The organism is Sphingomonas sp. Leaf339 (genome assembly GCF_001426195.1).
Lineage (GTDB): Bacteria > Pseudomonadota > Alphaproteobacteria > Sphingomonadales > Sphingomonadaceae > Sphingomonas.
Genome location: NZ_LMRS01000012.1, coordinates 173,014 through 403,699, shown reverse-complemented (window position 1 = coordinate 403,699; position 230,686 = coordinate 173,014). Strand labels below are relative to the sequence as shown.

Sequence of the window (230,686 nt, the reverse complement as noted above, 5' to 3'; positions counted from 1 at the left end):
CTCGATCATGAGGGCGTCACGGTGACCGAACGGTGCGGCGAGGGGCCGGTGTCTGTCGGCGATCCGTTGATGCGGGTGCGGTTCGAGGCTGTTCGGGCAGAGGTTAGCCTCGACGAGACCGACAATGCGCCGGGCGAGACGGTCCGGCAAGATGTCATCGTGCAACTGCCGCATGGTCTCCATGCTCGACCGGCCGCGCGGATCGTGGCGGTGGTGCGGAGACACGATGCACGCGTCGATTTCCGTCGCGGCGATGCCGTCGTGTCGGCGGCCAGCGCGGTGGCGTTGCTGTCACTGGGGCTGGCGCATGGCGCGACGGTGACGATCGAGGCGACCGGCCCTGATGCCGTCGCCGCGATCGCCGCGATCGAGCCGTTGCTGACGACCGAGGTGGATGCACAGGCGCCAGCCGCCGCTCCCCGGGCTGTCGTCGCGCCGGCAGATCTGGCGGAGGGCGCGATCGGTGGCGTTACAGCCGCGCCGGGGCTGGCGGTCGGTACGGGTTGGTGGCTGCGGCCGGCGGTGCCCGATGTGCCGGCGCACGGCGAGGGGGTGGCGATCGAGCGGACGCGGCTGGCGACCGGCATCGACGCGGTCGGGCGGGCGCTGGCAGAGGCGGTCGCGACGCCGGGTCAAATGGGCGGCGTGTTGCAGGCGCATCAGGCCATTCTCGACGATACGACGCTGATCGATCGGGCGGTGCAGGCGATCGACGCGGGTGCCGCTGCGGCGAGCGCGATCATGACCGCCGCGGCCGAGCAGGGCGCGCAGCTACGCGCATCCGGCAATGCCCGCATCGCCGAGCGGGCGGATGATATTCACGACGTGGCGCTGCGGGTCGTTCACGCGATCCTCGGCACCGAAGCTGCGCCGCTCGACGTGCCGGCGGGGGCAATCGTGCTTGCGCACGACCTGCTGCCGTCGCAACTGGCGGTGCTGGCCGGGCAGCAGGTCGGGGGCTTCGCGGTCGTTGGTGGTGGGCCGACGTCGCATGTCGCGATCTTGGCGGCGGGGATGGGCGTGCCAATGCTCGTCGCGCTGGGTGAGGCGTTGGACGCGGTGGCGGACGGTGCGATGCTGGTGATCGACGCTGATGGTGGCGCGCTGCATGTCGATCCCGACGCTGACCGGGTCGACCGGGCGCGGGCGACGATCGCCAACCGGGCGGCGGCGGAGGCGGCGGCGCGGGCGGCCGGGGATCGACCGACGGTGATGGCCGATGGTACCGCGGTCAGTGTCTATGCCAATCTCGGATCGATCGCCGATGCGCTGGCGGCGGCGGATGCAGGGGCGGAGGGTTGTGGCCTGTTGCGCACCGAATTCCTATTCCTCGACCGCGCGACCGCACCGACCGAGGCCGAGCAGGCGGCGGATTACAGCGGCGTCGCGGCGGCGCTGGCGGGCAAGCCGGTGGTCATCCGGCTGCTTGATGTCGGCGGTGACAAGCCGGCGCCGTATCTGGATATCGCGGCTGAGGAAAACCCGGCGCTGGGCGTGCGCGGTATCCGGGTGGCGCTGGTGCAACCAGAGGTACTGGAGACGCAGCTGCGCGCGATAGTGTCGATCGCCGATGTCAAAAATTTGCGGATCATGGTGCCGATGGTCGCAAGCGTCGACGAGATGATCGCGGTGCGGACGGTGCTCGACCGGCTGCGCACCGAGATGGGCATCGGCCCGGTGCAACTGGGCGCGATGGTCGAGACGCCGGCGGCGGCGATCACCGCCGATCTGCTGGCGGCGCACGTGGATTTTCTGTCGGTCGGCAGCAACGACCTGACGCAATATGTGCTGGCGATGGATCGCGGCAATCCGGCACTGGCGGCGGGGATCGACGGGTTGCACCCGGCGGTGTTGCGGCTGATCCAGGCCGCCTGTCGCGGTGCGGCGACGCGCGGTGTGCCGGTCAGCGTGTGCGGAGGACTTGCCGCCGATCCGCTGGCGGTGCCGATCCTGCTGGGACTGGGGGTGCGGACGCTGTCCGTGCCGCCGGCGCGCGTGCCCGCCACCAAGGCACTGGTCGCGGTGCTGTCACTGGCGCGGGCCACCGCGCAGGCGGAGGCGGCGATCGCCGTCGATAGCGCGGGCGCAGTGCGCGCGCTTGCCCGCCGTTTCGCCGAGGAGTTGGCCCGATGACGTCGCCGATGGTGTTCCTCCAGCCCCTGGGTCGCGCGCTGATGCTGCCGCTGGCGGTGCTGCCGATCGCGGGCCTGTTGCTGCGGCTGGGCCAGCCCGATCTGCTCGACATTCCATTCCTGAGCGCAGCGGGCGAGGCGATCTTCTCCAACCTCGGAATGCTGTTCGCGGTCGGCGTGGCGACGGGGTTCGCCCGTGACGGCAACGGTGCCGCGGCGATGGCGGGGATCGTGTGCTACCTCGTGTCGATCAACGGCGCGCAGGTGCTGATGACGGTGCCGACCAAGGCACTGGCAGGCGTGCCGGAGACGCTGCTGGCGACGGTGGGATCGGCGTGGAAGGCGACCGCAATCGACAAGTTGGAAGTGCCGATCGGCATTGCCTCCGGTCTGGTCGGGGGCCTGTTCTACAACCGCTATTCGACGCTGAAACTACCCGAATATCTGGCGTTCTTCGGTGGGCGCCGGTTCGTACCGATCGTCGCGGGCGTCGCAGGGCTGGCGATCGGGCTGGTCACGGGCTTCAGCTATGGCGCGATCAGCAGCGGGATGGACACGCTCAGCACCGCGGTGGTGGCGGCGGGCGGGTTCGGACTGTTCGCGTTCGGACTGCTCAACCGGCTGTTGCTCGTTACGGGGCTGCATCACATCCTGAACAACGTCGCGTACTTCGTGGTCGGGGATTATCACGGCAAGAGCGGCGACCTGACGCGCTTCTTCGCGGGTGATCCGACGGCGGGCGGCTTCATGACCGGGTTCTTCCCCGTCATGATGTTCGGCCTGCCCGCCGCGTGCCTGGCGATGTACCACACCGCCTTGCCCGATCGGCGCAAGTCGGTCGGCGGGTTGCTGCTCAGCCTGGCACTGACGTCGTTCCTGACCGGGGTGACCGAGCCGATCGAGTTCAGCTTCATGTTCCTCGCGCCTGTGCTCTACGCGATCCACGCGGTGCTGACCGGTGCATCGGAAGCGCTGATGAACGCGCTGGGCGTGAAGATGGGCTACGGCTTTTCGGCCGGGCTGTTCGATTACGTCCTGAATTACGGCAAGGCGACGAAGCCACTGATGTTGATCCCGGTGGGGGCGGCCTATGCGCTGATCTATTACACGTTGTTCCGCTACGCGATCGTCCGGCTGAACCTGCCGACGCCGGGGCGTGAGCCAGCGGATGCCGTGCCCGACGCGGCGCCAGTGGCGGCAAGCGACCGGGCGGCGGCCTATGTCGCGGCGCTGGGCGGGGCGACAAACCTGCGCGGCATTGATGCGTGCGCGACGCGGCTGCGGCTGTCGGTGGCGGACAGCAATGCGATCGACGAGCCGCGTTTGCGGCAACTCGGCGCGCGCGGCGTGCTGCGGCCGTCGGCGACGTCGGTGCAGGTGATCGTCGGCGGCATAGCCGACGGGCTGGCGATGGAAATGCGGACGGCGGCCGATGCGGCGCCGGTGTCAGTCGTGCCGGTGGCGACGCCGGCCGTCGCCGTTGCTCCCGTGGCATTGCCGGCGGCGCTGGAGGCTGCGTTGGGCGGGCAGGGCAATGTCGGGGAGGTGACGCGGCACGCCGGGCGTTACCGCGTCGTCGTCGCTGATCGGGCGCGGGTGGACGAGCCGGCGCTGGCCGGGGCAGCTATCAGGACGGCGGCGTGGGTGTCGGCCGATACGGTGCATCTACTGGTACCCTGACTTTCTGTTCCCCGGCCCGCCGGGGACCTGTTCAGAACCAGGCGCGCACGCCCAGCGCCAGCGCGAACCCGCCCGTGTCATCGCCTCGTGCGCGGGCATAGCGGGCGGTGTCGCCGTATCGCCGCTCCCATGATACGGCGACATAAGGCGCGAATTCGCGTTTGATCTCGTAGCGCAGGCGCAGGCCGAGCTCGGCGTTCGACAGGCCCGATCCGATACGGCTGCCGGGCATGTCGTGTGCGGCGAGGTTCAGCTCCAGCCGGGGTTGCGCGATCAGGCGTTGGGTGATGCGCTGGTCGTAATACGCCTCGACCCGGCCGAGCACGTCGCCCTTGTCGGACAGGAACAGTGCACCCTCGACTTCGAACCAATAGGGGGCGAGTCCCTCGACACCGATGGTGGCATAGGTTAGCTTCGCACCCCGGCCCAGATCCTGGCGCACACCGCCCTGCAGGTCGAAGTAAGGGCCGATAGCGCGCGAATAGAGCGCCTGTACCTCGGCCCCGTCGAGCCGCCGGCCAAACGATCCCTCACCCTCGCTTTTCATGACGAGGCGGTGGATGTCGCCACCGAACCAGCCCTCGCCGTCCCAGCGATAGCCGTCGCGGCCTTTCTTGACCTGCGCTTCGGCGATGTTGAAGATCACTTGGCTGAACCGCATGCCGCCATGTTCACGGCGCATGAAGGCACTGCTCGCGGCCATGGCGGCGGGATCATGGAAGCGCGCGGCGGCGGAGTCGGTGGGCGCGGCGGGCCGCGGTGCGTTGCCGGCGGGTTGGTCGGTACCGACGGGTGCTGTGGCGGCGGGCTTGCAGTGGCCCATCGCCGCGTGTTCCGGCGGGCAGGAGTCGGTTGGCGACATGGCCATGCCGGGCATCGATGGTATGGCTTCATTGGTCGACGTGGCGGGTGCGGCGGCTGGCGTGCAATGTCCCATGGCGGCATGTTCCGGTGCGCAGCCATTTGCCATATCCGGCATCGCATGTCCGGTGCTGGAGGCTTTTGGAGTAGCTTTCCGCGAAGTCGCCGGTGTGCGACGTACAGGCTTGGCCGTGGCTTTTTTCGATTTCGGCTTTTCTGCCTTGGGCGCGGCGGGCATCGCCATGCCGGGCATGTGCATGTGATCCATCGACTGCGCGAACGCCGGTGACGTCACCGCGATCGCGGTGGTGGCGAGCAGCGCGCGGATCATGCCGGCGCTCCCGCAACGGGATCGGGCCGGACGCTGACGACCTGCATCATGCCGGCGTGCATGTGATAGAGCATGTGGCAGTGGAACGCCCAGTCGCCGACCGCATCGGCGGTCAGGTCGAACGTCGCGGTGCCGCCGGGCGCGACGTTGATCGTGTGCTTGCGCGGGCTGTGGTCGCCATGCCCCGTCACCAGTTCGAAGAAATGGCCGTGCAGGTGGATCGGATGCGCCATCATCGTGTCGTTGACCAGCGTCACGCGCACGCGTTCGCCCAGACGGAAGGGGATCGGCGCCTTCACCTCGTTCAGCTTCACGCCGTCGAACGCCCACATATATCGTTCCATGTTGCCGGTCAGGTGGATCTGCATCTGTCGCGACGGCGCGCGCGGATCGGGATTGCGATCGAGCGCGATCAGGTCGCGATAGACGAGGACCTTGTGGCCGGTGCCGACCAGGCCCTGGGGCGGTTCGCCGGTGCGGTCCATCGGCATCGGCGAGATCGTCTGCACGGTCGGTGTCTTCGGCAGGGTCGGCGCGATGGCGAAGTCACGCATCGAATGACTCATGCCGGCCATGTCGTGGCCCGCCTGCGCGCTGGCAGCGGCGGCGGGCGTGCAATGGCCCATCTTCGCATGTTCGGGCGGGCAAGCGTCGGCGGCGGGCGCGGCGTGATCCATGCCCGCCATCGGGCCGTGGTCCATCCCGGCCATGCTCCCCATGCCCATGTCGGTCATCGTCGCCAGCGGCCGGGTCCGCAACGCCGGCACGGCCGCGACCATCCCGACACGCGGGGCCAGCGTGGCGCGGGCCATGCCCGATCGGTCCCACGCCTCCGCCACGATCGTGTACGCCTCCGCGGCGACCGGCTCGACGATCACATCATAGGTTTCGGCCACCGCAATCTGGAATTCGTCGACCGTCACCGGCCGCACGTTCATCCCGTCCGCCTGCACGATCGTGAGCTTCAACCCAGGAATGCGGACGTTGAAATTGGTCATCGCCGATGCGTTGACGATGCGCAGCCGCAACCGCTCACCCGGCTGGAACAGCGCGGTCCAGTTGTCCGCCGGGCCATGACCGTTGACCAGATAGGTATAGGTCGATCCGGTCACGTCCGACACGTCGGCCGGGTCCATCCGCATACCGCCCCACATCGTGCGGTCCGCCAGCGGTTGGTCGCGACCCGCCAAAAGGCCGGCGAGAGTCTGCTTCTGGTAATTGAAATAGCCGCCCTGTTGTTTCAGCTTTTTGAAGATCACGTGCGGATGAAGCGGGCTGTGGTCGGACAGCACGATGACATGCTCGCGATTCGACGCGACGGGATCGATGCCCTTCGGATCGACGACGATCGGGCCGTAATGCCCCATCTGCTCCTGCAGGCCGGAATGGCTGTGATACCAATAGGTGCCTGCCTGGATCAGCGGAAATTCATACGTCAAGGTCGATCGCGCCGGAATGCCGGGAAAGCTGATGCCGGGCACGCCATCCATCTGGAACGGCAGCAACAGGCCGTGCCAGTGGATCGAGGTTTCCTCGTCCAGATCGTTGGTGACAGCGATCCTGACGGTCTGCCCCTCGCGCAGGCGGATCAGCGGGCCGGGGACGGTGCCGTTCAGGCCGATGGCGTGCGACGGCTTGCCGTCGATCATCATCATCTGATGCGCGACGCGCAACGCGATCGTGTCACCCGCCACGGTGGGCAGCGGCGTGGCGATGCCGGCCGACACCGGCTGCGCCCAGGCCGGCAGCCACGGCACCGTCAGCGCCCCGGCGCCGAGGCCAGCGTCACGCAAGAATCGGCGACGGGATAGAGCGGTCATGAATATCCTGATGGCTGGATCGGAATGGATGCTTTCGTTCTCATACGCAGGGCGGCTGTCCAGCCCTCACCAATTATCAGATCGGGACGCGATGTGGGGCCAGCGCGGCGCGGGCGCGACGGATGCGAGTCTCGACCGCCTTCACACTGATGCCCAGCGCCTCAGCCGCCTCTGCCTGGCTCAGTTCGTCGACGGTACAAAGCAGCAAGGGATCTCGCAGTGTCGCCGGCAATCGCCCGATCGCGGCTATCGCGTGGGCGAGATGCTGACGGTCGATCGCGCGTCCCTCGGTATCCGCCGCCGTATCGAGCACCTGTTCCCCGCTTTCAATCGGTAGGACGCGCGCCAGGAACCGCCGCACCCGCCGGCGCCGCGCATGGTCGCGGCATTTGTTGATCGCGATCCGCGCCAGCCAAGCGCGCAGCGACCGGTCCGTATCGAACCGGGCGAGTGCGCCATGCGCGGCGATGAACGTTTCCTGCAATTGGTCCAGCGCCTCGTCCGCGTCGCCTATCTGCGCGACGATCAGGCGATAGAGCGGCTGCTTGTACCGCGTCATCAGGACCGCGAATGCAGCATCCTCACCGCGGCGACTACGCAGGACAAGATCGCGATCGTCGAGCCGGGCCAGCGCATCGTTCACGAAGTGGCGGTCAGCGCCCGCACCACGACCCGGTCGAACGCCGCCGCCTGATCGGGCCGCAGAACCCGCCGCATCGCGAAGACATGCGCCAGCGTGGCTTTTTGCAGCGCGCCCATCGTGTGGTGCGATCGGTCGATGGCATCGGCGACGCGGGGGCCGTTCTGATGCTCCTGATCGATCGCGACGGCGAGTGCGGCATTGTCGCGGCGCAACTGCGCTTCCAGCCCCGCGCGCTTAATCGCGAAACCGGCCTCCAGTGCATTGATCCGTGCTTCCTGGTCTGGATCAAGCGCGATCGTGCAGTGCAGCAGGGCGTGGATTTCGGTGCCTTGCGTCGCGGCCGGCATCATGATCCGGCAGCCGATAAACGCGCCCGCCATCGCCGCCAGCAGCGCGAGGATGATGGTTAGCAAAGTACGGTTCATCGGCCGAGCAACAGGGTGGAGGGGGCGAGCATCGCGTCGACACCGATTGGGCTGGCCACCCGTGCCGCCACCGCGCCGCCCGCCAAGCTACCGCCAGTCAGGCCGATCGTCAGCGCCGCCGCCACGGACCACAAGCCGACGCGCCGTGCCGCGGTCGCTTCCCGTGCGCGAACCTCGATCGCGGCAAAGACGCGCGACTCCAGTCCATCGAGCGGTGCTGGGGATAGAGCGGCGATCAGGGTCGCCGCGCGGTCGATCGGGTCGGGCATCACGCACTCCATTTCCATGTCGTTATACGCAAAACGCGCCCGATCCCCTCAAGCCGTTTCGGATCGCCCCCTGCGCCATTGCGGGCGAACCGGCGGCGTGCAAAACCCGGCGCAAACGGGGAGAGAATGTGATGCGGGCAATGACAGCGATCTGGGCCATGCTGATCGCGCCGGGGGCTGCCGCGGCGCAGGAGGCACCGCAACAGGTCGCACCGGGACCGGCAACGGCGGGGCAGGGCGATGTGTCCGTCACGATCTATAACAACGACATCGCACTGATCCAAGACGTGCGGCCACTGACGCTGGGCAGTGGTCGGGTCAGGCAGAATTTTCCCGATGTCAGCGCCGCCATCCGTCCGGAAACCGTCTCGCTGAACGTCGCCGATGCCGCGATCGTCGAACAGAATTTCGATTACGACCTCCTCAGCCCGACCAGCCTGATGGAAAAGGCGGTGGGTGAGACGATCACATTGCTGCGGACCAATCCGGCGACCGGTGCCGAGACGCGCGAGCGGGCGAAGGTGCTGGCGGTCAACGGCGGCGTCGTGTTGCAGATCGGCGACCGGATCGAGGTGCTGCGCGACGACGGCCTGCCGGTGCGCGCGATCTTCGACAAGGTGCCCGACTCACTGCGCGCGCGCCCGACGCTGTCGGTGACGCTGGCCATCACCCGATCCGGCACGCGGCCGGCGACGCTGTCGTATCTGAGCCGCGGGCTGGGGTGGAATGCGGATTATGTCGCGCTGTTCGACCAGAAGAGCGGCCGCATCGACGTGCAGGGATGGGTGACGCTGCGTAACACCAGCGGCACGAGCTTCACGATGGCGCGCACGTTGCTGGTCGCCGGTGACGTGACGAGCGACGGCAATCAGGGTGGATACCAGCCTCGGCCACCCCGCCGCGCCAGTCGCCTGATGCAGGCGGGAACCGAAACATCGATGCGCGAGCAACTGGGCGATTTCTATCTCTATCCGCTACCGGAGCGCACGACGATCGCCGACAAGCAGACCAAGCAGGTCAGCTTCCTCGACGTGAAGGGCGCGGCGGCCAGTTCGGGCTATGCGTTCCAGAACGACTGGCTGGGATCGGCCGACGAGCCGCGCAGTGCCGCCAGCGTTCTGCGCTTCGCCAATTCGGGTGCGGCGGGGCTGGGGGATGCACTGCCGGCGGGGACCGTGCGCGTCTATGTCCGCGATGCACGCGGCCAGCCGCAGTTCACCGGCGAGAACCGGATCGACCATACGCCACAAGGATCGCAGATATCGCTATCCACCGGCGATGCGTTCGACGTGAAGGTGCAGCCGACCGTGACGGCGCGGACGAAAGTGGGTGGCACGCGCTGGCGCACGGCGATGCGCTATACCCTGACCAATGCGAAGGCGACGCCGGTGACGGTAGAAGTGACGCAAGCTGGCCTCGACTGGACCGATACGCGCATCATCGACGAAAGCCGCAAGAGCGAGCGGCGCAATGCCGCCACCGTCGTGTGGCAGGTGCCGGTGCCAGCGAACGGCCAGACGATCGTCACCGCGACCTTCGATACCCGTTACTGATGCGTCCGCCGGCTTGGCTGGGCGCGTTGCCGATGCTGGCGCTGTTGTCCGGCGGGCAGGCGGCGGCGCAATCGGTGGCGGCAGCGCCGCCGTCCGTTAACTCGCCCACGGCCGATGGTGTCGCCATCACCGTCTATCGCGCGCCATGGCGTGGGCGGGGGGACCGGATGGACCTGCGCAATCTGGGCGGCTTCGCGCTCGTCACCGAAACCCGCAAGGTCCGCCTGCCCAAGGGGCGGGCGGTGCTGCGGTTCGAGGGTGTCGCGGCCGGCATCGTGCCGGTGAGTGCGATCATCGATGGCCTGCCCGGCGGCACCGTGGAAAAGAACCGAGACGCCCGCCTGTTATCGCCGGCCTCGCTGGTCGACGGCACACTCGGTCGCGACGTCACGCTGACGCGAACCGACCGGGCGACGGGCCGGAAGCGATCGGAGAGTGCGACGATTGTCGCGGGGCCGACGCCCGGCATCGTACTGAAGACGGCGGCGGGGATCGAGACGCTGCGCTGTTCCGGCCTGCCCGAACGGTTGAGCTTCGCCAGCGTGCCGGCCGGTTTGTCTGCGAAACCGGCGCTCAGCGTCGCCACGGTGACGCCCACCGCCCGCACCGCGACGGTGACGCTGTCGTATGTGGCATCGGGTTTCGACTGGAGCGCCAGCTATGTCGCGACAATCGCGCCGGATGATCGCAGCCTGACGCTGTCGGCGTGGCTGACGCTGGCCAATGCCAATCCCGAACGCTTCGCCGACGCGGCGGTGCAGGCGGTGGCGGGGCGACTGAACCGCCGGGCGACCGCCGAGATGACGCGTCGAGCCGCCGCGCTGGAACTACGCTGCTATCCGCTCGGCACGACGACGTCGGATTTGCCGGAAGAGGCGTTCGAAATGGCGGACGAGATCGTCGTGACCGCATCGCGGATGATGGCCATGGCGCCGCCACCTCCTCCACCGCCCGCCCCGCCACCTCCACCGCCCCCACCCCCGCCGGAGGATCTGGGCGATCTGAAGCTGTACCGCGTGCCCGAGCGCGTCACCGTCGCCGCCAATGCGCAGAAACAAGTCGCGCTGCTTTCATCCGGCACGGTGCCGTTCGAGCGTCGTTATCGCCGGGCGCTCTATCCCGGCCAGACATTGATGGCCGCCCCGACCGCCAAACAGCTTGTCCTGCTTAATCGCAAACAGGACGGCCTCGGCTTTCCATTGCCGAACGGCACCACGTCGCTCTATCTCGACCGGCCCGGCGGTACGCTGTTGCTCGGCACCGGAACGATCGCCGACAAGGCGGTCGGCGAGACGGTGCGCATCGCGTCGGGCACCAGCCATCAGGTGCTGGTCGAGCAGCGATCGATCATCCGGGGCGAGGACCGGGCGACGATCACCAACGCCAACCCGTTCGCAGTCGTCGCGGAACTGCCGATCGGCAGCGCCGGACAGAAGATCGAGGCGGACGGAAATGCGCTGACACCGGTCGGCGGCATCGCGACCTGGGTAGTGCCGCTGCCGGCGGGCGCAACGGCCGAACTCAGCTATCGGTATGAGGTTCACTGACGGCGATAACGTCCTACACCAAGACGTCCCCCGCCCGCTGCAACGCCTTCAGCATCACTGCCGCGCCGCACTGCGCCGATCGCGCATTACGGTCGAACACGCCGTCCCGCACGAACTTGCCCTTGTCGTAATGGTTGGAAAACGACCAGAGATACGGCGTCGGAACGTTAACCGCCGGCCGGCGATAGCCCCAGCCATTATACGCCTCCCACCGATACAGCGCCCGCGGCACCGACCATTCGGTCTGTCCCGCAAACCCCTCCACGGTCAGCGCATCGACCGCGCTGTCGATCCAGGCGAAGGGCGGCTGGCCGGTTGTCGGTCGTCCGCTTGGCACCTGAACGGTGCGGGCCGATAAGGGATCACCGTTGTGCAGGTGGCTGGTGAAGCTGAATGACGCCTCCATCGCGTGGACGATGCCGACGAACCACCACGGCACCCCCGTCGCCGCAGCCACGCGCTCATATTGCGGCCGTCCCTTCAACAGCATCATGCGGTGCCACGCCACGACGCCGGCCTTCGTGGCCGGGACCCGGCAATCGTCGAACAGTATTTGATATGGTCCGCGCAGGGCGTCGAAGGCAGGGGCGGGGGCTTCCTCGATCAGGCTGGCAGGATCGACACCGCTGCTGCGCACCGCCTGGTTATAGGCATCGATCAGCGCATCGACGCTGGCGTTCAGCGTGGTTAGCCTGAGCAGGAGTGGCACGGCCGGATCGGCGGCGGCCGCGATCGTGGCGGCCAGACCGCGTTCCACCTCCGCCAGCGCCTCGTCGGGATCGTCGCCGGTGGTGACGGCCTCGGTCTGCACGAACGCGGCCTCGATCGGCCAGCCGCGGGCGTCGTCATATCCCGACTTCGCTTCGACGACCGAGAAATGCGCATGGTGATTATGGGCGTTGGCCCCGGTGTATGTTCGCCACGCCCATGCCGGCGCCTCGCCCTTCGGCTGCGCGCTGGCGATCCGCCGGTTTGAGATGACGTATCTGATCCGCGGGTCCTGCGACCGGCGCAGCACGTCGGCCAGCCGATGCGCGTCGCAGCCGCCGTTCGGATCGTGCGTGATGTCCATCCCCGTCACCACGCCGACGCCGCCATCGACGATCCACGGATTGTGGTCCGACGCGCGCGAGGCATGGGCGGGATCGCCGATCGTACCGTCGCTCGCCTTGCCACGCCGGGGGGCAGCGGTGTTCACGGCCTGACGAAGCCCCAGCAGAGCATCTGCCACCCGCCATTGGCGGGCGGGTGACTCCTCGATAGCCATGCTCGCGGAAAGATCGCCGTCGCTGTGCGGATCGACCGGGTCGTCGATCGTTCGCTCCTGTGATGATTGGTCGTTGGACTGCATCACGTCTTCTCCCTCGGGCGAGTCGCGGCCCTATTGTCCTTCGAGCGATGAGTATCGGCAAGCATTCGAAATTTCATTTTCGACGACCAACAGATAATAATTGAAGAAACCTTCGATGAATCAATTGGATAACTTTGACATATAAAATTATCGTATCATAAAGGATGGAATAAGAACGAAATAGTCCACCCTATTTTGTTGATATTTGTTGAATAGAGATGGGCGGAATACGCCGCTTCTCTTGACCAGTCTGTGACAGAATGAGACTTTCCACTGACATGGGGCAGGGGCAAGGTCATGACGATATCACGCGCACGCGGTTCGGGGTCTATGCTGCTCGCCTTTGGCGCTATCGCCACCTTCTTCACTGCCGCCGCCTGCGGTCGCAAGGAACCGGTGCTCGGCTGGAATCAGGGCTGGTCACCTACCGAACAGCGCGACTGGTATTCGGCGACGCAAGGATCACGTCTGTTGCCGCTCGCGTGGTTCAGGGCACTGGAGAGGGCCGATGCCCCCGCGCCCTTCGCCGATCCGACGCACCTGGCCGGCTATCGACTGTTGCCCGGTGCCGAGAATAACCTGCCGCTGGGCTTCGCGGTCGATGACAATGACGACACCGATCTGGGCGTGTCGAAGCTGCGCTGGTTTACCGGCCAGTCCAGCCGCGAACGCTGGGTCGGCCTCAACTGCTCGGCCTGTCACACCGCGCAGATCGAATTCGGCGACAAGTCGCTCCGGATCGATGGTGGCCCGTCGCTTTTCGATTACCAGCGTTTCGTCGAGGATTTCGATCGGGCGCTGACCGCGACGCGGACCGATCCCGCCAAGTTCGATCGCTTTGCCAAATCCGTGCTGACGACCAGCGATACCTCCGCGAACCGTGACCTGCTGCGCGCCGCGCTCGGCAAGCTGATCGACTGGGAGAACCGGGTCGAGACGATCAACGCCACGCCGCTGCGCTATGGTTTCGGCCGGGTCGATGCGTTCGGCCATATCTTCAACAAAGTCGCGCTGTTCTCCGGCGCCGCGCAGCCGACGCCCAATCCCGCCGATGCGCCGGTCAGCTATCCGTTCATCTGGGACATCTATCGCCACGACAAGCTGCAATGGAACGGCATCGTCAGCAACGCGCGCCTGTCGCTGGGCGGGGGGCGGTATCTGGATTACGGCGCGATGGGGCGCAATTCGGGTGAGGTCATCGGCGTGTTCGGCGATGTCGTGACGCGGCCGGGCAACGGCCTGGGTGGCTACAAATCCAGCCTTTGGGCGGACAATCTGATCCGGCTGGAAACGCAGCTGTCGACGCTGAAGGCGCCCGCTTGGCCGGTGCAGCTATTCGGCGCGATCGACGATACCGATGCCAAGCGCGCGATGATCGCCGCCGGCAAGACGCAGTTCGGCGTGCACTGCGCTACATGTCATGCACCGCAACCCGGCACCGCGCCATATAAGGTGACGATGGTGCCGCTGACTGCGACCGATCCCAACGCCACCGATCCCTGGATGGCGTGCAACGCGATCACCTACAGATCGGCGACCGGCAATCTGGCGGGCACACCGGCTGGTTACATCGGCGGCGGCGAGAAATTGGGCGCGGATGCCCCGCTCGCCGAAATGCTGGAGACGACGGTGAAGGGGGCGATGCTGGGCAAGAAGGGCCAGATTATCGGGCAGACCGCGCGCGTCTTCTTTGGCATCGGCGGTCGCCCGCGTGTCGTCATCACCGAAGCGCCCGACCAGCGCCCGGAAATCCTGCGGGCCTGTCTGGAGGCGAACAGCCCGTTCATGGCGTACAAGGCCCGCCCGCTCGACGGCATCTGGGCGACCGCACCTTACCTGCACAATGGATCGGTCGCCAATCTGTACGAACTGCTGCTGCCCCCGGCCCGCCGACACAAGACGTTCAAGGTCGGCACCCGCATGTATGATCCGACGCTGGTCGGGTATTCGACGCGCGACGATGCGCCGGGCAATGGCTTCACCTATGACACGTCGCTACCGGGCAACGCCAATATCGGCCATGATTATGGCGCGGCGACGTTGACCGCCGATCAGCGTCAGGCTTTGCTCGCCTATCTGAAAACGCTCTGACGCGGCTTCATTCGCCGCGATAGATATAGGGCAGCACGGCACCCCATAGCAGCGCCGCCAGTGGTCCGGCAAAGGCCAGCCCCTCGGGCAGCGCGATCGGCGATGTCGGCGCGCCGATCGCGGTCAGCCACAGGATGAACGACACCAGCGAAATCGCGATTGCCGGCCATTGCGGCCGCCCCGTCGCCGGATCGAGCGTCGATCGATAGCGGATGAAAATCGTGAGCACCGCGCAGATGGCGACAATCACCCACAGCGCCCCCACCCGCACCGATGCCGATGGCGTCTGCACCAGGGCAACCGCCGATCCGTACAGGCCGAGCGCCTCAGCCGGGACCAGCTTGGCGATCCGTGTTCCCCAATCGTCGCCCGCGACTGCCATGGCGGGTGCCGCGGTGGCACCGGGCACGCCCTCCAGCACGACGCCCTTCTGTTCGATCACAACCGGCTTTTCGATCCTGAGTGTCATGTCCGATGTCCCCTGCTTGTAAGGTGCCGCACGGTCAGTTCTTCGCCGCGGTGCCCGTGCCGCAGAGCCACAATTCCAGCGTGCCGGGCCGCGCCGACTTATAGCGACCGGGATCGAGCCGCTTGATCGTCACCGTGCCCGGTCCCAAACCCGCCGCGCCGATGGCGGCACCGGCGATGCTCGACGCGCGCGCCGCGGCTTCGGCATCCTGGCGGAAATAATAGCGCAACTCCGGCACCTCGATGCACGGATCGACCCGTTCGACGCGGGGTACGACGAAGCCTTCGCCGGCCAGCGAGGCGCGGATCGCGGCGGCGTGGTCGGGGTCGACATCCTTCACCTCGATATACACCCGCGCCGGGGCGGTCGGGCCTGTCATGGCCACGGGCACCCCCGCATTGCCGCCACCGGATGCCGGCACGTCCATCGCCAGCGCCGCCTGTAATGCGCGAAAATCGATCTTCGTGGCGGTGGCGATCGCGCCGATGGTCGTGCGGCCGGGCAGGTCGCCGGGTACGGAGGGCGCCGGCAACATCGCTGCATCGGCGACCAGCTTTCCGTCCGCCCCCCGCGATACCGCGATCTTCCACAACAGGCGCGGGATCGTGGTCCCGACCGGGCCATCGCCGGCCACCGCGCCGGTATAATAGATGATGCGGCTCGCCTGTGGATTATGGCTCAAACGCATCCATGCCAGCGTCGCCGGCCATGCGGCCAGCGGCGCCCCCCGTGCGCCCGTCGCATAGAGCGGCTGCATCGTCGCGATCAGGTTGGTCCCTTGCGTCGCCGATGCCGCCTGCGGCCCCCATGCGACCTCGCGCCGGTCGATCAGATGCGCCAGCACGATGCCGGCGCGGGCCAGCGCCACCTCGTCCGGCTGACCGTCAAGGCGGGGCCAGCGATACAGGGCGTTGGCCGGACCCATTGATCCTGTTCGGCTGCGATCGAGCTGGCTGACGACCAGGCGTGGCACGCCGCTCGTCGGATCGAAGAACACGCGCATGTTGTCGAGATCGAGGCGAACCAGCCCGGTCGCGATCACCCGCGGATCGATCGCTGCGCCGGTGCCGAGGAAGTCGGCGCCATAGCGCGGCGCGCGGCCCGATCGCGGCCAGGGCGCGGCGGTATCGGTCATGCCGGCAAACGCGGCGGGCAATTCGCCGGGCGGGACCGCGCCGCGGCTGACCAGCATCTGGATGAACTGTCGTCCGGCATCGTCATCGATGCTGGATGCGTCCGCCTGCGCGGTCAGGCTGGCGGCGGCTTCGCTCAGTTTGGCGGTGGTACTCGTCAGACTGGATAACTGCCGCTGCTGCCGGGCGACCACGTTGCGATTGTGATACTTCAGCATGAAGATGCCGGCGACTAGCGCGATCGCGATGAACGCCGCGATCGTCAGTCCGCTCCAGACCCGTTGCTGGATCGAGCGCGCACGTTTCAGAAACAGGTCGACGCGCCGGTCGCTGACCGGATCGACGCGCGCCCGCTGTCGGTAATCCTCGCGGATCGCCTCCGCCTCGCGCAACGCCCGGCCGAACAACAGGTGTCCGAGCGCGCGGCCAGATGCCGTCCATCGCTGTGCCTGCGCGTCGAGCGACAGATAGGCGCGCTCCTGATCGCGCACTTCGAACGACCAGCGGCGCAGGAGGTCCCAGTTGCGGATCAGTGCCTCATGGACGATCTCGATGCGGTCTGCCCCCCGGTCGCTGCCCGGCGTGACGCGGATCAGCGCGGCGGCGACGAACGGGGTTAGGATCGTGCGGATGCTGTCGGGCGGCAACAGGCGTTCCAGCTCACCCCGCGTCACCCGGTCACGAACGAATTCGTACAGCAGTGACGGGCGCACCAGTTGCTGGAAAATGACGCGGCAATTCTCCTTCGCCTGCGTGCTGCCCAGCCCGTTATAGATTTCCTGCGCGGCGTTCGACAGTGCGGTCGATGGCCCGCCGACCTCGTCATAGGTCGCCATCGTGATCCGGTTGCCATCGCGCCGTTTCCACAGCCTGAGCAGCGCATATTGCAGCAGCGGCAGTGCCGCCGGATCGGTGCCGACATCGGCGACGATTCGATCGACCACACCGTCCTGAAAGACCAGCCCGACCTGCGCAGCGGGTGCGACGATGGCGGCGCGGATATCGTCGATCTGAAGCGGCGGTACGCGGAATTCGGGGGCGGCGGCCAGATCGAGCATCGGCAGGACGCGAGCGGCGCGTTCGTTTTCCAGATACTCGTCGCGGATCGTCACCACGACATGCGCGCGCGGCAGATCGGCGATCGCCGCGATCGCCTGCGCCGCCCGGTCGCGCTCTTCGGGTTGGCAGAGGCTGAACAGCTCCTCCATTTGATCGATGATCAGCATCAGGCTGGCCGTCGCCATCCGCGCGGCGACGATCTGTCCGGTACTGGCGGGGGCGGCATCGACCTGTTGGCGGAAATGTTCGACCCAGGCGCTTTCGCCGATGCCCGCTGGTGCCAGCGCCCTGGCGAGACTTGCAACGGGATCGCGGCCCGGCGACACGACCGCGACGACCCAATCCGCCCCCGTCGGCTCGTGACGCACCGCCGCGACCAGCCCGGCGCGGACCAGCGACGACTTGCCGGTGCCGGATGCGCCGCTGATGACGACCAGCGGCGCGGCCAGCACGTGCTGGAGCAGATCGGCGACGACCTTGTCGCGCCCGAAGAACTTCGTCGAATCCGGCGCATCGAACGCAGCGAGTCCGACGAACGGATTGGCCTGTTCGTCCAGCACCGGCGACTGCGCGGCATCGAACGTTGCCAGGATAGGCCGCACCACGGGCGTCGGGGCGGAAACGGGTGACAGGGTGGCACTGCCGGTACTGGCCGAGGCGGTGTCGTCCGGCAGCCGGGCGAGCGTCGCGGTCCAATAGTTTATCATCGAGCGGATCGCATCCCGGTCTCCGACCGATTCGATCTGCACGCCCGCCGCTGCCGCATCCGCCACGAACACCGCCGCCGCTTCCCGGTCGAGGTGATCGTCGGCCTGCGCATCGAGCAACTGACCGTGGCGCAGGCACAAAGCCTCGAACCCGATCGGAGCGAGGCTTCCATCAACCATGGCCGACTTCTCCCTTCAACAGGGCGATCAGTTCGGGCCGTTTCTGCACCGACCGCCCCAGCCAGGCGAGCAAGGATTGGTCCACGGCCATAAACCGGCTGCGCCCGTTTGAGATCAACTCGCTGATCCGGTCGCGCGCGGCGTCGATCAGCGGCGGCGCGACCGGGGGTTTCAGGTCGACGGTCGCCAGCGCGATCAACTGCACGATCGGCGATGCCCAGTCGGATACGGGCTGCGCCCCACAGACCTGCGTCAATTCGCGCAACGTCAGTCGCCAGATGCGGTCGATATCGCCGGGCGCGCCGGGCTGGTTCTCCACCACGATCCGCTGGAGCAGGTCGAACTGCCGGTCCAGCCGCTGCCACCGGCCATGTTCGGCGATCGCCGCGATCAATTCGCGCGACACCTGATCGGCAAAGGCGACATACGAGGTGATGAGCGCCTCGAATCGCGTGCCTGCGGTCGATTGGACGAGCGGCGTGAAGAATTGCAGCGCCAGCGTGAACGGCTGGTTCGCGTCCTGCGCGGTATTGAGCATCGATACGTCGACGCTGTTCAGCCCCTCGTCGACACTGGCGGCCAACTCGCTGGCGGCGTCGTTCAGCGCATAAGCATCGCCCGCCGCCAGGGCCGCGTCGATCGCGTCGATCGCCCCGCCCATCGCCGTGCGGAACTCCAGTAACCGCACCACACCCGCCCGGTTAAGGTCCGCGATGGCGGTGTCGATCCGCGTCAGTTGCTGGCGGAACAGCATCGTGTAGACGCGCAGTTCGGGCCAGCGCGGCTTGGCCAGTGCCGCGCTGCGCATCAGCGGCAATAGCGGCTGGAGCACGTGCAGCGCATCGTGCATCCCCTTGTACGCCGTCACCGCCGCCATCAGCGCGTCGATCTGGTCGAGACTGGTGCGCAGCGTCAGGGCCTGCACGCTGGTCAGCGTGGCCCCGATCATCGCTTCGAGCGCGAACCGCTCCTCGCTAACGGCCACCAACGCTGGCGGATGCGCGGCCCCTATCGCCTTGCGAAGGCTCGCATCGGCCGGGCGCGCCAGCAGCAATGGGCCGAGCACCGGCGCCGCCTGCTGCACGCCGTCGAGAAAAGTCAGCGCGGCACCGACCTCGACCCGAAATCCGGCATCGGCGACTTCGTTGCGGATCTGTGCATCCTGCGTCCGGCACGCCGCCCAGAACGCGTCCTCCGCATCGCCGAACGACAAGGCGATCACGTCGGTCAGTGTCCCGATGACGGTGTCGCCCAGTTGCGTCACGGCACTTTGCCTGCAGCCGCGATATCTCGTGCCACCAGCCAGATCGGCACAGCCTGATTATATGTCGGCGCGATCGTCGCCTGTGCGGCATGGTGCAGGCCAACGAGATCGAGCTCGGACGAGAAGCAGGGCGACCCCGACGATCCTGGCCCGGTCGTCACGTCGTAACGAAGCCGCAGCGCCTTGCCCGGAAAGTCGGTGATCGTCCCCATCGCCAGCGACAGCAATTGCCCGGCGGCATGTTGCGACACAAACATGAAATCGCCGACCGACAACAGGCGTGGGGTCGCATCGAGCGGATAGAAACCACGATCGCCACCGCCGATTGGCTGCGCCAGATGCAGCAGCGCATAATCCAGTTCGTTCGCCGCAGGCTCGCCCGTCCCCGACATATCGCTGGTGCTGTAGGGGGAGAAATGGTCGGGCTTGGTAGTGACGCCGATCCGTTGGGTCTGGGCCACATCGCTGTTGAAATCGAATTCGCACACCACCTGATCGAACGTGTAATCGTCACGGATCAGCCCCTGGACGACGTGGTAGTTGGTCAGCACCAGATCGGTCCCGACCAGAAAGCCGGTGCCGGCCGAACCGGGCACGCCGATGCGACAGATGCGCGGCATCACCTTTTCCAGACCGGTCAGGAAGCGGCCGAAATCGATCAGCTTCGATCGTCGGGCGACCAGCGCTTCCAGACTGGCATGCGGTGCCGGTGCAGGCCCCTCCAGCTTGCCGGCCAGCGCGGCGACGGCGGGATCGGCGGGCAGTGCCGCCTGCGCCGCCGCGACATATTCGGCGGCCGTCGCCGGGGGAGGCATCGTCTCCGTCCGATCGGTCGTCGTCGCCGTCAGACCATGCGCCGCCGCCAGTGTCTGTAACAGGGGATTGCCCGGCCGGTCAGCGAACGCCAGCGCCAGGAAGCGTTCGGTGTCTCCTTGTTGATCCAGCAACACGGTCAGGTTTTCGACAACGCGGCGGAACGGCGCCTCGGTGTTGACCTCGTTTTCCAGGATCAGTCCGCCCTTGAACCGCAACAGGCTAGACAGGCGCGGTTTGTCATAGGCAGACAGGATCGCCGAGACGAGCGTGGCACCGGCATCGTCGCCCTGACCCAGTGTCATGCCGTAATCCCCGCCGCGGCGGCGATCGCATATCCCGCGCTGGTTCTGCCGCGATCGGCATCATGCAAAATATCGGGCAAGGTCAGGTGGCCGATCCGTTTCTCGAGCGTCGCGAGATCGACGATCGACCGGCGCCAGTGCGCGTCGAACTGCAACGCCTCCGTCGCCACCCCGGTCAGATCCTGTTCCAGCAGGAAGCCATAGGCGCCGATGCCCGCTCCATCGGGCGCGACGATCACCTTCCAGAACGCACGCGGGATCGCGACTGTCACGGCGCCTGCATCGTCGACGCCCCGGAACGGCGGATCGTCTGCGGCCAGCACCGGCCCCGCGAAGACCGTCAGGCGCTGTGTCGTCGCCTGTTTCAGCACCGCGTTTTCCAGATCGCCCCAATTGTCGGTCCCGCGCGGCCGGTTGAAGTCGGCCACCTGCGGCGAGCAATTGGTGACGTGATAGGTATCGCCATTCGCCCGGCGGCGTTCGTCAAAGGTCTCGCCCCAGACCACATCAGCGCGCCGCACTAGATGCCCCTTGTCGAAGGCTCCCCGGTCCTGCGTGAAGAACCGGTCGGGGAGTTGCTCGACGCCGCGCAGGCGGGGATCGGGGAACCACCGCTCCGTATCGCCGACGCCCAACCCGCCGAGATCGTCGCGCCCGTCGGCGGACCCGCGCCCTGCCGGATCACGACGGACGTTCGACGCAGTGAACAACGCCAGCCGCCGCCCTGCATGCATCGCAATCGAGAAATGCGTATAGGGAATGGCCGTCGCGCCATCGCTCATCCGCGCCAGCCCACCCGGACCGAATGCGGTCGGCAGCGGTATGGGAAAGCCCAGAAAATCTGGGTCATATCCTTGTCGGTCGGCGTAATTTTCGTCGTGCCACGGCATCACCGCGCGTTCGAGCGTGACGCTCTCCGTCGTGATGGCGGTTGGGGCCAGATCGCCCAGCGACACGGTGATCGTCAGCGGAATTGTGATGCTGGCGGTGGTCGTGCCGACCGTCGTGGCGACCGGGGTAGGGGGCGGCACCGCTGGCGTGGCTGGCGCCGCCACGACAGCCGGCGTCTCGACGCCTTGCCACCATCCGTCCCACGCCCCGCTGCCCGGCGCGGGCCTTGGCGCGGCGAAGCTCAGCCCCGCGTCCACCAGTTGCGCATCCAGCGCCAGATCGCGCGCCGGCACCGCATAGTTGGTGTCGAGATAGGCGCCACCGAAATGCAGCCCGACGACCTGCCCCGTCCGGACCGACACCACCGCGGACCCGGAATTGCCGCCCAGTGTGGAGGCATCATGCGTCGATGCGTTGACGCTTTTCCCGAAACTGTCGACGGCACGGCGCGGCAGGCGATGGCCCGGTTGCAGCCGCTTCACGTCGTACACGCCGCCGAACACCTGATCCTGTATCGCTCGGCTGAAGCGGGGATTGAATGCGGGGTATCCGATCACGACGATCTCGTCCTCCGGTCCCTCCGGATCGGCCGCCGACAGCGTCAGTGGCGCGAACGGCACATCGGCCACCTTCAACAGCGCCATGTCCCAATAGGGATGGACGAGAACCACCGACGTGATCCGGTAACGCTGCGGCACCTGCCGCCCGGCCTCCTCGACGAAGTTCATCGCTGCACTGGCGCCGGGTCTGAATGACAGGCCGCGCCCGGCGCCATCGACGAACAGTTCGGCGACATGCCGGTTCGTCATCACCAGGCCCGGCCCGACCAGAAAGGCGGTGCCGCCATAAGGGATGTCGTGGCGATCCGGCAGTTCCAGCCGCCCGATCGCCGGAATCGCCGGCTTGATGAGCGCCCGCACCCCCGGATCGTTCAGGTGCAGCCAGTCCCGGTGGGTCACCGTGTAATCGTCGTTCGCGATCAGGATCGCCGGCCGCCGATCGGGAATGATGATCGCTTCCAGCGCGAAATGCTCGTTCGGCGTCATCTGGTCGGGCCGATCGAGTTTTGCCGCCGCCCCCTCCACCGCGCTCTTATGCGCATCGGGCAGTGACTCGAAGTTGGTCACGGACGCTTCGTCCCCTGCGCCGGGCAGTTCGAGCGACTCCAGCCCCGCATTGTTACGCGCCGTCCGCAGCAGAAAATTGACCGCCGCCCGCGCATCCGACTCCGCCATACCGCACCCCCCGCGATGAGCGGACAGTATTTGCCGGATGCCAGACCATGTACAGCGGATTCAATTATTCGATAATGAAGTAAAGATTTGAGTTCCTTTCGTCATAAGTATTTGTTGAGTCGGTTTTTTTAGCGGCATCTACTGTTCGTAATAACATCAATGCTACAATTGTTGTGAACGTGCCGTTGGTTAGGCGCGACTACGCCGAGCCGGATTCGGTTATAGCGACAGATCGTTTTTGCGGCGCCGACCAATCCCGCCGAATGCGGAATTGGTCGAGCCACGGCATCACTTGGTTTCAGGGGCGACTGCGGCAACCGGCTGGCCAACAGCGGGATATTTGATCCCCAACTGGTCGAGGTAGGTCGGATACTTCGCCGGATTGTAATAGAACTTCTTCATTTCCGGGCGCATTCGCTCCATGATCTCCTTGTTCAGATGGATCGCGGGCGGGTCGTTGGCGGTGACGACGGGATCGTATTTCTGATCCTTGAACTGCACATCCTGTTGAAATGCCTTCGCGTCCGCCACCAGTTGCGGGGTCGTCATGATGTCGAGGACGGTCATCGATACCGCCTTGGCACCCGCCACCGCGCCCTTGTGCGCGATCGGTGTGGCCATCGCGATTGCGGACAGCACGTTATGGCCGATCATGCTGGGGATGTTCGACGGATAGCGGACCGTGATCGTCGGCACCGTCCACATGATATCACCGATATCGTCCGATCCGCCGCCCAGCGACCGCTCGCGATTGGCGGGCGTGGAAAGGTCGGCGACGACGGTCGGCAGTGCCTTGATCGTGCGCTTGTTCGTTTCCTGCACGGTCTTGGCAAAGGCCTGATCGTCGGCGCTCCATGTCGGCATGCCGACGGCCTTGATGTTGGCATAGGCCGCCTCGGCCAGCGGCTTGTTGCCGTAATTGGGCGCGGCATAACCCAACAGCTTGTGTTCGACGGTGGTGCCGGTTGCCAATGCGGCGGCGTCGGCGATCTCGTTGCCGGTCTTGTAGAGGTCGCGGACGCTGCCGAAATCCAGATCGCGGAAATAATACCAGACGGTGGCGAGGTCGGGGACGATGTTCGGCTGACCGCCACCGTTGGTGATGACGTAATGCGACCGCTGCGTAACGGGCAGATGTTCGCGGCGTATGTTCCACGCCACGTCCATCACCTCGACCCCGTCGACCGCGCTGCGGCCCTCCCATGGCATGCCGGCGGCATGAGCGGTTTTGCCGTGGAACGTGTATTCGGCCGACACCAGTGCGTTGTTGCCGCTGTTGCCCCAGCCGGTGCTGAAATCGCTGCTCACATGCGCGAAGATCGACATGTCCACGCCCTCGAACAGGCCGTCGCGGACATACCATGCCTTGGTCGCGAGCAGTTCCTCGGCGACGCCGGGCCACAGCATCATGCGACCCGGAATCTTGTTCTTCACCATCACGTCCTTGGCGGCGATGGCGGCGGCAATCATCATCGGCATGCCTGAATTATGCCCCTCGCCGTGTCCCGGTGCGCCCACGACCATCGGCTTCAGCGTCGGCGAACCGGGATATTGCGACAGGCCGAGCAAACCATCGACATCGCTGCCCAGCGCCACCAGCGGCCCGCCGGTGCCCCATGTCGCAGTCCACGCGGTCGGGATGCCGGCCACGCCCTTAGTGATGGTGAAGCCCTCCTTCTTCAGGATGCCGGTCAGATATTCCATCGTCTGGAACTCCTGAAAGCCCGGCTCGGCATAGCTGAAGAGGGAATCAACCATCTGCTGGATCAGCTTGGCATGTGCCTCGACATCGGCGACCGCCTGTTGCTTCATCGCGGCACTGGCACCGGTGGGCGAGGGGGCGGCGGCCTGCGGTGCGGCGGCGGCGGGAGCGGTGCAGAGGCCAGCGCCGGCGAGGGCGGCGGCAAGAATGCGGGGATCGGCCATGTCTTCGTCTCCTGAAGGAAAAGGGGGTTCCGGACGGCCACAACGATGCTCCGCCCGGATGCCGGGCAAGTGTCAGATGCCGATGCGAACGCCCATCCGGAACACGCGGCCAAGCACGTCGTACAGCGCACGATTGGTCTGCGGATAGGCGGGCGTGTTGTTGCCGGTCGGCCCGTTGGCGACGAGTACCGGGTCGCTGTTCAGCACATTACGAATCGAGAAGAACACCTGCGCCTTGACGCCGCCCGTCTCGAAAGAATAGCTTGCGTTCAGGTCGTAGAAGAACTGCCCCTTGATGCGGTTCAGATTGACCGTGCGGAAATCGGCGGTCGAAAGCGGGCAGTCCGTGGTGCAGACGACATAATTGTTGTTGTACACACCACCGCTGACGCCGCGGGCGATCCCCTGAATGCTGAAACCGGAGTCGAGATCGTATCCGGCGGAAAAACGATAGGTCCAGTCGGGCAGGCCGCCGACATTCTGGCCGGCCAGATCAGTGTTCGCGGTGACGCCGTTGTTGCTGGTCAGCTCGAACGCATAGCTGGCCAGCGCGCGCAGCGTCATGTTGCCGGGGCCGACGGCGCGGCGATAGCTCGATTCGATATCGATCCCGCGCGTCTTCACGCTGACGAAGTTGGTCGGCTTCACCTCGATGCTGGTCACCGGCAGGCCCAGCGTCGTGACGCCGCGACCGCCGGTCGTCGAAATGAACGAACAGGCATCGGCGATGCTCTGCTGATAGCATTGATCGACGATCGTCTGGGCGAGCAGGGAGTCGATCGCGCCGTCCAGCTTGATGTCGTAATAGTCGACCGAGGCGGCAAAGCCCGGCAGAAATGTCGGCGTCAGCACCACGCCGGCGCCGTACGTCTTGGCGATTTCGGGCCGCAGCGCGGCGTTGCCGACGGTGGACTCGTTGAACTGGTTCGCCGCGACGCTACCGTTCACCTGCGGCACGTTGACGGTGTTGGTCCGGCCGGTGCCGGGCGCGAACAACTCGCTGAGATTGGGCGCGCGGATGTCGCGGGAGATCGTGCCGCGCAGCTTGATGTCGGGAATGACCTGCCACGTCAGGCCGGTCTTCCACGTATTGACCGTGCCGGACGTGGAATAGTCGGTGAAACGGAATGCGCCGTTGAAATCCATGCCTTTGAAGATCGGGATGACCGATTCGATATAAGCTTCCTTGACGTCGTAACGGCCCTTGGTGGGCAGGTAGTTGCCATAGATCCAGGTGCCGGTGGTCACGCCGTTGGCAACCAGCGGCTGGAACAGCGGATCGACCGACCCGGTGACCGACTCCTTGCGCGATTCCGCGCCGAACGCGACCGAGATCGGTCCCGCCCACAGATCGAACAGGCTGTTGGTCGAAAAGTTGATCGCCGCGACCTCCTGCTTCAACTGCTGTTTCCGCAGCGGTTGGAGGCCGTTGTAGAGGACATAGGCGATCGCCTCCGGCGAGGCGCCGTCGGTTCCGAGGCGGTTGAGCGGTGCGCAGGATCGGTCGTTGTTGTTCAGGTTGGCATCGACATTGATCCGGCACACCACCGTCCCCGGCGCATAGCCGCCGTTGTTGCCCGCCACCGCCACGACCGCATCGGTCGCCGCGGCCATGCGGGCGATGTTCCAGGTATTGGTCAGCAACTCGTTCGTCTTGGTCTTGCCCAACTGGTAATAGCCGCCCCATTTCCAGTCGCTCGACCCGATCGAGAACGCACCGTCCGCGCCAGCGACATAGCGGAACACCTCTCGCTCATTGTCGCTGCCCTGTGGCGGCAGGAAGATGTTGCTGGTGCCGATCTGGATTGACGTCAGGTTGTTGGCGACCATCGCCGCGCGCGTCGCATCGGGCAGATAGGCGTTGTCGCGCTGGATGGTGACGCCGGTCGTCGGCGTCTGCTGGTAAAAGCTCTGACCGCGATAATTGCTGTACGAGAACTGGCCGTAAAGCTCGACCAGCGGCGACACCTCGTAACTCATCCGGCCGAAGAAGCTGCTCCGCTTTTCCTCCGGCTGCAACGTGGCGCTGCTGCGGTGACCGGCGGTGGTGATGTCGGTATCGCCGCCGACCATCCACTGGCCGCTGGTGGCGCCGAAATTGAGTTGGTTCACCGTCGCCTTGCCCGTCGCCGGATTGACCGACCCGAAATAGGTACCGCGCAGCGGGCCGGTGCTGACCAAGCCACCCGGCGTGAACTGCCCCGTACCAATGCCGGACTGAATCAGGAATTCGTTGACGCATGGCGTGCCCAGCGACGCCGCATCGGTGCAGCGCGCCGCTGAATACGCCGGGTTGTTCGCGAGGAAATAGCCGCTGTCGTTCCAGTCACGATCAATCGTCTGGATGCCCTTTTGCGAGAAATGCTCGCCCGACACGATCAGATGGCCGCGTCCGTCCGCAAACGCCTTGCCGCCGGTCGCCGTAACCTTGTGGTTCGGCGCGTCGCCATAGGTGGTGACACCGTGTTCATACTCCATCTTGAAGCCGGTATAGTCGCGGTCGAGGATGAAGTTGACGACCCCCGACACCGCGTCCGATCCATAGGCCGATGAGGCGCCGCCGGTGACGACCTCGACCCGCTCGATCAGCGCCTGCGGGAACGTGTTGACGTCGACCTGACCGGTGGTGGTCGAGGCGACCGAACGCTGGCCATCGAACAGCACCAGCGTGCGGTTGGCGCCGAGATTGCGCAGATTGACCGAATTGATCCCCGCGGCGCCGTTGGACAGCGAGCCGTTGCTGCTGGCCGACGTGCCGCTGCCGCGCACCGCGGGCAGGGTGTTGACGAAATCGGAGATGTTGGCCGGTGCCTCTGCCTTCAGTTCCTTGGCGGTGATCACGCTGACCGGGGTGGGGGCGCTGTATCCGTTGCGCTCGATCCGCGATCCGGTGACGACGATCGCTTCACCCTCTTCCGCCGGGATGTCACCCGTGACGGGATCGACCGCCATCTCCGGCTTGCCGCCGGGGACGTTCGTCGTTTTCTGATCGGTCGGTGCCGATTTGGCCGGGCCACGCTCGGTCTGGAAGGCGATGTCCTGCGGCTCGGCGACGGTCTGCGCCCATGCTGCTTGGGTAGCGAAGCAGAGCGCCAACAACCCGGTGCCGGTCAGAGTGCGCATCTTGGAGCGCCGGGCAAATCGGGCAGGCGAGGTAAAGGCGCCGTGGCCGGCGCCGTGCAGAACAGTCATGGATAGCCCCTTCAGATGATCGGGTGCCGTCCAGATATCCCCCCGGTATCGTTCTCGTTGGTTCCTGCCTGCTCTGTTCGTTTGGCCGGGTGTCCCGGTCCTGTTCCGTCACGAAGCCTATCAGATGGCGTTCGCCGGTTCCTCGCAATCTGAAGATAAAATCTATGTTACTATGGTGGAAATCGTCATCATATCAGCTTATCGTGATTGATTGCCCTTCCATGATACATTGTTATGCTGCGATCGTCGTGTGATTTGTTCTAATTCGGATCTTCAATGGCGACGGGTGCCACCGATCGTTGCGCGACCTCGCGCATCAGGAAGCTGCTGCGGATGCGGGCGACATGCGGCAACGTCGATAACTCCTTGCGATACACGCGATCGTAATCGTCGAACGACCGGACGTGGACGATCATGATGAAATCGACTTCGCCTGACACGAAGCTGCAAAACGACATGGACGGGCATCGGATCACGGCCGATTCGAATTCGTTGAGTACCTGTTCGGCTTGCGACGTCAGTTCGATCGACACCATGGCGGTGATGCTGAAACCAAGTTTCATCATGTCCAGCTTTGCGGTGTAGCCGGCGATGACGCCGTCTTCCTCCAAGATTTTTCGACGTCGTGCAGTGGCTGTGCTGGACAGGTGGATGCGCTCGCCGAGCGTCACGTCCGATGATCGTCCGTCATGTACCAGTTCGCGGAGTATGCGATAATCGGTGGCGTCGATCATCTTGCCATCGGTTTCGCCCATGATGCCGTCCTCAACTGCGTGTTTTCACTGCCAACAATCGTTGCGAATTTTAGCGTGAGTTCGCAAGGCCGTCGAAGAGGTTCAGCACGGGTTCCGTGCTTATGCTTCGGTCAACTCGACCACCTCGAAGTCGAAACTCGTCCAGCCGCGCTGCCTGGCCGCCTCTTCGGTCGCTACCTTCTTGCGGCTGGCTTCTTTCAGCGATCCGGCGTGGCCCCAGAAAACCTCGGTCTTGCCGTTTTCCAACCGCGTGACGATGCGCCAGAAATGGGTGAATGGCGCGGCGGTGGGACCGATCCTCTTCACATAGCCATCGGCCATGCTGGCAATCAGATAGCGCTTCTTTCGGGCCATGCCGGATCGATAGAGCCGATGTCACCGGCCGTCAGCCGCTTTCGTCCGGCTCTGGCCTGTCCAGCGACGCACACGCTTGTTTTAGACGACGGATAGCGGCAACCCCGTACTGATGCAGACCGAGACTGACCTGGAAACCGCTCTGTTAGGGCCGGTACTCGCGGATCGCGCCTGCGGTGACTGCACGGCATGCTGCACCGAGCTGACGGTAGATACGCCGGATTTTGCCAAGCCCGCGGGCACTCCGTGCATCCATCTCGGCGAACATGGGTGCGGCATCCATGCGGTGCGTCCGCACATCTGCCGGACATGGTTCTGCGTCTGGCGCCGCGTCGCGAGCCTGCCCGATGCTGCCCGCCCGGACCAATCTGGCCTGCTCGTGTCGGTCAATTTCGTCGATCAGCCGCAGAATTGCCTGGACGGCGTATCGATCAATATCCGCCTGCTCGCCGACAGTGACGCAATCCGGAACGGCATGGCTGCGACCGTGCTGGACGGTTTATGCGATCAGCTGATCCCCGTTTGGTTCAGCGATGGATCGAGAAAGATGCTGATGCACCCCGAAGACGATGTAGCCCGTCTGGTAATATCGGGTGATCCCGCTCCCACCCACCTGCAAGACGAAGTGTCCGCATGGCGCGAACGCTACCGAGCTTTTGCGTCGGATGACCGTTCACTTTCAGCATCGTAAAGTCGACAACTACCTTATTCACGGAAACCAAATCATTTGCGTTGAAATTGAAGTCGAATTGGTCAGTAAATTATCAATTGATTGGAAACCATTCTTCCATAGATTTGGGTGATGACCTTGATTTTCCCTCACCACCGATTGTGGACCGGTGATGATACTCAAGGCGCTTTGCTGAAGCTTCAAAACACGATCCTCGAAATGATCGCCAAGGGAGCCGGTCTGGATACAACCTGCCGTGCGCTGTGCGAGGAGGTTGAGCGCCTGCTACCGGACGTCGTCTGTTCGGTGCTGACTGTCGATGACGCGGGGCGGATGCATCCTCTTGCCGCCCCCAGTCTACCCGAGATCTACTCCGCTGCGCTTGAAGGCGTGGAGATAGGGCCACTGGCCGGCTCGTGCGGAACGGCCGCCTATCTGGGGACCGATGTCACTGTGCGGAATATCGAGACGGATATTCGGTGGGCCGCATTCAAGCATCTGGCGCTGCCCCATGGCTTGCGAGCATGCTGGTCCAGCCCCATCGCCAATGTTGATGGAAACGTGGTGGCGACGTTCGCTTTTTACTATCGACGCGCTCGCGGGCCGACTGCGTTCGAACGGGATGTAGTGGCGAATTGTGTTCACCTCAGCCTGATCGCCATCGAACGACATGACCGGGTCGTCGAGCATCAGCGTCGAGCGTTCACCGATGCGCTGACCCAATTGCCCAATCGCGCGGCCTATAATGCCGCACTCGCTGACTTAGAAAATCATGAAACCGGCGACTGGGCGCTGTTTGTCCTCGATCTCGATAATCTGAAAGTCGTAAACGACACGTTCGGCCATCACGCGGGCGACCGACTGCTCCAGATCGCGAGCGATCGCGTCGCCACCGCGATCCCGTCGAGCCGGACGTTCCGGATTGGCGGCGACGAATTCGCCATCGTCCTGACGGCCCCCGAGAACCTGCACGATCTAGACTCGGCCGCCGGGCATATACTCGGTGCGCTGGCGGTCTCCGCCGATTGCGGCGGGCATTTCGTCATTCCGCGCGCCACGATCGGCGGGGCCATCCGGTCTTCGGATGAGCCGGTCGTCGAGCGTGTCAGGCAGAACGCCGATTTCGCCCTTTATCATGCCAAGGAATCCGGACGAGGCGGTTTTGTCCGCTATTGGTCGGGGCTGGGATCGATCATGACACGCCGACTGGCCGCGATCCGCGCGGTTGGCGCCGCCCTGCGTGAAGACCGGATCGAGGCGTATTATCAACCCATCTTCCGCCTCGACACACGTGAGGTCGTGGGGCTGGAAGCGTTGTGCAGAATGCGCGTCGGCGATACCGTGATGTCGGCGGCATCCTTCCACGAAGCGACCACCGACGCCCATGTCGCCACCGCCCTGACCGCGCGCATGTTGGAGCTGGTCGCGCGTGATTTGCGGCGCTGGCTGGATATGGGTATCCCGTTCCAGCATGTCGGCATCAACGTGTCGTCGGCGGATTTGAGCAGCGGGACCATCGAGGAATCGTTGACCTCTGCCTTCGAGCGCGAAGGTGTCGGGCTTGAGCACGTCATTCTCGAAGTGACTGAAACGGTCTATATGGGTCGCGGCGATCAGGCCGTGCAACAGGCCATCGTGAACCTGCGCAGCAAGGGCATCCGCGTCGCGCTGGACGATTTCGGAACCGGCTATGCGTCGCTGACGCATCTGTTGACCCTGCCGGTCGATGTCCTGAAGATCGACAAAACCTTCGTCGATCATCTCGGTACCGACGGCGTCAGTGCGACGATCATCGAAAGCCTGATCCGCATCGCCCGCAAGATGGACATCCGGATCGTTGCCGAAGGGATCGAGTCCGAGGAGCAGGTCGAACAGCTTCTCGCCATCGGCTGTGTGCTGGGGCAGGGCTTCGTGTTCGCCCCCGCCGTCCCCCAGGAAGCAGCGACCAAGTTGTTGATGAGCAAAGGCCAACCTGTCGCACCATCGGCCCGCGATACGTGCGCGTCATTTCCAGTCGTCGATTAGTCTTGTCGATCGGTCTGAGCTGGGCGAGCGCGTTGAGCGCCGTCTAGGCGACACCCTCCAGATACGTCCTGATATTGCGGACCCCGTCCTCACTCAGCAGGACGGGAGACAGCGGATCGATGGATGTCGGCCCCGAAACCAGCAACCCCGCCTGGCCCAGCGCCGCGATCCAGCGGATCCCCACTTCGACGCTCACCATTGCTGCGGCGGACGCCTCAGCCGCTTTTACATCGCGTCCATCCGCATTCTCGATAAATGTCCACAGCAGGATGTCCCACGCGTGGTCGCTCAACAACGCCGGCGGGAAGATCGCCCGGCGGCGACGGCGTTCTTCATACATCCGGCGCGCGCGGTTCTGGATGTTATCGGGCATTGAAGATCGTCCAAGGTTGATCGACGCCATGGATGCCCAATCGATGGCGATGCCGCATAGTGGCGACAACCAACGTCAGAAGCATCGGATACGCCCATAGCTTGAGAAAGAAGGCATAAGCCCAGCCTCCCATGGTCAGGTCCAGCAGCTTGCCAAAATGCACTATCAGCGATGCGAGTTGGAGCGAGGCCATCGCCATCGGCCAGTATCGGTTGGCGTTGAGCGCGATGACGGTCAGCCCCACGAAGAGCGACACATCCACCGCCAAGACGCCCGTCTCCACGCCGACAAAGCGTTTCGACAGCGGCGCATAGGCGATGAGGGTGGCTAGGGCGGCAGCGAACATGGCGATGGCGACAAAGCGTTCGGGCTTGCCGCCACGCCAGCCGGCATAGCAGGATATCACCACCTGCAGCAGGATGAACAGAACGACGTTCGTCCACATGATGCTACCGCCCCTCCATCAGGCTGCCTGTCGCTCGACGGCCACCAGCCGCGCAGACTGCATCGGCGGCTTGGGCGACATATCGCCGTAACTGGTTTCGGGCAGGCGGAGGTACTCGCGGGTACGGTCAAGGCCGGCATGCGCCTCGATGATCTGGCGGCGGGCTTCGAACAGCGCTTGCATGGCAGCGCCCAGGCTTTGGAAGACATCCTGTCCGACCATGGCCGGCAGCTTTGCCACCGTCCGGCCGTTCGCCATGGCGGTTGCCATGGCGCCGGCCTGCGCCAGCGCTTCATCGATCGCCTGTTCCGTCGCCAGCAGCGGTTCCGCTATCGTGCGGGCAACGGCCTCTCGTGTATGTCGCATACTAAACTCCCCGTGACGCTCCCTGACGGGGAGGCGGCACACCAGCAGGTGCCGGATGACTGTATTTCTCAGTCATCCGTGTGATGACCTCGGCGCCGACGACGATCAGGACGACGGCGTAGACCAAGGCGATGGCTCCGCCGACGATGATCGCCAGCCGGGTCCAGCGCGATAGGGAAATCTGTCTTCCGACCGGCTCACCGCTATCGAACTGGTGCGACGGTTCTGTCGGCCTTTCGACGCCGCTGGCCACTGGCGGTGATTGACCGGTCAATCGTTCGGGATGGGGGAGCGGACTTTCGACCAGCAGCCGTGCCGCCTCCATCCGATTGAGGACTGAAAGTTTTTTGACGGCATTCGAAAGATGGGTATCGACCGTGTGCGAAGAGATGCCGAGGATCTCGGCGATCTGCTTCGACGTGCGAAGCTCCGCCACCAGCCGCAGGCATGCCACTTGCTGCGGCGATAACGACGCGATCAGCGTGGGGTCGACGGGCATGTCGTTGCTTTCTCGAGCGTCCTCACTTCTGCTCGGTTCGAAGCTGATCGACGCTAGCCGCGATGAAAGCGGCGACGACATGCTCGTCCAGCGCATCGGCCAAGGACAGGGCCTCCATCAACAGGCTTTCCAGCCGCGATCTTTGCTTATCGTCCATTCCCAACCCAGCCCTGCCAATTATCATCGGGCGACTTCTTACAAGGATTGGGTGCCACCGCGATATGGCGATGCGCTCCAGGATTACCCACAACGATATCCGCCTGTCTTGCTGACGCCCAAGCGGACAGACATGTACGATGAATTGGCGCGCCCGGCTGGATTCGAACCAGCGACCACAAGCTTAGAAGGCTCGTGCTCTATCCAACTGAGCTACGGGCGCGCAGGCGGGCGGATTAGCGCGGATTGCGCGGCGAAGGAACCGGGATCATATGCGTCGCCATGGATAAAAGGGTAGGGCTGGCGGTCGCCGCGGACACGGTGTCTCGGGGGCAATTCCGGTATTTCGACTGGGTGATGGCGGCGTTCGTCACGATATTGCTGCTGTCGAACGTTATCGGCGCCGGCAAGGTCGCGACGATCCGGTTGCCGTTGATCGGCGACTGGCCGTTTGGCGCGGGTATCCTGTTCTTTCCGCTCAGCTACGTGATCGGCGACGTGCTGACCGAGGTCTATGGCTATGCCCGCGCGCGCCGCGTGATCTGGGCGGGGACGGCGGCGGTCGTCTTCATGGCGGTGATGGCGTGGATCGTCGTCGCGCTGCCGCCCGCGCCCGGCTGGACCAACCAGGCCGCATACGAAGCGGTGTTCGGGCAGGTGCCGCGCATCGTTGCCGCCAGCGTCTGCGCGTTCTGGGCGGGTGAGTTCGTCAACGCGTACGTCATGGCACGCATGAAGGTGTGGACCGATGGTCGCCACCTCTGGTCGCGCACGATCGGATCGACGGTGGTGGGGCAGGGGGTCGACAGCCTGATCTTCTACCCGCTCGCTTTCTGGGGCGCGAGCGGGTGGACCGGCAATCTCGTCATCACCGTGCTGTTCACGCAATGGGCGCTGAAGGTGGCGTGGGAGGTGCTGTTGACGCCCGTCACCTATGCCGTCGTCGGCGGGCTGAAGCGGGCAGAGCAGGTCGACGTGTTCGACCGCGATACCGACTTCACCCCGTTCCGCGCGCGGGTTTAGGCGCCGACGGTTTCCAGCAAGCCCTCGAACAGCCGGCGGCCGTCGTCGCCGCCATGCGCGGCCTCGATCCGCCGTTCGGGGTGCGGCATCATGCCCAGCACGTTACCCTGCGCGTTCAGGAGGCCGGCGATGTTCCGTGCCGATCCGTTGACCTGCTCGGCATAGCGGAACGCCACGCGGCCTTCGCCTTCCAGCCGGTCGAGCGTCTCGGTGTCGGCAAAGTAATTGCCGTCATGATGCGCCACCGGAAACGTCACCGTCTCGTCGGCCGAATACAGCCGGGTGAAGGCACTGTCGGTATCCGCCACCGTCAGCTTCACGTCGCGGCACACGAAGTGAAGCGACTCGTTGCGCATCAATGCACCCGGCAGCAAGCCCGCCTCGGCCAGTACCTGGAACCCGTTGCACACGCCAAACACCGGCAGGCCCTTGTCCGCCGCCTCGACCACCGACCGCATGATCGGCGAGCGTGCCGCGATGGCGCCGCAGCGCAGGTAATCGCCATAGGAGAAGCCGCCCGGCACCGCGACGAACCCCAGTCCATCGGGCAGGCTGGTATCACCATGCCAGACCATCGTCGGTTTGGTGCCCGTCACCGCTTCCAGCGCTACGGCGATGTCGCGGTCGCAGTTGGAGCCCGGAAAGACGATGACGGCGGTCTTCATCAGGCGCGCTCCACCCGGTAATTCTCGATCACGGTGTTCGCCAGCAACTGACGGCACATCGCATCGATCTGGGCATCGTCGGTCGCGTCCGCGACCTCCATCTCGATCAGCTTGCCCGCGCGCACATCCTCGACTCCGGCAAAGCCCAGGCCACCGAGCGCATGATGGATCGCCCGGCCCTGCGGATCGAGCACGCCGGGTTTCAACGTCACGAAAATACGGAGCTTCATCAGTGTCTTGTCCTGCTTACTTGCCGCGGCGCTTGCGATGGCTGTCGAGGTCGAGGACCGCGCCGTCCTCACCCTCCGGCATCAGGCCGAGGCGCCGGGCGACCTCCTGATAGGCTTCCGCCTCGCCGCCCAGATCCTGGCGGAAGCGGTCCTTGTCCATCTTGTCGTTGGTTTCCATGTCCCACAAGCGGCAACCATCGGGGCTGATCTCGTCGGCTAGGATGATCCGACCATAATCATTGTCGAAGATGCGGCCGAATTCCAGCTTGAAGTCGACCAGCCGGATACCGACGCCGGCGAACAGGCCGCACAAGAAATCGTTCACGCGGATCGCCAGGTCGGCAATGTCGTGCATCTCCTCCTGCGTCGCCCATCCGAAGCAGGCGATATGCTCCTCGGACACCATCGGGTCGCCGAGCGCATCGTCCTTGTAGTAATACTCAATGATCGTGCGGGGCAGCTTCGTGCCCTCCTCGATCCCCAGTCGCTTCGACAGCGAGCCGGCGGCGACGTTCCGCACCACGACCTCGATCGGCACGATCTCGACCTGCCGCACCAGTTGCTCGCGCATGTTCAGGCGACGGATGAAGTGCGTCGGCACGCCGATATGGTCGAGCAGTGTGAAGACATGCTCGGAGATTCGGTTGTTCAGCACCCCCTTGCCGTTGATCGTGCCCTTTTTCTGGGCATTGAATGCGGTGGCGTCATCCTTGAAATACTGGATGATCGTGCCGGGCTCGGGACCCTCGTAAAGGATCTTGGCCTTGCCCTCGTAGATCTGGCGGCGGCGAGCCATGGGCGGGTCCCCTGAAAAATGAAGCGGCCCCGGCGTCGCGAGACGGTCGCGGGCCGGGGCCAGGAAGATGGACGCGCCTATAGGGTAAGGCCGCGGTGGGTGCAATCACGTCGGCGCGCATGTTCGGTCACGCCGCAACCATGTCGCGGACCGGGGCCATCGATGTGTCAACCACCGGGATTTCATCCAGCCAGGGCTGCGCGCCGCCGACCGTTTCGCCGGGGAACGTGGCCGGCCTGGCATCCGCGTCGATGGTGTGTTGCGACATCGCCATGTGAACGGCATCGCGGACCTCGATCTTGAACGCCCGTTTGCGGCGACTGCGCCGACGATGTGCTGCACTGGCATCGCCCGGCGGCCGTTCCTCGCCGGGAACGGGCATCGACCAATGTCCACCCTCGTTCCGCGCCGCGCCGAACATCGCCCAGAATGCATCGTAATCGAAGGTGAAGGCGGTCTCTCCCTTCTGCAATTTCAGCAACTGCCCGTCATTGCCCACGCCGATGATCGTCGCGATCCTCATGCCGAGCGCAACACCCTGCAAGGCGGCATAGGCGACGTGCGACGGCGCCACGCCATAGTGCGCCTTGACTGCCGGTTGCAATTCGCCGCGTTCGGGCGCCGCACCCTGTCCACCGCCGACGAACAGAACATGATCCGCGCTCTCGCCCACAACGCTGCCGGGTATCACCGAAAAGCTCAACTGGAACAGCAGAATATCCTGCCGATAAAAGGCGAGCAGCAGATCGCCCTCATAGAAGTGGCTGACATTATGCCGCAACCCGATGTGGTAATTGCCGCCGACCTCACCATTCCGCCACAGCATCACACCCTGATGCATCAGCGTGTCATAAAAGCCGGCGGACTGGTGGGTCCGCAGAAAGCGATAATGGCTAACCACAGCCTCCCGGCGCTGCCCCAGCGTCAGCGATCCGGCGAGGTGGCTCGTGAAATATTGGCGCGTCAGCCCCGGACTCTGCACCAGCAGATCGCCATAGAAAGCGGACGACAACAGCTTCATCAACTGATGCTGGCCGTTGATCGACCGGACGATCGGCTCGTGAAGCACCACCTCCGCCGCTAGTCGCAATGTCTTCAGGATACTGCCCATCGATCACTATCCCGCCGGCCGGGAACCGCCATCCCGATCACGTCTCTTTATCGTCGATGCTGATAAGCGATCTTAATAAGTGGGATTAACGCGTCGTAAAGGAATGGAGACCGGAAGCGGTCCGACACAGGTGATACCCGCCCAATAAGCCATTGCTTTCCTGTCGGATCATCCCGATCTCGATAACCATGCTCCTGTATCCCACGCCGGCGGAGCGGCTGCGGGCCGCGATCCCGACCGCGATCGCCGTCGCGTTGCTGGCGTGGGCGCTGATCGTCGGCCTCCGTTTGCGGCCCGTCGAATCACCAACCGAGCAACCAGCGGTCTTCAAGCTCGACCTACCGCCGCCACCGCCCGAACGCATCGTGCCCGAACGCCAGCACCGTCGCCGCGCGCAGGGCAGGGCGTCGCCCCGCAATCTCCGCAGCAAGGCGACCGAGGTGGCCGCGCCAATCCCCATCATCCCGCCGCTGATCCCACCACCGATCGTCACCGCCCCGACCCCGCGCGCGGGCTACGATCCGACCGCGGGCGCATCCAACCGGCCCGGTCCGGGCAGCGGCGCGGGCGGGCAGGGCGATGGCGACGGCAGTGGCGGCGCAGGAGACGGCGATGGCGACGGCTATGAATCGCCACCCCGCCGCATTGCAGGCCGTATCAAGGATTCGGACTATCCCCGCGCAGCCGAGGATGTCGGTGCGGGCGGCACGGTATCGGTGCGCTATCACGTCGAAACCAACGGCCGCGTCACCGGCTGCGCTGTGACGCATTCCAGTGGCAACGCCGCGCTGGATGACACGACCTGCCGCCTGATCGAGCGCCGCTTCCGGTACGACCCCTCACGCGATGCGGAGGGGCGCCCGGTGCGCTCGATCATCGTCGTCGATCACGACTGGGTCTTTGATCGAGACGACCCGCGCTGACGTCGTCACGTCACCGCCAGCCGCTCGCGAAACCGCGCCTCCCGGTACATGCCGCTGCGTACGATCTCCCCCAGAATTTCACCGGCTTGCCAGACATCCCTGTGAGATAGATAGAGCGGCGTCAGCCCCAGCCGCAGCACATCGGGATCACGGAAATCGCCGATCACGCCGCGTTCGATCAACGCCTGCGTCAGCGCATGTGCATCGGGGTGACGAAAGCTGATATGGCTGCCGCGCGCCGCCGCATCGGCCGACGTCACGCATTCAAGCCCCGCCGCCTCGCCCGCCGCCGCCATGATCCACCACAACGCCGCGCTCTTCGCCCACACCGCCTCGCGATCGACGTCGGCCCACAGGTCCAGCCCCGTCTCCAGCGCGGCCATCGCCAACATCGGTGGCGTTCCGGCCAGCCAGCGCTTCATCCCCGGCGCCGGCTCATAGCCATCGTCAAAGGCGAACGGCGCGGCATGGCCCATCCATCCCGACAACGGGCTCGCCAGCCGTTCCTGCCATCGCTTGGCCACATAGATATATGCCGGCGCCCCCGGTCCGCCGTTCAGATATTTGTACGTGCAGCCGACCGCCATGTCGGCATTGGCCGCATTCACCTCCACCGCCACCGCGCCAGCCGAATGGCTCAGGTCCCACAGCATCACGGCGCCCGCAGCTTGGGCTGCGGCCGTTAACGACGCCATATCAAATCGTTCGGCGGTCTTGTAGTGAACATGCGTCAGCATCAGAACGGCGGTATCCGGACCAATCGCCGCCAGCACCTCGCCCCGCGGCACCACCTTCAGCGTCGCGCCCGGCACGCAGGCGACCGCCCCCTCCGCCACATGCAGGTCGGTCGGGAAATTCCCCGCCTCGCTCACCACCACCGTTCGTGACGGATCGATACGCAGCGCCGCCACCAACGCCTTGAACAGGTTCGCCGAGGTTGAATCGCCGACGATCACCTCGTCCGCGGCCGCACCGATCATCGACGCGATCTTGCCGCCCAGCCGGGTCGGCGCCTCGATCCACCCCTCGTTCCAGCTGCGGATCAGGCGATCGCCCCATTGCCGCGACAACATGTCCGCCATCGCCGCGCCGGTGTCACGGGGTAGGGCACCCAACGAATTACCGTCGAGATAGATCACCCCCTCCGGCAACGCGAAACGCGCGCGCATCGGTGCCAGCGGGTCGGCGGCGTCCAGTGCGTCAATCTCGTCTAGCGTCATCGCAACCCTTCCACGATCAGTCGCTTCGCCTCTGCCCAGGCGGGCGTTTCAGGGGCGATCAGTTCGACATGCCCGGTATGCGCAACGGTCTTCAACGTCACCCGGTCCCCCGCCGCCGTCGCACGGGCGACATAATCAGTGGCCATCCGATACGGGATGATCCGATCCTCGCGCCCGTTCACCAGATATTGCGGTACCCCCAGCGGCAACAGGCGCGGCACCGAGGTGTCGACATAGGGGTCAGCACGGTCCGTACCGACGAGCTTGCCAACCACCGACGTGCCACAGCCATTGTCCGCGTTGGCCGCCGTCTCCTCCAGATCAGGCAGCCCGCCCAGGCTCACCACGCGCGCGATCGTCAGCGGCGTCGCGGTGCGCAACATGCTGTCCACCGGCAACCGTGACCGCCCCGCCGCCCACAGCGCCAGATGCCCGCCGGCCGAATGTCCGACCGCCACGACATGCTGCAGGTCAAGATTGAACTTCACTGCATCGACAGCCAGTTGATCGACGGCCTTCGCGACATCGGTGAAGGTGCCGGGATAGCCACCGCCCGCGCGATCCACGCCGCGATAATCGATATTCCACACCGCGATGCCATCGCCACGGAGATCGGCGGCGACCCAGTTCATCAGTTTGCGATCGGCGATCTCGGTCTGCCAGCAACCGCCATGAACCATGAGCACGACCGGGAACGGCCCCTTGCCCTTCGGCAGCCACACATCGACCTTTTGCATCTGGTCGGTGCCGTACTCCACCGTCGCGTCCGGATCGGGCCGCGGCCGTTTGGCCAGATCGGGCCAGGTCAACAGGGGTGGGGAAACGGCAGCCATCGCCACGCCGGTGAAGGCGAGCAGGAACGGAAACGCAAGTCGGATCATGACTTTGCCTTATAGCGCTTGCGGCCGCCTCGACAGCGCCGTTTCGGCGATTTCCGCCATGCCCGCCAACCTTCACGGCGGGGCTGTCCTACAGGCAGGCAAATGTGAGACGGCAACCACATGCCGCTCGATACGTCGAATTACAATCCCGTGCGCGTGCGCTCCCGCGATCACGCGCGCGTGGAGGGTGTGACTTTAGTGACCTTCCGCGCCCTTGCCGGCACCGCGGCTTGCCGCGCCCGCATCTGCTGCTATGACAACGGAACATATGGCGACCGACCTCACCGGCCCCGACACGCCGATCGGCATCTTCGACGCTCCCTTCGACACCGCTTTGTCGGAGCGTTACCTCGTCTATGCATTGTCGACGATTACCGCCCGTTCGCTGCCGGATGTGCGCGATGGGCTGAAACCCGTGCATCGCCGGTTGCTGTGGGCGATGCGGCTGCTGCGCCTCGATCCGGCCTCGGGTTACAAGAAGTGCGCGCGCGTCGTCGGCGATGTCATCGGCAAATACCATCCGCATGGCGACCAGTCGGTCTATGACGCCATGGTCCGCCTCGCCCAGGATTTCGCGCTGCGCTATCCGCTTGTCGACGGGCAGGGCAATTTCGGCAACATCGACGGCGATAACGCCGCGGCCTATCGGTACACCGAGGCGCGGCTGACGCAGGTCGCGGTCGACCTGATGGACGGGCTGGACGAGAACGCCGTCAATCTTCGCCCGACCTATAATGGCGAAGAGGAAGAGCCGGAGCTATTTCCCGGCATGTTCCCCAACCTGCTCGCCAATGGTGCCGCTGGCATCGCGGTCGGCATGGCCACGTCGATCCCGCCGCACAACGCCGCCGAATTGCTCGATGCGGCGATGGCGCTGGTCGACGATCCGATGGCCAATGTGCTGGACCATGTCACCGGGCCGGATTTCCCGACCGGCGGCCTCGTCGTCGATCCGGCGGCGGTGATCGCCGAATCCTACGCCACCGGACGCGGCAGCTTCCGCGTCCGCGCGCGGTGGACGCTGGAAAAGGAGAAGGGCGGCGGCTGGCAGGCGGTGATCTCGGAAATCCCGTACGGCGTGCAGAAGGGTAAGCTGATCGAACAGATCGCCGCGCTCATCAACGATCGCAAGCTGCCGATCCTCGCCGATATCCGCGACGAATCGGATGCGGAGGTCCGCATCGTCCTCGAACCGCGCGCCCGCACCGTCGACGTCCAGGTGATGATGGATGGGCTGTTCCGCCTGACCGACCTCGAAACCCGCGTGCCGCTGAACCTCAACGTCCTCGACAAGGAGCGGACGCCGAGGGTGATGAGCCTGCGCGACGCGCTCTACGCATGGATCGAACATCAGTTCGTCGTGCTCGAACGCCGCACCACGCACCGGCTGGCGAAGATCGCCGACCGGATCGAGCTGCTCGACGGCTACTTGGTAGCCTATCTCAACCTCGACCGGGTGATCGAGATCATCCGGACGGAGGACGAGCCCAAGCGGGTGATGATCGCCGAATTCTCGCTGACCGATCGTCAGGCGGAGGCGATCCTGAACATGCGGCTGCGTTCGCTGCGCAAGCTGGAAGAATTCGAGATACGCAAGGAGCGCGACGGTCTCGACAAGGAACGCGTCGATCTCGAATCGCTGCTTGCCGATCCCGCCAAGCGCAAACGCCGCATGAAGCGCGACCTGAAGCGCATCCGCGAACGCTATGGTCCGGAAACGCTGCTCGGCAAACGCCGCACCACGATCGAGGAAGCCGCGCCGACCCGCGACATCCCGCTGGAGGCGATGATCGAGCGCGAACCGATCACCGTCATCCTGTCGCAGCGCGGCTGGATCAGGGCGATGCGCGGCCATGTCGATCTGACCGCCTCCGACACGCTGAAGTTCAAGGAAGGTGATGGCCCCGCCTTCGCCTTTCACGCGCAGACCACCGACAAGCTGTTGCTCGCCGCCGAGAACGGCCGGTTCTTCACGCTGGCCGCCGACAAGCTGCCCGGCGGGCGCGGTTTCGGCGAACCGGTGCGTGCGATGATCGATCTCGATGGCAGCATCCGCGTCGTCGGTTTTCTCCCCGCGTCGCGCCAGACCCGCCTGCTGCTGGTGGCAAGCGACGGTCGCGGCTTCATCGTGCCCGTTGCCGACACCATCGCCGAAACCCGCAAGGGCAAGGCGGTGATGACCCCGCGGACCGGCGCCACGCTGAAGGTGATGCGCGCGGTGCTGTCGACCGACGATTATGTCGCGGCGATCGGCGACAATCGCAAGATGCTGGTGTTCCCGATCGCCGAACTGGTCGAAATGACCCGCGGTCAGGGGTTGCAGTTGCAACGGTTCCGCGATGGCGGGCTTTCGGATGCGATCACCTTCCGGTTCGTCGACGGGCTCAGCTGGGCAATGGGTGGCGAAAGCGGGCGGACCCGGACGGAGACTGACCTGTCGGCTTGGCGCGCCGCGCGCGGTGCGGCGGGGCGGATGCCGCCGACGGGCTTTCCCCGCGATAACCGCTTCGGCTGAGATACTTCCCGCCTTTCAGCGCATCTTAACCGACTCCCGTCTACAAAGAGGACATGGCCACCGCCCCGACAGATCGCCTGGCGCCCTTGTTCATTCCGCCGGAGATGATCGCGCGCGGGTTGGATCTATTGCCGGTGCCGGCGGTCCATATCGTGCGAGAGGACGGTGCGCTCGTCTTTGCGTCGATGAACCGCGCGTACCGGCTGGCGGGGCTGGGCGTCGTGGCCGAACGCTCGCCGATGATGGTGGGACTGGGGGCCCATATCGGGGCGCTGCTGGCGTCCGATCGCCTGCGACTCGATCTCGACTGGCAGATCGGCGAGACGATCGATTGCCGTTACTACCGCGTCTGTATCGCCCGGTCGGATGCTGCGCGGGACACCTGTATTGTCACGCTGATCGACCAGACCTCGCAATATCATACCGAACGCAGCCTGCGGCGTGAGATGACGACCGATAGCCTGACCGGCCTGCCGAACCGCGAAGGGTTCAGCGATCTGGTCGAGGCGGCCAGCGACGAGCGCGCACGACGCGCGGTGCTGGTGGTCGATCTCGTCCGCTTCGGCCGGATCAATGCGTGTCTCGGTAGTCTCGCGGGCGACGAACTGCTCATTACCGTCGCCCGCCGGGTCAAGGGTGCGCTGCGAGCCCGCGATACGCTCGCCCGGATCGGTGGCGACGAATTCGGCATCCTGATGACGCTGGATGACGATCAGTCGGAAGCGCATGAACTTGCCGATCGCGTCCGCCGTACGCTGTCGTCGCCGTTCCGCTTGACCGATCTAGAGATAAGCGTCGATTGTTCGGTCGGTATCGCCTTCGGATCGGACAGCGACGATCTGGAAGAGCTGATCCGCCATGCCCAGTTCGCGACCAAACGGGCGAAATCAACAGGGCGAGTAGAGGCGTATCAGAACTCTGCCTTCGCCCTGGCGCGCGAACAATTCGCGATGGAAACGTCACTACGCCGGGCGATCGAGGATCGTCGCCTGCGCCTCAATTATCAGCCGATCTGCGATCTGGCGACCGGCGCCATCACGTCGTTCGAGGCCCTAGCTCGATGGACCGATGAACACGGGCAGGAATTCAGCCCCTGCGAATTTATTCCGGTGGCCGAGGAGTCGGGCCTGATCGTTCCGTTGGGACGATGGGCGATCGACGAGGCAGCACGGACACTGGCGGACTGGGATAGGATGGCAGGCGGCAATTGCGGGGTACGGCTGGCGGTAAACCTGTCGGCCATCCAGTTGCAGCGCGACGCCATCGCGCCGGTCCTGCAACAGGCGCTGAGCGACCACGGTCTGACCGGCGATCGCTTCACCTTGGAACTGACCGAAAGCGCGATCGTGTCGGACCCCGACGGCATCACCGAAACGATGCATGCGTTAAAAGCGCTGGGCGCGCGGCTGGCGATGGACGATTTCGGCACCGGTTATTCCAATCTCGCCCATCTGCAGAAACTGCCGATCGACATCCTGAAAATCGATCGCTCCTTCATTACGGGCATGCTCGCCGACCGCGACAAGGTGGCGATCGTCCGCGCGATCCTGTCACTGGCGCAGGCTTTGGGAATGCGCACGACCGCCGAAGGCGTGGAGACGGTGGAGCTAAGCCAGACGCTGGCGGCGCTCGGCTGCAATCACGGCCAGGGCTATATCTACGCTCGCCCGCTGGAGGCCGATGCGGCGCTGGCGTTCCTGCTGCGCTCGCGGATTTCGGTCGCGACGACATCGGCGATCGCTTCGACCCGCTGAGCGTCGGGAAAACCCTCTGCGATCCACGCCGTTTCGACAGCGCGCAGCGCGGTGGCAACTTCTGGCCCGCGTCCCAGGCCTCTTTCGACCAGAGCCCCGCCGGTCATCGGAAATCGGGGCGGCGACCATGTCGCAATGACAACCGGATCATCCCCCGCCAGCAACAGCCGATCGATGGCGCTCTCCACACCGCTGCGATAGGCGAGGGCAAATGGCCCCTCGTCACCCGGACCCGCCGTCGCGGCGATAAGCCGCTTGCGCTGTGCATTGGACAATTTCAGCCGCGCACCCACGGTGTCGGCGTGAGCCGACGGCACCAGGGCGGCCAGTCGACGGATCGGATTAGGCACGATTCCCGCGCGCTCTTCCTGCTCGGCCAGCCGAGCGACGCGATCGACGCCGACTGCATCGATCTCCGGCAGCACCGCTTTCAAGATGGCGTGATCGACCATCAGCCGCACAACAGAGACCGCACCCCGCGCCACGAGCAGCTTAAGCAATTCCGCTGCGATCCGCTCTCGAGACAAGGCCATCAGATCGTTGGCGCGGGCGACACAGGCAGCTAACCCTTCCGCATCGATCGTGTCACCGAAGCGGGCATGAAAGCGAAAGAAGCGCAGGATTCGCAAATGATCCTCAGCGATCCGCTGCAATGGCGAACCGATGAAGCGGACACGCCCCGCTGCCAGATCGGCGAGCCCACCGAAATAATCGACGACCTCACCGGTCGCCGGATCGGAGTACAGCGCGTTCATGGTGAAATCCCGCCGGCCGGCGTCCTCGCGCCAGTCATCGGTGAAGGCGACTTGGGCATGCCGGCCATCGGTCGTCACGTCCCGGCGAAGCGTCGTGACCTCGACCGGATCACCCGCCACGATCGCGGTGATGGTGCCATGGGCCAGGCCCGTCGGCACAGCCCGGATGCCGGCCGTCTTCAGCAGCGCCAGCACCGTTTCCGGCGTATGACGCGTCGCGATGTCGATATCGGCCACATCGAGTCCGAGCAATGTATCGCGTACCGCACCACCGACAAACCGGGCCTCGCCGGTGCCCAGAACGTCGGCCAGTTGCACGAGCCCCGCACGGTGACGCCATGGCGCGTCCGGCAGGACTACAGCCATGCCAACCGCCGCGAAAGGTTGACGATCATCGCCGCCGTCGCGCCCCAGATGCGGCGTCCGTTCCAAGGGATCTCGATGAAATGTCGCTCTTCCCCCTGCCACATGGCGCTTCCTTGGTGATGATTGGCGGCATCGAAGACGAAGGCGAGCGGGACTTCGAACACGCTCGCCACCTCCGCTTCGGCCGCGACCAGCGGCAAGTCGGGGGGAATAACGCCGATGACGGGCGTGATCTCGAACCCAGTGCCGGTACGATAGAGGTCGACAGAGCCGACCAGCGTGACAGCGGCACGGGGCAGGGCGATTTCCTCCTCCGCTTCGCGCAGTGCGGCCTCGACGGCGCTCTCGCCGGGATCGATCCGACCACCGGGAAAGGCCACCTGACCAGGATGGCGGCGCAACGTCTCGGTCCGTTGGGTCAGGATCAGACCCGGCTCCGTGCGATCGGTCACCGCAACCAGTACTGCCGCAGCGGTCATCGCCTCCGCCGGGTGCAGCGCCAGTTCGGCCGCATCGCCGGCGACTAGGACGCCGCCCGGATCGCGTGCCAACGACATCCGCAATCGGTCGGCGAGGATCACGCGGCTGGCTCCAGCGCGAAGAAAGCGCCGTCACTCCACACGCCCGGCGACGGGTCCTCGCCCGCCAGCGCCCGTTCGGCCAGTTCATAATACACGCTGCGGGCGACCAATGCCTCCAGCCCGCCGCGGACGTGAAGATACGGGCGCGGGCCGTCGTCGTCCTTGACGAAGCGCAAAGGGTTGGCTGCGCCGGCGGTTACCAGATCGCCGGTATTGAGGCGAAACGCCAGCCGAGCGTCGCGACCTTCTCCCTCGGTATTCATTTCGACTGCCACGAACGGCGCTTCCTCTACCGCGATCGCCAGCTTCTCCACCGGGGTGACGAGGACATAGCCGCCGTCCGGTTCCCGTCGCAGGATCGTAGAGAAGAGGCGAACCATCGCCGGGCGGCCGATCGGCGACCCCTGATGATACCAGGTGCCGTCGCGCGCGATCCGCATCTCGCTATCGCCGCAATGCGCAGGCTGCCATTGGTCGACCGGCGGCAGGCGCTGTTCCTCGACCAGCCGCGCGATCTCCGGCAGGCTGAGCGTAGCAAGATCTGGAAGCGGTTCCATCGGCATGCCGGCGAGGTAGGCGTGCGAATCGTCGGCGTAAAGTCACGTCGACCGGCAGCAGCTTCAGGCGATAGGAATACCGACGGCCGGACCAAGCATCCCTGCCAAATCCGGCACCGCATCCCCCCGCGCAAGCAGCCGATGCCGCTCGACCGGACCAGGTAGCCGCCATCGGCTGGTGTGATCGGCGGTGAAGCCGAAGAAGCGGCCATAATATTCGGGATCGCCGACCAGCATCAGCGCGCCATCAAGGCCATTAGCAGATGCCGCGGCCAAGGCGCTTTCCGTTAGGCGGCGACCGAGACCGCTCTGCTGGCGATCCGGCGACACGGCGACAGGGCCGACCATTACTAGCGGCACCGCTTCCTCGGCATCGGTCGTCAGGACGATCGGCCAGCACTGGATCGATCCGACGATCGTCCCGTCATCGATCGCTACGAAGCTGAGGCCGGCAATCGCCTTCCCGGCGCCACGTACCGCATAAGCGGTACGGCCATGGCGCTCCGGCCCGAACGCACGGTCCAGCAGATGCTCTACCTCAGCCTCATGCTCTGCCAGCAGCGGTACGATGGCGATCATCGAAGACTCCCAATACCCGCCGGCGATCGATACGGACGAATGGCGCGCGCTGTAACGGGGCGGGGCGTTTACGCAAGCGGGCGCCGTCGGCGGGGTTTCTCGCGACGCCATGTCTGATAGAGGCGATGCCATGAACGATCGTCTCCAACTCGAAGTGCACGATATCGAAGTGCCGGTGCTGACCGGTATCTATTCAGAGGAAACGCACCTTCCCCAGCCGTTACGTATCTCGCTGACGGTGGATCTGACGTGTCCCGACCGCTTCGAGCCGGATACGCCGCTATCCGCTTCGAAAAACTATCTCGACCTCAAGCATGCTGCCACAACGGCCTTGCCGCAGGGCGTTCATTTCACGCTGGTCGAAGCGCTGGCCGAGCATATCTGCGACACGTTGCTGTTGCAGGACGAACGTGTGCAGCGCGTCGAGGTCAAGATCGTGAAGCTGGCCATCGCCGAGGCGGGCGAATCGATCGGCATCACATTGGTCCGCTATCGCCGATGACTGGCGGCACCGGTCGTCTTCGATTGACGGCGAATGTAGGCATTGATCCGGTCGAGCTACTGCACGCAGCGACCGGAGCATCGGTAGTGATGGTGATCGACCCCGCCATCGGCGCAACCGCCGCGGCGATGGCACGAGCGGCGGTTCCCGCCATTGCGTTGGAGTGCGCGCGCCATACGCGAATCAATGCGGTCGCGCCGGGCAATCACGCTGATTCCGCCGCGATCGATCGGGCCGTCGCATTCTTGCATGGATCGCCGGCGATCACCGGTCAGGTGCTCGACATCACCTGAGCGCGACGATGTTTTAGCCGCGCGATCGGCCGCACGGGCCAAGCGCATCGAGGACAAACCCATAATCCTCCTGCGCGATCGCCGCGTCGGCCGGTTCCAGTCGCGTGGTTGATGCGGCAGGCAAGGCACGAGGTAACCCGCAGGCCAGCCGATACCAGAGCAAGGTGTTCGGCGCCGGAGGCCCGGCCGCTTCATCGACGATTTCACTCAGCGCGACCGAGTACCGCGTCTGCTCCCCCGGACGGCGTAGGATGGAAAGCGATACGGGCCGCCCTCCCTGTGCCAACAGGAATATCTGTGTCTCACCTTCGTCGGGAAGCGATCCTGCAACATGAAAGGCGCCGCCCACGCCGATGATTGCCGGCGGGACATCCTTCGCGACCGCTTGACGGGCGATCTCCCGAACTCGAGCGTCGAGATCGGTACTCCAAGGTAATTGCGCGTCCGGCGCGGACAACTGCACCTGATCGGCTGATCCCGACACGCGGCGGGCGAAGACCAGCGTCCGAAGTTTCTTCAGCTTGGCAAATCGGCCGCCGCGATCCGGTGTGACGTCCAACAGATAACCGATCCGTGGGGGCAGACCCGCCTCACCCTTTATCAGGGCGGTCACCTCCGTCTCGACATAAAGTCGCTGCTGTCCTGGCAACACCGCGGCAGCCTCGGCGCCCTTGATGCGCGTGGTCGATCGGATCGTAGCGTCGGCGATGACGGGGCTCGCCATCACCAGATCTACGAGATCGGTGTAAGTGGGAGCGCCGCTAACCGGTGTGGCTGCAATAAGGCGCGATTCGGGCGCTTGCGCGGCGCTGACCGTGGAAAAAAGCGCTAGGGTGAGCGCCGTGAGGGCTGGACGGAAGAACGCGTTCATGGTTCTCCGTGCTAGCGTAAGACCACTTCGCGACATAGGATTATCCTGTAATGGTGCGATTGTACGTTTATTGCGTTCGACAAAGCGTTTGCGTGGTGAACGACGCGACGTTAGGAATCGGATAACCGCTTCCGAATGCATCGTCACATGGACCATCGTGTTCGTAATGTGGCGATCCAGATGGTGCGGAATAGGGAGTGTCGTTGCTGAATGGCCTACGTTGACCAGAAGATGAGCAGTGGCAAGGTGGTGGCGATCATTATCGTCGCGCTGATCCACGCCGTGCTCGGCTACGCTTTCGTCACCGGTCTCGCGTTCCAGTACGTGAAGAAGGTGACAGGCGATCTAAATACCTTTGACGTCGAGCCGCCGCCGCCGCCGCCGCCGCCAGACGAGCCGCCGCCGCCGCCGCCCGACCAGCCGAATCTGCCGCCGCCGCCGACCACGGTCGTCGTGCCGCCGCCGATCGTGCCGACGGTAACGGCTGCACCGGCGATCAACACGACGACGATCATTCCGCCGTCGCAGCCCACTGCACCGCCGGCGCCTCCTGCGCCGCCGGCACCACCGGCGCCTGCTGCCCCAGTGGTGAGCAAGGCTGCGGGTGCCAAGGGCAATCCGGCTGAATGGATTTCGACGGACGATTATCCGCCGAGCTCGCTGCGTGCCGAAGAAGAAGGCACGACCGGGATCGCGTGGGACATCAATGCCGCCGGTCGCGTGGAAAATTGTCGCGTGACGTCGTCCAGTGGGTCCGCTGCGCTCGATCGGGCGGCATGCCAGGCAATCACCCGTAGAGGCCGGTATTCGCCGGCGCTCGATCAGGCAGGTAATCCGATGCGATCCAGTTCGTCGCGTCGCGTCACCTGGAAAATGCCTGCGCAGTGATGCGTGTCCGACCTTACCCGTTTTTACCGATTTAGTCAGAGGATTTAGCAACCATGTTCATCACCATTCTTGCCGCGGCCGGCGCCGCCGCTGGTGCCGAAGCCAACCCCTACGGTTTGGAAGCGGCACTTCGCGAAGGCGGACTGATTTCGCAGTCGGTCTTTGCGATCCTCGTCCTCATGTCGATCGTGTCGTTCTACATCCTGTTCTCGAAGTTGTTCGAGCAGCAGAAGATCATGAACCAGGCCAAGCGCGTCCGTCAGGGCTTCTGGTCGTCGAACAGCCTTCGCGAGGGTTCGGCCAAGCTCGAGAAGAACTCGGCATACAAGCAGATCGTCGACGATGGCCTCGCTGCTCAGGACCAGCACAGCAAGCTGACCGATCCGGTCGAGGCGCATGACTGGCTGCACGGTTCGCTGGCGCGTTCGGAAGCCGCGATTAATTCGAAGCTGGGTGGCGGTCTCGCCTTCCTTGCGACGGTGGGTTCGGTTTCGCCGTTCATCGGTCTGTTCGGCACGGTTATCGGCATTTACCGCGCGCTGGTGAAGATCGGTGCGTCGGGTCAGGCGTCGATCGACAAGGTCGCCGGTCCCGTCGGCGAAGCGCTGATCATGACCGCGCTCGGCCTGGTCGTCGCGGTTCCCGCCGTGCTGTCGTACAACTGGCTGCAGCGCCGTAACAAGTCGATCGCAGAGGATCTGTCGTCCTTCTCGAACGACGTGCTGGGCTTCCTGGCGTCGAACGGCGCCGTGCGCCCTATCGCTGCCACTGGCGCGGTCAAGGTTCCCGTAAAGCCGGGTGCACCGACCACGACGGCCGGCACGACTGGCGGCGTGCCGCGCGCCAACTAAATGTGAGAGAGTCGGGGGCGCTGCTCAAGGCGGCGGCCCCGCTTTCTTCCCACCGGCAGTTCCGGTGGCGACTATATGGATAGGATAGTTCGCATATGGCGATGAGTGTTGGTGGCGATTCCACCGAGAAATCGATATCGGACATCAATACGACGCCGCTGGTCGACGTCATGCTTGTGCTCCTGATCATCTTCCTGGTGACGACGACCGTAGCGGTCCAGGCGGTGCAGCTGAAGCTCCCCGAGGTTCGCTTCGATCCGACGCAGACCAAGCCCGAGAATGTCTCGCTGTCTGTGACTACCAATGCCGACGGCAGCTGCGCTGTGTACTGGAATATGACCCCGGTCACCTCGACGGAGCTCTTGGATCGCGGCGTGGCCAAGTTGAAGGCCGAGATCGATCGTCAGGGCGGTCCAAACGCGGCCGGACTCGAACTGCCGGAGGCGCATATTCGCGGCGACGTGAACACGCCGTACAAGTGCATCGGCGGCACGATCTTCACGATGCAGCGCGCAGGCTTCGCCCGCGTCGGCTTCATCTCCGAGCCCCCCCCCGGCGCGACCACCGACCGCGGTTGATCGCTCGGACGTATTTAGGAGTATTTTGACATGGCAATGGGCGGCGGCAAAGAAGAAGACGGGCCGATGATGGAAATGAACATGACGCCGTTGATCGACGTCCTGCTCGTTCTCCTCATTATGTTCATCATTACGATTCCGATCCAGACCCACGCGGTCAAAGTGGATCTGCCGCAGAACACGAACAATCCGGCCAATCCGGTCGACGCGGAGAAGAACAAGATCACGATCGATGCCGCCGGGACTGTGTCCTGGAACGGATCGCCGGTGGATGAAGTGACGCTGCGCCAATATCTGGATCAGTCGGCCAGTCTGAACCCTGAGCCCGAGCTTCACTTCCAGCCTGCGCCTGACGCACGCTATGAAGTGGTTGATCGGACCCTGGCGCAAATCAGGCGGTCAGCGATCACGAAGCTGGGCTTCATCGGTAACGAGCAATATCGAAACGATTTCTAACATCCACCATCCGGATGGAATTCGACAGGGCGGCCCTTCGGGGCCGCCTTTTTTTCGTTCGGGGTCTATCGGCCACTTGTGCCGCCGTCATCGAAATGACATCATCCTGTAACAAAAATGAAACGTCATCTCGGCGGTTCATGTAAAGGAGCAAGGATGATGCGCACGCTGATCGCCCCGGTTCTAATCGCGATCATGGCCACGCCGACTTTGGCGGCGGATCGGGTCGGCTATATCTCGATAGCTAGTGGCGATCTGGCTCATGCAGAATCGACGTTGGTCGCAGAGCGACGCATCTTTCCAAATCGACCCGAACTGATGTTGAATCTCGCGGCTGTCTATCAGCGGACTGGCCGCGATGCGGCGGCACGCGACCTTTATCGGTCGGTGCGGGAAAAGCCGGCCGTGATGATGGACATGCCCTCGGGCAAGATCATGTCGTCGCACGATCTCGCCGATCGCGGCATTGCTCGTCTGACCCCGGCGGTTTTCGCCACCCGATAGGTATGCGGCCGGCGTATGTGGTTATTGCCCCATACGCCGTCCTCGGAATCCGAATCGTTGATCGCGCGGCGATGTGCTCTACGCAGAAGTCGCGCATCTTACGTGCGGACTTTGCTTACTTTTACTGGTCTACCCAGATCAATAGCAGACATTCCCAGCTTATAGCCTCGGCAGCGTGACGCCCTTCTGCCCCATATATTTACCCGCCCTGTCGGCATAGCTCGTCTCGCAGGGCTGTTCACCTTGCAGGAACAGGAACTGGCACGCGCCCTCATTGGCATAGATGCGGGCGGGTAGCGGCGTTGTGTTCGAGAATTCCAGCGTGACGTGACCTTCCCATTCCGGTTCCAAGGGTGTCACGTTCACAATGATCCCGCACCGCGCATAGGTCGATTTGCCGAGGCAAATCACCAGCACGTCGCGCGGCACGCGAAAATACTCGACCGTGCGAGCGAGGGCGAAGCTGTTCGGGGGAATGATGCACACGTCCGTCTTGCGATCGACGAAGCTGTTGGCCGCGAAGTTCTTTGGATCGACGATTGCGCTGTCTACATTGGTGAAGATCTTGAATTCGTCCGCCACCCGCGCGTCATAGCCATAGGATGACAGGCCATAGCTGATGCAACCGTCGCGTCGCTGCGCCTCGACGAACGGCTCGATCATGTTATCGGCCAGCGCGCGTTCGCGGATCCAGCGATCGGAGAGGATGGACATGCGGGCAGGCTCCGTTGCGTGTTAAGGTCGTCCATCGCGGCAAGCAGCGCGAAGGGCAAGAGGCCGGCTAGCTGGCGATGACGCCAAGGAAATGTAAAGCAGCGCCTGAGCTTCCAGAGCCGCAACGCTTCTTACTCAGCGCGCGGCTCCGTCAGAAGCTGCTGGACCGCCGCCTCTAGTTGCGGGTCGCGATCACCCTGGCCCAATGGCCGCTCGACGGCGAGGTCGACTGGCCGGGGATTCATCTCCATGTTCTGACCGCGTCCGTCTTGTACCCGGGTCTGGGGCACGCGCAGGACGGAGCCGTCGATCAGCGTTTCCGGACTGGTATAGATGATCCAGCCGGCCGTCGGCTGACCCACCACCTTGCCAAGACCGAGCGAGCGATACCCCTCGGTGAAATCCTCCGCGTCCGACAGCGACGATTCGTTGGTGAGCAGCACCGTCGGCAGACCCAGCGCCCGTTGCCCGAGCGCCTGACGGCCGGGCACCGGCGGCAGGCCGCGCGCCGTCATCGTCAGATAATTCCGCCGGCTGAACACGTCGAGCGCATAGCCGTTGACGAAACCGCCATTATTGTTGCGCACATCCACCACGACGCCCTGTCGCGATTGGTTCTGGGCATCGAGATCGAGATACAACTGCGTCAGCGAATCGGCCGACATGTCGAGAATATGGACATAGCCGAGCTTGCCGCCGGACAGGCGCTCCACCATTGCCCGCCGATCGTTAACCCACCCGCGATAGAGCAGGCCGGCGGCGGTGCTGGCCGACACCGGTTGCACAACTACGTCGCGCGCCCGCCCGGCGGTGACGATGCCCAGCGTGACGCGAAGGCCCACCTTGTTTTCCAGCAACGCGTCGAGATTGCCGGTCGCGCCGATCGCCTCGCCATCGACGCTGGCGATCCGGTCGCCTGGCTTGATCGTCCCCTCGATCGCCACCGGTCCCAGCGGCACCAGCTCGCAGACGATCAGACCACGCCCCGCCTCGTACGCGGCGCGATCGAAGCGTACGCCCAGATCGCCCACGCGATCGGTCGGCAGCGCGCCGGGACCGCGCGGCGAGCGGCCGATGCCGCTGTGCGAGGCGTTCAGTTCGCCGATCATCAGGTTGATGACGCGGCGCACTTCGTCTCCTGTCTGCGCGCCCGCGACATAGGGTGCGAACCGCGCGCGCAACGCCATCCAGTCCTGCCCATGGAATTGCGGATCGTAGAAATAACGTTTCAGATTGCTCCATGCCTGATCGAACACGACCTGCCGTTCAGCGGCAAAATCGACGGTCATGTCGGCGTTGATCGCCACGCCCTTGGGCTTCGGGTCTGCTATCGGCGTCACCATCACGCGCCCGCCCTCCAAATAGGCGATCGTTTTGCCGTCCGCGCTCAGCGCGAAATCGCCCTTGCGCTTGTCGGTCGCGCTGATCTGTTGCGCGCTGGGTGGTTCGGTGGCGCGTTCGTCGAGGCTATAGCTGTAGAGATTGTCGCGTGCCTGCGCATTGGCCATGAAGACCAGCGTCTTGCCATCGCCGGCGATCGTCGGCCGTTCAGCGTTGAGACCGAGCGGCAGCACGGTGGCGCGCTCGCGCAACCCTTTCCACACGATACGCACAGGCGTCATTACGACAGGTGACTCGGTCTTGTCGGCAGCTTTGCGCGAAGTTACCGCGGCGTTCGCGTTCGGCGGTTTGGGGGCGGCATCGGTGGCAGGATCGCCGGGCGTGCCGGGGCTGGATTTGAACAGATCGCGGAACCCGTCTTCGCGATATTGCGGCACGTGCGGCAGCAAGTCGATGCGGACGATGCGCGAATCCTCTGTCCGCTGCGCGGTGTCGAACAGGATGAAGGCGCCGTCCGGCGACCAGGCGATGCGGCTCATCTGGCCATTGCCCAGGAAGCTGATCGGGCGCGCCTCGCCGCCTGTCGCCGGCACTACCCAGACGTTGGTGAACGACCGCGAATCGATGACGGGAAACGCGATCCACTTGCCATCCGGCGACCATACCGGCGGCGGGCCGCCACCGTCGCTGCCTAGCGCGCCGGTATAGAGCAGCGTGTCCATGGCGGGCTTCCCTGCCGCCGCCGGCACCAGCCGCCGGATCTCGCGGCCACCCCGGACATAAATGACCGATCGACCGTCCGGCGCGTAGACCGGCATCGTATCGATCGCTCCGGTGGTGAGCAGCGTCTCCTTACCGGCGGCAACGTCGTACTGCGCAAGCCGCTGCTCCAGCCCGCGCTCGGTGACGTAGAGCAGTCGGCGCGAATCGGGTGACCAGACGGGGTCGCGCTCACTGGCGATGCTGTCAGTGATCCGTTGCGCCGTGCCGCCATCCTTGGTCGAGGCGGCGAACAACTCGCCATGCGCGATCAGGGCGACCTTTTGGCCGTCGGGCGACAATGCCAGTCGATCGAAACTGGTCAGCGATGAAAAGCGTGGCCGTTCCGCCGCCGGCGCGCCACGCAGCGTGATCGGTACGGGCGTCGCCTCACTGGTCGACGGATCGAAACGCCAGATACGCATGTCGCGCTCGAACACGATCGCGCCGCCACCGCCCATCGACGGAAACAGCACCCGACCATCGGTGAAGCGGGTCAGTTGCTGCGGCGTCATGCCCGCCGTCAGCGACAGACGCCACAGGTTCTCGGTGCCGCCCTTGTCGCTCATGAAGGTCAGAGTCTGGCCATCGGCGCTCCACATCGGCCAAGCATGTTTGGCGCCGTCCGCCAGCAGCTTCGTGTAGCCACCATCGCCTTCAATGGCCTTCGTCCATAATTCAGTCTCGTCGATATGACTGTGGCCGTTGCGCCACCATTGCGCATTGCTGAGCCCCCGCGTCATCAGCGCGATGCGGGTGCCGTCCGGCGAAGGTGCGGCCTGAAATTCCGATAGGTATCGCTCGCGACTGACCTCCAACGGCGTGCCGCCGATGGCGGTGACGCGAAAGATGTCGGGCTGGCGGGCGATATCGGTCGCAGCCGAGCTGAAGTACAGCCAGCGGCCATCGGCGGACCACGCATCCAGCTCCTCGTTCGCCTCGGCATAGGTCAGCCGCGTCACCACGCCGCTTGTCAGATCGAGCAGGAAGATATTGGTGCTGCCGCCCCGGTTCGACGTAAACGCGAGCATCCGCCCGTCGGGTGAGTAGAGCGGTCGCCCCTCGGTGGCGGCATCGGTGACGAGCAGGCGGGCGACGCCACCGGCCGCCGGCACCTCCCAGATGTCACCGCCCGACACAAAGGCGATGGTGCTGCCGTCTGGCGACAGCGCCGGCTCGCCCAGCGATGGCTTCGCCACGACGCTGGCGATCGGGGCGGGCGCAGGGGTAGGCGACCGGGCCGCTTCCTGCGCGATGGCGCCGCTCGACAGGCAGGTGGCCGCCAGCAAGCTGGCCAGCATGGTCCGCATCATTTCCGATCCCCCATCAATCCGATGTCGTTATCTGAGCGCGTGCGGCGGGATTGGTCAATCGCCCGCCGCATTGCCCCTTTCATCCAGAGCGGCGGGCATTATTATGACGAGCAATGGCGACGATACATCTGCGTTTGCGTAAACCCGCCGCATGATCCGCGGCTTCCGCGCCGAGCTACTCAGCGTTCCTGACGATCCCGCCACGGGCGCCGCTCCTATCCATCATGCCGACGGACTGCTGGTCGTCGAGGACGGGCATGTCGTCGCCTTCGATGATTGGGCCACGTTGGCGGACGGGTTCGCGGGGATCGCGATCGAGCATTTTCCGGGCAAGCTGATTGTCCCCGGCTTCGTCGATGCGCATGTCCATTATCCGCAGACCGACCGGATCGCCGCGCATGGCGAGCAATTGCTGGAATGGCTCGATCGGCACATCTTTCCGGAAGAGCAGCGGTTCGCCTCGCAGGCCCATGCGGCGGAGGTCGCGGCGTTCTTCCTGGACGAACTGCTGCGTAACGGCACAACCAGTGCCTTGGTGTTCGCCACCGTCGATGCGGCATCGGTCGATGCGCTGTTCGATGCCGCGCTGGCGCGCGACATGCGGGTCGTGTCCGGCAAGGTCCTGATGGATCGTGGGCCAGAGGGTCTGCGCGATACCGTCGCCACCGGCCGCGCCGACAGCGAGGCGCTGATCCGGCGCTGGCGCGGGCTCGGGCGGCTGGGCTATGCGGTCACGCCGCGGTTCGTCCTGACCTCGTCGGACGCGCAGCTTGCCGATGCCGGCGCGCTGGTCGCTGCTCATCCGAACGTGTTGATGCACACGCACCTGACGGAAAATGCCGGCGAAGTTGCTGCCGTTGCGGGACGGTTTCCCGATGCGGCGGACTATCTAGACGTGTACGACCGGTTCGGGCTGGTGACCGATCGATCGGTGTTCGCGCATTGCATCCATCTCGATGAGCGGGCGCTGGGGAGAATGGGCGAGGCGGGCAGCGCCGCCGCTTTCTGCCCCACGTCTAATCTGTTTCTCGGTTCGGGCCTGTTCGATCTGGACCGTGCTGCGCGACAGGGCGTGACCGTAGGGCTCGGTAGCGATGTCGGCGCGGGGACGACGTTCTCGCTGCTGGCGACGATGGGAGAAGCCTACAAGGTCGGCCAGTTGCGCGGGTCCAGCCTCGATCCGTTCCGCGCGTTATACCTGGCAACAGCGGGCGGCGCGCGCGCCCTCGGGCTGCATGACCGGATTGGGTCGCTCGCGGTGGGGCAGGAGGCGGACTTCGTCGTCCTCGATCCCGCCGCCACGCCGCTGTTGGCCCGTCGTACGCGGGACGGCTCGCTGGCGGAACGGCTGTTCGCCCTCCAGATACTGGGTGATGACCGCGCGATCGCGAATACCTATCTCATGGGCCGCCGCGCCCATTCCCGACAGGATTTGACATGACCGACTTCTACGCCGCGATCCCCAAGGCCGAGCTGCATCTGCATATCGAGGGGACGCTGGAGCCGGAGATGATGGTCGCGCTCGCCACCCGCAACAAGGTGGCGATCCCCTTCGCTTCTGTGGAGGAGGTGCGGGCGGCGTACCGGTTCACCAACCTCCAGACGTTTCTCGACATCTATTATGCCGGTGCCGACGTGCTGCGGACGGAGGAGGATTTCCACGACCTTGCAGCCGCCTATTTCGATCGCGCCGCGGCGGACGGGGTCGTCCATGCCGAAATCTTTTTCGATCCACAGACACACACGCATCGCGGCATCCCGTTCGACGTCGTCGCGCGCGGTCTATTCGCCGCCGTCGAAGGGGCGACGACGAAGCACGGCATGACGGTCGAACTCATCATGAGCTATCTCCGTCACCTGGACGAGGATGACGCCTTCGCCACGCTGAAACAGGCGGAGCCGTGGCTGGACCGCTTCGTCGGTGTCGGTCTCGATTCGACGGAAATCGGCCATCCCCCGTCGAAATTCGCGCACGTCTTCGCGGCGTCCCGCGAACGCGGCCTGAAGCTCTGCGCCCACGCGGGCGAGGAAGGGCCGCCGGCGTATATCCATGAGGCGCTCGACATCCTGAAGGTTGACCGGATCGACCATGGCAACCGCGCGCTGGAAGACCCGGCGCTGGTCGCTCGACTGGCGCGCGAGGCAATGACACTGACCGTCTGTCCGCTGTCCAACGTCGCGTTGCGCAACGTCGAAACGCTGGCCGCGCATCCGATCGACCGGATGCTCGATCTGGGTCTGCGCGCGACGGTGCATTCCGACGATCCTGCCTATTTCGGGGGCTATATCGCCCAGAATTTCCGGGAGCTTGCCGCCGCCCGCGATCTCAGCCGCGAACAGGTGGTGACGCTGGCGCGTAACAGCTTCCTTGGCGCGTTCCTGTCGGATGAGGCGCTCGCCGGGCATCTGGCGCGGCTCTATGCGTTCGCGAAGGCCGGTTGATGCTGCGTCGTTTCCTGTCGGTGTTCGAGCCGTTTATCCTGATGCTGCTCGGCACCGTCGCGCTGGCCAGCCTTTTGCCGGCGCGCGGCATATGGTCAGGTATTGCGGCGGGTGCGGCGGATACTGCGATCGTTTTGCTGTTCTTCCTCCATGGCGCGAAGCTGTCGCGCGAAGCGATCTGGGAGGGCGCGCGAAACTGGCAACTACATGTGGCGGTGCTGGCCGTCACCTTCGTGCTATTCCCGGTGCTGGGGCTGGGCATGATGCACCTGTTGTCGGGGCCGGTGGCCGCGGGGCTGTTGTTCCTCACATTGCTACCGTCGACCGTGCAATCCTCGATCGCCTTCACCGCGATCGCGCGTGGCAATGTCGCAGCGGCCGTGTGCAGCGCGTCATTTTCGAATCTGTTGGGTATCGTCGTGACGCCCGCGCTGGTCGCGCTGCTGATGGGTGGGGCGGGTTCGATCTCGCTATCGTCGGTGGAAGCGATCGTTCTGCAACTGCTCGTCCCCTTTGTCGCAGGGCATCTGCTCCGGCCATGGATCGGCGGACTTGTGACCCGATATAAGGGTGTGTTGACCATCGTCGATCGCGGGTCGATCCTGCTCGTCGTCTACAGTGCGTTCGGCGCGGCGGTGGTGGAGGGGCTCTGGCACCGCGTTTCGCCCGGCGACCTTGCGCTGATCGCGGTGGTCTGCGTCGTCCTGCTCGGGATCGTGCTGGTCGCAACGTTGCTGGCCGCCCGCGCGCTCGGCTTGTCACGCGAGGATGCGATCGTCCTGCAATTCTGTGGATCGAAGAAGAGCCTCGCCTCGGGCGTGCCGATGGCCGGCGTACTTTTCCCGGCGGCACAGGTCGGCGTCGTGCTGTTACCGGTGATGCTGTTCCACCAGATCCAGCTGATCGCCTGCGCCATGATCGCACGGCGCTACGCCGATGCGGCGGAGGCGGCGGCATTGCCGCTCACCCCCGCCGCGATCGATCAGCGATAGGCCAGACGGACGTTACGACGGCGATAGCGGACGGTGCCGCCGACCATGGCAAACCCGACGAGCATCATCGCCCACGTCGCCGGCTCCGGCACCGCCCCCGCCACCGTCGTGAAGCGGAAATTCGCATCGCAAGGGTCGGTCAGGCAGTAACCGATCTGCGGCTTGGTGGCGACCAGGCTGCCACCGCTATAGGCGTCGGCCCCGTTCGGGGTGGGCATCAGGCTGGGACCGTACATGACCGCCAGTCGGATTGATGTGGTCGACAGCAGCGCGGTATAGCTGGTGTTCGCGATCAGCGTGGTGCCGGCCAAGTCGAAATCATACCAGAACGACGTCCGCGCCGCGGATGTCGGCAACGTCACCGTGCGCGTAGCGACGGTGACACCGTTCAGCCCCGAACCCGCCAACAGCGTCAGCGTGACCGGGTCGTTCGCCATACTGGCATTGGCTGTCTGAAACTGGAACCCGAACGACAGCAGCTGCGATTCGGTCGTCGTGAATGACTGCCCGGCCGGACCGTATTCCAGGATTTGGAGACCGCGGGTACCGGCCGTCACCATCGTCGTGGCCGCCTCCGCCGAAGGCGCCGCGACGGTGGCCGTCGCCAACGCGGCGATCAGTGCAAGACGGTTCATGATCGAAAGACCCCTTTAGAAAATCGTTAACGTCGCAGGTTGTGCCTTGGTAATGTTGCAGTGCCACGACAGTCGCTGGCAAGCCCCTCATCGCTCCCGATCCGAGACGGCCGAAACCTTGCGTCTTTCCTGCCACATACCTGTCATCAAGGCTGGCTAGACCATCATCGTTAGTGCACGTTAACCATCTGACGGTGGTCGCGGTTGAGGCCGTCGATACAGCGATTCGGACTGGTGGCGAATTTTTCGGGGGATCGTCGTGAGCGCAGAATATTGGAATCTTGGGACCGGCGATTTCAGCCAGAACTGGACCGACACCAACCAGATCACGGCCGACGATAACTGGAACGGCGTGCGCAGCATCGTCGGTTTCCGAGGCGACGACCTGACGACGCAGACCGGCGCCGACCCGCGGCTTATCACCACCACCAGTACGGTGGTCGACGTCAACGCCAACCAGACCAGTCCCAACACGTTCAACACTGGCGGCATCGCCGAATTCCAGATCGCCAATCCGACGATCGCGATGCAGGGATCAGGGACCGCCGACGCGCCATACCTCGCGCTGTATCTGAACGCCGCCGGCCGTCAGAGCGTGACGCTCAGCTTCAACCTGCGTGATCTGGACGGCAGCGTCGATAATGCGGTGCAGCAGGTGGCCGTCCAGTATCGCCTGAACGACACCAGCGCGTGGGTGAACCTGTCTGCCGCCTACACCGCCGATGCGACCAGCGGTCCCAGCCTCGCGACGCTGGTCACGCCGGTCAGCGTCACCTTGCCCGCCGACGCGAACGATGCGGCGACGTTGCAGGTCCGCATTATGACCACCAACGCGATCGGCAACGACGAGTGGGTCGGCGTCGACGATATCGTCGTGACGTCCAGCGGGAACAGCAATCCGCTGCCCGGCACCCTCAACATCGCCGATGCCAGCACGATCGAGGGTGACAGCGGCACCCACGATATCGCGTTCACCGTCTCGCGCGTCGGCGGCAGCGACGGCGCGGTCGATGCGACCTATACCGTCACCTTGCCGGGCGGTGAGGGCGGCGCAAACGCGGCCGATTTCGCCGGCATCACGCTGACCGGCACCGTCAGCTTCGTCACGGGTCAAAGCACGGCGACGATCAAGCTGCCGGTGGCCGGCGATATGATGCCCGAATCGAATGAGAGCTTCACCGTCACGCTGTCCGCACCCACTGGCGGCGCATCGCTGGGGCAGGCTATTGCGACCGGCACGATCCTGAACGACGACATCCTGCCGCTGCTGATCGGCCAGATCCAGGGGGAGGGGCATAGCTCCGCCTATGTCGGCCAGACCGTGCTGACCAACGGCATCGTCACTGCCGTCGATAGCAACGGCTTCTATCTGCAGGATCTGGGCGACGGCAACGCGCGCACGTCGGACGGCATCTTCGTCTTCACCTCGACCGCACCCGACGTCTTTGTCGGCGATACGCTGTCGGTGCAGGGGCAGGTCTCTGAATTCCGGGCCGGCACCGGTGGCCTGACCGTCACCCAGATCGTCTCGCCGAGCATCGCGGTCGAGAGTTTCGGTGATGCGCTGCCCGATGCGATCCTGATCGGCGCGAACGGCTTGCTGCCTCCATCGCAGGTTATCGATGACGACCGGTTGACGAGCTACGACCCCACCACCGATGGCATCGATTTCTGGGAATCGCTGGAGGGGATGCGCGTCACGATCGACAATCCCCTCGTCGTATCCAACACCACGGCCGACAGTTTCGCCGAAACCGACGTCGTCGCCTCGCTGGGCGTTGGCGCGACGGGGGTGAACGATCGCGGCGGCATCACGATCTCGCCGGGCGATTATAATCCTGAAAAGATCCAGATCGACGGCGACAGCGCTATCTTCAGCGGCTTCACGCCGAATTACAGTGTCGGCGACCAGTTGAGCAGTGTCACCGGCATCGTTAACTATGCTGCCGCGCATTACGAGGTGCTGGTTACCGAGGCGGTAACCGTGACCAAGGACGTGACGCTGCAGCGTGAGACGACGACGCTGACGGGCGATGCCGACCACCTGTCGATCGCTACCTACAACCTTGAAAATCTCGACCCGTCGGATGGCAAGTACGACGTGCTAGCCGCCAACATCGTCGACAATCTGCGCGCGCCCGACATCATCGCCGTGCAGGAGATTCAGGACGCCAACGGCGCCGCATCCGGGGGCAGCCTGTCTGGCACGACGACCGCGCAGGGGCTCATCAACGCGATCGCCGCGATCAATGGTGCCCGCTACGCCTATGTCGAGGTGGCACCGGCCACCGCCAACAGCACGGGCGGCGAGCCCAATGGCAACATCCGCAACGGTTATTTCTACAACCTGGATCGCGTCGATTATGTCGAGGGCAGTGCCCAGCTGATCACCGGGTCGGCCTATAACGGCACCCGCAATCCGCTGGCCGCACAGTTCGCCTTCAATGGCGAGACGATCACGACGATCAACGTCCACTTCACCTCGCGCGGCGGCAGCGACCCGTTGTGGGGCGCGACCCAGCCGCCCGCCGATGCCGGCGACGCGGCCCGGACGGCGCAGGCGGCAGGCGTGAAGGCATATGTACAAGACCATCTCGCCGACGATCCGTCGCTGCATTTCGCTATCCTGGGCGACTGGAACGGCTTCTACTTCGAAACCGCACAGACCCAGTTGACCGATCCGACAAAGGGCGGGGTGTTCACCAACCTGAATACGCTGCTGCCGGAGGAGGAGCGCTATAGCTATCTGTTTGATGGCAATGCTCAACAGCTGGACAACATCCTCGTCACCGGCGGCCTGCGCAATGGCGCGCAATATGATGCCGTCCATCTGAATTCGCAGTTCGCCGGCGATCGCCCGACCGACCACGATCCGCAGCTCGCCCTGCTGAAATTGGGATCGTCGGCCACGGTTGCTACGACGCAGGATACCGAACGTCAGGCGATCATGGACTACGCGGTCGACGATGTCTTCCGGTTCGACAATCTGGGGTCGCAGGAGCGGCTGGCTGTCGATGACGCTGTATCGCTCTACACGGCGGCCACGGCGGCGCCGGCGATCGACCATGGTACCGCGTCGTTCACCTGGGCGGACGATCTCGCGATGGTCGATGATGCGACTGGTGGCTTCCATCAGTGGATACTCCGCGATCACGCGCCGATCGAACTGCATAGCTATTGACGGGGGGCGGGGTCGATTACCGGTTTTACCGGGATCGGCCCCGCCGACATGACCATCGACCGGCCGCGTGGATCGGACTATCGATAGCGCGGCGCGGCGGATGGCAGGTACGGGAACGATGACTGATCTTCTTCACCCCGGCGCCGCGATGCAGGCGGCGTTGGCGCGATGCCGCCGTCATTTCGTTTCAGCGGCGGGGTTCAGCGCGCTCGTCAACCTGCTCTATATCGTCCCGACCCTCTACATGTTGCAGGTGTACGACCGCGTCGTGCCGACGCAGGGCGTCCAGACGCTGTTCTTCCTGACGATGGTGCTGCTGTTCGGGCTGGCGACGCTGTCGCTGCTCGACCGGGTCCGTTCGCGGCTGCTGGTGCGGGCGGGCGTGTTGCTCGATGCCAGCGTCGCGCCGCTGCTGCTCGACGCCACACTCGGCCGGCCGGAATCGGCCGTGGCGCGACAGGCGCTGCGGGAGTTCGATACGATGCGCGGCACGCTGACCGGGCCGGGCATGCTAGCGCTGTTCGATGCGCCGTGGACGCCGATCTATGTCCTCGTCTGTTTCCTCGTCCATCCGCTGATCGGCCTGCTCGCGCTGGCAGGCGCGGTGATCCTGCCGATCATCGCCTGGCGCAACGAACGCGCGACGCGCGGCCGGCTCGACCGGGCGCAGGCCGCGGCGGCGCAGGCCTATGCGGGGCAGGACGCCATCCTGTCCTCGGCAGAAAGCGTCCGCGCGCTGGGCATGCGCCGCGCTCTCGTCGCGCGCCAGTTGCGCCAGCGCGAGGCGATGCTGACGCTCCAGACCGAGGCGGGGTTCAAGGCGGGCAGCTATTTCACCGCCACCAAATTCGTCCGCCTCGCCCTGCAATCGCTGGCGCTGGGGCTGGGCGCCCTGCTGGCGATCGACAATATGATCTCGGGCGGCGCGATCTTCGCCGCATCCTTCCTGATCGCGCGCGCGCTGGCGCCGATCGAACAGTTGATCGGCACGTGGAAGGGGATCGTGCAGGCGCGCGGCAGCTATCGCAGCCTCGATACGCTGCTCGCCGGTCATGGCCCCGGCCATGACGCCACCCGCCTGCCGGACCCGCGCGGGGCATTGCGTCTCGATGGCGTCACCGTCCTGAACGAGACCCGTGACGGCGCGATCCTGAACGCGGTGTCGCTGGACATCGCCGCCGGCGAGATCGTCGCCATCGTCGGTCCGTCGGGCGCCGGCAAATCCACGCTGCTGCGCGCGATCACCGGCGCCTTGCCGATCGATCGCGGCACGGTGCGGATCGACGGCGCCGACATCACCGACTGGGACCCCGAGCGCCTAGCCCGCCACATCGGCTATCTACCGCAGGACGCGGTGCTGTTCGAAGGCACGGTGAAGGAGAACATCGCCCGCTTCGCCACCGAACTGAACGGCGCGCGCGAGGAAATCGATGCCGCCGCCGTCGCCGCCGCCGAAAAGGTCGGCGCCGATACGCTGATCCTGCGGCTGGCCGGCGGCTTCGACCATCGGCTGCGGCTGGGCGGTCGCGGCGTCTCCGCCGGACAGGCGCAGCGTATCGCGCTGGCGCGGGCGGTGTACGGCGATCCGGCGTTGTATGTGCTCGACGAACCCAACGCGCATCTGGATGCCGAGGGCGATGCCGCGCTGAATGCGGCGCTGGTCAGGCTGAAGGCGGAGGGCCGGACCGTGCTGGTCGTTTCGCACAAGCTCAGCATCCTGCCCGTCATCGACAAGCTGCTGGTGCTGCGGGACGGTCGCGTCGAACTCTATGGCCCGCGCGACGAGGTGTTGCCCAAGATCGCGCCGCCCAACCTCCGCCGCATGGTGCCGCAGGCGGTGGCGTCATGAGCGACGCGCTTGTCCTGCCGCCGGTGAACCAGCCGCCGCTCGCCAGCGCCACGATCGGCGATCCCGCGCGCGACATCCGCCACGGCCTTATCATCGCCGGGCTGTTCTTCGTCGTCTTCCTCGGCTGGGCCGCGACCGCGCGACTGGATGCGGCGGCCTATGCGCCCGGCACATTGGTCGTGTCCGGCCAGCGCCAGTCGGTCCAGCACCGGGAGGGCGGGGTGGTCGGCGCGATCTATGTCCGCGAAGGCCAGCGCGTGCGACAGGGCCAGTTGCTGCTCCGGCTCGCTGCTGCCGACGTGCTGGCGCAGGAGCGCGCGCTGTCCGCGCAGGCGATCCGGCTACTGGCGCAACGGGCGCGGTTACAGGCCGAACAGCTTGGCCAGACGCGACTGGCGACGCCACCAGAATTCGCCGCCCTACCCGAAGGCGACCGGGCGGAGGCCGCGCTGGCGCTGCGCCTGCAACAAAGCGAACTCGCTGCCCGCAATGCCACCCTGTCGGCGCAGCGCGGTGCGCTCGGCCAGCGGGCTGCGCAATCGGGCGAGCAGGGCCGGGGCTATGGCACGCAGGTCGTCTCCGCCGTGGAACAGCTGCGCCTGATCGACGAGCAGATCGACGCGCTGAAGCCGCTCGCCGAGCGCGGCTTCGTCTCGCAGACGCGGCTGCGCGAGCTGGAACGCGCCCGCGCGCAACTGGTCGGCCAGCGCGGCCAATACACCGCCAGCGTCGCCCAGACCCGCGAAGCCGCGCGCGAAAGCCAGATCCAGGTGCTGGAGGCGGAACGAACCTTCCGCGAACGGACCGCCGCCGACCTGCGCGATGTCGATGGCCGGCTGGGCGAGGTGATGCCGCGACTGGCCGCCGCGCGCGACCAACTGGCCCGCACCGATATCCGCGCCCCCGCCACCGGCGCCGTGATCGGCCTGACGATCTTCACCCCCGGCGGTGTCGTCGCGCCGGGCCAGAAGCTGATGGATATCGTGCCGGAACGCACGCCGCTGCGCATCCAGGCACGGATCGCGCTCGACGATGCCGACGATCTGACCGTCGGCCAACGCACGCTGGTCCGCTTTCCCAGCCTGCACGAACGCGACCTGCCCAATCTGGAGGGGCGACTGACCCGCCTGTCCGCCGACGCGCTGACCGACGAGAAGACCGGCGGCAGTTATTTCACCGGCGAAGTCACGGTGCCGCGCGATCAGTTGCGCGTGCTGGGCAATCTGCGCGGCGGCGGGTTCGAATTGCGCGCCGGTATGCCGGTGCAGGTGCTGGTGCCGCTGCGCAAGCGGACCGCGCTGGATTACGCGCTGGAACCGCTGCTCGGCGCATTCTGGTCGTCATTTCGCGAGCATTGACCGGTATCAGTCGGCGATCAGGTCCAGCACGTCGCTGACGATTTGCTGCATCGCCGCCCGCGCACCGGCGATATCGCGAGCGGCAATCCGTTCCGCTACTGCCTGGTGGGCGGCGATATCGGCGGATCGCCCCTTGGCGCGGTTGGTGTAGGTGATCGAACTGCGCAGCGCGGTCGACACGACCGCCTCGAGCTGCCCATAGAAAGGGTTCTTCGACGCCCTGAGGATGCTGGCGTGGAACGCGATGTCCGCTTCCAACGGATCATCGTGCCCCGCCTCGGCTGCCGCCATTCGCGCGAGGCAAGCATCGATCAACGCAATGTCCTCGCCGTCGTGGAATTGCGCCGCCAGCGCTGCCGCCTCTGGTTCGATACCGATGCGCAACTGGTTGAAATGGCGTAGCAGTTCGACCGAAAATTGCCGGCTGAGCAACCAGCGCAGTACATCGGTATCGAACAGGTTCCAGGTCGTCGTCGGTTGCACGATCGTACCCTGTCGGGGGCGAGCACTCACCAGCCCTTTGGCCGTCAGCATCTTCACCGCCTCGCGCGTTACCGATCGGCTGACCCCGTGCAGCCGTGCGATTTCCGCTTCGGTGGGGAACGGGCGGTCCCGATATTCGCCGGTCACGATCGCCTTGCCCAGCACGTCGAGCATGCCATGGGTCAGGTTCCGGCCCAATCCCGCCCGTCCGCGCGGGTGATTATCGACGATCAGATCGCTCATCCGTGCAGCATGCCGACAGATAACCCGACTGTCACGCTGATCGATCGCGGCAGTGGAACCTACTTTATCATCTGTCTTTCAGCGCCTGCATGATCGCCGCCGCCGCAACCGGCGCCATTCGCGCGTACCCCGCGGCGATCGGGTGGATGCCGTCGCGAGTATAAGCCGCATCCATCAACCCCCGTGCATCACGCAGGACGGCCGCGTAATCGGCAAAGCCATATCCCCGCCGCCGGGCGAGATCGCGAAGCCGCACGTTGATCGCCGCCAACGTCGCCGGCTGCCGCTCGCGCACCACATCGCGGGCGGCGGGGGTGTAATCGTTGACGGGCAGGATCGACGCCAGCACGACGGCGATGCCGTGTGCCCGTGCGATATCGGCCATCGCCTCGATATTGGTGACGATGCCGTCCGGCGTCTCTTCCTGCAGCAAGCCCTGCACGTCGTTGACGCCGCCCAGGATCACCACGGCGCTCGGGTGAATAGCCACCACGTCCTGCTGGAACCGCACCAGCATCTGCGCCGTCACCTGACCACCGATCCCCCGGTTGATATAGGGTTGGTCGGGGAAGCTGCTCGCAAGACTCCAGCCGTCGGTGATCGAATCGCCGATGAAGACTACCCGGCGCTCCCCCGACCGGGGCGGCGGCAGCGCGGCGTTGGCGGCGCGGTAGATGTATCGCTCGCCAAAATCCTTCATCATGCTGGGCACCAGCCGCTGCCGATACGGCCCCAGCACCGGTCCCCAGTCACGCTCCGTCACGACCCGCCGTGCGGCGCTGCTGCGATAACGCGGCGGTTCGGCCTCCGCTGCGGCGATGCACAGCAGCGCGGACGTCGCGATCGCCACCCGCCAGTTCATGCGCGGAACACGCCCTGTCGGGCGGCATAGGCGGCGAACAGCGTTGGCCAGATCGATGCCGGCTTTTCCGCCGCCAGTCGCACGCCAAACCCATGCCCACCCTGATCGAACGCGTGCAATTCGGCTGGGCGCTTTGCCGCCAGCATCGCCTGATACAGGGCAAGGCTGTTCTGGATCGGTACCGTGCCGTCATCCGATGCATGCGCCAGGAAGATCGGCGGAGTCGTCTCCGTCACCCCGAGTTCCACCGACGCCCGCTTCCGGGAAGAGTCATCGGCGTTCGCACCCAATAGATTATCGCGCGATCCGCCATGCGTGAACGGCGCCGACAGGCTGACCACCGGATAGATCAGCCCGGCCAGATCGGGGCGGGCCGGCAGGCGATCGGTCGAATCGATCGCCGTATAGGTCGGCTCCGCATGTCGCGTCGCCAGCGATCCGGCGAGATGCCCGCCGGCCGAGAAACCGAGCACCGCAACCCGGTTCGCTTCGATCCCGAAACGGCCGGCATGAGCACGGATCAATCGCATCCCCCGTTGCGCATCCTGCAACGGCACCAGCGAGCGATCGGCCCAGCCCTCGCCCGGCAAACGGTACAACAGGATAAAGGCCGTCACGCCCCGCGCGTTCAGCCAGCGCGCCTGCTCCTCGCCCTCATTGTCGTATGACAAAAAGCCATAACCGCCGCCCGGCACCAGCATCACCGCCGCGCCATTGGGGTTGGCGGCACGTCGAACGATCAGAGCGGGCTGGGCGATGCCAGTGATCGAGCGATCATGAAAAGACGGGTCCTTTGACCGCTCGTTGACCTTGCGCACCGGCAGCGTTGCCGGCGTTCCCGGCGCCTTGCCCGGCCAAAGCGGCAACAGGTCCGCACCTGCGGTCGGCTGGGCGATGCCGCGCGAGGCGCTCATCATGCCGGCGGCGGCAAACCCAGTCAGCAGGGTACGGCGTGAGGGGGTCATCATGCGATCATTCCCATCAAATTAAATGGTCGAAACAGAGCGAGATACAATGCCCGGCTGGTGGATGGATCGTCCAGTATCCAAATGAATTGATGCCATCGCGCTTGCATTACTGTTTGGTAGCGGTATCTCCGCTGCAATGGCAGCGAAGTTGCCTAGGTCCGCATCGATGCCGGACAATGATTGGGAGTGGAATGCGCGCACGCAAAGGCTTCGGTACCGGCATGGCGATGCTGGCGATGGCATTGGCCACGACCGGCGCGCTGGCGGACGTGCCATATCGCTGGACCAGCGTAACGGTCGGCGGCGGCGGCTTCGCCCCAGGCATCGTCTTCAGCCCGGTCGAACGCGACCTCGCCTATCTGCGCACTGACATGGGCGGCGCCTATCGCTGGGATGCCCGTGCGCGCCGGTGGATACCGTTGCAGGATGATCAGGCAATCTCGAACTACATGGGTATCGAGAGCATCGCGCCCGATCCCGTCAGTGCCGGCATCGTCTACATGGCGGCCGGCATGTATTCGGGCGGGCCGGCGGCGATCATGCGATCGGCGGATCGTGGCGTGCATTGGCGAATCGTATCCGTGCCGTTCTCTATGGGCGGGAACGAGGACGGACGGGGCCTTGGCGAACGGCTGGCGATCGATCCGCATCGTCACGACACATTGTTCTTCGGATCGCGACACGACGGGCTGTGGCGCAGCGACGATGCCGGCGCGCGGTGGCGCAAGGTCACAGGCTTTCCGCTGCCGGGCCTCGGGAAACCGCAGCAGCCCACTGTCACCCATGGCGGCCTGTCGTTCGTCCTATTCGATCCCATGCGGGCCGGCCGGGCGTATGTGGCAAGCGCCGATCCCGGCGCGGCGCATTTGTTCAGCTCGGACGATGGCGGGGCGCACTGGGCAGTCGTGTCGGGCGGTCCGCCGGCCGATCTGTTGCCGGTGAAGGCGGTCATCGGCCGCGACCATGTCCTGACGATCACCTACGCGGATCGGATCGGCCCGATCGGCATCACCCGCGGCGCCGTATGGCGGCTCGCGACGGACACCGGCTCGTGGACTGATGTGACGCCGGAGGGCCCCACGGATGCGCAACCTGGCGGCTATATGGGCGTAGCCGTGTCGGCACAGGACCCACGCGTGATCGCCGTCTCGACCGTCGATCGGTACAAGCCGGTCGACACCGTCTGGCGGTCGAAGGACGGCGGCGCGCATTGGGACGAACTGTGGCGGCGCAGCGTACGGGACGTCGCCGGCACTCCGTTCCTCGATTTCGACGGCAAGGCGGATTTTGGCCACTGGATCGCCGGGCTCGCGATCGATCCCTTCGATGCGGGCCATGCGGCCTATGTCACCGGCGCGACCGTCTATGCGACGGACGGATTCGACCGACCAGGCTCGATGCGCTGGACGCCGTGGACGGCCGGCATCGAACAGACCGCGATCCTGACGCTGATCAGCCTCACCGGCGGCGCGCCGTTGATCTCCGGGTTCGGCGATATCGGCGGGTTCAGGCACGACGATCTCGGTCGTTCACCCCCGCGCGTCCACCGCGGTCCCTTCCTCACCCACACCAATACGCTCGATTATGCGGGACGGGCGCCCGCCGTGATGGTCCGCAGCGGCAACACCCACACGCCGGTCGTACCCGGCGCATCGCTGGCATGGTCAGACGACGGCGGCAGCAATTGGCGCCCGCTGATCACGCCGCCATCCCCCCCGCGCGCCGACGGATCGATGCCGCCGGAACGCACCGGCAGCGCCGCGATCACGGTGTCCGCCGATGGCGGCACCTTTCTGGTCGAACTCGACCGGCCCATGCTGACCCGTGATCGCGGGCGCAAGTGGATCGCCGTTCAGGGCCTGCCGGCGAAGGTGCGCGTGACCGCGGACAAGGAAGACGCCGACCGGTTCTATGCCCTCGATATCGCGCAAAACCGGTTGCTGCGCAGCGTCGATGGTGGCGCGACATTCGCCCCCACTGCGGCGCAGGGACTGCCTGCCGATTTGCTCGGCGCCCGTACCCGAGGTCGTGAAACGCCAAACCCGCTGCTCGCGACCCCCGGCCGCACAGGTGCCTTGTGGCTGAAAGTCGGGCCGGACCTGTACCGATCGACCGACGGCGGCGACCACTGGACCCGGACGACGGGCGAACTGGTGATTGACTTCTACGGCCTCGGCCACAGCGCACCGGGCAACTCATGGCCCGCGATCTACGCGGTCGGTCGCCGGGATGGCATCACCGCCGTCTGGCGTTCGATCGACGGCGGCGCCGCGTGGCAACGAATCAATGACGACCGCCATCAATGGGGTTTGCGCTTCCGCGTCATCATCGGCGATCCGCGCCGTTATGGCCGGGTGTATATTGGAACGGACGGGCGCGGCATCGTCTATGGAGACGCGGTTCAATGAATAAGATGATCGGGCTTTGGGCCGTCAGCCTTGCCAGCCTGGCGATGCCGGCGGTCGCGCAACAGGCATCACCGGTGCCGCGCATCGAGACGAAGGACGGCCGCCATGAGCTGATCGTCGATGGCGCGCCTTTCCTGGTGTTGGGCGGGCAGGTCAATAATTCCAGCAACTATGCCGTGTCGCTGCCTGCCGTCTGGCCGATGCTCGATCGCATCCACGCCAACACGGTCGAGATTCCGGTCGCTTGGCAACAGATCGAACCGGTTGAGGGCAGGTTCGATTTCTCGTTCCTCCAGACCCTGCTCGATCAGGCGCGCACCCATGACAAGCGTATCGTGCTGCTCTGGTTCGGCACGTGGAAGAATACGTCGCCCGGCTATATGCCCGCCTGGGCCAAGCTCGACAATCGCCGCTTCCCGCGCATGAAGACGAAGACGGGCGAGGATCACTACGTCCACTCGCCCCACGCCCGCGCCACGCTCGACGCGGACAAGCGCGCGTTCGTGCAGGTGATGAGGTATCTGCGCGATAACGATCCGCAGAACACCGTCATCATGGTCCAGCCGGAGAACGAGGTCGGAAGCTATCGCTCGCCGCGCGATTACGGCGCGGCGGCCAATCGCCTGTTCGCGCAGATCATTCCGGATGCGCTCGCCCGGCGCGTCGGCAAGCGCGGCACATGGTCTGCCGCGTTCGGTGCGCAGGCCGATCGCGCCTTCAACACCTGGTACACTGCGTCTTTCGTCAACGAGATCGCGGCCGCGGGCAAGGCGGTGAAGCCGCTGCCGATGTACGTCAACGCCTCGCTCGCTGGCCCCTCCAACGTCCCCGACCCGACCGGGGTGGCGAGCGGCGGCCCGCAGCAGGACGTGCTCGATATCTGGAAGGCGGCGGCCCCCGCGATCGATTTCGCCGCGCCCGACATCTACGATCGCGCCAGCGGCAACGTCGCGCTGTACCTCGAAAAATACGCCCGTCCCGACAATGCCCTGATGGTGCCGGAGATCGGCAACGCGAAGGAATTCGCACGCTTCCTCTACCCCACGCTTGGCCATGGCGGCATCGGCTTCTCGCCGTTCGGCATGGATGCGACCGGCTATTTCAACTACCCGCTCGGCGCCGCGACGCTGGACGACGCGACGCTCGATGCCTTCGCGCTTCCCTACAAGGCGCTGTCCTCGATCATGCGCGACTGGGCGCGGATCGCGTTCGAGCGGCCGACCTGGGGCGTCGCCAAGCCCGATGACGGCACCGCGCAATCGACCACGATGGGCGGCTGGACGATCACCGCCAGTTGGGGTGCGTGGCAGTTCGGGCAAAAGGACTGGACGTGGATCAAATCCTCGCCACCGCCCTGGGCTGACCAGCTGGTGGGCGGCGTCGCCGTCGCGCAGATGTCGGCGGACGAATTCTTGGTCGTCGGCGACCATGTCCGCCTCGAATTCGGGACCGCCAAGGGCGGCGCAGCCAACGGCATGGCCGTCAGCGTCGAGGAAGGCGGCTTCACCGATGGCCGATGGGTCACGCAACGCGTGTGGAACGGCGACCAGACCGATTACGGCATCAACCTGATTGACCGGCCTCAGGTGCTGAAGGTCACGATGGGTCGCTACCGCTGAAACGAACGAAGGGCGCCGGTCGCATGATCGATCGGCGCGAACAGGATTGAGGACGGATGCACATGAAGAAACTGATGATCGCCGCGCTGTTAACGGGTAGCGCTATCGCCACCGCTCATGCTGCGGATCGCAAGGGCGGCTTCACGAAGATCGATGGCGGCATCGCGGTCACGCCCGCCGGCGGGCCGGCCGCGCGGGTCGAGCTGACCGTCCACGGCGACGGCATCATCCACGTCGTCGCCGCGCCGGCGACCTCGATCGGCGTCACGAAACAGGCCAGCCTGATGGTGCCGCAACCGCCAAAGGCGGATCGCTTCACGGTGGTCGAAACCGCCGGCCATGTGCAGGTGAAGGCCGCACGCACCACCGCCGATGTCGATCTCGCCACGGGCAAGGTCCGCTTCCTCGACGCCACCGGTCGCGTCGTTTTGGACGAGGCCGGCACGCCCGAGTTTCGCCCGACGCTGATCGACGGTCGCCAATATGTCACCGCCACGCAGCAGTTCAATCGCGGCACGGACGAGGGGCTTTACGGCCTTGGCCAGCACCAGAACTCGCAGATGAACTACAATGGCGAGGACGTCGAACTCGCCCAGCACAACATGGATATCGCCGTGCCCTTCGTGGTCTCGACCAAGAATTATGGCATATTGTGGGACAATGACGGCATCACCCGCTTCGGCAATCCGAAGCCCTATGCGCTCGTCGGCGCCGATGCGATGCGCGTCACCTCGGGCGGCAAACCCGGCTGGACGGCGCAATATTTTCTCGACGGCAAACCCGTGGTGACGCGTCAGGAAGCGACGATCAACTACCAGTATATCCGTGATCAGGTGAACTGGCCGGAAGCCGCCAAGGCCAGGACGGCGGCGGCGACCGGCGGCCAGAACACCGCCGGCAACGCGGTGCAGAAGCAGACCGTGATCTGGACCGGCACGGTAACGCCGGACGTTACCGGCGAGCAGAAATTCCAGCTCTACGGGTCCAGCTATTTCAAGGTGTTCGTGGACGGGCGCGAGGTGCTGAACCGCTGGCGGCAGAACTGGAACCCCTGGTACGCCAATTTCACCGCGCCGATGACCAAGGGGAAACCCGCCAGGATACGCATCGAGTGGGAGCCGAACGCCGGCTACATCGCGCTGCTGCACAATGATCCGCTGCCCGCCGCCGATCGCCATTCGGTCTGGTTCACCAGCGACGTCGCCCGCGCCGTCAATTACTGGTACGTCCCCGGCCGCGACATGGACGATGTCATCGCCGGTTATCGCCAATTGACCGGCAAGGCGGTTATGATGCCCAAATGGGCCTATGGCTTCTGGCAGTCACGCCAGCGTTACGACACGTCGAAAGAGATGATCGACGTGGTCGAGAAATATCGCGGCCTCGGTATCCCGCTCGATAACATCGTCCTCGACTGGCGCTATTGGCGCGACGACGACTGGGGCAGCCACCGCTTCGATCCCGCCCGTTTTCCCGATCCCAAGTCGCTGGTCGCCAAGGTGCACGACCTGAACGCGCACTTCATGATCTCGGTCTGGCCGAAATTCTATCCGAAGACCGACAATTACAAGGAGTTCGCCGCCAAGGGACTGGTCTATCAAGGTAATCTGAAGATGGGCAATGTCGACTGGGTCGGACCGGGGTACAAGAATACCTTCTACGATCCCTATTCGGCGGAGGGTCGGTCGATCTTCTGGCGGCAGGTGAAAGACCAATTGGCGACGTTGGGCATCGATGCCTGGTGGGCGGACGCCAGCGAGCCGGACATGCATTCCAACCTGTCGATCCCCGAACGGATCGAGACGATGGGGCCGACCGCGCGCGGCCCGGCGGCGGAGTATTTCAACAGCTATCCGTTGATGAACGCCACCGCCTTCTATGACGGCTGGCGCAGCTATAAGCCCGACGTGCGGCCCTTCATCCTCACCCGTTCCGGGTTCGGCGGGTTGCAGCGGACCGGCGCGGCGATCTGGTCGGGAGACGTCGCCAGCCGCTGGTACGATCTGCGCGCGCAGATTTCGGGGGGCGTCAACGCATCGATGTCGGGCATCCCCAACTGGACGCACGATATCGGCGGCTTCGCCTTGGAGGATCGTTACGCCAGCAAGACGCCGAAGCCCGCCGATCTGGACGAATGGCGCGAACTGAACCTGCGCTGGTTCCAGTTCGGTGCGTTCAGCCCGCTGTTCCGCAGCCACGGTGAATCGCCGTACCGCGAGATTTACGAAATCTCGCCCGAAGGATCGCCGATGCGCGCATCAATGGTCTGGTACGACCAGCTTCGCTATCGCCTGATGCCGTACATCTACACCGTTGCCGCCGACACATGGCACAAGGACGGCAGCATCATGCGCGGCCTCGCGATGGATTGGCCGAACGACGTCCGCGCCCGCGACATCGCCGACGAGTATCTGTTCGGCGACGCGTTCCTTGTCGCGCCGGTCACGGAGTATAAGGCGCGTACCCGTCAGGTGTATCTGCCCGGCACCGGCATGTGGTATGATTTCAGCACCGGCAACGCCTATCGCGGTGGCCAGTCGGTGACGGCGACCGCGCCGTTCGAACGGATGCCGCTGTTCGTCCGCGCTGGCGCGATCGTGCCGATGGGGCCGGTGATGCAATATACCGATCAGCACCCCGATGCGCCGCTGACGATCGCGGTCTATACCGGCGCCGATGGCCGCTTCTCGCTGTACGAGGACGACGGCACCAGCGAGCAGTATCGCCGCGACGCCTTTGCGCGCATCCCGATGCGCTACGACGACGCCACCGGCACGCTCACCCTCGGCGCGCGGGAGGGCAAGGGTTACGACAAGATGCCCGCTACCCGCACCATCCGCGTCCGCTGGGTTTCCGCCGGCCATCCGGTGACGGACGACGGTGCGGGCGATGCGGAGGTGACATACACGGGAGCAGAGGTCAGCCTCCGCCGTCCAAACTGATAACTGGGCCGGGGAGAGCCATGCATCGTCTCCCCGGCCGCCACCGCCACCGCGTTGCTCCTCAGCGCGCGGCAAATGGGTAGCGTTGATTGGCGGCGCTACAGCCGTGCCATCACCGCCGCATGCGCCCGGATCACGCTTTGCGTTCCGACATCGCTGTCGAACACGCCGTACCAGCCCTGCGGCTCGTGCGGCGGATCGCCCATATAGCCCAGGTCGCCACGCTCGAACCGGTGGTCGGCATGTGGAGTGCGCGCCTCGCCGTTCCACGCCCAGAAGTTCGAACCGGCCAGCGGCCCGCCCGCCTTTACATTCGCCTCGATCGCCGCGTAGATCTGGCGATAGAACCGGTCTTTGTAGGCGGTGGTGATCGACGGGTCGTACGCATCGCGCCCATCGCGGGGATATCCGAATTCCTCGATCACCAGCGGCTTGCCCAGCGTGTTCGCCATACGGATATGCACGTCGATATATCCCGCTACCTTCGCCGCACCCGCATCATAGGTACCGGCGAGATTGCCGGGGTCCATCCAGCTCCAGTTGTTCGGCCAGATATGCGTCGTCAGATAATCGATCGATGCCGGCCGATGCGCGGCCAGCACGATGTCTTCGCGCTCGATCGATCCCTTCAAACCCTCCGACCCGGTGGATACGAGGTGATGCGGATCTAGCGTCTTGATGTAACGCGCGGTCTCGTCGACCCAGCGATAGAAATTCGGCAGGTTCGCCGCCGCCACCGCATCCGACCCGCCGGGGCGCGGTTCGTTGGCCAGTTGCCACGCCATGATCGTCGGGTCGGCGGCATAGGCGATGCCGGTGACGCTGTTCTTCCGCGTCACCACCGCCCGGATGTAATCGCGGTACATCGCCTGTGCCTTTCCGTTGGCATAGAAGGCGGCGTTCCAGTCGGGAAATTCCGGCCATGGGTGTGCGGGATCGTTCATGTTGATGAACCGCCCGCCGTTCACCCACGACAAGTATGTCATCATGCCGCCCGACCATTCCCAGAAATTGGTCAGGTAGATGACCGCCGTCATGTCCCGCTTCGCCATTTCGGCGAGCGTCCAATCGAGCCCCTTCAGCAGATCCTCATTATAAGTCGCGCTCTTGTCGCGAAAGCCGGGCGTGATCGAGTTCTTCAGCGGCGATAGCTCCGCCGACCCCAGCAGGCGCAGGTTGCGGACCCCCAGCGCCTGCAACCGGTCCAACTCGCGCGTCAACCGCGCCCGGTCGCCATAGGCAGTCTCTGCACCCAGCCACGCGCCGTACCAGATGTTCGCCCCGACATAGCGGTAAGGCGCGCCGTTGCGGCGAAAGTGCAGGCCATCGACCGTGACGAATGCCGACTTTGGCGACGTGCCGCCCGGACCCTTGCTCCCCGACCCAGCGCCGGTCGTACAGGCGGCCAGCAGGGCGCCGCCGGTCAACAGGATTCCACGCCGGCTTATAGTGGTCATTGGTCCGTTCCCTCGGGTTCCGCAAAAGTCACGTCGCCGGTATGCGGTGGGGAAGGGGGCGTAAAGCCGCTAAGTGGACAGCGCGGTCATGCCCGCTTCGGTACGCGCAGCATCGCCGCCGCCGCCATCAGCATCACCGCCGCCGCGATCAACATCGCCCAGATCGCTTCCCCCGGAAAGAAGGTGCGGACCACCTCGCCCATCACCGACGACACGATCAGCTGCGGCAACACGATGAAGATGTTGAACAAACCCATATACACACCCAGCTTATCCTGCGGCAGCGCGCCAGACAGGATCGCGTAGGGCATCGTCAGGATCGATGCCCAGGCAATGCCGATCAGCACCATCGATCCGATCAACAAATATTGGTCGTGCACCACGAGGAAAGACGCGAACCCCGCCGCCCCGCAGATCAGGCCGATGATATGCGTGTCCCGCCGCCCGATCTTCGCCGCCAGTGACGGCAGCACGAACGCCCAGATCGTCGCCACGCCGTTATACACCGCAAACAGAACGCCGACCCAGTTCGCCCCTTGGTTATAAGCGGCACTCGAGGTGTCCGTCGTCCCGAAGACGTGCTGGGTGACGATCGGCGTCGTGTAGATCCACATGATGAACAGCGCCGACCATGAGAAGAACTGGACGAGTGCCAATTGCCTCATCGTCGCCGGCATCGCGGTCAGATCCTCGACGATCTGGCTGAGCACTTTGTCGCCATTCCCCGATCGCAGCAGCGCGGCGTTGACGAGCAGAGCAACGCCGAACGCCACCAGCCCGCCGCCCAGCAGATACATCGGCTTGTCCAGCCCGAACTGCGCCACCGCCGCGATGACGATTGCGCCCATTGCTATCCATAGCGGCGCCAGCCGTGCGCCGGTGGTGGCGGTCGCCGAGCCGCCATGGATATACTCCACGGCATCCGCGTCCTCGAACGCCGCCATCTGCGCCGGCGAATATTCCTCCGTGGTCAGTACCGTCCACAACACCGCGAAGAACAGCGCCAGCGCCCCGATATAGAATCCATATTGCACCGATGGCGGAATGCCGCCGGCCGGCGCGACATTGGCGACCTGGAACACGTCGGTCAGGATGATCGGCGCCAGACTGCCGACCACCGCACCCGCGCCGATGAAACCGGTCTGGAACGCATAGCCCGCCGTTCGCTGGCGGCTGCCCAGCATATCGCCGACGAAGGCGCGGAACGGCTCCATCGAGATGTTCAGCGATCCGTCGAGCATCCACAACAAAGCCGCCGCCACCCACAACACCGGCGCATTCGGCATCGCCAGCAGCCCGATCGTCGCCAACATCGCACCCGCCAGAAAATACGGCCGCCGCCGCCCCAGCCGCCCCCAGGTCCGGTCGCTATAATGGCCGATCACCGGTTGAACGAGCAGCCCGGTCAGCGGCGCCGCGATCCACAGGAAGGCAAGATCGTCCACGGACGTGCCGAGCGATTGGAAGATCCGGCTGACATTCGCATTCTGCAACGCGAAGCCGATCTGGATGCCGAAGAACCCGAATGAGATGTTCCACAGACCCCAGAAACCCTGATGCGGCTTCTCCATCCCCGCCCTACTCACGGTATCCGGTCCCGACCGTGATCGGGTGCGGCGAAACGACGCGGCGCGCATGGGTGATGGATGTCGACTGACACGGCACGGTCACGGCGGTTCGATCCTCTCGGTCAATACCGCCTTGGCGACGGTTTGTCGGCGGCAGCATCGACCAGGAAGCCGCCCGCCGTCAACGCGCCCGATGCAACCCGGACCATCACGGCTGTGCAACAACACAAAGCGACCAGATTAAATACGAATGTCACCTTATTGGCTTTCACTCCAACGGGATTCAGTGAATCACGGGCAGCAGCGACCGGCACACAAGATTGCTGGCCTTCTTGGGGAGAGATGTCATGAAAAGTATCGCCACGGCTCTTTCAGCGCTGCTGCTCTCGATGCCCGTGGCGGCGCAGACGCCCCCTGCGGCGGACTATCGCCAGCGGTTGCCGCAAGACGAGGTGATCTATTTCGTCCTGCCCGACCGGTTCGAAAATGGTGATCCCACCAACGATCGCGGCGGCTTGAAGGGCGGGCCGCTGGCGACCGGGTTCGATCCGACCCACAAGGGCTTCTATCACGGTGGCGATCTTAAGGGGCTGACCCGCCGTCTCGATTACATCCAGGCGCTCGGTGCGACGGCGATCTGGCTCGGCCCAATCTTCAAGAACAAGCCGGTGCAGGGCGCGCCGGGCAAGGAGTCGTCCGGTTATCACGGATACTGGATCACCGATTTCACCGCCGTCGATCCGCATCTGGGTACCGAGGCGGATATGCGCGCCTTCGTCGATGCGGCGCATGGGCGGGGGATGAAGGTCTATATGGACATCATCGTCAACCACACCGCCGACGTGATCCAATACAGCGAATGCCGCGAAGGCATGCCATGTCTCTACCGCGATCGCGCCGCCTACCCGTATCAGCGGCGCGGCGGCGTCAGGGGCAGGGCGATCAACCCCGGTTTCGTCTGCGACAGCGTCGGCACCGCGAGCAACTTCGCCGCGCTCACCGACCCGACCTACGCCTACACGCCCTATGTGCCGGCGGCGGAAAAGACCGTGAAGGTGCCGGCGTGGCTGAACGACCCGATCTATTATCACAACCGCGGTGACACGACGTTCCGTAACGAGAGTTCGACGATGGGCGACTTTTCCGGCCTCGACGATATCATGACCGAAAACCCGCGTGTGGTGGCGGGGATGATCGATATCTTCGGCGACTGGATCGACCGGTTCAAGGTGGATGGTTTCCGCGTCGATACCGCCCGCCACGTTAATCCTGAATTTTGGCAGGCGTTCGTCCCCGCCATGCTCGCCCGCGCCAAGTCGAACGGCATCCCGAATTTCCACATCTTCGGCGAGGTCTCCGATCACGACGTCCGCCCCGCCGTGCTCGCGCAGCATACGGTGGTCGACAAGTTTCCGGCGGTACTCGATTTCTCGTTCCGGCAGGCGCTGGTCGAAACCATCGCCGGCACGCGCGGGACGGACGCGTTCGAGGCGTTGTTCGCCGGCGACGCGCTTTATGCGAAAGGCATCGATACCGCCGCCATCCTGCCGACCTTCAGCGGCAATCACGACGATGGCCGCTTCGCCACCTTCGTCCGCCGCGCCTTCCCGAAAAGCTCGGACGACGAGATACTGAAGCGCGTCATGCTGTCGAACGCGATGCTGCTGACACTGCGCGGCGTGCCGACGATCTATTCCGGCGACGAACAGGGTTTCGTTGGCGACGGCGGCGATCAGGACGCGCGGGAGGACATGTTCGCCAGCAAGGTCGCGGTCTATAACGACAACCACCTGATCGGCACGACCAAGACCACGGCTACCGCCAGCTTCGGCGAAACCAACCCCCTGTTCCGCCAGATCACCGACTTAGCGAGGCTCCGCGTGACGCATCCCGCTCTGACCCGCGGCCATATGTTGATCCGCGCCCGGCGGGAGACACCCGGCCTGTTCGCCGTGTCGCGCTTCGATCCGGTGTCGGGCCGGGAGGTGCTGATCGCGTTCAACACCGCCGCCACACCGATTGAACAACCGGTGCAGGTCGACACCGCCTCGACTGCGTTCACCACGCTCGCCGGCACCTGCGCCCCCCGCGCCGTCGCGCCCGGCAGCGTGATGCTCAGCCTGCCAGCGTTCGGCTATGCTGTTTGCGCCGGGGCGCCACGCTAGCCCGCTTTACATCAACAACACACCTGTTAGCTTGCCGTCCGAATCATCGGGGGATGGCGCATGCTGCGGATCGACAAGCTGGCCCATGTGTACGGCAACGGCACACAGGCATTGGACGGGGTGGATCTGGTCATCCCGGCCGGCATGTTCGGTCTGCTCGGTCCCAACGGCGCGGGTAAGTCCACGCTGATGCGAACCATCGCCACGCTACAGGCCCCGACATCGGGCAGCATCGTGTTCGACGGTATCGACGTGATCGCCGAACCGGAACGCTTGCGCCGGACGCTTGGCTATCTGCCGCAGGATTTCGGCGTCTATCCGCGCGTGTCGGCATACGACATGCTCGATCATATGGCGGTGCTGAAGGGCGTGGCCGGGCGCGGTGAGCGCAAGGAGACGGTCGAGGGCCTGCTCCAGCAGGTCAATCTCTGGACCGTCCGCAAAAAGGCGCTGGCCGGTTTTTCGGGCGGCATGCGCCAGCGGTTCGGCATCGCGCAGGCGCTGATCGGCAACCCCAGACTCGTGATCGTCGACGAACCGACCGCCGGCCTTGATCCCGAGGAACGTAACCGCTTCCTGAACCTGCTGGGCGAGATCGGCGACGAGGTCGTCGTCATCCTGTCGACCCATATCGTCGAGGATGTCGCCGATCTCTGCCCGCGCATGGCGGTGCTGGCGGGGGGCCATATCCTGCTGGAGGGCGCACCGCTCGACCTGATCGAACGGACGCGGGGGCATGTCTGGCAAAAGGCGATCGGCCGCGGCGAACTGGACGATTACCGCGCGCGCTATCAGGTGATTTCGACCCGGTTGTTCGCAGGCCGCACGATCATCCATGTAATGCATGATGGATCACCGGGCGACGGGTTTGATCCGGTCGCGGGCGGGCTGGAGGACGTATATTTCTCGACGCTCGACGCCTCGCGTCGCGCCGCCTGAGGGCCGCTGCCATGTTTGCCGGCGTCTTCACGTTCGAGCTTCGCTATCAGCTGCGCAACCCGGTGTTCTGGGTCGCGGTCGTGATCTTCTTCCTGCTCGCGTTCGGCGCGGCGACGGTGGACCAGATTCAGATCGGATCGGGCGGCAACGTACACAAGAATGCGCCGTTCGCGATCGCGCAGATGATGCTGATCCTCAGCCTGTTCTACATGTTCGTGTCGACCGCCTTCGTCGCCAACGTCATCGTCCGCGACGATGATAGCGGGTTCGGCCCGATCGTCCGCGCGACCCGGATCACGCGCACCGCCTATGTCTTCGGGCGTTACACCGGCGCGTTCGTGGCGGCGGCGCTGGGCTTCCTCGCGATCCCGCTGGCGGTGTGGATCGGCAGTCACATGCCGTGGATCGATCCCGAACAGGTGGGGCCTAACAGCCTGTCCTATTATGCGCTGCCCTATCTGTGGCTGGCGTTGCCCGACCTGTTCCTGACATCTGCGCTGTTCTTCGCACTGGCGACGACGACGCGGTCGATGATGGCGACCTATATCGGCGTCGTCGCGTTCCTGATCGTCTGGACGATCGCGACCGTCGTGCTCGATCGCAACCCGGCCTATGAATTGGTCGGCGCTTACGGTGAGCCGCTGGGCTTCGGCGCGGCCTCGTACATGACTAAATATTGGACGGCCGCCGACCGCAATACGATGGCGCTGCCATTGCAGGGCATGTTGTTGTGGAACCGGGTGTTGGCGATCGGTATCGGCGGTGCCGCGCTCGTGTTCGCCTTCGCGACGTTCCGCTTCGCCGACAAGCCCACCCGCCAGAGCCGCCGCGCGCAGCAACTGGCCGCGCGGGCCGCGGCGGAGGAGATGCCCGCCACCGTCGCCCGCCTGCCCGATCCCCGGTTCGACCGCGCCACCGCCTTCGCGCAATTGGGCGCCCGCACCCGGCTCGAAATGGTGCAGGTGTTCAGGAGCCCGGCATTCTTCGTGTTGATGGCGCTCGGCCTGTTCAACGCGATGGCGGCGCTGATCGATCTGGGTGAGGTGTTCGGCACGCCCGTTCTGCCCGTCACCCGCGTCGTCATCCGCCTGCTGGAGGGATCGTTCGGGTTCATCCCGATCATCATCGCGATCTATTACGCCGGCGAGTTGGTCTGGCGCGAACGCGACCGCAAGACGCATGAGATCATCGACGCCAGCGCGATTCCCGATTGGGCCTTTGTGATCCCGAAGGCATTGGCGGTGATGCTGGTCCTGTTCGCGACCTTGCTGATCAGCGTCGCGGGTGGCGTCGTGATGCAGTTGATCCACGGGTACAGCGATATCGAATTCAGCAAATATCTGCTTTGGTACGTCTTGCCGACGACGGTCGATTTCACGCTGCTCGCCATCCTGTCGGTCTTCGTTCAGGCACTCAGTCCGCACAAGTTCGTCGGCTGGGGGATCATGGTCCTCTACGTCATCACCAGGATCACCTTCGCCAATCTCGGCTATGCCGACGTGCTCTACAATTATGCGCGGGTCCCGGCCGAACCGCTGTCGGACATGAACGGCGCCGGCGCGTTCTGGATCGGCGCATGGTGGGTACGGCTGTACTGGACGGCGTTCGCGGTCTTCCTGCTCGTCCTGGCGCATGTGTTGTGGCGGCGCGGCACCGAGACGCGGCTGCGGCCCCGGATCGCCCGGATGCCGCGTCGGCTGGCCGGTGTGCCGGGGGTCATCGCGCTGGCGGCGCTGATCGTCTTCGCTGGCACCGGTGTGTGGATCTACACCAACACGCATGTCTGGAACGAGTATCGCACCACCGTCTCCGACGATGACTGGCTGGCCGATTACGAACGGACGCTGCTGCCCTATGAAAAGACGCCGCAACCCGCCGTCCAGTCGGTCCGCCTCGCCATCGACCTGCGGCCGCACCAGCCCCGGATGACCGCGACAGGTACGATGACGCTGGTCAATCTTCAGGCGCAGCCGATCCGTAACCTGCATATCCGGCTCGGCGACCGCCTGACCCGGCTGGTATCGCTCGACGTGCCGGGCGCGACCGTCCTGCGCGATTATCCCAAATTCCAGTATCGCATCTACCGTCTGCCCGCGCCGCTGGCACCCGGCGCCACCACGACGATCGCATTTCGCAGCGAACGGGGACAGCGCGGCTTCCCCAATGGCCGCGGCGACACGCGGCTGGTCGATAACGGCACCTTCCTCGACAACAGCGAGTTCGCGCCGATCATCGGCATGTCGCGCGCTAACCTGCTCCAAGACCGCGTGAAGCGACGCAAGCACGGCTTGCCCGGCGAACTGCGCCCGCCCAAGCTGGAGGATCTCGCCGGTACGCGTCGCAACGGATACGGTATGGACTGGGTTAGGACCGACATCACCGTCTCCACCGATGCCGACCAAACGCCGATCGCCCCCGGTTACAAGCTGGCCGACACCACCGCCGCCGGCCGCCGCACCGCGCGGTTCGTGGTCGATGCGCCGATCCTCAATTTCTATTCGGTGCAATCGGCGCGCTATGCCGAGCGGCATCGTCGCCATGACGGGATCGATCTGGCGGTCTATTACGACGCCCCGCATGGCGCGAACGTCGACCGGATGCTGGCCGCCTTCGCGCACGGCCTCGATTATTTTCAGCCAGCGTTCGGGCCATATCAGTTCCGGCAGGCGCGGGTCATCGAGTTTCCCGATTACGCGCAGTTCGCTCAGGCGTTTGCCGGCACCATGCCCTATTCGGAGGGGATCGGTTTCATCGCGGACCTCTCCGATCGCGACAAGATCGATTACGTCACCTATGTCACCGCGCACGAACTGGCGCATCAATGGTGGGCGCATCAGGCGGTCGGCAGCGACAATCAGGGCTCGACCATGCTCACCGAGACGCTGGCGCAATATTCGGCGCTGATGGTGATGGAGAAACTGTACGGCCGCGACCAGATCCGTCGCTTCCTGAAGTATGAACTCGACCGCTATCTAAAAAGCCGCGGTGGCGAGGTGATCGAGGAACTGCCGCTCGACCGCGTCGAAGACCAGCCATACATCCATTACCGCAAGGGTTCGTTGGTGATGTACCGGTTGAAGGATGAACTGGGCGCCGACCGGGTGAACGCCGCTCTCAAACGCTATGTCACCCGCTACAAGTTCAAGGGCGCACCCTATCCGCGCAGTCTCGACCTGATCGCCGAATTCCGCCGCGGTGCGACGCCGGCGGAGAATGCGTTGATCTCCGACCTGTTCGACCGCATCACGCTATACGATATCAAGACGACGTCGGCGGTGACACGGCGTCTGCCAGACGGAAACTGGGAAACCGCGCTGACCGTCGATGCGCACAAGCTGTACGCCGACGGGCGGGGTAAGGAGCGGGAGGCACCAATGGCCGAGCAGGCCGAATTCGGCGCCTTCACCGCGATGCCGGGCCGGGGAAAATTCGCCGCGACCAACGTGCTGACGATCAAGCGGCTGCCGATCCGCACCGGTGTTCAGACGATCCGCCTCGTCACCCGCGCCAAACCGTCATTCGCTGGCGCCGACCCCTATAACACCCATATCGATCGCAACGCCGACGACAACGTGATCACCACCGGCGGGTAAGGCGGGATCAGGCTTCAACGATCCGCAGGCCGGTGACGCTCATGACCAGCGTTTCGACCTGCGCCGCCGCGAAGCCGGCCGCCACGAATTGCTCCACCTCGGTGACCGGCAGTGCAAAGCCACGGTGCCAGGCATGGACCGCCAGCCGCCGCAACGCCTCCAGCCGGGGATCGGCCAGCGCGGATGCGACGCCGAAACCGAACAGGCTGCCCATTGCCCGAGACAGACGGCTAGGCCGCGCCAAACTGCGCAGCGTATCCCGCTTGGCGAGCGCGATGACGCTCCATTCCAGTGCGGAGAAGCCCGCCGCCACGGGGGCCTTGGCCACCATGGTCCGGCTCATGCCCGGCGCGGAGAAGGCATTGTCGAGGTCGAGATAGGCCACGGGACGTCCCCTGTTCGATCTGGGCGAGCGCCGGGGTTTGTCGATGACCATCCATCGGCATGCCGTCAGTCGCTGGGTTGAAATGACAGGGCGACACATTGTGTGTTCGTATCCCATCACTGTGTAGCTTCGTTACCAATCGGTATATAAAGCCATCGGCACCGCGTCAATCTGCTTTTGTACCGTGCGGTATTTTTATTTGGTCGGCCACACCGACAGGCTGGTTTCGACCAATTGGTCCAGTTCTGCACACGTCGCCCCGGACCCGCCCTGAATCGCCAGTCCTTGCATGATCGCGAACAGGTAACGCGCCAGCGCCGGCGCCTCCAGTCCGTCAGGGAACTCCCCGGCTGCCTTCGCTTCCTCGAACCGTCGGATCAGCGCCGCTTCCGACGATGCCCGCCGTTTCACGACCTCTGCCTTGATCGCTTCCGCCTCCGCGCCGCACGCAGCCGCGCTGATGACGCCCAGACACCCCTTCGGATCGCAGGTGCTCGTCTGGATTGCCAGACCGCCACGCAGCAGCCGCTCCGCCACGCCGCGCGCGGTCGGCGCATCGAGGGCGGACGTCATATATGCCAGCTTCTCGCGCTCATAGAGGTCGAGCGCCTTGTGAAACAGCGCCTCCTTGTTGCCAAACGCCGCATACAGGCTGGGTTTGGTGATCCCCATCGCCGCGGTCAGCTCGGCCATCGACGCAGCCTCGTAACCGTTGCGCCAAAACACGCGCAATGCCGCCGCCAACGCATCGTCCAGATCGAACTCACGCGGGCGGCCCTTAACGGCCGTCAGGGAACACATACTTTTCATACCGAACGGTATATAGGGCTTGTGTGCGCCACGTCCAGCCGGGTTGCGTTATCGCCCCGCCGGTGTTGCCGTCGACTGGCGCAACTGCAGCCCCGCCGGCACCACCACGGGCATCGCTGGCATCGGCTCGCCCGCATAATCGCCGATGATCAGCTCCACCGCGCGCGACGCGACATCGGCGATCGGTTGCATCACCGCGGTCAGCGGCGGATGCGCCAGCCGCGCGATCGGCGTGTCGTCGAAACTGATCAGCGACAAGTCGCCGGGCACGCTCAGCCCCCGTTCGCGCATCAGATCCAGCGTAGCGAGCGTCATCTGGTCGTTACTGGCGATGATCGCGGTCGGCGGATCGGGCAGGGCGAGCAGGCCGATCGCCGCCGCCCGTCCGGACGCGTGACTGAAATCGCCGGTCGCCAGCAAATCTTCGTCCGCAACGCCGGCGGCCGCCATCGCCGCGCGCCAGCCGGTCACGCGCCAGCCGCTCAGTTCGTACTCCGCTGGCCCGGCGATGAAGCCGATGCGCCGATGGCCCAGAGCGAGCAGATGCTCCGTCGCCAACCGCGCCGCGCGCTCGTCGTCCATGATGAGCGTGAAGCCCGGTCCCTCGTGCAGCGACCCGATCCGCGCGAAGCGGATGCCCTGCGCATCCAGCAGCCGGATGATGATCGGATTGCCCGAATGCGGCGGCGTCAGGATCACGCCATCGGGCTGCAACGCCGCGATCGCCGCCAATAATTCACGCTCGATATGGTCGCTATGCGTGTCGACCAGCTCGACGATCAGGCGATAGCCGTGTTCCGCGCATTTCAGCATCCCGCCCAACAGCATCTGGTCGACCCAGTCCGTCCCCTGCCGGTTGCGCCAATCGGCGATCGTCCGCTCGCGATCGTTCAGCGCCAGGATCAGGTACGATCGCGACCCGCCCATCCGCTGCGCCGCGATCGAGGGGACGTAACCCAACTTCTGGATCGACGCCTGCACCCGCGCCATCATCTCGGGCCGGACATTGGGTTCCTTGTTGATGACGCGGCTGACGGTCTGCAAAGACACGCCGGCATCAGCCGCGACGTGTTTGATCGTCACCGCCTGTCGTCGCCGTGTCACCCGCGCCCCACCGCCGCTCACGCCGCCATGGCACCGCAATATCGCGCGACATAGGCGGCATGGTCGGGCAGTCCCGCCACCGTCCGGCCCACTTCGTCACGCAGCGTCGTGAGCAACCGCGCCAATTCTTCATCGCGCAGCTTGCCGACGATCGGGTGAAAGGCGCGCGGTATTATCCCCTGGCCCATCATCACCTGCACCCAGCTGTTCTCCGCGAACAGTTCGTCGTTCTTGCGAAACACACGGCCAGTTTCGCGAAACAGTTCGATCTTCTGGTCTAGCGACTCCGGGATCACCATCGCCCCACATTGCCGCCAGAACGCGCTGTCGCGCCGTTCGGTCGCCTTGTAATGCAGGATCAGGAAATCGCGGATCTGCAACATGTCGGTATGCTGCTGGTCGTTGAATTCGGCTACGTCACGTTCGCTGATTGCTCCTGTCGGGAACAGGCGGAGCAGTCGCAGCACGGCGCGCTGGATCAGGTGGATGCTGGTCGATTCCAGCGGTTCCATGAACCCGCCCGACAGGCCGATCGCGATGCAGTTCCGGTGCCATTGCCGCCGCCGCGCACCCGTCACGAAGCGTAAGCGGTTCGGCTCGGTCAGCGTCCGTCCCTCGATATTGCCCAGCAACCGGTCGAGCGCCGCGTCATGGTCCAGATACCGGCTGCAATATACGATGCCGTTACCGGTGCGGTGCTGCAACGGAATGCGCCATTGCCAGCCCGCGTCATGCGCCATCGCCCGGGTATAGGGCACGGCAGGGCGAACGCTTTCGGTCTGCACCGCGATCGCCGCATCGCAAGGCAGGTAATGCGTCCAGTCGTCGAACCCTGCATGCAGCGCCTGCTCGATCAACAGCGCGCGGAAACCGGTGCAGTCGATGAACAGATCACCCTCGATCCGCGCGCCTGATTCAAGCACCAGCGCGGCGATATCACCACGCTCGCCGTCCAGCTCGACCTGCGCGATCCGCCCCTCGACCCGCGTCGTGCCGTCCGTCTCCGCCATTCCGCGCAGGAATTTCGCGTAGAGCGTGGAATCCAGTTGATAGGCATAATTCACCCGGTCGTCGGGCAGGTGCGCGAACTTCCCCTGCATCGCTGCGACCAGCTCCAGGCAATATTCGTCGTATGACTGGAGATGGCCTTTCTCCTGTCCGTACAGCCAGAAATGCTGGAACCCGGCTGACCAGTGATCCTTGCCGGTCAGCCCGAACGAATGGAAATAGCGATGGCCGCGCTCCTTCCAGTCGTCGAACAGAATGCCGAGTTTGAATGTCGCCTGCGTGGCGCGCATGAAATCGGCTTCATTGATACCCAGCAGCCGGTTGTAGGTGACGAGCGGCGGGATCGTGGATTCGCCGACCCCAACCGTGCCGATCGCATCCGATTCCACCAGTGTCAGCTCGACCGTGCGACCCATCGTGCGCGCGATTGCCGCCGCGGCCATCCATCCCGCCGTACCGCCGCCGGCGATGACGACGCGGCGCATCGAACCCCCTTGCACGGAACCGACGCTCATCGGCTCAGCGCCCGCAACAGGAAAGCACGGATGCGGCCGGCACTTTCCGGCGTCATCGGCGCCAGAACGCTGCGTGCCGCCTCCGGGATATGCGCCGTCACGCCAGCGTCGTTATCGAACACATAATAATCGAACATCTCGCGCCAGTGTCGCTTCTCGTCGTCGGGCAGATCGCGGATCGCGAGCATCGTATGGTTCAGCGCATCCTGCGGCTGGCCCAGCCACCGCGGCGTCTCGCGCCACCAGTAATTCACCAGCACGTTGAACGGGTCCAGCCCCTCGACATGATGCCACCACAGCGACGGCATATAGATCGCATCCCCCGCCGCCAGATCGGCGACTGCACCGTGGGACAGGGCCTCGCGAAAACGGGGATGGCGGTCGAAATCCGGCGCATGGAAATCCACCATGCTCACCGCGCGACCCGCCGGCGTGTTGTCGACCGGCCCCAGATACAGGTTGCGGAACTGCTCGCGCGGAAAGACCGTGAAGCGTCGCCGACCGACCGCGACGCAAGCCAGATTATGCGGCACGTCGTTATGCGCGGCAATGCGCGTACGCGTCCCCATCCAGATGCTGGCGAGCGCCGTGCGCTCGCCCAGATCGACATGATTGGCCTCGTGCAACCCGGTGAAGAACTCGGCGAGGTCGATCGAGGCAAGGTAGATCGGCGGCGCCACCGCCTTGTCCTCGCCCGCCGCAATCTGCGCGAATATCTCGGGCAGCTTCGCGCGCAGTGTCTGGAAATTCATCCCCAGCTTGTCGTCGTAGAACAGCCGCCCGCCGCTCTGCGACGCGCCCACCGACACGGTGAAGGGCAGGTCGCGGGCATGGCGGACGATATAGTCCCGCGCGTCTGCGCCCGACTGCCGACCCGCCGCCACCAGCGGCCAGTCGTCGACCAGCCCACGGATCACCACCGGGTCGGTCCGCTCGCGCAGCAACGCGTCCAGCGCCGACGGGCCGTCGACCGTCACCTCCGGCAGGCGGGGCAGGGCGGCGAAGATGTCCTCAGCCATGTCGGCCGCGTCGGTTCTTGCGCGCGACCAGATCGCCGATATTGCCGAGCGAGGCGATCGCCATGAACATCGGCATCAGATGCCCCGCCCCGTGCAGGTCGCCCAGCGCCGCCGCGTCCAGCGCCGCCAGCCGCTCCTCGTCGATCACATGGAAGCCTACCAGCCGGTTGGTCGACCCGTCGTCCAGCGTGATCTCCAGCGTCAACGGTTCGAGCAGGTCGTACCGGCGCAGCGCGGCAAAGAAGCCGGCCGACGCGACATACCCCTCGTCCAGCGCGCGCAACTGGCCGATGACGCGTTCCAGAAACGGCGTCGGCCGGTCATGCTCGTCGAACACCCGCACGCCATCTTCATGGCCGACGCGCGAACTCGCCATGTCGATATGCACCTGCCGCGCGTCCGATTCCTCGCGGTGACGCCCGATCAGAAACGGCTGGATATCGATCGCCAGCGGCCGATACCGCGCATCCCAGCGATCGCCGTCGAAAAACAGATTCTCACCATTCTCGAACCCGAACAACGCCAGCGCGGTGAACTCGCCGCTCTCCTGATTCAGCCGGAACAGGATCGGATATTCGTTCTGCACCCGCCGGAACTCGGTCGGCACGGTGATGCACGACATCGCCGCGTCGCTATTATCGGGCGCATGATCGGTGCGGATGCGCAGGTCGCGATGGGTTTCAGCGGCGAGGATCACGTGGTCGGGCATGTCAGGCGCTATGTTCCATGGCTGGCGCGGCGCGGACATCGCGCAACGCATCAAGATAGGCACGGTTGGTCGGCAGGCTGGCGACGAGCATCCGCGCACGTTGCTCCACACCTTGGAACAACTGACCCAGATTCACCCGCGCGTTCCCCCGCACGATCGCCGGGCCGGGCGGAGGAAAGCCCATGCCGTACAGCACATATTGATAACTGGCGGCAGGAAACACCTCGTCGATCATCCCGAAATCCGTGCGCGATGGCGGCTGGTGACACCACACCTGCAAAAGCTCCGCCAGCCTTGGCGGGATCGTCGCAGCTTCGCGGTGATCCCGCCAATAGGGCTCATCACGCCGGCTGAGCACATAATGCAGCTTCAGGAACTCCACGATCCGGTCCCAGCGATAGCGGAACAGCACGTCGAAGCGAGCGGCATGGATGTCCATCACACCACGCGTCGCCGGAAAGTTATCGAGCAACGCGTCCAGCGACAGTTCGATCAGCACGATCGCCGATGCCTCCAGCGGCTCCAGAAACCCCGCCGACAACCCGACCGCCAGACAATTGCGCACCCAGAACCGCTCGCGATGCTGCGACCGGAAGGTCAGCCGCCGTACCGACAGCGCGTCCATCTCGACACCCGGCGCGGTCCGATCGAGATACGCCGCCAGCGTCGCCGCCGCGGCGTCACCGTCCATATGCGCGGACGAATAGACACATCCCACGCCCCGCCTCGTCGGTAGCCCGATATCCCAAATCCAGCCGGCCCCATGCGCGGTCGCGTTGGTCTGCGAGGCGATCGGCGATCCTGGCGCCACCGGCACCTGCACCGCCAGCGCCCGGTCGTTGAACAACTCGCCGCTCCGGTCGATCACCCCGACGCCATATTCGCCGCCGATCAGCAGCGCCGCATGGCCGGTGCAATCGAGGAACAAATCGCCACCGATCGCACCCGACGCCCTTGTCCGTACCGCTGCGATATCGCCGCCCGCCGCCTTGTCGACGCCGACGACATGGTCGCGGACATGACGCACGCCGAACCGCTCCGTCGCATGGCGCGTCAGCAACGCGGCAAATTTGGCCGCATCTAGGTGATAGGCATAGTTCAACGCCCCGGTATAACCCGGCATCCCCCGCTGCCGCGGTGCCAGATCGCGCGAACAGACATGCGGTTGCACGCCGACCATTGTCGCAAAGTCGGCACCCGTCCCGTGCTCACGCCATGCCGCCACGGCTGCCGCCGGATCGGCCTCCACCGGTGCCACGAAGGGATGCAGATAGCTGTCGCCGGCCGCTCCCGTCACCCATCCGTCGAACCGCGAACCCTGCTTGAACGACGCATCGCATGCGGTGAGGAATTCGGCTTCGTCGATGCCGATCCGCGCCAGCGTGCGCCGCATCGTCGGCCATGTTCCCTCGCCAACGCCGATCGTCGGCACGTCCGGCGATTCGACCAGTGTGACGCTCAGCGGCGCGGTCGCTGCCGGATCGGCCCGCGCCGCAATCAGGCACGCCGCCAGCCAACCGGCGGTGCCGCCGCCGACGATCACGATATGGGCGACTGGCGTATCCACCGTGTTTCCCGTCTTCTCTGGGCCCTGACCGCTAAAGACCTGCCGTCCGGAGGCGGGAAAAGCCACCCCGTCGGCAGGTCCATCGCATCAAAACGAGAACCGCATCCCCGCCGAATAGCGCGCATAGCCCGGTTGCACGAACGTCACGTTGTTTTCCGATCGGCGATGCCCGCGTCGGCTCGAACCAGTCAGGTTGATCGCCTCGACGAACGCCGTCAGTCCTTTCGTAAACTCGTAACTGGCACTGGCATCGACCTGGCCATAGGCCTGGACGTAGAACGGATTGAGCCCGGTGCCCGACAGGAACTTCGCTCGCCAGTTGTACGCAACACGCGCCTGGATGCCGTTCTTGTCATAGTATCCGACCGCGTTGGCGCTGTCGCTCAACCCCACCAACGCAAACTGCGTGACCGACGAGGGCAGGGCGTTGTTATACCGGGCGTCGCCATTGACGATCGTATAGTTCAGGATGGTCCCGAACCCGGTGTCCCAGAACTGATGCTGGATCGCGAATTCGAACCCTTCGATCTTGCCCGTCTGGTCGCTGTTGACCGGCGTTCCGATCTGGAAATTGACCGGATCGTCACCTGCCACGCCGAAGATGTCACCGGTGATGAACCCCGTCGCATCCCGCACGAAACCACCCGCCGCGTTCAGGTTCGGCCGTGTGGTCGTGGGGAAATTGGTGAAGATGTAATCGCGGATCGCTCCACCGCTGGCATTCGCACCCAGTGCAGCCACCGCCGCGCGGTATCGCGGACCGGATGCGGGATTGGTCAGGTCGAAGGCCGGCGTATTCACCTGCGTCGACGAGATGAAATTCTCCACATTCTTGTGGAAATACCCGACCGAGATGTAGCTCTCACGCGAATAATACCATTCCGCCGACAGGTCGATATTCTTCGACTTGTACGGGATCAGGCCGGGATTGCCCTGCTGCCCCGTGCCGCCACCGACACGGAACAGCTGGTCGATCGTGCGCCCGCCCTGCAGGCTGGCATAATCGGCGCGCGTGATCGTATGGCTGTATGACGCGCGCAGCTTCACGTTCTCGATCGGCTGCATGTCGAAATCGAACGCGGGCAGCCAGTTCTGATATTCGCCCTTGAACCGGGTAAAGGCACTGGCGCCCGAATAGATCACGCCGAACTCATTCTGCGACACCCACCGCGTGCCCGATGGCACCGGCACCAGCGCCGACGAATTGACCAGCGTCTGGTCGTACCGCACGCCCGCGATCAGGTGCGCGGGGCGGGAGAACAGATCGAACTTGTTGTTGATCTGGATGAACGGCGACAGCGTCTTTTCGGTCGTCCGCCGATCGGTCGTGAAGGGTGCGCGGCAGTCGTTGTCACCGCCGCACGTCTTGTACAGCCGGTCGATCAGCTCCACCATCCGCTCGAAATCGAACGTATAGAATTGCTTGATGATCGTCGGATCGTTCGCGCCGCCCAGCCCGTCGAACTTGTCGGGGACATTGGCCAGATGGAAGATGTCGTCGGGAATGTCCGATGCCGGCCCGGCGCCGCCCCAGGTATCGTTCTGGATCACACCGTACGCCGACCGCACCTTGTTGTTCACATACGACACGCCGAAATCGATGCTGTCCAGGAATGCGCCGTCATGGTCGTAATGACCAGCCAACTGCACCTGGTTGATCCGGTCCTTAAAGTATGAATTACGGAACGCGTTGCCGGTCGGCGTGATCAGCGACACGTTCAGCGGATCTATGCCGGGGTACATATTGTACGACAGCACCGGCAGGTAATTCTCGAAATTGATCGTCTGGTTCTGGATGCCGAATACGGCATTGCCCACCGACACGCTGTTGCCATACCGGTTGGTGGGCTTCGATTCCGCGGTCGAGTGATGCGCGTCCAGCGTCATCGTCACGCCGCCCGGCGCATTCCACGTCAGGTTGCCACCCAGCGACTTGTTCTCGCTGCGGCTGGCGGTCAGCGCGCCGCTGTACGCCAAGTCCTTGCCTTCGTTCGCCCCGAAACGTTCGGTGTAGAACACGGGGCCGGCGACCGGACCATCGGTCCACGCGCTCGACGTGTCGTTGTGATTGAACCAGATACCGACGCTGCTGTTGCGGCCCTCGATGTCGTTGCGCGAATAGGTGTAATCGACCGTCGCGGTCAGATCGTCGACCGGCCGGAATTGCAGGACGAGCTGGCCGTTGATCCGCTCGCGATCGATATCGGTGAAATCATATCCGGCGTTCTGCGGCACTTCGTACACGTCGGTCGCATCGGGCCGGTTGGTGATGTTCGCCGCGCGAGGATCGCCCGGCTGCGCCAGCGAGCCCCAGTTGTTCTCGGACCCCAGATACCCGTCGCGATACCCGACGCTGGCGTTGTTCACGCTCGCCTTGCGCCGCTGATAGATGCCGGTCAGCAGTACGCCGATCCGGTTGTCGGCGAACGTGCTGGAGATGATACCGGACACTTCCGGCGTGATCGGGTCCTTGCCGTTGCGCGATGTATCCAGCACGCCCTTGGCGGCGACGCTGCCGCGAAAACCGGGCTTGTCGAGCGGGCGGGGCGTGCGGATGTTGATCGACGATCCGATGCCGCCCGACGGCACGGCGGCGCGGCCGGTCTTGTACACCTCGACCGCCGAAATCCCTTCCGACGCCAGATTGGCGAAATCGAACGAGCGCGATGATGGCGCGCTCAGGCCATCACCCAGCGACGATGTCGGCATCTGGCGACCGTTCAGCGTGACCATGTTGAATTCGGGCCCGAAGCCGCGAACCGTGACGAACGATCCTTCGCCGTTAGACCGGTCGATCGACACTCCGGTGATCCGCTGCAGCGATTCCGCCAGATTGGTGTCGGGGAACTTGCCGATGTCCTCGGCCGAGATCGCATCGACGATGCCCTGGCCGTCCCGCTTGATATCGACCGATTCACGCAGCGACGCGCGGATGCCGGTCACGACGATGTCATCGCCCGTCGTCGGTTCGCTGGTCGTAGGTGTATCCTGAATATCGGAAGAGCCGGGATTGCCGAGTGTCGCCGCTGCGTCCTGTGCCACGGCCATACCGGGCAGGCCGACCAGCGCGAGCGCCGATGTGCCGATAACCAAACGCGATAGCGAGCGAGCCGTGAAGCCACGCATCATAATCCTCCCCTGCAGCCGACGCCGGTTGGTCCGCGCCGTTCTCCTGTGAACGTTCACTTTGATCCTTTGGGCAAACTTGTCAAGGCGCCGGGAAGACGCAGATCGAAAAATTGTGAACGTTCACTTCGACAGACGTATCATTGTATCCTCGCCCCCGCTCCGATCCGGGCCTAGGGATAAGTGCCTATACAGAGGAGGGGATCGGATTGCCGGCTAGTTCAGCAACGCTCACGGTCGTCCGCGATCGCGCCAGCGGGATGACAGGGCGTCGTGCGACCTTGTTTCTCGGTGTCATCGCGCTGGCCCATGCCGGCGGCGTGATCGGCTATCTGCCGCTCCTGACAATGCTGCTGCCGCTGAAGGCGCAGGCGGTCGCCGGCGATGCCCGGCTGGGTGTGATTACCGCCGCCGTCATTGGCGGCGCGATCGCGGCCAGCCTGTCGAACATCCTGTTCGGCTGGCTCAGCGATCGATCGGTCGCACGGGGCGGCGGGCGGCGTGGCTGGATGGCGGCCGGCATCGTCGCCACCGCGCTATGCTACATCGCCATCGCGCAGGCGGCATCGCCGGCGGCACTGGTGCTGGCGATCATCGCCTTCCAGGTGGCGATCAACGCGATGCTGGCACCGCTGTTCGCGATCATGGCCGACGAGATTCCGGACGAACGGCGGGGCGTGGCCGGCGGCCTTCTGGCGCTCGCCAATCCCGTCGCCTCGGCCCTTTCGGCGACGCTGATCGCCATCGGTCTGCTGGGGGAGGGGGTACGCCTCGCGGTCATCCCCCTCATCTCTGCCGCCTGCATCGCGCCGTTGCTGGCGATCCGCGGCCAGCGATCGCACACGGTCCTCGCACCCACAGCGAAGACGCGGCTCGATCGCGATCTAGCCCTCGCCTGGATCGCGCGCCTGCTCGTGCAGGTCGCGGGCAACGTCCTGTTCGTCTACCTCCTCTATTACCTCATCAGCGTCGCGCCCGCGGTCACCGCGACCGATATGGCCTCCTCGGCGGCAACCCTGCTGACGGTCGCCTATATCGTGCCGCTGCCGATCGCCCTGCTGGCCGGCCGCCTGTCCGACCGGATCGGCCGTCGCAAGCCTTTCCTGCTCGGCGCCGCGATCGTGTCGGCGGCCGGACTAACCGGCATGGCACTGGCCGACAGCTTCGCCACCGCCGCGACCGCGTTCGTGATGTACGAGGTCGGCTCGGCCGTCTTCCTCGTCCTCCACGCCGCCTTCGCGATGCAGTTGCTGCCCGATCCCCGTCACCGGGGCCGCGATCTGGGGCTGCTCAATCTCACCAACACGTTGCCGGGGCTGCTCGGCCCGATCCTGACCTGGCTGCTGGCGACCCCGCAGGATTTCGACGCGGTCATGCTGATCCTTGCCGTCCTGACGTTCACCGGCGGCGTCGTGATGCTCGGCGTGCGCCAGTATCGTTAACGTGTCCGCGCCCAGTAACGGACGTAATCCACCGTCATCCGCTGCGGAAAGGCAGCATCGTCGATCCCCTGCTTGCCGCCCCAGTCGCCACCCACGGCTAGGTTCAGGATCAACTGATACGGCCGCGTGAACGGCCACGCCGCCGCCCCGCTCGGCTGGTCGTTGGCCACCGCCATGAATGCCCGCCCATCGATCCCGATCCTGATCGTCGTCGGTCCCCAATCGAGCTGATAGTGATGGAACGCGGTGCAGCTCGCGCCGACCCGCGTCTCTGCCCCGCGCTGCGTCCCCTTGACGTGGTTGAACGCCCCGCTGTGCACCGTCGCATGCACCACTTCGGGGTTCCATCCGACCATCTCCATGATGTCGATCTCACCCTGATCCGGCCACGTCCCGCCCGTCGGCAGCATCCAGATCGCCGGCCAGCTACCGCGACCGCAGGGCAGCTTTGCCCGGATTTCATAAAACCCGTATCCCAACGCCTGACGTGAAACGAGTTTGGCGGACGTATAATCCTGCCCGCCCGCATCGGCGAACCGCGGTTTTCGCACCGCCTCCCGCCACGCCTCGATCACCAGCGCACCGCGTTCGATCCGGGCGTTCCGGCGGCGGCCATTCGCGTAATATTGCCGCTCGTTATTATACCATCCGGCGGCGTTGCGCGACGTGTCGAACCGCCAGACCCGTGTGTCGACGGTGCCGCCCGTGAACTCATCGGCAAAGGTCGCCCGACGGGTCGGCACCGCCATCGGCACATCCACCTGATAATTCGTTGCCCCAATTGTCGCGGCCTGCGCCGCCAAGGCCAGCAGGATCATCGCCACGTTCCCCCTATTCGATCGCCAGAAACGCCGTGACGGTCAGCCGCCCCACCGCCGGATCGGCCGACAGCACCGCGTCCGCTGAAATCGCGCCGCTGTGCAGTTGCCGGCTGCGATACAGCAGCGCCCGGTTATACCGCGCTTCCACCACCGCGATCCGATCGAACAGGTCGCTGTCGTCGGCGATATAGCCCGGACCCGGTTCGACATCGCGCACCTCGGCGTTCAGTTGCGCGAAATATGCCCGCCCGCGCTCCTCCGTCACCGTCTCGAACCCGGTGGCGCGGTGACGGAAGAACGCGGTGCCGTCGGTGTCCGTCGGGCTTAGGAAATGAACCAGTGCGATCCGGTCGGGATCATAGGCATCGACATGCGGCAGCCGCTGCCCCAGTTGCAGGGCGGTGGGCGACGCCGTCACGATCGAAAACGTCGCATCGATCACATGCACCCTTCGACACCGCCCGAACGCCCGTCCCAGCACTGCCGCAATCACCGGCAGTTGCTCCTCCAGATAGAAAGCGGGAAGGGGCGCGCGGATGCCCGGATAATGCTGGTCCGCCGGCCCGAACGTCGCCGCGACCGCTGCCGCCCGCAGCGCATCGGGATCGCCCGCAAAGTCGTCGATGATCGCCAGCGGCTCGCCCTCCGCCCCGATGCGGTGAACGACCGTCGACGGCCGGCGATCCTGCTCCATGTCTTTCCTTATTGAGATAGTGGCGCACGAAAAGCCGATTGTTGATCAAGGTCAACCGCTATCGATTGATCGCCTCGATCATCGCCCCATATCGAAGGTCTACCGATCATCCGCAAAACTCGCGGCCCGCTCTGCCTGACCGAGGAATTTCCGTGACCGACGAACGCGACAATGGGCGGGCCGTGCCCGGCGGCCGGCTTGCCCGGCTGGGGGTCTTTGGCAAGCTCGCGGGGGGCGTCGCGGGCGGGGTGGTCGCAGAGGGGGCGCGTCGGCTGGCCAATGGCGAACGCCCCCGGATGGGCGATCTGCTGCTGACGCCCGCGAATGCGACCCGCGTCGCCGACCAGCTGTCGCACCTGCGCGGGGCGGCGATGAAGCTGGGGCAGATGATCTCGATGGATGCGGGCGACATGTTGCCGCCCGAACTCGCCACTATCCTCGCCCGCCTGCGGGATCGGGCCCACCACATGCCGCCTGCACAACTCGATCGCGTGCTGACCGCCGAATGGGGCCGCGACTGGCGCCGCCGCTTCGCGCATTTTCAGGCGCACCCGATCGCCGCCGCCTCGATAGGTCAGGTCCACCGCGCCCGCCTGCCCGATGGTCGCGAACTGGCGATCAAGGTTCAATATCCTGGTGTCCGCCAGAGCATCGATGCCGATGTCGATAACGTCGCCACGTTGCTCCGAGTATCCGGCCTGATGCCAAAGGAACTCGACATCGCGCCGCTGCTCGTCGAGGCAAAGCGGCAGTTGCACGAAGAGGCCGACTATCTGCGCGAGGGCGAGATGCTCACCCGTTACGGCGCGCTGGTCGCGGACATGCCCGATTTCGTCGTACCCGCGCTCTATCCCGATCTGACGACGCCGCAGGTGCTGGCGATGGACTTCGTCGCCGGCGTTCCCGTCGAGACGCTGGAAACCGCGCCGCAGGACGTGCGCGACCGCGTGATGCACAGCCTGATCGCGCTTACCCTGCGCGAACTGTTCGACTGGGGCTTGATGCAGACCGATCCCAATTTCGCCAATTACCGTTGGCAGGCGGAGACGGGACGGTTGGTGCTGCTCGATTTCGGCGCGGCGCGCTCGGTGCCCCCGGAAACGGCGGACGGGTATCGCCATCTGATGACTGCCGGCCTGGCGAACGACCGCCACGCGGTACGCGCCGGGGCGGTTACCGCCGGTTTTCTTGGAGAGGCGGCGGTGGCCCGCCACCGGCCGCTGGTCGACCGGATGATCGACGTCATCCTCGCCGAAATGAACAAGCCAGGCCCCTTCGACTTCGGCGACCGCGCGTTCGTCGGCGTGTTGCGCGAACAGGGCGTAGAGATGGCGCGTGACCGTTCCACCTGGCACATCCCGCCGATCGACACGTTGTTCGTCCAACGCAAGATCAGCGGCACCGCGCTGCTTGCCGCCCGGCTCAAAGCCCGCGTCGACGTCCGCCCGATGATCGCCCAGCTTCAGGAATAGCGGCTTACCAGAAGCGGCTCCCCGGCACCCCCTTGAACGGTCCGGCCAGATCGGCGGTGATCCAGCCGCCGTAAAAGCCGCCCGGCTGCGGCGCCACCTGTTCGCCGTCGACCAGACAGCGAACAGGTGGCGCCGCATAGAATGCCAGATGATCGCGTAACATCGCGAACGCCGGGGTAGGGGCCGGATAGCTCCACGCCAGATCGCGGATCATCTCGTCGCCGATGACGAGATCGTAATATACGGCCTCGCCCTTCCACTCACAGAATGACTGCCGTGCCGAGCGCCGCAGCATCGTCATCGCGATATCGGCCGGCGGCAGATAGTAACTGGGCGGATGGCTGGTCTCCAGCGTCCGCACCGCCGCTCGTGTGTCAGCGATCGTCAGCCCGCGATGCTCGATCCGAATATGCCGCGACGTCGGCGTCGCAATCGCGGGTCGCGGATAATCCCAGACGCTTTCCTGACCCGGCAAGACGGGATCGCGCGTCACGCTCATGCCCGCCGTCCTTCCCAACGTCGCACCATGCGCTGCATCGCCGGCCGCGCGACGAGGAACCCCAGATACGCCCGCTCCAGCACCGCCAGCACCCATGGCCGTCGCGCCGCCAGCCCCAGCGGCCGCAGTATCGGGATCGCTCGCCACATCGCCGCGAACGCCGCCGCGCCCGACAGCATCCGGCCATCCTCCCGCGCATGGAACCGCGCCAGCAGCGCCCGTCGATCGATCGGGCAACTCGCGTCCCCGTCGGTAGCATCGACGAAGCGGATCGCGCCCCGCCGATCCAGCCGTCGCATCAGCGCGATCTCCCGCCGACACAGCGGGCAGTCGCCGTCGTGCCAGACCGTCAGTTCGGTCATCCGTGCTCGCCATTGCGCTGGCGGATACGCACCGCCAGCAACGTCGCGAAACCCAGCCACGCGACGAACGGCGCGCCCAGTGCCGCCGCCGGACGATCCACCCTGGCCGCCGTCGCAACATAGGACGCGCCGGTCGCCACCATCGCGCCAGCCGCCAACGCACTCGGCCCCAATGCCTTCCGCCGGAAGAACAGCTCGGTCCAGCCGCCAACCATCGCGGAATTGAGCAACCACAGTCCCGCCGCAACATTGCGCTTGGTAGTGGCCGGCTGACGCAACAGGCGATAGCCGCCAACCGCCAGCCCGGTTTCCAGCACTGGCCAAACCGCCCCGAATACCGCGTCAGGCGGCGTATAATCCGGCTTGTCGAGCCGCTTGTACCAGCGTCGCGTCCGCGGATGCGTTGAATCGGGCGCGTTGCGGCGACCCAGCACCGCGCTGAACCCCAATACCGCCGCGACGATCAGTCCCGCCGCCGGCCGCGACAGGCCTGAGCGATTTTCCGTTTGTGCCATGGTTCAGCCCGCCGCCAGATGGCGTTCCAGATCGTCGCTGCCGCCGATCTGCTCGCCGTCGATGAAGATCAGCGGCGTTGTTGCGATCCCATGCTCCGCCTTGAACGCATCCACCTCCTCACGCGACCGCAGAATGCGATCGTCGACGTCGAAGCCCTCCGATTGCAGCAATTGCTTCGCCCGGATACCGAACGGGCAGGTATGGTCCGGCAACACCATGCGATACAGCGTCGCGCTACGGTTATCAGGCATCGTGATCCTTTCACGCGAGCCACATGCCCGCCCCGCTACAGCGCGGCACCGCGCCGGACGTTCCCGCTTTATCTTGGGGCCATCGATCAGCCGGGTTGCGGTCCCGCCAGTCCCGATGGCGGCGGCGGAAATGCCAGTGGATCGACCCGCTCGCCCGCCGCGCCCGCCACCACGGTGTCATAGATGGCCAGCCCCGCCGGGCTGAACGCGACGACCCCGATCAGCACCTGGATCGCCGCGATCGTTCCCGCGCCCCACCACCAGGCAGGATGGATGCGCCCGGTCCGCCGCCGGTCCACCACCATGCCGATCGCCGGTAGGGTCTTCACCACCGCGAATACGCCCCACGCAGCCCAGGGGACCATCAGCGGCATTGGCAGCAAGCGGCCCCATGCCGGCCCCGTCAGGATCGCCATGCCGCACAGCATCAGCCGCCGATGCCAGTCGGTCCGCCGCCGCAGCACGATCGCCGTTGCCGTCAGGCCGCCAAAAGCCAGCACCGTCAGGCAATTCATGAACAGGAAGTAATTCGGCTGGAAGAAGAACGGCGACCCGCCCCGCCGCACCATGACCGCCGTCGTATAGATGCCTATGCCCACGACGGCCGTGGCCCACCCCGCACCGATCCAGCCCAACCGCCGATGCATTGCGATCGACGCCCGGCTTATCAGGACGTTCTGCAGAACATAGAACATCGTCCAGCCAAAGAAGACGAGGGCGTGGACATGCACCATCACAGGAACGCGAAACGTCGATCGCCCCATCAACAATTGCGTCGAGAAACCCAACGCGATCACCGCCGCCATGGCGACCGCCATCTTCAAGAAGAATCGGTGATCCGCCGGTCCAATCACGCGGTCGCTCATCGTCGCCATTTGCCATCCCCCGGATGTCAGGCTGGCAATCTACGCCGACCCGCACCGGAGTCCATCATCCGATCGTATTAGCCGGCGACGTTACCCCGCGACCTTCGCCAGCCCCTTCGACAATTGCAGCGCCCCGTGCAGTCGCGCCTTCGCGTCGGGCCACACGCGTTGCAACACCAGCTTGGAATCCGGCCGCAGCTTGGCGACGCCGCCCAGCCGGTCGACATAGGCGATCAGCCCGGCAACATTGGGTGGCTTGTCGTCGTGGAAGCTGACCAGCACGCCCTTCGCGCCGACATCCATCTTGGCGATACAGGCCTTCTTGGCGTTCAGCTTGATCTCGATGACCCGGATCAGATTCTCGGTCGCATCGGGCAGCGCGCCGAAGCGGTCGATCATCTCCGCGGCGAACGCCTCGACCTCGCCGGCATCCTCGACGTCATTCAGGCGGCGGTACAGCCCCATCCGCAGGTCCAGATCGGGGACGTAATCCTCCGGGATCAGGATGGGCGCATCGACCGTGATCTGCGGGCTGAAGTCGCGCGGCCGGCTGGCGAAACCGCCCGCCTTGGCATCCATGATCGCCTCTTCCAGCATCGACTGGTAGAGTTCGTACCCGACCTCCTTGATATGCCCCGACTGCTCGTCACCCAGCAAATTGCCCGCACCGCGAATATCCAGATCGTGGCTGGCGAGCTGGAACCCCGCGCCCAGCGTATCCAGATCGGACAGCACCTTTAGCCGCTTGTCCGCCGTCTCGGTCATCTGCCGCTCCGGCGGTGTCACCATATACGCATAGGCGCGCGTCTTCGACCGGCCGACCCGCCCGCGCAACTGGTACAGCTGCGCCAGGCCGAAGCGGTCGGCCCGGTTGACGATCATCGTGTTGGCGGATGGAATATCCAGCCCGCTCTCGATGATCGTGGTCGACACCAGCACCTCGAACCGCTTTTCGTAGAACGCCGACATGCGCTCCTCGACTTCCGATGCGCTCATCTGGCCATGTGCGATGACGTAACGGATTTCCGGCACCTCATTGCGCAGGAACTCCTCGATATCCGGCAGGTCGGCGACCCGGGGCGTGACCATGAAGCTCTGGCCGCCACGATAATGTTCGCGCAGCAACGCCTCGCGCAGCACCACCGGGTCCCACGGCATGATATACGTCCGCACCGCCAGCCGATCGACCGGCGGCGTCTGGATCACCGACAACTCGCGCAGGCCCGACATCGCCATCTGCAACGTGCGCGGAATCGGCGTCGCAGTCAGCGTCAGCATATGCACGTCCGCCTTCAGCGCCTTAAGCCGCTCCTTGTGCGTCACGCCGAACCGCTGTTCCTCATCGACGATCACCAGGCCCAGCCGCTTGAAGCTGACATTCTTCGCCAGCAACGCATGCGTGCCGATCACCACATCCAGATCGCCCGAAGCAGTGCCTTCCTTCGTCGCCTTCGTCTCCGCCGTGCCGACCAGCCGGCTCATCCGCCCGATCTTGATCGGAAACCCCTCGAACCGCGCCGAGAAATTGTTGAAATGCTGGCGGGCGAGCAGCGTCGTCGGGCACACGATCGCCACCTGCATCCCGCCCATCGCCGCGACGAACGCCGCACGCAGCGCCACCTCGGTCTTGCCGAAACCGACATCGCCCACGATCAGTCGGTCCATCGGCTTGCCCGCCGCCAGATCGCCCAGCACATCGTCGATCGCCCGGTCCTGATCGTCCGTCGGATCATAGGGAAAACGATCGACGAAGCTCGGATAGCCACTCGCATCCGGCTCCGCGACCTCGCCCGGCCGCAGCGCGCGCTCGGCCGCCACCGCGATCAGTTCACCCGCAATCTCGCGGATGCGCTCCTTCATCTTCGACTTGCGCCGTTGCCACGCCTCGCCGCCCAGCCGGTCTAGCGCGGCGCCATCCTCGCCGGATCCGTAGCGGGTCAGCACCTCCAGATTTTCGACCGGCACATACAGCTTGTCGCCACCGGCATAGGACAGGGCGACGCAATCATGCGGGCTCTTGCCGACCGGGATCGACGTCAGCCCCTCATACCGCCCGATGCCATGATCCGAATGCACCACCAGATCGCCGGGGGATAGCGTCGCCAGTTCGGCAAGGAACGCATCCGCCGACTTTTTGCGCTTGTTCCGCCGGATCAGCCGGTCGCCCAGCATGTCCTGTTCGGTCAGCACCGCCACGCCCGGCGCCGCAAAGCCATGATCCAGCGGCAGCATGACCAGCGCGACGCCAAAGCTCTTGCTCGTGTCGGCGACGCCCAGCGCCTCCTGCCAGGTCTCGGCGTTCTTGCCGCCCTTCAGCCCATAGTCTTTCAACAGGCTGCCCAGCCGGTCGCGCGCGCCGACCGAATAGCTGGCGAGCACCGGCTTCCGCCCCTCGCGCCGCAGCTTCTCGACATGCGCAACGACCGCTTCGTACACGTTCGCCTGCGCCGCGCGCTCCGCCCCGAAATCGCGGGGACCGTCGACGCCAAAATCGAGCACCCGCGTCGACTCCGGCTCGTGAAATGCCGTCGTCACATGCGCGGTCGCCTCGGCCAGCCCGGTCGCCCAAGCTTCCGCATCCAGATACAGCGCCTTGGCCGGCAACGGGCGATAGCTGCCTGGTTGCGCCGCCTCGGCCCGTTTCCGGTTGTCGTAATAATCGGCGATCGCCTCGATCCGGCTTTCTGCCGCCGCCGCCACCGCACCATCGCGCACCACCACCGCATCGCCCAGATGATCGAACAGCGTCGCCAGCTTGTCCTCGAACAGCGCCAGCCAATGCTCCATGCCCGCCTGGCGCCGACCATCGGACACCGCCTGATACAGCGGATCGCCCGTCGCCGTCGCGCCGAACGTCTCGCGATACCGCGTCCGGAACCGCTTGATCGAATCGGCATCCAGCAACGCCTCAGACGCCGGCAACAGCGTGAAGCCATCGACCCGCCCCGTCGTTCGCTGGTCAGCGGGATCGAACGTCCGCACGCTCTCGATCTCGTCACCGAAGAAATCCAGCCGCAGCGCCTGCTCCTCACCGCTGGGGAACAGGTCGACGATGCCGCCGCGAACCGAGTATTCGCCGTGGTCGTGCACCGTCTCGGTCCGCACATAGCCATTGGCCTGCAACAGCGTCGCCAGATCGTCGCGCCCGATCCGCTCGCCTGGTGCCAGCGAGGCGACCAGTTGCCGGATGCGGAACGGCGTCAGCACCCGCTGCGTCGCGGCATTGGCCGTGGTCAGCACCAGTTGCGGCACCCCCCCGCTTTTTGGCGCCTTGCCCTGCAACCGGTACAACGCCGCCACCCGCTCCGCCATCACCCGCAGCGTCGGCGAGGCACGATCATAGGGCAGGCAATCCCACGCCGGAAACGTCACCACCTCCAGCTCCGGCGCAAAGAACGGCGCGGTCGAGGCGATCGCCCGCATCGCCGCGTCGTCGGCGGTGATGAACACCACACGCCCCGCCGCCCGCGCCAGATCGGCGAGCAGCGACGGCTGGAACCCGGTCGGCACACCCGCCAACGTCAATGGCGTCTTGGCGGAAAGGATCGTCTTCAGATCGGGCATCAAACTATTTCCTCGCCCTGACGGATTTCCTCCGCAGAACTTCTTTTGCCTCCGCCGGGGAGGTGCGTGTGGTGACGATCGAGTATGTCGGGCAGATCCGCCTGCTCGAGGACGGCGCTATTTCGGCAACGGCACGAAATCCAGCGACCGCATCGTCTGCATCATCGCCGTGTCCCACTCCGGCGGACACGGGATCGATCCGATCGCCCACCCCATGATATCGACGTCCTGCTCCTCGATCAGGCTCTCGAACCAGTCGAGGTCAGCCGCCGACCACGACGCGTGATGCGCGTCGAAAAAGCCGCCGATCATCAGGTCCGCCTCGCGCGTGCCGCGATGCCATGCCCGGAAATGCGTGCGCTTCAGGCGTATTTCGTGATCCATGGCGGCGTTCCCAACGGCAATAGGCCGCCGGACGCTGGCAGCGGCCGTCGGCTGGTGTATGGCGGCCATGTAGTCATGCGCCCCGACATCCTCAATCCGCTGTTCGCCGAAGTCACCGCCCTGAAGGGTGTCGGCCCCGCGCTCGCCAAGCCGCTCGACCGGCTCGGGCTGGCGCGCGTCCTCGATATCGCGTTCCATCTGCCGACCGGCTGGGTCGACCGGGTGCCGCGTACCGAGCTGATGGCGTCCGATGCCGGCCGGATCATCGCGATCTCGCTCACCCCCCAAAGCTACCGCGAATCGAACGGTCGCGGCCCCACCCGCGTGCAGGCCGTCGACGCGCAGGGTAACCACGTCAGCCTCGTCTATTTCGGCGGCCACCCCGGCTGGGCGAAGAAGCTGCTGCCGATCGGTGAGACCAAACTTGTCTCCGGCCGCCTCGACCAATATGGCGACACCCTCCAGATCGTGCATCCCGAACTGGCCGATCCCGCCGAGCCGATGCGCGAACGCGAGCCGATCTATCCTTTGTCCGAGGGCGTGACCTCGCGTCGCATCGCCGGCTTCGTCGATCAGGCGATCGCCCGCACGCCCGAACTGCCCGAATGGATCGAACCCAGCCTGAAAGCGCAGCGGCAATGGCCCGACTGGCGCGACGCGCTCACCCGCATCCACGCCGATCCTGCCGACACCAAGGCCCGCGAACGGCTGGGGTATGATGAGGTCTTCGCCAACCAGCTCGCCATGACGTTGGTCCGCGCCGACACCCGCAAGCGCAAGGGCAGGGCGCTGGCGGGCGATAGCCGCCTCCGCGATGCATTGCGCCTGCCGTATAGCCTGACCGGCGCACAATCGCGCACGGTGGCGGAGATCGAGGGCGATCTGGCGCAGGAGGCACCGATGCTCCGCCTGCTCCAGGGCGATGTCGGTTCCGGCAAAACACTGGTCGCCGCGATGGCGCTGCTGATCGCGGTGGAGGCCGGCGCGCAGGGCGCGATGCTCGCCCCCACCGAAATCCTCGCGCGTCAGCATTACGAGACGTTGCGCAAGACGCTCGCCGGCCTGCCACTCACGATCGGCGTCCTTACCGGCCGCGACAAGGGCCGCGTGCGCGAGGCGACGTTGATGGGGTTGGCCGACGGATCGATCGACATCCTCGTCGGCACGCACGCGATCTTTCAGGAGGCGGTCCGCTACCGCGATCTCGCGCTGGTCGTCGTGGACGAACAGCATCGCTTCGGCGTCGCCCAGCGGATGTTATTGCAGGAAAAGGGCCGCAGCCCGCACCTGCTGGCGATGACTGCCACGCCGATCCCGCGCACCCTGACGCTGGCACAATATGGCGAGATGGACGTCAGCCGCCTCGATGAGATGCCGCCCGGCCGCCAGCCGATCGAGACCCGCGTCTTGTCCGAGGACCGGCTGGACGAGGTCGTTAACGCGCTCGGCCGCCACCTCGCCGATGGCGGTCAGGCATATTGGGTCTGCCCGCTGGTCGAGGAGAGCGAGAAATCCGATCTCGCCGCCGCCGAGGCCCGCGCAGAGGCATTGCGCGGTCGTTTCGGCGACAAGGTCGGCCTCGTCCACGGCCGCATGAAGCCCACCGAAAAGGACGCGGTGATGGAGGCATTCGCCGGTGCCCGCACGGGCGTGCTGGTGGCGACGACGGTGATCGAAGTCGGTGTCGATGTCCCCAACGCCACGCTGATCGTGATCGAACATGCCGACCGCTTCGGCCTCGCCCAGCTCCATCAGTTGCGCGGTCGCGTCGGCCGGGGCGGGGGCCGCTCGATCTGCCTGTTGATGCGCGGTGCCGCGCTCAGCGAAACCTCCCGCGCGCGCCTCGCCCTGATGCGCGAATCGAACGATGGATTCCGCATTGCCGAGGAGGATCTGCGCCTGCGCGGCGGTGGCGAAATGTTGGGCACGCGCCAGTCTGGCGAGGCCGGCTTCCGCCTTGCCACCCCGGAGATGCTGCCCGACCTGCTGCAATGCGCGCATGACGATGCCCGGTTGCTGATCGACCGCGACGGCGGGCTGGCCGGGGAACGCGGCCGCGCGGCCAGAACCGCGCTCTATCTGTTCGAACGCGACGCCGGCGTCGCCCTGCTACGCTCAGGCTGAATTCACGCCCGGGCTGATGCCGCCTTCATGCTGCGCAGCATCAGCTCCAGCATCAACTGATAATCCGCCAGTTCGATCGTCCGTGTCAGCTGGCAGCCGATCCGGCCACCCAGCGACCAGCGCACCTCCGCCTCCAGCACGCCGATCAACGGAAACTGCACCGATAGCCAGTCGCCCGGCGCATGCTGACCATCGCTGCGCGCCATGAAGCCGCGCGGCGATACATCGACCAGCGTCACCGGCTGTTCCTCACCACTCGCCTGCCGCGCCCGCGTACGGTGCAGCACGGTCTGCCGCGGTTCGCGCCGCTCATCCGCCGCCGCCAGATGTCCGAATGCCATCACGTCCCCTCGGCCCAGCGGTCCAGATTTCCGCATCACGCCAATCGTCTGGCTACCGCCGAGAGCTTAACAAAGCGTTAGAGGTTGGGTTTCGCTCTGGACTGGACCTTCACGTGAAGACGCGGCGAAGACTTGCGGAAAGGGCCGACGGCCAAGGGGCAGGGTCGCGATCCGGCAGGACGGGCGATCCAGCGTCCCGGCTGACTGGGCAACCCTCAACTAGACCGGACCCCAGCAACCCCGGCACCCCGCGCGTGCCAGCGCGGCGACGAATATCCATCGGGTTCCATCATGATTTGCGCTGGTCATCACAGCGCTGCACCCAACCGGACCCCAACTGTCACCCTGCAACCACCAACCCATGATGCTTCTTCCCCGCGGACAACCGCACTGGTTCGGCACCGACCGTGATCGTCACACCCTCGTCTGTCACCTTCTCGCCGTCGACCCGCGCGCCACCGCCGGCGATCAGCCGCCGCGCCTCGCCCCGCGACGCGGCAAAGCCCAGCCCGATCAGCGCATCGACGATCCCCACCGGCCCGGCAGCCGCGAACCGCGGCAACGCCTCGCCGCCTGTGCCTTCCTCGAACGTCCGGCGCGCAGTTTCCGCCGCTTCGTCGGCGGCGGCGCGGCCCCGGCACATCGCCGTCGCCTCGGTGGCGAGAATCTTCTTCGCCTCGTTGATCTCCGCGCCCGGCAACGCCTCCAGCCGGCGGATCTCATCCAGCGGCAGGTCGGTGAACAGGCGCAGGAACCGGCCGACATCGCGATCGTCGGTGTTACGCCAGAACTGCCAGTAATCGAAATGCGGCAACTGGTCCTCGTGCAGCCAGACCGCGCCCGACATCGTCTTGCCCATCTTGCCGCCGTCCGCCGTCGTGATCAGCGGCGTCGTGATGCCATACACCTCGGTGCCGTCCATCCGCCGCGACAGCTCGATGCCGTTGACGATGTTCCCCCACTGGTCGGACCCGCCCATCTGCAACCGGCACCCGGCCCGGCGCGACAATTCCAGAAAGTCGTATGCCTGCAAGATCATGTAGTTGAATTCGAGGAAGCTGAGCGACTGCTCCCGGTCCAGCCGCAGCTTCACCGAATCGAACGACAGCATCCGGTTGACCGAAAAATGCTGGCCGACCTCGCGGAGGAACGGGATGTACTCCAGCGCGTCGAGCCATTCGGCATTGTCCAGCATCACCGCATCGGTCGGGCCGTCGCCAAAGGTCAGGAAGCGTTCGAAGATGCGTTTGATCGCCGCCACGTTGGTCGCGATCCCGTCCTCGCCCAACAGCTTGCGCGCCTCGTCCTTGAAGCTGGGATCACCGATCTTGCCGGTGCCGCCGCCCATCAGCACGATCGGCTTGTGCCCGGTCTGCTGCAACCGGCGCAGCAGCATGATCTGCACCAGGCTGCCGACATGCAGCGACGGTGCGGTCGGATCGAACCCGATATACCCCGGCACCACCGCCTTCGCCGCCAGCGCATCCAGCGCGGTGGCGTCGGTCATCTGGTGGACATAACCACGGTTGCCGAGGACGGTGAACAGTTCTGACTGATACGACATGGCCGCCGGTTAGCAACCGCGGCGCCGTTCGTCACCTGTCCTACAGCGCGATCATCCTGTACAAGCCTTCACAGGCCCCCCGCATCGACCGCCGACCCTCCACGATCGACCACCCTCGATATGCACGAAGTCGGCGAACTTACCGCCTCGGCAGCAAGGTCAGCGGATCGACCGGCGTCCGCCCCCGCCGCAGCTCGAAGTGCACCTCCGGCTGCTCTGCAAAGCCAGTGTCCCCCGACAGCGCGATCGATTGCCCCCGCTTCACGCTCTGCCCACGACTGACCAGCAGCCGCGATGCATGCCCGTACACGCTGGTCCAGCCACCGCCATGCTTCACGATCACCAACCCGCCCAGCGCCGCGATCCCGTCGCCGGCATAGGCGACTACTCCGTCCGCCACCGACAGCACCGGCGTGCCCACCGGCACCGCGACCTTGATCCCGTCGTTGCGTTCGCCCGACGCTCCGGGCCCGAACCGCTTCACCACGCGCCCCTCGACCGGCCATACGAAGCCGCCCCCCGCCAACCTAACCGGCGGCGCGACCACTGCGTCGGACGGCAAGGGCCTGGTCGGTCGCCGCACCGGCCGCACCGGCGCCTGGTTGGCCGCCAGCGCCGGCTCGCCACCGGTCAGGATGTCGTCCACGTCCAGCCGGAACGCCGCCGCCCGTTCCGCCGCCCGACTAGGCGCACTTTCCGCCGGCCCCGGTATCAACACCCGCTGGCCCGCGCGGAGCGAATAGGGCTCGGTCAGCTCATTGGCGGCCACGATCCGCGACCACTCGACGCCGTACGCCCGCGCGATGGCGATGCCGCTCTCGCCCGGACGGACCAGATGATAGCGGCCGGGCGGTATCCTCAGCCGCCGTCCCGCCTGCACCGGATAGGGCGCCGACAGCCCATTGGCCCGCGCGATCGCCTCGACACTGGCGCCGGTTCGTTCCGCGATCGCGCCCAGCCCGTCGCCACGCCGGACAATATAGATCGACTCCGCCACCTCCCGCGCATCCGCGGATACGGGCTTCGCTTCCCAGGCAGGCCGGGCAGGGCGCGGGGCGGGGACGTCGATCGACCGCGCAGGGCGATCATCCACCATCGGAGCGGCAGGCGGCTCTTCATAACGCGGCGGCGGCACGCGCTCGGGGCCGCGTGGCGGCTCGACCGAGGGAATGCAGCCGACCAGCGCCAGCATCGCCGCACTGACCGCCCAGCGCCTAGCCATAGGCGGCGTCGAGCATCGCCAGCGAAGGCCCGTGCGTCATATCCAGGTGCAGCGGCGTGACGGAGATAAATCCCTCGGTCACCGCCTCCAGGTCAGTGTCGCCGATCGTCGCGTCTTTCGTCTGGCCCAATGCGAACCAGTGATACTCGTATCCGCGGGGATCGGTGTTGGTCACGATCTTCAATCGGCCATAGTCACGCAGGCCCTGCGGCACGACGCGGATGCCCTTCACCGCATCGGCGGGCACGGCGGGAAAGTTCACGTTGACGAGCGATCGGGGCGCCAGCGGTGCCTCAATCAGGGGGCGTACTACACGCTCTCCCCATGCCTCCGCGACAGAGAACGGCACCGCATCGCCCATGCCCTCTCGGCTATAGACCTGGCTCAGCGCGATCGACCGGATGCCGGCCAGCGCACCCTCCATCGCCGCGGAGACGGTGCCCGAATACGTTACGTCCTCGGCCAGATTGGCGCCGCGGTTGACGCCCGACAGGATCAGATCGGGCGGACTGTCCTTCATGATCTTGGCGACCGCCATCATCACCGCATCGGTCGGCGTGCCCGACACCGCGAACCGCTTCTCGCCAAATCGGCGGATACGCAGCGGTTTCGTCAGCGTCAGCGAATGGCCGGCGCCCGACTGTTCCTCCGCCGGCGCCACGACCCAGACGTCGTCGGAAAACGCCGCCGCGATCGTCTCGGCGATCTTCAGTCCCGGCGCATGATAACCATCGTCGTTGGTGACGAGGATACGCATCAGCGTGGGCTCAGCATGGTCAGTCCGCCCAGATAGGGCTGAAGCACCGCCGGTACCGCGACCGACCCGTCCTCCTGCTGATAATTTTCGATTACCGCCACCAGCGTCCGCCCCACGGCAAGACCGGAGCCGTTCAACGTATGCACGAACTGCGGCTTGCCACCCTCCGGCCGATACCGCGCGTTCATCCGCCGCGCCTGGAAATCGGTGCAGGTCGAGCAGCTCGATATCTCGCGATAGCGGTTCTGACCCGGCAGCCAGACCTCCAGATCATAGGTCCGCGCGGCCGAGAATCCCATGTCGCCGGTACAGAGCAGCATCCGACGATAGTGCAGGCCCAGCGCCTCTAGCGCGCCCTCGGCCGCCCGCGTCATCCGCTCATGCTCGTCGTCCGACGCATCCGGTGTGACGATCGATACCATCTCGACCTTGTCGAACTGATGCTGGCGGATCAGGCCCCGCGTATCGCGGCCGGCAGCACCCGCCTCGGAGCGGAAGCAGGGGGTCAGCGCGGCGAAGCGTAGGGGCAGTTCACCCTCGGGCAGCACCTTCTCGCGGACGATGTTGGTCAGCGACACTTCGGCAGTGGGGATCAGCCAGCGGTCATCGGTGGTGCGAAAGAGATCGTCGGCGAACTTGGGCAACTGGCCCGTACCGAACAGAGCCTCCTCCCGGACCAGCACCGGCGGGGCGACCTCCTCATAGCCATGCTCGTTCACGAGGCGGTCGAGCATGAACTGGCCGAGCGCGCGGTTCAGCCGGGCGACGGGGCCACGCAGCAGCGTGAAGCGTGCGCCGGCGATGGCGATGCCCGTCTCAAAATCCATGCCAAGACTTGGACCGATCACATCATGCTCGCGAACATCGGCGAAGGCGAACGTCGGCTTCTCGCCGTTCTCACGCACCAGTTGGTTGCCGTCTTCGTCGCTTCCTTCCGGAACATTCGCGGCAGGGCGGTTGGGGATGGCGGCCAGTGTGGCATCCAGTTCGGCACCGATCGACCGCTCTTCCTGCTCCAGTTCAGGCAGACGCGCCTTGAGCTCGGCGACTTCGGTCATCAGCGCCTGAGCGCGCGCTTCATCCTTCTGGGCTTTCGCCTGGCCGATCTGCTTCGACAGGTCGTTGCGGCGCGTCTGCGCCTCCTGGGAAGCGGCGATCGTCTGGCGGCGTCGCTCATCCAGCCCCACCAGCGCCTCGCCCTGCGCCGGCAATCCGCGCCGGGCCAAGGCCGCATCGAACGAGGCAGGGTCGTCGCGGATCAGGCGTATATCGTGCATCGTCGGGCTATGGCGTCAGGGACGATGCCGCGCAACCCGAAGGATCAAAGGGCGTTGAGTGTCCGCAAGCAGCTTAACCCTGAAGGAGAATATCCGTGCGGATCGCTCACAACGCCGTCGTCCTGGTTGCCGATGGCCGCAAGATGCTGTTCCTCCGAAATGAAGGCGATGTCGATCAGCCACAACTGAAGGTCGAACATGCCGAAGAACAGGACAATCCGGCCGACCGTGAGCACACCACCGATGGCGCCGGCCGCGCCTCTTCACCGCAAGGCCATGCGCAGAGTTCGGTCGGGAAAGCGGATGCCCACCAGATCGAGGAAGATCGCTTTGCAGCCAGCGCAGCCGATCTGCTGAAGCGTCGCGCCTTGGCCCACGAGTACGACGACCTGATCGTCGTAGCCCCACCGCGAACGTTGGGCGAATTGCGCAAGCATTACCACAAAGAGGTCAGTGATCGTCTCGTCGGCGAACTGGATAAGGATCTGACCGGTCACCCCATATCCGACATCGAAAAGGCGCTGATTGCGGCCTGATCAGCGACCTGTCCCGTCAATCGGGTGCTCGTGCGACAGCACGGCACCCGGACGAAACCACATCGAGTTGCATACGCGCAACAATCTGGATCGATCTGGGACAGGCGGCGTAAGGGTCGCTTGTCGCAGCTATACTGTCGCACTATAGGCGCTCGATATCTGGGGGAGGCCCCGAGGACGGGATTGGGCAAACCAGTCCGACGGGGCCGAAGGGAGAGCGGTATGGCGTCGGTTATTGATCGCGTAGACGTACTTTCCACTGGCCAATTGGCGGCCAACGATGACGGGTATCGGCCGTCGGCTGACGAACCCTTCATGGGACGACAGCAGCAGGCGTATTTTCGAAAGAAACTGACGGCTTGGCGAGAAGCGATTCTGCTGGAATCGCTGGGCACGCTATCCCAACTTCAGGTCGATTCGTTGCGGGAGTCGGATCTAACGGATCGGGCGTCGAGCGAAACCGATTGGTCGATCGAACTCAGGACCCGTGACCGTCAGCGCAAGCTCATCAGTAAGATCGACTCAGCGATCCGTCGGATCGATGAGGGTGAATATGGGTATTGCGAGGTAACCGGCGAACCGATCAGTCTCGCCCGCCTGGAAGCGCGGCCGATCGCGACGATGACGGTCGAAGCCCAGGAACGGCACGAGCGGCACGAAAAGATCTCTCGAGACGAATGACGCGTGCTTGACATTGGAGCGTGCTACTCCTGATAGCCTGAGCTTCGGCACCGCACGCATAGATGGAATGGAATAGGCATGGACGGCTTCTCAGGCGACGCCAAAGGTGCCCCTAATTCATCACCGTCGGATCAGCGGGCGCATGAACGCAATCCCGCACTCCTGATGGCAATGTTGCAGTTGGAAGATGACGATGAAGGTCCGCAACAGGTTCGTATCCGCAACCTGTCTGAACGTGGATTGATGGCGGAGCCGGGCTACCCGGTTTCGGTCGGTACGGTCGCGGTGCTCGATCTGCCGGGGGTTGGTGCGGTGCAGGGCAAGGTCGCATGGTCGGCCGAAGGCCGCATCGGCATCGCGCTGGATGATTCAATCGATCCTGCTGCAGTACAGGCTGCCGGCGACAGTTGACAGGGCCGTTAGTCGAATAAAAGGCCGCCGCTGGATGGCGACGGCCGGTATCTATCACAGGCTGACGATTTCTTCCTTCAGTCGCAACTTCTGTTTCTTCAGATCGGCCAGCATCGCCGTGTCGGGATGCGGCCTGCCGGTCTCATCGGCGATACGCCGATCGATCGTTGCATGCTTCGTTTCCAGAGCGATCTGGTGTGCTGTCGACTGCATGGGCAAAGTCTCCTTCGTGCCTTGCGGGGGAGTGAGTAAAACACGCGACTCGCGGATTGTCGCCATGAAATCGGCACGAAATCGACTGACCGTGCGGTTTTGACCGCCGACCCGTTTGTCGCTCGCACACACAGCCGGTGTTGGGTAAAGCGACAGGCGATCGGGGGACCGCGTGGACGAAACACAGATCAGGACGAGGCTGGACAGCCTGCGACAGGAGCATCGCGACCTGGATGCCGCCATCGCCGCGCTTGGCGAGAATGGCGTACCCGATCAGATGCAGTTGGCCCGCCTGAAAAAGCGCAAGCTGCGGCTGCGTGACGAGATTGCCATGCTGGAAGATCACCTGTTGCCGGACATCATCGCCTGAAAATGCCGTATCGGTGGTCCGCAAATGGGACACCGAAGCCGACATCGCGCATGGGAAGCGCCGCGCGGGCGTGCGATGCAGCATGCGATGACGCCGTACCCCACCACCCACCTGCATCGCCGCCTGCTGGACGGCCTGTATGTCGACGCCATGGTTCTGGCGGATGAGGCGCGACATTATGTCGAAGGTGCCAGTCGCGAGGATGGCGGCGCGATGGCCCCCATCGATCGGGTGCTGCTGTCCTGCGAGTCGTTGAAGGTCACGACCCGACTGATGCATGTTCTGGCTTGGCTGCTGATGCGCAAGGCGATCGACACGGGCGAGATTGCGCCAGCGGAGGCGCTAACGCCCGCCCGGCGGCTGGGTCCGTCGTCGATCGTCGATCCTGATGTGGCTGGCCGCATGCCAGATCGTGCGCGGTGGCTGATCGACGCGAGCGAGATGCTGTACCGCCGCGCGGCGATGCTTGAGGCCGGCTATGCCAATGTCGAGCGACCGGCCAGCCCGGCGCGGGCATTGCAGCTGCAACTGGCCGCAGGACTCTAGCCCACCAATCTGGCACGCGCGGCGAGATATTCGCGCTCCAGTCGGTCGATACGAACAGCGACAGGTTCGATCGCCTCAACTGCGCCGATCCCTTGGCCTGCACCCCAGATATCGCGCCACGCCTTGGCCTTGCTGCCGTTGCTGCCACCGAAATCCATGGTCTTCACATCGCCCTGCGGCAGATTGTCCGGGTCCAGCCCTGCTGCGACAATCGATCCGCGCAGGTAATTGCCATGGACCCCGGTGAAGAGGTCGGAATTGACGATATCCGCCGCCCGACCCTGGACCACTGCCTGCTTGTAGGCAGGATCGGCATTGGCTTCGTCGGTCGCGATGAAGGGTGACCCGATATACGCAAAATCCGCCCCCAGCGCGCGCGCCGCGAGCACCGCGGCACCGGTGGCGATCGAGCCGGACAGCGCCAACGGACCATCGAACCACTGCCGGATTTCGGCGACGAGCGCGAAGGGCGATTGGCGGCCAGCATGGCCCCCGGCGCCCGCCGCGACGGCGATCAATCCGTCCGCACCCTTTTCCACCGCTTTGCGGGCGAAGCGGTCGTCGATGATGTCATGCAGGGTAATACCGCCCCAGCCATGAACCGCGGTGTTAAGATCCTCCCTTGCGCCCAGCGAGGTGATGACGATCGGCACCTGCCACTTCGCGCAGACCGCCAGATCAGCCTCCAGCCGATCGTTCGACCGATGCACGATTTGGTTGACCGCGAACGGCGCGGCCGGCCGATCGGGATGAGCGCGGTTGTGGGCGGCCAGTTCCTCGGTGATGCGATGCAGCCATTCGTCGAACATCGCTGCCGGCCGGGCGTTCAGCGCAGGAAAGGATCCGACGATTCCTGCCTTGCATTGAGCGATGACCAGTTCTGGCCCGGAGATGATGAACAGAGGCGACCCGATCACGGGTAAACGGAGGCGGTCGAATAGCGAGGGAAGCGTCATGGCGGCGATCTTGGCCATGGCAAACCGGCATGTCCAGCGTTGCCCATGACCTCCAATGCCCTATGGCGAGGCATAACATCACGAGGTTGTTCATGAAATTCGCTGCGTCGTTGTTTCTTGCCGTTACGGTTTCCGGGCCTGCGCTGGCCGCCGGACAGTTGCCGCGTACCGTCGTTCCGGTGTTGTATGAAATCGACATCCAACCCGATGCGACGTCGCTGACGTTCGCCGGTACCGAAACCGTGACGGTCGATGTCCGTCAGGCGACGCGCACGATGACGCTGAATGCCGCTGACCTGAACGTCACGCACGCCACATTCGATGGAAAGCCGGTGCGGGTTTCGACCAATGCTGCGGCGCAGACGTTGACCGTGACCTTGCCAGCCGTCGCCACGGTCGGTCAGCATCGATTGGCTTTTCAGTGGACCGGCAAGATCAACCAATCCGCGGCAGGGCTGTTCGCGATCGACTATACCAGCATCGATGGGTCGAAGGCGCGGATGCTCGCGACGCAGTTTGAGGCGCCGGACGCACGCCGCTTCGCTCCGATGTGGGACGAACCGTCGTTCAAGGCGAAGTTCCGGCTGTCGAGCACGGCGCCGGCAGGCCAGACCGCCTATTCGAACATGCCGGCAACGTCGGTGGCGAAGCGGGCGGACGGTAGCCAGCTTTACCGGTTCGGCGAGACGCCGGTAATGTCCAGCTATCTGCTGTTCCTGGGCATGGGCGATGTCGAACGGCGTACGGTGAGCGCGAATGGTACGGAGATCGGCGTGATCGCCCGCCGCGGCGTGATCGATCAGGGCGATTACGCGCTGGGTGCAGCCAAGCGGTTGCTATCCTATTATAACGACTATTTCGGTCAGCCGTATCCGCTGCCCAAGATGGACATGATTGCCGGGCCCGGTTCCAGCCAGTTCTTCAGCGCGATGGAGAATTGGGCAGCGATTTTCTATTTCGAGCCGACATTGTTGTTCGATCCGTCGCGAACCGCCGAAAGCGGGCGCCAATCGGTTCACGTCACCGTCGCGCATGAAATGGCGCACCAGTGGTTCGGCGATCTGGTCACCATGGCATGGTGGGACGACCTGTGGCTGAACGAAGGTTTCGCATCGTGGATGGAAGGAAAGGCGACCGCCGACCTAAACCCCAGTTGGAAAGCCGGCGCGTCGGCCGTCGCGTTCGAACGGGAATCGGCGATGGCGATCGACGCGACATCGGCTACCCATCCGATCGTCCGCAAGGTGGAAACCGTCGATCAGATCGGCGAGGCGTTCGATGGCATCACCTATATGAAGGGTCAGGCCGTCATCGGAATGATGGAATCGACGCTTGGCGCCGATGTCTTCCGCGCTGGCATCCGCCGCTACATGGCCAAATATAAATATGGCAACACCGTCACTAACCAGTTGTGGACCGAACTGTCGGCAGCATCAGGGCGCGATATCAGCGGCATCGCCCGCGATTTCACGTTGCAGGGCGGCGTACCGCTGGTGACGATGGCGGGCGCGCAATGTGTCGGTGGCAATACGAAGGTCAGCTTGAGCCAGGCCCGGTTCGGGCTGGATACGCCATCGAAGCAGCCGCAGACATGGCGGGTGCCACTGGTCGTGTCCACGGTCGGCGGCGGCAGTGCGAATGCGGTGGTGACGGGCGCGCAGCCGACGTTGTTGACCGTAAAGGGTTGCGGCACCGTTGTGCTGAACACCGGGAAGGGGTCGTACACGCGGGCGATGTACGACGATGCCGGACATGCCGCGGTCGTCCGCGATTATGGACGATTGTCGCTGGAGGATCGGCTCGGGACGCTGGGCGACGATTTCGCGCTGGCCTTGGGCGGCTATCAACCGCTCGATCGATACTTCGCGGTGCAGGCGCAGGTTAAAGCAGGCGCGGATCCACTGGAATGGTCGATGGTCGCGGCAAAGCTGGAGCGACTGGGCGGCCTACTCGCGGGTACGCCGCTCGAAGCGCGATTGCGCGAGCGGACGCGGATGCTGCTGACGCCTGTTCTCGGTCGGATCGGTTTCGACGCCAGGGACGGCGAGTCACCACTGGTGGGCAACCTGCGCGAGCGGTTGATCGAACAACTGGGATCGGAGGGGGATGCAAGCGTGATGGCGCGCGCGCGCGACTACCTGTCGCGGATGCGCCAGGACCCCGCCGCCCTTCCCGGTGCGATCCGACAGCCGATCCTGTCGACCTATGCGGCGAATGCCACGCCGGCCGAATGGGATGTCCTGCTGGAGATGACCAAGGCGGAACGGTCGCCAGTCACAAAGAACGGCTATGTCCGCTTGCTCGGCGCGTCGGTTGACGAAACCAACGCGCGGCGGGCGCTGGCTTTGCTGAAGACGGACGTCCTGACCGACCCGCAAAAGGCCAGCCTGTTGCGGGCGATCGCCGGTGCGCATCCCGATCTGGCCTTCGACTGGGCAGTGGTCAATCAGGCGACGGTCGATGGTTTTATCGAGCAGAGTTCGCGGTCGGGGTTCGTCGTCGGCCTCGGTGGTGGCTCGAGGGACCCCGCCATGCCCGCCAAGGTGGCGAACTATGCGAAGAAGTATCTGCCCGCTGGATCACGGGCGCCGGCCGATCGCGTCATCGCACAGATGAAGATCAATCGGGAGGCGCGCGATCGGTTACAGGCAGCGACGGCAACATGGCTGGCGCAATAGGTCGGTTCAAATTCGGCCTGTGCGGTGCGCGATCCTCGGTTGAGTATTGCGTACCGCCCACAACGCCCTCTACAATTATATGATAAGAACGGTGTGGAACGCCGGGGTCGGGAGAGTATTCGGTGAAAGCTGCGGGCATATTGTGGGGCGTCGGCGTATCGGCGTTGGCGATCGGGGTAATGGCCGCAAGCGCCAGCGCGCAGGAAGCGCCGCGGGTCCAACCGGTACAGGTCGATCCTGCCCGGCCGGACTGGGAGAACCCGGCGGTTTACGCGCGCGGCAAGATGCCGGCCCGATCGACGGGCTTTCCATTCGAAAGTCGCGAACGGGCGATCGCGGGCCATCGTACTCAATCGAACCGCTTCGTCAGCCTGAACGGCCAATGGAAGTTCGCGTTTTCGCCGTCGTCCGATGCCGTGCCGGCCGGGTTCGAACGGCCGGACTATGACGTATCCGCCTGGAAGGAGATCAAGGTTCCCGCGGATTGGCAGACCGAAGGGTATGACCAGCCCCGTTACAACAACATCACCTATCCGTTTCCTGCCAATCGCCCGCTGATCCCGCATGCGACCAATCCGGTCGGCTCCTATCGTCGCGACGTCGATGTGCCGGCCGGCTGGACGGGCGAGGACGTGATCCTGCACATCGGCGCGGCCGGTTCCGCCTATGAGGTATGGGTCAACGGCCAAAAGGTCGGTTACTCCGAAGATTCGAAGCTGCCCTCGGAATTCGACGTCACGCGGTTCGTGAAGCCCGGCCGGAACATGGTCGCGATCCAGATCCATCGCTGGTCGGACGGCAGCTATCTGGAGGATCAGGACTTCTGGCGCGTATCGGGTATCGAGCGCGAAGTGTTCCTGATGGCGGCGCCGAAGACCCGCGTCCGCGACGTCTTCGCGCATGCCAGCCTCGATCGCACCTATCGGGATGGTACGCTGTCCACCGATATCGCGGTGACGCCATCGGGTACACCCATGACCGCGCGGATGACGCTGATGGACGGGCAGCGCGAGCTGCTGACCAAAGAGGCGCGCGTAGCGGCGGGCAAGAACGAACGGACGGTAACGCTGGCCGCGGTGGTGCCGGGGGTCAGGCCGTGGTCGGCCGAGACGCCCAATCTCTATACGTTGATGGTCGAATTGCTCGATGCGGACGGCAAGGTGGTGCAGGCCACTCCGCAGAAGATCGGGTTCCGCACGGTTGAGATGCGGAATGGCCGGGTCTCGGTGAACGGCCGCCCCATCGTGATCCGCGGTGTGAACCGGCACGAACATGATCCGGAAACCTTCCACGTCATCTCGCTGGAATCGATGAAGCGCGATATCGAGTTGATGAAGCGCAACAACATCAATGCCGTGCGCACATCGCATTACCCCAACGACCCGCGCTGGTATTCACTCGCCGACGAATATGGCCTGTACGTGATGGACGAGGCCAACATCGAGAGCCACGCGTACATGGAATACGGGAACAATCACCCGGAGTTGCGTTCCAAATTCCAGGTCGGGTTCGACCCCGCCTGGGAAGGCGCGCACGTGTCGCGCGTCACCAACATGGTCGAACGCGACAAGAACCATCCATCGATCATCTTCTGGTCGCTCGGCAACGAAGCCGGCATTGGACCGAATTTCGAAAAGGCAGCCGCCGCGATCCGCAAGCGCGATCCGGGCCGGTTGATCTCGTATCTGGGCTGGGGAACGCTGGATTGGGACCATCACCCCAATCCTTTCGTCGATATCTATGCGCCGATGTACGACGATATCGAAAAGATGGTCGATTGGGCCAATGATCCCACCCGCACGCAACCGATGATCCAATGCGAATATGCCCATATGCAGGGCAATTCGGGTGGCAACTTCAAGGATTACTGGGACACCATCTACAAATACGACAAGCTTCAGGGTGGCTTCATCTGGGACTGGGTCGATCAGTCGATGTACCGCACCGACAAGAACGGCAAACGCTATTGGGGCGATGGCGGGCAATATGGTCCAAACCCCGGTGGTGATATCGAATTCGGCGACGGCCTGAACCAACCCGACCGGACGCCCAACCCGCATCTGTATGAAGTGCAGAAGGTCTACTCCCCGGTTCAGTTTGAAGGCTTCGACCCAGCGACCGGCCGCGTGACGGTGCGCAATCGCCACGACTTCCGCGACCTGTCCGGATTCGCCTTTGATTGGGTGGTTGAGGAGGATGGCGTCGCAATGGCGCAGGGACCACTACCCGCGCTCGCCACGGCCGCACGGGCGACCGAGATGGTGACGGTGCCGATGCCGGCATTTGCCCGCAAGCCGGGTGCCGAGTATTTCGTAACGGTGCGTGCGCGCGCGAAGGAGGGCGCCATCCCCGCGGTACCGGCGGGTTATACGATCGGATGGGAACAGTTTGCCCTGGCCGCGACGCCGAAACCCGCAGTGCTGCGCGGGGGCAACGTCGCCGTGCGCGACGCTGCTGGCGTGGCGACCCTGTCGGCCGGCGGTACGACGCTGACGATCGATCGCGGGACCGGGCTCGTCAGGAGTTATGCCCGTGGCGGCACGACGCTGGTCACCGGCGGCGCACCCAATTTCTGGCGGGCGGAGACGGATAACGACACGCTGACCGGCACCATCAAAACGATGGCTCCGTGGAAGGCGATGACGGATGAGCGCCAGGTGCGCAGCATCACGGTGCGCAGCGTCGATGGCGGGGCGGGCGAGATCCGCGTCGATCACGAACTGGGCGCGGGTGCGGCGCGGTTCGTGACGACCTACACGATGGCGGGCGATGGATCGGTCGCGGTGGCCGGCGAATTGACACCGCTGAAGGATGATCTGCCAGCGCCGATCAGGGTCGGCCTTTCCTATGCGATGCCGACGACCATGAAGACGGTCGAATGGTATGGCCGGGGACCGCATGAAAGCTATGTTGATCGCAAGACATCGGCACCGATCGGCTTGTGGCGTGGTGCGATTGCCGAACAGAACCACGATTACATGCGGCCGCAGGATACCGGCAACAAGGTCGATGTTCGCTGGATGGAAGTGAGCGGGGCGGGGCGGGGCCTTCGCGTGGTCGGTGACGCGCCATTGATGATGACCGCGCTCGCCTTCCCCTACAGCGACCTCTATCGCCGTCCGGAAGGAACGTGGAAGAGCAGCGATATCGTGCCGCATGGCCAGGTGTCGCTGTTGGTCGATGCTGCGCAATGGGGCGTTGGAGGTGATACCGGATGGAGCCTGGTCGGCCAGCCGCACATGAAATACCGGACGAAGCTGGAGCCGATCCGCGTCGCCTTCCGCCTCAATCCGTTCAGTGGTGATGGAACGACCCCTGACAAGGCACGACCGGCGCGTGCGACCGAGGTCCAGTGAACCGGCGCCTTTTAGCGGCTACGCTGATGGCGACATCGTCGCTGCTGATCGCGGCGGAGAGGCCGGCGCCTGCATGGGACAGCGGCGGCGATCGTAACCCGTTGCTGCCCGGGTACTTCGCCGATCCCTCCATCGTCCGCGATGGAGGCCGGTGGTACATCTACGCCACGATCGATCCCTGGGGGGATGATCGGCTGGGGATGTGGCAATCGGACAATGGTCGCGATTGGACGTTCTCGACGCCCGACTGGCCCACTAAGGCGGCCGCGACCAGCCCGACCTCCGGCGATGCAAAGGTATGGGCACCGTCGGTCGTGAAAGCGTCCAATGGCCGTTGGTACATGTATGTGTCGGTCGGCAACGAGGTGTGGGTCGGCACCGCGCCGTCGCCGGCCGGTCCGTGGCGCGACGCTCATGCGGGTAAACCGCTGATCGCGAAGACGTTCGATCCCCGTTACCATATGATCGATGCCGAAGCGTTCATCGACAGCGACGGTCAAGCCTATCTCTACTGGGGATCGGGCTGGAACTGGAGGAACGGCCATTGCTTCGCCGTCAAGCTGAAGCCCGACATGGTGACGTTCGATGGCATCCCGCGTGACGTGACGCCGGCCAACTACTTCGAGGGCCCGTTCATGGTGAAACAGGGCAATCACTACCTGCTGACCTACAGTGACGGCAACACCACCAAGGACACGTACAAGGTTCGCTACGCGATCGGCGACACGCCGTTCGGGCCATTCCGCGAGGGGCGGGGCAGCCCGATCCTATCGACCGATGCGGAAAAGTCGATCATCAGCCCCGGCCATCATGCGGTGTTCCGGTCGGGCGGGCGGCCATACATCCTCTATCACCGGCAGGGCCTGCCGTTCACCCCCTCCGGCAACGCGGTATTGCGGCAGGTGGCGGTCGATCCGCTCACGATCGCGGCCGACGGTACGATCGCGACGGTCGTCCCGTCGCATGGTGGTGACGTAGTAGGCTTTGCCAAAGCGCGGACGACCGGCCTGCGATGGACGGCATCGGGCAAGGGTGCCGACGCCATGCACGGGCCAGAGCGCGCGGCCGATGATAACTATGCTACGTTCTGGCGGTCGGTGCCGGGCGAGCCCGGGGTGTTGGTCGCTGATCTGGGCCGCACGCGTTCGTTACGCGAAAGCCGGTTTCGGATGGAGTTCGCTAACCGACCCTACACGCTGAAGATCGAGCGATCCGATGACGGCGCACGATGGTTGCCCTTGGCCGATGCGAAATCGGTATCGGGTTCGCCCATCACAGTCGTCCATCGCACGAGCGCACGATATTTGCGCCTGACGACCGGGCCGGAAGAAACTGGTATGTGGGAGTGGTCGATCTTCTGAGGCACGAATAACGATGGCCGGATCGCCAAACCGACTCGGCCCCGTTTGGCGATCAACAGTCCAACGCCGCCATCAGCGCGGGGGTCAGAAACTCCTGAACGACACCATCGACCACGGTGACAAGCCGGGCGGCAATATCAGCGTGGTGGGCCATCGTCAGGCCGTCGACGGGTCCTGCCACGGTCAGTGCCGTCGCCCATGCGTCCGCCGCCAGCGCCGTCGCATGGATGACGCTGGCGGACACTACGCCGCTGGTAATCGGCCGGCCGGTGCGCGGATCGATTGTGTGCGCGCCGCGGCGATAATCGCCCGATGTCGCCACCGCCATCCCGTGGAGAGCGATGCGGAGCGGCTGCACGGACAGTCCCGGCGGTGCTTCCAGATCGACCCACCAAGGATCGCCATCCGGCCGAATACCTCGCCCGACCAACTCGCCGCCGATCTCGACCAGCGCGTTCAGGATGCCAAGCGTCTGCAATAGATCGGCAACGACATCGACCGCATGGCCCTTGGCGATCCCCGACAGATCGAGCGACACCTCGCCCGGTTGGTGCAGATGCCGACCGACCGGATCAAAGGTCAGGCGCTGCCAACCCGACCGCTCACGCGCCGCCTCGATCGTCGCGGCATCGGGCCGGCCCGCTGACGCCACAGGGCCGAAGCCCCAGCAATCGACCAACCGCCCGATCGCCGGATCGAACGCCCCGCCTGTGGTTTCAGCGATGGCGAGCCCCTGGTGCATAACCCGCGCGAAATCAGGGGGCAGGGTCGTCCATGTCCCGGCCGGAGACCGGTTGAAGCGGGACAGCAACGAGTCAGGCGTCCAGTGGCTCATCTCCGCGATCAGGCTCGCCAGCCGGCGAACGATCGCAAGGCGGACGACGTCAGGATCGCAATGACGTGGCGCGGCGAACTGGACGCGCCACGTCGTCCCCATCGTCTCACCATCCAGCGCCACCACCTTTGCCGCTGGGTCACGTCCAGCAAACGCCGCTGGATCAATGATCGGCGGCAAGGCGATCCTCATGCGCGCTGGCTCACGGCGTGAGCACTTCCAGCGTCGTGACATAGGACATCCGGCGCTCCTTCGCGCGCGGCAGACTGGTCTTCGCGTCGGTCAGCGTGGCATTCAGCCAGTACATGCCGGCAGTCGCCCAATCGACATTCACCACCCCGTCCGCACCGGCGGTCAGTTCCCGCGCGCCCTCGTCGTTGCGATACCGCTTCCCACCAGGGATTACCGTGACTTTCAGTCCGGCGGCCGGCTTGCCGTCGACCAGGAAGCGGAATTTGGCGGTTTGCCCCGCGACGAGCTCGTCGGGATGCGTCACCGGATCGAACTCCAGTCCCTTACCGGTCGGCTTCAAGACGGTCGTCGTAGGTTCGCCCGCTGTGACGAAGATTTCATTGCGCCCCGATACCTCCGTCAGCGCGACGTCAGTGGCGTTGGCGGGAATGTCGGCGACGGTCAGCGGTGCCGGCTGGCCGGGGCGCGGCGGGCCGCCCCGACCGCCGACGCGCTTCTCGACGCCTTCCACCTTGAAGCTGCCCATTACGGACGAAATCTGCGTCCCGATCTTCCATGTTCCGGTCTTGTCGAGCTTCACGTCGAACACCGATCGATAGCGCCCGGTCGCGCCATTCTCCAGCTTGCCCTCGCTGCCATCCGGTTGCCAGACCTTCACGCCATCCAACCGCAACGGCTGGTGATCGAAGAAGAACAGGTCGTTCGACACCGCCGCATCCACCGTCACCCATCCGTCCGTTCCCGACAGCACCGTCGCGGACGGGAGCATCCACATACGATGCGCAGACAGCGTCGCGGGGATCGACACCAGCGCAGCGGCAACCAACAGACGAGTGGCGAAGGGTTTCATGCGATGATCCTTGTTGTCGACGGGTACGGATAAGGCCGGTCAGCGGGCAGCGATGGTGATGGCGCCGAGCTCGGTTTTTCCCGAACCCCGACCGGCCATGACGGGTACCGTCAAGGGTACGCTCACCAACTCGCGACCACCCGTTTCACGCGCCGCCTCGACGTTCAGGACGTAACTGCCGGGCTTCAGGTTGGTGGGCAGCGGGATGCTGTACTGACCGGGCGCACGGGTCGCGCCGCTGATGCCATCGGCCGGCATCGCCATGCTGCGCCCGCCCTTGCGCCACCACGCACGCAGGTCCGCCAGCCATTTGGTGCCGGGTTCGTTGCCCTGCTTCTTCACGTCATACCAAACCGCCAGCGTGCGAGCCGCGCCGCCGCCGGCCGGCTCCAACCAGATCGCGACATATGGGCGGTGGTATTCGGCCACCGTCAGACGCGGGATCGTGACGTTGACCGTACCGGCAGCGGCGGGCGCCGCGATGGCGCCACCCAACAGGAAAAAGGCGGTGGAGCGCATGGACGAACCTCTCAATGGATGAACAGGATGGCGAGCAGCATGGGAACGACGAGCCCGATCGCGACCATCGGCCAGGTCAGCGGCCGATGGCGGGCATGAAGCTGCAACAGCAACAGGCCCGTAAGCGTGAACAGGATGCAGGCGCCGGCAAAGATGTCGATGAACCATGCCCACGCCGCGCCGGCGTTTCGGCCCTTGTGCAGGTCGTTCAGGTACGACACCCAACCGCGATCGGTGGTTTCGGCGGTGATACGGCCGGTATTGCGATCGATGCTGACCCATGCGTCGCCGCCCGGCCGGGGCAGCGCGACATAGGCATCGGTATCCGACCACTCGACCGGACGCCCCGTCGGATCGAGGCCCACCGCCTTTGCCACGCTGCCGGCAACGGCACCGGGCAGGGGAGCGTCCGCCGTCCGTTGCGTGCGTAGCGTTTCCAGCAATGTTGCCGGAAGCATCCCGCTCTTCTCGACGACGACGGGCTTCGCATCGATCGTTTGCGCATGGTTCAGGGTGATGCCGGTGATGGCGAACAGCATCATCCCGATCAGCGACAACGCCGCGCTGATCCAATGCCAACTATGTAACTGCTTCAACCACCAACCACGCCACTTGCGCTTCCGTTTCGCCTGCGCGGCCATCGCGAGTGGTGGAGCCTGACTCATCGATCCCGCGTATCGCCTCCGGTCGACTTCGGCAAGGCTAATGCGAATGGATAGCAAATCGTTCGCAGGCTGTCCTTGGCCTATGCCAGCGCTTGCGATCCGTTTGACAGGATGACGTGGGGTACGTACCGCGCGAGGTCGCGGGTGATGGCGCCATCGTCCTCGCGAACCGACATCGCCACCGGTTCGTCGCCGACGATCCAAGAACCGATGACGGCGTGCTGGCCATCGAAGACGGGCAGGGGCGACAGCGCCTGCACGATCCGGCCTTCCTCGCCATAACCACCATCCGGGCCGCGGGTAGAGGCGGGGCCGTCGACGATCTGGATATCCCAGCCTTCGCGCGAGAACAGCGGCTTCACGACATGACGGTCGCCGATTGCCGCCAGCGCAGCAATATCGTCGGCGAAGGCGGCGGGAAGAAGGTTGGGGTGGCCGGGGTGGCGTTCCCACAGCAGCGGCAGGATGCCCTTGTTCGACAGGATCACCTTCCATGCCGGTTCCAGGAATTGCGTGCGCGTGACGCCGAGATGCACCGCATAGGGTTCACGCAGCATATCCTCCCACGGATAGAGCTTGAACAGGGCGGCGATCAGCGTGTCGTCGTCATCGACCAGCTGCCCGTCCGCATCGACCCCGATCCGGTCGATCGCCACGAATTGCGGGTCGAGCCCGGCCTGCCGCGCGACATCCTCCAGATAACGGACGGTCTGGCGATCCTCGACATGATCGGCGACGCTGGCGAAGTGGATCAGGCTGCCGGGGGTGAAGAGCGCGCCGAACCGGGCGACGAGGGCATCGTGCAGGCGGTTATACTGGTCGGCCCCCGCCGGCAGCGTCGCATCGGCGATGCGATCCTCCAGCCATTGCCATTGAAACAGCGCGGTTTCGTAGATGCTGGTGGGCGTGTCGGCGTTATACTCGAGCAGCTTGGCGGGGCCGGTGCCATCGTACGCGAAATCGAACCGGCCATAGAGCGACGGTGCGCCTGCCCGCCACGATGCCGCCACCCGGTCGCGCATCGCATCGGGAATCGCGAGCCGGTGCATCAGCGCGTCGCTGCCGACGACCTCACCGACCAGATCGAGACACAGCGCGTGGATGTCGCCGCTCGGATGCTCGATCCCCGACTCCACCTCGTCCAGCGTGAACCGGTAATAGGCGCGTTCCTCCCAATAGCGTTCGCCATCCAGATGATGGAAGGTAAAGCCCATCGCGCGGGCGGTTTCCTCCCAATCCGGCCGTTCGCCGGTGACGACGCGCTCCACCCGCTATTCCCGCGGTAACGCCTTGGGATCGGCCGATCCGTCGGACAATCGCAGCGAATCCTTTGCTGGCGGTGCCGACAGGCGGGCGAGGATATCGTCGGCGCTCGACGATCCTGGCAACAGGCCGGCGGCCTTCAGCTTGGAATCGAGATCGGCACCCGACCGCATATCCTCCAACTCGGCGGCGGCGCGAAACTTCTCGCCCTGAATCGCCTGACGCTCCTTCATGCGTTGCAGGCTCTCGGCGGCAGACCCCAGTTGCGACAGCGTGCCGCCATAATTGCCGGCGACTGCGGCCTGTGCCTTCTGCACGCTTTCGTTGGCGCGGACGACGTCGACCTCACGGCGCAGCGCCTCGATCTTGGTGTCGCCGGACTGGATGATGCCGCGCATCCGGTCCTCGGCACCGCGCATCTCCTCGATCTGCGGGGTCTTGGCGGACAGGTCGGCCTCGATCGTCGCCAGCCGCTCGGCGACCTGACGGGCGAGGTCCATGTCGCCGCGCTGCATGGCGGCGCGCGCCGATGCCTCGTACTTCTCGCGCTGCGCCGTGAAGCCCTCGACATCCTTTTCGACCATCCGGCGGCGGGCGGTAAGCGTCGCGAGATCGTCGCGCGCCTTCGCCTGCGCAATGCCGGCATCGCGGATCTGCTGGTCGAGGATCGTCATCGCGCGCGCATCGACGATCGACTGGCCGGTTTCATGCGCGCTGCCGCGCACCAGGGTGACAAGCTGTTTCCACATCGACATCGATAGCTTCCTTCAGGCGGCGAATTCGGCGCGCAGATCGGCGGCGGCGGAGAGCGCATTGTCCGCCAGCACGGTGAGTTCGAGCAGGATAAGGCGCAGGCTCGATTCGATCGAAAGCTCGCCGATCAGCTCGTAATAATCGCGCCCGTCGATTTCGGTGATCGCGAAGTTCGACAGCGGCACCAGCTTCTGCGCCTTCAGCAGGAACCGGTTGAACGCATCGGCATCGGGCTGTTCGTCGACCGGCCACAACAGCGTCGAGACGACGATCTGTTCGCCCGAGCAACTGACGAAGATCGCCAGATCGCCATGATGGTGCATCCTGACGTGCAGGACGGGATCGACCGGCCCGACGCTTTCCGCGGTCAGCGTGTCGGCGAGGTCGGGCGTGGATAGCGCGGCGGCAAGATCAGCCACCGTCCAGGCGCGCGGTGTACCGTCACTCAACGTCCGTCTCCTTGGGCGTTCCGCCGCGGCGGTGCGGCTTGACACCCCAAGCATAAGCCCGCAGCGTTTGGCAAGCCGGTGCCGCGGCGATGCGACGATGTGTTCAGCGTGGTGGCATGGTTCTGGCGATACGCAGGACATTCTGGCAATGGCGGCGAAACGCGACAACGGATGACGGCATGATCTTGGGGCGACTGTTCGGTGGTGGAGAACGGGCGCCCGCCCGCGCGATCGCGGTGGTGCGCAACATCACGATCGGGCGGACGGTGGTGCTCGATCCGCTGGCGTGGCGGCGACTGTCCGGCGGCGCCTTCACGCTCGAACGCGACACGCTGGAGATCACCGCTCAGGGTGTGATCCGGCTTGACGATGGCAGCCATGTGCATCGTTTCTACACCGACGACGATCTGATGGTGCAGGCGGTCAGCCAGTCGGCGGATGGATCGGATGCCGACGACTTCACGCTGTTCCGCCCCTGGACGTCGTCCTACCCGGTCGATCGCGCGGATGCCGAGAATTTCCGCGACCGGCTGAAACAGACGAGCTGGTCGGAATTCGGCCTGCCGAAATTCCAGCGCTTCTGGTATCCCGGCGACGATCGACCGCAGCCGCCGGTCGAATTGTGGGAAGCGGTTTATTACGAACGCGATGGTGATCCCGTCCGCCAGATCCGGCAAGCCTGCATGCTCTACTCCCGCGATCTGGCGCCCGAGGGGCAGGAATTGCTGCTGGCGCTGGCGATGCAGCCGGAGGGTGGCGACCTGACGCATGAGATCATGATCGGGCTGCCCTTGCTGCCCACCGAATTCAGTACCTGAGGGGAAAGCGACGATGTGGCTCGATTATGGCAGCTTTGTCGAAGGCGCCGTGCACTTCGTGGTGGCGTTCGGGATCGCCTGTGTGCTGCTGGCGGTCTTCAAATGGGCGTATCAGATATCGACGCCCTATGACGAGCGGACGCTGGTGGCGGCCGGTAACGTCGCCGCGGCGACAGCGCTGGGCGGCGCGATCGTCGGCTTCGCGCTGCCGCTGGCATCGGCCCTGACGCAGACCGGCAATCCGGTCGAGTTCGCGGCGTGGGGCGTGCTGGCCGGGGTGATCCAGATACTGGCGTCGCTGGTCGTCCGCCGTTTCGTCGTCCGCGACATGGTCAGCCGGATCGAGGGCGGCAACGTCGCCAGCGGCGTGTATCTGGCGGCGACGTCGGTCGCGGTCGGGCTGCTCAACGCCGCCAGCATGACCTATTGAACGAGGCGAACGTCATGACCGATCCCATGATCCGCCCACGCAAGCGCTCCATCACCGCCGGCCTGTCCGCCGCCGGGGCGCTGGCGATGTTGTCCGGGTGCGATGCGCAGCCCGATAACGACCAGATCTCGCGCGAGAAATACGGCGCCCCGACCGAGGTCGCCGCGTTCAACAGCCTGGCCGAATGCAAGTCGAGCGGTGCCTTTGCCGCCGCCACCTGCGAAGACGCTGCGAAGACCGCCGCGGCTGAGGACGGCAAGGCGGCGCCGCGCTATGCCGAACAGAAACTGTGCGAGGATCAGTTCGGTGACGGCAACTGCGCGGTACGTCAGGAAGGTGGCCAGAGCTTCTTCACGCCGCTATTGACCGGCTTCATGATCGGTCAGCTGTTGAACGGCGGCGGCTATCGCTACAACGGCCTGTACCGCGACCGGCGGGAGGGGACGTACTACACCGGCTCCGGCGCGTGGCTCTACAATGGCGGCTATGGCGGCCGTGGTTATGGATATCAGGTCGGATCGCGGGCGGTCACGGCGCCGGTCACGACGCAGCGTATCCAGACGCGCAGCTCGGTCGTGTCGCGCGGGGGATTCGGCGGGCGGGTGTCTGCGCGGTCGGGTGGCTGGGGTGGCGGTGGCGGGCGGTCATTCGGCGGCTGATCCTCGCTCCGGCGGGTTAGCGTTCGACCAGATACAGGACCTTGTTGAACAGGGGCTCGCGTGAGGACACGTCCAGCTTTTCGTAGATGTGCCGGATGTGGACACGCACGGTGCCAAGCGAGATCATCAACAGCCAGCTGACTTCGTTGGCGGTGTTGCCGCTGACCAGGCATTCCAGGATGCGGCGTTCCATCGTGGTCAGGTGAAACGTATCGCGCAGTACTTCGTCGGAAAAGCCGATGCCGTGTGCGGACGATCGCATCGAGATGCCGGTGAAGCATCTGGCGGTGGTGCCGATGTTGATCGCGGTCAGCAGGACGTAATGATCGTCGTTCGCGCCGATGCACATCGATGCGGGGACTTGCCTCGGTTTCGACTGGTCGATCATCGTCAGGTAGCGTTTGGTGATCGTCTTGCTGGAGAAGGTCAGTCGACCGCTGTCGCGCGACATGATGTTGTGATCGTCGATGATCCGGTTGGCCGCGTCATTGATCCAAACAATCGACAGTTCCTGATCGACGATGAAGCGCGCTCGAAGGTCATATTGCGCCCATGCGCATAGTGGTTCCAGGCTTGCGTTACGAGAAGCAAGTTCTTCGTACATGATATAGCTCTCCCCGCCGTCACCAGCGTGGGTGACGGTCATTGTTGCGGCGATGTGATAAGCCCCACGTCGAATGTTTGGAAATTATGCAGCGTGCCCGGTGTCGTCAATCCGATCTTATCGGCAGTCACTTCTGACAGGATAATAACAAATGCTTGTTGGCCAGATGATCTGCACTCTTGTCGAAATGGCAAGGACAACAAAGATCACTTTCTAATCGTCCCAAAACGGGATTTGCCCGCTAACGATCTTCTGAGACGAACAGCGGTCGACTCGCCTTGTCTGCACCTCGGCGTGCTGTCGAGAGACCTAATCATGATTGCTTAGTCATGATGGAAGGCGCGCGTCGATGTGCCCGGTCATATCGTGGCGCCGACTCCAGAACTGGTTCGCCATCGCGGGGGTCGCACCGGCACCTGCGCCGCTTCGCAGGCAGTTCGTCACGCAAAAAAGGGATTTGTCATGAACCGTCTTTTCCTCCTCGGCTCCGCTGCTCTGGGCCTTGCCACCGTCGCCAGCCCGGCGATGGCAGAATCGCTGAACGTCACCGGCACGGTCGCGCCATATTGCAACGTCAACCTCGCCAACGTGTCCAGCGGCACCGCATCGATCGCGATGGTCGGCACGCAACAGGTCGCCAACCTCCGCCTCTCGTGCAACGCCGCATCGGGCACCAAGCTCGTCGTCTCGGTGAAGAACGGCGATCTGCTGAGCAACGCGAACGGCCGCATCAATTACGGCCTCGAACTGAAATCACCGCAGGATGCCAGCTTCGTGATCGCCGAGCATGACACCGATCCGGTGGGTGGCGAGAACAACCTGTTCTTCACCCGGTCGCGCAGCGGATACACCCAGGCGGTGGCAACCGGCATTCCGCTGGAACTGTGGCTGAACATGAACGTCGCGGTCGATCAGAACCAAGCTCCGGGCTCGACGAACTTCCCGGCCAATGCTGCCCCTGCCGGTAACTACGTCGAGGTGTTCTCGTTCACGGCAACCTCTGTCTGAACGGGAATACCGACGGGGCTGCCGGCCAGCAGCCCCGTCATTTTCGAGGGGATTTGTTGGGGGTAGCGACGATGCGTTTGTTGAAGGGGGCGGCTTCGATCGCCGCGACGATGGGGTGCAGCCAGGTCTCCGCCCAGGGTTATCAGGTCCAGCCGATGCTGGCGACGATCGAGCCGTCGGGCGCGAATGCGCGCCTGACCATGTCGATCAAGAATACCGGCGCGGTGCCGATCACGCTAGAGATGATCCCGTTTCGCGCCACCGTCGACGAGGCCGGTACGCCGACCCGCGTCGACGAGGAGAAGGACGTGATGGTCTATCCCGCGCAGACGGCGATCGAACCGGGGAAGGAGCAGACCGTGCAGGTGCGCTACATCGGCGATCCGGCATTGGCGATGGCGCGGATGTACGGCGTGCGGGTGTCGCAATTGCCGCTGAACATCGGCAACGGGACTACGACATCCTCGGGTGCCGCGACCGACGTGAAGGTCAGCTTCAATTTCCTGTCACATATCATCGTATCGCCGCCGGCCGCCAAGTCCGCGTTGACGTTGCAGGAGGCGGGGCGGGCGGCCAATGGCGATTTGATGCTGCGCATCGACAATGGCGGCAAGGGCGTGTCGATGATGAACGCGGCGAAGCTGACACTGACGGATGCCGCGGGCAAATCGGTGACGCTGGACGCCGACCACATCAACATCGGCAACTTCTCCGCGTTCATGCCGGGGCAGGTCCGCAGGGCGACGATCGCGTCGAAGGATGTCGCGGGCCTTAGCGGGTCGATCAAGCCAACACTTTCCGATCAGTGATGTATGTCGCGCCTGCGCCAGCCAGCCGATGGCGACCTGTCGCGGATGGCGGTCTGCTGCGCGTTGGCGGCCGCCCAGATGGCGGCACCCGCCACAGCGCAGGTCCAGGTGGCCATGATCGATCAGCCCCAACCACAGGGCGGCGCATCGCCGCTCGGTCGGATCAAACCGGTGCGCACACCGCTCGAAGTGTCGCTGAAGCTTAACGGCAAGTTCCTGGGGACGATCAGCACTGCTGTCGATGTGAAGGGTGACGGCGAGATCGATGCGCGGCGTCTGCTGGCACTGATCGCGCCGGTGATCGAACGCCGGATGCTGACCGAACTGGAGGCACGGATCGCCGGTCGAGCGCGAGTGGATTTTACCGAGCTCGACATCCCCGGCCTGACGATCCGGTTCGACAGTCTGGCGCTGGAGGTCGCCGCCGCGCTGGCCCCTGATGCCACGCTGCCCGCCGCGCTCCGCCTGCAGCCGCAGCTCGATGTGCCGGTGCCGTCCAGCTATGTCCCGGCCGCACCCTTTGCGGCCGGCGTCAACGTCGCGGCGACTCAGCGTTACGTGCATGGCGGACCGGCGGGCGGCTTCGCCCGCGTGCGTGCCGACCTGAACGGCATCGCCAATATCGGCGGCTTCGGTGGTGTGACGCTGACCGGTGGTACGAGCTACGATGGCGAGCGGTGGCGGCGGCGGGAAATCCGCGCGACGCGTGACAGTTTCGATCAGGCGCTGCGCATGACGGTCGGCGAGTTCACGCCCAGTTCGACCTCGTTCCAGGGATCGGGGCGTATCCTGGGCATCGGCATCGAGCGGGCATACTCCACGATCCGACCGTTCCAGAATACGCGCCCGATCGGCCGGCGTGACTTCACGCTGGAACGGGCATCCATTGTCGACGTGATCGTCAATCAGATCCGGGTGCAGACGATCCGGCTGGAAGCAGGACGCTATGACATCGGCGACTTCCCGCTCGCAACCGGCCCCAATCAGGTCCAACTGGTCGTCGAGGATGTCGGCGGACGGCGCGAGATCGTCGATTTCAATGTCTTCAACAGCAGCAGCCTGTTGACCCGCGGCACGACCGAGTTCGGCGTATCGGCCGGCATCCGCGATCGCGGACGCTTTCAATACGGCCTGTCGCCAGCGGCGACCGGCTACGCCTATCACGGCCTGTCGGACACGCTGACGGTCGGCATGGATGGGCAATCGACCAGCAGGGCCGGGCAGATCGGCGGCGTGGTCGTGGTGGGCAATCGGCTCGGCTTCGTCCAGGTCGAGGGGGCGGCCAGCATAAATTATCGGCGCGGCGGCATGGGCTATGCCGCATCGGTCGATTACCGCGGCGACTTCTCGTTGCGCGAGGCCAGCGATCTGCGCGTCAACGCATCGGCGATCTATCGCAGCGTGTCGTTTCAGGATGCCTTCGCCCGCGAGGTGCGCAATTCGCAGGCGCTGCAGACCGCAGCGTTGGTCCAGTGGCAGGCGCCGTTCAGCGTCAGCCTGGGCATCGGCGGCGGCTATACGAAGGTGCGAAATCCCGGCTTCGATGTACGGCGGATCGACCTGTCGCTGGGGCGGAGTTTTGGCCGGTTCGGCCTGAACATGACGGCGACGCGGACCATGTCGCGGGATCCGCGCAGCGACGAGGACCGGATCGCAGTCGGCCTGTCGCTGCGGCTCGGTCGGCGGGATTACGCCGATGCGCGATACGATAGCAGTCGGGGACGGACTGAGGTGGAGGTCAGCCGCACGGGCGAGGGGCGGTTGGGCGAGGTCAGCGGCGCGGTGCGCTACACCCGCGATCGTGGCGAAACGGCGGCGTCCGGCCGGCTGGCCTATGTCAACAACCGGTTCGATCTGGTCGTGAATCACAACCGGCTGGAGACTGCCGGGCCAGACGGACGCACATCGAACACCTCCGACTGGAATCTGCGGTCGTTCATCGGTTTTGCCGGCGGCACGTTTGCGCTCGGCCGATCGGTCGATGATGCGTTCGTGATCGCGCCACTGCACGACACGCTGTCCGGGTCGACGGCGCAGATCATGTCGGGTGACCGGGTGATCGCGCGGTCCGGCTGGTTCGGGCCGGCGTTGGTGCCAGTCAACCGCGCCTATGGGGTCGGGCGATACGACGTGAAGGTCGATCCGTTGCCCGACGGATATGATCTGGGGGCGGGCAGCATCGAGATATTCCCCGGTTACGGATCGGGGTATCGCAGCATGATCGGCAGCGACGCATCGCGGATCGCGGTCGGCGTGCTGGCGTCTGCGGACGGTCCGCTGGCGCTGGCGACGGGAACGATCGTGCCTGTCGATGCGGCACTGGCCAAGGGGTGGAAAGAGCGCGGCTTTTTCACGAACCGCGCCGGTCGCTTCGTGGCGGATCGACTGGCGCCCGGCCGGTATCGGCTGATGGTCGCAGACCGGCCGCCCGTCGAGTTCGAGATCAAGGCCAAATCGAAGGGTATCGTCGATGTCGGCGTCTTGCATCTCGGTCGCTAGCCGTTTCCTGATGGTGTTGTTCGCCCTGATGCTGGCGACCGGGCCGGCTGCGGCGTGCGACGTGACACTGGTCGGCGCCGGTACGACGATACGGCTGGATTACGATGCATTCGCCTTTTCGCGTACCGTCGGGCGCCAGAATTTCGAGCTGGAGAACCGTGACGAGGACGCCTGCACCATTGATCTGGTCTTGTTGAATGCGGAGCGGTTGCCGGTCGGTGATGCCGTGATCCCCGATACTGACGTCCGCGTCACGTTTTCTTCCCGTGCCGGCAGCGCGGCAGTCGCCACGACCGCGACACCCGGCATCTGGCGGATCACCATGGCCGGCAACGAACGGATGACGGTGCCGCTGGAGGCGCTGGTGACGCAGGACGCGGTGCCAGAGGCGGGCGACCACGCGCTCGATCTGATGCTGGAGGTGCGCGATATCGGCGCACCGGCGACGAACACCGCGCCGGCACCGGTGCGCGTCCAGCTATTCGCGGTGCCGCGCGCGCAGATGAACATCGCTGGGGCGGCGGGTACGTTCGGAGAAGGGTCGACGGTATCGCATATCGACTTTGGCATCCTGGCCAGCGATGCAACGCGCAGCGTCTTTCTGCAGGTGCGGGCCAACACCACCGCCAGGCTGACGATCGACTCCGCGCATCGCGGCCGATTGCTGTTGAAGGACAAGCCGGACGGCGACGAGGGCTTTTCCTATCAGGCCCGGCTGCGCGGCGAGGAGATCGACCTGACCCGCCATTGGGAACAGGTGATCGAAGCACCTCGGTCGGTCGCCGGCACCTCCATGCCCCTGGAACTGAGGCTTGGCACGATCGGCCCGCATGTCGCGGGCGATTATGAAGATGTACTGACGCTGGAGATCAGCGCGCTGTAATCGTGTGGGTATCGAGCCAGGCGGTGATCCGGGCCGCCGTATCCGCCGGAACGTGCAGACCGAGCTTGCTGCGGCGGAACAATATGTCCTCCGCCGTTCGTGCCCACTCGCTGGCGATGAGGTAATCGAGTTCGGCGCGGGTCAGGCCGGCGCCGAAATCCTCACCGAGATCGGCGTCGATGCTTGCCTCCCCCAGTATGTCGCTGACCCGCGTGCCATAGGCCCGTGCCAGCCGATGAAGGATTGACGGCGACAGATGCGGTCGCTCGCGCTTCAGATCTGCGACGAAGCGGTCGAAATCGGCATCGGCTATGTCGCCGCCGGGCAGCGGCAAGTCGGCGGTCCACGCGCCCGGCATGTTGGGAAAGAATGGCTTCAGGTCGCGCATCGCGTGTTCGGCGAGCTTGCGATAGGTGGTGATCTTGCCGCCGAAGATGCTCAGCATCGGTAATCCGCCGTCATCGACGTCGAGATCGAACGCATAGTCGCGCGTCACTGCCGACGCATTGCCGGCCCGATCGTCATGCAAAGGACGTATGCCGGCGAAGCTCCAGATGATATCGCCTGCCGCGATCTGATCCGCGAAATACCGGTTTGCCGTCGCCAGCAGATACGCCGTTTCCTCCGCATCGATCGACGCCCTGGCGGGCGGGCCATGCCACGGTTGGTCGGTGGTGCCGATCAGCGTGAAGCGGCCTTCATAGGGGATGGCGAAGACGATGCGGCGGTCGGGGTTCTGCAACATGAAGGCGTGGTCGCCGTCATAGAGTTTCGGCACGACGATATGGCTGCCCTTCACCAGCCGGACGCCGTGATCGCTATCCAGTCCCGCCACGCGGCCGATCACGTCCGCCACCCACGGCCCCGCCGCGTTCACCAGCGCGCGCGCCTTCACCCGGTGCTCACCCGCCGCGTCCGCAATTGTCGCCTGCCAATGATCGCCGTGGCGCCTCGCGCGGGCGAGGCGGGTGCGCGTCCGGATGTCCGCGCCGCGCTCGGCGGCGTCCAGCGCATTCAGGACGACGAGGCGGCTGTCCTCTACCCAGCAGTCCGAATAGACGAAGGCGGTGCCGTGGGGATCGCTCAAACCGTGACCCAGCGCGGAGCGATCAAGCGCGACGGTCTCGGTGCCGGGCAATCGGTCGCGTCCGCCGAGATGGTCGTAGAGGAACAGGCCGAGCCGGACCATCCAGCCGGGGCGGGGCGACTGCGCCTGTGGCAGAACGAAGCGCAGCGGCCAGATGATATGGGGTGCCATCCGCCATAACCGCTCACGCTCGATCAGCGCCTCGCGCACCAGCCGGAATTCGCCATATTCCAGATAGCGCAGGCCACCGTGGATCAGCTTGGTGGAGGCTGACGAGGTATGTCCGGCGAGATCGTCCTGCTCGACCAACAGCACAGAAAGCCCGCGCCCGGCTGCATCGCGCGCGATGCCGGCGCCGTTGATGCCGCCGCCGACGATGAGCAGATCATAGGTCACCGGGTGCACTGGTACCGCATCATCGGCTAGACCGGAAGCAGGGCGCCGGACGGGCGCCGTCAACGGCGGAGAGGATCGGCATGGCCGCGACGCATATCCTGGCAATCGATCAGGGAACGACCTCTACCCGCAGCATCGTCTTCGACGCCGATGCGCGACGGGTATCGATCGCGCAGCGCGAGTTCGCGCAGCATTATCCGGAACCCGGCTGGGTGGAGCATGACCCGGAGGATATCTGGCGCGACACGCTCGCCACCGCGCGGGAGGCGATCGCGGCGAGCGGCGTGGGCGCCAGCGGTATCGCCGGCATCGGCATCACCAACCAGCGCGAGACGGTGGTGGTGTGGGACCGCGCGACGGGCGAGCCGATCCACCGCGCGATCGTGTGGCAGGATCGACGGACGGCGCCGCGCTGTCGGCAACTGAAGGAGGATGGGGCGGAGGCCATGGTGCGGGCGCGAACCGGCCTGCTGCTGGATCCGTATTTTTCCGCCACCAAGATCGCGTGGATCCTCGATCATGTCGGCGATGCGCGCGACAGGGCGGCGCGGGGCGACCTGGCGTTCGGTACGATCGACAGTTTCCTGCTGTGGCGGCTGACCGGCGGCTCGGTACACGCGACCGACGTGACCAATGCGTCGCGAACGCTGTTGTGGGACATCCATCGGGGTTGCTGGGACGAGGAATTGTGCCGGTTGCTGGACGTGCCGATGGCGATGCTGCCGGCGGTGCACGACAATGCGCATATCTATGGCCATACCGCGCCCGGCCTGTTCGACGCGTCGATCCCGATCGCGGGGATCGCGGGCGACCAGCAGGCGGCGTTGTTCGGGCAAGCGTGCTTCGCGCGCGGGATGGTCAAGTCCACCTATGGCACCGGGTGCTTCATGCTGATGAACACCGGCGACGAAGCAATCACTTCGGATGATCGCCTACTGACCACGCCCGCCTATCGGCTGGATGGGCTGACGACCTATGCGCTGGAGGGATCGATCTTCGTGGCGGGGGCAGCGGTGAAGTGGCTGCGCGACGGGATCGGCGTTATCACCCATGCGCGCGAGACCGACGACATGGCGACACAGGTGCCGGACAGCCACGGCGTCTACATGGTGCCGGCCTTCGCGGGGCTGGGTGCGCCGCACTGGGACCCCGATGCGCGCGGCGCGATCTTTGGCCTGACGCTGGGCGCGACGCAGGCGCATCTGGCGCGCGCGGCGCTGGAGGCGGTCGGGTATCAGACGATGGACCTGATCAAGGCGATGATCGCCGACAGCGGGGTGCGACCGGCGACGGTGCGCGTCGATGGCGGCATGGCGGCGAATGACTGGCTGTGCGCGTTTCTCGCCGACCTGCTCGACGTGCCAGTCGAGCGCCCGGCGGACCTGGAGACGACCGCGCGGGGGGCGGCGTTCCATGCGGGGCTGGCGACGGGCATCTGGTCCGGCCTGCCGGCGATCGAGGCGCTGTGGTCGCGCGACCGGTCGTTCACACCGGCGATGGAAGATGAGCGTCGGACGCGGCTCGTCAGCGGCTGGCGGGATGCGTTGCGACGGACGCTGAGTACGTAACAGCTCGGGTCATTCGAGCGGCATGAGGATGCCGGCGACTGACCGTCGCTTGAGGAAGGAACAACCTCCTTCGGCAAGGCACGCCGCATACCGTGCGAACGATTTGCATTAGCGTCTCGGTATGCGTAGGGATGCCCTCATTCGGGGGACAACATGCGTTTTGGGCTTTTCACTATCCTTGCTTTGCCGGTCATCGGTTCGGCGACGCCGGCCCTGGCGCGGGAGATCGTCGCTCCGATAGCGGATGATGCCGACGATCGGCGTACGGAGACAACCGATGAGATCGTTGTCAGTGCAACCCGCAGCATCCTCCCGCCCAATGCGCTGCCGATAACGATCGACGTGATCGATCGTGCCGCGCTGGATCAGCAGGTTGCGATCGGGGGTTCGGTGGTCGATGCCGTCTCTAACCTGACACCGTCATTCTCCCCGACCCGGCAAAAGCTGTCAGGCGCGGGCGAGACGCTGCGCGGACGCTCACCACTATATGCGATCAACGGTATTCCGCAGTCGACGCCGCTACGCGATGGATCGCGCGACGGCTTCACGATCGATCCGTTCTTCGTCGACCGGGTCGAGTTGATCTACGGATCCAACGCATTGCAGGGCATCGGCGGCACCGGCGGGATCGTTAATCAGGTGACGGTGCAACCGCCACGTGCCGAAGGTCTGTCGGGCCGCGCGCTGGCTCAAGGGACGAGCGATACCGGTTTCAACGGCGACGGTCATGGCGGCAAGGTTGCCGGCCTGCTCGCGTGGAAATCGGGACGGTTCGACGTGATGGCAGGCGGCGCATACGACAGGCGGGGGGCGTTCTATGACGGCCACGGCAACCGCGTAGGCACCGATTTGACTCAGGGCGAGACACAGGATTCGCGGAGCTGGTCGGCGTTTGCGCGCGCCGGCTATGCGCTGACCGATACAGCGCGGATCGACCTGATCGCCAACCGTTTCGAACTGAAGGGCGGCGGCAATTATATTGCCAGCAACGGCAATTTCCGAAACAACCTGCCGACGACGTCGGTGCGGGGCACGCCGCCGGGTAATCCTGCCAAAAACAGGACCGAGGGCATCGCGCTGTCGCTGACCGATCCAAATCTATGGGGCGGCAATCTGGTAACCCAGATATTCTTCAACCGGTCGCGCGATACGTTCGGCGGAGAGGTGGCACCGATCGCAACGTTTCAGGACGCTAGGCTCGCGCCGGTCGGCACGCTGTTCGATCAATCGCAGAACAGATCGCGCAAATATGGCGGCAAGTTCAGTTACGAGCGCGGTATTCCCGGCTTCGACGCGCTGACCGCGACGCTGGGGTTCGATGCGCTGTACGATCGCACCGAACAACGCCTGATCGCGACCGATCGCGTCTGGGTGCCGCCCGCCGATTTCCGCAGCTTCGCGCCGTTCGGGCAGGTCAATCTCGCCTTGTTCGACAAGGTCGTACGGTTGGCGGGCGGCGCGCGGTATGAAAATGTGAAGATCGTCATCGACGATTACACGACACTTGCTTCATATGGTCGTCACGCGGTGGCGGGCGGCAGCCCCAGCTTTGGCAAGACGCTGCTGAATGGCGGTGTCATCGTCGAACCGGTCCCCGGCATCAGGGCTTATGGCAGCTACGCACAGGGATACACCGTGCCGGATGTCGGCCGCATTTCCCGGGCGATCAATCGCGACGGCGTCGATCTCGATACCTATGTCGATATCGCGCCCGTCGTGTCGAACAATCGCGAACTCGGTGTCGAGGTGAAGCAGGGGCCGATGAACGCGAGCGCGACCTATTTCTTGTCGACCAGCACGCGCGGACAAGTGCTGGTGTTCATCGGCGGCGCCTATGAAGCGCAACGCCAGCGCGTTGAAATTCAGGGGATAGAGATCAATCTGGCGGTGCAGTTGCCGCTGCCGGGCCTGAATTTCTCGACTGGGTTCGCGCATCTGGTCGGGCGGACGGACTCGAATGACGACGGCAGGGTCGATATCGATCTGGACGGCGCAAATATTTCGCCCGATCGTCTCAATCTCGCTGCCAGCTTCATCCGCGGCAACCTGTCTGCGCGCGTGCAACAGCAATTCTATCTCGCGCGCAAATATGTCGGGCTGCCCGCCGCAAACGACTTTGGCGGTTACAACATTACTGACGCGTCTATCCGCTATGCTCTGCCGATCGGGGCGCTGACGTTAAGCGCGCAAAATATCTTCGACCATTTTTATATTGATTATTACAGCGATACGGTGCGCCCGACGGATAACGCGCATTTCTTTTCGGGGCGCGGGCGTAATTTCACGCTCGGCTGGGACGTTCGTTTTTAACGTGGCAATGCTAGATACACTGCACCGCTGGACAGGCGGGTTCCTGGGATTGATCCTCGCGCTGCTGGGGTTGACCGGTGCGATCCTCATTCACCGCGATACCTGGATCATGCTGCCGCACGCCGGCGATGCACCGGTCCAGACTACGCAGTTTCTTGCCGCCACGACCGAACGGCTGATGGCCAATCCCGCAGCGCGCCCGCAGAGCATCACCTTCGCGAATGCCGATCTCGGACTTGACCGACTCGATTTCGGTAAGGGAGCGGGGGCCTATACCGATCAGGCTGGCACGATCGTCAGCCAATGGCAGTCGCAATGGGCACGGCCCGAACTATGGCTGTTCGATCTGCACCATCACCTGTTGTCAGGCGACACCGGCGAGACGATCATCGGTATCGCAGGCGTGGCGGGGCTGGTTTTCGTGCTGACCGGCACGATACTATGGTGGCGGACGCGCAAGACGTTCGCGTTCCGTCCATTGCCCAAGCGGCTCAGCCGTCCAGCGATTTTACGGCATCATCGCGATCTCGGGATCGTCGCGGCGCCGTTGCTGATCCTGTCGCTGCTGACGGGCGCGACCCTGGTGTTCCGGCCGATCAGCGCGTTGTACCTCGGTCCCAATGCGCCGGCGGCAATCGATGCGGCGCTGCGGACACCGAAAGGACCAAGGGTTGCCCTTGCCCCCCATCTCGACTGGCAGGGCATGATCGTCGCGGCGCGCGCGCGCTTTCCGGACGCCGAATTACGCAGCCTGTCGCTACCGCGCAAGGGAAGCGGGCTCGTCACCATCCGGATGAGACGGCCGCAGGAGTGTTTGCCAAACGGGCGGACGACCTTGTGGTTTGCCGCCGATGACGGTCGGTTGATCGGGGCCCGCGACGCGGCGTCGCTCTCGCCGGTCGTCACCGTGTACAACATGCTGTATCCGCTACATGCGGCCAAGATCGGCGGTCTTGGCTATCGCCTGGTGATGACCCTTTCCGGTGTCGTTCTCGGCCTGTTGGGAACGCTGAGCGTCTGGAGCTTCTGGTTCAAGCGCCCAGGTCGATCGAAATTCCGGCCCGCGCGTTAAAGATTACACGCCTGTTCTCATCCGAATTCAAGTCGCGCAACGCGACGACGGTCCAAAGCGGATGGTTTGGACGGAAAACGGCGCTCGGCGACAGACAGCAGCCCCCGATCTCCCGGGGCAGACCTGTGCCGCTGGAGCCAGCACCCGCACTCCGCTACACCGCCCGCCATGCAGGTCGATTTCTACCACCTCACCGCCACCCCGCTCGACCGCGCTCTCCCGCAAATCGCGGCGAAGGTCGTATCGACCGGCGCCCGCCTGTTGATCGTCACCGATAACGAGGAACAACGTCGTCATCTCGACCGACTGCTGTGGCAATACACGCCTGATAGCTTCCTGCCCCACGCCCAACTCGGCGACGCGGACGACGCCGCTCAGCCGGTGCTGATCGCGCCCGACGTCAACGCCGCGAACAACGCTCGTCACATCGCCCTGGTTGATGGCGTCTGGCGTGACGATGCGCTCGATTTCGATCGCGCGTTCCATTTTTTCGACGATGATCGCATCCGCGAGGCGCGATTGGCGTGGAAGGCGCTGGCCGATCGTGACGGTGTGGAGCGTCGTTACTGGAAGCAGAACGAGGCCGGGCGATGGGAACAGGCTGCGTGAACATTGCAACATGGCCGCTGCGGGACTAGGGCGGCGGCGCTTTTCCCCTTTCCAAAACACAGGAGCCCGTGACCATCATGGCCGCGAACCGTACCTTTTCGATCATCAAGCCCGACGCCACCCGCCGCAACCTGACCGGTGCGGTCACGAAGATGCTGGAGGAAGCCGGCCTGCGCGTCATCGCGTCCAAGCGCATCCACATGACCAAGGATCAGGCCGAGGGCTTCTATGCCGTCCACCGCGGGCGTCCGTTCTTCAACGACCTTGTCTCGTTCATGATCTCCGGCCCCGTCGTCGTGCAGGTGCTGGAGGGCGAGAACGCCATGCAGCGTAACCGCGACATCATGGGCGCCACCAACCCGGCCAACGCCGACGCCGGCACGATCCGCAAGGAACTGGCCGAATCGATCGAGGCGAACACCGTCCACGGCTCCGACTCGGACGAGAATGCCGAGATCGAGATCGCATATTTCTTCAAGCCGGAAGAGATCGTCGGCTGATGCACTGGCGGCTGCGACGGGCAACGGCGGCGGATGCGTCCGCCCTGTCGCTCGTCGCGGCCGCGAGCTTTCTCGAGACGTTTGCCGGCATCCTGTCGGGTGAAGACATGCTCGCGCACATCGCCGCGAAAAGCACGCCCGAGCGATTCGCCCGCTGGATCGCGGACGCCGCCAGCATCGCCACGATCGCGGAACATCCCGATGGCGCTGCACCCGTCGGCTACACGCTGCTGACCACGCCCGAAGACGTCGGCCAGATCGAACCGGGCGATATCGAACTGCGTCGCATTTACACGCTGTCATTGACGCGGGGCACCGGGCTGGGCGCCGCCCTGATGGCGCAGGCGATCGCCGATGCCCGCTCGCGGGGCGCGACGCGGATGCTGCTCGGTGTCTATGCCCGCAATTATCGTGCCTGCGATTTCTACGAACGACAGGCCTTCGTCCTGGCCGGCGAACGGCAGTTCAAGGTTGGCGCCACATGGCACGACGACCGTGTCTATAGCCGTCTGTTGTAAAACCGCTGTCCTAAACAAGCACAGTGGCGTATCTAGCGAAAAATGAACGATTTAGTGCGAATGGTGTGCGGATAAATAGGTACGGTTTAGGCCTAACTTTAGCCTAACTTTCCGATCTGGATCAGGGCTTTTCCTTCGCCCAAAGGGCATCGACCTGCGCCTGACCACCACCACGCTGGCGCAACCGCAGCCCCTCCAGCTTGACCGTCCGGCCCCGCAGTAACCGGCCCTCGGTGCGCCAGATCACATTGTACACGCCGGTCGCGCTGCGCTGCGTATCGCCATCCCAATAACGGACCGTCACCAGCACCGGCAGCCGCCCCTCACGTTCGTCCGCACCACCATCGGTCAGCTTCAACAGGGGCGCCTCGAACCAGTCGGCCAGGATCGCCACGTCCGACATCGGCTGCTTGGCCGCGACACCAAGCGCACGGGGGAAGGCGACGGCCAAGTCCTGAAGATCGTGCTTCTCGTCCTTCAGCGCCAGCCGCCGACCGCCATCCTCCACCGTTGCAGTCAGGTCGATCCGCGATCGTTCGGTTCGCTCCGCCGTCCGCTCCGCCACCTTCTCCGCCTCGTCGGCGCGGCGATCGGACCAGTTGCTCCAGAGCGTCAGGGCCGCGATCAGCACGCCAGCGACCGCCACGACTTCGGCCAGCGTGACCCAGCGACGGCGGGTGGCCTGTTCCGACGTCTCGCTCATCGCCCGCCTGCCTCAAGCAGCCGCGCCGGCGCCGCGAATTCCCAACTTCGCGCGATGCGGTCCTCGACCAACGGCCAGTCGATCTCGCCCGTCAGGTTCATCGCTACCCATCCGCTGGCACCCAGATAGGACGGGATCGAATAGACCGTCGGAGCGGCCTCAACCAGCATCGCCTGTTCGTCCACGTCGCCTGTGCGGACGCACACGACGGTCTGCCCATCGCCATGATGATCATCCCGCAACTGGGCGAACTGTTTGCCCGCGACGAAGAACGTCGGCTGGCCGTGGCTGGGCCGCTCCTCCACCTCGGGCAGGTTCAGGGCGGTTTCACGAACACGATCGAAAGGGGTCATCACGAACTCCGCCAGCATTTGGGGGTACAACACATGTTCAGCCGTCAGGACCCGCGCCGCCAGCGTATTGGCGTCGTCCCCTGCCACGATCGGGACCTGCGACTGGCCCAGCACCGCGCCGCCATCCAGTTCCTCGGTCACGACATGGACGGAACAGCCACCGAACGCATCCCCCGCCGCGATGGCGCGGGCATGCGTGTCGAGCCCCTTGTACTTCGGCAGCAGCGAGGGGTGGATATTGACGATCCGCCCCCGCCAGCGCGCGACGAAGTCGTCAGACAGCAGCCGCATATAGCCAGCCAGCGCGACCGTCCCGACCCCGGCGTCGCGCAGGGCCGTGTCCAGTGCCGCCTCGTAGGCCGCCTTGCCGATGCCCTTCGGACTGAGCGCCCAGGTCGCGAGACCACGCTGCCTGGCCCAGTCGAGCCCCGCCGCATCGGGCTTGTCCGACGCGACCAGCGCGACACGGTAGCCACGCGCCTGCTCGACCAGGGCCATCATGTTCGATCCCCGGCCGGAAATCAGGATGGCGACGGATGCCTCAGCCGGCATGGGTAGCGGTCCAGTCCTCCCGCGCGCTCCACGTGCCGGCGACGCCGCTGACCGTGCAACCGCGCGCGCCGCGTTCGATATGACCGATGGTGGCCACCGTCTCGCCCGCCGCCGTCAGCGAAGCCGTGACGGATTCGGCCTCATCGGCGGCGACGATCACGGCCATGCCGATGCCGCAGTTGAAGGTGCGGGCCATCTCCTCGGGCTCGATCGCGCCCTGCGCCTGTAGGAAGGCCATCAGGCGGGATTGCTCCCAGGCCGCCGCATCGATCACCGCATGGGCGTCCGCCGGCAACACGCGCGGGATGTTCTCCAGCAGACCGCCGCCGGTGATATGGGCCAAGCCCTTGATGCGCCCCTCGCGCAGAACCGGCAGCAGGCTGGCGACGTAAATGCGAGTCGGGGCCATCAGCCAGTCGATCAGCAACCGGTCCTGATCGAACAGGGCGGGGCGATCCAGCTTCCACCCCTTGTCGGCGGCCAGCCGGCGAACCAGCGAAAAGCCGTTGGAATGGACGCCGGTCGAGCCCAGCCCGAGCACGACATCGCCGTGACCGATCGTCTTGCCGGTGAGCAGTTGCTCACGCTCGACCGCGCCGACGCAGAAGCCGGCGAGGTCGTAATCGCCGGGTGCATACATGCCGGGCATCTCGGCGGTCTCGCCACCGATCAGCGCGCATCCCGCCTGACGACAGCCCTCGGCGATCGAAGCGATGACCCGCTCGGCGACGCCGGCCTCCAGCTTGCCGCTGGCGTAATAGTCGAGGAAGAATAGCGGCTCGGCGCCCTGGACGATCAGGTCGTTGGCGCACATCGCGACCAGATCGACGCCGACGCCCTCGTGACGGTCCCACTCGATCGCCAGTTTCAGCTTGGTGCCGACGCCGTCATTGGCCGCGACGAGCAGCGGATCTGTGAAGCCCGCCGCCTTCAGGTCGAACAGGCCGCCGAAGCCGCCGAGATCGGCATCCGCGCCCGGTCGCCGGGTGGAGCGGGCGAGGGGGGCGATCGCGCGGACGAGCGCGTTGCCCGCCGCGATCGAGACGCCTGCATCGGCATAGGTGTACGAGGGCGTGCCGGAGGCGTCGGGAGTGGGCTGGTCGGTCATGAAACGTCGCCTAGACATATCGCGCTTGGATTTCCACGCCCGGTTCTGCAAAAGGCGCGGGCCATGCGCCGTCCCCTGATCGCCTCCCTTGCCGTGATGGCCCTGCTCGCGGGGTCCGGCACGCTGGCGCAGATCGAGGGCGGCGACCGCGGCGTGGCGCCGATCGACAATGGCGGCGCGTTCGAGGTGAGCGGCGTGACCGTGGACGTCGGCGGCAAGACGGCCGACGCGGCGCGGCAGGGCGGCTGGCGGCTGGCGCAGCGCAAGGCGTGGGTCCAATTGTCGCGCCGGCTGGGTGGCGGCGGTGGCCTCGTTTCCGATGGTACGCTCGACCAGATGGTGTCGGGCATCGTCGTGGAGAACGAACAGATCGGCCCGACCCGATACATTGCGCGGCTCGGCGTCCTGTTCAATCGCGCGCGGGCGGGATCGTTGCTGGGGGTCGCGGCCTATGCCGATCGATCGCCGCCGATGCTGGTGTTGCCGGTGCAATGGTCGGGCGGGGTCGGTCAGGTGTTCGAGCGGCGCACCGACTGGCAACAGGCATGGGCGCGGTTTCGCACCGGCAACAGCACCATTGATTATGTTCGGCCATCGGGGACCGGCGCCGATTCGCTGTTGCTGAATGTCGGGCAGGCGGAGCGGCCCGGTCGCGGATGGTGGCGGACGATCATCGATCAATATGGCGCATCGGACATCCTGATCCCGACGGTGCGGCTATACCGGCAATGGCCGGGCGGTCCTGTCGTCGGCGTGTTCCAGGCACGTCATGGACCCGATAACCGGCTTATCAGCAGTTTTTCGTTACGGGTCGGCAATGCCGAGGGACTGCCGCAGTTGCTCGATACCGGCGTCGCGCGGATCGATGCGCTGTATCAGCAGGCACTGCGTCAGGGCATGTTGAACCCCGACGCCAGCCTGACGCCGCCGCCCGATCCGGCCGCCACGCCGACGCCATCGGCCGATTCGACGATCGACGGTATCCTCGCCGATCTCGCCCAGGCCAATGCGGGCGCCACATTGACGGTGCAATACGATACGCCCGGCACCGCCAGCGTCGCCAACACCGAGGCGCTGGTGCGCGGTATTCCGGGTGTCCGCTCCGCTGGTACGACCAGTCTGGCATTGGGTGGTGTGTCATTGATGCGGGTGGTGGTGGACGGCGATCCCGCACTGCTGGCGGCGGCCTTGCAGTCGCGCGGGTATCAGGTGGCGGGATCGGGGACGACGTTGCGGATCAGCCGACCGACTCCGGCACCGTCCGCGTCCGGTACGGGCGTTCCCGGATGAGCCAAATGGCGCTGCCGCTGGCGTGGCCCGCCGATCCGCGCGACGACGCCTTTCTGGTTACGCCGTCCAATGCCCATGCCGTCTATCTGCTGGAGCATTGGGGGACGTGGCCGGTCCGCGCCGCCATGCTGACCGGTCCGCGCCGGTCCGGTCGCAGCTTGCTCGCCCGTATCTTCGCCGCCAAGAGCGGGGGGACGATCATCGACGATGCCGAGCGGGTGGATGAGACGGACCTGTTCCACGCGTGGAACAATGCGCAGGCTGACGGACGGCCGCTGGTGATCGTGGCGGATGCGCCGCCGCCGATCTGGTCGATCACCTTGCCCGACCTACGATCGAGGCTGGCGGCCAGCCCGCACGTGGCGATCGGGCCGCCAGACGATGCGTTGACGCGTGCATTGCTCGACCGGATGTTCGAGCGCCGAGTGATCGATGCCCGGCCCGATCTGCTCGACTGGCTGGTGCCGCGGATCGAGCGTAGTCATCTTGCCATGGAACGCGTGGTAGACGCGCTGGATCAGGAGACATCGGAACGCCATCGCCGGCTGACCATTCCCCTGGCACGCACGACACTTACCGACGCCGGCCTGTTGCCGATCAGAACCGAGGACGCATGACCCGCCCATCCCATATCGTCCATCTCGACCATGCCGACGACGATCCCGTCGCAACGGGGGATAGCGAACGGTATTTTAATCGCGAACTGTCGTGGCTCGCGTTTAACCGGCGCGTGCTGGAGGAGGCATGCAACAATGCGCATCCGCTGCTGGAACGGCTGCGCTTCCTGTCGATCTGCGGATCGAACTTGGACGAATTCTTCATGGTCCGCGTTGCCGGATTGAAGGGACAGCAATCGCAAGACGTGGACCGCCGTTCGGCCGACGGCCTGACGCCGGGACAGCAACTGGGTGCAATCATCGCCGAGGCGGATCGGCTGATGGAAAGCCAGCAGGCGGTGTGGGCGGACCTCCGCACGCTCCTCGACGAATCGGGATTGTGGGTGCTGCGTCGCGATTCGATCGATGACGAGGCGAACGACTGGCTGGAGGATCATTTCCGCGACCAGATCTTCCCGATCCTGACCCCGCAGGCACTCGACCCCGCGCATCCGTTCCCGTTCATCCCCAATCGCGGATTGTCCGTGATCTTCGATCTGGAGCGGATGTCGGACAATGAGCCGATCCGCGAATTGGTGATGCTGCCGGCTTCGGCGCCGCGGTTCGTGCGGTTGCCGGGCGAGCGGGCACGCTATGTGTCGATCGAAACGCTGGTGAAGCGGTTCGCGCCGCTGATCTTTCCGGGGTATATCACCCATGGTGCCGCCGCATTCCGCGTCCTGCGCGACAGCGATATCGAGATCGAGGAAGAGGCGGAGGATCTCGTCCGCTATTATCGCAACGCGATCAAGCGGCGGCGGCGGGGCAAGGTTATCCGGCTGGAGCTGGAAACCGGCATGTCAGACGGGCTCGCTGCATTGCTGAAGGTGGAATTGGGCGGTGCCGATGCGATCATCACCGAAAGCGGTCAGCTGCTCGGGATCGCCGATCTCGACCTGTTGTACGACGAGGACCGGCCGGACCTGAAATTCCCGCCGTTCACGCCGCGTTTCCCCGAACGCATTCGCGAATTTTCCGGCGACTGTTTCGCGGCGATCGCCGCCAAGGACATCGTGGTCCATCACCCGTACGAGACGTTCGAGGTGGTGGTCGCCTATCTGAAGCAGGCCGCGAACGACCCTGACGTCATTGCGATCAAGCAGACGCTGTACCGGGCGGGCAAGCAATCGGCGATCATCAACGCGCTGGTGGCGGCGGCGGAGGCGGGCAAGTCCGTGACGGCGGTCGTCGAGTTGAAGGCGCGGTTCGACGAGGAACAGAATCTGTTCTGGGCATCGCAGCTGGAACGGGCGGGGGTGCAGGTCGTCTATGGATTTATCGACTGGAAGACTCATGCGAAGGTATCGATGGTGGTCCGTCGCGAGAACGGGGCATTCCGAACCTATTGCCACTTCGGTACTGGCAACTATCATCCGGTCACAGCCAAGATTTATACCGATATCAGTTACTTCACCGCCGATCCTGCGATCGGGCGTGATGCGGCCCAGATGTTCAATTACATCACCGGCTATGTCGAACCGCGTAACATGAACTGCATCAGCCTGTCGCCGCTCGACCTGCGCGCGACGCTGACCGCGATGATCGATGGCGAGATCGCCAATGCCCGTGCCGGCCTGCCGGCGGCGATGTGGGCCAAGATGAACAGTCTGGTCGACCCGGCGATCATCGACAAGCTGTACGAGGCCAGTGCCGAAGGGGTCGAGATCGATCTGATCGTGCGCGGCATCTGCTGTCTGCGTCCGCAGGTCGCCGGGTTGTCGGAGAATATCCGGGTCAAATCGGTTATCGGCCGGTTCCTGGAGCACAGCCGTATCTGGGCGTTCGGTGCGGGCAAGGCATTGCCCAACGACGGTGCCAAGCTGTTCATATCGTCCGCCGACTGGATGCCGCGCAACTTCGACCGGCGAGTCGAATATATGCTGCCGATCACCAATCCGACCGTCCACGACCAGATCCTCGATCAGGTGATGGTCGCCAATCTGCTTGATGACGAACAGAGCTGGGTATTGGACGGCGACGGCGAATATACCCGCGTCACGCCGGGCGAACGCCCATTCAACCTGCATCGGTATTTCATGACCAACCCATCACTGTCGGGTCGCGGTGCGGCGCTGGAGAAGGTGCCGACGTTGCTTCTTCGGGCATCATCGTGAGTCTGCCCGTGGGGCTGTTCGGCCGTCGCGCGGCCGAGACGCCGCCGCGGACCGCGATCATCGACATCGGTTCCAACTCGGTCCGGCTGGTCGTGTATCAGGGGCCGTCGCGCATCCCGGCGGTGCTGTTCAATGAAAAGGTGATGGCGGGTCTCGGTCGCGGGCTGGCCGCCACGGGCCGAATGGAAGAAGGATCGCTGGCGATCGCGCGCACCGCCCTTGCGCGATTCGCCGCCGTTGCGCGCGAGATGGATGTCGTATCGCTGCGGACGGTGGCGACGGCGGCGGTTCGTGACGCCGCGAACGGGCCGGAGTTCATCGCCGCCGCGGCCGCGCTCGGCCTGAAGGTCGAATTGCTGTCGGGCGAGCAGGAGGCGACCGGTGCCGGTGAAGGTGTATTGTCCGGCATCCCCGATGCGGACGGTATCGTCGGTGATCTGGGCGGTGGCAGCCTGGAACTGGTGCGCGTGCGACAGGGGCGGATCGGCGACCGGGTGTCGTTTCCCCTGGGGGTGCTGCGAATAGCGGGAACTCGAGGCCAGCCGCTTGATCGGCTGGCGACGCGGCTAATCGATCAAGCGGGTTGGACGGGGCGGGGCGCCGGATTGCCGCTGTATTTGGTTGGGGGGTCTTGGCGGGCGCTGGCCCGGCTGGACATGGGGCTGACCGATTTTCCCCTGCCGATCGCTCACCAATATCGCATGACGCCAGATATTATCGCTCGGCTGAGCCGTACGGTGCCGCATCTGGGCAAACCAAAGCTGCGAAGCATCCCCGGCTTGTCCGCCGGGCGGGCGGGAACGCTGGCCGATGCGTCCGCGCTGTTGGGCGTATTGCTGCGCCAGTTGGGGAGCGAGACGACCATCGTCTCCGCCTTTGGGCTGCGCGAGGGGCTGGCCTTCGGCATGCTGGATGCGGAGACCCGCGCGCTCGATCCGTTGATCGTTGCGACCCGTGAGGAGGGGCGGCTGCTCGGTCGTTTCCCCGAACATGGCGATCTGCTCGACCGCTGGATCGCGCCCTTGTTCGCGCATGAAACGCCGGCGCAGGCCCGTATCCGTCACGCCGCCTGCCTGCTGGCGGATGTGGGTTGGCGGGCTAATCCGGAATTTCGCGCCGAACGCGGCGTCGAGGTCGCGCTGCATGGGCAGTGGGTGGCAATCGAGCCGGGGGAGCGGGCGCAGATGGCACAGGCGCTGTTCACCTGCCTGGGTGGCGGCACGGGCTTCCCCGATCCGCTACCCCGCCTGGCCAACGAAGATGCGTTGCGGCGGGCTACCGCCTGGGGTCTTGCGATACGGCTGGGTCAGCGGTTGAGCGGGGGGCTGGCCGGACCGCTGAGCCGGACGCGGCTGACCACCGACGATGCGCGGGTCACGCTGCATCTACGCCCCGATGATCGGCCGCTCTATGCGGAAACGACCGAAAAGCGGCATGCCGCGCTGGCAATGATGTTGGGCCGCCGGGCGGCGACGGCCGACTGATCGTCAGCCGCAGCGCAGGTCGTTCACCTTGCCGCCATCGTCGAGCAGGATATTCAACCGATCGGGTTGTATATCCATCGTCGCCGCGTCGTCCGGGCGCAGCACGCGTGCGGTCCGTGCGTTGGAGTCATATTGTATATCGTCGCGCATCGTCAGCTTGAAATCGGTGCCGATGAACCGCCGCCGCATCGCGTCGTCCACGCGGCAGGGGCCGGTCGGCGGCGTGGCGGGTGGCATCGACGTGCAGCCGGTCGCTGTCAGCATGGCCGCCGAAATCAGGATCAGTTTCATGCAACCTCCTCCGCACGGGTCATCTTCAACCGGCCATTCTTGACCGCAAACGCCAGACGGCCCTCGACCAGATCGACCGCATCGCGCCCGAACTGATCGTAGCGCCAACCCTCGAGCATCGGCAATCCGGTACGCGCGCCGGCCGCCAACGCCTCCAGTTCATCCGAACGGGCCAGCAATTTCGACGCAACGTCGATATCGCGCGCGCGGATCTTCAGGAGTAGCTTCAGCAGATCGGCGACCAGCGACCCTTCCTTGCCCAATCCCGGCTTGCGATCGTCGCGTGCCGGCAATTCCTCAGCCGACAGGGGTTCGGCTGACTCCAGCGCCGCCATCAACCGCCCACCGATGTCGTTGCCGGCCCAGGTCGCGGACAGGCCGCGGACCTTGGCGAGATCGCTCTGCTTGCGCGGCGGATTACCGGCGAGATCGCCCAAGGTTTCATCCTTGACGATGCGGCCGCGCGGCAAGTCCTTGGCCTGTGCTTCCAACTCACGCCAGCGGGCAAGCGCCTTTAATCGACCGAGCATGTCGGGCTTGCGGCCTGAGACACGGACCCGCTTCCACGCGAGATCGGGTTCGTTGGCGTAATTCGAAGGATCGGCGAGCCGTTCCATCTCCTGATCCAGCCACGCACCGCGCCCGGTCTTACGTAGCCGTTCCAGCATCATCGGAAAAATGGTGGCCAGGTGCGTGACATCGCCGATCGCATATTCGATCTGGCGCGCATCCAGCGGACGCCGCGACCAGTCGGTGAACCGAGCGCCCTTGTCGACCGCGATGCCCAGCCAGCTGTCGACCAGATTGGAATAACCGATCTGCTCGCCTTGCCCCAGCGCCATCGCCGCGACCTGCGTATCGAACAACGGGTGTGGCGTCTTGCCGGTCAGGTTATAAACGATCTCGATATCCTGCCCGCCGGCATGGACCACCTTCAGCACATCCTCATTCTCGACCAGCAGGTCGAGCAGCGGCTTCATGTCGAGTCCCGGCGCCAGCGGATCGATCGCCGCCGCTTCGTTTACATCAGCAATCTGGATCAGGCAGAGTTCCGGCCAATAGGTGCTTTCGCGCATAAATTCGGTGTCGACCGTGATGAAGTCGGCATTGGCGAGGCGGGCGCACAGATTGGCGAGCGTGGCGCTATCGGTGATCAGGGGGTGGATATGCATCGGCCTACCCATAGCGGGCGTGAGCGGGTTGACAAAGAGGGGGTGGGAAGGGGAGTGACCTTCGATCCTTTTGACCGTTCCCGTGCTCCTGTGCGGCGACGGCGTATGCGAGATGACACACATGCACGCCTATCGTACCCACAATTGCGCCGGCCTGACGGCCGCCAACGTCGGCGACACCATCCGCCTGTCCGGTTGGGTCCATCGCAAGCGCGATCATGGCGGCGTGCTGTTCATCGATCTGCGGGACCATTACGGTATCACGCAGGTGGTCGCCGATGCGGACTCGCCGGTGCTGCCGGTGCTGGAGGCGCTTCGGACCGAATCGGTCGTCACGATCGATGGCGTCGTGAAGGCGCGGGCCGACGGCACGGCCAACGCGAACCTTGCGACCGGCGAGATCGAAGTGTTTGCCCGTAGCGTCACGATACAGAGCGTGGCGCAGGAATTGCCGATGCCGGTAGCGGGCGATGCGGAGTATCCCGAAGACATCCGCCTTCGCTATCGCTTCCTCGATCTGCGGCGCGAGCGGTTGCATGCCAACATCATGCTGCGGTCGCAGGTGATCGCCAGCATCCGCAACCGGATGATCGGGCAGGGCTTTACCGAATTCCAGACACCGATCCTGACGGCATCGTCGCCCGAGGGTGCGCGAGATTATCTGGTCCCAAGCCGCGTTCATCCCGGCAAGTTCTATGCGCTTCCGCAGGCGCCACAGATGTTCAAGCAGTTGCTGATGGTCGCCGGTTTCGATCGTTATTTTCAGATTGCGCCCTGTTTCCGCGACGAGGATGCCCGCGCGGATCGTTCGCCGGGCGAGTTCTATCAGCTCGATTTCGAGATGAGCTTCGTCACGCAGGAAGACGTGTTCCAGGCGATCGAGCCGGTGCTGCATGGCCTGTTTACTGAATTTGCCAATTGGCAGGGTAAGGGCCGGCAGGTTTCGGCGCTGCCATTCGCCCGCATACCATACCGCGAATCGATGCTGAAATATGGCAACGACAAGCCCGACCTGCGCAATCCGATCCTGATTTCAGATGTGTCGGATCACTTCACCAGTTCGGGGTTTGGCCGCTTCGCGTCGATCGTCGAGGCGGGCGATGTGGTGCGGGCGATCCCGGCCCCCAAGACCGCCGACAAGAGCCGCAAGTTCTTCGACGACATGAACGGCTGGGCGCAAAGCGAGGGCTTTGCCGGGCTGGGCTATGCCACGCGCAAGGGCGGGGAATGGGGTGGCCCAATCGCCAAGAACCACGGTGAGGAAGGCATGGCGAAGCTGGCGGAAACGCTCGGCCTCGGTCCTGACGACGGCATCTTCTTTGCGGCGGGCAAGGAAGCGCAGGCAGCCAAGCTGGCGGGGCTGGCACGGACGCGGGTAGGCGAGACGCTGGGCTTGATCGACCAGAACCGCTTCGAATTCTGCTGGATCGTCGATTTCCCGATGTTCGAGTATGACGAAGATAACAAGAAGATCGATTTCAGCCACAACCCCTTCTCGATGCCCCAGGGCGAGATGGAAGCGCTAGAGACGATGAACCCGCTCGATATTCTTGCTTATCAGTACGACATTGTCTGCAATGGCATCGAACTGTCGTCGGGAGCGATCCGGAACCATCGGCCGGAGATCATGTATAAGGCGTTCGAGATCGCGGGCTACACGCAGGCCGATGTCGACACGAACTTTGCGGGGATGATCAATGCGTTCAAGTTCGGCGCGCCGCCGCATGGCGGATCGGCACCGGGCATCGATCGCATGGTCATGTTGCTGGCGGGCGAGCCCAACATCCGCGAGGTCGTGCTTTTCCCGATGAACCAGAAGGCGGAAGACCTGATGATGGGCGCGCCGAACTTTGCGACGCCCAAGCAATTGCGCGAACTGAATTTGCGTTCGACTGCCGAACCCAAGAAAGATATCGCCGCCATCGTCGCGCCAGCAGCGGGCTGATCTATAAACGCCGTTGCGCCGCCCGGATCGGACAGCGCAACGGCAGGTCGTCAGGCAGCTTCGAAATTGCCGTTATCGGCCAGGACGCGCAGCTTGCCGTCGTCGATCGCGAAGACGGCACCCTTTAGCTCCAACGTACCGGCGTCGATGCCAGCCTGCACGAAGGGGAAGGTTTTCAGGTTCTCGATCGACACCTTCACGCCTTCCTGTTCCAGCGCGGTCTGACCTTCCGGACCGGTGCCGTGTTCGGCGACCACTTGTTCACGGGCATCCTTCAGAATTTTGATCCATTCCGCGACGAAGCCGCCCTCGCCGGGCTTGGCATCGGTCAAAGCCCCAGAAAGCGACGCTTTCACGCCGCCGCACTGGCCATGGCCTAGCACTAGAATTTCCTCTACCTTCAGCACCGTAACCGCAAATTCGATCGCCGCCGATACACCGTGCAGGCCGCCGCTGGGGTCGAAGGGCGGTACCAGATTGGCGACGTTGCGCACCACGAACACCTCACCGGGACGCGTGCCGAAGATGGTGGCCGGGTCGACGCGGCTGTCAGAGCACGCAATCACCATAACTTTCGGTGTTTGGCCACCGGCTAGCTCAGTCCATTTTTCACGCTCGTCGATCCACTCGTTACCGCGGAAACGGTAATAGCCGTCGATCAAATCCTTGAATTTTCTCATTCGTCATCAGCCCTTCGTTGTTCCGTGTCGATGCACACGCTATATTAGACAACATGAACGATCTGTCATCTACTTCGGCTCCCGTCCGCCAACGCAAACCCGACTGGATTCGCGTAAAAGCGCCCACTTCGGCCGGATTCGCGGCGACCCGTGAGTTGATGCGGTCGAAAAGCCTGACGACCGTGTGCGAGGAAGCGGCTTGTCCCAACATCGGTGAGTGTTGGAGCAAAAAGCACGCGACCGTTATGATCCTTGGCGACACATGCACGCGGGCGTGCGCGTTTTGCAATGTGAAGACCGGTATGCCGCGCGCCGTCGATGCGATGGAGCCACAGAATGTCGCAGATGCCGCGGCGCAGATGGGATTGGCGCATATCGTCATCACCTCAGTCGATCGTGACGATCTGCCAGATGGCGGCGCGGCGCAGTTCGTCAAGGTGATCCAGGCAATCCGCCGGTCAAATCCTACGACGACAATCGAAATCCTGACACCTGATTTTCGTAACAAGGCACAGGCGGCGGTTGAGGCTATCATCGAGGCACGGCCGGACGTTTACAATCATAACTTGGAAACCGTGCCGCGGCTGTATCCGACGATCCGGCCAGGTGCGCGTTATTACGCGTCGCTGCGATTGCTAGAGAGCGTGAAGCGGCACGATCCGTCGATCTTCACCAAGTCCGGCGTGATGCTGGGACTGGGCGAGCAGCGGCTGGAAATCCATCAGGTGATGGATGACATGCGATCGGCTGACATAGATTTCCTGACGATGGGCCAATATCTGCAACCGACGCCGCGTCATGCGAAGGTGGCGGAATTCGTGACGCCTAAGGCGTTCGATGCCTATGCGGGGATCGCACGAGCAAAGGGGTTCATGCTGGTGGCATCGTCGCCGTTGACCCGGTCGAGCTATCACGCCGGCGACGATTTCGCGAAGCTGCGGGCGACGCGTGATGCGAAGCTGGGCGTGACCCGGACAGTCCCGGCGGGTAGCGGCGTTAGCGCCTGACGATCTCATGCCAAAGCATCAGGAAACCCGGCATCTGCCCTATACGGCGGATCAGATGTTCGACCTTGTCGCCGACGTGAAACGCTACCCCGAGTTTCTGCCATGGGTGACCGCGATGCGCGTTCGCAAGGATAGCGAGACGGAAACGCTGGCCGACATGATCGTCGGTTTCAAAGGCTTGCGGGAGACGTTTACCAGCCGGGTCCAGAAAGAGCGGGCGACGCGGATCGCCGTCGATTATGTCGATGGGCCGTTGAAGCATCTGCGCAACGAATGGGCGTTTCGGTCCGAAGGCGAGGGCTGCGCCGTGGATTTCAGCGTTGATTTCGCTTTCAAGAATCGGGTCTTTGAAATGCTTGCGGGTCAGGTTTTCGGTCAGGCGCTACGCCGGATGATCGGCGCCTTCGAAACGCGGGCAGCGGCGCTTTACGGTTCCAGCGAAACCGGCGGCGGTGGTAGCAGCAGTTCAAGCGCACAGAGTGCCGCCTGAAGCCTGATCCCCCCGCGACCGGTATCGTGGAACTGGCGGCGGTCGGCATGGACATCGGTTGCGTCGCCGCCTTTGTCCGCGCGCGCGAAGACGACAGTGCCGACGGGTTTCTTCTCGGACCCGCCACCGGGCCCGGCGATGCCGGTGATTGCGACGACGACGTCGGCCCCGGTCTTTTCCAGCACCCCGCGCGCCATGCTCCACGCGACGGCGACAGAGACGGCGCCGAAGGTTTCGAGCACGTCGGTGCTCACCCGGAGCAGTGCAGCCTTCGCCTCGTTGGAATATGTAACGATCGACGCTTCAAGCACGTCGGACGAGCCGGGAATTTCCGTAAGAGCAGCGGCGACCAGCCCGCCAGTGCAACTTTCGGCCAGTGCGATGCGCCTACCAACGGCGCGATAGGCGTCGACTACCCGCTGAGCGGCGTCAACGAGCTCGGGGGGGAGCAGCGTGTCCATCACGACACCGGACATAGCGGCAGGTTAGGAACGCCTGTCTTACCGTTCCGAACCGCATCCGCCTTTAAATAGCGTAGCACAGTGACGACTACGCCGGCCGTATTCCGCGCAGGCATGGGTTCTAAGTCGGTTACCAAGCGATCGATCGTGGCACAGTCGCCCAGATCGATTCGACCGACGATTTGTGGAACGATCAGGCTGGTCAGCACAGGGCGCGCATATTCGGACTGAAGCAAAAGATCGACCGCCGGGTCGCTGAGCTTGACGATCGCCGCGCGGGCGCCGGGCCAGGCGCGGTCGGCGGCGGTTTGATATTTCGTGATCAACGGACCTTGATCGCGGCGGATCAGGCTGGCGGCGGGTAGGCGCGTTGCGCAGACCCGGCCGGTATCCCGCAAAATCTCGGGCAGGGCGACGATGGCCAGCGATTCGGCTTCCGCGTCCGTCAGACAACCACGCTGTACCGCGGCTGGCGATGCGATTAAGGCAATGGCGGACAAAAGGGCGGCAAACTTCATCACGCGCTCCGCGGCAGGCTGACGGTGGCGATCGCCTGCGTGGCGATCCCTTCGCCGCGACCGGTGAAACCGAGACGTTCGGTCGTCGTCGCCTTCAGGCTGACGCGATCAGTAGTCAGGTTCAGGATGGCCGCTATCCGGGCGACCATCGCGTCGCGGTGTGGGCCGATCTTCGGTTCTTCGCAGATCAGCGTCAGATCGACGAAGTCGATCCGGCCGCCGCGCGCAGCGATCAGCGAGGCGGCATGCGCCAGAAACTGATCCGATGCGGCACCGCGCCATTGTGGATCACTGGGCGGAAAGTGCGTGCCGATGTCGCCCGCCGCAATCGTCCCGAGCAGTGCGTCGGTAAGCGCGTGCAGGACCACGTCGGCATCGCTGTGGCCAGACAGGCCCTTGTCATATGGAATGTGGATGCCGCCTAGCCACAATTCCTCGCCCACTTCCAGGCGATGAACATCGAAACCACTGGCCGAGCGGGTTTCCCACGTCATCCGCGCCTCGGCGGCGGCGAAGTCTTCGGGATAGGTGACCTTGTCGAGCATCACATCGCCCTGCACCAATGCGACGCGTCCGCCAACCCGTCGCACCATCTGCGCGTCGTCTGTCGCATCTTCATCCGCAGACCAGGCGGCATGTGCCTGTGTCAAAATGGGCATGCGAAAACCTTGAGGTGTCTGTATCCGATACACGCCCTCGCGCGGAACCAGCGTGCCGTCCCCTCTCGTCAGGGTGTCGGCGACGACAAGAGCCGGGACGGCTCCGTCCGAATCATCCAACGCTGCGATAATTCGATCGATGACGGCAGCGGGTACGAATGGCCGTGCGGCATCATGGACTAGGACGCGGTCGGCGATATCCCGCAGTGCTTTTATACCGATCGCGACCGAGTCACTCCTCAAAATGCCGCCCGTCACGATGGTCGCCTCATCGCCGATCGCCGCGCGGGCCATGGCTTGCTGCCCCTCTGCGACCATCACCATCACTTCGTCGATGCCCGGATGAGCGGCGAAGGCGGTATAGGCATGGGCGAGCATCCCCCGGCCGGCAACGGGCGCGTATTGTTTCGGGATGCTAGTGCCGGCGCGTAGGCCGCGGCCGGCGGCGACGATCAGGGCGGCGGTCCTGTAACGGGTCATGGCGCGGCGCCTAGCGCGATGTGGGGCCGCTTGCCAGCTTAGAGGCGCGAGCGTAAAGGTTGCTCAAATTTCAGGCACATCCATGCGTACCCTTGCTCCTATACAGATCGGCTCTGTCCGGATCGATTGCCCCGTCGTGCTGGCACCGATGACCGGCGTGACGGATATGCCGTTCCGCACGCTCGTCCGCCGATACGGGTCGGGTCTGAACGTGACCGAGATGGTCGCCAGCCAGGCGGCGATCCGCGAGACGCGGCAGTCGATTCAGAAGACCGCGTGGCATCTGTCCGAAGAGCCGGTGTCCATGCAGTTGGTCGGCTGCACCCCGTTTGAAATGGGCGAAGCCGCAAAGCTGGCAGAGGATCGCGGGGCGGCAATCATCGACATCAACATGGGCTGCCCGGTGCGCAAGGTGACCAATGGCGATGCCGGATCGGCGCTGATGCGCGTACCGAAGCTTGCTGCGACCCTGATCGAGGCAGTGGTCAAGGCCGTGTCGGCGCCGGTGACGCTGAAGATGCGGATGGGCTGGTGCCACGACAGTCTTAATGCGCCCGAACTCGCGCGGATCGCCGAGGATTTGGGCGTGAAGATGGTCACCGTGCACGGTCGCACCCGTAACCAGATGTACAAGGGCCAAGCGGACTGGCGCTTCATCGCCAACGTCAAGCAGGCGGTTTCCATTCCGGTCATCGCCAATGGCGATATCAATTCGATCGAAGACGCGGAGGCGGCGCTCGATCAGTCGGGCGCGGATGGCATCATGATCGGCCGAGGTGCCTATGGCCGGCCGTGGTTGCTGGGTCAGGTGATGGAATGGCTGTCCACGGGGCGTCGGGTGGCCGACCCCGATCTTGACGAGCAATATCGCGTGATCGTCGAGCATTACAACGCGATGCTTGAACACTACGGCACCTTCACCGGTGTAAACATGGCCCGCAAGCATATCGGCTGGTATACTAAGGGGCTGACCGGATCTGCCGAGTTCCGCAATGCCGTGAATCAGGAACCCGACGCCGATCGCGTGAAGGCGATGTTGGCAGAATTCTATGCGCCCTGGCGGCGACTTGCTGCGGCCTGAGCCCGTTCGGCGCGACCGACCGGGCTTTGCCGATCTCTTCGCCGCGCTGCCCGTCGCGGTGCTGGTAGTCGGTCCCGACGATCGAATCGTTCATGCCAACGCAATGGCCGAACAGACGCTGAACTTGTCGGAGCGGATCATGGCGGGGCAGCCGCTGGCGGCGATCCTGCCCCCACCAGCCGGGGTGGAGGTGCGCGACGGATATGGCTTCGCCGCGTACGATACCGAAATCGCGACCGCGCGCGGCGTGCGGATGCGGGTCGATTTTGTCGAGGCGCAGATCGCCGATCACCCAGGTTGGCGGGCGGTGACACTGCACAATGCGGCCAGCTCGCGCGGGCTGGGACAATCGAGCGATCGCGCCGCCGGCGCAAGAGCGGCGGTGGGGGCTGCGGCGATGCTGGCGCACGAAATCCGTAACCCGCTCTCGGGCATTCGCGGGGCCGCCCAGCTGTTGGGGGCAGGTGAGCTGACGCAGTTGATCGTCACCGAGGTCGATCGGATCGCAGGGCTGATCGATCGCATGCAGGAATTCGGAGATACCCGCCCGTTGCCGCTGGCGGCGGAAAACATTTATCCGTTGCTGGGACATGCACGCGGCGTGGCCCTGGCCGGTTTCGCGCGCGGCGTGCGCATCGACGAGCGTTATGATCCCTCGCTACCGCTCGCCCGGATCAACCGCGATGCATTGACGCAAGTCATCATCAACCTGTTGAAGAATGCCAGCGAAGTCGTTCGTAATGAAAGGAAGCCGTGTATCACCATCACGACCGCCTATCGCCATGGTGTCACGCGCGCGGCGGGTGACGGCCAGCCCCGGCTGCCGCTGCCGATCGAGATATGCGTCATCGATAACGGCCCCGGCGCGCCGGCCGACATTGCGGAGCATCTGTTCGACCCGTTCATTTCCGGGCGACCGGAGGGTCAGGGCCTGGGGCTGGCGCTGGTCGACAAGCTGGTGCGCGACATGGGTGGTATCGTTCAATATGCGCGGGAGGGTACGCCATCCTTCACGGTTCTGCGCCTCCTGCTGCCAAGAGCAGGAGCATGAGCACAATCCTCGTCGTCGATGACGACGCCGCAATCCGTACGGTGGTGGCACAGGCGCTGCGGCGTTCCGGTCATGCCGTCCTGACCGCAGACAGCTTGACCCAACTGGATAAGATCCTAGCGACAGGCGCGCCGGACGTACTCATCAGCGACGTCGTGCTGCCCGACGGCGACGGTATAAATCGGATGCGGGAAGTAGCCGATCGCTTTCCACAACTGCCGGTCATCATCCTGTCCGCGCAGAACACGCTCACCACCGCGGTGCGCGCGGCTGAGCTTGGCGCTTATGACTATTTGCCCAAGCCGTTCGACCTCGACGTGTTGGCGCGGGCGGTGGCTGGGGCGTTGGCGCGGGGCGGCCAAGTGGTGGCTCCCGATCGCCCGGCTGAGGATGCGGCACTGCCATTGATCGGGCGATCGCCGGCGATGCAGAACGTCTATCGCGTCATCGCTCGCGTCGTTTCCAACGATCTGACCGTGCTGGTGTCGGGCGAATCCGGCACGGGTAAGGAACTGGTGGCGCGCGCCATCCATGATCTCGGTGCGCGACGGGCGGCGCCGTTCGTTGCGATCAACATGGCAGCGATCCCACGCGACCTGATCGAAGCGGAACTGTTCGGGCATGAACGCGGCGCCTTTACCGGTGCAGCGGCGCGATCCGCCGGGCGGTTCGAACAGGCGAACGGCGGTACGCTGTTCCTCGACGAGATCGGCGATATGCCGATCGAAGCGCAGACGCGGTTGCTGCGCGTATTGCAGACGGGCGAATTCACCACCGTGGGCGGCGCCCGCACGATCCGCGCCGATGTGCGGATCGTTGCGGCGACCAACCGCGACCTGGCGGCGCAGGTGCGGACAGGGCTGTTCCGGGAAGACTTGTTCTATCGTTTGAACGTCGTGCCGATCGCGCTGCCTGCCTTGCGCGAGCGGCAGCAGGATGTGGCGCTTTTGGCCCAGCATTTCCTGGGTCAGGCGGCCAATCAGGGCTTGCCGCGTCGCAGGTTGGCGGCGGACGCCGTCGCGGTGCTGGAGGCGCATGCATGGCCCGGCAACGTTCGTGAGCTGGAAAACCTGATGCGGCGGCTTACCGTACTGGCACGCGACGAGGTGATCGATGCCGAGGTGACCTGCGCGATGCTGGGGACGCCCCAGCCCCTTGCCGCGACTGTCGATACGGATATTGCACCCGCGATCCGGGCGCTGATCAATCGCATCGCGCGTGAGCGCCCCGAGGCGCTGGAGGACGGAACGCTCTACGATCGGGTGATCGCCGAGGTGGAGCGGCCGCTGATCGAGGCGATGCTGGCCCGCCACGGCCAGAACCAACTCCGCACGGCGCGGGCAATGGGCCTCAATCGTAATACGCTGCGCAAGCGGTTGGACGTGTTGGGGATCGAACCGCGAAAAAGCTGAACCGACATTATGTGGTTTTAATGCAACATCGGAGGCTGTAGGACTGTGGCAATGATCGCAGTCGCGACACCCAACTCTCTTGACGATACGCCGATGCGGCGCTTTACCGTCACCCCTCTGGTCGAACTGATTGTTCTGGGCATCGCCATCGGCGTGGCGATCGTCAGTTACCTGCTGCTTAGCGGAGCCGACAATCCGCAGCGGCTGATCGCACCGCCCTTTGTCGCATTGCTGCTCGTGGCCAATCTGGTGCCCGGCATTCTGCTGCTCATGCTACTGGGGCGAAGGATCGCCCGTCGCCGTGCTGCTTTATCGCCGATCGGCGGGGAGGGGCGGCTTCATGTACGGCTGGTGGCGCTATTTTCGGTCGTGGCCGCAGTGCCCATGCTGCTCGTCACCATCTTTGCGTCGTTGCTGTTCCAGTACGGTGTGCAATTTTGGTATTCCGACCGGGCACGCGGCGTGTTCGAGAATGCCACCGAACTAACTCGGTCGTCATATAATCTGATACTTCAGCGGTGGGCAGACGCCACTGTCACGATGGCCGACGATCTTGCCTTTTCCCTGCGTGATGAGCCAATCGACAGCCGGCGGTTTCAGGAATATTTTGCGCGTCAGGTCTACTATCGTAGCCTGTCGGAAGGAGCCTTGTTTGCGATCGGCCCGAATGGCGACATCCAGACGCTGGCGATCGTCAATCCGTACGAGGTGGATTTCGGCCGTCAGATCACCGCAAAATCGATCGCCAAGCTGGGCGACGGGCAACGCAGCCAAGTGATCGTCAATGGTGATCGCATCCAGACGTTCACGAGATTGCCAGGCGCGTCCGGCATCTATTTGTATGCCGCACGTGTCAGCACCAATCCCGGTGAGATGACCGCGCAGACCGAGCGGGCATTGGCGGCGCAGGCCGATTATCGCGCGCTGCTGGCCCGGGCTCGGTATCTGCAAATTCGCTTCAACGCAGCGTTGCTCATCATTTCCCTGCTTATCGTGGGTGTGGCGGTGTGGATCGCACTGGCGGTGGCGGACCGGCTGGTGCGCCCGGTCGGGGAACTGGTCGACGCGGCCCGACGGGTCGCTAGCGGTGATCTGTCGGCCCGCGTCGCGGACCCGCGCGCGCGCGACGAAGTCGGCACGCTGGCGATGGCTTTCAATCGTATGACCGAGCGTCTACAGGAGCAGAACACGGCCCTCCTCACGGCCAACGATCAACTGGATAGCCGTCGTGCACTGATCGAAGCGGTGATGGCGGGCGTCTCGGCCGGTGTCGTCGCGACTGGGGCTGACCGGCGGATCAGCATAGCGAACGCCTCGGCGGTCCAGTTGTTAGGCGCCCATGCTGACGGTGTTGTCGGTCGTTCGCTGCGCGATGTAGCGCCAGAACTGGACGCGCTCGTCGGCACCGGCATCCGCGAGGCGGTGGTGCAGGTGGGTGAGGGGCTGCAGGCGAAAACTTTGGCCGTGCGATTAGCTGAAATCGATCGAGGGCCGATTCTTACGTTCGACGACGTGACGCAGCAGTTGTCGGACCAGCGGCGGGCGGCTTGGGCGGATGTTGCCCGCCGGATCGCGCACGAGATCAAGAATCCCCTGACGCCGATCCAGTTGGCGGCAGAGCGTCTCCAACGTCGCTATGGCAGCAAGATCGAGGCGGACGATGGCACTTTCGCGCGCCTGACCGAGACGATCGTGCGGCAGGTCGGTGATCTCCGCCGGATGGTCGATGAATTTTCGTCCTTTGCCCGGATGCCAAAACCGGTGTTCAATCGTGAACCGCTGCTGGATGCCGCGCGACAGGTGATGTTTCTGCACGAGGTTGCACATCCCACGATCCGGTTCACTGTGGATTACTGCGAGCCAGCACCGGTCATGGTTTGCGATCGTCGCCAGATCGGGCAAGCGCTGACCAATATCGTCAAAAACGCCGTCGAGGCGATCGAGGCTAAGGGGGCGGTAGATGGTGAGGTCGTTCTGACGCTGGGCGAGTTCGATGAAGGCCGGATCGGGATCATCGTGACGGATAACGGCGTCGGCCTGCCAGCAGCACGCGACCGGATCGTCGAGCCCTACATGACGACCCGTGCGCGTGGCACTGGCCTGGGGCTGGCGATCGTGAGCAAGATAGTCGAGGATCACGGGGGTACGATCGCTTTCACCGATCGACCGGGCGGGGGCACGGTGGTGACCATGATGTTCGATGCGGCTCGGTTGGAGACGCTCGATCAGGGGGACCAGAATCACGAGCCGGCCGGGGAAGGCCAGCTCGCCGCACTCACATCGAATCGGACATAACTGATGGCGCTCGATATTCTCGTGGTCGACGATGAGCTGGATATCCGCGAACTCGTCGCAGGTGTGCTGGAGGATGAAGGGTATGAAACCCGCGGTGCTGCCGACAGCGATGCGGCGCTGGAGGCGATCGCGGTACGACGACCATCGCTGGCGCTGCTCGACGTTTGGTTGCGGGGGTCGCGGCTCGACGGTCTGGAACTATTAGACGAGATAAAGCGCCGTGACCCGTCAATCCCGGTGCTGGTCATCTCCGGTCATGGCAGTCTCGATACGGCGGTCGCCGCGATCCGCAAGGGGGCGGTCGATTTCATCGAAAAGCCGTTTGAGGCCGAACGTCTGTTGATGATGGTCGAGCGCGCGACGGAAACCGAGCGGCTACGGCGCGAGGTGGCTTCGCTGCGCGTATCCGCCGGCGGTGATGTCGATCTGACCGGTAGCTCGGGATCGATCAACGGCGTCCGCGCCACGTTGAAGCGGGTAGCGGCGACCGGCAGCCGGGTGTTGATTGTCGGTGCCGCCGGCGTGGGCAAGGAAGTCGCCGCCCGCTTGTTGCATGGGTGGAGCCAGCGGACCGCGGCGCCGTTCGTGATTGTCAGTGCCGCCAATATGACGCCCGAGCGGGTCGAGGAGGAACTGTTTGGAATAGAGGAAAGCGGCGATCTCGTACGCCCCGGCTTGCTCGAACAGGCGCACGGCGGCACGCTGTTTCTCGATGAGATTGCCGACATGCCGCTAGCGACGCAGGGCCGGATCCTGCGCGTGTTGACTGACCAGAGCTTCACACGCGTCGGTGGCACGCGCGTTGTTAAAGTCGATGTACGGGTCGTATCCGCGACATCGCGAGATCTAAACGAGGAGATTGCCGCGGGTCGTTTCCGCGAAGATCTCTACTATCGCCTGAACGTCGTTCCTATCCTGATTCCACCGCTGGCCGATCGGCGCGAGGATATTCCCGCGCTCGTCCTACACTTTCTCGGTCATTACGCCCGCCAGCGGCGGGTACCAATGCCTGAGATCGCACCCGATGCGATGGTGGCCCTGCAATCCTGCGAATGGCCGGGTAATGTCCGCCAGTTGCGCAACGTCGTCGAGCGTACGATCATCATGGCGCCAGGCGACAGGGTAGGGCGTATCGATCTTGATCTGCTGCCAGCCGAAGTGCTGGGAAGCGATGGTGGCGGCGACCGAGGCTCCAACGCCATCATGGGCGCGCCGTTACGTGAGGCGCGCGAGGCGTTCGAGCGCGATTACCTGCGCGTCCAGATCCGTCGCTTTTCCGGCAACATATCGCGTACTGCCAGCTTCATCGGCATGGAGCGGTCCGCGCTCCATCGTAAGTTGAAGCTGCTCGGCATTACGGAAACGCGGGATGATTGATCCTGCCGCCGCTGGACGTGGGGCGGCTGGATACCTAAATTGAACCTGCCGTCCCGCCGGGCGGCACTCCGACGCCGGGAAACGGCGCATTGCGGATCACCATCCGCCAACAATAAAGGGCTGGGCATATGGCCGACAAGCAGACCTCGTTGCAGGACCTCTTCCTAAACGCACTCCGGCGATCGAAGACCCCGGTTACCATGTTCCTGGTCAAGGGCGTGAAGCTGCAGGGTATCGTTACCTGGTTCGATAATTTTTCCGTGCTGCTGCGCCGTGATGGTCAGTCGCAGTTGATCTACAAGCATGCGATCTCCACGATCATGCCAGGCGGCACGTTCGATGCGAATGCCGTCGTCGAAGCGGTGGGCGAGAGCCAGCGCAAGCAACCATTGCTGCAGGAGCTGTTCCTGAACGCGGTGCGCAAGTCCGAAGACAGCGTCACGATGTTCCTCATCAATGGCGTGATGCTGCAGGGGCAGATCGCCGGGTTCGATCTTTTCTGCATGCTGTTGCAGCGGGAGGGTATGGTTCAGCTTGTCTACAAGCATGCCGTCTCGACGATCCAGCCGGCGCGGCCGCTGAACCTTGCCGAAGAACAAAATGAGGCATCCGAAGATTGAGTACCGGTTTCGATCGTGATCGTGACGAATTCGCCCGCGGCGCCCGTGCGCTGGTCGTATTGCCCGACCGGGGGGATTCGTCCCGTGATGCAAACGCGCGGCTGGACGAATGCGCAGGGCTGGCCGCGGCGATAGGCCTTGACGTAGTTGATCGGATCGCCGTGCGCGTCCGACAGCCACGTCCCGCCACGTTGATCGGCAGCGGTCAGATGGCGGAACTGGCGACGCGGGTCACAATGGAGGAGGCGTCACTGGTCGTTGTCGATGCAGCCTTGACGCCGGTTCAACAGCGCAATCTTGAAACAGGGTTGGGCGCAAAGGTCATCGATCGCACCGGGCTAATACTCGAAATCTTTGGTGAGCGGGCCGCGACAGCTGAAGGTCGCCTTCAGGTCGAACTCGCACATCTCGACTATCAAGCGGGACGATTGGTGCGCAGTTGGACGCACTTGGAACGTCAGCGGGGCGGTTTCGGTTTTCTTGGCGGCCCAGGTGAGACTCAAATCGAGGCGGATCGTCGGATGATCCGTGACCGTATGGCGCGCCTGCGCCGAGAATTGGAACAGGTATCGCGCACTCGCGGTTTGCATCGTGATCGCCGCCAACGCGCGCCATGGCCGGTCATCGCGCTGGTGGGCTATACCAATGCGGGCAAATCGACGCTGTTCAATCGCCTGACCGGGGCAGATGTGATGGCCGAGAATTTGCTGTTCGCGACGCTGGACCCTACCCTGCGACAAATCGCGCTGCCGGGACTGGACAAGGCCATTTTATCGGACACCGTCGGTTTCGTTTCCGATCTGCCGACCCAGCTCGTTGCGGCGTTTAAGGCGACATTGGAGGAGGTCGTGTCGGCGGACCTGTTGATCCACGTCCGCGATATCGCGCATCCGGATACCGAGGCGCAGCGGGCGGACGTCGAGACGGTATTGACGGAGATTGGCGTCGCGGATGCGACGCCGCGGTTCGAGGTCTGGAACAAGCTCGACCTGCTTGATCAAGACGGCCGCGAAGATGCGATGGGTGATGCGGAGCGGCGCGGAAACGTCATGGCCATCTCGGCGCTGACAGGCGAGGGGGTGGACGACATGGTGCAGGCGGTTGCCGCCAAGCTGACCGAGGGCCACCGGCGGCATACGATCACGCTGCCGGCGAGTGATGGCGCCAGCGCGGCATGGTTGCATGCACATGGCGAAGTAATCGATCAGCGGACCGAAGGCGACGATGCGGTATACGAGGTGCGATTGGGCGAGGGGGACTATGCGCGGTTCAGCCGTCGCTTTTCTTAGCATCTGTCCATAACGCCTCTTTGTCGGCAAGATCGAGCGCGGCAAAGCCATCACCAGCGATCGCCTCCATGGCGGCGAAGCGGCGTTCGAATTTGGCATTGGCCCGGCGAAGGGCTTGTTCGGGATCGATATTTAGATGGCGCGCCCAGTTGACCACGCTGAACAGCAGGTCTCCCATTTCCTCGTCGATTTCGGATGGTGCTGCTGCGGCGATCTCTCCCATTTCCTCATCGATCTTGGCGCGGGGGCCGGTCGCATCCGGCCAGTCGAATCCAACGCGCGCCGCTCGCTTCTGCAGCTTCTCTGCTCGTATGAGAGCGGGTAGTCCCAGTGCAACGCCTGACAGCGCGCCCATTTGACGATCATCTTTCTGACGCTCGAAGGCTTTCATGGTTTCCCAATCCGGCTTTTCCAGCGCGTCGCCGAATATATGCGGGTGTCGATGCTCCATCTTGTCGGCGATAGCGGTCGCGACATCGTCTAGCGAGAACAGGCCGTTCTCCTCCGCAATACGGCTCTGAAAAATCACTTGCAGCAGCAGATCTCCTAGTTCGTCCCGCACATCCTTAGCATTACCCTGCTCGATCGCGTCTGAAACCTCATAGGCTTCTTCAATTGTATAAGGGGCGATCGTTTGCCAGGTCTGCGCTAAATCCCAGTCGCAACCACAGGTCGTATCACGAAGGCGGGCCATGATGGCGACTAGTCTGTCCAATGATGTCAAAACCATATATTCCTAACCCGATAATAGGTATTATGTTAAATCTATAAATAGGCGTTGGGTTAGAGCTCAATCACCTGACCGTCGTATCCCGGTTCGACACTCGTTGGCAGACTTCGACATAACATCGCGTAGTCCATACTGTGATCCATGTGGATCAGGATCGTCCGGGTCGGCTTGAGTTCCCGAACCCACGCCAGCACGGAGTCAACCGTCGGATGTGACGGATGCGGAGCATGACGAAGCGCATCGACAATCCACAAATCTAGACCAGTATACATTTCGCGCATCGGGTCCGTTAACGCATGAAAATCAGTGGCATAGGCGATGCTTCTTCCGCCGACGTCAAAACGTAATCCGGCGCTGGTAATTTTACCGTGCGGCTGATCTACGACCTGGACTGCGATGTCATCCAGCGTGAAGCGATCAGGCAGTTCTTCAGCCGCGATCGTCGGTGGATAACCGGATCGCCCGCCGAATGCATAGGCAAAGCGGGATTCCAAGGTCGTGAGCGTTTGTCTCCGGGCAAAGCCGCGAACCGGCTTACCCATTGCATGAAACACTTGACGAAGATCGTCGATGCCATGACAGTGATCGGCGTGGTCATGCGTCCAGATGACAGCATCCAGCGCTGCGGCACCGGCTGCAAGTAACTGCTCGCGCATATCCGGGCTGGTGTCGATCAGAACACGCGTCTGCCCATGCTCAATCAGGAGCGATGCGCGACTGCGTCGGTTACGAGGCTCGCTCGGATCGCAAGTACCCCAGTCGTTGCCGATCCTTGGCACACCCGATGACGTGCCCGATCCGAGTATCCTTGCCCTCAATTTCGGGTCTTGCCAAACAATGCGTGGAAATTCTCGGCGGTCTGCTCGGCCAGAATAGCTGGATCTACACCGCGCAATTGCGCCAGGAACGACAGCGTGTCGGCCAGGAAAGCCGGCTCGCCGGTTTTACCGCGATGCGGCACAGGTGCAAGGAACGGCGCATCGGTTTCGACCAGCAGCCGTTCGGCCGGCAGATCGCGCGCGACGTCCTGGATATCGCGCGCATTCTTGAACGTCACGATCCCCGAGATCGAGATGTAAAACCCCAATGCTAAAGCCTTATCGGCTAAATCGCGACTGGCGGTGAAGCAATGGATGACGCCTGGGTAGCGTCCCCTGCCCATCTCGTCGGTCATAATCTCGATCGTGTCATCCTCTGCCTCACGGGTGTGGACGATCAGCGGCAATCCCGTCTGTCGGCATGCGGCGATATGTGCCCGAAAGCTGGTTTGCTGCTGCCCGCGGTCGGAATGGTCGTAATGGTAATCCAGGCCAGATTCGCCGATCCCTACAATTCGAGGGTGCGCGGCGCGCTCCACCAGCTTGGCCGTATCGATATGCGGATGCTGATCAGCCTCATGCGGATGGATGCCGACTGTTGCCCATACGTCTGGCTCACGCTCCGCGGTGGCAACGACCGCGTCCCATTCGCTCTCTCGCGTCGCGATGTTCAACATTGCTGTCACGCCTCGTGCCCGCGCACGGTTCAACACATCCTGTTGGTTTTCAAACAAACCCTTGTAGTTCAGATGGCAGTGACTGTCGGCGAGCATCAGGCCACAACCTCCACCGGCATTTCCAGTCTTGGGAAGACCGGCATGGGTGTTGTCAGCCGGACGCCCGACCGTCGCTGGCGTTCATACCACTCGTCGTCATCGACCGCTGCGTGATCGCGCGTGTCCGCGCTGATCTGATCAAGGATGCGGCCGGCGCCCTCTGGGACGACCGGCAGAATGGTTATGGCAAGCATGCGGATTGCGCGAACCAGGGTTCCGAGCACCGCCTTCATCCGGTCGGGATCAGTTTTCCGCAATGCCCACGGTGCCTGTGCGTCGATGTACTGATTGCAGGCATAGACACCGCGTAACCACGCCTCGATCCCTTGGCTTAGCATCAGGTCGTTGAATGCGGCTTTCAAGGCAGCACAGGCGACGACAACTTCCTCGATCAGGATGCCGTCAGCTTCATCGGGACGACCGAGATCGGGTAATGCTCCATCCAAGTTCTTGGCGATGAACGAAAGGGTACGCTGCGCCAGATTGCCGAAGGCGTTGGCGAGTTCAGCGTTGATGCGGGTCACGATCGCTTCGGCGGAATAGCTGCCGTCTTGGCCGAAGCTGACCTCGCGCAACAGGAAATAGCGAAGGGCGTCGACGCCGAAGGCCTGCGCGAGATCGCCGGGATCGACCACGTTGCCGAGCGACTTCGACATCTTCTCGCCGCGGTGAAGCAGGAAGCCGTGGCCGAAGACCTGCTTGGGCAGCTTGATGCCGGCGGAGAGCAGGAAAGCGGGCCAATATACGGTATGGAAGCGGATGATGTCCTTGCCGATCAGATGGAGGTCGGCGGGCCAGTAGCGCATGCCGTCGCCGTCGTCGGGGAAGCCGAGCCCGGAGAGATAGTTGGTGAGGGCATCGACCCACACATACATGACGTGGCCGTCGCTGCCGGGCACGGGGACGCCCCAGTCGAAGCTGGTCCGCGATACCGAGAGGTCGTTGAGGCCGCCCTCGACGAAGCGGATCACCTCGTTGCGGCGGCTATCGGGGCGGATGAAGTCAGGGTTGGTAGCATAGAGGTCGAGGAGCGGCTGCTGGTACTTGGACAGGCGAAAGAACCAGGTCTCTTCAGCGGTCCACTCGACCGGCGTGCCTTGGGGGGACAGCTTGCCGTTGGCACCATCGACCAGCTCCTTCTCGTCGTAGAAGGCCTCGTCGCGGACGGAGTACCAGCCTTCGTAGCGGCTTAGATAGAGGTCGCCATTCTTCTCCATCTTCTCCCATAGAGCCTGGCTGGCGCGGTGGTGGGAGGGGGTGGTGGTTTGGATGAAGTTGTCATAGCTGATGGCAAGTGTGTCGCACATCTGCTTGAAATGGGATGACATTTCTGCGGCGTATTCGGCCACGTCACGGTTCAGGGCGCGGGCGGTCTGGACCATCTTCAGGCCGTGTTCGTCGGTGCCGGTCTGGAAGCGAACGTCGCGGCCGGCCTGGCGCTGGAAACGGGCGATGGCGTCGGCGGCGATCGCCTCATACGCATGGCCGATATGGGGGCGGCCATTGGGGTAGCTGATCGCGGTGGTGATATAGAAGGGGTCGGCCATCCCTGCGCCCCTAGTCCATCGCGGCGGCGTCGTGAAGCCTTGCGACGAGGCCCGCCATCTCGATCACCGTCCCCTGCGGATCGAGTGAGAGCCCCCTCGCCGCACCGGCCAGGTCGCGCGCGGCCGCGTGAGCGTCGAGCGCGATCCGCAGCCCCTGCCCCGATCGCATCCGTGCCGCGCGCGCGATATAGGCGGGCACACGGTCCAGAAACGCCTCGTACCGTAACTGCGCTATCTTGCCGGCGAGTTTCTTGCCCAGCGCGGCTCTACGGCGGTTATCTGGGTCCCCGTCCCCGGCAATCGCGGCAATCGCTTGATCTACCTCGGAAAGATCGAGGCCGGCGAAGCGCAGCCCCCTGCCCGGCGCGCCATCCGCCGCGGCGATCAGCGCCTCGATCTCCCTGTCCTCCGCTTCCGGCAGGACGGTGCGCAGGACGGTCGCGACATCGTCATCGCGCAGCCGTTCAAACCGCAACAGCCGACAGCGCGAACGGATGGTCGGCAGCAACTTGCCCGGCGTATGACTGACGAGCAGGAAAATGGTGCCGGCCGGCGGCTCCTCGAGATTCTTCAGCAAGGCATTGGCGCCGTTGCGTTCAAGATCGTCGATCGCGTCGATCACCACGACACGTCGGCTGCTCATCGACGGCAGCGTCGCGAACAGCGGCTGGAGCGTGCGGACCTGAGCGATGGTGATCGATCGGGCCAGTTCGCCTTCGGGTTTCTCCGCATCCTTGGGCAGACGCGACAGCAATCGGAAGTCGGGGTGCGAGCCGGCATCCATCAATGCCGAGGTTCGGTGGCCGGCGGGTACGTCCAGCCCGTTGGGCAGCGTCGGATCGGCCGCCTGCGCGAGCATTAGCCGGGCGATGCGATCGGCGAAGGCCGCCTTCCCTACCCCCTCCGGCCCGGCCAGCAGCCAGGCGTGATGAAGCGACCCGCTCTGTAGGGCGGCAAGGAAGGCGGCGTGCGCCGCCGCGTTGCCGAGCAGCGCGGTCATGCCCCCTGCCCGATCAGCCGCCGAATCCTATCAGCCGCCAAATGACGTCAGACCGTTCCACGCGCGGCGGAAGAATCCCGCCTCGGCGACATCCTTGCCGGCGACCAACGGCAAGTGCTGTTCGGGAACATCGGGCGAGGTAATGACGAGATCGGCGATATGCTGACCCGCCTTGATTGGTGCCTTGATCGGCCCCTTGTACACGACCTTGGCGGTCAGTTCGGGTGCGAGACCGGCGGGCAGTGTCACCTTCAGGTCAGTGCCGGCGATCAGCGGCACGGTTCCGCTGTCACCCATCTGCACTTCGGCGGTTTCGATCTGCTTGCCCTTGGCGGCGATGGGCCTGGCCTGCCACGCGCGGAAGCCCCAATCCATGAAGCGCACCGACTCCTCGATCCGCTGATTGGCGCTGGTGAGGCCGGCCATCACCATGATGAGGCGTCGGCCGTTCTGGGCGGCCGATCCGGTGAAGCCGTAGCCCGCCTCTTCGGTATGGCCGGTCTTCAAGCCATCGGCGCCGGCGACGCGGCCGAGCAGCGGATCGCGGTTTGCCTGCGTAATCTGGCTGCCACCCATCGTCTTGCCCCAGGTGAAATCCCGGCGCGAATAGAATTGCTTATAGAGTTGCGGATAGTTGCTGATCGTCTGGTCGGCGAGACGCGCCAGATCGCGCGCGGTGACATAGGTGACGCCGTTATCGGGCCAGCCGTTCGACGTGCCGAACTGGCTGTTGTTAAGGCCGATCTGCTTGGCGACGCGGTTCATCCGTTCGACAAAGGCAGGCTCCGACCCGGAGATATGTTCGGCCAGCACGACGCAGGCGTCATTTCCAGAGAGCGTGACGATGCCGTAAAGCAGATTGGCGACGCTGACCTGCTCGTTCGCCGACAGGAACATCGTCGACCCGGCGGCGGGGCCGTGCCAGCGCTGCCACGTTTCCGGGCGCACCGTCGCCATATCGGTGAGCTTCAGTTCGCCGCGACGGATCAGGTCGAACGCGACATACACTGTCATCATCTTCGCCATCGATGCTGGCGGCATCCGCCGATCGGGATCGCGCGAAAACAGGACCGCGCCGGTCGACAGATCTTCCAGATAGGCGACAGGTGCTGCCGTCTGGAACTGCGGCGCGGCGGCGGTGGATGGACATGCCAGCAGCGCGGCCATGACGGGGGCGATAATGAGCTTCTTCATGGAAAACGATCCGTTGTCAGTCGTGGCGGGCGGAATGGGGACGGCATAGCCAAGCCTGCGGCCTACGTCACGTAGCTGTTGCCGATATACTACCGGGCGGATCCAAGGTCAGCCGACCGCTGCCATCGAAGCGATTGGGAAGTCGCCGATCTTATTGATACAAAGGATGTTCTTTATCGATCGCTGTTGTCGTCGTTTCATTTGAGGGATCATTAGCGATCGTAAAGGTGACATCTCTCTTGATCACAAATGTTAATCACTAGATGAATGTCATAGATTTGCCTAACTCAATGCCTAACCTTGCCCGAAGCGCGATGGGGAATGACATAATGAAAAAGATCATTGCATCGGTACTGACCGTGACCGCGCTGTCGTTGTCATCGGCGAGTGAAGCGGCAGTTATCACGTTCGACGAACTGGCTTTTCCCGGGGCAAACGGCACGCCGGAGCAGACGTTCGCCACGCTCGTTCTCGGTGATTATAGGTTCACGGCCCTGCAAGCAAATACACCGTTCGTCGTCCGGGCGCAGGGGGATGCTAACAATGCCGATCCCGACGGCGCGACCCTCGGCATCCGGACGTCCGGCAGTTTTCCGGGCTTCACCTTCTCTCGCATCGATGGTTCGGCGTTCGATTTCACTGGGCTGCAAGCGACACATTTGAACAATGCTTTGACCGACTCCGGCAATGGCGGAACGCTGGACATTTTCTTCGACGGCGTCGTTGGCTTTCAAAGCAAGTACAACACCACGCCCGGCTTTCAGACCTATAATTTTTCGGGAACCGGGGTTCGTACGGTGCGGATCACGAGTAACAATTTTTTCCAGATCGATAATCTGACGGTGACTGCCGGCGCGGTGCCGGAACCAGCGAGCTGGATGCTAATGCTGGCGGGGTTTGCGGCGATCGGCGGAGCGTTGCGCCTGCGTGGCAGCAGGACCGCCCTGCCGCGTCCGATCGTGTGACCGATCAGGACGCGCGCAGCGTCCAGGCCAGCCATAGCCAACCGCCGATCAGCATCGCCCCGCCGATCGGCGTGATCGCCCCGAACCAGCGGGGGGCACCGATCGCCATCGCGTAGAGCGTGATCGCGAATATCGCCCCACCGGCAACGAACAGCCACGCCGGCCCTCTCGCCTCCAGTCGCAAGGCAACCAGCGCGGCGACGGCGTGGATCAGCTGATATTGACCGCCGGTGCGCAGCCAGTCGGCGGCCTGCCCGGTGACGCCATGGGCGCCGAATGCCCCCGCCGCGACAGCCAGCGCCCCCGACAAGGCGGCCAGAACAGCGAGCATCGCCTTATCCTCTCGTCGGTTGGGTGATGATGCGATCAGTGGCGGCGCGGAGGTCGCCAGCCTCCACCTGCGCATGCAGGCGTTCCTTGTCGCGGGCGCGGTAGAGCTGTTCGGTGCGGTCGATCTGGGTCGGATCGACGTTCAGCGCGGACAGCGCGCGGCGGCCCATCGACACGGCGGATTCCAGCACCTCGCGCACGACATAATCGACAGGCGCGCCGCGCAGCTTGATGACGGCGCGACGATCATAGGCACGGACGAAGATGGCGGCGTTCGGGAAGGCGGCGTGGACCCCCTCCAGCGTGTCAGGTTCGATCTGATCGCCATCCAGGCAGAACAGGATCAGTTCCGCTTCCGAGGCGCCGGCCTGGCGCAGCAGGTCGAGGCGCGTGCCGTCACCATAATACACTTTGGCACCGAACTCCTCGGCGATATCGATCATCTCGATATCGCGGTCGATCAGCGTCACCGGTACGCCCTCGGCGATCAGCATCTGCGCCACCGTCTGGCCGAACCGGCCATAGCCGACGATGAGCGCGTTGGCGCCGTCGGTAGTGGGGCCGTCGCGCTCCTGATGCTTGGCAATGGGCTGGGCGCGGAAGCGGCGGGTGGCGCTCATCAGGAACGGGGTCGTCGCCATCGACAGGGTGATGATCGCGCCGAACAGGCTTGCGGCCTCTGGCGCGACCAGCAGGCCGGATTGCGCCTGTGCAAACAGGACGAAGCCAAATTCGCCGCCCTGGCTGAGCAGCAGGCCGAGCGCGAGCGCGCCACGCCATGGCATACGGAATGCCATGCCGATCGCGAAGATCACCGTCGCTTTCGTCAGGATCAGCGCCGCCGCCATCGCGATGACGAACAGCGGCCGGTCGGCGATCGCCTGAAGATCGAGCATCATGCCGATGGCGAGGAAGAACAGACCGAGCAGGATCGATCGGAACGGTTCGACATCCGCCTCCAATTCGTGCCGGTAAGGGCTGTCGGCGAGCATCACGCCGGCGATGAACGCGCCGAGCGCGGTGGACAGGCCGAGCATCTCCATGATCGCGGCGCTGGCGATCACGGTAAAAAGGGCAGCGAAGATGAACATCTCGCGCTCGCCCAGATTGCCGATCAGGCGGAAGAACGGGCGCAGGATGAAACGGCCGGCGAGGACGAGGCCGACGACGGCGGCGATGGTGTAAAGGCCGAGCAGCCAGCCCGGCGGGGCGTGCGCGTCGGCCGGATTGCGGCTCATCGCGGCGATGATGGTGATGAGCGGGACGATGGACAGGTCCTGGAACAGCAGGATCGCGAAGGTCCGCTCGCCGAACGGCGTCCGCATCCGGCCGGACGACTGAAGCATCGGCAGCACCTGCGCGGTCGATGACAGTGCCAGCGGCAGGCCGAGCGCGAAGGCCGCGGCCGGGCTGAACCCGGCGGCGAGGATGACGGCGGTGATCGCGAGGCCGCAGGCGACCACCTGCAACAGGCCGAGGCCGAAAATCTCGTGCTTCATCCGCCACAGGCGTGACGGGTTGAGCTCCAACCCGACGATGAAGAGGAGCAGCGTGATGCCGAGTTCCGCGATGCCCATCTTCGACTCTGCATCGCCGACCAGGCCAAGGACATGCGGGCCGACGACGGCGCCCGCGACGAGATAACCGAGAGTGGCGCCGAGGCCGAGGCGGCGGAACAGAAGGACGAAGAGCAGCCCCGATCCGAGCAGGATCGCGCCGTCGCGCAGTAGCGAGAAGGATTCGGCTTCGTGCATCAGGTCTTTGCCGGTTCGCGGGCGGCGGCCTGTTCGGCGGCTTCGGCGGCGGCTTCGAACGCCAAGCGGATCGAGGCGTGGCGGGCGGTGTATGACAGGGCGGGTGTGAAGATGGCGAGGCCGGGCCATGCCGGCGCTTCGCCGTTGCCCGCCGCTAGCCATGTGGCCAGCGAGTCGCGGGCGTCGGCGAGTTCCTGGGGCGTGCGGCCGATGATCTCGGCGGCGAGCAATGAAGACGATGCCTGACCGAGCGCGCAGGCGCGGACGAGCAGACCGACCTCGTTGACGCGGCCGTCAGGACCGACGTTCACATCTACAACGACGCGGCTGCCGCAGATCGGCGAGCGCCGCTCGACGCTGGCCATCGGGTCAACCAGGCGTTCGTGGTGGGGGATCGAGGCCGCCAGCCGGAGGATGTCGGTGTTATAGAGGGGAGCGCTCATGGGGCCTCGCTGGCGTTGTCGATGACCGACGACGAAGCGGGTCGCGCGCCGAATACAGGTTGGCCGCGACGGCGGCGGTCGACGAAATCGGCGATGCCTGCGCTGGTGGCGTTCAGGAGCGGATAGGTGCGGCTGGCGGTCATCCAGGCGGGCCGGCCGGCAGGGCCGCCGCCGATCGTGTCATAGACTAGCGCGGCGAGCAGGAAGCAGAGGCTGGTGAGGATCAACCCCTTCAGCGCGCCGAAGCCGAAGCCCAGTGCGCGATCGACCGGCCCCAGTACCGAGGTGCGGGTCCGAGCGCCGATCGCGCCGGCGACCAGCTTGCCGCCGAAGTACGTTATGCCGGCGATCAACGCGAACGCCAGCACGGCGGCGCCCGACACGGTCCCGACATAGTTGCTGAGCGCCTGAGCGACGGTGATGTGGAACAGTTTGAGCGCGGCGACGACCGCGATCCAGGCGAACAGCGACAACACCTCCGTCACAAAACCGCGCACGCCGCCCATGATGGCGGCCCCCGCGACGACGAGGAGGACGACGATGTCGAGTGCGGTCAGAGCCATGGGTCCATTCGCCTACCCGCGCCCCAGCATATGGTCAACGAACTGGCCGAGCGTGCGGAAGCCTGTGAGATGCATCGCCCCCTCTCCCTTGCCGTCCTTCGCGACCGCGATGGGGACGAGGGCGCGTTCGAAACCGAGCTTGCCGGCTTCCTTCAGGCGAAGCGGACCGTGGGCGACGGGGCGGAGTTCACCGGAAAGAGCGACCTCGCCAAAGGCGACCGATTCCGATGGCACGGGGCGTTCCGACAGGGCGGACACCAGCGCGGCCGCGACGGCGAGATCGGCGGCGGGGTCCTGCACGCGGTAGCCGCCGGCGATGTTGAGATAGACCTCCGCGGTCGAAAAGCTGAGGCCGCAGCGGGCCTCCAGCACGGCGAGGATCATCGCGAGGCGGCCGGAGTCCCAGCCGACTACCGCCCGGCGCGGGGTGGCGCCGCTGGCGAGGCGGACGACGAGCGCCTGGATTTCGACCAGTACGGGCCGCGTCCCTTCCAGCGCGGGGAAGACGGTGGCGCCGGTCACGCCCTCTTCGCGGTGGGTAAGGAACAGGGCAGAGGGGTTGGCGACCTCGGCCAGTCCCTCGCTCTGCATCGAGAAGACGCCGATCTCGTCAGTGCCGCCGAAGCGGTTCTTGATGGCGCGCAGGATGCGATACTGGTGCGATCGCTCCCCCTCGAACGCCAGCACGGTGTCGACCATATGTTCGAGGACGCGGGGCCCGGCGATCGTGCCGTCCTTGGTGACGTGGCCGACCAGCACCAACGCGGTGCCGCGTTCCTTGGCGAAGCGGATCAATTCCTGGGCGGAGGCGCGGACCTGGCTGACGGTGCCGGGCGCGCCCTCGATCAGGTCGGAATGCATCGTCTGGATCGAATCGATCACGAGCAGCGCGGGCGGCGCGCCGGTTGATAGCGTCGTCAGGATGTCCCGGGTGGAACTGGCCGCCGCGAGTTGCACGGGGGCATTGCCGAGACCGAGGCGTCGGGCACGCAGGCGGACCTGATCGGCCGCTTCCTCGCCCGAGACATAGGCGACCGAGTGGCCGGCGAGCGCCATCCGGGCGGCAGCCTGCAGCAACAGCGTCGATTTGCCGATGCCTGGATCGCCGCCGATCAGCGTCGCCGAGCCTTCGACGAAGCCGCCGCCGAGCGCGCGGTCGAATTCGGCGATGCCGGTCACCATCCGTTCGGGCAGCGTGACCTCCGCATCGAGCGAGGTCAGGACGACCGAGCGGCCACCGCCCTGGAGGTTATGCTTGGCCGCAAATGGCGTGACGACCGCGCCCGCCTCCTCGACCAGCGTGTTCCATTCGGAACAGTCCGCGCACTGCCCCTGCCAGCGGGATGCGACCGAGCCGCACGCCTGGCACACATATCGCTTTTGCGGTTTCGCCATGCCGCCGATCTAGGCGGAACGATACGGGAACACAATCCGCAGCAAGCGAACGGATGCGATGGATGGTGGCATTTGGGCCATCGCGGCGCTATCCGCGCCGCTCCATGCAGGCATCCGACCTCCGCGTCGCCCTATTCAGCGGCAACTATAACTATGTACGGGACGGGGCCAATCAGGCGCTGAACCTGCTGGTGGGGCATTTGCTGTCGCGCGGCGTCGCAGTGCGGGTCTATTCGCCGACCGTCGCCAACCCGGCTTTCCCGGCGACGGGCGATCTGGTCGACGTACCCGCGATCCCGTTGCCGGCGGGTCGCGGCGAGTATCGGATGGCGCGCGGACTGTCGGGCAGCGTGAAGCGCGACCTGGCAGCGTTCGCGCCCAACATCGTGCATGTATCCGCGCCGGAATTGCTGGGACACCGGGCGGTCAGCTGGGGTAGGCGGAAGGGTATTCCCGTCGTCGCATCGTTGCACACCCGGTTCGAGACCTATCCACGCTATTATGGCCTGAGCATTCTCGAACGGCCGATCGAACGGCTGCTGGCGCGCTTTTATGGGCGGTGCGATGAGGTGCTGGTGCCGACACCCGGTATCGCGACCATCCTGCGGCAATGGGGTGTGACGACGCCGATCGACATCTGGTCGCGGGGCGTGAATCATGACCGTTTCAATCCTGCGCAGCGCGATGCGACGTGGCGGCGCGAACTTGGCATTCCGGACCAGGCGGTGGCGATCGGTTTCCTCGGCCGGTTGGTGAAGGAAAAGGGCCTCGACGTGTTCGCCGAGGTCGCCAAGGCGTTGAGCGCGCGGGGCGTGCCGCATGAGGTGCTGGTGATCGGCGACGGGCCGGCGCGCGAATGGTTCGCCGGGCAGGTGCCGACCGCCAAATTCGCCGGGTTTCAACGCGGCGAGGCGCTGGGTCGGGCGGTCGCGTCGATGGACGTGTTCTTCAATCCGTCGGTTACCGAAACGTTCGGCAACGTGACGCTGGAGGCGATGGCGGCCGGCGTTCCCGTCGTCGCCGCGCGGGCGACCGGGGCCAGCGACCTCGTCGACGAGGGCAAGACAGGTTTCCTCGTCTCGCCCCGCGACGCGGCGGCCTATGCCGATGCGATCGGCCGGATCGTTGCCGATCCGGCGCTGCGCCTGGCGATGGGTGCCGCCGGCCATGCGAAGGCGGCGACCTATCGCTGGGATACGATCAACGAGGCGGTGCTCGACGCCTATCTGGCGGTGATGGCGCGCCGATAACCGCAGGTCAGCCGGCGGTCTGCCATTCGAACGTCAACGGAGCCTCGCGAAAGGCGAAGCGGTCGAGGTGGCTGGACACCACGTCGCGCATCCGCACCATGTCACCATCATCCTGCACGGACAGTTCGACATCCAGCGTATCGCTGGCCGCCCGCATGACGAGGCGGGCGCCGTTCGGAAAAATGATCGTCCCTTCCTCGGCCGTGAAGGCCACCTCCATCTTGTGGCTCCAGTGTTTGGCTAGTTGCTGAAGGTAGCGACTGGCCGACTGCGTCGGCACGCGGGCGACCGAGACGCTCACCGCAGTCGCTCGATCTTCTGGGCAACCTCGTCGATCAACGCAGCGACGTCGTGCAGCGTCTCCTCCGAACACTCGCCGCGGCCCAGCCGGTCGGACAGGGCGACCTTCAGATTGCCCATCGCCCGCCGGATCGGTGCGCCGTCCGTCCGCTCGCGATGCTCACCCAGCGCGCGGAGCCGGTCGAGCAGGCCCGCAACCTGTTCCGACCGCTCGGCCAGATGCGCTGAGCCGGCGTCGGTGATCGCGAAGCGCTTCTTGGCGCCTTCCGACTGTTGTTCGCCGATCAAGCCCATTTCGTCGAGCAGGGTCAGCGTAGGATAGACGACGCCCGGACTGGGGGCATAGGCGCCGGCGGTCATCGCTTCGATTTCGCGGATCAGATCGTACCCGTGGCGCGGTTGATCGGCGATCAGGCGAAGGAGGAGGAGGCGCAGTTCGCCGCCATCGAACATGCGACCGCGCCGGCCGCCACCGCCACGCTCCGGTCCGGTGAACGACCATTCGACCGACATCGGGCCGCGCTGCCAGCGGCCGCCACGGGGTCCGCATTTGTGTTCTTGATGATGATGGGGAAACATGAAACGTCCTTGCTGTGTCTTGATACGTCCAAGATATATCTGACTGATCTATCGGCAAGACCCGTTCAAGATATAACTTCATAGCAAATGCGTGACGAGCGCCGACCGGTCCCTTAGATGGCGGCGATGGCCGACCTGTTTGCCGGGTTCGAACCCCCTGCCCCCACCGACATACCTCCCGCCGATGCGCCATTGGCCGACCGGCTGAGGCCGCGCACGCTGACCGAGGTCGTTGGCCAGGACCATCTGACCGGCTCGGACGGCGCGATCGGGCGGATGGTAGCCGCCGGACGGCTGTCGTCGATGATCCTGTGGGGACCGCCGGGGACGGGCAAGACGACGATCGCGCGGTTGCTGGCGGACGCGGTGGGGCTGCGCTTCACCAGTATCTCGGCGGTCTTCTCCGGTGTCGCCGACCTGAAAAAGGCGTTCGCCGAGGCGAAGGATCATGGCCGGACGGGCAAGCGCACGTTGCTGTTCGTGGACGAGATCCATCGGTTCAACCGCGCGCAGCAGGATGGCTTTCTGCCCTTTGTCGAGGATGGGACGGTGACATTGGTGGGAGCGACAACGGAGAACCCGTCGTTCGAACTCAATGCCGCGTTGCTCAGTCGCGCGCAGGTGCTGATCCTGCACCGGCTGGACCGGGCGGCGCTGGACCAGTTACTGACGCGGGCGGAAGAGGTGGAGGATCGTCCTCTGCCCCTTGATCCCGCCGCGCGTGACGCATTGATCGCCAGTGCGGATGGCGATGGCCGTTTCCTGCTCAATCAGGCGGAGACGTTGTTCGCGATCGATCTGCCCGCCCCGCTCGATCCTGCCGGGCTGTCGGCGCTCCTCCAGCGGCGGGTGGCGGTGTACGACAAGGATCGCGAGGGGCATTACGGCCTGATCTCGGCGCTTCACAAATCGATCCGGGGGTCCGATCCGCAGGCGGCGCTGTATTACATGGCGCGGATGCTGGTGGCGGGGGAAGAGCCGCTCTATGTACTGCGCCGGCTGACGCGGGCGGCGGTGGAAGACATCGGCTTGGCCGATCCGCAGGCGCTGGTGCAGTGCATCGCCGCCAAGGACACGTATGATTTCCTGGGCAGCCCGGAGGGGGAACTGGCGATCGTGCAAGCGTGCCTGTATCTGGCGACCGCACCCAAATCGAACGCCATCTATACTGCGCAGAAGGCGGCGTGGCGAGCCGCGAAGGAAGGCGGATCGCTCAGCCCGCCCAAGCATATCCTGGGCGCGCCGACGAAGCTGATGCGCGACATGGGGTACGGTGCGGGATACGAATACGACCATGACACCGAGGAGGCATTCTCCGGCGCGGATTACTGGCCCGAAGGAATGGCGCCGCAGCGCTTCTACGAACCCAGCGGACGCGGGCATGAGAAGCGGGTGGCGGAACGGATGGCGTGGTGGGAAGAGATGCGACATGCGAAACGTGATTAGGCTTAGGCTGGTGCCGGCGGTTCCTGCGGACGCGATCCGGTGAAGGATTGGGCGGAGGTCGCGGCGTTTGCCCTGACGCTGCCGCATACCGAGGCATCCACCTCGTACGGGCGGCCGGCGATCAAGACGGGTGGCAGTATGTTCGTGTCATCCGGGCATGAGGCAGGCAGCTTCCACGTACGCAGTCCGTTCGCCGAAAAGGAGGTGCTGATCGATACCGATCCCGTGACCTTCTGGCAGACGCCGCATTATGAAAGGTGGCCGGGCTTGCTGGTCCGCTATGGCACCGCCGATGCCGACCGCGTGCGAGTGGTCGTGACGCGGGCGTGGTGGGATATGGCCTCGATCACCCGACGCAAGGTTTTCGGCGATCGTCCCTGATCGCTTCACGCGTTTTGCCGCGATCGACTGGTCGGGGGCGAAGGGAACGCGACATCACGGCATCGCCGTCGCGCTGTGCGGGACGGGCGATGCGGCGCCGGTGCTGATTGAGGCGCCGGGGGGCGTCTGGTCGCGCGGCGGGGTGCTGGACTGGCTGATGGCCCAGCGAGGGACGTCGTTGCTGGTCGGGTTCGACTTCAGCTTCTCCGCGCCGTTCGTTGAACGGGGTGCGCATCTGCCGGGCGAGCCGCCGACCGCCGATGCGCGCGCGCTGTGGGCTTATGTAGAGGCGGAGTGCGACGATCCCGATCTGGGAGCGGCGTCGTTTCTGGAACGGCGGCGGGGGCGGCATTTCTATCTGGGGGCGGCGGATGGCGCCAAGGCGTCATTCCTACACTGGCGGATATGCGAATTGCTGGCGGAGGGTGGGCGCAAGCCGTCTACGGTGTTCGACGCGATCGGCGCAGCGCAGGTGGCGAAGGCGAGTTTCGCGGGCATGCGATTGCTCCACGCGCTGGCGCCGCACATGCCGGTGTGGCCGTTCGATCCGGTGCCGGACTCAGGACCGGTGGTGGTCGAGATCTACACGGCGATCGCGGCGCGGGCCGCCGGGATGCGCAAGGGTCGCAGCAAGATTCGCGATGCGGTGGCGCTGGATGCCGCGCTCGCGGTGCTGGGATCGAAAGCCCATCGACCGCTGGAGCGCTACGACGACCACGCCACCGACGCGATCGTGACCGCCGCGTGGCTGCGCGGGCGGGCGGACGAAGACGGTCTGTGGCACCCGGCCGCGATGACGACGCAGATTGCGCAAACGGAGGGCTGGACCTTCGGCGTCGCTTGACGCATGGGGACCTCCGCGCCGGTTTAGCTCAGCTGGTAGAGCAGCGGTTTTGTAAACCGAAGGTCGCGGGTTCGATTCCTGCAACCGGCACCATGTTTCCACAGGTTCAGGCGGCTTGGCGGCAGATAGGGCCGCCGAAGGAGAGCGGATGAGCGATGTGGAACAGGCGACCGTTCGCCGGGTGACGTGGCGGCTGATGCCGTTCCTGGGCCTGCTGTACCTGATCGCGTACATCGATCGTCAGAACATTTCCTATGCCAAATTGCAGATGGTCGATGCGCTGGGGCTGAGCGAGGCAGCGTTCGGGCTGGGGGCTTCGCTGTTCTTCATCGGCTATTTCCTGTTCGAGGTGCCGAGCAACCTGTTCCTCCACCGCGTTGGTGCGCGTGTATGGTTCGCGCGGATCATGGCCAGTTGGGGTGTGGTCACGTTGCTGCTGGCGTTCACGCCCAATGCTACCGCATTTTACATCCTGCGTTTTCTGTTGGGCGTGGCGGAGGCCGGGTTCTTTCCGGGCGTGCTGTATGTCCTGACGCTCTGGTTCCCGGCGCGGCACCGGGCTCGCGCCGTTGGGCTGTTCATGCTGGCGAGCGCGGTGGCCAATGGGGTCGGGGCGGCGATTAGCGGCTTTCTTCTGGATCAGGGCGGCACCTGGGGGCTGGCGGGGTGGCAATGGGTATTTCTGGCGACGGGTCTGCCGGCGATCCTGCTCGCCCCCGCCGTGCTGTTCCTGTTACCGCGGTCGCCCGATAGCGTGGTTTGGCTGACGGTGGAGCAGAAAGCTTGGCTGGCGAACGAACTGGCCGAGCCACCAGCACACCCCGCGGCGGAACAGGGTCACGCGCTGGCGACATTGCGCGACCGGCGGGTGTTGTTGCTGTGTCTGGTCTATATTGGATTTCCGCTGGCGGCGTACGGCCTGAGTTATTGGCTGCCGACGATCGTGCGCGGTTTCGGTGTGTCGAATACCGTCAACGGCTTCCTCAACATCATCCCCTGGACGCTGGTCGGGTTGGCACTGTGGGTGGTGCCGCGCCATGCCGCGGGGTTCCGGAACCAGATCTGGCATGCGGCGGGGCCGGCGCTGGTCGGGGCGGTGCTGCTCGTGGCGAGCGTGATCGTCGATGGCGTGGTGATTCGCTTCGTCCTGCTGAGCCTTGCGGCGGCGGCGATCTTTGCCGGTCAGCCGGTATTCTGGACGTTGCCGCCCCGCTTCCTGTCGGGCGCCAGGGCGGCGGCCGGGTTCGCGGCGATCAATTCGGTGGGCAATCTGGGCGGGTTCGTCGCGCAGGCCGTCGTGCCGGCGATCCGAGATAGCACGGGAAGCGACACGGGGCCGATGGTGTTCCTGGCGGCGTGCCTGTCGGCGTCGGCGCTGGGGGTGCTTGCCGTCGAGCGGATGCTACCGCGCGCACGGGCGGTTGAATAAAGGTCCGGCTCTATCGCGACCGGCGTTTCGTGGTATGCGGGGCGTCTTCTCCCGCCGCCAGATTTCGCCAGCGTTCCAGACGCTCCACCGTCAACTCACCCGTTTCGATCGCGGCGCGAACGGCGCAGCCAGGCTCGTTGCCGTGCGAACAGTTCGAAAACCGGCATTCCGCCGCCGCCGAGGCGAAATCGTCGAAGACTTCGGCGATACCACCGGCAGCTTCCGACAGTTGCAGTTCCCGCATGCCGGGCAGATCGAGCAGCCAACCACCCTGATCGAGGCGATGCATCTCGCGAACCGTCGTTGTGTGGCGCCCGGTGCCGTCATTCTCGCGGATCGCCTGCGTGGCGATGCTGTCGGAGCCGCGCAAGGTGTTGACGAGGGTCGATTTGCCGACGCCCGACGAGCCGAGAAGCGCGACGGTCTTGCCCGGCCCGCACCAGTCGGCAAGGCTGGCGACATCGGCGGGATCGCGGCCATTAACCGTCTTGACGATCAGTTCCGGCTCGATCGCGCGTGCCGCTTCGGCGAAGGTCTCGGGCTTATCGGTCAGGTCGGTCTTCGTCAGGACGATGACCGCGTTGACGCCAACCTCGCGCGCCATCACGAGATAGCGTTCCAGCCGCGCGACGCTGAAATCCTGGTTGCACGATGCGACGATGAAGACCGTATCGACATTGGCGGCGATCATCTGTTCGCGGCGGGGATCGCCGGGCGCACGCCGCTTGAACAGGTTCTTCCTGTCGAGGACGCGAACCGGTTGCAGTGTGGCAGCGGCGATCAGCAGCCAGTCGCCGACCGTCGGGTGATGATCCGACGGAGCGGCGCCGGGGATATGCGGCGAGCAGAATCCCGCCCACCAGGCGCCGGCAATGGCGATCTTTCCGCGATGAACTGACATCACTCGCACGGGACGGCAATAGGCGGCGTCCTCGATCGACAATTGCCGGTCGAAATGCTCGTCCCAGCCCAACGCCTGCAAATCCCGATCGATCGAATTCATATGGTGCCGTTGCATCTTTCGTTGTGACCCGGTCGATGGCGAGCCGGTGTCATCGTCATTGATAATGGGTGGTGTTCCCGAACCCGTCGTTCGTCTTCGTCATCCGCACCAATTTCTTTATATAGGTGCGGACATGTCGGTCGAACCGGGCATCGTCATACACGCCGCGCCAGATATAGTCGTCACGATCGAGCAGGGATCTGAGTTCGGCAGAGAAGGATTCCATCGCATCGACCGATTTGCTGCCCTTGAGGAGGGAGCAGACCATCTCCTCGGCCGTCGCCTTGTCGCAATCGTCCTGTCGGTCCCTGCCGCCCCGCTCGGCGACCACCTGATCGGATCGCGCGGCCATAACGCGGCTTTCCAGCCATTTCCGGACGGCGGCGCCGTCCCATTCCCTTGCCGTTCCGGCCATCGTCGTCTCCTGCCGGGCCGCGTCTAGCAGACGATGGCGGACGGGTATGCGATGTTGTTCAAAGGCCGACCTTTTCGAGGGCCGATGCCAGTTCGGCGTCCTCCGCCGCGTCATTCTTCGGCTTCGATCGGTTCAGCACCGTCTGGATGCGTTTCTGTGCGACCTGCAAGGTCTTATGACGCACCTCCCGGATGGCGTTCGTTCGCCACGACGGGCTTTCGCCGAGCAATGCTGCCCACTTCGCCTCCTCGGTGGCGAGGATGGACAGTGCCAGGCGCAGGCCGTCTCGTCGGCCATGTGCATATTCGTCGACCATCGATTGCCTTTAGCCGAACCAGTCGCTGGTGCGTAACAGCGATTCGCACCGTCGACGATCAGCCGATGGCCTGCAACCGGGGCCATCGGTTCTGCGTTGCGTAGCCGGAATGATAAAAGTCGCCAGCTACAACATGCACAAGGGGATTGGCGCCGACCGCCGCCGGAACCCCGAACGAATTCTCGATGTGTTACGGGAGATCGACGCCGACGTCATAGCACTCCAGGAAGCGGATCGCCGCTTTGGTGCGCGGACCGGCGTGATCCCACCACATTTGCTGGAGGACCATAGCGATTGGAAGCATATCGCGGTCGGGCTTCGCGCGACCTCCATGGGCTGGCATGGGAACGCGCTGCTGGTGCGCAAAAGCGCAACCGTAGTTGGGTGCGAGGCGATCCACCTGCCTGCGCTAGAGCCGCGCGGGGCCGTGACGGCCGATATCGCGATCGGCGATGTCTTGCTGCGGGTGGTGGGAATGCATCTCGACCTGTCCGGACTGTGGCGGCGGCGGCAGGCTGCAGCGATCCTGGCGCATGTAACCCACCGGGACAGCGTCCATCCGACGGTGTTGATGGGTGACCTGAACGAATGGAGCGCGTCGGCGGGGTGTCTGCGTGACTTTGGGCGCGATTATCAGGTGGCGGGCACCGGCGCATCGTTCCACGCCCGCCGGCCGATCGCCCGGTTGGATCGGATCATGGCATCGCGCGATCTGCGGGTAGTGGAATGCGGCGTTCATGCCAGCGCCGCCGCGCGCAAGGCTTCCGACCATTTGCCGATCTGGGCGATGTTGGACGTGATACCGCCGCGTGAAACGGACGCTGTCGATGCATGAGAAGGAGCTGCGGCTGGCGCTGGTCTGTTACGGCGGGATCAGTCTGGCGGTTTACATGCATGGCATCACCAAGGAGGTATGGCGGCTCGCCCGCGCCAGCCACGACTATCATGCCGGCGATACGCCAGTCGCAGGCACTGACATCGTCTATCACGCATTGTTGGGTGAGATCGAGGAGCAGGGCGGACTGAAACTTCGCGTGCTGGCCGATATCATCGCGGGGGCATCGGCGGGCGGGATCAACGGAATTTTTCTGGCGCAGGCGATCGCGACCGGGCAGTCGCTCGATCCGCTTACCGATCTGTGGCTGACGTCGGCGGACGTCGATGCGCTGATCGATCCGGCCGCCGCCCCCGCATCACGCTTTTCCAAGGCGTGGGCGCTGCCGCTGGCGTGGATGGCGGCAGGGCGCAGCAAGGAGGCGGTGGACGAACTGGACGACGCCGCAACGCGCGACGAGGTGCGGGCGAAGATGTCGCGGTTCGTTCGATCGCGTTGGTTCGAACCGCCGTTCGGGGGCAAGACATTCAGCGGCCTGTTGCTCGATGCGTTGGCGGCGATGGATGCGGCGCCGCGTGGCCCGCGCCTGTTGCCGCCCGGCCAGCCGCTCGACCTGTTCGTGACCGTGACCGATTTCGGGGGGCACCCGGAGCGACTGCCGCTCAACTCCCCGCCCGAGGTGGTGGAGACCGAGCATCGGGTCGTCGTCAGCTTTTCCGATGCGGGTGAGCCCGTGGATGCGTTGGCGGCGATGCCAGAACTCGCCTTTGCGGCGCGGGCCACATCCAGCTTTCCAGGTGCCTTTCCGCCGTTTTCGGTCGGCGAGATCGACGCAGTGTTGCAGACGCGCGGCACGGCATGGCCGGGACGGCGGGCGTTCCTGCGCCGCATCCTGCCACGCCATGCCGCCGCCGGACGGGCGGACAAGGCCGTGCTGATCGATGGGTCGGTGCTGGCCAACGCGCCCTTCCGCCCGGCGATCGACGCGCTGAAGGAACGGCCCGCCCGCCGGCAGGTCGATCGTCGGTTCGTATATATCGATCCGTTTCCGGGTCTGAAGTTTCGGCTGGCGGGCGGTGGCGAGACGCCGGGCTTTTTCCAGACGATCCTGGGGGCGCTGAGCGAACTGCCGCGCCAGCAGCCAATCCGCGACAATCTGGACGCGCTGGCTGCCCGTTCAGGCCGGGTCGAACGGCTGGCGGGCATCGTGGACGCGATCCGCCCGGCGGTGGAGGCGGAGGTCGAATCGCTGTTCGGCCGCACGTTGTTCCTCAATCGGCCGACGCCCCGGCGGCTGGCGACATGGCGACGGCGGGCTCAGACGGCGGCGGCGGCGCAGGCGGGATATGGGTATGTCGCCTATAATCGGTTGAAGCTAGACGGCGTGCTTACTGCGCTGGCGGTGCTGACGGATGCGATCGCGGGCGACCATGGTGCCGGGCATCACCGGCTGCGATCGGCGGCGATCTCTAGGGCCGGCGCGGTCGAGATGCACGAAAGCGCCGGGGCGATCTATTTCCTACGCCGGTTCGATATCGGTTATCGGATCCGCCGGTTGCGCCTGTTGGCACGGCGACTCGGCGAATTGGAAGAGGCACGGGCCGATGCCGTGCTGACGCCGATGCGGGAGGCAATATATCTGTCGCTCGCCCCCTATCTCGATGCACAGCGCAGCGAGCCGCATCGCGCGCTGCGGCCGATGGCGCGCGAGTTGCGGGAGGATGCCGGGCCGTTTCTCGACCAACTGGCTGCGTCGCTTGATCTGGCGCGGCTGGACGCGGAGGCGGACGAGCGATTGTCGACCGCGCTCGCCGGACTGGACCGAGATGCCCGGCGGCCTCTGCTGCTCGCCTATCTGGGTTTTCCCTTCTTCGACGGTGCGACGCTACCGCTGTTGCAGGGAGAGGGGCTGGATGAGTTCGATGCGATCAAGGTCGATCGTATCGCCCCCGATGACGCGACGACGATTCGGGCCGGCGGGGCAGAGGCAACGTTGAAAGGTATCCAGTTCAACAGCTTCGGCGCGTTCTTCAGCCGTGCTTACCGCGAGAACGACTATCTATGGGGTCGGCTGCACGGGGCGGAACGACTGATCGATATCGTCGTGTCGGCCCTGCCCGCCTCCGCGCGCTTGAAGGCCGGCCGGATCGCTGCGGTGAAGCGGCAGGCGCTCGTCGCAATTTTGGATGAGGAGGAACCGCGGCTGACGGCGATCGGGCCGCTGATCGCCTCGGTGCGGCGGGAAATCGGCTGAAGGCTGGCCAAGTCGTGCCGCGGCCGCTAGCGATATGGACGAAGGGAGAACCGCATGCAGTTCCTGAAAATCCTGTTCTGGTGCCTCCTCGCGTTTCTGGCCGCGGCATTCACGATCGGTAACTGGACGGCGGTGCCGATCCGTCTGCCGGGTGGGCTGGTGGCTGATATCAACCTGCCCTTCCTGCTGTTCTTCACCTTTTTGCTCGGACTGCTGCCCACATTGGGGTGGCAGGCTGCACGCCGGTGGCGGCTGAACCAGCGGCTGACGACGTGCGAACGGACACTGGCAGAAACGCGCGCGCTGCATGCCGCGACCGCGCCGATCTCGCCGGTCGTGGTGTCGCCTGTCGCGCAGCCCTCACCCGGTCTGGCGCCGACACCGATCGCGCACGCTGGCCCGGGGCTGCTCTGATGACCAACCGTGTCTTCGTCGCGATCGATACTCCTGATCTGGCCCGCGCAAAGGCGATCGCCGATCGCGTGCATACCCATGTCGGCGGCCTGAAGCTGGGCCTGGAATTCTTCGCCGCGCACGGCCAGCCGGGGGTTCGTGAGATGGCGGGTTTCGGCCTGCCGATCTTTCTCGACCTGAAACTGCACGACATCCCAAACACCGTCGCCAAGGCGGTGCAGGCACTTGCCCCGCTGGAACCGGCGATCCTGACGGTCCATGCATCGGGTGGTCGCGCAATGCTGGAGGACGCCAAGGCGGCCGCGCCGTTGGGTACGAAGGTGATCGCGGTCACGATGCTGACCAGTCTGGATGCCGACGATCTGGTTGCTACCGGCGTGCAGGGCAATGCCCATGACCATGTCGTGCGGCTGGCCGCGCTGGCGCGGGAGGCTGGTGTCGATGGCATCGTATGTTCCGGTGCGGAGGTGGCGGCGGCCAAGGCGATCTGGACCAAGGGGTTCTTCGTCGTGCCCGGCGTACGCCCGGCCAATGGACCGGTGGGCGATCAGAAGCGGGTCGTGACGCCCCGCGCCGCGATGGATGCCGGTGCGTCCATCCTGGTGATCGGGCGCCCGATTACGCAGGCCGATGATCCTGATGCCGCCGCGCGGGCGATCGCCGCGACCTTATAGTCAGCGCGGCGTCGATTGGCCGCGACATAAAACGCAGCGTTAAAGCGTTCGTCACCCACCTACGTTGTCACAAAAACCGTAAGATCGTTTTTCATTAAAATTTTGCTGGCGAGACGTCATCCAGTATTTGCGAATATTTGCGACTTCCTCCTAGGTATATTGGGTAAAGTTAGAAGCTAGGCCTGCGCAGCGCGAGAAAATAGCATTCCTGTTTTTGCGGCCGCTGATACCGCGACTGTAGGGTGATTTTACTCATGATTATCATTACGTACTTGAAGTGAAAAAAGAGATCATGCTCGTCAAAATCTGCGGCCTGAACACGGTCGCCACTCTCGATGCCGCACTGGCGGGTGGGGCGAGCCATGTCGGCTTCGTATTCTTCCCCCCTTCGCCGCGGCATCTGGATTTCGATACCGCCGCGCAACTGGCGGCGCGGGTGCCGGATCATGTTGCGCGGGTGGGGGTGTTCGTCGATCCGGACGATCTGTTGCTGGAACGGGCCGCGCCCCTCCTCGACGTCATCCAGGTTCACAAGACGATGCCGGCCCGCACGGCAGCCATTCAGGCGAAGCTGGGCAAGGATGTCTGGGCGGCAATCGCGGTGAAGACGCGCGGCGATCTGGATGTGGCTCCCGGCTTTGTCGGGGCTGCCGATCGACTGTTGTATGATGCCAAGACGCCCGATGATGCGGCGCTGCCCGGCGGCATGGGATTGCGGTTCGACTGGTCGTTGCTCGCCGGCTTCCGTCATCCCCTGCCCTGGGCGTTGTCGGGCGGGCTTGGCCCCGACAATGTCGCTGAGGCGATCGTCCGTACCCGGACGGCGTTGGTTGATGTATCGTCGGGTGTGGAAAGCGCGCCAGGCGTCAAGGATATGGACAAGATCGCTCGGTTCCTTAAGGCCGCCCAGTCATGAACGCATCTGCTCCCCACGCGCCCAACTCCTTCCGCGCCCAGCCTGACGACCGTGGTCATTTTGGCCAGTTCGGTGGTCGCTATGTCGCCGAAACGCTGATGCCGCTGATCCTCGATTTGGAGCGCGAATATCGCGCGGCGAAGGCCGACCCGGCGTTTCAGGCGGAGTTCGACGATCTGCTGGAGCATTATGTCGGCCGCCCCAGCCCGCTTTATCATGCGGAACGGTTGTCGGAAGCGCTGCGTACCGGCGTCGATGCGGGCATGGGCGCACAGGTGTGGTTCAAGCGCGACGAGCTGAACCATACCGGCGCGCACAAGATCAACAACTGCATCGGCCAGATCCTGCTGGCGATCCGCATGGGCAAGACGCGGATCATCGCCGAAACGGGGGCGGGCCAGCACGGCGTCGCCACCGCGGCGGTCTGCGCGCGGTTCGGCCTACCTTGCATCATCTATATGGGTGCTAAGGACGTCGAGCGGCAACAGCCCAATGTGTTCCGCATGAAGTTGCTGGGCGCCGAAGTGCGGCCGGTCACGTCGGGCGCGAAGACGCTGTCGGATGCGATGAACGAGGGCCTGCGCGACTGGGTCGCGAACGTCCACGACACGTTCTACATCATCGGCACCGCCGCCGGTCCGCATCCCTATCCCGAACTCGTCCGCGATTTCCAGAGCGTGATCGGGCGTGAGGCGCGGGCGCAGATGCTTGCGCGTACCGGCCGCCTGCCCGACATGCTCGTCGCCGCGATCGGTGGCGGATCGAATGCGATCGGGCTGTTCCATCCCTTCCTCGACGATGCGTCGGTGGCGATGCTGGGCGTCGAGGCGGCGGGTCATGGTCTGGAGGGTAGCGAACACGCCGCCAGCCTGGCCGGTGGTTTCCCCGGCGTGCTTCACGGCAACAAGACCTATCTGTTGCAGGATCAGGACGGCCAGATCGCCGAGGGCCATTCGATCTCCGCAGGTCTCGATTATCCCGGTATCGGCCCCGAACATGCGTGGCTGCGTGATATCGGCCGCGTGCAATATGACAGCGCGACCGACAAGGATGCGCTGGACGCGTTCCAGTTGCTGTGCCGGACCGAGGGGATCATCCCAGCGCTGGAGCCGGCTCATGCGATCGCCGCTGTGTCGCGCCATGCCCGTACGATGCGTGACGACCAGATCATCCTCGCGAACCTGTGCGGGCGCGGTGACAAGGACATCTTCACCGTCGCGGCGGCGCTGGGAGTGGCGATGTGAGCGACGGCGTTGCCATCAATCGCCTCGCCGCGGCGTTCGCCAAGGACCGCCCGGCGCTGATCGCCTTTGTTACGGCGGGTGATCCTACAGCCGCCGCTACCCCCGCCATTCTCGATGCACTTGTTGCCGGCGGCGCGGACGTGATCGAACTGGGCATGCCGTTCACTGATCCGATGGCGGACGGGCCGGCGATTCAGAATGCCAACATTCGCAGTCTGGCCGCCGGCACTACCACCGCCGATATCCTGTCGATGGCTGCCGGTTTCCGTGCGCGTCATCCGGCGGTGCCGCTGGTGCTGATGGGCTATGCCAATCCGATGCTGCGACGGGGCGCCGACTGGTTCGCCGACGCGCTGGCCACCGCCGGTGTCGATGGCGTCATCTGCGTCGATATTCCGCCCGAGGAGGACGACGCGCTGGGGCCGCAATTGCGAGCGAAGGGTATCGCGCCGATCCGGCTTGCGACACCGACTACCGACGCCGCAAGGTTGCCGACCGTGCTTGAGGGCGCAGAGGGTTTTCTTTATTATGTCTCGGTCGCCGGCATCACCGGGCTGCAACAGGCGGCGCAGGCGTCGATCGAGGAAGCGGTTGCGCGGCTGAAGGCGGCGACGGACCTGCCGATCGCGGTCGGTTTCGGCATCCGCACCCCCGAACAGGCCGCGGCCGTGGCGCGAGTGGCGGATGCGGTGGTTGTCGGATCGGCGATCGTTGAGGTCGTGGCGGAACACGGTGCCGATGCGCCGGCGCCCGTCACCGCCTATATCCGTTCCCTTGCAGACGCCGTTGAATCCGCACGGAACAATCGTATCGAGGAAACTGGCCGATGAGTTGGCTAAACAACGTCCGCAATGCCTTGGCCTTCAAATCCAAGAAGGACCAGCCGGAAGAGAATCTCTGGCACAAGTGCAAGGGATGCGGCCAGATGGTCTTCACGCGCGAAATGGAGGAGAACCTCTATGTCTGCCCGCGGTGCGAGCATCACGAGCGCATCGGGCCAAAAATCCGCTTCTCGCAAATATTGGACGAAGGCAGCTGCGCGCAGCTACCCGCACCCAAGGTGCCGGAAGATCCGCTGAAATTCCGTGACTCGAAGAAATATGTCGATCGGATCAAGGCGGCGCGCACCGCGACCACCGAGCCCGATGCGCTGCTGAATGCGCGCGGCACGATCTTGGGTCACCGCGTGGTGATGGGCGTGCAGGATTTCGCCTTCATGGGCGGATCGATGGGTCTGGCGGTCGGCGAGGCGTTCGTCCGCGGCGTAGAGGCGGCGATCGCGGATCGCTGCCCTTATCTGATCTTCACGGCGGCGGGCGGAGCGCGGATGCAGGAGGGCATCCTGAGCCTAATGCAGATGCCGCGCAGCACGGTGGCTATCCAGATGCTGCATGATGCCGGCTTGCCCTATATCGTCGTGTTGACCGACCCGACCACGGGCGGCGTCACCGCCAGCTACGCGATGCTGGGCGACGTGCAGATCGCCGAGCCGAATGCGCTGATCGGTTTTGCCGGCCAGCGGGTGATCGAAAGCACGATCCGCGAAAAGCTGCCCGAGGGATTTCAACGGGCGGAATATCTGCTCGATCACGGGATGCTGGATATGGTCGTACATCGCAAGGAACTGCGTGATCGGCTGGCGCAGGTGATCGGTTACCTTTGCGGCAATCGCGCGGCGGCGGCATAATCGGCGGATCATAAGTCCGGGCCGAGGAACCATCATGCCCGATCATGCCACGTCTTCGCATGTCGCCGTCCAGTATCAGTTAGATCGGCTGGCGATGCTGTCGCCCGGCGCGGATGTGCTTGGGCTGGAGCGGATTGCCGCCCTGCTGACGCGACTGGGCGATCCGCATCTGTCGATGCCGCCGGTGTTCCATGTCGCCGGGACGAACGGGAAGGGATCGACCTGCGCCTTCCTGCGTGCAGCGATCGAGGCGGCGGGTTTGTCGGTCCATGTCTATTCCAGCCCGCATCTGGTCCGATTCAATGAGCGTATCCGGGTTGCAGGCCGATTGATCGATGACGATGCGCTGGCCGGGCTGCTGGCCCAGGTGCTGGATATCGCTGACGATATCCGCCCGAGCTTTTTCGAGGTGACGACGGCTGCCGCATTCCTGGCCTTTGCCCGCACGCCGGCGGCGGCGACCATCGTCGAGGTCGGACTGGGTGGACGGTTGGATGCCACCAATGTCATCGTCGCGCCGGTCGTGACCGGCATCGCGGCGTTGGGGGTGGATCATGAGTCGTTCCTGGGTCGCGGTGCGGTGACGATTGCGGGAGAGAAGGCCGGCATCGCCAAGGCGAGAGTTCCGCTCGTCACAATGAATTATCCGCGTCGCTCCGCGGATCGCATCGCGCAGATTGCCGCCGCCGCCGGGGCGCCGGTGCTGGCGCGGGGGCGTGACTGGCACAGTGAAACGGCGCGGTCGACGATGCGCTATGCCGATCCGGGATTTTCGATCGTCACCCACCGCCCCCGCCTGATCGGGGCGCATCAGTCACGCAATCTGGCACTAGCGATTGCGATGCTGCGGCATCAGGGAGCGCTGGCGGTGCCGGAAGCGGCGTATCGCGCGGCGGCGGATTGGGCGCAATGGCCGGCGCGGATGCAGCGATTGTCGCCGGGGCCGCTGACCGGGCTGTTGCCGGATGGGAGCGAATTGTGGCTGGACGGGGCACATAATCCCTCCGCCGCCGCTCCGGTGGCACGGGCGCTGCGCGGGATCGCGCGGGGGCGGCCGGTGACTCTGGTACTGGGGATGCTGGCGAACAAGGACGCGCCAGCGGTGCTACGGCTGCTGTCGTCATCGGTCGGCCGCGTGGTGGCGGTGCCGGTGCCGGGGCATGAGCATCATGATCCGGCGATACTGGCTGGACTGGCGCATGACCTTGGGGTGGAGACAATGCTAGCCGAATCGGTCGAGGCTGCTCTGGCCTGCGTGAAAACGGCTGGCGTCGTTTTGATTGCTGGGTCGCTTTATCTGGCCGGCTCGGCACTCGTCGCCAATGAAGAACTGCCGATCTAGTTGCTATTGACTTGCAATAACGTATGCGTGACGCTTGGTTTCGAGCTGAGCGGAGACGTCCTGATGACGACCGATACGACCACCCTGTTGCCCCACGCGCTGCCCACCTGCATCAATGCGCGTATCGCGTTGTTCGCGATGCGGCGGATGGGGGCGCATGGTCTGGCGGATGCCCGTGCGGCGCATGCTTTCTTCACCGCGTTCGGGCAGGGCTTTCGTCGACCGCTAATACTGATGCGGGTGCTCATGGCCGAGCTTGCATCGACCGCAGCCGGCACGATCGCGATCGCGCCCTGCTGCTGTGGACGTATGACCCCGGCGGAGGCAGCGCTGATATCGATCCTGGGACGGATCGAAATGGCGCCGGAGAAGGCGCGGCTGCTCACCGCCGATCTGCTCGGCGTGCGACGGGTCGAGAATGTGCTAATGGCCGCCGCCGCCGTAACCGCCGCTTTTACCGATGAAGGGCGGCCCGTTAGCTAAGACGGGATGCCTTACGGAACATTGCGGGCATCTCCCTCGCCTGTGATGCCCGCGCTGCCGATCGACTGATCGACCAGACCGGTCCGGCTCATCCACCAGAACAGGACGACGCCCGGCAGCGCCAGCAGCGTCGTCATCAGATAGAAATGGACATAGCCGAACCGCTCGATCAACGCGCCCGCGGTGGTGCCGGTTACGATCCGGCCGACGATGCTGGCGGCGGCCGAGATCAGTGCGAACTGTGCGGCGGTGAAGCGAAGGTCGCACAGCGCGGAGAAATACGCGATGACCACGACGCCGCCATAGCCGCTCGCCGCGTTCTCGAACCCGATCGCGGCCGCCATGCCGATGTTGGAATGGCCCGCCGCCGCCAGTCCGGCGAAGGACAGGTTGGAGACCGCCATCAGGACTAGCGCGAGCAGCACCGACCGCTTCATCCCCATCCGCGCGTACAGGATGCCACCGATGAAGATGCCGACCAGATACGCGATGAATCCGACGCCAACGTCGTAGAACGCGATCTCGTCGCCGGTGAAGCCCAGATCGTCGAACAATAGCCGCAACGTCAGATTGGCCAGCGTGTCACCGATCTTGTGGATCAGAATGAATAGTAGCACCAGGAGAGCGCCGTCGCGCGCGAAGAACTGCACGAACGGCCCCCAGATCGCTTTCAGCCCCTCGGCGAAACCACGCTGAACGACGGGATCGCGCCGCCGGACCGGCTCACCCAATACCAGTCCCGCCAGCATCGCCGGCAGGGCGAAGGCGGCGCAGGCCAGATAGGCGGTGCTCCATCCCGACCGTTCCGCAACCACCAGCGCCAGCGCACCTGCGCCCGCTGATCCGATCCGCCAGCCATATTGGCTCATGCCTGAACCGACGCCGAGCTGCCTCGGCGCTAGTATCTCGATCCGGTAGGCGTCGATGACGATGTCGAACGTGGCCCCCGCCGCGCCGACCAGTATCGCCGCCGTCGCGGTCGCGCCGATGCTGGCGGACGGATCGACGAGTGCCAGATTGGCGACCGCCGCGATCACCAGCAGACCGGCCAAGATCAGCCACGAGACGCGCTGGCCCAATCGACCGATCAGCGGCAGGCGGACGCCATCCACAACCCACGCCCATAGCCATTTAAGGTTATAGACGAGGAAGGCGAGGCTGAACGCCGTTACTGTCTTCTTGTCGATGCCGCTGGCGGCCAATCGCGTGGTCAGCGTCGCGCCGATCATCGCATAGGGGAAACCGGAAGAGATACCGAGCGCCAGCGCGGCAAGCGGCTGTCGCTCGAAATAAGGCGCCACGCCGTCCCGCCACCGTACCTGCGTTACCGTATCGCCCATGCCCGCTCCTTATGAGAGCGGGCGACCATAGCGACGATCGCTGTGGAAGGAAGCGTTACGCGGCGGGCGCGAACAACCGGAAGCCGGGTGGCAAGCGCTTTGGGGGCTTGCCCTGCAATCCCGCCTCGATCGCCACGATCGCTGACAGCAAGTCGCGCTGGTTATAGGGTTTGGACAGGCAGCCGGCGGCCAGTTCCACAGCCTCGGGCGGCAGAGACCCGGTCACGAACATTACGGGGATATCGCGCTGGCGGGCGGCGCGGGCGACGTCCAGACCCGACCCATCGGCCAGATTGACGTCGACGAGAATGAGATCGATCGCCTGCCCGTCGGACAAGATATCGACGGCGTCTGCTACCCGATCGACTGTGGCGACCACTTCGTATTTAGCCTCCGACAACACATGTTCGTTGTCGAACGCCACCAGTGGTTCGTCCTCGACGACCAACAATCGGACGATGTGCCGCTTCTTTTTGCCGAACAGCATGGCGCCCCGCCCCTTATTACGCTTGCGGGTCATAACGCACCCCGACGCCAACGGGCGCAAAGATTTTTTCGCCTGATCGCGTCAGAGCATGTATTCGGCCGATCATGAATGACTCCGAGCCCCGTCCGGGCGATCGCATCGCCAAACTTCTTGCTCGCGCCGGCATCGCGTCGCGCCGGGAGGTCGAACGCATGATCGCGGAAGGCCGCATCGCGCTGGATGGGGTCGCGCTCGACACGCCGGCCACCGTGCTGACGTCGCTGAACGGCATCACGGTTGATGGCCACCCGGTCGCGGCGCCCGAGGCGGCACGGCTGTTCCTGTATCACAAGCCGACCGGTCTGCTCGTCACCGAGCGTGACCCGGCCGGTCGTCTGACGATCTATGACCGCCTGCCCACCGATCTGCCGCGGACGGTGCCGGTGGGGCGGCTCGATCTGGGTACGGAGGGGTTGCTGCTGCTGACGACCGATGGCGGGTTGAAGCGTCAGTTGGAGCTGCCTGCCACCGGCGTCGAGCGTACCTATCGTGCTCGTGCCTATGGCGATGTAACGCAGGCGATGCTGGAGGATCTGATCGAGGGGATCGAGATCGAGGGGATCCGGTACGGCCCGATCGATGCCAATCTGGAACGCCGCACCGGCGCCAATGTATGGATCGAACTGACGTTGTCGGAGGGCAAGAACCGTGAGGTCCGCCGGGTGCTGGAGCATCTGGGGCTACAGGTCGGTCGCCTGATCAGGACGCGGTACGGGCCGTTTGTGCTGGGCGACTTGCCGCCGGGTGAGGTGGGCGAAGTGAAGCAACATGACCTGGTCGCGTTCACCAAGACGCTGGCTGGACCGCGCCGTGCCAAGGGAGCGGACCTGCAATCGCTCGTCACCGTCGAGCCGAGGAGCAAGGCGGCGAAGCCTGCCCCGGCGGCACCGGCCGCCGCGCCAGTCGAACGACCGGCCGCCGAGGCGCGACCAACCCGTGCGCCGGTACGTGCGGCCCCTGCCCGCGCCGCTCCCGCCAAGCCCAACAGTGGCTGGGGCAGCCGCACCCGGCCCAGTCGTCCCGGCGATACAGGTGAAGCGCGGCCGGCGACCGGCCGTTTCCAGCTTTCCGACGCGGGGGCGCGTGGCGGCCGATCCGACCGGCAGCCGCGTGATCGCTCCGGCAGCGAGCAGCGTCCGCAGCGATATGATGCCGGCGATCGGCCGCGTTCGGCCGCGCCGCGCGAAGGGCGTCCCGCCACCGTGCCGCGCGATGGCAGCGAACGCCCGCGCTCGTTCGCGCCGCGCGGCGACCGTCCTGCTGCGCCGTACCGTGATCGGTCGGATGCAGCGGATCGGCCGCGGACGCAATATCCGCGTGAGGGGCGTCCGGCCACCGGGCAGCGGCGTGACGGCTCGGAAGCGAGCGAACGCCCCCGGTCGTTCGCGCCGCGCGGCGATCGGTCGACGGGCAATTATCGGGATCGGCCGGAGCAGGGCGATCGTCCACGCGGTCAGTCACCACGTACTGAAGGCGGTGAACGGTCCCGCGCGCCGAATTTTCGGAGTGACCGCCCTGCCCGCACCGGCGACGATCGGCCACGCACCGCGACATCGGGGACGTTGAGCGCGAACCGTGGCGGCGGCAAGGGGCCTGCCGGTGGCCGTGGCCATCCACCGCGTGCGGTGAAACCGTCGCGCAAGGGTCCACCGTCCGGCGCGCCCAAGGGATCGCCGCCGCGGGGCAAGCGCTGAAATGCGGGTCATTGCCGGTCAATGGCGGGGCCGCCCGCTCGTCGCGCCCAAGGGCGATGCCACCCGCCCCACCGCGGATCGGACCCGCGAGGCGCTGTTCTCGATGCTCGCCAGTCGTCTCGGCAGTTTCGAGGGGCTGGCCGTCGGCGACCTGTTCGCGGGTTCAGGTGCGCTGGGGATCGAGGCGCTGTCGCGCGGTGCCGCCACTTGCCTTTTCGTGGAGCAGGACCGTGCCGCGCTAGACGCACTGAAGGCCAATCTGGCGAAGCTCGGCACGCGCGGCGACGTTCGGGCGACGTCGGTAATGGCGCTGGGGCCGGCGCCCGCGCCGCTCGACCTTATCATGATGGACCCGCCTTATGGCACGGGAGCGGGTAGCGTGGCGCTCGACAAACTGGGTCGGCTCAGGTGGATCGGGCCGGCGACATGGGTCAGCATCGAAACCTCGAAGCCGGAGGAGATCGAGCTGCCCAACTTCGTCGTCGATGCTACGCGCGTCCATGGCAAGGCGCGGCTCACCCTGTTGCGGCGCGGTTAGAGGACCGCGTCGCTAGGCGTGGCGGGCGTCGTTGCGCGTGGTCGCATCATCACTAGGGCGATGAGGCTCAACGCGGCCGCGCCGCTTAGATACAGGCCCACGGCCGCCAGCCCGCGCTCCATCGCCAGCCCCTGCGCGACCAGCGGCGTCAGCCCGCCGCCGATGACGCCGGCGACGTTGAAGGCCATCGATGCGCCGGTGTAGCGGACGCGGGCCGGAAACAGTCCGGGCAACCAGGCACCGAGCGGGCCATAGACGAAACCCATCGCGAACAGAGTGAGCGACAGAAACGCGAAAGCCCCGATCGCCGATCCGTTCATCAGCGGAGCGATAGTGAAGCCGACCAGAATGGTGGCGACGCAGCCACCCGCCAGCACCCGCCGTTCGTCCCAGCGATTGTCGGCTAGCCAAGCCGCGAGATAGATACCGACCGCCATGAACAGGATCGCGCCCAACTGCATCAACAGAAACTGCTGCATCGTGAAGCCCAGCGTCTTGGTGCCGTAACCCAACAGGAACGCCGTGCCGACATAATAGGCGGCGAAACAGGCGATCGCGCCGACCGTCCCCGCCAGCGTCGCACCGAGGTGCTGGCCGAGCAGTTCGGCAATCGGCACCGCGGGTGGTGGCGCCTCCTCCAGCGAGGCCGCAAATTCTGGCGTTTCTGTGAGCTTTAGGCGAATCCATAGCCCCAGCGCCACCAGTATCGCGCTGATCGCGAAAGGAATGCGCCAGCCCCAGTCACGAAACTCCGCCGGCGACAGCCACAGGCCGAGCAACAGGAACAGGCCGTTGGCGGCGATGAAGCCGGCCGGGGCGCCCAGTTGCGGCGCGCTGCCATAGCGGGCGCGCCAGCCTGGCGGTGCATGCTCCACCGCGAGCAGGGCTGCTCCGCCCCATTCGCCGCCCAGGCCAAAGCCCTGACCGAACCGCAGGACGCAGAGCGCGACCGGCGCCACCCAACCGGCCGTGGCGTAAGTCGGCAGCACCGCGACCAGCGTCGTCGACACACCCATCGTCAGCAGCGACGCGACCAAGGTCGACTTGCGGCCGATCCGGTCGCCGAAATGGCCAAATACCAAGCTGCCGATGGGCCGTGCGAAGAAGGCCACGGCCAAGGTGGCAAAGGCGGCTAATTGCTGCGCGCCGGGAGCGCCGAGCGGAAAGAACAGCTCGCCGAATACCAGCGCGGCGGCGGTCGCGTAGACGTAGAAATCGTAGAACTCGATCGTGGTTCCGACGAAGCTGGCGAGCAGCACGCGGGCATGGGAAGGATGCGGTCGATCGGTCATGCGCTTCCTTCACGTCCTCGCCGGACGCGGTCAAGCTGCTGCGGTCAATCCATGCCAGGGTAGGTGGCGAAGCGGGGCAGCGTCTCGACGTCGTCCATCCAAGCGACACGATCCTTGACCATGATCTGGGCGCCGGGTGGATTGCCGGCATAATCGTCGAGCGTGCCGGACTGGATATCGACGATGCCGGGCAGATAGACAGGGTTGCGATAGAACAGGCCGGTTCCGCATGTACCGCAGAATTGTCGGGTCGCTTCTTCGGATGATGCGTAGGTGGCGGGGGTGCCGGTCACCGTTACCTGATCCTCAGTGAAGGCGATCCAGCCCACCATCGGTGCGCCCGACCAGCGGCGGCAATCGGTGCAATGACACAGCGCGTGATGCTGCGGCTCACCGGTAGTGGTGTAGCGGATCGCGCCGCAATGGCAGGCGCCGGTGTAAGTCTGGGTCATGGCGACATGACTGGCAATCGGCACGCGCATGTCGACCACGGCGCCAGGGATATCCGGGCACCGCGGTCGGCACGGTCGATCAGCGGGCGGCGACCTGCACAGCGCCGCGACGCTCAATCGCGGCAAGCTGACCGTTACCGTCGGCCAGCATCTCACGGTAGCAACGATCCGCATCGGTCATCGCGGTGCCGCGCATCGATCCGACGCCGCAGGCGCCACGGGCGGCACGGGCGATACGCTGTGCCAGACGGCCACGGTCGCTGGCGTTGGCGAGATTGAGACCGGCACGCGATACGTTGACGATTACGGGGACGCGGCGATCGGTCCGATCAGCGGCCGATACGGTGGTGGCGGAAATCGCGCACGCGGCAAGGGCCGCCGCCGTGGCGACGTTACGGATGATGGTCATGATAGCTCCTGCGGGTTGGCGCCCGGCTCTGCCGGTACGTTGATGGCTCACGCGCACCCATCCGGGCCTCGTCGGCTGAGGCTTCGCTAGCCCTGCTTCGTTACGCAGGCGCGACGATCAGGTGTCGCTTCGATGACGTGGACCGCGCTTGTCTGTGCGGCGTTCGTTCCCTACTTGTTCGGTGGTGAACCAGTCCGCCATACCCTCGACGATCGATGAGCCGCCTTATCTGCGCGGGCTGAACCCGCCCCAGCGCGAGGCGGTGTTGACGACCGACGGTCCCGTTCTGATGTTGGCCGGAGCCGGCACGGGCAAGACGGCGGCCCTGACCGCTCGGCTCGCGCATCTGCTGTACACGCGCAAGGCGTGGCCGAGCGAGATTCTGGCCGTGACGTTCACCAATCGGGCGGCGCGCGAGATGCGGGAGCGGGTCGGCCGACTGGTGGGCGATGCGGTGGAGGGGATGCCGTGGCTCGGCACCTTTCACGCGATCGGCGCCAAGATGCTGCGCCGGCACGCCGAACTGGTCGGCTTGCAGTCCAATTTCACCATCTTGGATACCGACGATCAGCTTCGTCTGTTGAAGCAGCTCGTCGTGGCGGCCGATCTGGACGAGAAGCGGTTCCCGCCGAAGCAATTGGGTGGCTTGATCGACGAGTGGAAGAATAAGGGGCTCACCCCCCGCGATATCGACGCCGGCGAGTCCGAGCGTTACGCCAATGGCCGTGGTGGCGAATTGTACGTGCAGTATCAGGCGCGGTTGCGGGCGGTGAACGCATGCGACTTCGGCGACTTGTTGCTGCACATGCTGGTGATCCTGAAGACGCATCGCGACGTGCTGGAACAGTATCAGCAGCGCTTCCGCTATATCATGGTGGACGAGTATCAGGACACCAATAGTGTTCAATATCTATGGCTGCGGCTGTTGGCGCAGGAGCGGCGGAACATCGCTTGCGTAGGCGATGATGACCAATCGATCTATTCGTGGCGCGGTGCGCAGGTGGAGAACATCCTCCGGTTTGAAAAGGACTTCCCGGGCGCCACGGTGATCCGCCTGGAGCAGAATTATCGCTCTACTCCCCATATTCTCGGTGCGGCGGGTGGCGTGATTGCGCATAACAGCGGCCGGCTCGGCAAGCAGTTGTGGACCGAACTGGACGCGGGCGAAAAGGTCCGCGTGCTGGGCGTTTGGGATGGTCCCGAAGAAGCGCGCCGGGTGGGCGACGAGATCGAGGCGGCACGGCGGAACGGCACGACGCTGGACGATATTGCTATCCTGGTCCGTGCCTCGCACCAGACCCGCGAGTTCGAGGACCGGTTCATCTCGATCGGGATGCCGTATCGTATCGTCGGTGGTTTCCGCTTCTACGAGCGGGCAGAAATCCGTGACGCGCTGGCGTATCTGAGGGTCATCAACCAGCCGGCGGACGATCTGGCGTTCGAGCGCATCGTCAATGTTCCCAAGCGGGGGTTGGGCGACAAGGCGTTGGCGCGTATCCATCAACTGGCGCGGGCCGAGGCGTTGCCACTGACCACGGCGTCGGCCCGTATTCTCGACACCGATGAACTGACCGCACAGGCGCGGCGATCCCTTGGACGATTGATCGGCGATATCGCGCGCTGGCGCGACATGGCGCAGACCCTGCCCCACCCCGAACTGGCCCGGCAGCTGTTGGACGAGAGCGGTTACACGGCGATGTATCAGGCCGAGAAGTCGGTAGAGGCGGCGGGCCGGCTGGAGAACCTGACCGAGCTTGTCCGGGCAATGGAAGAGTATGAGTCGCTCGGCGCCTTTCTCGAACATGTGTCACTGGTCATGGACAACGAGGGCGGCCGTAACGATCCGCAGGTGACGATCATGACCATCCACGCGGCCAAGGGTCTGGAGTTCGACACCGTCTTTCTCGCCGGTTGGGAGGAAGGGCTGTTTCCCTCGCAACGATCGCTGGACGAAGGCGGGACCAAGAGCCTGGAGGAGGAACGGCGGCTTGCCTATGTCGCCATCACGCGGGCCCGGCGGCGGGCGTTCATCCTGCATGCCGCCAATCGCCGCATCTATGGGCAGTGGACGTCGAGCATCCCCAGCCGCTTCGTCGGCGAACTGCCGCCCGAGCATATCGACACCGAAACCAGCATGAGCGGCGGCGAGAGCCTGTGGTGCGCCAACTGGTCTGAACGTGCCGATCCGTTCGCCGATGTCGCGCGCGGCACCGGGCGGGGGCCGGGCTGGCAGCGCGCCGCCGGGCAGATGGGTGGTTCCAGTTTCACGACCGCCCCCAAACGGATCGTTGAGAGCCGGGCCAGCGCGGTCAGCTTGGGTAACAAGGGGCGCGGTGACCTGTCAGTCGGGCAGCGCGTGTTCCACCAGAAGTTCGGCTATGGCGCGATCGCCGAGATCGAGGGGAACAAGCTGGAGATCGATTTCGAGAATGCCGGGCGCAAACGAGTGATGGATACGTTCGTGACCCTGAGCTGAGTCACGCCGACGTGCGACCTATTCGGTTGGCGTCGGCCGGACGATCCGGTCGCGGCAGATCTGGCGCAGCTGACGGCGGATCGTGGGGCCGGAGAGATGGGCGTTGACCGAGGCGTAGCGCTCTTGTTCCAACTGACGCCGGATATCGTCGAGCGTCGTGCATGGTCCCTGCCGCGCCAGTTGATAGGCGCGCTCCACCGTGGACTGGGCGCGAACCGGAGCATCCGATGCGCTGTCAAAGGGCGATGCTTCCTGCATCATCTGGCTGGTGGAGGCGTGGTCCACGTCCATCGGACGATCCTTCTACGCGTAAGCGGCGGCCTCTGTCGGGTATCCGTCATCACGAGCATGCCTACGGGGTCGGGCAAGTGATATGCCGTCCTAGCACACGGGGTGACGCAACGCCGCATGCTTTCGATCAAGACGGATGGGGCCGTTCAGGAACGATCGGGTCTGCCGGCGGTATCAGAGCATCAACGCCCGATTCGCGGGCTGGAGGACCAGTGATATGCTTTCCCGTCTTCTAACGATCGGCCTCGTCGTTGCCACCGTCGCCGGGTCCCCCGCCCTGGCCCAGAGCAGCGCGCAGGAAACCCGGTTCCGCGCCGCGCAGGAACGGTTCGATCGTGAGTATCAGCTCTATCGCCAGGAAGTGGACCGGTATCAGGAAAGTCGCAACGACCGGCGGACGAGCGACGACGGCCCCTATCGTCAGGCGCCCGATCGGTACGAGAACGGGTATGACGACACCGCTGTTTATGATCCCGCGCGCGATTATCGCACCGGCGGTCAGTATCGCGAGCGTGTGCTGTCGACGGACGAGCGGGTCTACGCCGGTTATGACGGGCGTTATTATTGCCGCCGGTCGGATGGCACAACGGGCCTGATCGTCGGAGGCGCGGCGGGCGGCTTGCTCGGCAACGTCATCGATGGCGGTCGGAGCCGGACCGTGGGCACGTTGCTCGGCGCGGCGGCGGGTGCATTGGCCGGTCGTGCAGTCGACCAGAACCAGCAGGTTCGTTGCCGCTAGGGAAACCGGCGACTGACGATAAGTTGAATGTCGGGTCTGCCGCTTAACGCGGGCGGCAGACCAATTACTGTTGATTTCGTCTCGTGGCGCGGCGATAGACGGAGCGTTCTTAGAAGCAGGGGTACGGGGCAGCGATCCCGCCCGACCGTTCAGGAGACGACCATGACTTCGCCGATCCGTACCGAGCGCCATGACGATGTGCTGGTCATCATTTCGGACAATCCGCCTGTCAACGCGCTGGGTGCGGCGGTGCGTCAGGGGATCGATGCGGCCATCGAGGAGGGCGTCGCTGACGCCTCGATCGAGGCGATGGTGATCCGGTGCGATGGCCGCACGTTCTTTGCCGGCGCGGACATCACCGAATTCACCAAGCCGCCGGTCGAGCCTTTGCTTCCGACGGTGGTGGATATCATCGAAGCGTCGTCGAAGCCCGTCGTCGCTGCGATCCACGGCACCGCACTGGGTGGCGGATGCGAAGTTGCGCTGGGCTGTCATTACCGGATCGCCGTACCCTCCGCCAAGATCGGCACGCCGGAAGTGAAGCTCGGCCTGTTGCCCGGCGCGGGCGGGACGCAACGCCTGCCGCGCATCGCGGGCGTAAAACTGGCGCTGGAGCTGACCGCCAAGGGTGATCCGATCCCGGCCAAGAAGGCTTTGGACGCCGGCCTGATCGACCGCCTTGCCGGCGAAGACAGTCTGGCGGACGACGCGATCGCTTTTGCGCGTGAGATCAAAGCGAACCGGCCGATACCTCGCGCGAGCGAGAAGGAAGCGAAAGCCGATCCGGAGGCCATTGAAGCGTTCAAGAAGGAAAACGCCCGCCGTTTTCGTGGCTTTGACGCGCCAGCTGCCAATATCGCCTGCGTCGAGAAGGCTGCCTCCGTCGCGAGCTTCGCCGAGGGTATCGCATTCGAGCGACAGGAATTCATGCGGTTGATGATGGGCGTTCAATCTGCTGCCCAGCGCCACATCTTCTTTGCCGAACGTCAGGCATCGAAGATCGACGACGTTCCCGCCGACATCAAGGTGCGCGATATCAAGCGTGTCGGTGTGATCGGCGCCGGCACGATGGGCGGCGGCATCTCGATGAACTTCCTGTCCGCCGGCATTCCGGTGACGATCGTCGAGATGCAGGCGGAAGCGTTGGAGCGTGGCACCGGTACGATCCGCAAGAATTACGAAGCGACAGCCGCCAAGGGCCGGATGAAGCCGGAGCAAGTCGAACAGGCGATGGGCGCGCTGAAACCGACGCTCAACTTCGATGACCTGCGCGATTGCGACCTTATCATCGAGGCGGTGTATGAGGAAATGAGCGTGAAGAAGGACATCTTCACGCGGCTGGATGCCATCGCCAAGCCCGGCGCAATTCTCGCCTCGAACACGAGCTATCTTGATATCGACGAGATTGCCGCCGCGACTGCCCGCCCGCAGGATGTGCTCGGCATGCATTTCTTCTCCCCCGCCAACGTGATGAAGTTGCTGGAAGTCGTGCGTGGTGAGAAGACCGCGGGCGATGTGCTGGCGACCGTCATGGCGCTGGCGAAGAAGATCAAGAAGGTCGCGGTCGTCGCCGGTGTCACCTATGGCTTCATCGGCAACCGCATGCTGATGCCGCGCCAGGTCGAGGCGACGAAGCTGCTGCTGGAAGGTGCCACGCCCGAACAGATCGACCGCGTGCATGTCGCGTTCGGCATGCCGATGGGGCCGTTCCAGATGGCCGACCTCGCCGGCGTCGATATCGGCTGGCACCGCGACCCGACCCGGATCGAGAACATCCGCGACGCCCTCGCTGCCGAAAACCGCTGGGGCCAGAAGACGAAGGCTGGTTTCTACGATTACGACGAGAAGCGCACGCCGTCGAACAGCGCCCGCGTTGCAGAGATCATTGAGGATTTCCGCAAACGCGAAGGCGTCACGCCGCGGGAGATTAACGATGACGAGATTGTCGCCCGCACGCTCTACACGATGGTCAACGAGGGTGCGCTTATCCTCGAGGAGGGTAAGGCTCAGCGCGCGTCCGACATCGATGTTGTCTGGATCTATGGCTATGGCTGGCCCGTCTATCGCGGTGGCCCGATGTTCTGGGCGCAGACCGAGGGATTGGGCAAGGTCGTCGCCGGATTGGAGAACCACGGCTTCACCGTCGCGTCGTCGCTGAGGGATGCCGCGGCCAGCGGAGGCCGGATCAAGTAAGACGCAGCCGTCGTCCCGGCTTTTGCCGGGACCTTCCCCTTAAAAAGCGGGACGACCGCCACGGGGACTGGACGAGGAGAGGATGCCATGACCGATCTCGATAGTTTCCGCACGGACACGCGTGCCTGGCTGGCGGCAAACTGTCCGGCCGCGATGCGTCAGCCGCTTCGCTCCGATGGCGACGTGTGCTGGGGCGGCCGTCGCTATGCGCCATCCAGCCCCGAACAGAAGCAATGGCTTGACGCAATGGCGGCACGCGGGTGGACCGTGCCCGACTGGCCGACGCAATATGGCGGCGGGGGCCTCTCACCAGAAGAGACGAAGATTCTGCGCGAGGAGATGGGCACGATCCGTGCCCGGTCGCCGCTCTATTCCTTCGGTATCTCCATGCTGGGACCTGCACTCCTGAAATACGGCACCGAGGAACAGAAGCTCGATCATCTGCCCAAGATCGCTCGCGGTGAAATCCGCTGGTGCCAGGGATACTCCGAACCCAATGCCGGGTCCGATCTAGCCAGTTTGGCGACGAGCGCGGAAGACGGCGGCGATCATTATATCGTCAATGGACAGAAGGTGTGGACCAGTTATGCCGACAAGGCGGACTGGATTTTTTGCCTAGTCCGCACATCCAAAGAGTCCAAGCAGGGCGGCATCAGCTTCGTCCTGTTCGACATGGCATCGGATGGCGTATCGACAAAGCCGATCCTGCTGATTTCCGGAAATTCGCCATTTTGCGAAACCTTCTTCGACAATGTGAAGGTGCCCAAGGCCAACCGGGTCCATGACGAGAACAAAGGTTGGGACGTCGCCAAATATCTGCTCGGCCATGAACGTGAGATGATATCCGGCATGGGCCTTGGCGGTTCGGGCAAGAACCCGCTGATCACTGGTGCGATCGCCACGATCGGGCTTGACCATGACGGCCGGCTTGCCGACCCTATCCTTCGCGCAAACATCGCGCTCTTCGAGGTGCGCGCGCGGGCCTTCTCCGCCATGTCAGAGCGCTTCATCGATGAACTGAAGGCGGGTCGCGCACACCCTGCCCAGCCCTCGATGATGAAATATTACGGCACCGAGTTGAACAAGGATCGTCACGAACTGATGATGGCGGCGGGTGGATCGGATGCGCTGGAATGGGAAAGCGACGCCTCGAGCACCGGCGCTATGCCCCGCGCCTGGCTGCGGACGAAAGCCAACTCGATCGAGGGTGGCACGTCCGAAATACAGCTGAACATTATCGCTAAACGCATTTTGGCGTTGCCCTCCTGACCGCCGATCTACGGTTGACGATTACTCTTATGACAGCAGATTTCGGTCTTGGCCGGAATGGAGGTTCACATGCCCCTCTACCTTGATGACGACCAGACGGCCTTGCAGGATACGATCCGCGATTTCATCGCCGATGCCGCGCCGGTTTCGCATCTGCGCGCGCTGCGTGACGCCGATGATCCGGCCGGGTTCAGCCGCGATCTGTGGAAGCGATTTGCCGACATGGGCTTCACCGGCATCCTGATCGACGAACCTGCCGGTGGCCTCGGTCTCGGCCATGTCGAGGCCGGTGTCGTGCTGGAAGAGATCGGCCGCAACCTTTCGCCTTCCCCGTTCCTCACCACTGCCGTCGCTGCAGTCGAGGCATTGCGCGGCTCTGCGCAATCGGATCGCTGGTTTCCCGGTATCCTCGCTGGCGATACAGTCGCGGCACTGGCGATCGACGAAGCGGCCAAGCATCGTGACCGGATCGAACTGTCGGCGGTACGATCCGGCAACGGCTTTCGCCTGACGGGCGCGAAGCGGTTCGTGGTGCAAGGGCATGTCGCCGATCTGTTGATCGTCGCGGCCCGGACGGGCGGCAGCGGAGCGGATCGCGATGGCATCACCCTGTTCGCCATCCCGCGCGACGCCGTGAACCTGACGATCACACCTGCGCGGCTGGCGGACTCCAGCGTTGCCGCCCATCTGGGATTCGAGGGCGTGGACGTGGACGCCGATGCGGTGATCGGAGAAGTCGATGCCGGACGCGCGCCGCTCGATCGGTTGCTGCGCGCCGCGCGGACGGGCGCGTCGGCAGAACTGCTGGGCGTCGGTGGCGGGGCGATGGACATAACGATGGGTTATCTTAAGCAACGCAAGCAATTCGGTCAGGCGATCGGCAGCTATCAGGCGCTGCAGCACCGCGCCGCACATCTGTACAGTGAGATGGAGGTCGCCCGCGCCGCCGTGCTGAAGGCGCAGCAACTGTTAGATGCCGGTTCCGACCGCGCGGACGAGGCGGTCTCTGTCGCTAAGGCGATGTCGGGCGTGGCGACGACGCTGTCCGTCAACGAGAGTGTTCAGATGCATGGCGGCATCGGCATGACCGACGAATACGATATCGGTTTCTACATGAAGCGGGCGCGGATGCTGGCCGAAATATGGGGCGACGCGAATTTCCATGCCGATCGACTGGCGATCGCCGCCGGCTATTGACGCTGTTCCGGCCGACCGCGAAGGCAGGCGGCATGAACCAGAACATGCCTGTCGACGTCGATCCCACCGCCCTGGTAGCAGGCCTCGTTACTCTGCTCGATGTAGAACAGATCGATGTCGACCTGTTCCGCGGCGCTCGCCAGCCCGGCGGTGAGGGGCGGGTATTCGGCGGTCAGGTGATCGCCCAGGCGTTGCAGGCGGCTCAGCGATCGACTGATGCACCGAAGGTAGCCAATTCGCTGCACGCGTATTTCATGCGGCCGGGTGACGAGAACCACCCGATCGTCTTTCGCGTCGTTCGCGATTTCGAAGGTCGCAGTTTCGCCACCCGCCGGGTAATCGCGATGCAGCGCGGCAAGCCGATCCTGAACATGGCCTGTTCGTTTCAAGTGCCTGAAGAGGGCTTTACGCACCAGGATACGATGCCGGATGTGCCCTCGCCGGACACGCTGACCAGCGAAGCGGCGTTGCGACGGGATATGGCCGACCGGATACCGCCCGAATATCACCGCGTATTGCTGAGGCCACGCCCGATCGATATCCGACCGGTTTGCCCACGTAGCTGGATCGATCCGGCACCGGGCGACCCAGTTCAGGCGATGTGGTTCAGGCTGGTGGCGCCGATCGGCGACGATGCAGCGCTCCACCGAGCAGTTCTGGCCTATGCATCCGACATGGGGCTGTTGGGGACAGGGATGATTCCCCACGGCGTCGGCTGGATGAACCCGCGGATGCAGGTTGCGAGCCTCGACCATGCCCTATGGTTGCACGAGCCGTTCCGTGCCGACGAGTGGTTGCTCTATGCGATGCGTAGTCCGTGGGCTGGCCATGCCCGTGGTTTCAATCGTGGGTCGGTCTTTACACAGGATGGGCGGCTAGTGGCGAGCGTCGCGCAGGAGGGTTTGATCCGCCAGCGCGATTGATCCGCTCAGTCGGCGATCATCCGTCGGGCCAGGGCGGTCGCCTTGCGGGTGTCGCTGGCCAACTTCTTCACCTCGGCAGCTACCACCGAAAATCCACGGCCAGCGTCGCCGGCACGGGCCGCTTCGATGCTGGCGTTGAGCGCCAGCAGGTTCGTTTGTGTGGCTATCCCCGCGACGGTTTCGACCACTTTGCTCAACTGGACGATCAACTGTTCGGCTTCCAGCCGGCGCGCTTCGGCCTCGTTGCGGAAACGGCCGGTTTCCTCCAGCCGGGCGCCGACCTCTTCTTCCAGTCGGAACTGTGCTGTCACGTCGGTGGCCAGCTTGACGATCTTCACTGGCTTGCCCGTTACGTCGAGGATCGGCGTATAGGTCGCTTGAATCCAGCGCGATGAACCATCCGCGGCGATGCGGCGGAAACGATCAGCGACGAAACGGCCACTACCAAGCATCGCCCAGAAAGCCTGATATTCCGGACTGGCGACATGGGCGGTATCGCAAAAGATGCGGTGATGCCTTCCAAGGATTTCTTCGCGCCGATAGCCGAACAGCTTCAAGAAGATGTTATTCGCGTTCAACACGGTGCCGTCGATGTCAAATTCGATCACCGCCTGTGATGCGTCGATCGCGGTTCGCCAGCGGTCGGCCTCATTCGCGCGTTGCCGGGCAGCCGTAATATCGTGTCCGATCATGACGATACGGACCACCGATCCCCGATCATCAAGGATCGGATGATAAGCCGCATCGATCCAGATCGGGCGATTGCCATGGTTAAGGCCCTGATATTGACCAATCACGGATTGACCGCTGCACAACCGCGCCCAGAATTGCTGCTGGTCCTCACCCTCCGAGACTTTCCAGACATCGTCATGGACCATTCCAAGGATTGCGTCTCGGCGATGATCCAGCATGCCCACCATTCGATCGTTCACATCGACGATCCGTCCGTCAGGCGCGAAGGCCATCATCGCATGGGCGCGCTGAATGGCATCCCATACAGCGTCGGCAATGACATGATCGGTGTCGGCAGATCGAACCATGTCGTCCAGGTAGCAAAGGACCATATAACGGCGCGTAAACTACGCGGCGGTTATCCCGTATTCCTGCCAGATGACGGGATGGCTGGATGACAGCCCGCCATCGACGACAATCGCTTGCCCGTTGACATAGCTTGCGTCGTTGGAGGCGAGGAACAGCGCTACCTTGGCCAGTTCCTCCGGCGAGCCACCGCGACGAAGCGGGTTCAATCGGCCGACGCGGTCCAGCTTCCCGACGTCGCGTGCGTGATCGAACACCACCTGCGTCATCCCCGTTTCGGTTAGTCCGGGTAGCAGCGCATTCACCCGCACGTTCGATCCAGACAATTGCTGGGCGGCGACCTGGGCCAGATTGATGACGCCGGCCTTCGACGCGGAATAGGCTGGCGACCCGGCGCCCGATCGTAGCCCCGCAACGCTGGCCGTGAGCACGATGGCACCGCCGCCGCGCTCTGCGATGCGAGGGGCGGCGTGCTTGATGGCCAGGAACGGCCCGATCAGGTTCACGCGCAACACCTCGGTTATCAGTGCAACGTCGGTATCGAAAATATTCGCCATGCCACCGGAGATGCCGGCATTGGCAAACATGATATCCAGCCCCCCATGCGCCTCCACGGCAAGGGCGATCATGCGAAGGACATCGTCTTCATATCCCGCATCGATCCGGATCGCGCGTGCAGCCGGGCCGATCATCGCCGCGGTTTCCTCCGCGCCGTCGGTTAGATCCGCGACCACCACCTGCGCGCCCTCGGCCGCGAAGGCGATCGCGGAAGCCCGCCCGATGCCCGACCCGCCACCGGTGACGATTACCGACTTTCCCGTAAACCGTGCCATCGATCTTCTCCCGCTATGCGCCCGCCCGTTCGGCGAACGCCCAGGCGGCATCCGCCAATCCGCGTACCCTCGCAGCAGTTTCCTGCGCCTGCGCACTGGCCGCATTGCCGTCGATGATCCGGCGCTTGATGCCCTGTACGATGCCGGTCAGCCGGAAAAGGTTATACGCGAAATACCAATCGAGCTGTGGCACGCCGTCTCGACCAGTTGCCGCGCAGTAGCGTTCGACGACCTCTTCCATGGTCGGAATGCCCGTGTCGGGCCCGGTCAGGCCCAACACGCCCGACCGCCCCTCGGGCGCAGTCACCCAGTTCATCAGAAGGTAGGAGAAATCGGCGAGCGGATCGCCCAATGTGGACAATTCCCAATCCAGGACCGCAAGCACGCGCGGGCCATTTTCAGCGAAGATCATGTTGTCGATCCGGTAATCGCCATGGACGATCGACGTACGGGTTTGTTCGGGAAGCGTTCGGGGCAGCCAGTCGATTAGCCGATCCACCGCCTCCATCCGCTCCGTCTCGGCGGCACGATATTGCTTCGTCCAGCGTGCGACCTGCCGTTCGAAGTAATTGCCGGGCCGCCCATAGTCCGACAACCCCGCCGTCGTGTAATCGGTCTGATGAAGCGCCGCGAGCATATCGACCATCGCATCATAATGCGCCCGTCGGTCGGCGGGCAGCGCGTCGGGCATCCCACCGTCCCAGATCGTCCGTCCTGCGACCAGTTCCATCACATAAAAGGGCGATCCGATGACCTTATCGTCATCACACAACCCCAGCGGCTGGGGCACCGGGAAGCCGGTCGGATGAAGACCGGCGATCACGCGGAATTCGCGTTCGACCGCGTGGGCGGACGGGAGGATCGGGCCAAACGGTTTGCGCCGCAGGACATAGCTTCGGGCCGGCGTATCCATCCGATAGGTTGGGTTCGATTGACCGCCCGCGAACCGGCGATAAGTCAGCGACCCGTGAAAGCCGTCGACATGGGTCTGCATCCAGTCACCCAGCCGGTCCAGATTCAGCCGGTCGCGGGCGGCTACCTCGATCGTGCCGTCCGGTGCGCTCACCTGACAGGCCGCTCTGCCGCCACATCGCCATATTTGCCGAATTCGGCACGGGCGATGGAACGGTTGTGCACCTCGTCCGGTCCGTCGGCGAAGCGCAGTGTACGCATCGCGGCCCAATCATGCGCCAGCGAGAAGTCCTCACTGACGCCAGCGCCGCCATGCGCCTGAATAGCGTCGTCGAGAATCTGAAGCGCCATGGTCGGGGCGGCGACCTTGATCATCGCGATCTCCACCTGCGCCGCCTTGTTGCCCGCCTTGTCCATCATGTCAGCGGCCTTCAGGCACAGCAGGCGGGTCATCTCGATATCGATCCGCGCTTTGGCGACGCGTTGTTCCCATACCGAATGATCGGAGATGCGCTTGCCAAACACGATGCGCGATTGCAGGCGCTTCGCCATCGCCTCCAGCGCCGTTTCGGCGACGCCGATCGTTCGCATACAATGATGGATGCGGCCCGGCCCCAGTCTTCCCTGCGCGATCTCGAACCCCCGCCCCTCGCCCAGCAGGACATTCGAGGCAGGTACGCGGACGTCGGTCAACAAAACCTCGCCGTGGCCGTGCGGCGCGTGGTCGTACCCATAGACCGACAGCATCCGTTCGATCGACACGCCGGGCGCTTCCATATCGAGGATCATCATCGATTGCTGGCTGTGCCGTGATCCTTCGAAGCTGGTCTTGCCCATCAGGATGGCAACCTTGCAGCGCGGATCGCCGACGCCGCTCGACCACCATTTGCGGCCGTTGACGATATAATCGTCGCCATCGCGTACCATGCTGGTCTGGATATTGGTCGCGTCCGACGATGCTACCTGCGGCTCCGTCATCAGGAAAGCGGAACGGATGTCGCCGTTCATCAATGGACGCAGCCATCGTTCCTTTTGCTCGGCGGTGCCATAGCGCAGGAACACCTCCATGTTGCCCGTGTCGGGTGCCGAGCAGTTGAAGCATTCGGAAGCCCAGCTGATCTTCCCCATCTCTTCGGCACACAGGGCGTATTCGAGATTGTTTAGCTGCGTCCCTTCGAACGTGAAGCTGTCGTCGACATGGGCACGTCCGGAGCGGGGGGGCATAAAGAAGTTCCAAAGACCGGCGGTCTTTGCCTTCACCTTGACCTCCTCGATCACCGGCAACACCTTCCAGCGCTCGCCCGTATGGCCCTGCGCGATGTAATCGGGGTGCCGTGGCCGGATTTCACGGTCGATGAATGCCTTCACCTGATCCCTGAAATAGGTTTCGCGTTCGCTCAGGGTGAAGTCCACCGCCACTCTCCAGCCATCGTTGTTTTCTGCTTCGTAGACCGTACCGGATGTTCGGTAAAGCCGTCGATCTATCCCAAAAATGCCGTAAACGAGGATACCGGAAAAGGGACTGGCCCTGCAAAAGGAAGCTGGTACAGATGGCACGATGACGGCGGACGAGAGCGTAGAAATCGGAACCAAGCGCTTTCGCGCCAAGCGCGACGCGATCCTCGCTGCCGCCGCGGAAGCCATCAACGAACAATCGGCCAAGGGCATGACCTTTGCCGATGTTGCCCGGCGTGTTGGGCTGAATACAACCAGTGTCACGTATTATTTTAAGCGCAAGGAGGATCTTGCCGCTGCGGCATTCGAGAATACGCTCGATCGCTTGATGGATATGCTAGAGGACGCGCTGCGTGCCGACACCCCCCGCGCCCGCGTCGCGCGCTATCTGCAGCTCAATATGGAACGGCTGGAGCGGATCGACCGGGGAGAGGAGACGGCGTTCGCCGTGCTGTCGGACCTGCGCGCTACGGAGGATCCGATCCGGTCGCGTCTGATGGCGGGGTGGCAAAAAGTGTTTCGGACCACCCGTGCCTTGTGGGGCGATCCCAGCACCAGGCTGATGAAGGATTTGACCAGCGCGCGGGCGCACGTGCTGCTGGAGAACACTTTCTGGCTGCCGATCTGGATCCAGCGATACGATGCCGATCAGTATCCGCGGGTGGAGGCGCGGCTGATGGATGTGTTTGCGAACGGCATTGCTGCGTCCGGCGCGCGTTGGACGCCGACTATACTCGATCTGAGCCACGATGAACGCGAGCCGGGCCGAGCGGCATTTTTGTTGGCAGCCACGCGCCTTATCAACGAACTGGGCTATCGCGGCGCTTCGGTGCAGCGGATCGCGTCGGAGTTGAACGTCACCAAGGGCAGCTTTTACCATCACCTCGATGCGAAGGACGAGTTGGTCACCGCCTGTTATCGCCGTTCGTTCGATACGATCTCCGAGGCGCAGGTGCTGGCCGATGCGCGCGATGACAGTTATTGGCAGCGATTGGCGAGCACGGTCGCCACGCTGCTCGACGTGCAGTTCGCCGAGGCTGCGCCGCTGTTGCGCACCACGGCGCTGAGTGGACTGCCGGCTGGCGTGCGCGATGCCATGGTTGATCGGTCGAACCGGATCGCGCGCCGCTATGCCGGCACTATCATGGACGGCGTGGCGGAGGGGTCGTGCCGTCCGGTCGATGCGCTGGTGGCGGCGCAGGCATTGATGGCCTTGCAGAATGCCGCGTTCGACATGCGCAAATGGGCCGGCACGATGCCGCGCGACCGGGCCGTGGCGATGTACGCATCGACGTTGCTGTACGGCCTGTTCGACGACCGGATGGCCGCGGCCTGATTGCCCTCCCCTTTCGATAGTCCACTGAACCAACCATCTTCAGCGGGACCATGTAAGGACCAACGCGATGATCGATCTGCACTACTGGCCCACACCCAACGGGCACAAGATCACGCTCTTCCTCGAAGAGGCCGAAATCCCCTATCGCATACTGCCGGTAAATATCGGCAAGGGTGAACAGTTCGCGCCCGATTTCCTGGCGATCGCGCCGAACAACCGGATGCCCGCGATCGTCGATCAGGAACCAAGCGATGGCGGCGCGCCGATTACGGTGTTCGAATCGGGCGCAATTCTGTTGTATCTAGCGGAGAAGACTGGCCGCTTCCTTTCAGCGGATATACGCGACCGTGTGGCAACAACGCAGTGGCTGATGTGGCAGATGGGTGGCCTTGGTCCGATGCTGGGGCAGAACCATCACTTCAACCGCTATGCGCCTGAAAAAATTCCATACGCGATTGACCGATATGTGAAGGAAACCAGCTGTTTGTACGGCGTGCTGAACACGCAACTCGACGGGCGCGATTTTATCGCCGGCGACTATTCGATTGCCGACATGGCCTGTTACCCGTGGATCGTCCCGCATGAAGCACAGGGGCAGAATCTAGAAGACTTTCCCCTTCTACATCTTTGGTTCGATCGCATCGCTTCGCGGCCAGCGACCATTGCGGCTTATGCAAGGGGACAGGAAATCAGTGAACGCAACGTCGTGAATGACGAGTCAGCGAAGAAGATTTTGTTCGGTCAGACGGCGCGCTGACGGATTTAGAAAAATACGGGCAATGAGACGCAGATAATAGACGTTTTGATCGTCGCGTCCGAAGTGTCAGGAAATCGTTGACGGGTACCTATTCCTCGATCGATACGCTTCGGATGGCCACTGCCTAAAACGGGGAAATTGAATTCGTTCGGCATGGCGGACGCCACGTTCAAGCAGCACTGTGGTCTTCGCCTGAGCTGTGTTCATACAAATTGCGACACAACGTAGGCTGATCGACACAAGAGTGCGACAATGGTGAGGGATAGGTCCATCCATTCGGCGCCCGGATGGTCCACGCGCCGGCCGGAGCTGTCCGATGATTGTCTCTCTTCTGCTTGCCGCCATGGTTCAGGCTGTCACCCCGTCTGCCCCGCCACCCGGGGGGCCCGCCGGTCTTCGTCGTGCTGATGCCAATGGTGACGGAGTCGTGACCCGCGCAGAAGTAATGGCACAGGCGGACGCCATGTTCGCGCGCATGGATAGCAACCATGACGGTAAGGTGACCCCCGAAGAGCGTCGTGCCGCGATGGATGCGATGCGAGCGGAGCGACGCGGCGATGGTTCGGGTCGCGGTGGACGTGGCATGGGTCGCGGCGGCGATCGGGAACTGACGTTGGAGCAAACGCGGCAGATGGCAGCGACCCGTTTCGATCGGCTGGATACGAATAAAGATGGCCGCCTCGATGCAGCCGAACTGGCAGCCGCCCGCCCCGGCTCCCGCCCCCCGCGCGATGACGATGCGCCTCCGTCTCCAACGCAATGACCCACTGTTTCCGGAGATCGGCGTCATGCTAGACGCCAGCGTCATGGGAGACTTGCCGCACCTACTGCTAGTCGATGACGAGCGCTCGATCCGCGAACCGCTGGCGGTGTATCTAGGCAAACAAGGTTTCCGCGTCACCCAAGCGGGTGATGCGGAGGGCGCGCGGTCGCGTTTGGCGGCATATGCGATCGATCTGGCGATCATCGACATCATGATGCCGGGCGAGGACGGCTTGAGCCTGTGCCGTCACGTCGCCGCGACCAGTGACGTGCCAGTCATCCTACTAACCGCCCGAGCGGAGGAGACAGACCGGATCGTCGGACTGGAAATGGGTGCCGACGATTACGTCGTGAAGCCGTTTTCGCCGCGCGAGCTTGCCACTCGCGTAAAGGTGATCCTTCGGCGCACGCAGGGCGGCGGCACGCGCCAGCATGCGCCCGAAACCGGTTCCTATGCCTTTGCCGGTTGGGTTTTGAAATCGGGCGAACGCGCGCTGGTCGATCGCGAGGGCGTGTCCGTCCCGCTGTCGACGGGCGAGTTCAATCTGCTGCTGGCGCTGGTCACGCGCCCGCGTCAGGTGCTGACTCGCGATCAGTTGCTCGACCTGACACAAGGCCGTGAGGCCGCCGCATTCGACCGGGCGATCGACAATCAGGTCAGCCGCTTGCGCCGCAAGATCGAGGCAGATGCAAAAGCGCCCGACATCATCAAGACGGTGTGGGGCGGCGGCTACACCCTGGCAGCGGAAGTAACCCGGCTTTGACCCTTCTATCACGGCTTTGGCCGAGAAAGCTCGCGGGCCAGATCGCGCTGCTGATCGCGCTTGCGCTGTTCGTGGCACAGGCCATCAACTTTACGCTGTTGTTGCGGGAACGGCGATTCTTTGCGCTGGCGCAGATCACTGGCCCGGCCGCGACGCGGTTTTCTGATGCGATCGAACGCAGCGCGCAGGGCCGGCCGCCGGTGGCCGATCGCGGGCGGGTTCGCCTGGTATCCGCCAACCCCGTTCCCGCTTCGCTGCCCCGCGAACCGGAAGTCGAGAAGTCCTTGCGGTCCGGTCTTGCGGAAGCGGGCGTACAGGTCGGTCGCATCGTCACCGGCCTTAGCCCACTTCGCGCCGACAATCCTTTGCTGCGTCGTCTGCCTGTCGGCCGGCGACGCTACTTGATGCGGAGCGCTGACGAACTGGTGATCGCGGTCGAGCGGCCGGGCTTGGGCTGGCTGGTCCAGCGCATGCCCTGGGGCGCGCATGACATCAGTCTGGTGTGGCGGTTGGCCGGTCAGACGGCGATCCTGTTCGTCATCGTCCTGCTGCCCGTCCTATGGGCGGTCCGGCGGCTTTCCCGACCCTTACGCGATCTGACCGCGGCGGCCGAGCGTTTTAGTCCAGGCGAACCTGTGGCGCCTGTTGCCGTCAGTGGTCCTGACGATATCGCGGCGCTCATTGCCGCGTTTAATGGCCTGCGCTTGCGTGTCACGGCGATGCTGGATGAAAAGGACCGGATGCTGGGTGCGATCGGCCATGATTTGCGAACGCCACTGGCGGCATTACGGGTGCGGATCGAGTCGGTCGAGGACGATGCAGATCGGCTCCGCATGATCGATACGATTGCCGACATGAATCGGACACTCGACGATATTCTGTCGCTTGCCCGTCTCGGCCGGCCAAGCGAACCGCTGACCGAAGTCGATCTGGCCGCGCTGGTCGATGCGGTGGTCGAGGATTTCAGAGATTTGGGTGCACCGGTGTCGTTCGAGGAGACCGACCGGCTGCGCATGCGGCTGCGCCCTGCCCTGATGCGCCGCGCCGTCCGCAACCTGATTGAGAATGCGGTAAAATATGGTGATGCGGCGGAGGTCAGTATCCGGGCCGAGCAGCACGCCGTGGCGATCGTCGTGGCCGATCGCGGTCCCGGTATCCCCATCGACCGGATGGGCGACGTGTTCGATCCGTTCACGCGGCTGGAGACTTCCCGCAATCGAGAAACCGGCGGGATTGGCCTGGGACTCGCGCTTGCTCGCGCCATCGTGCGGGAGGCGGGGGGTGAGGTTGTGCTGGCCAATCGTCTTCAGGGAGGTCTGGCCGCGACGATCACCCTGCGTCGTTGATCTCACCAGACGAACGCCGCACGGTCAATCGCGTCGGCAGGACTAGGCTGGCGGCGAGATCGCCCTTGATCCGGGCAAGCAATAGTTCGACCAGCCGTCGCCCTGCGGTGCCGGCATCCTGCACCACTGTCGTCAAGGGTGGATTGGCGAGGCCCGCTGCAGGAATATCGTCGAAACCCACGATGGCGACGTCATCCGGTACGATGATCCCCGCCCCCGCCAGCACCCGCATCGCCGCCAGTGCGATCAGGTCGCTGGCGGCGACAATACCGTCGAAGGTGACACCCCGAGCCAGCAACTCTTTCGCGGCCCGCACGCCATCCTCCTCGGTCGAGATCGAGGGTATTTGCAAAGCGCGATCTGGCGACAGGCCCGCCGCCGACAGGGCTTGTACATAGCCACGATAACGATCGTAGAATTCGGGATAGTGATCCGTCGCATTGCCAAGGAACGCGATCCGCCGCCGTCCGCGTTCGATCAGGTGCTGCGTGGCCGACTGGCCGCCGGCGACGTTGTCACACCCCAATGTCAAACCCGGCTGGCCTGGCTTGACATGGCCCCACCGAACGAAATGCGTACCCTGATCGACCATGTCGACCAGCCGGTGATGATAATCCGCATAGTTGCCATAGCCGAGCAGGATCAGTCCATCGGCCCGGTGGCTCCCCTCATAATCGCGATACCAGTCGCCCGACATCTGCTGGAACGAAACCAACAGGTCGTAGCCCGCGTTCGCGCACGCTCCCATCATCGATCCCAGCATCGCAAGAAAGAACGGGTTTATGAGCGTCTCGTCCGGCGTCGGATCGCGGAACAGTAACAGAGCCAATGTGCGCGTTGCGCCCGATCGGAGATTGGATGCCGACCGATCGACCGAATAATTCAGCTCGCGCGCGATCGTTTCGATCCGCTGACGCGTCGCGGCGCTGACAGTCGTACTGCCACGAAGCGCTCTTGACACCGTCGGCTGGGACACCCCTGCCAGCTGGGCGATATCGAACGAGGTGGCTCTGCGCTGGCCCGACACCGGGTGTGATATCCTCTCTAGCGAAATCGTCCTGGGGGTCTTTGCCGGAACAGTCGCCCGGACTTTGCGTGTCCACCAAGCGATGCTCTGGTCGAATACGTATGCCATCCCCTTGGCAACGGCAACGACAGGTTGGATCAAGGCGCCTGCAAACGGTTGCCACGCCAAATCGGCGGGCAGCATCGCGAGAGGATTTCCATGTACTTCTCCAAACGCCGCGACAGTTCGGCCGATCGCCCGCTGCGTAACGGGCTGGCCATGTGGGTCTTGGCTAGTGCCCTGTGTGCGGCCTCCGGTGCCGACGCGCAGACGACGCCCGCCCCCGCCAACGAAACGTTCAAGTTCGTCCCACAGGTGAATGCCGCCGGTGCCGAGGAAACGTCGCCCGACGGCACGATCAAGGTATCGGTGACGACCGACCCGGATGGGCGGCCGCTCTATACGATCACGCGTGGAGCGGAGACGATCATCGCGCCGTCACGCCTTGGTTTCCTATTCACCGATCAGCCGAAGATCGAACGCGGTATGCGGATCGAGCGCGTCACGCACGACAAAGCGGATACGACCTGGACGCAGCCGTATGGCGAATGGCATCAGATTCGCGACAATCACCGCGAGATGCGGGTCCGGTTGATCGAGGTCGGCAATCTACAGCGCAGTTATGACATTGTGTTCCGTATTCAGGATGACGGCGTCGGATTTCGTTACGAGGTGCCGGATCAGGCAAACCTGCACGGCGCGAACATCGCCGAAGAGCTGACCGAATTCACCTTTGCCGAGGGCGGCACCGCGTGGTGGAAGCCCGCTTTCCTATGGAACCGCGAAGAGTATCTCTACGAACGAACGCCGCTGTCCGCAGTGGGTACCGCCGCCACGCCGATCACCATGAAGCTGGCGAGCGGCACGCATGTGGCGCTGCATGAGGCGGCACTGGTCGATTATGCCTCGATGGCGGTCATGAAGACGACGGGCAACACGTTGAAGGCCGTGCTGACGCCCGGTTCGGGTCGGCCGAAGGTGGTGAAGCAGGGAAACTGGACGACGCCGTGGCGGACGCTCATCATCGCGAACGACGCGCCGGGGCTGTACATGAGCCATCTCGAGCTGAACCTCAACAAACCCAACAAGCTGGGCGACGTGTCGTGGGTGAAGCCCGGCAAGTTCGTCGGTGTGTGGTGGAATATGATCAAGGGCGACTGGACGTGGGCGCGTGGCCCTCGCCACGGCGCCACCACCGCCAACGTCAAGAAATACATCGACTTCGCCAGCGTGAATAAGATTCCGGGCGTGTTGGTGGAGGGCTGGAACATCGGCTGGGACGGCGATTGGGCGGGGCATGGCAGCGCGATGCAACTCGCCCAGCCGACCGAGGATTTCGACGCCGCCGAGCTGGCCCGCTATGCCAAGGCGAAGAACGTGTACATCATCGGCCATAACGAAACCGGTGGTGCCGCCAGCCATTATGAAGGCCAGTTCGACGCGGCATTCCGCTATGCCGCCGACCACGGCATCCCGACGATCAAGACCGGTTACGTCACCGACGCCGGCCAGATCGAACGTACCAATCCGGACGGCACGACCGCACGCGAATGGCATGAGGGGCAGTGGATGGCGAACCACCATCTGCGCGTCGTGCAATCGGCCGCGAAGTACAAGGTGTCGATCGATGCGCATGAGCCGATCAAGGACACTGGCCTTCGACGCACCTATCCCAATTGGCTGGCGCGTGAAGGATCGCGTGGGATGGAGTATAACGCCTGGCCGGGGAAGAACCCGCCCGAGCACGAGGCCAATCTGGCGTTTACCCGGATGCTGGAGGGACCGATGGACTTCACGCCGGGCGTGCTCAGCCTGACGGGGACGGACAATAGCCCGATCCTGTCGACCATCGCCAAACAGCTGGCGCTATATGTCGTGCTCTATTCACCGGTCCAAATGGCAGCCGACACACCCGAAAATTATGCTAAATATCCGGATGCGTTCAAGTTCATCCGCGACGTTCCCGTCGATTGGGAGGAAACGCGTGTCCTGAACGGCGAGGTCGGCGATTACGCCACCTTCGCCCGGCGCGATCGCAATAGCCGTGACTGGTATGTCGGCAGCATCACCGATGAGAATGCGCGCAGTTTGCCCGTGAACCTCGACTTTCTCGATGCGGGCCGGACCTACACCGCCGAAATCTATCGCGATGGCTCGGGTGCGGATTACCGGACCGATGCCCGCCACGCGATCGCGATCGAGACGAAGCAGGTTCGCAAGGGCGACACGCTGACGCTGGCACTAGCCCCCGGCGGTGGTCAGGCGATCCGCTTGCGGGCAAAGTGATGAACCGGGGCCGTGCCCGAAGCGGCAAGGCCCCGGTTATTCAATCCTCGATGATCTGGCTGTTGCGGCCGGTGTCGCGCATCCGCAGATACACGATCAGCGACACGCCGATCATCGCGGTGACGTACCAATAGAAACCGCGCTCCATCCCCTCGTTCTTCAACCACAGCGCGACATATTCCGCCGTGCCACCGAATATCGTGTTGGCCAGTGCATAGGGTAATGCGACGCCCAGCGCGCGGATATGCGCCGGGAACAGCTCGGCCTTCACCACCGCGTTGATCGCGGTATATCCCGTCACGATCACGAGTGCGGCCGTCACCAGCGCCCAGGCGGCATAGGGGTTCGTCACCGTCTCCAGCGTCGTGAAGATCGGCACCGTCGATACCAGACCCAGCACGCCGAACCCAACCATCAAGGGCTTGCGCCCGATCCGGTCGGACAGCGCACCAGCCGCCGGCTGGATTACCGCATAAAGCGCCAGCGCCGCCGTCATCACCACCGTCGCCGTCTCGCGGCTGAACCCGGAGGTGTTGACCAGGAATTTCTGCATGTATGTGGTGTACGCGTAGAAGGCGAGCGTACCGCCAGCGGTCAACAGCATTACCGTGATAGCCTCGCGCGGATGTTCGCGGAACAGCAGCATCCCGCTCGACTTCTTCTGCTCGTTGCCGTGGTTGTCCTTCTTCGCATTCTGGAACGACTGCGTTTCCATCAGCCCGCGACGGATGCGGAAAACGATAATCGCCAGCAAACCGCCAAGCGCGAACGGCACCCGCCAGCCCCACCCTTCCAACTGGACCTCGGTGAGCGTCGCCTGCAGCAGCAGCAACACACCCAATGCCAGCAACTGCCCCGCGATCAGCGTGACGTACTGGAACGACGAGAAGAATCCGCGCCGCGACTTGCCGGCCATTTCCGACAGATAGACCCCGCTCGCGCCATATTCGCCGCCGACGCTCAACCCCTGCATCAACCGCGCCGTCACCAGCAACGCTGGCGCGACCCAGCCGATCGCGGCGAACCCCGGACAGATGGCGATCAGGAACGACCCCGCGCACATCAGCGTCACCGATACCGTCAGCCCCGCCTTGCGCCCGTACCGGTCGGCATAGATGCCCATGATCCATGCGCCGATCGGTCGCATGACGAACCCGACCGCGAACACCGCAGCCGTGCTCAGTAACTGCGCGGTCGGGCTTCCCTCAGGAAAAAATACGGGTGCAAAGTAAAGGCCGAACGCGGAATAGACGTACCAGTCGAACCATTCGACCAGATTGCCCGCCGATCCGCCGAGGATCGATTTCAATCGGCCTGCCGGTGC

General features: G+C 64.6%; 207 protein-coding genes, 2 tRNA genes and 1 pseudogene (2 of these 210 running past the window's edge). 99 read left to right on the top strand and 111 right to left on the bottom strand.

All coding sequences use genetic code 11. The features are described 5' to 3' along the window. Both ptsP and nagE read left to right on the top strand, forming a co-directional pair. Positions 1-2,133 carry the 3' portion of a phosphoenolpyruvate--protein phosphotransferase gene (gene ptsP, locus ASG67_RS08660; RefSeq protein ID WP_056528364.1) on the top strand. 372 nt of this gene lie to the left of the window's left edge, so only the last 2,133 of its 2,505 coding nucleotides appear in the window; its start codon lies off the left edge, out of view; the stop codon is at positions 2,131-2,133. After that, positions 2,130-3,812, top strand: a complete 1,683-nt coding sequence (gene nagE, locus ASG67_RS08655) for an N-acetylglucosamine-specific PTS transporter subunit IIBC (protein ID WP_235535122.1) — start codon at positions 2,130-2,132, stop codon at positions 3,810-3,812. Before ptsP ends, nagE begins: the two co-directional genes overlap by 4 nt. Positions 3,813-3,843: 31 nt before the next feature. Here the strand turns inward: nagE and ASG67_RS08650 are convergent, their stop codons facing one another. From ASG67_RS08650 to ASG67_RS08630, 5 genes are all read right to left on the bottom strand, one after another. Next, positions 3,844-5,004, bottom strand: a complete 1,161-nt coding sequence (locus ASG67_RS08650; protein WP_056528361.1) for a copper resistance protein B — start codon at positions 5,002-5,004, stop codon at positions 3,844-3,846. Continuing rightward, complete coding sequence (locus ASG67_RS08645; RefSeq protein WP_082543396.1) at positions 5,001-6,824, bottom strand: copper resistance system multicopper oxidase; 1,824 nt, start codon at positions 6,822-6,824, stop codon at positions 5,001-5,003. Before ASG67_RS08645 ends, ASG67_RS08650 begins: the two co-directional genes overlap by 4 nt. A gap of 76 nt (positions 6,825-6,900) precedes the next feature. After that, positions 6,901-7,467 (bottom strand): RNA polymerase sigma factor, encoded by a 567-nt coding sequence (locus tag ASG67_RS08640; protein WP_056528358.1) that lies wholly within the window; start codon positions 7,465-7,467, stop codon positions 6,901-6,903. Next, on the bottom strand, positions 7,464-7,892 hold the full coding sequence (locus ASG67_RS08635; protein ID WP_056528355.1) for a periplasmic heavy metal sensor: 429 nt from the start codon (positions 7,890-7,892) through the stop codon (positions 7,464-7,466). Before ASG67_RS08635 ends, ASG67_RS08640 begins: the two co-directional genes overlap by 4 nt. Next, positions 7,889-8,161 carry a hypothetical protein gene (locus ASG67_RS08630; protein WP_156460717.1) on the bottom strand — a complete coding sequence of 91 codons (273 nt, stop codon included), beginning with the start codon at positions 8,159-8,161 and terminating at the stop codon, positions 7,889-7,891. The genes ASG67_RS08635 and ASG67_RS08630 overlap by 4 nt, the downstream gene beginning before the upstream one ends. A gap of 131 nt (positions 8,162-8,292) precedes the next feature. On the opposite strand from ASG67_RS08630, the gene ASG67_RS08625 reads away from it, so the two are divergent. Together ASG67_RS08625 and ASG67_RS08620 are read left to right on the top strand one after the other, a co-directional pair. Continuing rightward, entirely contained in the window at positions 8,293-9,714 is a 1,422-nt protein-coding gene (locus ASG67_RS08625; RefSeq protein ID WP_056528349.1) for a DUF4139 domain-containing protein, read from the top strand. Then, positions 9,714-11,261, top strand: coding sequence for a DUF4139 domain-containing protein (locus ASG67_RS08620; RefSeq protein WP_156460716.1), 1,548 nt, complete (start codon positions 9,714-9,716; stop codon positions 11,259-11,261). Before ASG67_RS08625 ends, ASG67_RS08620 begins: the two co-directional genes overlap by 1 nt. A 13-nt stretch (positions 11,262-11,274) precedes the next feature. On the opposite strand, the gene ASG67_RS18825 is transcribed toward ASG67_RS08620, so the two are convergent. Next, the gene (locus ASG67_RS18825; RefSeq protein WP_156460715.1) at positions 11,275-12,612 is read right to left on the bottom strand and encodes a hypothetical protein; all 1,338 of its coding nucleotides are present in this window, start codon (positions 12,610-12,612) and stop codon (positions 11,275-11,277) included. A gap of 297 nt (positions 12,613-12,909) precedes the next feature. On the opposite strand from ASG67_RS18825, the gene ASG67_RS08610 reads away from it, so the two are divergent. After that, entirely contained in the window at positions 12,910-14,703 is a 1,794-nt protein-coding gene (locus ASG67_RS08610) for a di-heme-cytochrome C peroxidase (protein WP_156460714.1), read from the top strand. Positions 14,704-14,710: 7 nt separating this feature from the next. On the opposite strand, the gene ASG67_RS08605 is transcribed toward ASG67_RS08610, so the two are convergent. From ASG67_RS08605 to ASG67_RS08565, 9 genes are all read right to left on the bottom strand, one after another. Beyond that, the gene (locus tag ASG67_RS08605) at positions 14,711-15,172 is read right to left on the bottom strand and encodes a hypothetical protein (protein WP_056528344.1); all 462 of its coding nucleotides are present in this window, start codon (positions 15,170-15,172) and stop codon (positions 14,711-14,713) included. A 34-nt stretch (positions 15,173-15,206) separates the two neighbouring features. Next, a complete protein-coding gene (locus tag ASG67_RS08600) occupies positions 15,207-18,251 on the bottom strand; it encodes an ATP-binding protein (RefSeq protein WP_056528341.1) in 3,045 nt (1,014 codons plus the stop codon). Then, positions 18,244-19,515 carry a hypothetical protein gene (locus tag ASG67_RS08595; RefSeq protein ID WP_056528338.1) on the bottom strand — a complete coding sequence of 424 codons (1,272 nt, stop codon included), beginning with the start codon at positions 19,513-19,515 and terminating at the stop codon, positions 18,244-18,246. The genes ASG67_RS08600 and ASG67_RS08595 overlap by 8 nt, the downstream gene beginning before the upstream one ends. Next, entirely contained in the window at positions 19,512-20,633 is a 1,122-nt protein-coding gene (locus ASG67_RS08590) for a trypsin-like peptidase domain-containing protein (RefSeq protein WP_056528335.1), read from the bottom strand. Before ASG67_RS08590 ends, ASG67_RS08595 begins: the two co-directional genes overlap by 4 nt. Continuing rightward, complete coding sequence (locus ASG67_RS08585; protein WP_056528332.1) at positions 20,630-22,759, bottom strand: DNA/RNA non-specific endonuclease; 2,130 nt, start codon at positions 22,757-22,759, stop codon at positions 20,630-20,632. Before ASG67_RS08585 ends, ASG67_RS08590 begins: the two co-directional genes overlap by 4 nt. A 288-nt stretch (positions 22,760-23,047) precedes the next feature. Next, on the bottom strand, positions 23,048-24,685 hold the full coding sequence (locus ASG67_RS08580; RefSeq protein WP_082543395.1) for an amidohydrolase: 1,638 nt from the start codon (positions 24,683-24,685) through the stop codon (positions 23,048-23,050). A 72-nt stretch (positions 24,686-24,757) separates the two neighbouring features. After that, positions 24,758-27,877 carry a TonB-dependent receptor plug domain-containing protein gene (locus tag ASG67_RS08575; protein WP_235535121.1) on the bottom strand — a complete coding sequence of 1,040 codons (3,120 nt, stop codon included), beginning with the start codon at positions 27,875-27,877 and terminating at the stop codon, positions 24,758-24,760. A 260-nt stretch (positions 27,878-28,137) separates the two neighbouring features. Further along, entirely contained in the window at positions 28,138-28,632 is a 495-nt protein-coding gene (locus tag ASG67_RS08570) for an Lrp/AsnC family transcriptional regulator (RefSeq protein WP_056528329.1), read from the bottom strand. A gap of 99 nt (positions 28,633-28,731) precedes the next feature. After that, on the bottom strand, positions 28,732-28,986 hold the full coding sequence (locus ASG67_RS08565) for a hypothetical protein (RefSeq protein ID WP_056528326.1): 255 nt from the start codon (positions 28,984-28,986) through the stop codon (positions 28,732-28,734). Positions 28,987-29,098: 112 nt separating this feature from the next. Here ASG67_RS08565 and ASG67_RS08560 point away from each other — a divergent pair, with 112 nt between their 5' ends. Together ASG67_RS08560 and ASG67_RS08555 are read left to right on the top strand one after the other, a co-directional pair. Beyond that, complete coding sequence (locus ASG67_RS08560; protein ID WP_056528323.1) at positions 29,099-29,677, top strand: YkgJ family cysteine cluster protein; 579 nt, start codon at positions 29,099-29,101, stop codon at positions 29,675-29,677. Between the two features lie 198 nt (positions 29,678-29,875). Further along, complete coding sequence (locus ASG67_RS08555; RefSeq protein WP_235535120.1) at positions 29,876-31,681, top strand: putative bifunctional diguanylate cyclase/phosphodiesterase; 1,806 nt, start codon at positions 29,876-29,878, stop codon at positions 31,679-31,681. A gap of 43 nt (positions 31,682-31,724) precedes the next feature. Here ASG67_RS08555 and ASG67_RS08550 read toward each other — a convergent pair whose 3' ends face one another. The 6 genes from ASG67_RS08550 to ASG67_RS08530 all read right to left on the bottom strand — a co-directional run bounded on the left by ASG67_RS08550 (position 31,725) and on the right by ASG67_RS08530 (position 33,743). Continuing rightward, a complete protein-coding gene (locus ASG67_RS08550; protein WP_056528315.1) occupies positions 31,725-32,054 on the bottom strand; it encodes a hypothetical protein in 330 nt (109 codons plus the stop codon). Further along, positions 32,044-32,499, bottom strand: coding sequence for a hypothetical protein (locus ASG67_RS08545; RefSeq protein WP_056528312.1), 456 nt, complete (start codon positions 32,497-32,499; stop codon positions 32,044-32,046). The genes ASG67_RS08550 and ASG67_RS08545 overlap by 11 nt, the downstream gene beginning before the upstream one ends. An 18-nt stretch (positions 32,500-32,517) precedes the next feature. Beyond that, positions 32,518-32,865: a hypothetical protein gene (locus tag ASG67_RS08540; RefSeq protein ID WP_056528309.1), complete on the bottom strand. Its 348-nt coding sequence runs from the start codon at positions 32,863-32,865 to the stop codon at positions 32,518-32,520. Between the two features lies 1 nt (position 32,866). Next, positions 32,867-33,364, bottom strand: a complete 498-nt coding sequence (locus ASG67_RS08535) for a helix-turn-helix domain-containing protein (RefSeq protein ID WP_056528306.1) — start codon at positions 33,362-33,364, stop codon at positions 32,867-32,869. Positions 33,365-33,386: 22 nt separating this feature from the next. Beyond that, positions 33,387-33,521: a hypothetical protein gene (locus ASG67_RS19690; protein ID WP_268796285.1), complete on the bottom strand. Its 135-nt coding sequence runs from the start codon at positions 33,519-33,521 to the stop codon at positions 33,387-33,389. Between the two features lie 145 nt (positions 33,522-33,666). Continuing rightward, positions 33,667-33,743 (bottom strand) — tRNA-Arg (locus ASG67_RS08530). 59 nt (positions 33,744-33,802) lie between these two features. Here ASG67_RS08530 and ASG67_RS08525 point away from each other — a divergent pair. Beyond that, the gene (locus tag ASG67_RS08525; protein ID WP_056528303.1) at positions 33,803-34,543 is read left to right on the top strand and encodes a queuosine precursor transporter; all 741 of its coding nucleotides are present in this window, start codon (positions 33,803-33,805) and stop codon (positions 34,541-34,543) included. Here the strand turns inward: ASG67_RS08525 and purQ are convergent. The 4 genes from purQ to ASG67_RS08505 all read right to left on the bottom strand — a co-directional run bounded on the left by purQ (position 34,540) and on the right by ASG67_RS08505 (position 37,345). Next, on the bottom strand, positions 34,540-35,208 hold the full coding sequence (purQ, locus tag ASG67_RS08520; protein ID WP_056528300.1) for a phosphoribosylformylglycinamidine synthase subunit PurQ: 669 nt from the start codon (positions 35,206-35,208) through the stop codon (positions 34,540-34,542). The two genes, ASG67_RS08525 and purQ, sit on opposite strands and share 4 nt — an antisense overlap. Beyond that, complete coding sequence (gene purS / locus ASG67_RS08515; RefSeq protein ID WP_056528297.1) at positions 35,208-35,438, bottom strand: phosphoribosylformylglycinamidine synthase subunit PurS; 231 nt, start codon at positions 35,436-35,438, stop codon at positions 35,208-35,210. Before purS ends, purQ begins: the two co-directional genes overlap by 1 nt. Before the next feature lie 16 nt (positions 35,439-35,454). Then, a complete protein-coding gene (gene purC / locus ASG67_RS08510; protein WP_056528294.1) occupies positions 35,455-36,234 on the bottom strand; it encodes a phosphoribosylaminoimidazolesuccinocarboxamide synthase in 780 nt (259 codons plus the stop codon). Between the two features lie 127 nt (positions 36,235-36,361). Continuing rightward, on the bottom strand, positions 36,362-37,345 hold the full coding sequence (locus ASG67_RS08505; RefSeq protein WP_056528291.1) for a DUF535 family protein: 984 nt from the start codon (positions 37,343-37,345) through the stop codon (positions 36,362-36,364). 188 nt (positions 37,346-37,533) lie between these two features. Between ASG67_RS08505 and ASG67_RS19685 the strand changes: the two genes are divergently transcribed. Continuing rightward, positions 37,534-38,268 (top strand): energy transducer TonB, encoded by a 735-nt coding sequence (locus ASG67_RS19685; protein ID WP_056528288.1) that lies wholly within the window; start codon positions 37,534-37,536, stop codon positions 38,266-38,268. 5 nt (positions 38,269-38,273) lie between these two features. Here the strand turns inward: ASG67_RS19685 and kynU are convergent, their stop codons facing one another. Both kynU and ASG67_RS08490 read right to left on the bottom strand, forming a co-directional pair. Further along, the gene (gene kynU, locus ASG67_RS08495; protein WP_056528285.1) at positions 38,274-39,488 is read right to left on the bottom strand and encodes a kynureninase; all 1,215 of its coding nucleotides are present in this window, start codon (positions 39,486-39,488) and stop codon (positions 38,274-38,276) included. Then, positions 39,485-40,369: an alpha/beta hydrolase family protein gene (locus ASG67_RS08490; RefSeq protein ID WP_200940749.1), complete on the bottom strand. Its 885-nt coding sequence runs from the start codon at positions 40,367-40,369 to the stop codon at positions 39,485-39,487. Before ASG67_RS08490 ends, kynU begins: the two co-directional genes overlap by 4 nt. A 268-nt stretch (positions 40,370-40,637) precedes the next feature. On the opposite strand from ASG67_RS08490, the gene parC reads away from it, so the two are divergent. After that, complete coding sequence (gene parC, locus ASG67_RS08485) at positions 40,638-42,884, top strand: DNA topoisomerase IV subunit A (protein ID WP_056528282.1); 2,247 nt, start codon at positions 40,638-40,640, stop codon at positions 42,882-42,884. Between the two features lie 53 nt (positions 42,885-42,937). After that, positions 42,938-44,638, top strand: a complete 1,701-nt coding sequence (locus ASG67_RS08480; RefSeq protein WP_056528279.1) for a putative bifunctional diguanylate cyclase/phosphodiesterase — start codon at positions 42,938-42,940, stop codon at positions 44,636-44,638. On the opposite strand, the gene ASG67_RS08475 is transcribed toward ASG67_RS08480, so the two are convergent. The 4 genes from ASG67_RS08475 to ASG67_RS08460 are packed head-to-tail and all read right to left on the bottom strand — an operon-like array spanning position 44,542 to position 47,476. Continuing rightward, complete coding sequence (locus ASG67_RS08475; RefSeq protein WP_056528276.1) at positions 44,542-45,759, bottom strand: CCA tRNA nucleotidyltransferase; 1,218 nt, start codon at positions 45,757-45,759, stop codon at positions 44,542-44,544. The genes ASG67_RS08480 and ASG67_RS08475 overlap by 97 nt on opposite strands. Next, positions 45,750-46,340, bottom strand: coding sequence for a CoA pyrophosphatase (locus tag ASG67_RS08470; RefSeq protein ID WP_056528273.1), 591 nt, complete (start codon positions 46,338-46,340; stop codon positions 45,750-45,752). The genes ASG67_RS08475 and ASG67_RS08470 overlap by 10 nt, the downstream gene beginning before the upstream one ends. Then, the gene (locus tag ASG67_RS08465; protein WP_056528269.1) at positions 46,337-46,903 is read right to left on the bottom strand and encodes a DUF1285 domain-containing protein; all 567 of its coding nucleotides are present in this window, start codon (positions 46,901-46,903) and stop codon (positions 46,337-46,339) included. The genes ASG67_RS08470 and ASG67_RS08465 overlap by 4 nt, the downstream gene beginning before the upstream one ends. A 57-nt stretch (positions 46,904-46,960) precedes the next feature. Next, positions 46,961-47,476: a GNAT family N-acetyltransferase gene (locus tag ASG67_RS08460; RefSeq protein ID WP_056529130.1), complete on the bottom strand. Its 516-nt coding sequence runs from the start codon at positions 47,474-47,476 to the stop codon at positions 46,961-46,963. A 130-nt stretch (positions 47,477-47,606) separates the two neighbouring features. Here ASG67_RS08460 and ASG67_RS08455 point away from each other — a divergent pair, with 130 nt between their 5' ends. Both ASG67_RS08455 and ASG67_RS08450 read left to right on the top strand, forming a co-directional pair. Next, positions 47,607-47,978 carry a dihydroneopterin aldolase gene (locus ASG67_RS08455; RefSeq protein ID WP_056528266.1) on the top strand — a complete coding sequence of 124 codons (372 nt, stop codon included), beginning with the start codon at positions 47,607-47,609 and terminating at the stop codon, positions 47,976-47,978. Further along, positions 47,975-48,271: a Rossmann fold domain-containing protein gene (locus ASG67_RS08450; protein ID WP_056528263.1), complete on the top strand. Its 297-nt coding sequence runs from the start codon at positions 47,975-47,977 to the stop codon at positions 48,269-48,271. The genes ASG67_RS08455 and ASG67_RS08450 overlap by 4 nt, the downstream gene beginning before the upstream one ends. 13 nt (positions 48,272-48,284) lie before the next feature. Here ASG67_RS08450 and ASG67_RS08445 read toward each other — a convergent pair whose 3' ends face one another. Beyond that, positions 48,285-49,298, bottom strand: a complete 1,014-nt coding sequence (locus ASG67_RS08445; RefSeq protein WP_235535118.1) for a hypothetical protein — start codon at positions 49,296-49,298, stop codon at positions 48,285-48,287. Between the two features lie 54 nt (positions 49,299-49,352). Between ASG67_RS08445 and ASG67_RS08440 the strand changes: the two genes are divergently transcribed. The 5 genes from ASG67_RS08440 (at position 49,353) to ASG67_RS08420 (ending at position 52,419) form a co-directional block, all read left to right on the top strand. Then, positions 49,353-50,030, top strand: coding sequence for an energy transducer TonB (locus tag ASG67_RS08440; protein ID WP_056528257.1), 678 nt, complete (start codon positions 49,353-49,355; stop codon positions 50,028-50,030). Between the two features lie 53 nt (positions 50,031-50,083). Then, on the top strand, positions 50,084-50,881 hold the full coding sequence (locus tag ASG67_RS08435; RefSeq protein WP_056528254.1) for a MotA/TolQ/ExbB proton channel family protein: 798 nt from the start codon (positions 50,084-50,086) through the stop codon (positions 50,879-50,881). Positions 50,882-50,976: 95 nt separating this feature from the next. Beyond that, complete coding sequence (locus ASG67_RS08430; protein ID WP_056528251.1) at positions 50,977-51,459, top strand: ExbD/TolR family protein; 483 nt, start codon at positions 50,977-50,979, stop codon at positions 51,457-51,459. Between the two features lie 30 nt (positions 51,460-51,489). Further along, on the top strand, positions 51,490-51,915 hold the full coding sequence (locus ASG67_RS08425) for an ExbD/TolR family protein (protein WP_056528248.1): 426 nt from the start codon (positions 51,490-51,492) through the stop codon (positions 51,913-51,915). Between the two features lie 156 nt (positions 51,916-52,071). Next, positions 52,072-52,419: a tetratricopeptide repeat protein gene (locus ASG67_RS08420; RefSeq protein ID WP_235535117.1), complete on the top strand. Its 348-nt coding sequence runs from the start codon at positions 52,072-52,074 to the stop codon at positions 52,417-52,419. A gap of 159 nt (positions 52,420-52,578) precedes the next feature. Here ASG67_RS08420 and dcd read toward each other — a convergent pair whose 3' ends face one another. Both dcd and ASG67_RS08410 read right to left on the bottom strand, forming a co-directional pair. Next, the gene (dcd, locus tag ASG67_RS08415) at positions 52,579-53,133 is read right to left on the bottom strand and encodes a dCTP deaminase (protein ID WP_056528240.1); all 555 of its coding nucleotides are present in this window, start codon (positions 53,131-53,133) and stop codon (positions 52,579-52,581) included. 131 nt (positions 53,134-53,264) lie between these two features. After that, positions 53,265-56,546, bottom strand: coding sequence for a S41 family peptidase (locus tag ASG67_RS08410; RefSeq protein ID WP_056528237.1), 3,282 nt, complete (start codon positions 56,544-56,546; stop codon positions 53,265-53,267). A 151-nt stretch (positions 56,547-56,697) separates the two neighbouring features. Here ASG67_RS08410 and guaD point away from each other — a divergent pair, with 151 nt between their 5' ends. The 3 genes from guaD to ASG67_RS08395 are packed head-to-tail and all read left to right on the top strand — an operon-like array spanning position 56,698 to position 59,980. Further along, a complete protein-coding gene (guaD, locus tag ASG67_RS08405) occupies positions 56,698-57,987 on the top strand; it encodes a guanine deaminase (protein WP_056528234.1) in 1,290 nt (429 codons plus the stop codon). After that, positions 57,984-58,988, top strand: a complete 1,005-nt coding sequence (locus tag ASG67_RS08400) for an adenosine deaminase (protein ID WP_056528231.1) — start codon at positions 57,984-57,986, stop codon at positions 58,986-58,988. Before guaD ends, ASG67_RS08400 begins: the two co-directional genes overlap by 4 nt. Further along, entirely contained in the window at positions 58,988-59,980 is a 993-nt protein-coding gene (locus tag ASG67_RS08395; protein WP_056528228.1) for a bile acid:sodium symporter family protein, read from the top strand. The genes ASG67_RS08400 and ASG67_RS08395 overlap by 1 nt, the downstream gene beginning before the upstream one ends. Here ASG67_RS08395 and ASG67_RS08390 read toward each other — a convergent pair. Then, positions 59,971-60,615, bottom strand: a complete 645-nt coding sequence (locus tag ASG67_RS08390) for a PEPxxWA-CTERM sorting domain-containing protein (protein WP_056528225.1) — start codon at positions 60,613-60,615, stop codon at positions 59,971-59,973. The two genes, ASG67_RS08395 and ASG67_RS08390, sit on opposite strands and share 10 nt — an antisense overlap. Positions 60,616-60,874: 259 nt before the next feature. Here ASG67_RS08390 and ASG67_RS08385 point away from each other — a divergent pair, with 259 nt between their 5' ends. The 3 genes from ASG67_RS08385 (at position 60,875) to ASG67_RS08375 (ending at position 67,003) form a co-directional block, all read left to right on the top strand. After that, positions 60,875-63,796 (top strand): endonuclease/exonuclease/phosphatase, encoded by a 2,922-nt coding sequence (locus ASG67_RS08385; RefSeq protein ID WP_235535116.1) that lies wholly within the window; start codon positions 60,875-60,877, stop codon positions 63,794-63,796. Positions 63,797-63,914: 118 nt separating this feature from the next. After that, on the top strand, positions 63,915-65,645 hold the full coding sequence (locus ASG67_RS08380) for a type I secretion system permease/ATPase (protein ID WP_235535115.1): 1,731 nt from the start codon (positions 63,915-63,917) through the stop codon (positions 65,643-65,645). After that, complete coding sequence (locus tag ASG67_RS08375; RefSeq protein ID WP_056528219.1) at positions 65,642-67,003, top strand: HlyD family type I secretion periplasmic adaptor subunit; 1,362 nt, start codon at positions 65,642-65,644, stop codon at positions 67,001-67,003. Before ASG67_RS08380 ends, ASG67_RS08375 begins: the two co-directional genes overlap by 4 nt. 6 nt (positions 67,004-67,009) lie before the next feature. On the opposite strand, the gene ASG67_RS08370 is transcribed toward ASG67_RS08375, so the two are convergent. The 3 genes from ASG67_RS08370 to ASG67_RS08360 form a co-directional block, all read right to left on the bottom strand. Then, positions 67,010-67,729 carry a FadR/GntR family transcriptional regulator gene (locus ASG67_RS08370; protein WP_056528217.1) on the bottom strand — a complete coding sequence of 240 codons (720 nt, stop codon included), beginning with the start codon at positions 67,727-67,729 and terminating at the stop codon, positions 67,010-67,012. Between the two features lie 67 nt (positions 67,730-67,796). Next, positions 67,797-68,591: a GDSL-type esterase/lipase family protein gene (locus ASG67_RS08365; protein ID WP_056528214.1), complete on the bottom strand. Its 795-nt coding sequence runs from the start codon at positions 68,589-68,591 to the stop codon at positions 67,797-67,799. Beyond that, entirely contained in the window at positions 68,588-69,559 is a 972-nt protein-coding gene (locus ASG67_RS08360; RefSeq protein WP_056528211.1) for an alpha/beta hydrolase, read from the bottom strand. Before ASG67_RS08360 ends, ASG67_RS08365 begins: the two co-directional genes overlap by 4 nt. 191 nt (positions 69,560-69,750) lie before the next feature. Between ASG67_RS08360 and ASG67_RS08355 the strand changes: the two genes are divergently transcribed. From ASG67_RS08355 to ASG67_RS08345, 3 genes are all read left to right on the top strand, one after another. Further along, entirely contained in the window at positions 69,751-71,967 is a 2,217-nt protein-coding gene (locus ASG67_RS08355) for a WD40/YVTN/BNR-like repeat-containing protein (protein WP_056528208.1), read from the top strand. 5 nt (positions 71,968-71,972) lie between these two features. After that, entirely contained in the window at positions 71,973-73,586 is a 1,614-nt protein-coding gene (locus ASG67_RS08350; protein ID WP_156460733.1) for a DUF5597 domain-containing protein, read from the top strand. Between the two features lie 62 nt (positions 73,587-73,648). Further along, the gene (locus ASG67_RS08345; RefSeq protein WP_056528203.1) at positions 73,649-76,528 is read left to right on the top strand and encodes a TIM-barrel domain-containing protein; all 2,880 of its coding nucleotides are present in this window, start codon (positions 73,649-73,651) and stop codon (positions 76,526-76,528) included. Between the two features lie 98 nt (positions 76,529-76,626). Here ASG67_RS08345 and ASG67_RS08340 read toward each other — a convergent pair whose 3' ends face one another. Together ASG67_RS08340 and ASG67_RS08335 are read right to left on the bottom strand one after the other, a co-directional pair. Continuing rightward, positions 76,627-77,985: a glycoside hydrolase 5 family protein gene (locus ASG67_RS08340; RefSeq protein ID WP_056528200.1), complete on the bottom strand. Its 1,359-nt coding sequence runs from the start codon at positions 77,983-77,985 to the stop codon at positions 76,627-76,629. An 86-nt stretch (positions 77,986-78,071) separates the two neighbouring features. Continuing rightward, on the bottom strand, positions 78,072-79,556 hold the full coding sequence (locus tag ASG67_RS08335) for an MFS transporter (RefSeq protein WP_056528198.1): 1,485 nt from the start codon (positions 79,554-79,556) through the stop codon (positions 78,072-78,074). Between the two features lie 344 nt (positions 79,557-79,900). Here ASG67_RS08335 and ASG67_RS08330 point away from each other — a divergent pair, with 344 nt between their 5' ends. From ASG67_RS08330 to ASG67_RS08320, 3 genes are read left to right on the top strand one after another with little or no spacing between them, the layout of a single operon-like run. Continuing rightward, the gene (locus tag ASG67_RS08330) at positions 79,901-81,718 is read left to right on the top strand and encodes an alpha-amylase family glycosyl hydrolase (protein WP_056528195.1); all 1,818 of its coding nucleotides are present in this window, start codon (positions 79,901-79,903) and stop codon (positions 81,716-81,718) included. Between the two features lie 60 nt (positions 81,719-81,778). Next, positions 81,779-82,657 (top strand): ABC transporter ATP-binding protein, encoded by an 879-nt coding sequence (locus ASG67_RS08325; RefSeq protein WP_056528192.1) that lies wholly within the window; start codon positions 81,779-81,781, stop codon positions 82,655-82,657. 11 nt (positions 82,658-82,668) lie between these two features. After that, the gene (locus tag ASG67_RS08320; protein WP_056528187.1) at positions 82,669-86,250 is read left to right on the top strand and encodes an ABC transporter permease/M1 family aminopeptidase; all 3,582 of its coding nucleotides are present in this window, start codon (positions 82,669-82,671) and stop codon (positions 86,248-86,250) included. 7 nt (positions 86,251-86,257) lie between these two features. On the opposite strand, the gene ASG67_RS08315 is transcribed toward ASG67_RS08320, so the two are convergent. The 8 genes from ASG67_RS08315 to ASG67_RS08280 form a co-directional block, all read right to left on the bottom strand. Then, on the bottom strand, positions 86,258-86,635 hold the full coding sequence (locus ASG67_RS08315; protein ID WP_056529127.1) for a hypothetical protein: 378 nt from the start codon (positions 86,633-86,635) through the stop codon (positions 86,258-86,260). A 195-nt stretch (positions 86,636-86,830) separates the two neighbouring features. Then, on the bottom strand, positions 86,831-87,445 hold the full coding sequence (locus ASG67_RS08310) for a TetR/AcrR family transcriptional regulator (protein ID WP_056528184.1): 615 nt from the start codon (positions 87,443-87,445) through the stop codon (positions 86,831-86,833). A 48-nt stretch (positions 87,446-87,493) separates the two neighbouring features. After that, complete coding sequence (locus tag ASG67_RS08305; RefSeq protein WP_056529124.1) at positions 87,494-88,549, bottom strand: LacI family DNA-binding transcriptional regulator; 1,056 nt, start codon at positions 88,547-88,549, stop codon at positions 87,494-87,496. A 17-nt stretch (positions 88,550-88,566) separates the two neighbouring features. Next, positions 88,567-90,042, bottom strand: a complete 1,476-nt coding sequence (locus ASG67_RS08300) for a tryptophan halogenase family protein (RefSeq protein WP_156460732.1) — start codon at positions 90,040-90,042, stop codon at positions 88,567-88,569. 26 nt (positions 90,043-90,068) lie between these two features. Beyond that, complete coding sequence (locus ASG67_RS08295) at positions 90,069-91,091, bottom strand: cupin-like domain-containing protein (RefSeq protein ID WP_056528177.1); 1,023 nt, start codon at positions 91,089-91,091, stop codon at positions 90,069-90,071. Next, entirely contained in the window at positions 91,084-91,800 is a 717-nt protein-coding gene (locus tag ASG67_RS08290) for a SapC family protein (RefSeq protein WP_056528174.1), read from the bottom strand. Before ASG67_RS08290 ends, ASG67_RS08295 begins: the two co-directional genes overlap by 8 nt. A 1-nt stretch (position 91,801) precedes the next feature. Next, complete coding sequence (locus ASG67_RS08285) at positions 91,802-93,367, bottom strand: tryptophan halogenase family protein (RefSeq protein ID WP_056528171.1); 1,566 nt, start codon at positions 93,365-93,367, stop codon at positions 91,802-91,804. A gap of 87 nt (positions 93,368-93,454) precedes the next feature. Next, positions 93,455-96,493 carry a TonB-dependent receptor gene (locus ASG67_RS08280; protein WP_056529121.1) on the bottom strand — a complete coding sequence of 1,013 codons (3,039 nt, stop codon included), beginning with the start codon at positions 96,491-96,493 and terminating at the stop codon, positions 93,455-93,457. Positions 96,494-96,702: 209 nt separating this feature from the next. Between ASG67_RS08280 and ASG67_RS08275 the strand changes: the two genes are divergently transcribed. Beyond that, positions 96,703-97,935, top strand: coding sequence for an MFS transporter (locus ASG67_RS08275; RefSeq protein WP_235535114.1), 1,233 nt, complete (start codon positions 96,703-96,705; stop codon positions 97,933-97,935). Here the strand turns inward: ASG67_RS08275 and ASG67_RS08270 are convergent. Both ASG67_RS08270 and ASG67_RS08265 read right to left on the bottom strand, forming a co-directional pair. After that, positions 97,932-98,753 carry a family 16 glycosylhydrolase gene (locus ASG67_RS08270; protein ID WP_056528165.1) on the bottom strand — a complete coding sequence of 274 codons (822 nt, stop codon included), beginning with the start codon at positions 98,751-98,753 and terminating at the stop codon, positions 97,932-97,934. The genes ASG67_RS08275 and ASG67_RS08270 overlap by 4 nt on opposite strands. A 13-nt stretch (positions 98,754-98,766) precedes the next feature. After that, positions 98,767-99,450, bottom strand: coding sequence for a DUF6445 family protein (locus ASG67_RS08265; RefSeq protein WP_056528162.1), 684 nt, complete (start codon positions 99,448-99,450; stop codon positions 98,767-98,769). A gap of 152 nt (positions 99,451-99,602) precedes the next feature. Between ASG67_RS08265 and ASG67_RS08260 the strand changes: the two genes are divergently transcribed. Further along, on the top strand, positions 99,603-100,922 hold the full coding sequence (locus ASG67_RS08260) for an ABC1 kinase family protein (RefSeq protein ID WP_056529118.1): 1,320 nt from the start codon (positions 99,603-99,605) through the stop codon (positions 100,920-100,922). A 4-nt stretch (positions 100,923-100,926) separates the two neighbouring features. Here the strand turns inward: ASG67_RS08260 and ASG67_RS08255 are convergent, their stop codons facing one another. The 7 genes from ASG67_RS08255 to ASG67_RS08225 form a co-directional block, all read right to left on the bottom strand. Next, positions 100,927-101,421, bottom strand: a complete 495-nt coding sequence (locus tag ASG67_RS08255; RefSeq protein WP_056528159.1) for a DUF427 domain-containing protein — start codon at positions 101,419-101,421, stop codon at positions 100,927-100,929. Next, the gene (locus ASG67_RS08250) at positions 101,418-101,783 is read right to left on the bottom strand and encodes a thiol-disulfide oxidoreductase DCC family protein (protein ID WP_056528155.1); all 366 of its coding nucleotides are present in this window, start codon (positions 101,781-101,783) and stop codon (positions 101,418-101,420) included. Before ASG67_RS08250 ends, ASG67_RS08255 begins: the two co-directional genes overlap by 4 nt. Continuing rightward, positions 101,780-102,298 carry a TspO/MBR family protein gene (locus tag ASG67_RS08245; RefSeq protein WP_156460712.1) on the bottom strand — a complete coding sequence of 173 codons (519 nt, stop codon included), beginning with the start codon at positions 102,296-102,298 and terminating at the stop codon, positions 101,780-101,782. The genes ASG67_RS08250 and ASG67_RS08245 overlap by 4 nt, the downstream gene beginning before the upstream one ends. Before the next feature lie 3 nt (positions 102,299-102,301). Beyond that, positions 102,302-102,550 (bottom strand): glutaredoxin domain-containing protein, encoded by a 249-nt coding sequence (locus ASG67_RS08240; protein WP_056528152.1) that lies wholly within the window; start codon positions 102,548-102,550, stop codon positions 102,302-102,304. Between the two features lie 86 nt (positions 102,551-102,636). Continuing rightward, entirely contained in the window at positions 102,637-103,425 is a 789-nt protein-coding gene (locus ASG67_RS08235) for a hypothetical protein (protein WP_235535113.1), read from the bottom strand. 81 nt (positions 103,426-103,506) lie between these two features. After that, positions 103,507-106,980, bottom strand: coding sequence for a transcription-repair coupling factor (gene mfd / locus ASG67_RS08230; protein WP_056528148.1), 3,474 nt, complete (start codon positions 106,978-106,980; stop codon positions 103,507-103,509). Positions 106,981-107,097: 117 nt separating this feature from the next. Next, a complete protein-coding gene (locus ASG67_RS08225) occupies positions 107,098-107,364 on the bottom strand; it encodes a succinate dehydrogenase assembly factor 2 (protein WP_056528145.1) in 267 nt (88 codons plus the stop codon). 75 nt (positions 107,365-107,439) lie between these two features. On the opposite strand from ASG67_RS08225, the gene recG reads away from it, so the two are divergent. Further along, positions 107,440-109,488, top strand: a complete 2,049-nt coding sequence (gene recG / locus ASG67_RS08220; RefSeq protein ID WP_056528142.1) for an ATP-dependent DNA helicase RecG — start codon at positions 107,440-107,442, stop codon at positions 109,486-109,488. Positions 109,489-109,490: 2 nt separating this feature from the next. Here the strand turns inward: recG and ASG67_RS08215 are convergent, their stop codons facing one another. The 5 genes from ASG67_RS08215 to serS form a co-directional block, all read right to left on the bottom strand. Then, positions 109,491-109,829, bottom strand: coding sequence for a PilZ domain-containing protein (locus ASG67_RS08215; RefSeq protein WP_056528139.1), 339 nt, complete (start codon positions 109,827-109,829; stop codon positions 109,491-109,493). A 340-nt stretch (positions 109,830-110,169) separates the two neighbouring features. Then, positions 110,170-111,393, bottom strand: a complete 1,224-nt coding sequence (gene tyrS, locus ASG67_RS08210; RefSeq protein WP_056528137.1) for a tyrosine--tRNA ligase — start codon at positions 111,391-111,393, stop codon at positions 110,170-110,172. A gap of 139 nt (positions 111,394-111,532) precedes the next feature. After that, the gene (locus tag ASG67_RS08205) at positions 111,533-112,615 is read right to left on the bottom strand and encodes a M23 family metallopeptidase (protein ID WP_056528134.1); all 1,083 of its coding nucleotides are present in this window, start codon (positions 112,613-112,615) and stop codon (positions 111,533-111,535) included. Then, complete coding sequence (gene surE, locus ASG67_RS08200; protein ID WP_056528132.1) at positions 112,608-113,372, bottom strand: 5'/3'-nucleotidase SurE; 765 nt, start codon at positions 113,370-113,372, stop codon at positions 112,608-112,610. Before surE ends, ASG67_RS08205 begins: the two co-directional genes overlap by 8 nt. Further along, positions 113,372-114,649: a serine--tRNA ligase gene (serS, locus tag ASG67_RS08195; RefSeq protein WP_056528129.1), complete on the bottom strand. Its 1,278-nt coding sequence runs from the start codon at positions 114,647-114,649 to the stop codon at positions 113,372-113,374. Before serS ends, surE begins: the two co-directional genes overlap by 1 nt. 95 nt (positions 114,650-114,744) lie before the next feature. Here serS and ASG67_RS08190 point away from each other — a divergent pair, with 95 nt between their 5' ends. The 3 genes from ASG67_RS08190 (at position 114,745) to ASG67_RS08180 (ending at position 116,277) form a co-directional block, all read left to right on the top strand. Further along, positions 114,745-115,185, top strand: coding sequence for a host attachment family protein (locus ASG67_RS08190; protein WP_056528127.1), 441 nt, complete (start codon positions 114,745-114,747; stop codon positions 115,183-115,185). Between the two features lie 222 nt (positions 115,186-115,407). Continuing rightward, positions 115,408-115,866: an RNA polymerase-binding protein DksA gene (dksA, locus tag ASG67_RS08185; protein ID WP_056528123.1), complete on the top strand. Its 459-nt coding sequence runs from the start codon at positions 115,408-115,410 to the stop codon at positions 115,864-115,866. Between the two features lie 78 nt (positions 115,867-115,944). Next, the gene (locus ASG67_RS08180; protein ID WP_056528120.1) at positions 115,945-116,277 is read left to right on the top strand and encodes a PilZ domain-containing protein; all 333 of its coding nucleotides are present in this window, start codon (positions 115,945-115,947) and stop codon (positions 116,275-116,277) included. 54 nt (positions 116,278-116,331) lie between these two features. Here ASG67_RS08180 and ASG67_RS18275 read toward each other — a convergent pair whose 3' ends face one another. Next, on the bottom strand, positions 116,332-116,556 hold the full coding sequence (locus tag ASG67_RS18275; protein WP_414887496.1) for a YdcH family protein: 225 nt from the start codon (positions 116,554-116,556) through the stop codon (positions 116,332-116,334). Positions 116,557-116,662: 106 nt separating this feature from the next. On the opposite strand from ASG67_RS18275, the gene ASG67_RS08175 reads away from it, so the two are divergent. Together ASG67_RS08175 and ASG67_RS08170 are read left to right on the top strand one after the other, a co-directional pair. Then, entirely contained in the window at positions 116,663-116,860 is a 198-nt protein-coding gene (locus ASG67_RS08175; RefSeq protein WP_056528118.1) for a YdcH family protein, read from the top strand. Positions 116,861-116,947: 87 nt separating this feature from the next. Next, positions 116,948-117,406: a DUF1465 family protein gene (locus tag ASG67_RS08170; RefSeq protein WP_056529109.1), complete on the top strand. Its 459-nt coding sequence runs from the start codon at positions 116,948-116,950 to the stop codon at positions 117,404-117,406. Here the strand turns inward: ASG67_RS08170 and ASG67_RS08165 are convergent. Beyond that, positions 117,403-118,362: an NAD(P)H-dependent flavin oxidoreductase gene (locus ASG67_RS08165; protein WP_056529106.1), complete on the bottom strand. Its 960-nt coding sequence runs from the start codon at positions 118,360-118,362 to the stop codon at positions 117,403-117,405. The two genes, ASG67_RS08170 and ASG67_RS08165, sit on opposite strands and share 4 nt — an antisense overlap. Before the next feature lie 92 nt (positions 118,363-118,454). On the opposite strand from ASG67_RS08165, the gene ASG67_RS08160 reads away from it, so the two are divergent. The 3 genes from ASG67_RS08160 to ASG67_RS08150 all read left to right on the top strand — a co-directional run bounded on the left by ASG67_RS08160 (position 118,455) and on the right by ASG67_RS08150 (position 125,757). Continuing rightward, complete coding sequence (locus ASG67_RS08160) at positions 118,455-121,040, top strand: M1 family metallopeptidase (protein ID WP_056528115.1); 2,586 nt, start codon at positions 118,455-118,457, stop codon at positions 121,038-121,040. A gap of 179 nt (positions 121,041-121,219) precedes the next feature. Beyond that, entirely contained in the window at positions 121,220-124,396 is a 3,177-nt protein-coding gene (locus ASG67_RS08155; RefSeq protein WP_056528111.1) for a glycoside hydrolase family 2 TIM barrel-domain containing protein, read from the top strand. A gap of 26 nt (positions 124,397-124,422) precedes the next feature. After that, positions 124,423-125,757 (top strand): family 43 glycosylhydrolase, encoded by a 1,335-nt coding sequence (locus ASG67_RS08150; RefSeq protein ID WP_056528108.1) that lies wholly within the window; start codon positions 124,423-124,425, stop codon positions 125,755-125,757. 52 nt (positions 125,758-125,809) lie between these two features. Here the strand turns inward: ASG67_RS08150 and ASG67_RS08145 are convergent, their stop codons facing one another. The 7 genes from ASG67_RS08145 to ASG67_RS08115 all read right to left on the bottom strand — a co-directional run bounded on the left by ASG67_RS08145 (position 125,810) and on the right by ASG67_RS08115 (position 131,283). Next, on the bottom strand, positions 125,810-126,784 hold the full coding sequence (locus ASG67_RS08145; RefSeq protein WP_235535112.1) for an FAD:protein FMN transferase: 975 nt from the start codon (positions 126,782-126,784) through the stop codon (positions 125,810-125,812). Between the two features lie 10 nt (positions 126,785-126,794). Next, positions 126,795-127,634, bottom strand: a complete 840-nt coding sequence (locus tag ASG67_RS08140; RefSeq protein ID WP_056528104.1) for a DUF4198 domain-containing protein — start codon at positions 127,632-127,634, stop codon at positions 126,795-126,797. Positions 127,635-127,673: 39 nt separating this feature from the next. Then, positions 127,674-128,153: a DUF2271 domain-containing protein gene (locus tag ASG67_RS08135; protein WP_056528101.1), complete on the bottom strand. Its 480-nt coding sequence runs from the start codon at positions 128,151-128,153 to the stop codon at positions 127,674-127,676. Positions 128,154-128,164: 11 nt separating this feature from the next. Then, positions 128,165-128,818 carry a PepSY-associated TM helix domain-containing protein gene (locus ASG67_RS08130; RefSeq protein ID WP_235535111.1) on the bottom strand — a complete coding sequence of 218 codons (654 nt, stop codon included), beginning with the start codon at positions 128,816-128,818 and terminating at the stop codon, positions 128,165-128,167. Between the two features lie 80 nt (positions 128,819-128,898). After that, a complete protein-coding gene (locus tag ASG67_RS08125; RefSeq protein ID WP_056528094.1) occupies positions 128,899-130,086 on the bottom strand; it encodes a glutathionylspermidine synthase family protein in 1,188 nt (395 codons plus the stop codon). 3 nt (positions 130,087-130,089) lie between these two features. Continuing rightward, positions 130,090-130,836, bottom strand: a complete 747-nt coding sequence (locus ASG67_RS08120) for a PspA/IM30 family protein (protein WP_056528091.1) — start codon at positions 130,834-130,836, stop codon at positions 130,090-130,092. A gap of 12 nt (positions 130,837-130,848) precedes the next feature. Next, on the bottom strand, positions 130,849-131,283 hold the full coding sequence (locus ASG67_RS08115; protein ID WP_056528088.1) for a YjfI family protein: 435 nt from the start codon (positions 131,281-131,283) through the stop codon (positions 130,849-130,851). 179 nt (positions 131,284-131,462) lie between these two features. Here ASG67_RS08115 and ASG67_RS08110 point away from each other — a divergent pair, with 179 nt between their 5' ends. The 3 genes from ASG67_RS08110 to ASG67_RS08100 are packed head-to-tail and all read left to right on the top strand — an operon-like array spanning position 131,463 to position 133,190. Continuing rightward, a complete protein-coding gene (locus ASG67_RS08110) occupies positions 131,463-132,101 on the top strand; it encodes a DUF2491 family protein (RefSeq protein WP_056529100.1) in 639 nt (212 codons plus the stop codon). Positions 132,102-132,114: 13 nt separating this feature from the next. Continuing rightward, positions 132,115-132,531, top strand: a complete 417-nt coding sequence (locus ASG67_RS08105) for a DUF350 domain-containing protein (RefSeq protein ID WP_056528085.1) — start codon at positions 132,115-132,117, stop codon at positions 132,529-132,531. Between the two features lie 14 nt (positions 132,532-132,545). Further along, positions 132,546-133,190, top strand: coding sequence for a DUF1190 domain-containing protein (locus ASG67_RS08100; RefSeq protein WP_156460711.1), 645 nt, complete (start codon positions 132,546-132,548; stop codon positions 133,188-133,190). 16 nt (positions 133,191-133,206) lie between these two features. Here the strand turns inward: ASG67_RS08100 and ASG67_RS08095 are convergent, their stop codons facing one another. Next, positions 133,207-133,836: a helix-turn-helix domain-containing protein gene (locus ASG67_RS08095; RefSeq protein WP_056528079.1), complete on the bottom strand. Its 630-nt coding sequence runs from the start codon at positions 133,834-133,836 to the stop codon at positions 133,207-133,209. Positions 133,837-134,256: 420 nt separating this feature from the next. Here ASG67_RS08095 and ASG67_RS08090 point away from each other — a divergent pair, with 420 nt between their 5' ends. From ASG67_RS08090 to ASG67_RS08075, 4 genes are all read left to right on the top strand, one after another. After that, positions 134,257-134,802, top strand: coding sequence for a hypothetical protein (locus tag ASG67_RS08090; protein WP_056528076.1), 546 nt, complete (start codon positions 134,257-134,259; stop codon positions 134,800-134,802). A gap of 71 nt (positions 134,803-134,873) precedes the next feature. Beyond that, positions 134,874-135,611, top strand: a complete 738-nt coding sequence (locus ASG67_RS08085; protein WP_056528073.1) for a hypothetical protein — start codon at positions 134,874-134,876, stop codon at positions 135,609-135,611. 3 nt (positions 135,612-135,614) lie between these two features. After that, the gene (locus ASG67_RS08080; RefSeq protein ID WP_056528069.1) at positions 135,615-138,110 is read left to right on the top strand and encodes a hypothetical protein; all 2,496 of its coding nucleotides are present in this window, start codon (positions 135,615-135,617) and stop codon (positions 138,108-138,110) included. Further along, on the top strand, positions 138,082-138,993 hold the full coding sequence (locus tag ASG67_RS08075) for a hypothetical protein (protein WP_156460710.1): 912 nt from the start codon (positions 138,082-138,084) through the stop codon (positions 138,991-138,993). Before ASG67_RS08080 ends, ASG67_RS08075 begins: the two co-directional genes overlap by 29 nt. Here the strand turns inward: ASG67_RS08075 and ASG67_RS08070 are convergent. Continuing rightward, the gene (locus tag ASG67_RS08070; RefSeq protein WP_056528063.1) at positions 138,980-140,485 is read right to left on the bottom strand and encodes a glycerol-3-phosphate dehydrogenase; all 1,506 of its coding nucleotides are present in this window, start codon (positions 140,483-140,485) and stop codon (positions 138,980-138,982) included. The genes ASG67_RS08075 and ASG67_RS08070 overlap by 14 nt on opposite strands. A gap of 71 nt (positions 140,486-140,556) precedes the next feature. On the opposite strand from ASG67_RS08070, the gene glpK reads away from it, so the two are divergent. The 6 genes from glpK (at position 140,557) to ASG67_RS08040 (ending at position 147,053) form a co-directional block, all read left to right on the top strand. Then, complete coding sequence (gene glpK / locus ASG67_RS08065; protein ID WP_056528060.1) at positions 140,557-142,044, top strand: glycerol kinase GlpK; 1,488 nt, start codon at positions 140,557-140,559, stop codon at positions 142,042-142,044. A 153-nt stretch (positions 142,045-142,197) separates the two neighbouring features. Further along, the gene (locus tag ASG67_RS08060; RefSeq protein ID WP_056528057.1) at positions 142,198-144,354 is read left to right on the top strand and encodes a TonB-dependent receptor; all 2,157 of its coding nucleotides are present in this window, start codon (positions 142,198-142,200) and stop codon (positions 144,352-144,354) included. Between the two features lies 1 nt (position 144,355). Continuing rightward, on the top strand, positions 144,356-145,426 hold the full coding sequence (locus ASG67_RS08055; RefSeq protein WP_056528054.1) for a PepSY-associated TM helix domain-containing protein: 1,071 nt from the start codon (positions 144,356-144,358) through the stop codon (positions 145,424-145,426). A 168-nt stretch (positions 145,427-145,594) separates the two neighbouring features. Beyond that, positions 145,595-146,035, top strand: a complete 441-nt coding sequence (locus ASG67_RS08050) for a DNA polymerase III subunit chi (RefSeq protein WP_056528050.1) — start codon at positions 145,595-145,597, stop codon at positions 146,033-146,035. 77 nt (positions 146,036-146,112) lie between these two features. Then, entirely contained in the window at positions 146,113-146,535 is a 423-nt protein-coding gene (ndk, locus tag ASG67_RS08045; RefSeq protein ID WP_056528047.1) for a nucleoside-diphosphate kinase, read from the top strand. After that, positions 146,535-147,053 (top strand): GNAT family N-acetyltransferase, encoded by a 519-nt coding sequence (locus ASG67_RS08040; protein WP_056528044.1) that lies wholly within the window; start codon positions 146,535-146,537, stop codon positions 147,051-147,053. The genes ndk and ASG67_RS08040 overlap by 1 nt, the downstream gene beginning before the upstream one ends. A 121-nt stretch (positions 147,054-147,174) precedes the next feature. Here the strand turns inward: ASG67_RS08040 and ASG67_RS08035 are convergent, their stop codons facing one another. From ASG67_RS08035 to purM, 3 genes are read right to left on the bottom strand one after another with little or no spacing between them, the layout of a single operon-like run. After that, a complete protein-coding gene (locus tag ASG67_RS08035) occupies positions 147,175-147,756 on the bottom strand; it encodes a hypothetical protein (RefSeq protein ID WP_056528041.1) in 582 nt (193 codons plus the stop codon). After that, positions 147,753-148,661 (bottom strand): phosphoribosylglycinamide formyltransferase, encoded by a 909-nt coding sequence (purN, locus tag ASG67_RS08030; RefSeq protein ID WP_056528038.1) that lies wholly within the window; start codon positions 148,659-148,661, stop codon positions 147,753-147,755. The genes ASG67_RS08035 and purN overlap by 4 nt, the downstream gene beginning before the upstream one ends. Further along, positions 148,651-149,769 (bottom strand): phosphoribosylformylglycinamidine cyclo-ligase, encoded by a 1,119-nt coding sequence (purM, locus tag ASG67_RS08025; protein ID WP_056528035.1) that lies wholly within the window; start codon positions 149,767-149,769, stop codon positions 148,651-148,653. Before purM ends, purN begins: the two co-directional genes overlap by 11 nt. A 63-nt stretch (positions 149,770-149,832) precedes the next feature. On the opposite strand from purM, the gene ASG67_RS08020 reads away from it, so the two are divergent. From ASG67_RS08020 to ASG67_RS08005, 4 genes are read left to right on the top strand one after another with little or no spacing between them, the layout of a single operon-like run. Then, complete coding sequence (locus ASG67_RS08020; RefSeq protein ID WP_056528032.1) at positions 149,833-151,059, top strand: hypothetical protein; 1,227 nt, start codon at positions 149,833-149,835, stop codon at positions 151,057-151,059. After that, the gene (locus tag ASG67_RS08015) at positions 151,056-151,676 is read left to right on the top strand and encodes an HdaA/DnaA family protein (RefSeq protein WP_056528029.1); all 621 of its coding nucleotides are present in this window, start codon (positions 151,056-151,058) and stop codon (positions 151,674-151,676) included. The genes ASG67_RS08020 and ASG67_RS08015 overlap by 4 nt, the downstream gene beginning before the upstream one ends. Continuing rightward, positions 151,673-153,829 carry an RNA degradosome polyphosphate kinase gene (locus ASG67_RS08010; RefSeq protein ID WP_056528025.1) on the top strand — a complete coding sequence of 719 codons (2,157 nt, stop codon included), beginning with the start codon at positions 151,673-151,675 and terminating at the stop codon, positions 153,827-153,829. Before ASG67_RS08015 ends, ASG67_RS08010 begins: the two co-directional genes overlap by 4 nt. After that, a complete protein-coding gene (locus tag ASG67_RS08005; protein WP_235535109.1) occupies positions 153,826-155,313 on the top strand; it encodes a Ppx/GppA family phosphatase in 1,488 nt (495 codons plus the stop codon). Before ASG67_RS08010 ends, ASG67_RS08005 begins: the two co-directional genes overlap by 4 nt. A gap of 3 nt (positions 155,314-155,316) precedes the next feature. On the opposite strand, the gene ASG67_RS08000 is transcribed toward ASG67_RS08005, so the two are convergent. Both ASG67_RS08000 and rnd read right to left on the bottom strand, forming a co-directional pair. Then, positions 155,317-155,604 carry an I78 family peptidase inhibitor gene (locus ASG67_RS08000; protein WP_056528022.1) on the bottom strand — a complete coding sequence of 96 codons (288 nt, stop codon included), beginning with the start codon at positions 155,602-155,604 and terminating at the stop codon, positions 155,317-155,319. Continuing rightward, positions 155,601-156,776: a ribonuclease D gene (gene rnd, locus ASG67_RS07995; RefSeq protein ID WP_056528019.1), complete on the bottom strand. Its 1,176-nt coding sequence runs from the start codon at positions 156,774-156,776 to the stop codon at positions 155,601-155,603. The genes ASG67_RS08000 and rnd overlap by 4 nt, the downstream gene beginning before the upstream one ends. Positions 156,777-156,897: 121 nt before the next feature. Here rnd and aspS point away from each other — a divergent pair, with 121 nt between their 5' ends. Further along, the gene (gene aspS / locus ASG67_RS07990) at positions 156,898-158,721 is read left to right on the top strand and encodes an aspartate--tRNA ligase (protein WP_056528016.1); all 1,824 of its coding nucleotides are present in this window, start codon (positions 156,898-156,900) and stop codon (positions 158,719-158,721) included. 50 nt (positions 158,722-158,771) lie between these two features. Here the strand turns inward: aspS and ASG67_RS07985 are convergent, their stop codons facing one another. Next, positions 158,772-159,401: a carbonic anhydrase gene (locus tag ASG67_RS07985; protein WP_056528013.1), complete on the bottom strand. Its 630-nt coding sequence runs from the start codon at positions 159,399-159,401 to the stop codon at positions 158,772-158,774. A gap of 53 nt (positions 159,402-159,454) precedes the next feature. On the opposite strand from ASG67_RS07985, the gene lipA reads away from it, so the two are divergent. Together lipA and ASG67_RS07975 are read left to right on the top strand one after the other, a co-directional pair. Then, positions 159,455-160,408 (top strand): lipoyl synthase, encoded by a 954-nt coding sequence (gene lipA / locus ASG67_RS07980; protein WP_056528010.1) that lies wholly within the window; start codon positions 159,455-159,457, stop codon positions 160,406-160,408. Between the two features lie 7 nt (positions 160,409-160,415). Further along, on the top strand, positions 160,416-160,898 hold the full coding sequence (locus ASG67_RS07975) for a type II toxin-antitoxin system RatA family toxin (RefSeq protein ID WP_056528006.1): 483 nt from the start codon (positions 160,416-160,418) through the stop codon (positions 160,896-160,898). On the opposite strand, the gene ASG67_RS07970 is transcribed toward ASG67_RS07975, so the two are convergent. Genes ASG67_RS07970 through ASG67_RS07960 form a run of 3 tightly spaced genes read right to left on the bottom strand, consistent with a single transcriptional unit; the run spans position 160,835 to position 163,016 of the window. Beyond that, complete coding sequence (locus ASG67_RS07970) at positions 160,835-161,359, bottom strand: CinA family protein (RefSeq protein ID WP_056529094.1); 525 nt, start codon at positions 161,357-161,359, stop codon at positions 160,835-160,837. The genes ASG67_RS07975 and ASG67_RS07970 overlap by 64 nt on opposite strands. Beyond that, positions 161,359-161,877 carry a hypothetical protein gene (locus tag ASG67_RS07965; RefSeq protein ID WP_056528003.1) on the bottom strand — a complete coding sequence of 173 codons (519 nt, stop codon included), beginning with the start codon at positions 161,875-161,877 and terminating at the stop codon, positions 161,359-161,361. The genes ASG67_RS07970 and ASG67_RS07965 overlap by 1 nt, the downstream gene beginning before the upstream one ends. Continuing rightward, positions 161,877-163,016, bottom strand: a complete 1,140-nt coding sequence (locus ASG67_RS07960) for a bifunctional 2-C-methyl-D-erythritol 4-phosphate cytidylyltransferase/2-C-methyl-D-erythritol 2,4-cyclodiphosphate synthase (RefSeq protein WP_056528000.1) — start codon at positions 163,014-163,016, stop codon at positions 161,877-161,879. Before ASG67_RS07960 ends, ASG67_RS07965 begins: the two co-directional genes overlap by 1 nt. 82 nt (positions 163,017-163,098) lie before the next feature. Between ASG67_RS07960 and dusB the strand changes: the two genes are divergently transcribed. The 7 genes from dusB to hflX all read left to right on the top strand — a co-directional run bounded on the left by dusB (position 163,099) and on the right by hflX (position 172,141). Further along, positions 163,099-164,097 carry a tRNA dihydrouridine synthase DusB gene (dusB, locus tag ASG67_RS07955; RefSeq protein WP_056527996.1) on the top strand — a complete coding sequence of 333 codons (999 nt, stop codon included), beginning with the start codon at positions 163,099-163,101 and terminating at the stop codon, positions 164,095-164,097. Further along, the gene (locus ASG67_RS07950) at positions 164,066-165,148 is read left to right on the top strand and encodes a two-component system sensor histidine kinase NtrB (protein WP_056527993.1); all 1,083 of its coding nucleotides are present in this window, start codon (positions 164,066-164,068) and stop codon (positions 165,146-165,148) included. Before dusB ends, ASG67_RS07950 begins: the two co-directional genes overlap by 32 nt. Beyond that, positions 165,145-166,560: a nitrogen regulation protein NR(I) gene (gene ntrC / locus ASG67_RS07945; protein WP_056527990.1), complete on the top strand. Its 1,416-nt coding sequence runs from the start codon at positions 165,145-165,147 to the stop codon at positions 166,558-166,560. Before ASG67_RS07950 ends, ntrC begins: the two co-directional genes overlap by 4 nt. A gap of 51 nt (positions 166,561-166,611) precedes the next feature. Next, complete coding sequence (locus ASG67_RS07940) at positions 166,612-168,855, top strand: ATP-binding protein (protein ID WP_056527987.1); 2,244 nt, start codon at positions 166,612-166,614, stop codon at positions 168,853-168,855. A 3-nt stretch (positions 168,856-168,858) separates the two neighbouring features. Next, positions 168,859-170,232 carry a sigma-54-dependent transcriptional regulator gene (locus ASG67_RS07935; protein ID WP_056527983.1) on the top strand — a complete coding sequence of 458 codons (1,374 nt, stop codon included), beginning with the start codon at positions 168,859-168,861 and terminating at the stop codon, positions 170,230-170,232. A gap of 128 nt (positions 170,233-170,360) precedes the next feature. Beyond that, positions 170,361-170,852 (top strand): RNA chaperone Hfq, encoded by a 492-nt coding sequence (gene hfq / locus ASG67_RS07930; protein WP_056527980.1) that lies wholly within the window; start codon positions 170,361-170,363, stop codon positions 170,850-170,852. Then, entirely contained in the window at positions 170,849-172,141 is a 1,293-nt protein-coding gene (hflX, locus tag ASG67_RS07925; RefSeq protein ID WP_056527977.1) for a GTPase HflX, read from the top strand. The genes hfq and hflX overlap by 4 nt, the downstream gene beginning before the upstream one ends. Here hflX and mazG read toward each other — a convergent pair. From mazG to ASG67_RS07895, 6 genes are all read right to left on the bottom strand, one after another. Beyond that, positions 172,122-172,835 carry a nucleoside triphosphate pyrophosphohydrolase gene (gene mazG, locus ASG67_RS07920; protein ID WP_235535107.1) on the bottom strand — a complete coding sequence of 238 codons (714 nt, stop codon included), beginning with the start codon at positions 172,833-172,835 and terminating at the stop codon, positions 172,122-172,124. The two genes, hflX and mazG, sit on opposite strands and share 20 nt — an antisense overlap. An 89-nt stretch (positions 172,836-172,924) precedes the next feature. After that, on the bottom strand, positions 172,925-173,689 hold the full coding sequence (locus ASG67_RS07915) for an MBL fold metallo-hydrolase (RefSeq protein WP_056527971.1): 765 nt from the start codon (positions 173,687-173,689) through the stop codon (positions 172,925-172,927). Continuing rightward, positions 173,686-174,462 (bottom strand): TatD family hydrolase, encoded by a 777-nt coding sequence (locus ASG67_RS07910; RefSeq protein ID WP_056527968.1) that lies wholly within the window; start codon positions 174,460-174,462, stop codon positions 173,686-173,688. The genes ASG67_RS07915 and ASG67_RS07910 overlap by 4 nt, the downstream gene beginning before the upstream one ends. After that, a complete protein-coding gene (gene metG / locus ASG67_RS07905; protein WP_056527966.1) occupies positions 174,462-176,012 on the bottom strand; it encodes a methionine--tRNA ligase in 1,551 nt (516 codons plus the stop codon). Before metG ends, ASG67_RS07910 begins: the two co-directional genes overlap by 1 nt. Before the next feature lie 10 nt (positions 176,013-176,022). Next, positions 176,023-177,012: an AAA family ATPase gene (locus tag ASG67_RS07900; protein WP_056527963.1), complete on the bottom strand. Its 990-nt coding sequence runs from the start codon at positions 177,010-177,012 to the stop codon at positions 176,023-176,025. A 30-nt stretch (positions 177,013-177,042) separates the two neighbouring features. Then, on the bottom strand, positions 177,043-178,206 hold the full coding sequence (locus ASG67_RS07895; protein ID WP_056527959.1) for a D-alanyl-D-alanine carboxypeptidase family protein: 1,164 nt from the start codon (positions 178,204-178,206) through the stop codon (positions 177,043-177,045). Between the two features lie 329 nt (positions 178,207-178,535). Between ASG67_RS07895 and ASG67_RS07890 the strand changes: the two genes are divergently transcribed. Continuing rightward, positions 178,536-179,171 carry a PEPxxWA-CTERM sorting domain-containing protein gene (locus ASG67_RS07890; RefSeq protein WP_056527956.1) on the top strand — a complete coding sequence of 212 codons (636 nt, stop codon included), beginning with the start codon at positions 178,536-178,538 and terminating at the stop codon, positions 179,169-179,171. Positions 179,172-179,175: 4 nt separating this feature from the next. Here the strand turns inward: ASG67_RS07890 and ASG67_RS07885 are convergent, their stop codons facing one another. From ASG67_RS07885 to radA, 5 genes are read right to left on the bottom strand one after another with little or no spacing between them, the layout of a single operon-like run. Further along, positions 179,176-179,502, bottom strand: a complete 327-nt coding sequence (locus ASG67_RS07885; RefSeq protein WP_056527953.1) for a DUF423 domain-containing protein — start codon at positions 179,500-179,502, stop codon at positions 179,176-179,178. A gap of 4 nt (positions 179,503-179,506) precedes the next feature. Next, a complete protein-coding gene (locus ASG67_RS07880; RefSeq protein ID WP_056527950.1) occupies positions 179,507-181,255 on the bottom strand; it encodes a cation:proton antiporter in 1,749 nt (582 codons plus the stop codon). Next, positions 181,255-181,698 carry an iron-sulfur cluster assembly scaffold protein gene (locus ASG67_RS07875; protein WP_056527947.1) on the bottom strand — a complete coding sequence of 148 codons (444 nt, stop codon included), beginning with the start codon at positions 181,696-181,698 and terminating at the stop codon, positions 181,255-181,257. Before ASG67_RS07875 ends, ASG67_RS07880 begins: the two co-directional genes overlap by 1 nt. Next, the gene (locus ASG67_RS07870; RefSeq protein ID WP_056527945.1) at positions 181,695-182,261 is read right to left on the bottom strand and encodes a CvpA family protein; all 567 of its coding nucleotides are present in this window, start codon (positions 182,259-182,261) and stop codon (positions 181,695-181,697) included. Before ASG67_RS07870 ends, ASG67_RS07875 begins: the two co-directional genes overlap by 4 nt. Before the next feature lie 12 nt (positions 182,262-182,273). Continuing rightward, positions 182,274-183,656, bottom strand: coding sequence for a DNA repair protein RadA (gene radA, locus ASG67_RS07865; protein ID WP_056527942.1), 1,383 nt, complete (start codon positions 183,654-183,656; stop codon positions 182,274-182,276). A 104-nt stretch (positions 183,657-183,760) separates the two neighbouring features. Between radA and ASG67_RS07860 the strand changes: the two genes are divergently transcribed. Then, the gene (locus ASG67_RS07860) at positions 183,761-184,906 is read left to right on the top strand and encodes a glycosyltransferase family 4 protein (RefSeq protein WP_056529091.1); all 1,146 of its coding nucleotides are present in this window, start codon (positions 183,761-183,763) and stop codon (positions 184,904-184,906) included. Between the two features lie 7 nt (positions 184,907-184,913). Here ASG67_RS07860 and ASG67_RS07855 read toward each other — a convergent pair whose 3' ends face one another. Continuing rightward, complete coding sequence (locus ASG67_RS07855; RefSeq protein WP_056527939.1) at positions 184,914-185,207, bottom strand: DUF2218 domain-containing protein; 294 nt, start codon at positions 185,205-185,207, stop codon at positions 184,914-184,916. Continuing rightward, positions 185,204-185,719 (bottom strand): PadR family transcriptional regulator, encoded by a 516-nt coding sequence (locus ASG67_RS07850; RefSeq protein ID WP_235535106.1) that lies wholly within the window; start codon positions 185,717-185,719, stop codon positions 185,204-185,206. Before ASG67_RS07850 ends, ASG67_RS07855 begins: the two co-directional genes overlap by 4 nt. A 192-nt stretch (positions 185,720-185,911) precedes the next feature. On the opposite strand from ASG67_RS07850, the gene ASG67_RS07845 reads away from it, so the two are divergent. The 5 genes from ASG67_RS07845 (at position 185,912) to ASG67_RS07825 (ending at position 189,885) form a co-directional block, all read left to right on the top strand. Continuing rightward, a complete protein-coding gene (locus ASG67_RS07845; protein ID WP_056529087.1) occupies positions 185,912-187,231 on the top strand; it encodes a replication-associated recombination protein A in 1,320 nt (439 codons plus the stop codon). Positions 187,232-187,270: 39 nt separating this feature from the next. After that, positions 187,271-187,612: an MmcQ/YjbR family DNA-binding protein gene (locus ASG67_RS07840; protein ID WP_056527933.1), complete on the top strand. Its 342-nt coding sequence runs from the start codon at positions 187,271-187,273 to the stop codon at positions 187,610-187,612. Further along, on the top strand, positions 187,602-188,456 hold the full coding sequence (locus ASG67_RS07835; protein ID WP_056527930.1) for a hypothetical protein: 855 nt from the start codon (positions 187,602-187,604) through the stop codon (positions 188,454-188,456). The genes ASG67_RS07840 and ASG67_RS07835 overlap by 11 nt, the downstream gene beginning before the upstream one ends. Before the next feature lie 17 nt (positions 188,457-188,473). Further along, positions 188,474-188,549: transfer RNA gene (locus ASG67_RS07830), tRNA-Thr, on the top strand. Positions 188,550-188,604: 55 nt separating this feature from the next. Next, the gene (locus ASG67_RS07825; protein WP_056527928.1) at positions 188,605-189,885 is read left to right on the top strand and encodes an MFS transporter; all 1,281 of its coding nucleotides are present in this window, start codon (positions 188,605-188,607) and stop codon (positions 189,883-189,885) included. Between the two features lie 10 nt (positions 189,886-189,895). Here the strand turns inward: ASG67_RS07825 and rsgA are convergent, their stop codons facing one another. From rsgA to ASG67_RS07810, 3 genes are read right to left on the bottom strand one after another with little or no spacing between them, the layout of a single operon-like run. Continuing rightward, complete coding sequence (rsgA, locus tag ASG67_RS07820) at positions 189,896-190,888, bottom strand: ribosome small subunit-dependent GTPase A (RefSeq protein ID WP_056527925.1); 993 nt, start codon at positions 190,886-190,888, stop codon at positions 189,896-189,898. Positions 190,889-190,943: 55 nt separating this feature from the next. Next, positions 190,944-191,303: a hypothetical protein gene (locus ASG67_RS07815; protein ID WP_056527921.1), complete on the bottom strand. Its 360-nt coding sequence runs from the start codon at positions 191,301-191,303 to the stop codon at positions 190,944-190,946. A gap of 58 nt (positions 191,304-191,361) precedes the next feature. After that, the gene (locus ASG67_RS07810; RefSeq protein ID WP_056527919.1) at positions 191,362-191,619 is read right to left on the bottom strand and encodes a hypothetical protein; all 258 of its coding nucleotides are present in this window, start codon (positions 191,617-191,619) and stop codon (positions 191,362-191,364) included. 109 nt (positions 191,620-191,728) lie between these two features. On the opposite strand from ASG67_RS07810, the gene ASG67_RS07805 reads away from it, so the two are divergent. From ASG67_RS07805 to ASG67_RS07760, 10 genes are all read left to right on the top strand, one after another. Beyond that, entirely contained in the window at positions 191,729-192,454 is a 726-nt protein-coding gene (locus ASG67_RS07805; RefSeq protein WP_056527915.1) for an endonuclease/exonuclease/phosphatase family protein, read from the top strand. Then, positions 192,447-194,708, top strand: coding sequence for a patatin-like protein (locus ASG67_RS07800; RefSeq protein WP_056529084.1), 2,262 nt, complete (start codon positions 192,447-192,449; stop codon positions 194,706-194,708). The genes ASG67_RS07805 and ASG67_RS07800 overlap by 8 nt, the downstream gene beginning before the upstream one ends. 54 nt (positions 194,709-194,762) lie before the next feature. Next, entirely contained in the window at positions 194,763-195,122 is a 360-nt protein-coding gene (locus ASG67_RS07795) for a hypothetical protein (RefSeq protein ID WP_056527912.1), read from the top strand. Further along, entirely contained in the window at positions 195,122-195,796 is a 675-nt protein-coding gene (gene pyrF, locus ASG67_RS07790) for an orotidine-5'-phosphate decarboxylase (RefSeq protein WP_056527909.1), read from the top strand. Before ASG67_RS07795 ends, pyrF begins: the two co-directional genes overlap by 1 nt. A 292-nt stretch (positions 195,797-196,088) precedes the next feature. After that, positions 196,089-196,712, top strand: a complete 624-nt coding sequence (locus ASG67_RS07785; RefSeq protein ID WP_056527906.1) for a phosphoribosylanthranilate isomerase — start codon at positions 196,089-196,091, stop codon at positions 196,710-196,712. Beyond that, complete coding sequence (gene trpB, locus ASG67_RS07780) at positions 196,709-197,956, top strand: tryptophan synthase subunit beta (protein WP_056527903.1); 1,248 nt, start codon at positions 196,709-196,711, stop codon at positions 197,954-197,956. The genes ASG67_RS07785 and trpB overlap by 4 nt, the downstream gene beginning before the upstream one ends. Before the next feature lie 14 nt (positions 197,957-197,970). Next, positions 197,971-198,786, top strand: a complete 816-nt coding sequence (trpA, locus tag ASG67_RS07775; protein WP_056529081.1) for a tryptophan synthase subunit alpha — start codon at positions 197,971-197,973, stop codon at positions 198,784-198,786. Next, complete coding sequence (accD, locus tag ASG67_RS07770) at positions 198,783-199,643, top strand: acetyl-CoA carboxylase, carboxyltransferase subunit beta (RefSeq protein ID WP_056527900.1); 861 nt, start codon at positions 198,783-198,785, stop codon at positions 199,641-199,643. The genes trpA and accD overlap by 4 nt, the downstream gene beginning before the upstream one ends. A gap of 34 nt (positions 199,644-199,677) precedes the next feature. Further along, entirely contained in the window at positions 199,678-200,985 is a 1,308-nt protein-coding gene (locus tag ASG67_RS07765) for a bifunctional folylpolyglutamate synthase/dihydrofolate synthase (protein WP_056527898.1), read from the top strand. A gap of 63 nt (positions 200,986-201,048) precedes the next feature. Next, the gene (locus ASG67_RS07760) at positions 201,049-201,468 is read left to right on the top strand and encodes a DUF6628 family protein (protein WP_056529078.1); all 420 of its coding nucleotides are present in this window, start codon (positions 201,049-201,051) and stop codon (positions 201,466-201,468) included. 11 nt (positions 201,469-201,479) lie between these two features. Here the strand turns inward: ASG67_RS07760 and ASG67_RS07755 are convergent, their stop codons facing one another. After that, positions 201,480-202,808, bottom strand: a complete 1,329-nt coding sequence (locus tag ASG67_RS07755) for an AmpG family muropeptide MFS transporter (protein ID WP_056527895.1) — start codon at positions 202,806-202,808, stop codon at positions 201,480-201,482. Positions 202,809-202,863: 55 nt separating this feature from the next. Beyond that, complete coding sequence (locus ASG67_RS07750; protein WP_056529074.1) at positions 202,864-203,295, bottom strand: response regulator; 432 nt, start codon at positions 203,293-203,295, stop codon at positions 202,864-202,866. 104 nt (positions 203,296-203,399) lie between these two features. Between ASG67_RS07750 and ASG67_RS18270 the strand changes: the two genes are divergently transcribed. Continuing rightward, positions 203,400-205,028, top strand: coding sequence for a pseudouridine synthase (locus tag ASG67_RS18270; protein WP_156460707.1), 1,629 nt, complete (start codon positions 203,400-203,402; stop codon positions 205,026-205,028). Position 205,029: 1 nt separating this feature from the next. Then, positions 205,030-205,566: a 16S rRNA (guanine(966)-N(2))-methyltransferase RsmD gene (gene rsmD, locus ASG67_RS07740; protein ID WP_056527893.1), complete on the top strand. Its 537-nt coding sequence runs from the start codon at positions 205,030-205,032 to the stop codon at positions 205,564-205,566. On the opposite strand, the gene ASG67_RS07735 is transcribed toward rsmD, so the two are convergent. The 3 genes from ASG67_RS07735 to ASG67_RS07725 are packed head-to-tail and all read right to left on the bottom strand — an operon-like array spanning position 205,563 to position 207,719. Then, a complete protein-coding gene (locus ASG67_RS07735) occupies positions 205,563-206,858 on the bottom strand; it encodes an MFS transporter (protein WP_056527890.1) in 1,296 nt (431 codons plus the stop codon). The two genes, rsmD and ASG67_RS07735, sit on opposite strands and share 4 nt — an antisense overlap. 44 nt (positions 206,859-206,902) lie before the next feature. After that, on the bottom strand, positions 206,903-207,340 hold the full coding sequence (locus ASG67_RS07730) for a GFA family protein (protein ID WP_235535142.1): 438 nt from the start codon (positions 207,338-207,340) through the stop codon (positions 206,903-206,905). A gap of 49 nt (positions 207,341-207,389) precedes the next feature. Next, positions 207,390-207,719 (bottom strand): UrcA family protein, encoded by a 330-nt coding sequence (locus ASG67_RS07725; protein ID WP_056527887.1) that lies wholly within the window; start codon positions 207,717-207,719, stop codon positions 207,390-207,392. 229 nt (positions 207,720-207,948) lie between these two features. Between ASG67_RS07725 and ASG67_RS07720 the strand changes: the two genes are divergently transcribed. Continuing rightward, the gene (locus ASG67_RS07720; protein ID WP_200940762.1) at positions 207,949-210,195 is read left to right on the top strand and encodes a UvrD-helicase domain-containing protein; all 2,247 of its coding nucleotides are present in this window, start codon (positions 207,949-207,951) and stop codon (positions 210,193-210,195) included. Between the two features lie 18 nt (positions 210,196-210,213). Here the strand turns inward: ASG67_RS07720 and ASG67_RS07715 are convergent, their stop codons facing one another. Further along, positions 210,214-210,486, bottom strand: a complete 273-nt coding sequence (locus ASG67_RS07715; protein ID WP_056527885.1) for a hypothetical protein — start codon at positions 210,484-210,486, stop codon at positions 210,214-210,216. Between the two features lie 217 nt (positions 210,487-210,703). Between ASG67_RS07715 and ASG67_RS07710 the strand changes: the two genes are divergently transcribed. The 5 genes from ASG67_RS07710 to ASG67_RS07690 all read left to right on the top strand — a co-directional run bounded on the left by ASG67_RS07710 (position 210,704) and on the right by ASG67_RS07690 (position 216,807). Further along, positions 210,704-211,225 (top strand): glycine zipper 2TM domain-containing protein, encoded by a 522-nt coding sequence (locus ASG67_RS07710; RefSeq protein WP_056527883.1) that lies wholly within the window; start codon positions 210,704-210,706, stop codon positions 211,223-211,225. A 162-nt stretch (positions 211,226-211,387) separates the two neighbouring features. Continuing rightward, on the top strand, positions 211,388-213,418 hold the full coding sequence (locus ASG67_RS07705; protein WP_056527881.1) for a 3-hydroxyacyl-CoA dehydrogenase NAD-binding domain-containing protein: 2,031 nt from the start codon (positions 211,388-211,390) through the stop codon (positions 213,416-213,418). 87 nt (positions 213,419-213,505) lie between these two features. Then, positions 213,506-214,687 carry an acyl-CoA dehydrogenase family protein gene (locus tag ASG67_RS07700; RefSeq protein WP_056527878.1) on the top strand — a complete coding sequence of 394 codons (1,182 nt, stop codon included), beginning with the start codon at positions 213,506-213,508 and terminating at the stop codon, positions 214,685-214,687. 69 nt (positions 214,688-214,756) lie between these two features. Beyond that, a complete protein-coding gene (locus ASG67_RS07695; protein WP_056529065.1) occupies positions 214,757-215,884 on the top strand; it encodes an acyl-CoA dehydrogenase family protein in 1,128 nt (375 codons plus the stop codon). A 32-nt stretch (positions 215,885-215,916) separates the two neighbouring features. Further along, positions 215,917-216,807, top strand: coding sequence for an acyl-CoA thioesterase (locus ASG67_RS07690; RefSeq protein WP_056529062.1), 891 nt, complete (start codon positions 215,917-215,919; stop codon positions 216,805-216,807). A 5-nt stretch (positions 216,808-216,812) separates the two neighbouring features. Here the strand turns inward: ASG67_RS07690 and ASG67_RS19745 are convergent, their stop codons facing one another. From ASG67_RS19745 to ASG67_RS07670, 5 genes and pseudogenes are all read right to left on the bottom strand, one after another. Further along, positions 216,813-217,514 (bottom strand): methyl-accepting chemotaxis protein, encoded by a 702-nt coding sequence (locus ASG67_RS19745; RefSeq protein WP_321163533.1) that lies wholly within the window; start codon positions 217,512-217,514, stop codon positions 216,813-216,815. Positions 217,515-217,517: 3 nt separating this feature from the next. Further along, positions 217,518-217,727, bottom strand: a pseudogene (locus ASG67_RS19800) (hypothetical protein); the annotation flags it as partial. Positions 217,728-217,886: 159 nt separating this feature from the next. Further along, positions 217,887-218,678: an SDR family NAD(P)-dependent oxidoreductase gene (locus ASG67_RS07680; protein ID WP_056527872.1), complete on the bottom strand. Its 792-nt coding sequence runs from the start codon at positions 218,676-218,678 to the stop codon at positions 217,887-217,889. Positions 218,679-218,691: 13 nt separating this feature from the next. Further along, a complete protein-coding gene (locus ASG67_RS07675) occupies positions 218,692-219,672 on the bottom strand; it encodes a phosphotransferase family protein (protein ID WP_082543419.1) in 981 nt (326 codons plus the stop codon). A gap of 68 nt (positions 219,673-219,740) precedes the next feature. Then, positions 219,741-221,003 carry an acyl-CoA dehydrogenase family protein gene (locus ASG67_RS07670; protein ID WP_056529059.1) on the bottom strand — a complete coding sequence of 421 codons (1,263 nt, stop codon included), beginning with the start codon at positions 221,001-221,003 and terminating at the stop codon, positions 219,741-219,743. A gap of 145 nt (positions 221,004-221,148) precedes the next feature. On the opposite strand from ASG67_RS07670, the gene ASG67_RS07665 reads away from it, so the two are divergent. The 5 genes from ASG67_RS07665 to ASG67_RS07645 all read left to right on the top strand — a co-directional run bounded on the left by ASG67_RS07665 (position 221,149) and on the right by ASG67_RS07645 (position 226,010). Then, entirely contained in the window at positions 221,149-222,381 is a 1,233-nt protein-coding gene (locus tag ASG67_RS07665) for a TetR/AcrR family transcriptional regulator (protein ID WP_056527866.1), read from the top strand. 67 nt (positions 222,382-222,448) lie between these two features. After that, positions 222,449-223,138 (top strand): glutathione S-transferase N-terminal domain-containing protein, encoded by a 690-nt coding sequence (locus ASG67_RS07660; RefSeq protein ID WP_056527864.1) that lies wholly within the window; start codon positions 222,449-222,451, stop codon positions 223,136-223,138. Positions 223,139-223,565: 427 nt separating this feature from the next. Beyond that, on the top strand, positions 223,566-223,901 hold the full coding sequence (locus tag ASG67_RS07655) for a hypothetical protein (protein WP_235535105.1): 336 nt from the start codon (positions 223,566-223,568) through the stop codon (positions 223,899-223,901). Positions 223,902-223,944: 43 nt separating this feature from the next. Beyond that, positions 223,945-224,664, top strand: coding sequence for a response regulator (locus ASG67_RS07650; RefSeq protein WP_056529055.1), 720 nt, complete (start codon positions 223,945-223,947; stop codon positions 224,662-224,664). Next, positions 224,661-226,010: an ATP-binding protein gene (locus ASG67_RS07645; protein ID WP_056527858.1), complete on the top strand. Its 1,350-nt coding sequence runs from the start codon at positions 224,661-224,663 to the stop codon at positions 226,008-226,010. Before ASG67_RS07650 ends, ASG67_RS07645 begins: the two co-directional genes overlap by 4 nt. Here ASG67_RS07645 and ASG67_RS07640 read toward each other — a convergent pair. Beyond that, the gene (locus ASG67_RS07640) at positions 225,994-227,037 is read right to left on the bottom strand and encodes a LacI family DNA-binding transcriptional regulator (RefSeq protein WP_056527855.1); all 1,044 of its coding nucleotides are present in this window, start codon (positions 227,035-227,037) and stop codon (positions 225,994-225,996) included. The two genes, ASG67_RS07645 and ASG67_RS07640, sit on opposite strands and share 17 nt — an antisense overlap. 258 nt (positions 227,038-227,295) lie before the next feature. Between ASG67_RS07640 and ASG67_RS07635 the strand changes: the two genes are divergently transcribed. After that, positions 227,296-229,362 carry a glycoside hydrolase family 97 protein gene (locus tag ASG67_RS07635; RefSeq protein ID WP_056529052.1) on the top strand — a complete coding sequence of 689 codons (2,067 nt, stop codon included), beginning with the start codon at positions 227,296-227,298 and terminating at the stop codon, positions 229,360-229,362. 40 nt (positions 229,363-229,402) lie between these two features. On the opposite strand, the gene ASG67_RS07630 is transcribed toward ASG67_RS07635, so the two are convergent. After that, positions 229,403-230,686 carry the 3' portion of an MFS transporter gene (locus tag ASG67_RS07630; protein WP_056527851.1) on the bottom strand. The gene runs 9 nt beyond the window's last position, so 1,284 of the gene's 1,293 nt are visible here — the last part of the coding sequence; its start codon lies off the right edge, out of view; the stop codon is at positions 229,403-229,405.

What these genes read in the sequence shown, in the direction of transcription:
- ASG67_RS08240 (WP_056528152.1), bottom strand. Translation starts at nt 102,550, where the DNA reads ATGCCTGATAACCGTAGCGCGACGCTGTATCGCATGGTGTTGCCGGAC.
- ASG67_RS07680 (WP_056527872.1), bottom strand. Translation starts at nt 218,678, where the DNA reads ATGGCACGGTTTACGGGAAAGTCGGTAATCGTCACCGGTGGCGGGTCG.
- glpK (WP_056528060.1), top strand. Translation starts at nt 140,557, where the DNA reads ATGGCCGCGACGCATATCCTGGCAATCGATCAGGGAACGACCTCTACC.
- ASG67_RS08540 (WP_056528309.1), bottom strand. Translation starts at nt 32,865, where the DNA reads ATGCGACATACACGAGAGGCCGTTGCCCGCACGATAGCGGAACCGCTG.
- ASG67_RS08605 (WP_056528344.1), bottom strand. Translation starts at nt 15,172, where the DNA reads ATGACACTCAGGATCGAAAAGCCGGTTGTGATCGAACAGAAGGGCGTC.
- ASG67_RS08050 (WP_056528050.1), top strand. Translation starts at nt 145,595, where the DNA reads ATGCAGGTCGATTTCTACCACCTCACCGCCACCCCGCTCGACCGCGCT.
- serS (WP_056528129.1), bottom strand. Translation starts at nt 114,649, where the DNA reads ATGCACGATATACGCCTGATCCGCGACGACCCTGCCTCGTTCGATGCG.
- ASG67_RS08365 (WP_056528214.1), bottom strand. Translation starts at nt 68,591, where the DNA reads ATGAACTGGCGGGTGGCGATCGCGACGTCCGCGCTGCTGTGCATCGCC.
- ASG67_RS08490 (WP_200940749.1), bottom strand. Translation starts at nt 40,369, where the DNA reads ATGATCCGACTTGCGTTTCCGTTCCTGCTCGCCTTCACCGGCGTGGCG.
- ASG67_RS08390 (WP_056528225.1), bottom strand. Translation starts at nt 60,615, where the DNA reads ATGAACCGTCTTGCACTGATCGCCGCGTTGGCGACGGCCACCGTCGCG.
- ASG67_RS08290 (WP_056528174.1), bottom strand. Translation starts at nt 91,800, where the DNA reads ATGCCCGACCACGTGATCCTCGCCGCTGAAACCCATCGCGACCTGCGC.
- ASG67_RS08535 (WP_056528306.1), bottom strand. Translation starts at nt 33,364, where the DNA reads ATGCCCGTCGACCCCACGCTGATCGCGTCGTTATCGCCGCAGCAAGTG.
- recG (WP_056528142.1), top strand. Translation starts at nt 107,440, where the DNA reads ATGCGCCCCGACATCCTCAATCCGCTGTTCGCCGAAGTCACCGCCCTG.
- ASG67_RS07735 (WP_056527890.1), bottom strand. Translation starts at nt 206,858, where the DNA reads ATGACCGATCGACCGCATCCTTCCCATGCCCGCGTGCTGCTCGCCAGC.
- ASG67_RS08085 (WP_056528073.1), top strand. Translation starts at nt 134,874, where the DNA reads ATGCGTTTGTTGAAGGGGGCGGCTTCGATCGCCGCGACGATGGGGTGC.
- ASG67_RS08380 (WP_235535115.1), top strand. Translation starts at nt 63,915, where the DNA reads ATGACTGATCTTCTTCACCCCGGCGCCGCGATGCAGGCGGCGTTGGCG.
- ASG67_RS08310 (WP_056528184.1), bottom strand. Translation starts at nt 87,445, where the DNA reads ATGAAAAGTATGTGTTCCCTGACGGCCGTTAAGGGCCGCCCGCGTGAG.
- purC (WP_056528294.1), bottom strand. Translation starts at nt 36,234, where the DNA reads ATGGCTCGCCGCCGCCAGATCTACGAGGGCAAGGCCAAGATCCTTTAC.
- rsmD (WP_056527893.1), top strand. Translation starts at nt 205,030, where the DNA reads ATGCGGGTCATTGCCGGTCAATGGCGGGGCCGCCCGCTCGTCGCGCCC.
- surE (WP_056528132.1), bottom strand. Translation starts at nt 113,372, where the DNA reads ATGCGTATCCTCGTCACCAACGACGATGGTTATCATGCGCCGGGACTG.
- ASG67_RS08120 (WP_056528091.1), bottom strand. Translation starts at nt 130,836, where the DNA reads ATGTCGATGTGGAAACAGCTTGTCACCCTGGTGCGCGGCAGCGCGCAT.
- trpB (WP_056527903.1), top strand. Translation starts at nt 196,709, where the DNA reads ATGAACGCATCTGCTCCCCACGCGCCCAACTCCTTCCGCGCCCAGCCT.
- ASG67_RS08400 (WP_056528231.1), top strand. Translation starts at nt 57,984, where the DNA reads ATGACCGACTTCTACGCCGCGATCCCCAAGGCCGAGCTGCATCTGCAT.
- ASG67_RS07810 (WP_056527919.1), bottom strand. Translation starts at nt 191,619, where the DNA reads ATGGTCGACGAATATGCACATGGCCGACGAGACGGCCTGCGCCTGGCA.
- ASG67_RS07970 (WP_056529094.1), bottom strand. Translation starts at nt 161,359, where the DNA reads ATGGACACGCTGCTCCCCCCCGAGCTCGTTGACGCCGCTCAGCGGGTA.
- ASG67_RS08590 (WP_056528335.1), bottom strand. Translation starts at nt 20,633, where the DNA reads ATGACACTGGGTCAGGGCGACGATGCCGGTGCCACGCTCGTCTCGGCG.
- accD (WP_056527900.1), top strand. Translation starts at nt 198,783, where the DNA reads ATGAGTTGGCTAAACAACGTCCGCAATGCCTTGGCCTTCAAATCCAAG.
- ASG67_RS07665 (WP_056527866.1), top strand. Translation starts at nt 221,149, where the DNA reads ATGACGGCGGACGAGAGCGTAGAAATCGGAACCAAGCGCTTTCGCGCC.
- ASG67_RS08355 (WP_056528208.1), top strand. Translation starts at nt 69,751, where the DNA reads ATGCGCGCACGCAAAGGCTTCGGTACCGGCATGGCGATGCTGGCGATG.
- ASG67_RS08330 (WP_056528195.1), top strand. Translation starts at nt 79,901, where the DNA reads ATGAAAAGTATCGCCACGGCTCTTTCAGCGCTGCTGCTCTCGATGCCC.
- ASG67_RS07870 (WP_056527945.1), bottom strand. Translation starts at nt 182,261, where the DNA reads ATGGCTCTGACCGCACTCGACATCGTCGTCCTCCTCGTCGTCGCGGGG.
- ASG67_RS08075 (WP_156460710.1), top strand. Translation starts at nt 138,082, where the DNA reads ATGTCGGCGTCTTGCATCTCGGTCGCTAGCCGTTTCCTGATGGTGTTG.
- ASG67_RS08105 (WP_056528085.1), top strand. Translation starts at nt 132,115, where the DNA reads ATGTGGCTCGATTATGGCAGCTTTGTCGAAGGCGCCGTGCACTTCGTG.
- ASG67_RS07975 (WP_056528006.1), top strand. Translation starts at nt 160,416, where the DNA reads ATGCCAAAGCATCAGGAAACCCGGCATCTGCCCTATACGGCGGATCAG.
- ASG67_RS08630 (WP_156460717.1), bottom strand. Translation starts at nt 8,161, where the DNA reads ATGCCCGACCCGATCGACCGCGCGGCGACCCTGATCGCCGCTCTATCC.
- ASG67_RS08255 (WP_056528159.1), bottom strand. Translation starts at nt 101,421, where the DNA reads ATGAGCGTGACGCGCGATCCCGTCTTGCCGGGTCAGGAAAGCGTCTGG.
- guaD (WP_056528234.1), top strand. Translation starts at nt 56,698, where the DNA reads ATGATCCGCGGCTTCCGCGCCGAGCTACTCAGCGTTCCTGACGATCCC.
- ASG67_RS08180 (WP_056528120.1), top strand. Translation starts at nt 115,945, where the DNA reads ATGGACGGCTTCTCAGGCGACGCCAAAGGTGCCCCTAATTCATCACCG.
- ASG67_RS08455 (WP_056528266.1), top strand. Translation starts at nt 47,607, where the DNA reads ATGAACGATCGTCTCCAACTCGAAGTGCACGATATCGAAGTGCCGGTG.
- ASG67_RS07880 (WP_056527950.1), bottom strand. Translation starts at nt 181,255, where the DNA reads ATGCACGAAGCCGAATCCTTCTCGCTACTGCGCGACGGCGCGATCCTG.
- ASG67_RS08325 (WP_056528192.1), top strand. Translation starts at nt 81,779, where the DNA reads ATGCTGCGGATCGACAAGCTGGCCCATGTGTACGGCAACGGCACACAG.
- ASG67_RS08245 (WP_156460712.1), bottom strand. Translation starts at nt 102,298, where the DNA reads ATGGCACAAACGGAAAATCGCTCAGGCCTGTCGCGGCCGGCGGCGGGA.
- ASG67_RS08575 (WP_235535121.1), bottom strand. Translation starts at nt 27,877, where the DNA reads ATGACTGTTCTGCACGGCGCCGGCCACGGCGCCTTTACCTCGCCTGCC.
- mfd (WP_056528148.1), bottom strand. Translation starts at nt 106,980, where the DNA reads ATGCCCGATCTGAAGACGATCCTTTCCGCCAAGACGCCATTGACGTTG.
- ASG67_RS08440 (WP_056528257.1), top strand. Translation starts at nt 49,353, where the DNA reads ATGGCCTACGTTGACCAGAAGATGAGCAGTGGCAAGGTGGTGGCGATC.
- ASG67_RS08580 (WP_082543395.1), bottom strand. Translation starts at nt 24,685, where the DNA reads ATGGCCGATCCCCGCATTCTTGCCGCCGCCCTCGCCGGCGCTGGCCTC.
- ASG67_RS07940 (WP_056527987.1), top strand. Translation starts at nt 166,612, where the DNA reads ATGATCGCAGTCGCGACACCCAACTCTCTTGACGATACGCCGATGCGG.
- mazG (WP_235535107.1), bottom strand. Translation starts at nt 172,835, where the DNA reads ATGGCCCGCCTTCGTGATACGACCTGTGGTTGCGACTGGGATTTAGCG.
- ASG67_RS07730 (WP_235535142.1), bottom strand. Translation starts at nt 207,340, where the DNA reads ATGCGCGTGCCGATTGCCAGTCATGTCGCCATGACCCAGACTTACACC.
- kynU (WP_056528285.1), bottom strand. Translation starts at nt 39,488, where the DNA reads ATGACGCTAGACGAGATTGACGCACTGGACGCCGCCGACCCGCTGGCA.
- ASG67_RS07815 (WP_056527921.1), bottom strand. Translation starts at nt 191,303, where the DNA reads ATGGCCGGAACGGCAAGGGAATGGGACGGCGCCGCCGTCCGGAAATGG.
- rnd (WP_056528019.1), bottom strand. Translation starts at nt 156,776, where the DNA reads ATGCATATCCACCCCCTGATCACCGATAGCGCCACGCTCGCCAATCTG.
- ASG67_RS08430 (WP_056528251.1), top strand. Translation starts at nt 50,977, where the DNA reads ATGGCGATGAGTGTTGGTGGCGATTCCACCGAGAAATCGATATCGGAC.
- ASG67_RS08170 (WP_056529109.1), top strand. Translation starts at nt 116,948, where the DNA reads ATGACGCCGTACCCCACCACCCACCTGCATCGCCGCCTGCTGGACGGC.
- ASG67_RS08465 (WP_056528269.1), bottom strand. Translation starts at nt 46,903, where the DNA reads ATGCCGATGGAACCGCTTCCAGATCTTGCTACGCTCAGCCTGCCGGAG.
- ASG67_RS08480 (WP_056528279.1), top strand. Translation starts at nt 42,938, where the DNA reads ATGGCCACCGCCCCGACAGATCGCCTGGCGCCCTTGTTCATTCCGCCG.
- ASG67_RS07635 (WP_056529052.1), top strand. Translation starts at nt 227,296, where the DNA reads ATGTGGGTCTTGGCTAGTGCCCTGTGTGCGGCCTCCGGTGCCGACGCG.
- rsgA (WP_056527925.1), bottom strand. Translation starts at nt 190,888, where the DNA reads ATGAATTCGATCGATCGGGATTTGCAGGCGTTGGGCTGGGACGAGCAT.
- ASG67_RS08300 (WP_156460732.1), bottom strand. Translation starts at nt 90,042, where the DNA reads ATGCGCCGCGTCGTCATCGCCGGCGGCGGTACGGCGGGATGGATGGCC.
- ASG67_RS07690 (WP_056529062.1), top strand. Translation starts at nt 215,917, where the DNA reads ATGAACCAGAACATGCCTGTCGACGTCGATCCCACCGCCCTGGTAGCA.
- metG (WP_056527966.1), bottom strand. Translation starts at nt 176,012, where the DNA reads ATGGCCGACCCCTTCTATATCACCACCGCGATCAGCTACCCCAATGGC.
- ASG67_RS07700 (WP_056527878.1), top strand. Translation starts at nt 213,506, where the DNA reads ATGACCGATCTCGATAGTTTCCGCACGGACACGCGTGCCTGGCTGGCG.
- ASG67_RS08565 (WP_056528326.1), bottom strand. Translation starts at nt 28,986, where the DNA reads ATGGCCCGAAAGAAGCGCTATCTGATTGCCAGCATGGCCGATGGCTAT.
- ASG67_RS08225 (WP_056528145.1), bottom strand. Translation starts at nt 107,364, where the DNA reads ATGGATCACGAAATACGCCTGAAGCGCACGCATTTCCGGGCATGGCAT.
- ASG67_RS08635 (WP_056528355.1), bottom strand. Translation starts at nt 7,892, where the DNA reads ATGAACCGTACTTTGCTAACCATCATCCTCGCGCTGCTGGCGGCGATG.
- ASG67_RS08645 (WP_082543396.1), bottom strand. Translation starts at nt 6,824, where the DNA reads ATGACCGCTCTATCCCGTCGCCGATTCTTGCGTGACGCTGGCCTCGGC.
- ASG67_RS07985 (WP_056528013.1), bottom strand. Translation starts at nt 159,401, where the DNA reads ATGAGAAAATTCAAGGATTTGATCGACGGCTATTACCGTTTCCGCGGT.
- ASG67_RS08610 (WP_156460714.1), top strand. Translation starts at nt 12,910, where the DNA reads ATGACGATATCACGCGCACGCGGTTCGGGGTCTATGCTGCTCGCCTTT.
- ASG67_RS07850 (WP_235535106.1), bottom strand. Translation starts at nt 185,719, where the DNA reads ATGTCGGTCGAATGGTCGTTCACCGGACCGGAGCGTGGCGGTGGCGGC.
- ASG67_RS08270 (WP_056528165.1), bottom strand. Translation starts at nt 98,753, where the DNA reads ATGATCCTGCTGGCCTTGGCGGCGCAGGCCGCGACAATTGGGGCAACG.
- ASG67_RS07950 (WP_056527993.1), top strand. Translation starts at nt 164,066, where the DNA reads ATGCGCCCTGGCGGCGACTTGCTGCGGCCTGAGCCCGTTCGGCGCGAC.
- ASG67_RS07725 (WP_056527887.1), bottom strand. Translation starts at nt 207,719, where the DNA reads ATGACCATCATCCGTAACGTCGCCACGGCGGCGGCCCTTGCCGCGTGC.
- ASG67_RS08040 (WP_056528044.1), top strand. Translation starts at nt 146,535, where the DNA reads ATGCACTGGCGGCTGCGACGGGCAACGGCGGCGGATGCGTCCGCCCTG.
- ASG67_RS08150 (WP_056528108.1), top strand. Translation starts at nt 124,423, where the DNA reads ATGGCGACATCGTCGCTGCTGATCGCGGCGGAGAGGCCGGCGCCTGCA.
- ASG67_RS18825 (WP_156460715.1), bottom strand. Translation starts at nt 12,612, where the DNA reads ATGCAGTCCAACGACCAATCATCACAGGAGCGAACGATCGACGACCCG.
- purN (WP_056528038.1), bottom strand. Translation starts at nt 148,661, where the DNA reads ATGCCGGCTGAGGCATCCGTCGCCATCCTGATTTCCGGCCGGGGATCG.
- ASG67_RS08585 (WP_056528332.1), bottom strand. Translation starts at nt 22,759, where the DNA reads ATGGCGGAGTCGGATGCGCGGGCGGCGGTCAATTTTCTGCTGCGGACG.
- ASG67_RS07890 (WP_056527956.1), top strand. Translation starts at nt 178,536, where the DNA reads ATGAAAAAGATCATTGCATCGGTACTGACCGTGACCGCGCTGTCGTTG.
- ASG67_RS07910 (WP_056527968.1), bottom strand. Translation starts at nt 174,462, where the DNA reads ATGCTCGCCGACAGTCACTGCCATCTGAACTACAAGGGTTTGTTTGAA.
- ASG67_RS07710 (WP_056527883.1), top strand. Translation starts at nt 210,704, where the DNA reads ATGCTTTCCCGTCTTCTAACGATCGGCCTCGTCGTTGCCACCGTCGCC.
- ASG67_RS08625 (WP_056528349.1), top strand. Translation starts at nt 8,293, where the DNA reads ATGCGGGCAATGACAGCGATCTGGGCCATGCTGATCGCGCCGGGGGCT.
- ASG67_RS08165 (WP_056529106.1), bottom strand. Translation starts at nt 118,362, where the DNA reads ATGACGCTTCCCTCGCTATTCGACCGCCTCCGTTTACCCGTGATCGGG.
- ASG67_RS08370 (WP_056528217.1), bottom strand. Translation starts at nt 67,729, where the DNA reads ATGAGCGATCTGATCGTCGATAATCACCCGCGCGGACGGGCGGGATTG.
- ASG67_RS08345 (WP_056528203.1), top strand. Translation starts at nt 73,649, where the DNA reads ATGAAGAAACTGATGATCGCCGCGCTGTTAACGGGTAGCGCTATCGCC.
- tyrS (WP_056528137.1), bottom strand. Translation starts at nt 111,393, where the DNA reads ATGTCGTATCAGTCAGAACTGTTCACCGTCCTCGGCAACCGTGGTTAT.
- ASG67_RS08205 (WP_056528134.1), bottom strand. Translation starts at nt 112,615, where the DNA reads ATGGCTAGGCGCTGGGCGGTCAGTGCGGCGATGCTGGCGCTGGTCGGC.
- ASG67_RS08020 (WP_056528032.1), top strand. Translation starts at nt 149,833, where the DNA reads ATGCGCCGTCCCCTGATCGCCTCCCTTGCCGTGATGGCCCTGCTCGCG.
- ASG67_RS08015 (WP_056528029.1), top strand. Translation starts at nt 151,056, where the DNA reads ATGAGCCAAATGGCGCTGCCGCTGGCGTGGCCCGCCGATCCGCGCGAC.
- ASG67_RS08235 (WP_235535113.1), bottom strand. Translation starts at nt 103,425, where the DNA reads ATGGCGACGATGAGCGACCGCGTGATTGGACCGGCGGATCACCGATTC.
- ASG67_RS08650 (WP_056528361.1), bottom strand. Translation starts at nt 5,004, where the DNA reads ATGATCCGCGCGCTGCTCGCCACCACCGCGATCGCGGTGACGTCACCG.
- dcd (WP_056528240.1), bottom strand. Translation starts at nt 53,133, where the DNA reads ATGTCCATCCTCTCCGATCGCTGGATCCGCGAACGCGCGCTGGCCGAT.
- ASG67_RS07935 (WP_056527983.1), top strand. Translation starts at nt 168,859, where the DNA reads ATGGCGCTCGATATTCTCGTGGTCGACGATGAGCTGGATATCCGCGAA.
- dusB (WP_056527996.1), top strand. Translation starts at nt 163,099, where the DNA reads ATGCGTACCCTTGCTCCTATACAGATCGGCTCTGTCCGGATCGATTGC.
- ASG67_RS08060 (WP_056528057.1), top strand. Translation starts at nt 142,198, where the DNA reads ATGCGTTTTGGGCTTTTCACTATCCTTGCTTTGCCGGTCATCGGTTCG.
- ASG67_RS07900 (WP_056527963.1), bottom strand. Translation starts at nt 177,012, where the DNA reads ATGACCGCGCTGCTCGGCAACGCGGCGGCGCACGCCGCCTTCCTTGCC.
- ASG67_RS08620 (WP_156460716.1), top strand. Translation starts at nt 9,714, where the DNA reads ATGCGTCCGCCGGCTTGGCTGGGCGCGTTGCCGATGCTGGCGCTGTTG.
- ASG67_RS07960 (WP_056528000.1), bottom strand. Translation starts at nt 163,016, where the DNA reads ATGACCCGTTACAGGACCGCCGCCCTGATCGTCGCCGCCGGCCGCGGC.
- ASG67_RS08545 (WP_056528312.1), bottom strand. Translation starts at nt 32,499, where the DNA reads ATGTGGACGAACGTCGTTCTGTTCATCCTGCTGCAGGTGGTGATATCC.
- ASG67_RS08375 (WP_056528219.1), top strand. Translation starts at nt 65,642, where the DNA reads ATGAGCGACGCGCTTGTCCTGCCGCCGGTGAACCAGCCGCCGCTCGCC.
- ASG67_RS08450 (WP_056528263.1), top strand. Translation starts at nt 47,975, where the DNA reads ATGACTGGCGGCACCGGTCGTCTTCGATTGACGGCGAATGTAGGCATT.
- ASG67_RS08505 (WP_056528291.1), bottom strand. Translation starts at nt 37,345, where the DNA reads ATGGGCAGTATCCTGAAGACATTGCGACTAGCGGCGGAGGTGGTGCTT.
- ASG67_RS08395 (WP_056528228.1), top strand. Translation starts at nt 58,988, where the DNA reads ATGCTGCGTCGTTTCCTGTCGGTGTTCGAGCCGTTTATCCTGATGCTG.
- ASG67_RS07845 (WP_056529087.1), top strand. Translation starts at nt 185,912, where the DNA reads ATGGCCGACCTGTTTGCCGGGTTCGAACCCCCTGCCCCCACCGACATA.
- ASG67_RS08435 (WP_056528254.1), top strand. Translation starts at nt 50,084, where the DNA reads ATGTTCATCACCATTCTTGCCGCGGCCGGCGCCGCCGCTGGTGCCGAA.
- ASG67_RS08445 (WP_235535118.1), bottom strand. Translation starts at nt 49,298, where the DNA reads ATGGTCCATGTGACGATGCATTCGGAAGCGGTTATCCGATTCCTAACG.
- ASG67_RS08335 (WP_056528198.1), bottom strand. Translation starts at nt 79,556, where the DNA reads ATGGAGAAGCCGCATCAGGGTTTCTGGGGTCTGTGGAACATCTCATTC.
- ASG67_RS08555 (WP_235535120.1), top strand. Translation starts at nt 29,876, where the DNA reads ATGATCGCCAAGGGAGCCGGTCTGGATACAACCTGCCGTGCGCTGTGC.
- ASG67_RS07885 (WP_056527953.1), bottom strand. Translation starts at nt 179,502, where the DNA reads ATGCTCGCTGTTCTGGCCGCCTTGTCGGGGGCGCTGGCTGTCGCGGCG.
- ASG67_RS08425 (WP_056528248.1), top strand. Translation starts at nt 51,490, where the DNA reads ATGGCAATGGGCGGCGGCAAAGAAGAAGACGGGCCGATGATGGAAATG.
- ASG67_RS07765 (WP_056527898.1), top strand. Translation starts at nt 199,678, where the DNA reads ATGCCCGATCATGCCACGTCTTCGCATGTCGCCGTCCAGTATCAGTTA.
- ASG67_RS07715 (WP_056527885.1), bottom strand. Translation starts at nt 210,486, where the DNA reads ATGGACGTGGACCACGCCTCCACCAGCCAGATGATGCAGGAAGCATCG.
- ASG67_RS08130 (WP_235535111.1), bottom strand. Translation starts at nt 128,818, where the DNA reads ATGAGTCAGGCTCCACCACTCGCGATGGCCGCGCAGGCGAAACGGAAG.
- ASG67_RS18275 (WP_414887496.1), bottom strand. Translation starts at nt 116,556, where the DNA reads ATGGCGACAATCCGCGAGTCGCGTGTTTTACTCACTCCCCCGCAAGGC.
- ASG67_RS08250 (WP_056528155.1), bottom strand. Translation starts at nt 101,783, where the DNA reads ATGACCGAACTGACGGTCTGGCACGACGGCGACTGCCCGCTGTGTCGG.
- ASG67_RS08145 (WP_235535112.1), bottom strand. Translation starts at nt 126,784, where the DNA reads ATGAGGATCGCCTTGCCGCCGATCATTGATCCAGCGGCGTTTGCTGGA.
- ASG67_RS08560 (WP_056528323.1), top strand. Translation starts at nt 29,099, where the DNA reads ATGCAGACCGAGACTGACCTGGAAACCGCTCTGTTAGGGCCGGTACTC.
- ASG67_RS07675 (WP_082543419.1), bottom strand. Translation starts at nt 219,672, where the DNA reads ATGCAGACCCATGTCGACGGCTTTCACGGGTCGCTGACTTATCGCCGG.
- ASG67_RS08320 (WP_056528187.1), top strand. Translation starts at nt 82,669, where the DNA reads ATGTTTGCCGGCGTCTTCACGTTCGAGCTTCGCTATCAGCTGCGCAAC.
- nagE (WP_235535122.1), top strand. Translation starts at nt 2,130, where the DNA reads ATGACGTCGCCGATGGTGTTCCTCCAGCCCCTGGGTCGCGCGCTGATG.
- ASG67_RS08420 (WP_235535117.1), top strand. Translation starts at nt 52,072, where the DNA reads ATGATGCGCACGCTGATCGCCCCGGTTCTAATCGCGATCATGGCCACG.
- ASG67_RS08475 (WP_056528276.1), bottom strand. Translation starts at nt 45,759, where the DNA reads ATGGCTGTAGTCCTGCCGGACGCGCCATGGCGTCACCGTGCGGGGCTC.
- aspS (WP_056528016.1), top strand. Translation starts at nt 156,898, where the DNA reads ATGCACGCCTATCGTACCCACAATTGCGCCGGCCTGACGGCCGCCAAC.
- ASG67_RS08095 (WP_056528079.1), bottom strand. Translation starts at nt 133,836, where the DNA reads ATGACCGTCACCCACGCTGGTGACGGCGGGGAGAGCTATATCATGTAC.
- ASG67_RS08010 (WP_056528025.1), top strand. Translation starts at nt 151,673, where the DNA reads ATGACCCGCCCATCCCATATCGTCCATCTCGACCATGCCGACGACGAT.
- ASG67_RS07695 (WP_056529065.1), top strand. Translation starts at nt 214,757, where the DNA reads ATGCCCCTCTACCTTGATGACGACCAGACGGCCTTGCAGGATACGATC.
- ASG67_RS08160 (WP_056528115.1), top strand. Translation starts at nt 118,455, where the DNA reads ATGAAATTCGCTGCGTCGTTGTTTCTTGCCGTTACGGTTTCCGGGCCT.
- ASG67_RS08350 (WP_156460733.1), top strand. Translation starts at nt 71,973, where the DNA reads ATGATCGGGCTTTGGGCCGTCAGCCTTGCCAGCCTGGCGATGCCGGCG.
- ASG67_RS08550 (WP_056528315.1), bottom strand. Translation starts at nt 32,054, where the DNA reads ATGCCCGATAACATCCAGAACCGCGCGCGCCGGATGTATGAAGAACGC.
- ASG67_RS07800 (WP_056529084.1), top strand. Translation starts at nt 192,447, where the DNA reads ATGCATGAGAAGGAGCTGCGGCTGGCGCTGGTCTGTTACGGCGGGATC.
- ntrC (WP_056527990.1), top strand. Translation starts at nt 165,145, where the DNA reads ATGAGCACAATCCTCGTCGTCGATGACGACGCCGCAATCCGTACGGTG.
- ASG67_RS08340 (WP_056528200.1), bottom strand. Translation starts at nt 77,985, where the DNA reads ATGACCACTATAAGCCGGCGTGGAATCCTGTTGACCGGCGGCGCCCTG.
- ASG67_RS08570 (WP_056528329.1), bottom strand. Translation starts at nt 28,632, where the DNA reads ATGGGCGAAACCGATGGCAAGATGATCGACGCCACCGATTATCGCATA.
- purS (WP_056528297.1), bottom strand. Translation starts at nt 35,438, where the DNA reads ATGAAGCTCCGTATTTTCGTGACGTTGAAACCCGGCGTGCTCGATCCG.
- ASG67_RS08215 (WP_056528139.1), bottom strand. Translation starts at nt 109,829, where the DNA reads ATGGCATTCGGACATCTGGCGGCGGCGGATGAGCGGCGCGAACCGCGG.
- ASG67_RS08000 (WP_056528022.1), bottom strand. Translation starts at nt 155,604, where the DNA reads ATGAAACTGATCCTGATTTCGGCGGCCATGCTGACAGCGACCGGCTGC.
- ASG67_RS07795 (WP_056527912.1), top strand. Translation starts at nt 194,763, where the DNA reads ATGCAGTTCCTGAAAATCCTGTTCTGGTGCCTCCTCGCGTTTCTGGCC.
- ASG67_RS07650 (WP_056529055.1), top strand. Translation starts at nt 223,945, where the DNA reads ATGGGAGACTTGCCGCACCTACTGCTAGTCGATGACGAGCGCTCGATC.
- ASG67_RS19690 (WP_268796285.1), bottom strand. Translation starts at nt 33,521, where the DNA reads ATGGACGATAAGCAAAGATCGCGGCTGGAAAGCCTGTTGATGGAGGCC.
- hfq (WP_056527980.1), top strand. Translation starts at nt 170,361, where the DNA reads ATGGCCGACAAGCAGACCTCGTTGCAGGACCTCTTCCTAAACGCACTC.
- purM (WP_056528035.1), bottom strand. Translation starts at nt 149,769, where the DNA reads ATGACCGACCAGCCCACTCCCGACGCCTCCGGCACGCCCTCGTACACC.
- ASG67_RS07705 (WP_056527881.1), top strand. Translation starts at nt 211,388, where the DNA reads ATGACTTCGCCGATCCGTACCGAGCGCCATGACGATGTGCTGGTCATC.
- ASG67_RS07825 (WP_056527928.1), top strand. Translation starts at nt 188,605, where the DNA reads ATGAGCGATGTGGAACAGGCGACCGTTCGCCGGGTGACGTGGCGGCTG.
- ASG67_RS07785 (WP_056527906.1), top strand. Translation starts at nt 196,089, where the DNA reads ATGCTCGTCAAAATCTGCGGCCTGAACACGGTCGCCACTCTCGATGCC.
- ASG67_RS08265 (WP_056528162.1), bottom strand. Translation starts at nt 99,450, where the DNA reads ATGGAGCAGGATCGCCGGCCGTCGACGGTCGTTCACCGCATCGGGGCG.
- dksA (WP_056528123.1), top strand. Translation starts at nt 115,408, where the DNA reads ATGGCGTCGGTTATTGATCGCGTAGACGTACTTTCCACTGGCCAATTG.
- ASG67_RS08360 (WP_056528211.1), bottom strand. Translation starts at nt 69,559, where the DNA reads ATGATGACCCCCTCACGCCGTACCCTGCTGACTGGGTTTGCCGCCGCC.
- ASG67_RS08410 (WP_056528237.1), bottom strand. Translation starts at nt 56,546, where the DNA reads ATGATGCGGACCATGCTGGCCAGCTTGCTGGCGGCCACCTGCCTGTCG.
- ASG67_RS08280 (WP_056529121.1), bottom strand. Translation starts at nt 96,493, where the DNA reads ATGCGTGGCTTCACGGCTCGCTCGCTATCGCGTTTGGTTATCGGCACA.
- ASG67_RS07805 (WP_056527915.1), top strand. Translation starts at nt 191,729, where the DNA reads ATGATAAAAGTCGCCAGCTACAACATGCACAAGGGGATTGGCGCCGAC.
- ASG67_RS08100 (WP_156460711.1), top strand. Translation starts at nt 132,546, where the DNA reads ATGACCGATCCCATGATCCGCCCACGCAAGCGCTCCATCACCGCCGGC.
- ASG67_RS07860 (WP_056529091.1), top strand. Translation starts at nt 183,761, where the DNA reads ATGCAGGCATCCGACCTCCGCGTCGCCCTATTCAGCGGCAACTATAAC.
- ASG67_RS07660 (WP_056527864.1), top strand. Translation starts at nt 222,449, where the DNA reads ATGATCGATCTGCACTACTGGCCCACACCCAACGGGCACAAGATCACG.
- ASG67_RS07875 (WP_056527947.1), bottom strand. Translation starts at nt 181,698, where the DNA reads ATGAGCGCTCCCCTCTATAACACCGACATCCTCCGGCTGGCGGCCTCG.
- ASG67_RS08135 (WP_056528101.1), bottom strand. Translation starts at nt 128,153, where the DNA reads ATGCGCTCCACCGCCTTTTTCCTGTTGGGTGGCGCCATCGCGGCGCCC.
- ndk (WP_056528047.1), top strand. Translation starts at nt 146,113, where the DNA reads ATGGCCGCGAACCGTACCTTTTCGATCATCAAGCCCGACGCCACCCGC.
- ASG67_RS07895 (WP_056527959.1), bottom strand. Translation starts at nt 178,206, where the DNA reads ATGAAGAAGCTCATTATCGCCCCCGTCATGGCCGCGCTGCTGGCATGT.
- pyrF (WP_056527909.1), top strand. Translation starts at nt 195,122, where the DNA reads ATGACCAACCGTGTCTTCGTCGCGATCGATACTCCTGATCTGGCCCGC.
- ASG67_RS08295 (WP_056528177.1), bottom strand. Translation starts at nt 91,091, where the DNA reads ATGGCTGAGGACATCTTCGCCGCCCTGCCCCGCCTGCCGGAGGTGACG.
- ASG67_RS07760 (WP_056529078.1), top strand. Translation starts at nt 201,049, where the DNA reads ATGACGACCGATACGACCACCCTGTTGCCCCACGCGCTGCCCACCTGC.
- ASG67_RS08110 (WP_056529100.1), top strand. Translation starts at nt 131,463, where the DNA reads ATGATCTTGGGGCGACTGTTCGGTGGTGGAGAACGGGCGCCCGCCCGC.
- ASG67_RS07755 (WP_056527895.1), bottom strand. Translation starts at nt 202,808, where the DNA reads ATGGGCGATACGGTAACGCAGGTACGGTGGCGGGACGGCGTGGCGCCT.
- ASG67_RS08035 (WP_056528041.1), bottom strand. Translation starts at nt 147,756, where the DNA reads ATGAGCGAGACGTCGGAACAGGCCACCCGCCGTCGCTGGGTCACGCTG.
- ASG67_RS07750 (WP_056529074.1), bottom strand. Translation starts at nt 203,295, where the DNA reads ATGCTGTTCGGCAAAAAGAAGCGGCACATCGTCCGATTGTTGGTCGTC.
- ASG67_RS08090 (WP_056528076.1), top strand. Translation starts at nt 134,257, where the DNA reads ATGAACCGTCTTTTCCTCCTCGGCTCCGCTGCTCTGGGCCTTGCCACC.
- ASG67_RS08155 (WP_056528111.1), top strand. Translation starts at nt 121,220, where the DNA reads ATGGCCGCAAGCGCCAGCGCGCAGGAAGCGCCGCGGGTCCAACCGGTA.
- ASG67_RS08525 (WP_056528303.1), top strand. Translation starts at nt 33,803, where the DNA reads ATGGATAAAAGGGTAGGGCTGGCGGTCGCCGCGGACACGGTGTCTCGG.
- parC (WP_056528282.1), top strand. Translation starts at nt 40,638, where the DNA reads ATGGCGACCGACCTCACCGGCCCCGACACGCCGATCGGCATCTTCGAC.
- ASG67_RS19685 (WP_056528288.1), top strand. Translation starts at nt 37,534, where the DNA reads ATGCTCCTGTATCCCACGCCGGCGGAGCGGCTGCGGGCCGCGATCCCG.
- radA (WP_056527942.1), bottom strand. Translation starts at nt 183,656, where the DNA reads ATGGCGAAACCGCAAAAGCGATATGTGTGCCAGGCGTGCGGCTCGGTC.
- ASG67_RS18270 (WP_156460707.1), top strand. Translation starts at nt 203,400, where the DNA reads ATGAATGACTCCGAGCCCCGTCCGGGCGATCGCATCGCCAAACTTCTT.
- purQ (WP_056528300.1), bottom strand. Translation starts at nt 35,208, where the DNA reads ATGAAGACCGCCGTCATCGTCTTTCCGGGCTCCAACTGCGACCGCGAC.
- ASG67_RS08140 (WP_056528104.1), bottom strand. Translation starts at nt 127,634, where the DNA reads ATGAAACCCTTCGCCACTCGTCTGTTGGTTGCCGCTGCGCTGGTGTCG.
- lipA (WP_056528010.1), top strand. Translation starts at nt 159,455, where the DNA reads ATGAACGATCTGTCATCTACTTCGGCTCCCGTCCGCCAACGCAAACCC.
- ASG67_RS08600 (WP_056528341.1), bottom strand. Translation starts at nt 18,251, where the DNA reads ATGGTTGATGGAAGCCTCGCTCCGATCGGGTTCGAGGCTTTGTGCCTG.
- ASG67_RS07965 (WP_056528003.1), bottom strand. Translation starts at nt 161,877, where the DNA reads ATGAAGTTTGCCGCCCTTTTGTCCGCCATTGCCTTAATCGCATCGCCA.
- ASG67_RS08460 (WP_056529130.1), bottom strand. Translation starts at nt 47,476, where the DNA reads ATGATCGCCATCGTACCGCTGCTGGCAGAGCATGAGGCTGAGGTAGAG.
- ASG67_RS08080 (WP_056528069.1), top strand. Translation starts at nt 135,615, where the DNA reads ATGTCGCGCCTGCGCCAGCCAGCCGATGGCGACCTGTCGCGGATGGCG.